Origin of the sequence: Streptomyces sp. NPDC086023 (genome assembly GCF_044540325.1) — a bacterium.
Taxonomy (GTDB): Bacteria; Actinomycetota; Actinomycetes; order Streptomycetales; family Streptomycetaceae; genus Streptomyces.
The window spans coordinates 1-226,408 of sequence record NZ_JBITRX010000005.1 but is presented as its reverse complement, the minus strand read 5'-3'; the positions used below and the strand labels follow the sequence as shown (position 1 = coordinate 226,408).

197 protein-coding genes, 2 tRNA genes, 1 rRNA gene, 1 other RNA gene, 2 pseudogenes and 1 riboswitch (1 of these 204 cut by a window edge) are annotated in these 226,408 nt (G+C 72.7%); of the genes and pseudogenes, 79 read left to right on the top strand and 124 right to left on the bottom strand.

Features of this window, described 5'->3' with window-relative positions; all coding sequences use genetic code 11:
- Nucleotides 1-403, bottom strand: partial view of an alpha/beta fold hydrolase gene (locus ACIF6F_RS12655; protein ID WP_399945096.1) — the 5' portion only. The gene continues 578 nt to the left of window position 1, outside the view; 403 of the gene's 981 nt are visible here — the first part of the coding sequence; the start codon lies at nucleotides 401-403; the stop codon falls past the left edge of the window.
- Nucleotides 404-530: 127 nt separating this feature from the next.
- Between ACIF6F_RS12655 and ACIF6F_RS12650 the strand changes: the two genes are divergently transcribed.
- From ACIF6F_RS12650 to ACIF6F_RS12635, 4 genes are all read left to right on the top strand, one after another.
- Nucleotides 531-746 carry a hypothetical protein gene (locus ACIF6F_RS12650; RefSeq protein WP_399945093.1) on the top strand — a complete coding sequence of 72 codons (216 nt, stop codon included), beginning with the start codon at nucleotides 531-533 and terminating at the stop codon, nucleotides 744-746.
- Between the two features lie 181 nt (nucleotides 747-927).
- Complete coding sequence (locus tag ACIF6F_RS12645; protein WP_399945090.1) at nucleotides 928-1,575, top strand: TetR/AcrR family transcriptional regulator; 648 nt, start codon at nucleotides 928-930, stop codon at nucleotides 1,573-1,575.
- Between the two features lie 171 nt (nucleotides 1,576-1,746).
- Nucleotides 1,747-1,974 (top strand): DUF3107 domain-containing protein, encoded by a 228-nt coding sequence (locus ACIF6F_RS12640; RefSeq protein ID WP_399945088.1) that lies wholly within the window; start codon nucleotides 1,747-1,749, stop codon nucleotides 1,972-1,974.
- A 153-nt stretch (nucleotides 1,975-2,127) separates the two neighbouring features.
- Nucleotides 2,128-2,400, top strand: coding sequence for a hypothetical protein (locus tag ACIF6F_RS12635; protein ID WP_399945086.1), 273 nt, complete (start codon nucleotides 2,128-2,130; stop codon nucleotides 2,398-2,400).
- 107 nt (nucleotides 2,401-2,507) lie between these two features.
- Here the strand turns inward: ACIF6F_RS12635 and ACIF6F_RS12630 are convergent, their stop codons facing one another.
- Nucleotides 2,508-3,275 carry a ferritin-like fold-containing protein gene (locus ACIF6F_RS12630; RefSeq protein WP_399945084.1) on the bottom strand — a complete coding sequence of 256 codons (768 nt, stop codon included), beginning with the start codon at nucleotides 3,273-3,275 and terminating at the stop codon, nucleotides 2,508-2,510.
- A gap of 476 nt (nucleotides 3,276-3,751) precedes the next feature.
- Between ACIF6F_RS12630 and ACIF6F_RS12625 the strand changes: the two genes are divergently transcribed.
- Nucleotides 3,752-5,704, top strand: a complete 1,953-nt coding sequence (locus ACIF6F_RS12625; RefSeq protein ID WP_399945081.1) for a DEAD/DEAH box helicase — start codon at nucleotides 3,752-3,754, stop codon at nucleotides 5,702-5,704.
- A 360-nt stretch (nucleotides 5,705-6,064) separates the two neighbouring features.
- Nucleotides 6,065-6,925 (top strand): alpha/beta fold hydrolase, encoded by an 861-nt coding sequence (locus ACIF6F_RS12620; RefSeq protein WP_399945078.1) that lies wholly within the window; start codon nucleotides 6,065-6,067, stop codon nucleotides 6,923-6,925.
- 48 nt (nucleotides 6,926-6,973) lie between these two features.
- Here ACIF6F_RS12620 and ACIF6F_RS12615 read toward each other — a convergent pair whose 3' ends face one another.
- Nucleotides 6,974-7,909, bottom strand: a complete 936-nt coding sequence (locus ACIF6F_RS12615) for an NYN domain-containing protein (RefSeq protein ID WP_399945076.1) — start codon at nucleotides 7,907-7,909, stop codon at nucleotides 6,974-6,976.
- 162 nt (nucleotides 7,910-8,071) lie between these two features.
- On the opposite strand from ACIF6F_RS12615, the gene ACIF6F_RS12610 reads away from it, so the two are divergent.
- Nucleotides 8,072-8,224, top strand: a complete 153-nt coding sequence (locus ACIF6F_RS12610; RefSeq protein WP_399945074.1) for a hypothetical protein — start codon at nucleotides 8,072-8,074, stop codon at nucleotides 8,222-8,224.
- Nucleotides 8,225-8,362: 138 nt separating this feature from the next.
- On the opposite strand, the gene ACIF6F_RS12605 is transcribed toward ACIF6F_RS12610, so the two are convergent.
- The 4 genes from ACIF6F_RS12605 to ACIF6F_RS12590 form a co-directional block, all read right to left on the bottom strand.
- The gene (locus ACIF6F_RS12605) at nucleotides 8,363-8,968 is read right to left on the bottom strand and encodes a MarC family protein (RefSeq protein ID WP_399945072.1); all 606 of its coding nucleotides are present in this window, start codon (nucleotides 8,966-8,968) and stop codon (nucleotides 8,363-8,365) included.
- A gap of 93 nt (nucleotides 8,969-9,061) precedes the next feature.
- Nucleotides 9,062-9,937 (bottom strand): PHP domain-containing protein, encoded by an 876-nt coding sequence (locus ACIF6F_RS12600; protein WP_399945069.1) that lies wholly within the window; start codon nucleotides 9,935-9,937, stop codon nucleotides 9,062-9,064.
- A gap of 103 nt (nucleotides 9,938-10,040) precedes the next feature.
- Entirely contained in the window at nucleotides 10,041-10,679 is a 639-nt protein-coding gene (locus ACIF6F_RS12595; RefSeq protein WP_399945066.1) for a DUF6758 family protein, read from the bottom strand.
- A gap of 103 nt (nucleotides 10,680-10,782) precedes the next feature.
- Nucleotides 10,783-11,367 carry a suppressor of fused domain protein gene (locus ACIF6F_RS12590; protein WP_399945063.1) on the bottom strand — a complete coding sequence of 195 codons (585 nt, stop codon included), beginning with the start codon at nucleotides 11,365-11,367 and terminating at the stop codon, nucleotides 10,783-10,785.
- 490 nt (nucleotides 11,368-11,857) lie between these two features.
- Between ACIF6F_RS12590 and ACIF6F_RS12585 the strand changes: the two genes are divergently transcribed.
- Both ACIF6F_RS12585 and ACIF6F_RS12580 read left to right on the top strand, forming a co-directional pair.
- A complete protein-coding gene (locus ACIF6F_RS12585) occupies nucleotides 11,858-12,973 on the top strand; it encodes a magnesium and cobalt transport protein CorA (RefSeq protein WP_399945061.1) in 1,116 nt (371 codons plus the stop codon).
- A gap of 186 nt (nucleotides 12,974-13,159) precedes the next feature.
- On the top strand, nucleotides 13,160-13,984 hold the full coding sequence (locus ACIF6F_RS12580) for a BTAD domain-containing putative transcriptional regulator (protein WP_399945058.1): 825 nt from the start codon (nucleotides 13,160-13,162) through the stop codon (nucleotides 13,982-13,984).
- A gap of 114 nt (nucleotides 13,985-14,098) precedes the next feature.
- Here the strand turns inward: ACIF6F_RS12580 and ACIF6F_RS12575 are convergent, their stop codons facing one another.
- Both ACIF6F_RS12575 and ACIF6F_RS12570 read right to left on the bottom strand, forming a co-directional pair.
- On the bottom strand, nucleotides 14,099-14,611 hold the full coding sequence (locus ACIF6F_RS12575) for a hypothetical protein (RefSeq protein ID WP_399945055.1): 513 nt from the start codon (nucleotides 14,609-14,611) through the stop codon (nucleotides 14,099-14,101).
- A gap of 97 nt (nucleotides 14,612-14,708) precedes the next feature.
- Nucleotides 14,709-15,467, bottom strand: coding sequence for a hypothetical protein (locus ACIF6F_RS12570; protein WP_399945052.1), 759 nt, complete (start codon nucleotides 15,465-15,467; stop codon nucleotides 14,709-14,711).
- Between the two features lie 181 nt (nucleotides 15,468-15,648).
- On the opposite strand from ACIF6F_RS12570, the gene ACIF6F_RS12565 reads away from it, so the two are divergent.
- From ACIF6F_RS12565 to ACIF6F_RS12555, 3 genes are read left to right on the top strand one after another with little or no spacing between them, the layout of a single operon-like run.
- The gene (locus tag ACIF6F_RS12565) at nucleotides 15,649-16,920 is read left to right on the top strand and encodes a magnesium transporter MgtE N-terminal domain-containing protein (protein WP_399945049.1); all 1,272 of its coding nucleotides are present in this window, start codon (nucleotides 15,649-15,651) and stop codon (nucleotides 16,918-16,920) included.
- A 16-nt stretch (nucleotides 16,921-16,936) separates the two neighbouring features.
- On the top strand, nucleotides 16,937-17,485 hold the full coding sequence (locus ACIF6F_RS12560; protein WP_399945561.1) for a DUF1003 domain-containing protein: 549 nt from the start codon (nucleotides 16,937-16,939) through the stop codon (nucleotides 17,483-17,485).
- Nucleotides 17,486-17,528: 43 nt separating this feature from the next.
- A complete protein-coding gene (locus ACIF6F_RS12555; protein WP_399945046.1) occupies nucleotides 17,529-18,689 on the top strand; it encodes an Mrp/NBP35 family ATP-binding protein in 1,161 nt (386 codons plus the stop codon).
- A gap of 52 nt (nucleotides 18,690-18,741) precedes the next feature.
- Here the strand turns inward: ACIF6F_RS12555 and ACIF6F_RS12550 are convergent, their stop codons facing one another.
- The 5 genes from ACIF6F_RS12550 to sigE form a co-directional block, all read right to left on the bottom strand.
- On the bottom strand, nucleotides 18,742-19,539 hold the full coding sequence (locus tag ACIF6F_RS12550) for a hypothetical protein (protein WP_399945043.1): 798 nt from the start codon (nucleotides 19,537-19,539) through the stop codon (nucleotides 18,742-18,744).
- Nucleotides 19,540-19,652: 113 nt separating this feature from the next.
- Complete coding sequence (locus ACIF6F_RS12545; protein WP_399945040.1) at nucleotides 19,653-20,078, bottom strand: sec-independent translocase; 426 nt, start codon at nucleotides 20,076-20,078, stop codon at nucleotides 19,653-19,655.
- Nucleotides 20,079-20,171: 93 nt separating this feature from the next.
- A complete protein-coding gene (locus ACIF6F_RS12540) occupies nucleotides 20,172-21,818 on the bottom strand; it encodes a S1C family serine protease (RefSeq protein ID WP_399945037.1) in 1,647 nt (548 codons plus the stop codon).
- A 270-nt stretch (nucleotides 21,819-22,088) separates the two neighbouring features.
- The gene (locus ACIF6F_RS12535) at nucleotides 22,089-22,745 is read right to left on the bottom strand and encodes an anti-sigma factor family protein (RefSeq protein WP_399945034.1); all 657 of its coding nucleotides are present in this window, start codon (nucleotides 22,743-22,745) and stop codon (nucleotides 22,089-22,091) included.
- Nucleotides 22,742-23,500: an RNA polymerase sigma factor SigE gene (sigE, locus tag ACIF6F_RS12530; RefSeq protein WP_399945031.1), complete on the bottom strand. Its 759-nt coding sequence runs from the start codon at nucleotides 23,498-23,500 to the stop codon at nucleotides 22,742-22,744. The genes ACIF6F_RS12535 and sigE overlap by 4 nt, the downstream gene beginning before the upstream one ends.
- Nucleotides 23,501-23,642: 142 nt before the next feature.
- Between sigE and ACIF6F_RS12525 the strand changes: the two genes are divergently transcribed.
- Complete coding sequence (locus ACIF6F_RS12525; RefSeq protein WP_399945030.1) at nucleotides 23,643-24,305, top strand: O-methyltransferase; 663 nt, start codon at nucleotides 23,643-23,645, stop codon at nucleotides 24,303-24,305.
- 126 nt (nucleotides 24,306-24,431) lie between these two features.
- Here the strand turns inward: ACIF6F_RS12525 and ACIF6F_RS12520 are convergent, their stop codons facing one another.
- Nucleotides 24,432-24,599, bottom strand: a complete 168-nt coding sequence (locus ACIF6F_RS12520) for a DUF3117 domain-containing protein (protein ID WP_006346801.1) — start codon at nucleotides 24,597-24,599, stop codon at nucleotides 24,432-24,434.
- A gap of 346 nt (nucleotides 24,600-24,945) precedes the next feature.
- Here ACIF6F_RS12520 and ACIF6F_RS12515 point away from each other — a divergent pair, with 346 nt between their 5' ends.
- A complete protein-coding gene (locus tag ACIF6F_RS12515; protein WP_399945027.1) occupies nucleotides 24,946-25,746 on the top strand; it encodes an enoyl-CoA hydratase/isomerase family protein in 801 nt (266 codons plus the stop codon).
- A 63-nt stretch (nucleotides 25,747-25,809) separates the two neighbouring features.
- On the opposite strand, the gene ACIF6F_RS12510 is transcribed toward ACIF6F_RS12515, so the two are convergent.
- Nucleotides 25,810-26,379, bottom strand: coding sequence for a DNA-3-methyladenine glycosylase I (locus tag ACIF6F_RS12510; protein WP_399945024.1), 570 nt, complete (start codon nucleotides 26,377-26,379; stop codon nucleotides 25,810-25,812).
- Nucleotides 26,376-26,747 (bottom strand): DivIVA domain-containing protein, encoded by a 372-nt coding sequence (locus tag ACIF6F_RS12505; RefSeq protein ID WP_399945559.1) that lies wholly within the window; start codon nucleotides 26,745-26,747, stop codon nucleotides 26,376-26,378. Before ACIF6F_RS12505 ends, ACIF6F_RS12510 begins: the two co-directional genes overlap by 4 nt.
- Nucleotides 26,748-26,836: 89 nt before the next feature.
- Between ACIF6F_RS12505 and folP the strand changes: the two genes are divergently transcribed.
- Entirely contained in the window at nucleotides 26,837-27,697 is an 861-nt protein-coding gene (folP, locus tag ACIF6F_RS12500) for a dihydropteroate synthase (RefSeq protein WP_399945022.1), read from the top strand.
- A 68-nt stretch (nucleotides 27,698-27,765) separates the two neighbouring features.
- Here the strand turns inward: folP and ACIF6F_RS12495 are convergent, their stop codons facing one another.
- Both ACIF6F_RS12495 and dapE read right to left on the bottom strand, forming a co-directional pair.
- The gene (locus ACIF6F_RS12495) at nucleotides 27,766-28,521 is read right to left on the bottom strand and encodes a TIGR00730 family Rossman fold protein (protein WP_399945019.1); all 756 of its coding nucleotides are present in this window, start codon (nucleotides 28,519-28,521) and stop codon (nucleotides 27,766-27,768) included.
- Between the two features lie 69 nt (nucleotides 28,522-28,590).
- Entirely contained in the window at nucleotides 28,591-29,670 is a 1,080-nt protein-coding gene (gene dapE, locus ACIF6F_RS12490; RefSeq protein WP_399945016.1) for a succinyl-diaminopimelate desuccinylase, read from the bottom strand.
- Between the two features lie 208 nt (nucleotides 29,671-29,878).
- On the opposite strand from dapE, the gene ACIF6F_RS12485 reads away from it, so the two are divergent.
- The 3 genes from ACIF6F_RS12485 (at nucleotide 29,879) to ACIF6F_RS12475 (ending at nucleotide 33,714) form a co-directional block, all read left to right on the top strand.
- Nucleotides 29,879-30,826, top strand: coding sequence for a hypothetical protein (locus ACIF6F_RS12485; RefSeq protein WP_399945014.1), 948 nt, complete (start codon nucleotides 29,879-29,881; stop codon nucleotides 30,824-30,826).
- Nucleotides 30,827-31,264: 438 nt separating this feature from the next.
- The gene (locus ACIF6F_RS12480) at nucleotides 31,265-33,025 is read left to right on the top strand and encodes a DUF4153 domain-containing protein (RefSeq protein WP_399945012.1); all 1,761 of its coding nucleotides are present in this window, start codon (nucleotides 31,265-31,267) and stop codon (nucleotides 33,023-33,025) included.
- Nucleotides 33,026-33,315: 290 nt separating this feature from the next.
- Nucleotides 33,316-33,714: an ATP-binding protein gene (locus ACIF6F_RS12475; RefSeq protein WP_399945010.1), complete on the top strand. Its 399-nt coding sequence runs from the start codon at nucleotides 33,316-33,318 to the stop codon at nucleotides 33,712-33,714.
- Between the two features lie 71 nt (nucleotides 33,715-33,785).
- Here the strand turns inward: ACIF6F_RS12475 and ACIF6F_RS12470 are convergent.
- The 3 genes and pseudogenes from ACIF6F_RS12470 to fdxA all read right to left on the bottom strand — a co-directional run bounded on the left by ACIF6F_RS12470 (nucleotide 33,786) and on the right by fdxA (nucleotide 36,983).
- A pseudogene (locus tag ACIF6F_RS12470) lies at nucleotides 33,786-35,299 on the bottom strand (transposase).
- Between the two features lie 133 nt (nucleotides 35,300-35,432).
- A complete protein-coding gene (dapC, locus tag ACIF6F_RS12465) occupies nucleotides 35,433-36,539 on the bottom strand; it encodes a succinyldiaminopimelate transaminase (RefSeq protein ID WP_399945007.1) in 1,107 nt (368 codons plus the stop codon).
- 114 nt (nucleotides 36,540-36,653) lie between these two features.
- On the bottom strand, nucleotides 36,654-36,983 hold the full coding sequence (gene fdxA / locus ACIF6F_RS12460) for a ferredoxin (RefSeq protein WP_399945004.1): 330 nt from the start codon (nucleotides 36,981-36,983) through the stop codon (nucleotides 36,654-36,656).
- Between the two features lie 117 nt (nucleotides 36,984-37,100).
- Between fdxA and ACIF6F_RS12455 the strand changes: the two genes are divergently transcribed.
- On the top strand, nucleotides 37,101-38,105 hold the full coding sequence (locus tag ACIF6F_RS12455; protein ID WP_399945002.1) for a GNAT family N-acetyltransferase: 1,005 nt from the start codon (nucleotides 37,101-37,103) through the stop codon (nucleotides 38,103-38,105).
- Nucleotides 38,102-38,917, top strand: a complete 816-nt coding sequence (locus tag ACIF6F_RS12450; RefSeq protein ID WP_399944999.1) for a transglutaminase-like domain-containing protein — start codon at nucleotides 38,102-38,104, stop codon at nucleotides 38,915-38,917. Before ACIF6F_RS12455 ends, ACIF6F_RS12450 begins: the two co-directional genes overlap by 4 nt.
- Nucleotides 38,918-38,980: 63 nt before the next feature.
- Here the strand turns inward: ACIF6F_RS12450 and ACIF6F_RS12445 are convergent, their stop codons facing one another.
- Nucleotides 38,981-39,553, bottom strand: a complete 573-nt coding sequence (locus ACIF6F_RS12445; RefSeq protein WP_399944996.1) for a CGNR zinc finger domain-containing protein — start codon at nucleotides 39,551-39,553, stop codon at nucleotides 38,981-38,983.
- Between the two features lie 97 nt (nucleotides 39,554-39,650).
- Between ACIF6F_RS12445 and ACIF6F_RS12440 the strand changes: the two genes are divergently transcribed.
- Nucleotides 39,651-40,511: an alpha/beta fold hydrolase gene (locus ACIF6F_RS12440; protein ID WP_399944993.1), complete on the top strand. Its 861-nt coding sequence runs from the start codon at nucleotides 39,651-39,653 to the stop codon at nucleotides 40,509-40,511.
- Between the two features lie 54 nt (nucleotides 40,512-40,565).
- Here ACIF6F_RS12440 and ACIF6F_RS12435 read toward each other — a convergent pair whose 3' ends face one another.
- From ACIF6F_RS12435 to ACIF6F_RS12410, 6 genes are all read right to left on the bottom strand, one after another.
- On the bottom strand, nucleotides 40,566-41,183 hold the full coding sequence (locus ACIF6F_RS12435; RefSeq protein ID WP_399944989.1) for a response regulator: 618 nt from the start codon (nucleotides 41,181-41,183) through the stop codon (nucleotides 40,566-40,568).
- Nucleotides 41,180-42,373: a sensor histidine kinase gene (locus ACIF6F_RS12430; protein ID WP_399944986.1), complete on the bottom strand. Its 1,194-nt coding sequence runs from the start codon at nucleotides 42,371-42,373 to the stop codon at nucleotides 41,180-41,182. The genes ACIF6F_RS12435 and ACIF6F_RS12430 overlap by 4 nt, the downstream gene beginning before the upstream one ends.
- Nucleotides 42,374-42,789: 416 nt before the next feature.
- The gene (locus ACIF6F_RS12425) at nucleotides 42,790-45,003 is read right to left on the bottom strand and encodes a peptidoglycan binding domain-containing protein (RefSeq protein ID WP_399944984.1); all 2,214 of its coding nucleotides are present in this window, start codon (nucleotides 45,001-45,003) and stop codon (nucleotides 42,790-42,792) included.
- 335 nt (nucleotides 45,004-45,338) lie between these two features.
- Nucleotides 45,339-45,704 (bottom strand): DUF6113 family protein, encoded by a 366-nt coding sequence (locus tag ACIF6F_RS12420; protein WP_399945557.1) that lies wholly within the window; start codon nucleotides 45,702-45,704, stop codon nucleotides 45,339-45,341.
- A 5-nt stretch (nucleotides 45,705-45,709) separates the two neighbouring features.
- Nucleotides 45,710-46,603, bottom strand: coding sequence for an N-acetyl-1-D-myo-inositol-2-amino-2-deoxy-alpha-D-glucopyranoside deacetylase (mshB, locus tag ACIF6F_RS12415; RefSeq protein ID WP_399944981.1), 894 nt, complete (start codon nucleotides 46,601-46,603; stop codon nucleotides 45,710-45,712).
- Nucleotides 46,604-46,627: 24 nt separating this feature from the next.
- Complete coding sequence (locus ACIF6F_RS12410; protein ID WP_399944978.1) at nucleotides 46,628-46,822, bottom strand: hypothetical protein; 195 nt, start codon at nucleotides 46,820-46,822, stop codon at nucleotides 46,628-46,630.
- Nucleotides 46,823-47,364: 542 nt separating this feature from the next.
- Between ACIF6F_RS12410 and ACIF6F_RS12405 the strand changes: the two genes are divergently transcribed.
- The 6 genes from ACIF6F_RS12405 to ACIF6F_RS12380 all read left to right on the top strand — a co-directional run bounded on the left by ACIF6F_RS12405 (nucleotide 47,365) and on the right by ACIF6F_RS12380 (nucleotide 55,011).
- Nucleotides 47,365-48,396, top strand: coding sequence for an ABC transporter permease (locus ACIF6F_RS12405; RefSeq protein WP_399944975.1), 1,032 nt, complete (start codon nucleotides 47,365-47,367; stop codon nucleotides 48,394-48,396).
- 47 nt (nucleotides 48,397-48,443) lie between these two features.
- Complete coding sequence (locus ACIF6F_RS12400; RefSeq protein WP_399944972.1) at nucleotides 48,444-50,252, top strand: ABC transporter substrate-binding protein; 1,809 nt, start codon at nucleotides 48,444-48,446, stop codon at nucleotides 50,250-50,252.
- A 99-nt stretch (nucleotides 50,253-50,351) separates the two neighbouring features.
- Entirely contained in the window at nucleotides 50,352-51,329 is a 978-nt protein-coding gene (locus ACIF6F_RS12395; protein WP_399944969.1) for an ABC transporter permease, read from the top strand.
- Nucleotides 51,330-51,340: 11 nt separating this feature from the next.
- Nucleotides 51,341-52,429 carry an ABC transporter ATP-binding protein gene (locus ACIF6F_RS12390; RefSeq protein ID WP_399944967.1) on the top strand — a complete coding sequence of 363 codons (1,089 nt, stop codon included), beginning with the start codon at nucleotides 51,341-51,343 and terminating at the stop codon, nucleotides 52,427-52,429.
- Nucleotides 52,426-53,550 (top strand): ABC transporter ATP-binding protein, encoded by a 1,125-nt coding sequence (locus ACIF6F_RS12385; protein ID WP_399944964.1) that lies wholly within the window; start codon nucleotides 52,426-52,428, stop codon nucleotides 53,548-53,550. The genes ACIF6F_RS12390 and ACIF6F_RS12385 overlap by 4 nt, the downstream gene beginning before the upstream one ends.
- A 54-nt stretch (nucleotides 53,551-53,604) precedes the next feature.
- The gene (locus ACIF6F_RS12380) at nucleotides 53,605-55,011 is read left to right on the top strand and encodes a hypothetical protein (protein ID WP_399944962.1); all 1,407 of its coding nucleotides are present in this window, start codon (nucleotides 53,605-53,607) and stop codon (nucleotides 55,009-55,011) included.
- 15 nt (nucleotides 55,012-55,026) lie between these two features.
- On the opposite strand, the gene ACIF6F_RS12375 is transcribed toward ACIF6F_RS12380, so the two are convergent.
- The 14 genes from ACIF6F_RS12375 to ACIF6F_RS12310 form a co-directional block, all read right to left on the bottom strand.
- Nucleotides 55,027-56,430, bottom strand: a complete 1,404-nt coding sequence (locus ACIF6F_RS12375; RefSeq protein ID WP_399944959.1) for an FAD-binding oxidoreductase — start codon at nucleotides 56,428-56,430, stop codon at nucleotides 55,027-55,029.
- Nucleotides 56,431-56,707: 277 nt separating this feature from the next.
- Nucleotides 56,708-57,787, bottom strand: coding sequence for an ABC transporter ATP-binding protein (locus ACIF6F_RS12370; protein WP_399944956.1), 1,080 nt, complete (start codon nucleotides 57,785-57,787; stop codon nucleotides 56,708-56,710).
- Complete coding sequence (locus ACIF6F_RS12365) at nucleotides 57,780-58,763, bottom strand: ABC transporter ATP-binding protein (RefSeq protein WP_399944953.1); 984 nt, start codon at nucleotides 58,761-58,763, stop codon at nucleotides 57,780-57,782. Before ACIF6F_RS12365 ends, ACIF6F_RS12370 begins: the two co-directional genes overlap by 8 nt.
- Nucleotides 58,764-58,781: 18 nt before the next feature.
- Nucleotides 58,782-59,699 carry an ABC transporter permease gene (locus ACIF6F_RS12360; protein WP_399945555.1) on the bottom strand — a complete coding sequence of 306 codons (918 nt, stop codon included), beginning with the start codon at nucleotides 59,697-59,699 and terminating at the stop codon, nucleotides 58,782-58,784.
- Between the two features lie 130 nt (nucleotides 59,700-59,829).
- Entirely contained in the window at nucleotides 59,830-60,753 is a 924-nt protein-coding gene (locus ACIF6F_RS12355; RefSeq protein WP_399944951.1) for an ABC transporter permease, read from the bottom strand.
- Between the two features lie 77 nt (nucleotides 60,754-60,830).
- Nucleotides 60,831-62,453 carry an ABC transporter substrate-binding protein gene (locus tag ACIF6F_RS12350; protein WP_399944948.1) on the bottom strand — a complete coding sequence of 541 codons (1,623 nt, stop codon included), beginning with the start codon at nucleotides 62,451-62,453 and terminating at the stop codon, nucleotides 60,831-60,833.
- 97 nt (nucleotides 62,454-62,550) lie between these two features.
- Complete coding sequence (locus ACIF6F_RS12345; protein ID WP_399944945.1) at nucleotides 62,551-63,522, bottom strand: GNAT family N-acetyltransferase; 972 nt, start codon at nucleotides 63,520-63,522, stop codon at nucleotides 62,551-62,553.
- Between the two features lie 173 nt (nucleotides 63,523-63,695).
- The gene (locus ACIF6F_RS12340; protein ID WP_399944942.1) at nucleotides 63,696-64,805 is read right to left on the bottom strand and encodes an ABC transporter ATP-binding protein; all 1,110 of its coding nucleotides are present in this window, start codon (nucleotides 64,803-64,805) and stop codon (nucleotides 63,696-63,698) included.
- On the bottom strand, nucleotides 64,798-65,856 hold the full coding sequence (locus tag ACIF6F_RS12335) for an ABC transporter ATP-binding protein (RefSeq protein ID WP_399944939.1): 1,059 nt from the start codon (nucleotides 65,854-65,856) through the stop codon (nucleotides 64,798-64,800). The genes ACIF6F_RS12340 and ACIF6F_RS12335 overlap by 8 nt, the downstream gene beginning before the upstream one ends.
- A gap of 11 nt (nucleotides 65,857-65,867) precedes the next feature.
- Nucleotides 65,868-66,815 carry an ABC transporter permease gene (locus ACIF6F_RS12330; protein WP_399944937.1) on the bottom strand — a complete coding sequence of 316 codons (948 nt, stop codon included), beginning with the start codon at nucleotides 66,813-66,815 and terminating at the stop codon, nucleotides 65,868-65,870.
- Nucleotides 66,808-67,740: an ABC transporter permease gene (locus ACIF6F_RS12325; protein WP_399944934.1), complete on the bottom strand. Its 933-nt coding sequence runs from the start codon at nucleotides 67,738-67,740 to the stop codon at nucleotides 66,808-66,810. Before ACIF6F_RS12325 ends, ACIF6F_RS12330 begins: the two co-directional genes overlap by 8 nt.
- A gap of 170 nt (nucleotides 67,741-67,910) precedes the next feature.
- Nucleotides 67,911-69,554: an ABC transporter substrate-binding protein gene (locus tag ACIF6F_RS12320; RefSeq protein WP_399944932.1), complete on the bottom strand. Its 1,644-nt coding sequence runs from the start codon at nucleotides 69,552-69,554 to the stop codon at nucleotides 67,911-67,913.
- 404 nt (nucleotides 69,555-69,958) lie between these two features.
- Nucleotides 69,959-71,863 (bottom strand): translational GTPase TypA, encoded by a 1,905-nt coding sequence (gene typA / locus ACIF6F_RS12315; RefSeq protein ID WP_399944928.1) that lies wholly within the window; start codon nucleotides 71,861-71,863, stop codon nucleotides 69,959-69,961.
- A gap of 363 nt (nucleotides 71,864-72,226) precedes the next feature.
- Complete coding sequence (locus ACIF6F_RS12310) at nucleotides 72,227-74,620, bottom strand: ABC transporter family substrate-binding protein (RefSeq protein WP_399944925.1); 2,394 nt, start codon at nucleotides 74,618-74,620, stop codon at nucleotides 72,227-72,229.
- Nucleotides 74,621-74,989: 369 nt separating this feature from the next.
- On the opposite strand from ACIF6F_RS12310, the gene ACIF6F_RS12305 reads away from it, so the two are divergent.
- The 4 genes from ACIF6F_RS12305 to ACIF6F_RS12290 all read left to right on the top strand — a co-directional run bounded on the left by ACIF6F_RS12305 (nucleotide 74,990) and on the right by ACIF6F_RS12290 (nucleotide 78,907).
- Nucleotides 74,990-75,217, top strand: a complete 228-nt coding sequence (locus ACIF6F_RS12305) for a hypothetical protein (protein WP_399944923.1) — start codon at nucleotides 74,990-74,992, stop codon at nucleotides 75,215-75,217.
- Between the two features lie 198 nt (nucleotides 75,218-75,415).
- Nucleotides 75,416-76,237, top strand: coding sequence for a hypothetical protein (locus ACIF6F_RS12300; protein WP_399944920.1), 822 nt, complete (start codon nucleotides 75,416-75,418; stop codon nucleotides 76,235-76,237).
- Between the two features lies 1 nt (nucleotide 76,238).
- The gene (locus ACIF6F_RS12295; protein WP_399944917.1) at nucleotides 76,239-78,140 is read left to right on the top strand and encodes a fumarate reductase/succinate dehydrogenase flavoprotein subunit; all 1,902 of its coding nucleotides are present in this window, start codon (nucleotides 76,239-76,241) and stop codon (nucleotides 78,138-78,140) included.
- Nucleotides 78,137-78,907 (top strand): succinate dehydrogenase/fumarate reductase iron-sulfur subunit, encoded by a 771-nt coding sequence (locus ACIF6F_RS12290; protein WP_399944914.1) that lies wholly within the window; start codon nucleotides 78,137-78,139, stop codon nucleotides 78,905-78,907. Before ACIF6F_RS12295 ends, ACIF6F_RS12290 begins: the two co-directional genes overlap by 4 nt.
- An 829-nt stretch (nucleotides 78,908-79,736) precedes the next feature.
- Here ACIF6F_RS12290 and ACIF6F_RS12285 read toward each other — a convergent pair.
- Nucleotides 79,737-80,177 carry an ATP-binding protein gene (locus ACIF6F_RS12285; protein ID WP_399944911.1) on the bottom strand — a complete coding sequence of 147 codons (441 nt, stop codon included), beginning with the start codon at nucleotides 80,175-80,177 and terminating at the stop codon, nucleotides 79,737-79,739.
- Between the two features lie 198 nt (nucleotides 80,178-80,375).
- Here ACIF6F_RS12285 and ACIF6F_RS12280 point away from each other — a divergent pair, with 198 nt between their 5' ends.
- From ACIF6F_RS12280 to ACIF6F_RS12260, 5 genes are all read left to right on the top strand, one after another.
- Complete coding sequence (locus tag ACIF6F_RS12280) at nucleotides 80,376-81,224, top strand: helix-turn-helix domain-containing protein (protein ID WP_399944909.1); 849 nt, start codon at nucleotides 80,376-80,378, stop codon at nucleotides 81,222-81,224.
- Nucleotides 81,225-81,232: 8 nt separating this feature from the next.
- Entirely contained in the window at nucleotides 81,233-81,439 is a 207-nt protein-coding gene (locus tag ACIF6F_RS12275; RefSeq protein WP_399944907.1) for a DUF397 domain-containing protein, read from the top strand.
- A 12-nt stretch (nucleotides 81,440-81,451) separates the two neighbouring features.
- Complete coding sequence (locus ACIF6F_RS12270) at nucleotides 81,452-81,664, top strand: DUF397 domain-containing protein (RefSeq protein ID WP_399944906.1); 213 nt, start codon at nucleotides 81,452-81,454, stop codon at nucleotides 81,662-81,664.
- A 115-nt stretch (nucleotides 81,665-81,779) separates the two neighbouring features.
- Nucleotides 81,780-83,816 (top strand): TPM domain-containing protein, encoded by a 2,037-nt coding sequence (locus ACIF6F_RS12265; RefSeq protein WP_399945552.1) that lies wholly within the window; start codon nucleotides 81,780-81,782, stop codon nucleotides 83,814-83,816.
- 56 nt (nucleotides 83,817-83,872) lie between these two features.
- On the top strand, nucleotides 83,873-84,589 hold the full coding sequence (locus ACIF6F_RS12260; protein ID WP_399944903.1) for a PspA/IM30 family protein: 717 nt from the start codon (nucleotides 83,873-83,875) through the stop codon (nucleotides 84,587-84,589).
- A 363-nt stretch (nucleotides 84,590-84,952) separates the two neighbouring features.
- Here the strand turns inward: ACIF6F_RS12260 and ACIF6F_RS12255 are convergent, their stop codons facing one another.
- From ACIF6F_RS12255 to ACIF6F_RS12230, 6 genes are all read right to left on the bottom strand, one after another.
- The gene (locus tag ACIF6F_RS12255) at nucleotides 84,953-87,538 is read right to left on the bottom strand and encodes a SpoIIE family protein phosphatase (protein WP_399944901.1); all 2,586 of its coding nucleotides are present in this window, start codon (nucleotides 87,536-87,538) and stop codon (nucleotides 84,953-84,955) included.
- Between the two features lie 241 nt (nucleotides 87,539-87,779).
- Nucleotides 87,780-88,217, bottom strand: coding sequence for an ATP-binding protein (locus ACIF6F_RS12250; protein WP_399944898.1), 438 nt, complete (start codon nucleotides 88,215-88,217; stop codon nucleotides 87,780-87,782).
- A gap of 294 nt (nucleotides 88,218-88,511) precedes the next feature.
- Nucleotides 88,512-88,913, bottom strand: a complete 402-nt coding sequence (locus ACIF6F_RS12245) for a (deoxy)nucleoside triphosphate pyrophosphohydrolase (protein ID WP_399944895.1) — start codon at nucleotides 88,911-88,913, stop codon at nucleotides 88,512-88,514.
- Between the two features lie 40 nt (nucleotides 88,914-88,953).
- Nucleotides 88,954-89,139: an SPOR domain-containing protein gene (locus ACIF6F_RS12240; RefSeq protein ID WP_399944892.1), complete on the bottom strand. Its 186-nt coding sequence runs from the start codon at nucleotides 89,137-89,139 to the stop codon at nucleotides 88,954-88,956.
- Between the two features lie 160 nt (nucleotides 89,140-89,299).
- Nucleotides 89,300-90,985 (bottom strand): purine-cytosine permease family protein, encoded by a 1,686-nt coding sequence (locus tag ACIF6F_RS12235; protein ID WP_399944889.1) that lies wholly within the window; start codon nucleotides 90,983-90,985, stop codon nucleotides 89,300-89,302.
- Between the two features lie 258 nt (nucleotides 90,986-91,243).
- Nucleotides 91,244-91,996: a GntR family transcriptional regulator gene (locus tag ACIF6F_RS12230; RefSeq protein WP_399944886.1), complete on the bottom strand. Its 753-nt coding sequence runs from the start codon at nucleotides 91,994-91,996 to the stop codon at nucleotides 91,244-91,246.
- A 260-nt stretch (nucleotides 91,997-92,256) separates the two neighbouring features.
- Between ACIF6F_RS12230 and ACIF6F_RS12225 the strand changes: the two genes are divergently transcribed.
- Both ACIF6F_RS12225 and ACIF6F_RS12220 read left to right on the top strand, forming a co-directional pair.
- Nucleotides 92,257-93,606, top strand: coding sequence for a glycoside hydrolase family 18 protein (locus ACIF6F_RS12225; protein WP_399944883.1), 1,350 nt, complete (start codon nucleotides 92,257-92,259; stop codon nucleotides 93,604-93,606).
- A 26-nt stretch (nucleotides 93,607-93,632) separates the two neighbouring features.
- Nucleotides 93,633-94,850: a serpin family protein gene (locus ACIF6F_RS12220; protein ID WP_399944880.1), complete on the top strand. Its 1,218-nt coding sequence runs from the start codon at nucleotides 93,633-93,635 to the stop codon at nucleotides 94,848-94,850.
- An 81-nt stretch (nucleotides 94,851-94,931) separates the two neighbouring features.
- Here the strand turns inward: ACIF6F_RS12220 and ACIF6F_RS12215 are convergent, their stop codons facing one another.
- The 5 genes from ACIF6F_RS12215 to ACIF6F_RS12195 form a co-directional block, all read right to left on the bottom strand.
- The gene (locus ACIF6F_RS12215) at nucleotides 94,932-96,491 is read right to left on the bottom strand and encodes a S8 family peptidase (protein ID WP_399944877.1); all 1,560 of its coding nucleotides are present in this window, start codon (nucleotides 96,489-96,491) and stop codon (nucleotides 94,932-94,934) included.
- Nucleotides 96,492-96,726: 235 nt separating this feature from the next.
- Entirely contained in the window at nucleotides 96,727-97,395 is a 669-nt protein-coding gene (locus ACIF6F_RS12210) for a DUF1707 domain-containing protein (RefSeq protein WP_399944874.1), read from the bottom strand.
- 16 nt (nucleotides 97,396-97,411) lie between these two features.
- Nucleotides 97,412-98,368, bottom strand: a complete 957-nt coding sequence (locus ACIF6F_RS12205; protein ID WP_399944871.1) for an ATP-binding cassette domain-containing protein — start codon at nucleotides 98,366-98,368, stop codon at nucleotides 97,412-97,414.
- A gap of 37 nt (nucleotides 98,369-98,405) precedes the next feature.
- Complete coding sequence (locus tag ACIF6F_RS12200; protein WP_399944869.1) at nucleotides 98,406-99,257, bottom strand: ABC transporter permease; 852 nt, start codon at nucleotides 99,255-99,257, stop codon at nucleotides 98,406-98,408.
- Nucleotides 99,202-100,005 carry an ABC transporter permease gene (locus ACIF6F_RS12195; RefSeq protein WP_399945549.1) on the bottom strand — a complete coding sequence of 268 codons (804 nt, stop codon included), beginning with the start codon at nucleotides 100,003-100,005 and terminating at the stop codon, nucleotides 99,202-99,204. The genes ACIF6F_RS12200 and ACIF6F_RS12195 overlap by 56 nt, the downstream gene beginning before the upstream one ends.
- Before the next feature lie 315 nt (nucleotides 100,006-100,320).
- Here ACIF6F_RS12195 and ACIF6F_RS12190 point away from each other — a divergent pair, with 315 nt between their 5' ends.
- Nucleotides 100,321-102,714, top strand: coding sequence for a transglycosylase domain-containing protein (locus tag ACIF6F_RS12190; protein ID WP_399944866.1), 2,394 nt, complete (start codon nucleotides 100,321-100,323; stop codon nucleotides 102,712-102,714).
- Here ACIF6F_RS12190 and ACIF6F_RS12185 read toward each other — a convergent pair.
- The 4 genes and pseudogenes from ACIF6F_RS12185 to ACIF6F_RS12170 form a co-directional block, all read right to left on the bottom strand.
- Nucleotides 102,659-102,979 (bottom strand): DMT family transporter, encoded by a 321-nt coding sequence (locus ACIF6F_RS12185; protein ID WP_399944864.1) that lies wholly within the window; start codon nucleotides 102,977-102,979, stop codon nucleotides 102,659-102,661. The genes ACIF6F_RS12190 and ACIF6F_RS12185 overlap by 56 nt on opposite strands.
- A 30-nt stretch (nucleotides 102,980-103,009) precedes the next feature.
- A riboswitch (guanidine-III (ykkC-III) riboswitch) is annotated at nucleotides 103,010-103,073 on the bottom strand.
- A gap of 53 nt (nucleotides 103,074-103,126) precedes the next feature.
- Nucleotides 103,127-103,471: a GroES family chaperonin gene (locus ACIF6F_RS12180; protein ID WP_399944862.1), complete on the bottom strand. Its 345-nt coding sequence runs from the start codon at nucleotides 103,469-103,471 to the stop codon at nucleotides 103,127-103,129.
- 43 nt (nucleotides 103,472-103,514) lie between these two features.
- Complete coding sequence (locus ACIF6F_RS12175) at nucleotides 103,515-103,835, bottom strand: DUF3618 domain-containing protein (protein WP_399944859.1); 321 nt, start codon at nucleotides 103,833-103,835, stop codon at nucleotides 103,515-103,517.
- Between the two features lie 311 nt (nucleotides 103,836-104,146).
- Nucleotides 104,147-104,431: pseudogene (locus ACIF6F_RS12170) on the bottom strand (helix-turn-helix domain-containing protein); the annotation flags it as partial.
- Nucleotides 104,432-104,584: 153 nt separating this feature from the next.
- Between ACIF6F_RS12170 and bcp the strand changes: the two are divergent.
- Nucleotides 104,585-105,052 carry a thioredoxin-dependent thiol peroxidase gene (gene bcp / locus ACIF6F_RS12165; protein WP_399944857.1) on the top strand — a complete coding sequence of 156 codons (468 nt, stop codon included), beginning with the start codon at nucleotides 104,585-104,587 and terminating at the stop codon, nucleotides 105,050-105,052.
- Nucleotides 105,053-105,384: 332 nt separating this feature from the next.
- Nucleotides 105,385-105,468 (top strand) — tRNA-Leu (locus tag ACIF6F_RS12160).
- 57 nt (nucleotides 105,469-105,525) lie between these two features.
- On the opposite strand, the gene rdgB is transcribed toward ACIF6F_RS12160, so the two are convergent.
- The 4 genes from rdgB to ACIF6F_RS12140 all read right to left on the bottom strand — a co-directional run bounded on the left by rdgB (nucleotide 105,526) and on the right by ACIF6F_RS12140 (nucleotide 107,810).
- Nucleotides 105,526-106,128 carry an RdgB/HAM1 family non-canonical purine NTP pyrophosphatase gene (rdgB, locus tag ACIF6F_RS12155; protein WP_399944854.1) on the bottom strand — a complete coding sequence of 201 codons (603 nt, stop codon included), beginning with the start codon at nucleotides 106,126-106,128 and terminating at the stop codon, nucleotides 105,526-105,528.
- Nucleotides 106,129-106,136: 8 nt separating this feature from the next.
- On the bottom strand, nucleotides 106,137-106,523 hold the full coding sequence (locus ACIF6F_RS12150; protein WP_399944852.1) for a hypothetical protein: 387 nt from the start codon (nucleotides 106,521-106,523) through the stop codon (nucleotides 106,137-106,139).
- Between the two features lie 141 nt (nucleotides 106,524-106,664).
- Entirely contained in the window at nucleotides 106,665-107,390 is a 726-nt protein-coding gene (gene rph, locus ACIF6F_RS12145) for a ribonuclease PH (RefSeq protein WP_399944850.1), read from the bottom strand.
- A gap of 93 nt (nucleotides 107,391-107,483) precedes the next feature.
- Entirely contained in the window at nucleotides 107,484-107,810 is a 327-nt protein-coding gene (locus ACIF6F_RS12140) for a glucose PTS transporter subunit EIIB (protein ID WP_399945546.1), read from the bottom strand.
- 146 nt (nucleotides 107,811-107,956) lie between these two features.
- On the opposite strand from ACIF6F_RS12140, the gene ACIF6F_RS12135 reads away from it, so the two are divergent.
- Nucleotides 107,957-109,258, top strand: coding sequence for a PTS transporter subunit EIIC (locus ACIF6F_RS12135; RefSeq protein WP_399944847.1), 1,302 nt, complete (start codon nucleotides 107,957-107,959; stop codon nucleotides 109,256-109,258).
- 251 nt (nucleotides 109,259-109,509) lie between these two features.
- Nucleotides 109,510-110,778 carry a PTS transporter subunit EIIC gene (locus tag ACIF6F_RS12130; RefSeq protein ID WP_399944844.1) on the top strand — a complete coding sequence of 423 codons (1,269 nt, stop codon included), beginning with the start codon at nucleotides 109,510-109,512 and terminating at the stop codon, nucleotides 110,776-110,778.
- A 130-nt stretch (nucleotides 110,779-110,908) separates the two neighbouring features.
- Here ACIF6F_RS12130 and ACIF6F_RS12125 read toward each other — a convergent pair whose 3' ends face one another.
- Nucleotides 110,909-111,661 carry an MBL fold metallo-hydrolase gene (locus ACIF6F_RS12125; protein WP_399944842.1) on the bottom strand — a complete coding sequence of 251 codons (753 nt, stop codon included), beginning with the start codon at nucleotides 111,659-111,661 and terminating at the stop codon, nucleotides 110,909-110,911.
- Nucleotides 111,662-111,880: 219 nt separating this feature from the next.
- Between ACIF6F_RS12125 and ACIF6F_RS12120 the strand changes: the two genes are divergently transcribed.
- Nucleotides 111,881-112,336 carry a type II toxin-antitoxin system PemK/MazF family toxin gene (locus ACIF6F_RS12120; RefSeq protein WP_399944839.1) on the top strand — a complete coding sequence of 152 codons (456 nt, stop codon included), beginning with the start codon at nucleotides 111,881-111,883 and terminating at the stop codon, nucleotides 112,334-112,336.
- Between the two features lie 66 nt (nucleotides 112,337-112,402).
- Here the strand turns inward: ACIF6F_RS12120 and ACIF6F_RS12115 are convergent, their stop codons facing one another.
- From ACIF6F_RS12115 to clpS, 7 genes are all read right to left on the bottom strand, one after another.
- On the bottom strand, nucleotides 112,403-113,353 hold the full coding sequence (locus tag ACIF6F_RS12115) for a PLP-dependent cysteine synthase family protein (RefSeq protein ID WP_399944837.1): 951 nt from the start codon (nucleotides 113,351-113,353) through the stop codon (nucleotides 112,403-112,405).
- A 12-nt stretch (nucleotides 113,354-113,365) separates the two neighbouring features.
- Nucleotides 113,366-113,644 (bottom strand): MoaD/ThiS family protein, encoded by a 279-nt coding sequence (locus ACIF6F_RS12110; RefSeq protein WP_399944836.1) that lies wholly within the window; start codon nucleotides 113,642-113,644, stop codon nucleotides 113,366-113,368.
- Nucleotides 113,645-113,779: 135 nt separating this feature from the next.
- Entirely contained in the window at nucleotides 113,780-113,884 is a 105-nt protein-coding gene (locus ACIF6F_RS12105) for a putative leader peptide (protein WP_399944834.1), read from the bottom strand.
- A gap of 77 nt (nucleotides 113,885-113,961) precedes the next feature.
- Nucleotides 113,962-114,381 (bottom strand): Mov34/MPN/PAD-1 family protein, encoded by a 420-nt coding sequence (locus tag ACIF6F_RS12100; RefSeq protein ID WP_399944831.1) that lies wholly within the window; start codon nucleotides 114,379-114,381, stop codon nucleotides 113,962-113,964.
- A 113-nt stretch (nucleotides 114,382-114,494) separates the two neighbouring features.
- On the bottom strand, nucleotides 114,495-115,928 hold the full coding sequence (locus ACIF6F_RS12095; protein WP_399944828.1) for an amino acid permease: 1,434 nt from the start codon (nucleotides 115,926-115,928) through the stop codon (nucleotides 114,495-114,497).
- Between the two features lie 336 nt (nucleotides 115,929-116,264).
- A complete protein-coding gene (locus ACIF6F_RS12090; RefSeq protein ID WP_399944827.1) occupies nucleotides 116,265-116,876 on the bottom strand; it encodes a DUF2017 domain-containing protein in 612 nt (203 codons plus the stop codon).
- Complete coding sequence (gene clpS, locus ACIF6F_RS12085) at nucleotides 116,876-117,190, bottom strand: ATP-dependent Clp protease adapter ClpS (RefSeq protein WP_399944824.1); 315 nt, start codon at nucleotides 117,188-117,190, stop codon at nucleotides 116,876-116,878. The genes ACIF6F_RS12090 and clpS overlap by 1 nt, the downstream gene beginning before the upstream one ends.
- 108 nt (nucleotides 117,191-117,298) lie before the next feature.
- Between clpS and ACIF6F_RS12080 the strand changes: the two genes are divergently transcribed.
- Together ACIF6F_RS12080 and ACIF6F_RS12075 are read left to right on the top strand one after the other, a co-directional pair.
- Nucleotides 117,299-118,627, top strand: a complete 1,329-nt coding sequence (locus ACIF6F_RS12080) for a nicotinate phosphoribosyltransferase (RefSeq protein WP_399944822.1) — start codon at nucleotides 117,299-117,301, stop codon at nucleotides 118,625-118,627.
- A gap of 136 nt (nucleotides 118,628-118,763) precedes the next feature.
- Nucleotides 118,764-119,360, top strand: a complete 597-nt coding sequence (locus ACIF6F_RS12075) for a nicotinamidase (protein ID WP_399944819.1) — start codon at nucleotides 118,764-118,766, stop codon at nucleotides 119,358-119,360.
- Between the two features lie 72 nt (nucleotides 119,361-119,432).
- Here ACIF6F_RS12075 and ACIF6F_RS12070 read toward each other — a convergent pair whose 3' ends face one another.
- Nucleotides 119,433-119,798, bottom strand: coding sequence for a hypothetical protein (locus ACIF6F_RS12070; RefSeq protein ID WP_399944817.1), 366 nt, complete (start codon nucleotides 119,796-119,798; stop codon nucleotides 119,433-119,435).
- A 141-nt stretch (nucleotides 119,799-119,939) separates the two neighbouring features.
- Nucleotides 119,940-122,303 carry an immune inhibitor A domain-containing protein gene (locus tag ACIF6F_RS12065; RefSeq protein ID WP_399945544.1) on the bottom strand — a complete coding sequence of 788 codons (2,364 nt, stop codon included), beginning with the start codon at nucleotides 122,301-122,303 and terminating at the stop codon, nucleotides 119,940-119,942.
- Nucleotides 122,304-122,745: 442 nt separating this feature from the next.
- Here ACIF6F_RS12065 and ACIF6F_RS12060 point away from each other — a divergent pair, with 442 nt between their 5' ends.
- Nucleotides 122,746-123,048, top strand: coding sequence for a hypothetical protein (locus ACIF6F_RS12060; protein ID WP_399944814.1), 303 nt, complete (start codon nucleotides 122,746-122,748; stop codon nucleotides 123,046-123,048).
- 61 nt (nucleotides 123,049-123,109) lie between these two features.
- Here ACIF6F_RS12060 and ACIF6F_RS12055 read toward each other — a convergent pair whose 3' ends face one another.
- Entirely contained in the window at nucleotides 123,110-123,880 is a 771-nt protein-coding gene (locus tag ACIF6F_RS12055; protein ID WP_399944811.1) for an RDD family protein, read from the bottom strand.
- 89 nt (nucleotides 123,881-123,969) lie between these two features.
- Nucleotides 123,970-125,517 (bottom strand): RDD family protein, encoded by a 1,548-nt coding sequence (locus ACIF6F_RS12050; RefSeq protein WP_399944810.1) that lies wholly within the window; start codon nucleotides 125,515-125,517, stop codon nucleotides 123,970-123,972.
- Between the two features lie 283 nt (nucleotides 125,518-125,800).
- Here ACIF6F_RS12050 and ACIF6F_RS12045 point away from each other — a divergent pair, with 283 nt between their 5' ends.
- Nucleotides 125,801-126,277 (top strand): SsgA family sporulation/cell division regulator, encoded by a 477-nt coding sequence (locus ACIF6F_RS12045; protein ID WP_399944807.1) that lies wholly within the window; start codon nucleotides 125,801-125,803, stop codon nucleotides 126,275-126,277.
- Nucleotides 126,278-126,359: 82 nt separating this feature from the next.
- Here the strand turns inward: ACIF6F_RS12045 and ACIF6F_RS12040 are convergent, their stop codons facing one another.
- Nucleotides 126,360-127,739 carry an FAD-binding oxidoreductase gene (locus tag ACIF6F_RS12040; protein WP_399944805.1) on the bottom strand — a complete coding sequence of 460 codons (1,380 nt, stop codon included), beginning with the start codon at nucleotides 127,737-127,739 and terminating at the stop codon, nucleotides 126,360-126,362.
- A gap of 97 nt (nucleotides 127,740-127,836) precedes the next feature.
- Between ACIF6F_RS12040 and ACIF6F_RS12035 the strand changes: the two genes are divergently transcribed.
- Nucleotides 127,837-129,510, top strand: a complete 1,674-nt coding sequence (locus ACIF6F_RS12035; protein WP_399944804.1) for a tetratricopeptide repeat protein — start codon at nucleotides 127,837-127,839, stop codon at nucleotides 129,508-129,510.
- A 567-nt stretch (nucleotides 129,511-130,077) separates the two neighbouring features.
- On the opposite strand, the gene hppD is transcribed toward ACIF6F_RS12035, so the two are convergent.
- Nucleotides 130,078-131,223 carry a 4-hydroxyphenylpyruvate dioxygenase gene (gene hppD / locus ACIF6F_RS12030; protein ID WP_399944802.1) on the bottom strand — a complete coding sequence of 382 codons (1,146 nt, stop codon included), beginning with the start codon at nucleotides 131,221-131,223 and terminating at the stop codon, nucleotides 130,078-130,080.
- Nucleotides 131,224-131,345: 122 nt separating this feature from the next.
- Here hppD and ACIF6F_RS12025 point away from each other — a divergent pair, with 122 nt between their 5' ends.
- The 4 genes from ACIF6F_RS12025 (at nucleotide 131,346) to ACIF6F_RS12010 (ending at nucleotide 134,362) form a co-directional block, all read left to right on the top strand.
- Nucleotides 131,346-131,822, top strand: a complete 477-nt coding sequence (locus tag ACIF6F_RS12025; RefSeq protein ID WP_399944800.1) for an Lrp/AsnC family transcriptional regulator — start codon at nucleotides 131,346-131,348, stop codon at nucleotides 131,820-131,822.
- 107 nt (nucleotides 131,823-131,929) lie between these two features.
- Nucleotides 131,930-132,571: an ArsR/SmtB family transcription factor gene (locus ACIF6F_RS12020; protein WP_399944798.1), complete on the top strand. Its 642-nt coding sequence runs from the start codon at nucleotides 131,930-131,932 to the stop codon at nucleotides 132,569-132,571.
- Between the two features lie 259 nt (nucleotides 132,572-132,830).
- Nucleotides 132,831-133,022: a hypothetical protein gene (locus ACIF6F_RS12015; RefSeq protein WP_399944797.1), complete on the top strand. Its 192-nt coding sequence runs from the start codon at nucleotides 132,831-132,833 to the stop codon at nucleotides 133,020-133,022.
- Nucleotides 133,019-134,362, top strand: coding sequence for an MFS transporter (locus ACIF6F_RS12010; RefSeq protein WP_399944794.1), 1,344 nt, complete (start codon nucleotides 133,019-133,021; stop codon nucleotides 134,360-134,362). The genes ACIF6F_RS12015 and ACIF6F_RS12010 overlap by 4 nt, the downstream gene beginning before the upstream one ends.
- Here the strand turns inward: ACIF6F_RS12010 and ACIF6F_RS12005 are convergent.
- From ACIF6F_RS12005 to ACIF6F_RS11980, 6 genes are all read right to left on the bottom strand, one after another.
- On the bottom strand, nucleotides 134,292-135,089 hold the full coding sequence (locus ACIF6F_RS12005; protein WP_399944792.1) for a S16 family serine protease: 798 nt from the start codon (nucleotides 135,087-135,089) through the stop codon (nucleotides 134,292-134,294). The two genes, ACIF6F_RS12010 and ACIF6F_RS12005, sit on opposite strands and share 71 nt — an antisense overlap.
- A 115-nt stretch (nucleotides 135,090-135,204) precedes the next feature.
- Nucleotides 135,205-135,846, bottom strand: coding sequence for an IclR family transcriptional regulator (locus ACIF6F_RS12000; RefSeq protein WP_399944790.1), 642 nt, complete (start codon nucleotides 135,844-135,846; stop codon nucleotides 135,205-135,207).
- Nucleotides 135,847-136,231: 385 nt separating this feature from the next.
- Nucleotides 136,232-138,019, bottom strand: a complete 1,788-nt coding sequence (locus ACIF6F_RS11995; RefSeq protein ID WP_399944788.1) for a DEAD/DEAH box helicase — start codon at nucleotides 138,017-138,019, stop codon at nucleotides 136,232-136,234.
- A gap of 295 nt (nucleotides 138,020-138,314) precedes the next feature.
- The gene (locus tag ACIF6F_RS11990; protein WP_399944785.1) at nucleotides 138,315-138,683 is read right to left on the bottom strand and encodes a type II toxin-antitoxin system death-on-curing family toxin; all 369 of its coding nucleotides are present in this window, start codon (nucleotides 138,681-138,683) and stop codon (nucleotides 138,315-138,317) included.
- Complete coding sequence (locus ACIF6F_RS11985; protein WP_190106604.1) at nucleotides 138,683-138,880, bottom strand: Arc family DNA-binding protein; 198 nt, start codon at nucleotides 138,878-138,880, stop codon at nucleotides 138,683-138,685. Before ACIF6F_RS11985 ends, ACIF6F_RS11990 begins: the two co-directional genes overlap by 1 nt.
- Nucleotides 138,881-138,912: 32 nt before the next feature.
- Nucleotides 138,913-140,388: an MFS transporter gene (locus ACIF6F_RS11980; RefSeq protein ID WP_399944782.1), complete on the bottom strand. Its 1,476-nt coding sequence runs from the start codon at nucleotides 140,386-140,388 to the stop codon at nucleotides 138,913-138,915.
- Between the two features lie 210 nt (nucleotides 140,389-140,598).
- On the opposite strand from ACIF6F_RS11980, the gene ACIF6F_RS11975 reads away from it, so the two are divergent.
- Nucleotides 140,599-140,670, top strand: a tRNA-Cys gene (locus ACIF6F_RS11975).
- 83 nt (nucleotides 140,671-140,753) lie between these two features.
- On the opposite strand, the gene ACIF6F_RS11970 is transcribed toward ACIF6F_RS11975, so the two are convergent.
- From ACIF6F_RS11970 to ACIF6F_RS11915, 12 genes are all read right to left on the bottom strand, one after another.
- Nucleotides 140,754-141,485 (bottom strand): hypothetical protein, encoded by a 732-nt coding sequence (locus ACIF6F_RS11970; protein WP_399944780.1) that lies wholly within the window; start codon nucleotides 141,483-141,485, stop codon nucleotides 140,754-140,756.
- Between the two features lie 8 nt (nucleotides 141,486-141,493).
- Complete coding sequence (locus ACIF6F_RS11965; RefSeq protein ID WP_399944777.1) at nucleotides 141,494-143,857, bottom strand: hypothetical protein; 2,364 nt, start codon at nucleotides 143,855-143,857, stop codon at nucleotides 141,494-141,496.
- Nucleotides 143,858-143,866: 9 nt separating this feature from the next.
- Complete coding sequence (locus ACIF6F_RS11960; RefSeq protein ID WP_399944775.1) at nucleotides 143,867-144,250, bottom strand: hypothetical protein; 384 nt, start codon at nucleotides 144,248-144,250, stop codon at nucleotides 143,867-143,869.
- 15 nt (nucleotides 144,251-144,265) lie between these two features.
- The gene (gene mycP, locus ACIF6F_RS11955) at nucleotides 144,266-145,429 is read right to left on the bottom strand and encodes a type VII secretion-associated serine protease mycosin (RefSeq protein WP_399944772.1); all 1,164 of its coding nucleotides are present in this window, start codon (nucleotides 145,427-145,429) and stop codon (nucleotides 144,266-144,268) included.
- 26 nt (nucleotides 145,430-145,455) lie between these two features.
- Nucleotides 145,456-146,898 (bottom strand): hypothetical protein, encoded by a 1,443-nt coding sequence (locus tag ACIF6F_RS11950; protein ID WP_399944769.1) that lies wholly within the window; start codon nucleotides 146,896-146,898, stop codon nucleotides 145,456-145,458.
- A complete protein-coding gene (locus tag ACIF6F_RS11945) occupies nucleotides 146,898-147,434 on the bottom strand; it encodes a hypothetical protein (RefSeq protein WP_399944766.1) in 537 nt (178 codons plus the stop codon). Before ACIF6F_RS11945 ends, ACIF6F_RS11950 begins: the two co-directional genes overlap by 1 nt.
- A 169-nt stretch (nucleotides 147,435-147,603) precedes the next feature.
- The gene (locus ACIF6F_RS11940; protein ID WP_399944765.1) at nucleotides 147,604-149,916 is read right to left on the bottom strand and encodes a xanthine dehydrogenase family protein molybdopterin-binding subunit; all 2,313 of its coding nucleotides are present in this window, start codon (nucleotides 149,914-149,916) and stop codon (nucleotides 147,604-147,606) included.
- Complete coding sequence (locus ACIF6F_RS11935) at nucleotides 149,913-153,152, bottom strand: 2Fe-2S iron-sulfur cluster-binding protein (RefSeq protein ID WP_399944763.1); 3,240 nt, start codon at nucleotides 153,150-153,152, stop codon at nucleotides 149,913-149,915. Before ACIF6F_RS11935 ends, ACIF6F_RS11940 begins: the two co-directional genes overlap by 4 nt.
- Entirely contained in the window at nucleotides 153,149-154,027 is an 879-nt protein-coding gene (locus ACIF6F_RS11930) for an FAD binding domain-containing protein (protein WP_399944760.1), read from the bottom strand. The genes ACIF6F_RS11935 and ACIF6F_RS11930 overlap by 4 nt, the downstream gene beginning before the upstream one ends.
- Before the next feature lie 351 nt (nucleotides 154,028-154,378).
- Entirely contained in the window at nucleotides 154,379-156,010 is a 1,632-nt protein-coding gene (locus tag ACIF6F_RS11925; protein ID WP_399944758.1) for a beta-N-acetylhexosaminidase, read from the bottom strand.
- A 185-nt stretch (nucleotides 156,011-156,195) separates the two neighbouring features.
- On the bottom strand, nucleotides 156,196-156,480 hold the full coding sequence (locus ACIF6F_RS11920; protein ID WP_150207851.1) for a DUF3039 domain-containing protein: 285 nt from the start codon (nucleotides 156,478-156,480) through the stop codon (nucleotides 156,196-156,198).
- 265 nt (nucleotides 156,481-156,745) lie between these two features.
- Nucleotides 156,746-157,306, bottom strand: coding sequence for a YqgE/AlgH family protein (locus tag ACIF6F_RS11915; protein ID WP_399944754.1), 561 nt, complete (start codon nucleotides 157,304-157,306; stop codon nucleotides 156,746-156,748).
- Nucleotides 157,307-157,581: 275 nt separating this feature from the next.
- Here ACIF6F_RS11915 and murA point away from each other — a divergent pair, with 275 nt between their 5' ends.
- Complete coding sequence (gene murA, locus ACIF6F_RS11910) at nucleotides 157,582-158,922, top strand: UDP-N-acetylglucosamine 1-carboxyvinyltransferase (RefSeq protein ID WP_399944751.1); 1,341 nt, start codon at nucleotides 157,582-157,584, stop codon at nucleotides 158,920-158,922.
- Between the two features lie 114 nt (nucleotides 158,923-159,036).
- Here murA and ACIF6F_RS11905 read toward each other — a convergent pair whose 3' ends face one another.
- From ACIF6F_RS11905 to ACIF6F_RS11890, 4 genes are all read right to left on the bottom strand, one after another.
- A complete protein-coding gene (locus tag ACIF6F_RS11905; RefSeq protein WP_030875040.1) occupies nucleotides 159,037-159,318 on the bottom strand; it encodes an HU family DNA-binding protein in 282 nt (93 codons plus the stop codon).
- A gap of 317 nt (nucleotides 159,319-159,635) precedes the next feature.
- Complete coding sequence (locus tag ACIF6F_RS11900; protein WP_399944748.1) at nucleotides 159,636-161,060, bottom strand: NAD-dependent malic enzyme; 1,425 nt, start codon at nucleotides 161,058-161,060, stop codon at nucleotides 159,636-159,638.
- 501 nt (nucleotides 161,061-161,561) lie between these two features.
- On the bottom strand, nucleotides 161,562-163,856 hold the full coding sequence (locus ACIF6F_RS11895; RefSeq protein ID WP_399944746.1) for a HelD family protein: 2,295 nt from the start codon (nucleotides 163,854-163,856) through the stop codon (nucleotides 161,562-161,564).
- A gap of 34 nt (nucleotides 163,857-163,890) precedes the next feature.
- Nucleotides 163,891-164,496, bottom strand: coding sequence for a CGNR zinc finger domain-containing protein (locus ACIF6F_RS11890; RefSeq protein WP_399944743.1), 606 nt, complete (start codon nucleotides 164,494-164,496; stop codon nucleotides 163,891-163,893).
- An 89-nt stretch (nucleotides 164,497-164,585) separates the two neighbouring features.
- Here ACIF6F_RS11890 and ACIF6F_RS11885 point away from each other — a divergent pair, with 89 nt between their 5' ends.
- Nucleotides 164,586-164,753 (top strand): hypothetical protein, encoded by a 168-nt coding sequence (locus ACIF6F_RS11885; RefSeq protein ID WP_399944741.1) that lies wholly within the window; start codon nucleotides 164,586-164,588, stop codon nucleotides 164,751-164,753.
- A gap of 59 nt (nucleotides 164,754-164,812) precedes the next feature.
- Here ACIF6F_RS11885 and ACIF6F_RS11880 read toward each other — a convergent pair whose 3' ends face one another.
- The 3 genes from ACIF6F_RS11880 to ACIF6F_RS11870 form a co-directional block, all read right to left on the bottom strand.
- Entirely contained in the window at nucleotides 164,813-165,982 is a 1,170-nt protein-coding gene (locus tag ACIF6F_RS11880; protein WP_399944739.1) for a uroporphyrinogen-III synthase, read from the bottom strand.
- 118 nt (nucleotides 165,983-166,100) lie between these two features.
- On the bottom strand, nucleotides 166,101-167,462 hold the full coding sequence (locus tag ACIF6F_RS11875; protein ID WP_399944736.1) for a nitrate/nitrite transporter: 1,362 nt from the start codon (nucleotides 167,460-167,462) through the stop codon (nucleotides 166,101-166,103).
- Nucleotides 167,463-167,652: 190 nt separating this feature from the next.
- Nucleotides 167,653-168,660 carry a LysR family transcriptional regulator gene (locus ACIF6F_RS11870; protein ID WP_399944734.1) on the bottom strand — a complete coding sequence of 336 codons (1,008 nt, stop codon included), beginning with the start codon at nucleotides 168,658-168,660 and terminating at the stop codon, nucleotides 167,653-167,655.
- A gap of 85 nt (nucleotides 168,661-168,745) precedes the next feature.
- On the opposite strand from ACIF6F_RS11870, the gene ACIF6F_RS11865 reads away from it, so the two are divergent.
- Nucleotides 168,746-170,026, top strand: coding sequence for an MFS transporter (locus tag ACIF6F_RS11865; protein WP_399944731.1), 1,281 nt, complete (start codon nucleotides 168,746-168,748; stop codon nucleotides 170,024-170,026).
- On the opposite strand, the gene ACIF6F_RS11860 is transcribed toward ACIF6F_RS11865, so the two are convergent.
- Nucleotides 169,984-171,045, bottom strand: coding sequence for a hypothetical protein (locus tag ACIF6F_RS11860; RefSeq protein WP_399944728.1), 1,062 nt, complete (start codon nucleotides 171,043-171,045; stop codon nucleotides 169,984-169,986). The two genes, ACIF6F_RS11865 and ACIF6F_RS11860, sit on opposite strands and share 43 nt — an antisense overlap.
- 258 nt (nucleotides 171,046-171,303) lie before the next feature.
- Here ACIF6F_RS11860 and ACIF6F_RS11855 point away from each other — a divergent pair, with 258 nt between their 5' ends.
- From ACIF6F_RS11855 to ACIF6F_RS11845, 3 genes are all read left to right on the top strand, one after another.
- Nucleotides 171,304-171,453: a hypothetical protein gene (locus tag ACIF6F_RS11855; protein WP_399944725.1), complete on the top strand. Its 150-nt coding sequence runs from the start codon at nucleotides 171,304-171,306 to the stop codon at nucleotides 171,451-171,453.
- Nucleotides 171,454-171,554: 101 nt separating this feature from the next.
- Nucleotides 171,555-171,827, top strand: coding sequence for a type II toxin-antitoxin system Phd/YefM family antitoxin (locus ACIF6F_RS11850; RefSeq protein WP_399944722.1), 273 nt, complete (start codon nucleotides 171,555-171,557; stop codon nucleotides 171,825-171,827).
- Nucleotides 171,824-172,087, top strand: coding sequence for a Txe/YoeB family addiction module toxin (locus ACIF6F_RS11845; protein ID WP_399944719.1), 264 nt, complete (start codon nucleotides 171,824-171,826; stop codon nucleotides 172,085-172,087). The genes ACIF6F_RS11850 and ACIF6F_RS11845 overlap by 4 nt, the downstream gene beginning before the upstream one ends.
- 74 nt (nucleotides 172,088-172,161) lie before the next feature.
- Here ACIF6F_RS11845 and ssrA read toward each other — a convergent pair.
- The 5 genes from ssrA to ftsE all read right to left on the bottom strand — a co-directional run bounded on the left by ssrA (nucleotide 172,162) and on the right by ftsE (nucleotide 176,078).
- Nucleotides 172,162-172,554, bottom strand: a transfer-messenger RNA (tmRNA) gene (ssrA, locus tag ACIF6F_RS11840).
- Between the two features lie 117 nt (nucleotides 172,555-172,671).
- A complete protein-coding gene (gene smpB / locus ACIF6F_RS11835; protein WP_399944716.1) occupies nucleotides 172,672-173,157 on the bottom strand; it encodes an SsrA-binding protein SmpB in 486 nt (161 codons plus the stop codon).
- Nucleotides 173,158-173,175: 18 nt separating this feature from the next.
- A complete protein-coding gene (locus ACIF6F_RS11830; protein ID WP_399944713.1) occupies nucleotides 173,176-174,357 on the bottom strand; it encodes a S41 family peptidase in 1,182 nt (393 codons plus the stop codon).
- Between the two features lie 67 nt (nucleotides 174,358-174,424).
- Entirely contained in the window at nucleotides 174,425-175,348 is a 924-nt protein-coding gene (gene ftsX, locus ACIF6F_RS11825; protein ID WP_399944710.1) for a permease-like cell division protein FtsX, read from the bottom strand.
- Nucleotides 175,349-175,388: 40 nt separating this feature from the next.
- Nucleotides 175,389-176,078 carry a cell division ATP-binding protein FtsE gene (gene ftsE / locus ACIF6F_RS11820; RefSeq protein WP_365035182.1) on the bottom strand — a complete coding sequence of 230 codons (690 nt, stop codon included), beginning with the start codon at nucleotides 176,076-176,078 and terminating at the stop codon, nucleotides 175,389-175,391.
- 246 nt (nucleotides 176,079-176,324) lie between these two features.
- On the opposite strand from ftsE, the gene ACIF6F_RS11815 reads away from it, so the two are divergent.
- A complete protein-coding gene (locus ACIF6F_RS11815) occupies nucleotides 176,325-176,507 on the top strand; it encodes a hypothetical protein (RefSeq protein WP_399944708.1) in 183 nt (60 codons plus the stop codon).
- 123 nt (nucleotides 176,508-176,630) lie between these two features.
- On the opposite strand, the gene prfB is transcribed toward ACIF6F_RS11815, so the two are convergent.
- On the bottom strand, nucleotides 176,631-177,746 hold the full coding sequence (prfB, locus tag ACIF6F_RS11810; RefSeq protein ID WP_399944705.1) for a peptide chain release factor 2: 1,116 nt from the start codon (nucleotides 177,744-177,746) through the stop codon (nucleotides 176,631-176,633).
- A gap of 326 nt (nucleotides 177,747-178,072) precedes the next feature.
- On the opposite strand from prfB, the gene ACIF6F_RS11805 reads away from it, so the two are divergent.
- Nucleotides 178,073-179,167: an isopenicillin N synthase family dioxygenase gene (locus ACIF6F_RS11805; RefSeq protein WP_399944702.1), complete on the top strand. Its 1,095-nt coding sequence runs from the start codon at nucleotides 178,073-178,075 to the stop codon at nucleotides 179,165-179,167.
- Between the two features lie 39 nt (nucleotides 179,168-179,206).
- On the opposite strand, the gene ACIF6F_RS11800 is transcribed toward ACIF6F_RS11805, so the two are convergent.
- A complete protein-coding gene (locus ACIF6F_RS11800) occupies nucleotides 179,207-180,460 on the bottom strand; it encodes a serine/threonine-protein kinase (protein ID WP_399944699.1) in 1,254 nt (417 codons plus the stop codon).
- Between the two features lie 167 nt (nucleotides 180,461-180,627).
- A complete protein-coding gene (locus ACIF6F_RS11795; protein WP_399944696.1) occupies nucleotides 180,628-182,397 on the bottom strand; it encodes a protein kinase in 1,770 nt (589 codons plus the stop codon).
- Nucleotides 182,398-182,770: 373 nt separating this feature from the next.
- Here ACIF6F_RS11795 and ACIF6F_RS11790 point away from each other — a divergent pair, with 373 nt between their 5' ends.
- From ACIF6F_RS11790 to ACIF6F_RS11765, 6 genes are all read left to right on the top strand, one after another.
- Nucleotides 182,771-186,043: an FHA domain-containing protein gene (locus ACIF6F_RS11790; protein WP_399944693.1), complete on the top strand. Its 3,273-nt coding sequence runs from the start codon at nucleotides 182,771-182,773 to the stop codon at nucleotides 186,041-186,043.
- 125 nt (nucleotides 186,044-186,168) lie between these two features.
- Nucleotides 186,169-187,578 carry an ABC transporter substrate-binding protein gene (locus ACIF6F_RS11785; RefSeq protein WP_399944691.1) on the top strand — a complete coding sequence of 470 codons (1,410 nt, stop codon included), beginning with the start codon at nucleotides 186,169-186,171 and terminating at the stop codon, nucleotides 187,576-187,578.
- 4 nt (nucleotides 187,579-187,582) lie between these two features.
- Nucleotides 187,583-188,887, top strand: coding sequence for a carbohydrate ABC transporter permease (locus ACIF6F_RS11780; RefSeq protein ID WP_399944688.1), 1,305 nt, complete (start codon nucleotides 187,583-187,585; stop codon nucleotides 188,885-188,887).
- Nucleotides 188,884-189,810, top strand: a complete 927-nt coding sequence (locus tag ACIF6F_RS11775; RefSeq protein ID WP_399944685.1) for a carbohydrate ABC transporter permease — start codon at nucleotides 188,884-188,886, stop codon at nucleotides 189,808-189,810. Before ACIF6F_RS11780 ends, ACIF6F_RS11775 begins: the two co-directional genes overlap by 4 nt.
- A gap of 160 nt (nucleotides 189,811-189,970) precedes the next feature.
- Entirely contained in the window at nucleotides 189,971-192,232 is a 2,262-nt protein-coding gene (locus ACIF6F_RS11770) for a CDP-glycerol glycerophosphotransferase family protein (protein ID WP_399944682.1), read from the top strand.
- Nucleotides 192,233-192,276: 44 nt separating this feature from the next.
- Nucleotides 192,277-195,672: a CDP-glycerol glycerophosphotransferase family protein gene (locus ACIF6F_RS11765; protein ID WP_399944680.1), complete on the top strand. Its 3,396-nt coding sequence runs from the start codon at nucleotides 192,277-192,279 to the stop codon at nucleotides 195,670-195,672.
- A 13-nt stretch (nucleotides 195,673-195,685) separates the two neighbouring features.
- Here the strand turns inward: ACIF6F_RS11765 and ACIF6F_RS11760 are convergent, their stop codons facing one another.
- Together ACIF6F_RS11760 and ACIF6F_RS11755 are read right to left on the bottom strand one after the other, a co-directional pair.
- The gene (locus tag ACIF6F_RS11760; protein ID WP_399944677.1) at nucleotides 195,686-197,422 is read right to left on the bottom strand and encodes a hypothetical protein; all 1,737 of its coding nucleotides are present in this window, start codon (nucleotides 197,420-197,422) and stop codon (nucleotides 195,686-195,688) included.
- A gap of 232 nt (nucleotides 197,423-197,654) precedes the next feature.
- Nucleotides 197,655-198,290, bottom strand: coding sequence for a TetR/AcrR family transcriptional regulator (locus ACIF6F_RS11755; RefSeq protein ID WP_399944674.1), 636 nt, complete (start codon nucleotides 198,288-198,290; stop codon nucleotides 197,655-197,657).
- Between the two features lie 125 nt (nucleotides 198,291-198,415).
- Here ACIF6F_RS11755 and ACIF6F_RS11750 point away from each other — a divergent pair, with 125 nt between their 5' ends.
- Nucleotides 198,416-199,372 carry an ABC transporter permease gene (locus ACIF6F_RS11750; protein WP_399944672.1) on the top strand — a complete coding sequence of 319 codons (957 nt, stop codon included), beginning with the start codon at nucleotides 198,416-198,418 and terminating at the stop codon, nucleotides 199,370-199,372.
- A complete protein-coding gene (locus ACIF6F_RS11745) occupies nucleotides 199,365-200,132 on the top strand; it encodes an ABC transporter ATP-binding protein (RefSeq protein ID WP_399944669.1) in 768 nt (255 codons plus the stop codon). Before ACIF6F_RS11750 ends, ACIF6F_RS11745 begins: the two co-directional genes overlap by 8 nt.
- A gap of 78 nt (nucleotides 200,133-200,210) precedes the next feature.
- On the opposite strand, the gene ACIF6F_RS11740 is transcribed toward ACIF6F_RS11745, so the two are convergent.
- The 3 genes from ACIF6F_RS11740 to ACIF6F_RS11730 all read right to left on the bottom strand — a co-directional run bounded on the left by ACIF6F_RS11740 (nucleotide 200,211) and on the right by ACIF6F_RS11730 (nucleotide 206,716).
- Nucleotides 200,211-205,160, bottom strand: a complete 4,950-nt coding sequence (locus ACIF6F_RS11740; RefSeq protein WP_399944666.1) for an NAD-glutamate dehydrogenase — start codon at nucleotides 205,158-205,160, stop codon at nucleotides 200,211-200,213.
- A 346-nt stretch (nucleotides 205,161-205,506) separates the two neighbouring features.
- Complete coding sequence (locus ACIF6F_RS11735; RefSeq protein ID WP_399944663.1) at nucleotides 205,507-206,181, bottom strand: HAD family hydrolase; 675 nt, start codon at nucleotides 206,179-206,181, stop codon at nucleotides 205,507-205,509.
- 34 nt (nucleotides 206,182-206,215) lie between these two features.
- Nucleotides 206,216-206,716, bottom strand: coding sequence for a DUF6912 family protein (locus ACIF6F_RS11730; protein ID WP_399944660.1), 501 nt, complete (start codon nucleotides 206,714-206,716; stop codon nucleotides 206,216-206,218).
- A 274-nt stretch (nucleotides 206,717-206,990) separates the two neighbouring features.
- Between ACIF6F_RS11730 and ACIF6F_RS11725 the strand changes: the two genes are divergently transcribed.
- On the top strand, nucleotides 206,991-207,404 hold the full coding sequence (locus ACIF6F_RS11725) for an Rv3235 family protein (RefSeq protein ID WP_399944657.1): 414 nt from the start codon (nucleotides 206,991-206,993) through the stop codon (nucleotides 207,402-207,404).
- 71 nt (nucleotides 207,405-207,475) lie between these two features.
- Here ACIF6F_RS11725 and secA read toward each other — a convergent pair whose 3' ends face one another.
- On the bottom strand, nucleotides 207,476-210,265 hold the full coding sequence (gene secA / locus ACIF6F_RS11720) for a preprotein translocase subunit SecA (RefSeq protein WP_399944654.1): 2,790 nt from the start codon (nucleotides 210,263-210,265) through the stop codon (nucleotides 207,476-207,478).
- A 228-nt stretch (nucleotides 210,266-210,493) separates the two neighbouring features.
- Here secA and ACIF6F_RS11715 point away from each other — a divergent pair, with 228 nt between their 5' ends.
- From ACIF6F_RS11715 to ACIF6F_RS11705, 3 genes are read left to right on the top strand one after another with little or no spacing between them, the layout of a single operon-like run.
- Nucleotides 210,494-211,075, top strand: a complete 582-nt coding sequence (locus ACIF6F_RS11715; protein WP_399944652.1) for a GNAT family N-acetyltransferase — start codon at nucleotides 210,494-210,496, stop codon at nucleotides 211,073-211,075.
- 6 nt (nucleotides 211,076-211,081) lie between these two features.
- On the top strand, nucleotides 211,082-211,663 hold the full coding sequence (locus ACIF6F_RS11710) for a GNAT family N-acetyltransferase (protein WP_399944649.1): 582 nt from the start codon (nucleotides 211,082-211,084) through the stop codon (nucleotides 211,661-211,663).
- 53 nt (nucleotides 211,664-211,716) lie between these two features.
- Complete coding sequence (locus tag ACIF6F_RS11705; protein ID WP_399945541.1) at nucleotides 211,717-212,877, top strand: winged helix-turn-helix domain-containing protein; 1,161 nt, start codon at nucleotides 211,717-211,719, stop codon at nucleotides 212,875-212,877.
- Between the two features lie 59 nt (nucleotides 212,878-212,936).
- Here the strand turns inward: ACIF6F_RS11705 and ACIF6F_RS11700 are convergent, their stop codons facing one another.
- The 6 genes from ACIF6F_RS11700 to mtrA all read right to left on the bottom strand — a co-directional run bounded on the left by ACIF6F_RS11700 (nucleotide 212,937) and on the right by mtrA (nucleotide 220,437).
- On the bottom strand, nucleotides 212,937-213,671 hold the full coding sequence (locus ACIF6F_RS11700; protein ID WP_399944646.1) for a response regulator: 735 nt from the start codon (nucleotides 213,669-213,671) through the stop codon (nucleotides 212,937-212,939).
- Nucleotides 213,672-213,876: 205 nt separating this feature from the next.
- A complete protein-coding gene (gene hpf / locus ACIF6F_RS11695) occupies nucleotides 213,877-214,566 on the bottom strand; it encodes a ribosome hibernation-promoting factor, HPF/YfiA family (protein WP_399944643.1) in 690 nt (229 codons plus the stop codon).
- Between the two features lie 328 nt (nucleotides 214,567-214,894).
- Entirely contained in the window at nucleotides 214,895-215,644 is a 750-nt protein-coding gene (locus ACIF6F_RS11690) for a ComF family protein (protein ID WP_399944640.1), read from the bottom strand.
- Between the two features lie 216 nt (nucleotides 215,645-215,860).
- Nucleotides 215,861-217,801 (bottom strand): LpqB family beta-propeller domain-containing protein, encoded by a 1,941-nt coding sequence (locus ACIF6F_RS11685; protein WP_399944638.1) that lies wholly within the window; start codon nucleotides 217,799-217,801, stop codon nucleotides 215,861-215,863.
- On the bottom strand, nucleotides 217,791-219,746 hold the full coding sequence (mtrB, locus tag ACIF6F_RS11680; protein WP_399944635.1) for an MtrAB system histidine kinase MtrB: 1,956 nt from the start codon (nucleotides 219,744-219,746) through the stop codon (nucleotides 217,791-217,793). Before mtrB ends, ACIF6F_RS11685 begins: the two co-directional genes overlap by 11 nt.
- Before the next feature lies 1 nt (nucleotide 219,747).
- Nucleotides 219,748-220,437 (bottom strand): two-component system response regulator MtrA, encoded by a 690-nt coding sequence (gene mtrA / locus ACIF6F_RS11675; RefSeq protein WP_399944632.1) that lies wholly within the window; start codon nucleotides 220,435-220,437, stop codon nucleotides 219,748-219,750.
- Nucleotides 220,438-220,705: 268 nt separating this feature from the next.
- Here mtrA and ACIF6F_RS11670 point away from each other — a divergent pair, with 268 nt between their 5' ends.
- The 5 genes from ACIF6F_RS11670 to ACIF6F_RS11650 are packed head-to-tail and all read left to right on the top strand — an operon-like array spanning nucleotide 220,706 to nucleotide 226,202.
- Complete coding sequence (locus tag ACIF6F_RS11670) at nucleotides 220,706-222,004, top strand: hypothetical protein (RefSeq protein ID WP_399944629.1); 1,299 nt, start codon at nucleotides 220,706-220,708, stop codon at nucleotides 222,002-222,004.
- A 4-nt stretch (nucleotides 222,005-222,008) separates the two neighbouring features.
- The gene (locus tag ACIF6F_RS11665; protein WP_399944627.1) at nucleotides 222,009-222,704 is read left to right on the top strand and encodes a DUF4129 domain-containing protein; all 696 of its coding nucleotides are present in this window, start codon (nucleotides 222,009-222,011) and stop codon (nucleotides 222,702-222,704) included.
- Nucleotides 222,701-223,912 (top strand): DUF4350 domain-containing protein, encoded by a 1,212-nt coding sequence (locus ACIF6F_RS11660; RefSeq protein ID WP_399944624.1) that lies wholly within the window; start codon nucleotides 222,701-222,703, stop codon nucleotides 223,910-223,912. Before ACIF6F_RS11665 ends, ACIF6F_RS11660 begins: the two co-directional genes overlap by 4 nt.
- Entirely contained in the window at nucleotides 223,909-224,892 is a 984-nt protein-coding gene (locus tag ACIF6F_RS11655) for an AAA family ATPase (RefSeq protein ID WP_399944621.1), read from the top strand. Before ACIF6F_RS11660 ends, ACIF6F_RS11655 begins: the two co-directional genes overlap by 4 nt.
- On the top strand, nucleotides 224,892-226,202 hold the full coding sequence (locus ACIF6F_RS11650) for a DUF58 domain-containing protein (protein WP_399944618.1): 1,311 nt from the start codon (nucleotides 224,892-224,894) through the stop codon (nucleotides 226,200-226,202). The genes ACIF6F_RS11655 and ACIF6F_RS11650 overlap by 1 nt, the downstream gene beginning before the upstream one ends.
- A gap of 123 nt (nucleotides 226,203-226,325) precedes the next feature.
- Here the strand turns inward: ACIF6F_RS11650 and rrf are convergent.
- Nucleotides 226,326-226,408, bottom strand: a 5S ribosomal RNA gene (gene rrf, locus ACIF6F_RS11645); the annotation flags it as partial.

Here is a 226,408-nt window from a genome sequence, read left to right as displayed (position 1 = left end):
GGGTGGTGACGGCGCCGCCCAGGGAGTTGCCGAAGAGGTGTACGGGACCGCGCCCGGCGGCGTCGAGGTGCCGGATGACCGCGCGGGCCAGTCCGGTGACCGAGTAGTTGCCGTCGTCCGGCGGCGGGGAGTCCCCGAAGCCGGGGAGGTCGACGGCCTCGCCGTCCACCACGTCCTCCAGCAACGGCATCAGTGCCGACCAGTTCTGCGAGGACCCGCCGAGCCCGTGGACGTAAAGGGCGGGCGGAAGGTCGGGGCGGGCCGGCGGACGGAACCGCACGTTCAGCGTCAGCCCGGGGAGCGTCACCCTCCGCAGCTGCTCTCCTTCGGCCACCCGCACGGCGCTCACCTGGGGAGACACCGCGGCGGTGGTGCGGACACCCGGCAGCTCGGTCGAAGACATGGGCCAATGTTACGAGACGATCACGCCGGGACCCGTGTGTTCGCGCTCACAGATCCGCGTAGCGGCGCACCCCCGACTCTCCTAGGCTCGTAACCGACAAGGAAAAATGGAAAATGAGGGGAGCCACATGACTGCCGACCCCACGGAGCCGGACACCTTCCAGGACGAGCTCGGGGAGACGCTGGACGCGGAGGCCCCTGAGGCGGACGCGGCCGAGCAGCACACCGAGCTGACCCCGAGCGAGGACCAGCCCCCCACAGGACACGACCGGGGCGAGGCGGCGGACGGGGACGCCGCGGAGCAGGCGCGGGTCGTGGCCCTCGACGAGGACGACTACCGCTGACCGCCGCCGAGGTGACCGATTTCGCTCCTGTCCGAGCGCATTCGCACAGGTCCGCACGGTGTCGGTGACTGTCCGAAGACCGAGAAAACTCGGCCTGGACCCCCCGGATTCGGTTACCGAAAAGTACGATGGCGGGCGCGGCGCACAGCGCACTGTGTACAGAGAGAAAGTGGGAGGCGGCGTGACAGCCATCGAGCAGACCGAGGCGGCGCGCCCGCGGGGCACACGCCTGCCGCGCCGAGCCCGACGCAACCAGCTCCTGGGGGCGGCCCAGGAGGTTTTCGTCGCGCAGGGGTACCACGCGGCCGCGATGGACGACATCGCCGAGCGCGCGGGCGTCAGCAAGCCGGTGCTGTACCAGCACTTCCCCGGCAAGCTGGACCTGTACCTGGCGCTGCTGGACCAGCACTGCGAGGCGCTGCTGCAGGCGGTGCGCGGGGCGCTCGCCTCGACGACCGACAACAAGCTCCGGGTCGCGGCGACGATGGACGCCTACTTCGCGTACGTCGAGGACGAGGGCGGCGCGTTCCGCCTCGTCTTCGAGTCGGACCTGACGAACGAGCCCGCGGTGCGCGAGCGCGTCGACCGGGTCTCCCTGGAGTGCGCCGAGGCGATCTCCGACGTGATCGCCGAGGACACCGGGCTGTCCAAGGACGAGTCGATGCTGCTGGCCGTGGGGCTGGGCGGCGTCTCCCAGGTCGTGGCCCGCTACTGGCTCTCCAGCGAGAGCCCGGTCGAGCGGAACAAGGCGGTGCAGCTGCTGACCTCGCTCGCGTGGCGCGGCATCGCCGGGTTCCCGCTGCACGGGACCGACGCGCAGCCGCACTGACACCCTTACGGGTGCCGGCCGCCGTGACGGCCGGGGACGACGCAGGGGCCCCACGGGCCCCTGTTCGCTTCCAGCGTGGCTGCGACGGGCGGTTCCCGTCCCCTCTCCGGGCTAATGTGTCCGGGTACGGCGCGGTGATCGCGCGACTCGGACCGTCGGAGGGACATAGCCGTGGAGGTCAAGATCGGCGTGCAGCACGCACCCCGGGAGATCGTGCTGGAGAGCGGACTGAGCGCCGAGGAGCTCGAGGCGGTCGTGACGGACGCGCTGACGGGCAAGTCGCAGCTGCTCAGCCTGACGGACATCAAGGGCCGCAAGGTCCTGGTGCCGACCGACCGGCTGTCGTACGTCGACATCGGCGAGCCGACGTCCCGCAAGGTCGGGTTCGGCCCCGCGTAAGGCGCGCGTCACCCACAACTGAGAGAAACGGCCCGGTGGTTGCTCCCACCGGGCCGTTTCCGTGCCCGCAGGGGCGGTTGAGGGTTGTGTGCCGCCCGCTCCGGGTAGGACCGCCTACGACCCGATTTGCCCTTGGCTGTGTGGGAGGGACTCATGCTCGTGGAAGCGTTCGGCTCGGCCGTTCTGGGCCTCGCCCTGTCCTGGGTGGCCGTCAGAAGACTGCCCGGCCGGCTGCCGTCCGCCCGCGTGGTCCTGACCACGGGCGCGCTCGGGGCGCTGTTCGGCGCGTACTTGACGCACTACGCGCTGGGCCCGGGGCACCGCACGCTGACCGCGTCCCTCGTGGGCGCCGTCCTGGTGGCAGCGGCCGGACTGTCGCTGCTGCTGCGGACGAGGACGCCCTTTCCGGTCGCCTCCCGGGGATGACCACGGGCCTCGGGGTGACGTACCCCCGGGGCCCGTGACGTAGCCGCCGTGCCGCTGCCGCAGGTGCGGCGTCGTGGCCGTCGGCGCCTTACCGGTGCGGGGGTCCGTCAGGCTGCGAGGCCGAGGGCCGCCATCCGCTTGGTGTGCGCCTTGGTGATGCGGGTGAACATCTCGCCGACGGCGGCCAGGTCGAACCCGGCGGCCATGCCGTCCACCCCGCCGACCAGCATCGTGGAGAGCGCGTCGCGCTCGGCCACCACGCGCTGCGCCTGGGAGAGGGCCTCGCCCATCAGACGGCGCGCCCAGAGGGCGAGCCGGCCGCCGACGCGCGGGTCGGCCTCGATGGCGGCGCGGACCTTCTCGACGGCGAAGTTGCCGTGGCCCGTGTCGTCCAGCACGCCGAGCACGAGGGCCCGGGTGTCGGCGTCGAGGTGGGTGGCGACCTCGCGGTAGAAGTCGCTGGCGATCGAGTCGCCGACGTACGCCTTGACCAGGCCCTCCAGCCAGTCGGACGGGGCGGTCTGGCGGTGGAAGTCGTCCAGGGCCTTCGCGAAGGGCTCCATGGCGGCGGTCGGCTCGGCGTCGACCGCGGCCAGCCGGTCGCGCAGCCGCTCGAAGTGGTGGAACTCGGCGGAGGCCATCTTCGCGAGCTCCGCCTTGTCCGCCAGGGTCGGGGCGAGCTTCGCGTCCTCGGCGAGCCGCTCGAAGGCCGCGAGCTCGCCGTACGCGAGGGCACCCAGCAGGTCGATCACGGCGGCGCGGTACTGCGGCGAGGCGGAGGCCGTCGCCCAGTCCTGGGCGGCGATCCCGGTGGGCTCTTCCTCCGCGGGGGCGGACGAGTTCTCGGCGTGCTCGGCGTTTTCAGCGGTCTCCATGCAGCGCACAATAGCCCGCCCGGGGGGTGGGGGAAGTGCCTGGTCAGTCACGCGGAACACGCCGCCCCGGTGAATTCGCCCGACACACCTGCGCGATTCCGGGGTACAGTGGTAATGCGCCTGCCGAATACTCGGCGGGCCATCCGAATGAGGATGCCCGGTCGGTGGCCCGATCGGCTCCAACCGACCGCCCTCGGTGTGGCGCGTACGTTTCCGCGTGCCGCCGCCCATGAGGGGCCCCCTCAGCGGCACGAGCGCTTGAGCGAAGGCAGTGGTCCCGCGCCATCCGGCGATGCGGCTCTTTTCGAGCTGCGGCCGGAGGCACCTCCGGCAACACCGGAGGAGCACAGCACGGCACGGTAAGACCCCCCTCGTCGCCTCGCGCCGCGTCTCACAGAAGAGGCAGCACCCTGACTACGTTCCGAGAGCTCGGGATCTTTCCCGAGACCGCCGAGGCCCTTGAGGCCGTCGGCATCGTGTCCCCCTTCCCCATCCAGGAGATGACCCTCCCCGTCGCCCTCTCGGGCACGGACGTCATCGGCCAGGCCAAGACCGGAACCGGCAAGACGCTCGGTTTCGGCCTTCCGCTGCTGGAGCGCGTCGTCGTCCCCGCGGACGTCGAGGCGGGCCGCGCGACCCCCGAGCAGCTGACCGACGCCCCGCAGGCGCTGATCGTCGTACCGACCCGCGAGCTGTGCACGCAGGTGACGAACGACCTGCTGACCGCCGGAAAGGTGCGCAACGTCCGCGTCCTGGCCATATACGGCGGCCGCGCGTACGAGCCCCAGGTGGAGGCGCTCAAGAAGGGCGTCGACGTGATCGTCGGCACCCCGGGCCGTCTGCTGGACCTGGCCGGCCAGAAGAAGCTCGACCTGTCCAAGGTCAAGGCCCTGGTGCTGGACGAGGCCGACGAGATGCTCGACCTGGGCTTCCTGCCCGACGTCGAGAAGATCATCAACCTGCTTCCGCCGAAGCGCCAGACCATGCTGTTCTCGGCGACCATGCCGGGCGCGGTCATCGGCCTGGCCCGCCGCTACATGTCGCAGCCGACGCACATCCGCGCCACCTCGCCGGACGACGAGGGCGCGACCGTCGCGAACATCACGCAGCACGTCTTCCGTGCGCACTCGATGGACAAGCCGGAGATGGTCTCCCGCATCCTGCAGGCCGAGGGCCGCGGGCTGGCGATGATCTTCTGCCGCACCAAGCGCACGGCGGCCGACATCGCCGAGCAGCTGGAGCGCCGCGGCTTCGCCTCGGGCGCCGTCCACGGCGACCTGGGCCAGGGTGCGCGCGAGCAGGCCCTGCGGGCGTTCCGCAACGGCAAGGTCGACGTGCTGGTCTGCACCGACGTCGCCGCCCGCGGCATCGACGTCGAGGGCGTGACGCACGTCATCAACTACCAGTCCCCCGAGGACGAGAAGACCTTCCTGCACCGGGTCGGCCGCACCGGCCGCGCGGGCGCGAAGGGCACCGCCGTCACCCTGGTCGACTGGGACGACATCCCGCGCTGGCAGCTGATCAACAAGGCGCTGGAGCTGGACTTCCACGAGCCGGAGGAGACGTACTCGACCTCCCCGCACCTCTACGAGCTGCTGAACATCCCGGCCGGCACCAAGGGTGTCCTGCCGCGTGCCGAGCGCACGCGGGCCGGCCTGGCGGCCGAGGAGCTGGAGGACCTGGGCGAGCCGGGCGGCCGCCGCAAGCCCGCCGCCGCGACGGCCGTCACCGAGCGTCCGGCCCGTACGCGTACGCCGCGCCAGCGGCGCCGTACCCGGGGCGGCGCGGAGGTCACCGCGGACGCCACGGCGGCTCCGGCCGCCGAGGTGGCCGAGGGCACCGAGGCTCCGGCGGAGCCGAAGCGCCCGCGCCGCCGTCGTACGCGGGGCGCTGCCGCTGCCACCGCCGTGGCGGAGGCAGCGGTCGTGGAGGCCGTCCCCGCCGCCGAGGCGGAGGAGACCCCGGCGAAGCCGCGCCGCCGCCGCACCCGCTCGTCGTCCACGGCGGCGGTCGCGGAGACCGCGGTCGTCGAGGTGCCGACGCAGGCCCCGGTCGCCGAGGTGCCGACGCAGGCGGTCGCCGAGGCCCCGGTCGTCGAGGACGCCCCGGCCAAGCCGGCCCGCCGCCGCACCCGCAAGGCCGCCACGACCGTGGCGGACGCCGCGGTCGTCGAGGCCCCCTCGGCCGAGGCCGCGGAGGCCGAGCCCAAGCCGGCGACCCGCCGCCGCACGCGCAAGACGGCCGCCACGGCCCCCGAGGCCGCCCCGGTGGCCGAGACCCCCGCGGAGGCCCCGGCGAAGCCGGTCCGCCGCCGCACGCGCAAGACCGCGGAGGCGGCCCCGGCCGAAGCCGTGACCACGGAGGAGGCCCCGGCCAAGCCGGTCCGCCGCCGCACGCGCAAGACCGCGGAACCGACGCCGGAGGCGTAACGCCCCCACGCAGAGGCCCGGCCCCCCACACGGGGGGCCGGGCCTCTGCCGTTCCCGCTCCGCCGGGGTCTCGGGGGTGGGCGGGTGGGCGGGTGGGCGGGGCCCAGCGTGGCCGGCCCTCCCCCGGACACCGCCGGGAGGCCCCCCAACCCCGCCCTTGTCCCGTTCGCCGGGGACGCCCCGGGCCCCGGTCGCGCGCCGGCCGAGGCGCGGCCCCTCGGCCGCCGCACGACCGCCCGGGGCACGTGGGCGCGGGCCGAGGGGGCCGGGGCGGGGCGAAGCCCTCGGCGTCCGGGACGTGCCCCGGTGAGCGGGAGAGGGGCGGGCGGGGGACTTCGGACCGGCCAGTAACGTAGGGGCATGAGCAAGCCACCGCGGCTCAGTCTGCCGCCCCGCGCCGTCGCCCGCCGTCTCGTCACCGCCCGCGGCGAGTTCGCCGTGCACGAGGCCCTCCCGGCCGGGGAGCCGCGCGGGACCGCGCTGCTGGTGCCCGGGTTCACCGGCAGCAAGGAGGACTTCATCGGGCTGCTGGAGCCCCTCTCGGCGGCCGGGTACCGCGTCGTCGCCGTCGACGGCCGCGGCCAGCACGAGAGCCCCGGCCCGGCCGACGAGGCCGCGTACGCGCAGGACCGGCTGGCCGCGGACGTCCTCGCACAGGCCGACGCCGTCCAGGACGGCCCCGTACACCTCCTCGGACACTCGCTCGGCGGCCTGGTCTCCCGCGCCGCCGTGCTCCGCGCCCCGGACCGCTTCCGCACCCTCACCCTGATGAGCAGCGGTCCCGCCGCGATCGACGAGGCGCAGCAGGAGCGTACGAAGCTCCTCGTGGCCGCCCTGGAGATGCTGGGCGACGACATGGAGGCCGTCTGGCAGGCGATGCGCGCCCAGGACCCGGAGGGCACCCCGCAGGACTCGCCCGAGCTCCAGGAGTTCCTGCACCGGCGCTGGCTGGGCACGGTCCCGCAGCAGCTCATCGCCACCGGCCGGCAGCTGATCGGCGAGCCGGACCGGGTGGCGGAGCTGCTCGCGGCCGCCCCGGCGCTGCCCAAGCACGTGCTGTCCGGGGCGGTGGACTACGCCTGGCCGGTCCCGCTGATGGACGACATGGCGCACCGGCTCGGTGCCCACCGCACGGTCATCGCCGGCACCGAGCACTCCCCCAACGCCGAGGACCCGGGGGCCACGGCCGCGGCCCTGGCCGCGTTCTGGGACGCGCACTGACCCCGGCGGGACCCGGCGCGCGGCGGCACCCCGCCGGCTGAACCCGCGTCAGAACTGGCCCTGCAGATGGTTCCAGAAGCCGTCGCGCAGGGCCCGCCGCAGGTCGGCCTGGCCGCGCAGCGAGTAGTGCAGCAGCGCCTCCGCCTCGGTCAGCAGCTCCTGGTCCACCGCACCGGGCAGGTACGGGTGCCCCGGCAGCAGCCCCGCGAGCTGCTCCGGGCCCCGCGTGGCCAGCCAGGTGGCCGCGATCCGCGCCCCCACGAAGCGGACGTCCTCGCGGCCGGGCCGGGGCACGCCCTCGTTGTCCGGCTCGACCACCAGCGCCCGCCGCGTCACGTACGGCTTGCAGAACTCCAGGTCGAACACGCGCTGGCTGTCGACCTCCCAGAGCAGCGGCTCGGCCTGGTTGCGCCCGCCGAGGGCCTCGATCCCCCACAGGTGCACCCGCGCTCCGTACCCCTGCGCCGCCTCCACCGCCGGTACGAGGTCCTCGTCGCCGCCGACGAGCGCGGCGTCGCTGATGGCGCGGTGCCTGGCGAGGGACTCCAGGTCGGTCCTGATGAGGGAGTCGACGCCCTTCTGCTGGTTGTTGGCGTTGAGGTTGCCCAGGCGGACCTTGACGTCGGGCAGTTCGGCGACGGCCTGCTGTTCCGCGGTGTGGATGCGACGCCGGGCGCCGTCGTACCAGTAGACGCGGAGCAGCCTGCTGTCGGCGAAGATCGTGCGGGCCGTGTCGATGAAGGCCTCGATCAGGCCCTCGGCGTCGAGGTCGAAGGAGCGGCGGTCCTCGGTGCCGGCGACGAGCCGGCCGACGGCGGCGTAGACGTAGCCGGCGTCGACGAAGATCGCGTGGGTCGACGGGGTCTTCGCCACCTCGGCGAGCATCCGCCGGAGCAGTTCGTTGGTCTCGTCCAGGCGGGCGGCGAGGCCGTCGCCGGCCGGCTCCGCCGGGCCGGCCGGGCCCTGCGCGTGGTCCTGGTCCATGGGCGCCTCCAGATAGCCCCACCATTGTGACCGGTGCCACACTGGAGGTCGCCCGGTGCGATAGTATTTAGCCAGTGAAAAAATTTCCTTAGCGTAGGGAATGTTTGCCCCCTACACTTCGTTGTGCCCTGTGCAAACAGCGAACGGACGAAGGGAGAAGCCATGCGCTTCGAGATCTTGCGCCTGGACGACGTCGACGGCACCCCCGTGGACCGCACCGTCGTGGACGCCGCCTCCGTCAACGGGATCGTGCAGCGTGCCGCCGCCATCGGCCAGCGCATCTGGATCCGGCCGGCCGAGTCGACGGCCTCGTAACGCGCGCACAGCGCCGCGGCGCCCACCGGGCCCGTACCGCGCACCGCGCACACACGTGACAGCGCCCCCGCACCGGCAGTCCCGGTACGGGGGCGCTTCGCGTTCGCGGACGGCACGCACCGCCGTCCGCGCAGGGGGTCAAGCCCCCCGGACCACCTGGAGCACGCCGTTGATGATCTGCTGGACGGCGATGGCGGAGAGCATCATGCCCGCCAGCCGGGTCACCAGGACCACGCCGCCGTCCTTGATGATCCGGATGATCACGAGCGAGTAGCGCATCGTCAGCCAGAGCACGACGTGCATGGCGATGATCGCGGTCCAGACCGACACCTGCGCGGCGGCCCCGTCCGCCTTCTGCACGGCGAGGATGACGGACACGATCGCACCGGGACCCGCCAGCAGCGGCATGCCCAGCGGTACCAGCGCGACGTTCACGTCCTTGGTCTGCTTGGGCTCGTCCGTCTTGCCGGTGAGCAGGTCGAGCGCGATCAGGAGCAGCAGCAGACCGCCGGCGATCATCAGCGCCGGCACCGAGACGTGCAGGTAGTCGAGAATCTGCTGGCCGCAGATGCCGAAGACGGCGATGACACCGAAGGCGACGCAGACGGCCTGGAAGGCCATGCGGCGCTGGACCTTGACGGGGCGGCCCGAGGTGAGCGCGAGGAAGATCGGCGTGATCCCCGGGGGGTCCATAATCACAAAAAGGGTGAGAAAGAGGGATCCGAAAACGGCAAAGTCGAACACAGTGATGGCCTTGCAGGAAGAGTCGTACGAAAAGGGGAGGCCGGGGAAGCGCTCAGAGGGAGCGCGCGGGCACGGAGGTACGCGTACGCGCGCTCAGGCGCCGGTACGTCCGCCCGCGCCCGGCACCGGGAAGGCGCCCGTCGCGCGGCGGGTGATCTCGCCGTAGATCTCGGGGTCGGTCGTGTACTCCCCGAGGCGACAGGTCTTGCGGCTGCCGTGGTAGTCGCTGGAGCCCGTGGCGAGCAGGCCGAGGTCGGCCGCCAGGCCCCGCAGCCGGTCGCGGGTCGCCGCGTCGTGGTCCATGTGGTCGACCTCGATGCCGTCCAGACCCGCTGCCGCCAGCTCGGCTATCGCACTCTCGGGCACGCACTGGCCGCGCTTCACGGCGGCCGGGTGGGCGAAGACGGTGACCCCGCCGGCCGCCTTGACCAGACGGACGGCCTCGAAGGGGTCCAGTTCGTGCTTCTCGGCGTACGCGCGGCCGCCGTCGGCGAGCCACTCGGGGGTGAAGGCGTCGGAGACGCTCCCCACCACGCCCAGCTCGACGAGCGCGGTCGCGATGTGCGGCCGCCCGACCGAGCCGTCGCCGGCGATCCGGGCGACCTGCTCCCAGGTGACCGGCACGCCGAGGGCCTGGAGCTTGCCCACCATGGTGCGGGCGCGCGGCACGCGGTCGTCGCGCACCAGCTCCCGCTCCCGGGCCAGCTCGGGCTCGGCGGGGTCGAAGAGGTACGCCAGCATGTGCAGCCCGACGCCGTCGAGGCGGCAGGACAGCTCGGCGCCGGTGACGAGGGTGAACCCCTCGGGAAGCGCCTGGACGGCCGCGACGGCCTCGGCGTACCCGCCCACGGTGTCGTGATCGGTCAGCGCAACGACGTCCAGCCCGGCGGCGGCCGCGTTGCGGACCAGCTCGGCGGGCGTGTCCGTGCCGTCGGACGCCGTGGAGTGGGCGTGCAGGTCGATGCGCACGGCGCGGACTCCAGGGGGCAGGACGGACGGGGGGACACTCCAGCATAACCGGGGTGTACAGGCCCTCGGGACGTCCGGCCCCCGCCCCGGGCCCGGGCGACCCCTAGTCCAGGATCCGCGGGCTCAGCGCACCGCAGGGGAGCAGGTCGAGTTCGGCACCGGCCTCGCGCAGGTCGGTCAGCACGAGTTCGTCGTACATCAGCAGTCCGGAGTGCTCCGGCCAGACCACCGCCCACAGCCACATCCCGCGCGCCTCGCCGGCGAAGACCGCCCGGTCCTCCGGGGTGCCGGCGAGGTGCCAGAGGGGGGTGGGGCGGCCGGCGGCGACCACCTTGGCGTGCGGGGGCATGGAGACGTTGATGTACGGGCCCGGGTCGGGGCCCTCGATGCCCGCGTACCGGGCGCCGAGGCCGACACCCAGTTCCTCCGCGACCAGCAGGAGTTCACCGACGCCGCCCAGGGGGGCGGGGCCCGAGCACGCGACCACGGTGGCGCGCCCGCCGCTGCGGTCGTCACCGGCCGCGGCGACACCGGTGAACAGCCAGCCGAGCGGGAGCGGCCAGGGCATCCACACGGGCACCTGGGCCCGGTTCACGACGACGGCGAGGCCCTCGACGCTGGGCGGGATGACCGGCTGCAGGGGCTGGACGGCACCGTGCACGGCACACTGCCAGGAGTCCGCGAAAAGACCGGGCGCCCTGACCCGGCCACCGCACTTCGGGCAACTCGGTTCGCCCCTCATAGGGCTCCACGCTCCTCCCCGGCCGCCGACTCGTCAAGGGACGATCACCCGTCCGGATCCGATGCGTACCCCCTGTGGCCGGTCCCAGTCACATACCCGGGGACTAGTCCAGCAGTACGGCGGAACGGAGGGGGTCCCTGAGGTCCGTTCCGCGGGCCAGCCAGCGCTCCTGGAGCGCGGCCGCGCCGTGCACCCGCTTCCACGCCGCCTCGTTCGGCGTCATGGGCAGCAGCGGCAGGAACCGCACCGGCTCCATCGGCTCGTCCAGCTCCAGGTCCTCGACGAGCCCGCCAGGCTCGGCGACCAGCACGGAGGTGAACGGCGCCCCGGGCCAGAGGGGTTCGCCCGTGTCCAGGGACGCGCCGGGGGACACGACCAGGCCTTCCACCTGCGGGGAGGCGGCCAGCACCGCGAGCGGGCGGAGCACCTTGTCGGTGTCGGCGAGGCCGGCGCGCACGGAGATGACCAGCTCGGCGCGCGGCCCGCGCAGCGGGTCCGCCACGACGGCCGTCGGGTCGGTCATGGGGCGCTCGGACATGCCGAGCGTGGCGTACCGGACGACGTCCCCCTCGGTGAACCGGAGCACCTCGATCCGGTCCGTGCCGAGGAACGTGATCGAGGCGCGCGCGTCGGGTTCGCCGAGGGCGCTGCGCAGCCGGGCTTCCACAAGAGCCAGAACTTCTGCCATGCGGTGAGCATAGAACGGCTATTGGGAGGGTAAAGGCGCGCATCTGAGGGACAGTCGGCTGATACTGTTGACCGCTGGTCGGGGCAGCGTGCAGAAGCTCGCTCTCAGCCCCGCCTGACGTCATCCCCCACGGGGGACCGGCCGGAGGAGGTGGGGCTGCGGTGGACCGAAGTCGATCGTGCAGTACCAACCGCTCTTCCGCCGTGTTCTGCCTTCCGGCTGGTCTTCAGGTCTGACCGGCCTTCTCCCACGCCTGTCCCAGGGGGACGTACGGGCGGGGACGCACGCGTTTTCGCATCCCGGGCACACCCGGGCACGGCACGCCATCCCGTACGACGGCCGCCTTCTCCCGGTGGTCACCCGTACGGCCGCACGCGCGACGGAAGAGCGACGGAACACCCTCCCGACCGCCCAGCCTTCCGCCCGCCGCCCGCACGCCGGGGCGGGAGGTCTCCCGTCAGCGGTGTGATGCCGCGCGAAGGAGCCTGCCATGTCGATGATCCGTGACCTGCGCGCGGCGGTGCGCCCGGTCCTGCGCAAGAACAGCCCCGCCTACAGCGCGTACGACCCGACCCGCGACCCCTCGGCGAGCAGCGCCGTCGTGGACTGCGGGCTGTACCGCGACGGGCGGCGGGTCCAGGGGGACACCCGTCTGACGCCGCGTGAGGCCATCCGCCGGGTGCGCGAGGACGGCGGCTTCGCCTGGATCGGACTACACGAGCCCACCGAGGCGGAGTTCTCCGGCATCGCGGCCGAGTTCGGGCTCCACCCGCTCGCCGTGGAGGACGCGGTCCACGCCCACCAGCGGCCCAAGCTGGAGCGGTACGACGAGACCCTCTTCACCGTCTTCAAGACCATCCACTACGTCGAGCACGCCGAACTGACCGCGACCAGCGAGGTCGTGGAGACCGGGGAGGTGATGTGCTTCACCGGCCGGGACTTCGTCATCACCGTCCGGCACGGTGGCCAGGGCTCCCTCAAGGGCCTGCGCCACCGGCTCCAGGACGACCCCGAGCTGCTGGCCAAGGGGCCCTCGGCGGTGCTGCACTCCATCGCCGACCACGTGGTCGACGGGTACATCGCGGTGGCGGCGGCCGTGCAGGACGACATCGACGAGGTGGAGAACGCGGTCTTCGCGGCGCCCGCCAAGGGTTCCCCGCGCGGCACCGACGCCGGCCGGATCTACCAGCTCAAGCGCGAGGTACTGGAGTTCAAGCGGGCGGTCTCGCCGCTGCTGCGGCCGATGCAGCTGCTCAGCGAGCGGCCGATGCGGCTGGTCGACCCGGACATCCAGAAGTACTTCCGGGACGTGGCGGACCACCTGGAGCGGGTGCACGAGCAGGTCATCGGCTTCGACGAGCTGCTGAACTCCATCCTCCAGGCCAACCTGGCGCAGGCCACCGTCGCCCAGAACGAGGACATGCGCAAGATCACCGCCTGGGCCGCCATCATCGCCGTGCCCACGATGATCTGCGGGGTCTACGGGATGAACTTCGACCACATGCCCGAGCTGCACTGGCGGTACGGCTACCCGATGGTGATGGGCACGATCGTCGGCGTCTGCCTCACCATCCACCGGGCCCTGCGGCGCAACGGCTGGCTGTAGCGCGGGACATGGCCGGCCGCGCCCGGCGCCGCCCGTCCGGGGCGGTCGTTGCGCCGTTGGCTGGTTCGCCCCGCTGACACGGCGTGCCGGAACCCGGACCCTGTGCATGGCGGGCGGCGGCAACCGCCGTCACGTCGGTCCAGGTCGACGGGCGCCCACCGGCGCCGGACGTGGGGGTGGCCCGCAGTGTCAGCCGAACAGTCCTTGTCCGCGTGCCCGCCGACGGCCTCCGCACCGCCGGGGGCGGAGGCGGCCGGGGGGTACGCGCCCAAGTACCTGGTCCTCGGGCCGCTGGAACTGCGCCGCGGGGGACTGCCGTGCACCCCGACCCCCCTCAAGCACCGGGCCCTGCTGGCCCTGCTCCTGCTGCACGCCAACCGGCCCGTGCCCGTGGACGCCCTCGTCGACGGGCTGTGGGGCGGCCGGCCGCCCCGGGCCGCCGTGGCCACCCTCCAGATGTACGTGTCCGCGCTGCGCCGGGTCCTCGACCCGGCCCACCGCCTCGGCGGCGGCGACGCCCGGCGCCACCCGGTACTGCGCACCTCCGGCGCCGGCTACCTGATGGCTGTGGCGCCCGGGGAGCTGGACCTCGACCTGTTCCGGACCCGCGCGGCCCTGGGCCGGGAGCTGCTGGCCGGCGGGGACTGCGCGGCCGCCGGTGCGGCGTTCCGCTCGGCGCTGGCGCTGTGGCGCGGGCTGCCGCTGGGCGACCTGGGCCGGGCCTGCCTGCCGCCCCACTACGCGGGCCGGCTGACGGAGGAGCGGCTGGCCGTGCTGTACGAGCGGATCGGCGCCGACCTCTGCGCGGGGCGGGCCGGTGAAGTGGCCGGGGAGCTCCGGGAGCTGTGCGCGCGGTACCCGTCGTACGAGGGCTTCCCCAGGCAGCTGCTGTCGGTGCCGGCCGGCACCGGGCACCGGACGGAGGTCCTGCCGGGCGGGCCGCACCCGGCTCCGCCCGGGCACGAGCGGTGCCGGGAGGCACGCATCCGCCGGACGGCGCCGCCGGGCTGAGCCGGCGTCAGCCCGCAGCCGGTCCGGCGGCGTCCCCCGGACGGAACGCAGAGCGCCCCCGCACCGGACCCGGTGCGGGGGCGCGGCGGCCCCGGTGCGGGGGCGCGGCTCCGGTCAGCGGCGCTTCTTCCTGCGCTTCAGCAGCAGCTTCGGCAGCGCGGCCGGGATGGGCCGGCGCGTGGTGGCGGGGGTCGGGCGGGGCGCCTCGGCGAGCGAGCCGGCCGGTGCCTCGGCGTGGACGGTGACGGGCTCCAGACGCAGCAGCCGGCACTCACGCGCCCAGCGGGCGGTCATCTGCTCGGAGTCGGGGGCGTTCAGGCGCTTGCCCTTGAGCTCGGCCACCGCTGCCTCCCAGGCCTCGCTGCCGGCCGGCACCTCGGTCACCCGGGCCGTCCAGCCGACCAGGCGGCCGCCCTTGTCCTTGCTGCGCACGGTGACCTCGGCGGTCGCGCCGTCGGCCAGACCGGGGAAGGGCTGCTCGCCGGGGCCGTCGCCCAGGACGTGCGCGGCGCCGTCCACCCAGGCGTGCCACAGGCTCCGGGCGGGGGCGGTCCCCTCCACCCAGATGAGGCCGGACTTCTTGGTGGCCTCCTCGACGAGGGCCTGATCGAGCAACGTCAGCGTCATGGGGGTCAGCGTAGGCGGTCGCGGCCGGGGGTCCCGTACCGGTCCGCCGGCCGGACGCCGCGGGCGTTGGCCCGCCCGGCCGACCGGGCCGCCGCCGTCACTCCTCGGGCAGCCGGGCGCCGTAGTCGACGGTCTCCTCCTTGGCCGGCTCGGTCAGCGTGAAGGACTCGTCCCAGTCCTTCAGCTCGACCACGCCGGCCCCGCCGGCGCGCTCCAGGCGCAGCGGGTACGGGGTGCCGATCAGCGAGACGTCGAGCTTGCCGCCCTGGCCCTTGTCGCCGGTGACCTGGATGGTGCGGGTGCCGCCGACCTTCGTGTAGGCGCCCTTCTCCAGCTTCCCGTGCAGGCCCAGCAGCCCCAGCAGCACGTCCATGTCCGTGAACCCGCGGAACTGCTTGTACGTCGCGTCGCCCTCGGGCACCTTCACGTACTTGTCGCCGAGCTTGTCCGCCGCGGCGGTGGCGTCGGCCGACGGGGCCTCGTCCCCGGACTTCTCGCGTCGGCTCCAGAAGGCCGCGTCCGCCTTGAGGAACAGCCGCTCGCCGACGCGCAGCAGCTGGAAGGTGGTCTCCTTGGACTTCACCTCGCCGCTCGCGCCGTCGGCCTTGAGGCGCATGTCGATGGTGAAGGTGCGGCCGGAGCTGACGACCGTGCCCGACAGCCGCACCGAGTCGGCGTCCGCGGCCGCCTGGCGTGCCTTGCCCTCGATCTTCTCGGCCGACAGCTTGCCGACCCCGTTGGTGCCCTCGTCGGGGTCGGCACCACAGCCGGTGGCGCCGGCGACGGTCAGCCCCGCGCACAGTGCGCCGAGGAGAGCGGCGCGGCGGAGCCGTACGGCCGGGGGGAACACGGTCACGGGCGTGCTGCCTCTCGTCTGTCAGAACTGCAGCAGGCAGCGTACCGGGGCACCGCCGGGCGGCCACGCCGGTGGGGCCCTCCCGGCGGTCCCCACCAGGGCGTCCGGCCCTGCCACGGGCTAGCCTGAAGGCCGACAGGGACCCCATGACCGCAGAAACGGTTCGCAAGGAGGCGCACGGATGGCAGGAGGCGCCCCCCGGGTCTTCGTCTCGCACCTCTCGGGCGTTCCCGTCTTCGACCCCAACGGGGACCAGGTGGGCCGGGTGCGCGACCTGGTCGCGATGCTCCGCGTCGGCGGCCGCCCGCCCCGGCTGCTCGGCCTGGTCGTCGAGGTGGTCAGCCGGCGCCGGATCTTCCTGCCGATGACCCGGGTGACCGGCGTCGAGTCCGGTCAGGTGATCACCACCGGGGTGGTGAACATGCGCCGCTTCGAGCAGCGCCCCACCGAGCGGCTGGTCCTCGGCGAGCTGCTCGACCGCCGGGTCACCCTGGTGGCCACCGGCGAGGAGGTCACCGTCCTCGACGTGGCCATCCAGCAGCTGCCGGCCCGCCGCGACTGGGAGATCGACCGGATCTTCGTACGCAAGGGCAAGGCCGGGCCGCTGCGGCGGCGCGGCGAGACCCTGACCGTCGAGTGGTCCGCCGTCACCGGCTTCTCGCTGGAGGAGCACGGCCAGGGCGCCGAGAACCTCCTCGCCACCTTCGAGCAGATGCGCGCCGCCGACCTGGCCAACGTCCTGCACCACCTGCCGCCCAAGCGCCGGGCCGAGGTGGCCAGCGCCCTCGACGACGACCGGCTCGCGGACGTCCTGGAGGAGCTGCCGGAAGACGACCAGATCGAGATCATCGGCAAGCTGAAGGAGGAGCGGGCCGCCGACGTCCTGGAGGCGATGGACCCCGACGACGCGGCCGACCTGCTCTCGGAACTGCCCGCCGACGACCAGGAGCGGTTCCTGACGCTGATGCAGCCGGACGACGCGGCGGACGTGCGCCGGCTGCTGTCGTACGAGGAGCGCACCGCCGGCGGCCTGATGACCACCGAGCCGATCGTGCTGCGCCCCGACGCCACGGTCGCCGACGCCCTGGCGCGGGTCCGCCAGCAGGACCTCTCCCCCGCGCTGGCCGCGCAGGTGTACGTGTGCCGCCCGCCGGACGAGACGCCCACGGGCAAGTACCTGGGCACGGTGCACTTCCAGCGGCTGCTGCGCGACCCGCCGTTCACGCTGGTGAGCTCCATCGTGGACACCGACCTGCCGCCGCTGCGGCCGGACACCTCGCTGCCGGCCGTCACCAGCTACCTCGCCGCGTACAACATGGTCGCGGCCCCGGTGGTCGACGTGAGCGGCTCGCTGCTCGGGGCCGTGACCGTGGACGACGTGCTGGACCACCTGCTGCCGGAGGACTGGCGGGAGACCGACTTCCACTCCGAGGAGAACGTACGTGGGCACTGACCGCGGCAGGGAGTCCGTGCCCGACCGCCCGGACCGCCCCGAGAAGCAGGGCGGCACCTCCTCGCGCCCGCGCGTGCGCCTCGACCTGCCGAAGGCGCCGCGCCTGTCGCTGCTGCCCGAGTACGACCCGGAGGCCTTCGGCCGCTTCTCCGAGAAGATCGCCCGCTTCCTCGGCACCGGCCGGTTCATCGTCTGGATGACCCTGGTCATCATCGTCTGGGTGCTGTGGAACATCTTCGCCCCGGCGCACCTGCGCTTCGACGAGTACCCCTTCATCTTCCTGACGCTCATGCTGTCGCTCCAGGCCTCGTACGCGGCCCCGCTGATCCTCCTCGCGCAGAACCGCCAGGACGACCGGGACCGGGTCAACCTGGAGCAGGACCGCAAGCAGAACGAGCGGTCCATCGCCGACACCGAGTACCTGACCCGGGAGATCGCCGCCTTGCGGATGGGCCTCGGAGAGGTCGCCACCCGCGACTGGATCCGCTCCGAGTTCCAGGACCTGATCAAGGAGATGGACGAACGCCGTCTATTCCCGCTTGAGAGTGACGAAGGCGACCGCTGATCGCCTTTCCTCGGGCGTGCTACTCGGCCGTACCATCGGGGGCATGGCTACCGACACCCCTTCCGCCGCCGTGCCGGACCAGGACGCGATCCTGGACGCGCTGGCGACGGTCAACGACCCTGAGATCCACCGCCCGATCACCGAGCTCGGCATGGTCAAATCGGTGGAGATCAGCGACGGCGGGTCGGTCGCCATCACCGTGTACCTCACGGTCTCCGGCTGCCCCATGCGGGACACCATCACGCAGAACGTCCGCGAGGCCGCGCTGAAGGTCGCCGGCGTCACCTCGGTCGAGGTGTCGCTGGAGGTCATGAGCGACGCCCAGCGCAAGGAGCTGGCCGCCACCCTGCGCGGCGGCACCGCCGAACGCGAGGTGCCCTTCGCCAAGCCCGGCTCGCTGACCCGCGTGTACGCCGTCGCGTCCGGCAAGGGCGGCGTCGGCAAGTCCTCCGTGACGGTGAACCTGGCCGCCGCCATGGCCGCCGACGGTCTGAAGGTCGGCGTGGTCGACGCCGACATCTACGGCCACAGCGTGCCCCGCATGCTCGGCGTGGACGGCAAGCCCACCCAGGTCGAGAACATGATCATGCCGCCGTCCGCGAACGGCGTGAAGGTCATCTCCATCGGCATGTTCACCCCGGGCAACGCGCCGGTCGTCTGGCGCGGCCCGATGCTCCACCGCGCCCTCCAGCAGTTCCTGGCGGACGTGTTCTGGGGCGACCTGGACGTGCTGCTGCTCGACCTGCCCCCGGGCACCGGCGACATCGCGATCTCCGTGGCCCAGCTGGTGCCCAACGCCGAGATCCTGGTCGTGACCACCCCGCAGCAGGCCGCCGCCGAGGTGGCGGAGCGGGCCGGCTCCATCGCCGTACAGACCCACCAGAAGATCGTGGGCGTCGTCGAGAACATGTCCGGGCTGCCCTGCCCGCACTGCGACGAGATGGTCGACGTCTTCGGCACGGGCGGCGGCCAGCTGGTCGCCGAGGGCCTGACCAAGACCACCGGCGCCACGGTGCCGGTGCTGGGCCAGATCCCGATCGACGTGCGCCTGCGCGAGGGCGGCGACGACGGCAAGCCGGTCGTCCTGGCGGACCCGGACTCCCCGGCCGGAGCGGCGCTGCGCGCCATCGCCGGCAAGCTGGGCGGCCGTCAGCGCGGCCTGTCGGGCATGTCGCTGGGCATCACCCCGCGCAACAAGTTCTGAGCACCGGGCCGAAGGGCGCCGCTCCGCGAGCGGCGCCCTTCGGCGTACCCGGCTACTGGTAAGCGGTGATGTCCCCGACCGCCGAGAAGGCCAGGCCGTACGCGCTCATCCCGCGCCCGTACGCGCCCAGGTGGACGCCCGCTCCGGTGGAGCCGGCCAGCACCCAGCCGAACTCGGACTCGCGGTAGTGGAAGACCGTCGGCACACCGTCCACCGGCAGCGACAGCGTCGACCAGTCCGGCCCTTCGAGGTCGTCGGCCAGCTCCCAGGCGGTCTCGGTCTGCTGGTCCAGCCAGTCGCTGCGCAGGGAGTGGTCCATCTGGCCGGGCCAGGTGAAGGCGAGCAGCCCGGAGCCGGCGAGCCAGGCGGCGGAGGAGACCGAGGTGGCCTCCAGGACGCCCGTGCCGTCGCCGCTGCGCCGCAGCGGGTTGCTGGCGACGGTGACGACGACCGCGAAGCGCTCCTTCTCACCGGTGCCGATCTCGCCGCGGACCGACGGCTCGTCGCCGTGGCCCACGGAGCCGTGCTCGACGGTGCCGTCCGCGCCCGTGCCGACCTGCATCAGCCAGCGCGGGCCGGTGAAGGCCTCGTCCAGGCCGTACCAGGGGAAGCCGGCGCGCAGGAAGCCCTCGGCGTTGCGGCGGGCGGCCGGGACGGCCGCGGCCTCCTGCGCCCTGGGCTCGGTGGTATTTCGTCCGGGTGCCTCGGGCCCCGGGGCCTCCTGGGGCGGGGGCTCGCTCTCCGTACGCACCTGGTCGGCCGTACGCACCTGGTCAAGGGTGTCGGCCTGGTCCGCCGCACGCACCGGCTGCTCCGCCGGTTGAACCCCTACCCGACTCGTGGTCTCCATCAGGGCCGCCTCTCGTTCCGTGGTGTCCGGAGCGGCCCGCCCCCCTCGGGCGTCCTGGATCCGGACAGATGGAGGATAGCCATCCGAGTCCGGCACGCCGGGCAGGAGCGGAATCAGGTGGCGTCGATGTCGAACCGCGCGCGCCGGCCTTCGGCCGGGTCCGCGGGCTTCTTCAGGAGGTCGGGACCGGCGCCGCCGGACGGCGCGGCGGTCTCGGTCTCGTGGCCGTTGACGGAGTCGGCGACGTCGTTGATCTCCTTGCGGAGGTCGAGGCTGCTGCGGATCTCCTTCAGGTCCTCGTTCTCGGTCAGCTGCTTCTTGATGAAGGTCTTGGGGTTCAGGTCCTCGAACTCGAAGTCCTTGAACTCGGGGCCGAGTTCGGACCGGATGTCCTGCTTGGCGCTGTCCGAGAACTCGCGGATCCTGCGGATGAACCGGGAGACGTCCTGGATGACCTTGGGGAGCTTGTCGGGGCCGAAGATGAGCACGGCGAGGACCACGAGCGTCACCAGCTCGAGTGCGCCTATGTCAGTGAACACCTTGCCGCTCCTCGGTTCTCTTCCTGCGGGCCCGCACAACGGTACCCGCCGCCGCTCGGCGCCCGGTACTCCGTGTGATGCTTCACCCCTTCGTCACGACCCGTTGGCCGAGCCGAGCACCACCCGTACCGTCTGCTCTCGGCCCCCGCGGACCAGGGTCAGGGTCAGCGGGTCGCCGGGCCGGTGGGCGCGGATCTTGATGATCAGCTCCTCGCCGTTGTGCACCCGGGTGCCGTCCACCTTGGTGATCACGTCGCCGGGGCGGATGCCCGCCGTGGCGCCGGGTCCGCCCGGGGTGACGGGCGACTTGCCGTCGCGCTCCTTGGTGCCGACGCGGGCTCCGTCGCCGGTGTACTGCATGTCGAGGGTGACGCCGATCACCGGGTGGGTGGCGGTGCCCTTGGCGATCAGCTCCTCCGCCACGCGCTTGCCCTGGTTGACGGGGATGGCGAAGCCCAGGCCGATGCTGCCGGACTGGTGCTGCTTGCCGTCGCCCCCTTCGCCGGAGTCTCCGGCGGCGCGGATCGCGCTGTTGATGCCGATGACGCGGCCGCTGGCGTCGAGCAGCGGGCCGCCGGAGTTGCCGGGGTTGATCGGGGCGTCCGTCTGGAGGGCGTCGACGTACGAGACGTCGCTGCCGTCGGCCTTGTCGCCGCCCGCGGTGATGGGGCGCTCCTTGGCGCTGATGATGCCCGCGGTGACCGTGTTGGACAGGTCGAAGGGGGCGCCGATGGCGACGACGGGGTCGCCGACGCGGACGTTCTCGGAGTTGCCGAGCGGCAGCGGCTTGAGGCCGCGTACGCCGTTCACCTTGACGACGGCCAGGTCGTAGCCGGCGTCGCGGCCCACGATGGTGGCGGCGGCGGTCTCGCCGCCGCTGAAGGTGACCGTTATGCGGCCGCTGCCGGCCGCCGCGTCGACCACGTGGTTGTTGGTCAGGATGTGGCCCCGGCCGTCGATCACGAAGCCGGTGCCGGTGCCGGCCTGGCCGCCGCCCTGGACGTGCAGGGTGACCACGCCGGGCAGGGCGCGGGCGGCGATGCCGGCCACGCTGTCCGGGGCGCGGTCGGACCGTTCCGGGGCGGCCTGCGGGAGTTCGATGGCGGTGGTGGCGCTGCGCTCGGCCCAGACCCCGATGCCGCCGCCGAGGCCGCCGGCCAGCAGGGCGATCAGCACGGCGCCCGCGACCGCCCGGCCGGGGCGGACCCTGCGTGCGGGGGCGGCGCCGCCGTCGGCGACCTGGAGCGGGGAGGCCCAGGGGTCGTACCGGGGGCCGGCGGCGGCGTAGGGCGCGGCGTACGGGTCGGCCGGGGGCGCGGCGTACGGGTCGGCCGGCGCCGCGTACGGCGAGGGGGCGGCGTGCGGTGCGAGAGCTGCGTACGGCGAAGGGGCCGCCTGCGGTGCCGGTGCGTCCACGGGTGCCGGGGCGGCTCCGGGCGCGGCGAACCCGGCCTGGGCGGGGGCGGCCTGAACGGGCGCGGGCTGCGCCTCGGCGGTCGCCGCGGGGGCGGCGTCGGCTGCCCCTGCGGGGGCGGCCTGGGACTCCACGGCCGCGGCGGGGTCCGCCGACTGTACGGGTACGGGCTCCCCGGCGGCCGGAGCCGCCGGCGCGTCCGCGGCGTCGGCGGAGGTCCGCGGGGGCGGGAGCGTATCGCGGGGCGGCGGCGTGGGCGACCCCGGCCGGCTCCACCACCGCGGCTGCGGCACGGGATCCGAGTGGGTCGGACGGCCGTCGTTCATGCGCTACTCCCCGCGGGATCCGGACCGCACACCCGGTCGAGCGTGCCCGACCAGGATTCAACCAGGTCCGGGCCCCCGGGTGCCGCCACGGGGGCTGTTCCTGGCCGTGGACGAACCGGAATCCTCGCCCCCGCACGCCCCGCCGGCCACCTCCCCGAGGTGCCCGCCGCGGACTGTGCCCCGGACCGGAAGGGGCCGGCGTCCCGGGCACGGGGCCGGTCCCCGGCCGGACCGCCCCGGCGACCGGGACGACCCCGCGTGCCCGGCCCCTCAGCGCGTCAGCGAGACCGGCTTCGGCGCGGGCGTGACCACCGGGGGCAGCTGCGCCGGGTACGAGGCCGCGGGCGTGAGCAGCGGGGCCCGCACCGGGCGGTCCACCCGCTCGCGCAGCCGCTCGTCGGCGACGGACAGCATCCCCGAGCGCGCCGGGGTGACCCCGTCGCCCCGCTGCGCAGGCTCCGCGACCGGGTCCATCGGCATGGCTCCGCCCAGGGCGATCGCGGCGACCGACACCGCACCGGCCGCGGCGAAGGCGAACCGGCGGCGCCCCCGGGCGGCGGGGGCGGCGTACTCCACGGCGAACGGCGCCCGGCGGCCCGTGTCGGCGGGCGGGCGCGGCGCCGGCGCGGCCGTGGGGAAACCACCGTCCGCCGGCATGAGGTACCCGCCGTCACCGCCGCCGGGCAGGCCGCCGCCGGGGAGTCCCTGGAGGCGGGCCAGCAGCCCTTCGGACGGCAACGGCACCGCGGTCTCGGTGAAGAGGCTCTTCACCCGCCGCTGCGCGTCGGCCTCGGCCTTGCAGCGCGGACAGGTGGCCAGATGGGCGAGGACGCGCTCGCGCGCGTCGTGGTTCAGCTCCCCGTCCACGAGGGCGGCGAGCCGGTCGCCCAGGTGGTGTTCGGCAGGAGAGGGACTGACTCCGCTCACTCGTTTCCGCCCTCTCCTCCCACTGCCGCGAGCGCGCGCTGCTCCGCCCGGACCTCCGGGGACCGGTGCTTGAGCGCCTTGCGCAGGTGCGAACGGCCCCGGTGGATGCGGCTGCGCACGGTGCCGAGCTTCACGCCGAGCGTGGCGGCGATCTCCTCGTACGACAGCCCCTCGATGTCACAGAGCACGACGGCCGCGCGGAACTCGGGCGCCAGGGTGTCCAGCGCCTGCTGGACGTCGGCGTCGAAGTGGGTGTCGTGCAACACCTGCTGCGGGGACGGCTCGCGGCTGGGCAGCCGCTCGGCGGCGTCGTCGGCGAGCGCGTCGAACCTGATCCGCTGCTTGCGGCGGACCATGTCGAGGAAGAGGTTGGTGGTGATCCGGTGCAGCCAGCCCTCGAAGGTGCCCGGCGTGTACGTGGACAGCGACCGGAAGACGCGGACGAAGACCTCCTGCGTGAGGTCCTCGGCGTCGTGCTGGTTGCCCGTGAGGCGGTAGGCCAGCCGGTAGACGCGCGCGCTGTGGGTGCTGACGATCTCCTCCCACGAGGGCGGAGTCCACACCTGCGTGCCCGCATCTGCGGCGAAGGTCGCGGTGGTTGCGGTCGGAGCGGAGTGGAAACGGTCAGCAATGTCAGTCACGGATTTCGGCTCACCCGCCGACCTGAAGAGGCGTCTGATCACGCCCCCACGATCCACAGGCGCAGCCGCACCTCCCCTGTCGGCTCTGGTGGTGTCCAGTGGAGCCCCTACCATAGCCACCCCGTCCGTCAGCTCCGGATAAGTGTTTTTACGCGAACTTTGCACGGGTGCCGCGGGCCGGTCGGACCGCCGCTCCCCGTCCTCTCAACGGCCGGTCCCATCTGCGGGTTCCCATGGCCAACGGATACAGTCACCGTTGCGCCAACTACGGGGACAGGAGAGGGTCATTAGCGGCAACCGGCAGACGAGCTGGGCGTTCGCCGACGCGTTTGTCGCCGAGGACGACGCGCTGCGGTGGGCCCGCGACCGGGCGAGGGAGGCGGGCCTGCGTTCCGTCACCCCCGGGACCGGCGCCGCGCTGCGCCTGCTCGCCGCCACCGCGGACGCCAAGGCGGTGGCGGAGATCGGTACCGGCACGGGCGTCTCCGGCATCCACCTGCTGCACGGGATGCGCCCCGACGGCGTGCTGACCACGGTGGACCCCGAGCCCGACCGGCAGGCCTTCGCCCGCCAGGCCTTCCGTGCGGCGGGCTTCGCCGGCAACCGGGCCCGCTTCATCCCCGGCCGCGCCCTGGACGTCCTGCCACGCCTCGCGGACGGCGGGTACGACCTCGTCTTCTGCGACGGCGATCCGGCGGAGTCGCTGGACTATCTCGCTGAATCGTTGCGGCTGCTCCGACCTGGGGGCCTGGTGTGCTTCGAGGGCGTCTTCGCGGACGGCCGGACGGTCGACTCCGCCACGGCGACGGTCGAGGTGCTGCGGGTGCGCGAGCTGCTGCGGGCGGTCCGGGAGAGCTCGGCGCTCCAGGCGGCGGTACTGCCGGTGGGCGACGGCCTGCTCTGCGCGGTACGCCGCTGATCCCCATCCCGGCGCCGGCGGTAGCGGTACGGGACGGACACCCCTGAGCGGAGCGGTCCGGGAACGACGCTGCCCCGGCCGTGCTGGGCACGACCGGGGCAGCGGAAGATGGAAAGGGCCGACGCGTCAGCCGACGACCTGCTTCAGGGCGTCACCGAGGGCCTCGGCCTCGTCCGGGGTCAGCTCGACGACAAGCCGACCGCCGCCTTCGAGCGGAACGCGCATGACGATGCCCCGCCCCTCCTTGGTCACCTCGAGCGGGCCGTCACCCGTCCGCGGCTTCATGGCCGCCATGCTCGTTCCCCTTCCTGAAACCAGCTCATCGTCAGCCGACGGCCCCATTCAGGCGCCTAGTACCCGGCATCGAACACATTGCTTCCCAGCCATTATCCCGCATGTCAGGACCCGATGACCAACATCGGCCGGGAACGCTTGCGCAACGCGCTTGGCCAAAACCACTCATTTCGGGGATCCAGCTGCGATACTTCGCCGCCGCGTGTCCGGGACGTGACCCCCGGCACGACCGGATTCTTTGACGCACATCACACGCCCGCCTCCGGGGATCTCCGCCATGCTGGCCCTTGTACCGGCCAGTACCGATCCGCTGGCCGGGTCCGCGACGGAGGGGACACCACCTGCCATGGCAGACACCGTGCTGTACGACGTGACCGACGGGCTCGCGACGATCACGCTGAACCGCCCGGAAGCGATGAACTCGCTCAACACGGAGCTGAAGGTCGCGCTGCGGGACACCCTGCTGGCCGCCGGCGCCGACCCGGACGTCCGCGCGGTCCTGCTGACCGCCACCGGCCGGGCGTTCTGCGTGGGCCAGGACCTGAAGGAGCACATCGGGGCCCTGGCGGCGACCCGCGAGTCGGGCTCCGGCAACGCGCTGAGCACGGTGCGCGAGCACTACAACCCGATCGTCCGGGCGATCACCGAGATGCCGAAGCCGGTCGTCGCCGGGGTCAACGGCGTCGCGGCGGGCGCGGGCTTCGGCTTCGCGCTGGCCGCCGACTACCGGGTGGTGGCCGACAGCGCGAGCTTCACCACCGCCTTCGCCGGGGTCGGCCTGTCCTCCGACTCGGGCCTCTCCTGGACCCTGCCCCGGTTCATCGGCGCCGGCCGGGCCGCCGACCTGCTGCTCTTCCCGCGGTCGATCTCCGCGCAGGAGGCCGACGAGCTGGGCCTGGTGAACCGTCTCGTGCCCGCCGAGGAGCTCGCCGCCACGGCCGCCGAGGTGGCCCGCCGCCTCGCGGACGGGCCGACGGTCGCGTACGCCTCCATCAAGGAGGCCCTGGCGTTCGGTGCGGGCGCCCCGCTGGCCGACGCGCTGGAGAAGGAGGACGAGCTGCAGACCCGGGCCGGCGCCTCCGAGGACCACACGATCGCGGTGCAGGCGTTCGTCGCCAAGGAGCGGCCGAAGTTCCTGGGCCGCTGAGCCGGCGAGGGGGTGCGGGCTCCTCGCCCCACCCCCGCCCGGGCCTTCCGCCGGTGCGCTGCGTCAGCGCGCCGAGCAGTCGACGAGGTGGTCGTTGACCAGGCCGCACGCCTGCATCAGCGCGTACGCCGTGGTCGGCCCGACGAAGCGGATGCCGGCCTTCTTGAGCGCCTTCGACAGGGCCGTGGACTCCGGGGTGACCGCGGGGACGTCCGCCAGCGACAGCGGGGCCGGCCCGGCCGGGTCCGGCGCGTGCGACCAGATCAGCTCGTCCAGCTCCCCGGGCTCCCAGCCGGCCAGCACCCGCGCGTTGGCCAGGGTCGCCTCGATCTTCGCGCGGTTGCGGATGATGCCCGGGTCCGTGAGCAGCCGGGCCGCGTCCGTCTCGTCGTACTCCGCGACCGCCGCGATGCTGAAGCCGGCGAAGGCCGTCCGGAAGCCCTCGCGGCGGCGCAGGATCGTGATCCACGAGAGCCCGGACTGGAAGGCCTCCAGGCACAGCCGCTCGTACAGGGCGTCGTCTCCGTGGACCGGCTTGCCCCACTCCTCGTCGTGGTACGCCACGTAGTCCTCGGCCGACAGGCCCCAGGGACACCGCAGCAGGCCGTCGGCCCCGGCGACCGCCCCGCTCATCGCCGCTCCCCCTCGTCGCCCTCGGCGCGGTCGCGCTTGAAGAGGTCGGGTCCGCTCACCGCCGTGGCCTGCGCGCCGGCCAGTGCCGCCTCCAGGCCCGCGATCCGGGCGTCCCGCTCGGCGAGCTCGGCACCCAGCCGGGAGAGGACGTCGTCCACCTCGGCCATGCGGTAGCCCCGGGCACCCACCGGCAGCCGCAGCGCGTCTATGTCCGCCCTGGTCACCGGCCGGGTCTCGGGCAGCGCGTCCGCCACGACCTCCCGCTCCGCCTCGGGGAGCACGGCCTGCTCGCCCCCGCCCACGACGGCGAGCGTGACCCCGGCGACGACCACGACCAACGCGATCAGCAAGAACCAGAACACGATCAACTCCCCAGTGCCGGACTGTCCGGTCACGATCGTGCCATGAGCCACCGACCGTTAAGGTCGAGGGCAGGGACACGAGGAGGAAAATCAGGGTGCTGCGACTGGGCAGGCGCGAGTTCGCCACGCACGAGCCGGTGGTCATGGCCATCGTGAACCGGACCCCGGACTCCTTCTACGACCAGGGCGCGACCTTCCGCGACGCGCCGGCCCTGGACCGGGTGGAACAGGCGGTGGCCGAGGGCGCCGCGATCATCGACATCGGCGGGGTCAAGGCGGGTCCGGGCGAGCACGTCGACGCCGCCGAGGAGGTCCGCCGGACCGTCGGCTTCGTGGCCGAGGTGCGCCGCCGTCACCCCGACGTGGTGATCAGCGTGGACACCTGGCGGCACGAGGTCGGCGAGGCGGTCTGCGAGGCCGGGGCGGACCTGCTCAACGACGCGTGGGGCGGGGTGGACCCGAAGCTGGCCGAGGTGGCCGCCCGGTACGACGTGGGCCTGGTCTGCACGCACGCGGGCGGCGCGGAGCCGCGTACCCGACCGCACCGGGTGGAGTACGAGGACGTCATGGCGGACGTCCTGCGGGTGACCGTGGGGCTGGCCGAGCGGGCCGCGGCCCTCGGCGTGCGCCGGGACGCGATCATGATCGACCCGGGCCACGACTTCGGGAAGAACACCCGGCACTCGCTGGAGGCCACCCGCCGGCTGGGCGAGATGACGGCCACCGGCTGGCCGGTGCTGGTCTCGCTGTCGAACAAGGACTTCGTCGGCGAGACCCTCGACAAGCCGGTCAAGGAGCGGCTGCTCGGCACCCTGGCGACCACGGCCGTCTCGGCCTGGCTGGGCGCGCAGGTCTACCGGGTCCACGAGGTGGCCGAGACCCGGCAGATCCTCGACATGGTGGCCTCGATCCAGGGCCACCGGCCCCCGGCGGCGACCCGCCGGGGACTGGCCTGAGGCACGCCGGGCCCTGACCCGCCCGTCGCACGCCGGCGCTGCCTGCGCCGGCGCTGCTTGCGTCGGCGCTACTTGCCGACCTCCTTGGTGACCAGCGCAATCGCCTCGTCCACGTCGTCCGTGACGTGGAACAGCAGCAGGTCCCGCTCCGAGGCCTTGCCCTGGGCCACGACGGTGTTCCGCAGCCAGTCGATCAGGCCGTTCCAGTACGCGGACCCGAACAGCACGATCGGGAAGCGCGTGACCTTCTGCGTCTGCACGAGGGTGAGCGCCTCGAACAGCTCGTCCAGCGTGCCGAGTCCGCCCGGCAGGACCACGAACCCCTGCGCGTACTTCACGAACATCGTCTTGCGGACGAAGAAGTAGCGGAAGTTCAGGCCGAGGTCGACGTGCGGGTTGAGGCCCTGCTCGAAGGGCAGCTCGATGCCGAGGCCGACCGAGATGCCGTTGCCCTCGCGGGCGCCCTTGTTGGCCGCCTCCATCGCGCCGGGGCCGCCGCCGGTGATCACGGCGAAGCCCGCGTCGACGAGCGCGCGGCCGATGCGGACGCCCGCCTCGTACTCCGGCGACCCCGCCGGAGTACGGGCCGAGCCGAACACGCTGATCGCGGGCGGCAGCTCGGCCAGGGTGCCGAAGCCCTCGATGAACTCCGACTGGATCCGCAGCACCCGCCACGGATCGGTGTGCACCCACTCGGTCGGTCCGGCCGAGTCCAGCAGTCGCTGGTCGGTGGTGCTGCCCGCCTGGACCTGGTTCCGCCGCCGCAGCACCGGGCCGAGCTGCTGCTCCTCCGGCTTGCGCCGGGTGCCCTCCGGGTTGCCCATTGCGTGCTCCCTCCTGCTGATCGTTCGGATCGTTCAGAGTAGGCACACAAGGGTGGCCGGAAGCGGAATTCAGGCGGTCAGCCAGGCGCGGAGTCGTTCCTCGCAGTACAGGATGGCCTTGGTCTCGACACGCTCGTCGACCTTGTGGGCGAGCAGCGCGTCCCCCGGGCCGTAGTTCACGGCCGGTACGCCGAGGGCGCTGAAGCGCGAGACGTCCGTCCAGCCGAACTTGGGCATGGGCAGGCCGCCGACGGCCTCCATGAACGCCACTGCCGCCGGGTGGGAGAGGCCCGGGAGGGCGCCGCCGCTGTGGTCGTCGACGACGAACTCGTCGACGTCGCAGTCGGCGAAGACCTCGCGGACGTGCGCGAGCGCCTCCTCCTGGGTGCGGTCGGGGGCGTAGCGGAAGTTCACGGTGACGGTGCACGCGTCGGGGATGACGTTCGTGGCCACGCCGCCCTCGATCCGTACGGCGTTGAGGCCCTCGTGGTACTCCAGGCCGTCGATCAGCGGCCTGCGCGGCTCGTACGCGGCGAGCCTGGCCAGGATCGGGCCGGCCGCGTGGATGGCGTTGGAGCCCATCCAGCTGCGGGCGGAGTGGGCGCGCTCGCCCCGGGTCTTGAGCAGCACCCGCAGCGTGCCCTGGCAACCGCCCTCGACCTGGGCGTTGGAGGGCTCCAGGAGTACGGCGAAGTCGCCGGCCAGCCAGTCGGGGTGGGCCTCGGCGATGTGGCCCAGGCCGTTGAGGTGGGCGGCGACCTCCTCGTTGTCGTAGAAGACGAAGGTGAGGTCGCGGTTCGGCTCCGGCACGGTGGCGGCGATGCGCAGCTGGATGGCGACGCCGGACTTCATGTCGGTGGTGCCGCAGCCCCAGAGGACGCCGTTCTCGTCGAGCCGGGAGGGCACGTTGTCGGCGATCGGCACGGTGTCGAGGTGCCCGGCGAGCACGACGCGCTCGGCGCGGCCGAGGTCGGTCCTGGCCACCACGTTGTTGCCGTACCGGTCCACGGTCAGGTGCGGCAGGGCGCGCAGCGCGTGTTCGACGGCGTCGGCGAGGACCTTCTCGGTGCCGCTGACGGACGGGATGTCGACGAGCCGTGCGGTGAGTTCGGCTGCGTCCAGACTGAGGTCGAGCGCGGTATCTGGCATGTCTCCGACCCTAGCGCCCCGCCGGGTGGGGGACCGGTGCCGTCCGGCCGGTGGACGCGCGGTGCGGCGGGGGCGGGCGGGGCGGCCGGTGCCCCCGGGGTGCCTGTCCAGGGGCAACTCCAGGGCGGGCGGGACCACTGGGCAGGGGCGTTTTGGTGGCCGCGGGCGACTACCGGGGTGCGAGGAAGCCTCAAGTACGGTGGGCGACGTGCCCGAATCCAGCCTGTCGCCCGACCGCCGGCGCCGCCGACGCCGACGCCGTCCGCTGCGCATCGCCGCGGCCGTCTGCGTGCTGTTCGGCCTGGCCGGGTACTTCGCCGCCCAGTACGCGTCGAACGGCGGCGGCGGGGCCCCGCGGTGCACGGTGCGGGCCGCGGGCGGCGGGAGCGGCGAGGGCGCCACGTACGAGATGAGCCCGGAGCAGGCGGCGAACGCGGCGACGATCGCGGCGGTCGGCACGCGCAAGGCGCTGCCGGAGCGTGCGGTGACGATCGCGCTGGCGACGGCGATGCAGGAGTCCGGGCTGCGGAACCTGAAACACGGCGACCGGGACTCGCTGGGGCTCTTCCAGCAGCGGCCCTCCCAGGGCTGGGGCACCCCGGAGCAGATCATGGACCCGGTGTACTCGGCCGGGATCTTCTACGACCGGCTGGTGAAGGTGCGCGGCTACTCACGGCTGCCGCTGACGGTGGCCGCGCAGAAGGTGCAGCTCAGCGGGTTCCCGCAGGCGTACGCGAAGCACGAGCCGGACGCGCAGCTGCTGGCCGGGGCGCTGACCGGGCGGGAGCCGGCGACGCTGGGCTGCGGCGGTCCCGCGGGGCAGGAGCAGGGGTCGGCGGGCAAGGTGCGGGCCGAGCTGGTGCGGGACTTCGGGCCCGGGGTGCTGCCGGGCGGCGCCAAGGGCGCGTCCGCGCCGGGGGCTGCGCCGGGCTCTGCGTTGGGCTCTGCGCCGGGCTCTGCGTTGGCCGTCACGGTGCCGTCGGAGCGGCGGGGCTGGGCCGTGGCGCACTGGGCGGTGGCGCGGGCGGCGGAGCTGCGTCTGGACCGGGTGGAGTTCGACGGCAAGGTGTGGACGGCGGGCCGCCACGGCGGCGCGTGGCGGGCCGGTACGGCGCCGCGCGACGAGATCCTCCTGACGGTCACCCCCCGCCGCTAGCCTCCGGCGGTCCCCTTGCCCCTGGCCCGGCCCCGTGCGGGTCCCGTGCCGGGTGCCGGTCCCGTGCCGGGTGCGGGCCGTTGCCCTGCGGGGCTGGTCCCCAACCCGCCCTTCCTCCGTTCCTCCCCCAGCTACCGCTGGGAGGTGCCCCCAGGGCTTCGCCCGGACCTCTTCGGGGGCTCCGCCCCGGTTTCGGGATGAGGGTCCCCCCGGACGAAGTCTGGGGGAGGGCGGGGTGGGGAACCGGCTCCGCGCAGCGGCAACGGCCCGCAGCACCACCACGCCGCACCCGACATCGGCACCACACCCCCGGCAACGAACCGCACCCGGCACGAGGCGGGGTCCCGAGGCCATAGCCCGGGGACGGGGTCGAAGCCGGGGGCAGGGGCCGGGACCCGGGGCCGGGACGGGGACAGGACCGGGACGGATGTCACGGTCGTGGCACAACGGGCGGCACGGCGGGGGCCGTTCGCCCGTGGAGGACCTAACCTGCCGCTCCGCCGTCCCGCCGACAGCCCGCGGGGCGACCGAAGGGGAGGGGTGGCCGTGAGCGAGAACGCGGCGGAAGTTCCCGGTACGGCCGGAGGGGCGGGGGCGGGTCCCGTCCCCGGGCCCGCGGCGCAGGGGGCGGGGACCGCCGGCGCCGTGGGCGGGCCCGCGGGCCGGGATCCGTGGAAGGCGCCAGCCGGGGTGGCGGTCGCGCGGGCGGCGGCGCCCGGGTGGGACGCGGTCGTGCGGAGCGGGCCGGCGGCGCCCGTCACCGCCGCGACCCTGTGGGGCGTGCTGGGTGCCGCGGTCGCGGCCGCGCTGCTGCTGGCCGACGGCGTGGGGATCGGGCTGCTCCTCGCCGTGCTGCCGGCCGCCGTCGCCGCGTACGCCGCCGCCCGGACCGCCGGGCGGCGGGCCCGGCCGTGGAGCCTGGTCTGGGCGGCCGGCTGCCTCGCCCTGCTCGTGGTGCCGGCGCTGCGGGACTCCGCCTGGCCGTCCTTCCTCGCCGTGCTGGCCGCCTTCGGGTCGGCCGCCTTCGCGCTGCACGGCAGCCGGACGTGGCCGGGCGTGCTGCTGGGTCCGGCCGGTCTGTTCGCGGCCGCGCCGGGTGCCGTCCGCTGGGGGTGGGCGGGGCTGCGGGCCCGTGGCGCCGGGCGGCGCGACCCCCGGCTGCTGCCGCTGCTCAAGGCGGCCGGGGTGGCTCTGGTGCTGCTGGTGCTCTTCGGCGCCCTGTTCGCCTCCGCCGACGCCGCGTTCGCGGAGCTGCTGGAGCGGATGACCCCCGACCTGTCCGGCACGGACGGCCCGCTGCGGCTGGTGCTGTTCGTCCTCGGCGGACTCGCCGCGCTCGCCGCCGCCCGGGTCGCGGCCGCGCCGATGCGCTGGGACCGGATCCGCGTGACCCCCGGCAGGGCCCGCTCCCGGGCCGAGTGGGCGCTGCCGCTGATCGTGCTCGACCTGCTCTTCGCCGGCTTCAACGCCGTGCAGCTGACGGTGCTGTTCGGCGGGTACCCCGAGGTCCTGGAGCGCACCGGGCTCAGCTACGCCGAGTACGCCCGGCAGGGTTTCTGGCAGCTGCTGTGGGCCACCGTGCTCACCCTGGCCGTGATCGCCCTCGCCCTGCGCTGGGCGCCCCGGTCCTCCCCCGGCGACCGGCGGCTGGTCCGTGCGGTGCTGGGCGCGCTGTGCCTGCTGACGCTGGTCGTGGTGGCCTCCGCGCTGCGCCGGATGGACCTGTACGTGGACGCGTACGGGCTGACGCGGCTGCGGCTCTCCGTGGCGGCCGTCGAGCTCTGGCTCGGGGTGGTGCTCGTACTGATCGTCGCGGCCGGGGTGTTCGGGGCGCGGCTGCTGCCCCGGGCGGTCGCGGCGTCCGCGGGGGCGTTCGTACTGACCTTCGGGCTGGTGTCGCCCGACGGGCTGGTGGCCGGGCGGAACGTGGCCCGGTTCGAGCGGGACGGCCGGCTGGACCTGGAGTACGTGCAGTTCCTTTCGGCGGACGCGGTGCCGGCCCTGGACCGGCTGCCGGAGCCGCTGCGGTCCTGCGCGCTGGCCGGGATCCGGGAGGAGCTGAGGCTCTCCGGCGACGTGCCGTGGTACGCGACCAGCCTTGGCGAGCGCCGGGCGCGGCGGATCCTGCGGGAGCGGCCGCCGGTCCCCGACGCGTCCTGCGCGCGGCCTCGCTCCTTCGACCGTGGATCGCGGTACTAAGGCCTGTCGTCAAACTCCCGACGTCGCCCGGCGTCGCGGGGCAGGCGGGAGTTTGACGACAGGCCCTGGGGCCTGTCGTACGGATTTCCGGGCGGTCACCCTCAGGGGGCGGCGGCCCGGAGCCGTGCCGGAAGGGTTCGGCACCGCCCTGACCAGGTGCTCGTACGGTTTTCACCGCAGCCGATAATGCGATGCGTTACCAATCCTTTACCTGTGGTCGCCGCAACCAACCCCGCCCCGGGAGCTGTTGTCACGGCGTACGGCACGATCTCCCAGCTTCAAGGAGCACCATGTCCCTCCCCCTGACCCGCCGGATCGCCCGCACCGCGCTGCTGCTCGCGGCGGGGGCGGCACCCGTGGTCGGTGCGGCCGGCGCGGCGAGCGCCGCGGAGGCCACGACCGCCCCCCAGCTCGGCTCGCTGACCGCCACCGCCGAGGAGTCCGCCAGCGGCCTCACCGGCAGCGCCACCTCCCTGCTCGGCGAGACCGCCGGACAGGCGTCCGAGAGCGGGCTGCCCGCGGCCGACGGAGTCGCGGGGAAGCTGCCCGCCGCCGACGGGGTCGCCGGGAAGCTGCCCGCGGCCGACGCCGTGACCGGCAAGCTGCCCGCCGCCCCGCCCTCCCTGGGCGGACTGCCGGTCGGCGGTGTCGCCACCGGCCAGCTGCCCGTCCCGTCCCCCCTCGGCTGACACCCCCTCCTCGGCCAGGGACGCCGAAGGCCCCGGAGCACGCGCGGATACCGTTGGTTATTCGGGTCCTTCTACTTCGCCCCGTCGATCGTTTGGTCGGCGGGGCGAAGTGCTGCGCAGTGGCTGGTGCGGGTGCGGGCCCGGGGTGTGCCGGTGAGGTGGGCGTCGATGCGGGCGAGGTTGATGGCGGCGCCAGTGAGCTGGTGCTGGAGGCTGGTCTTCGCCAAGCCGCGGTAGCGGGATCTACGCATGCCGCAGCGTCCGACGGCCTGGGCGATGGTGCCCTCGACACCGGCACGGATCTTGTAGCGCTCTTTCCAGGTATCGGTTCGCTGCTCGGCTCGGGCCGTGCGGACGGCTTCGTGTTCGTCGCGGCTCTGCCGGAGGTTGAGCTCGCGGCGCTGGGCTGTGGGGGAGTTGACGCAGTCGCGCAGGTGAGGGCAGGGGCGGCAGCCGGCCGGGCTGAAGCGGACCCGGATAACGGGCAGCCCCTGTTGGGAACGCCGCTCGGCCCACTGCGTGCTGACGACGCCGTTCGGGCAGGTCACCCGCTCGCGGTCCCAGTCGATGGTGAAGGCGTCCTGACCGAAAGGGCCGTCGGCCGACGCGGCGGTGCTGGCGGCCATCGGCCCGTGCAGGACGACGCCGTGCTCCCGCCTGGCGGTCACGACCTGGCCGGCGGTGGGATATCCGGCATCGACCCAGTGCTCACCGGGCAGGCAGTCCCGCATCGCCAGCGCGTCGTGGATCTCGGGGACGGTCACGCTGTCGTGCACGGTGGCGAGGGTGGTGGCCACGTTCGTGATCAGGTTCGGCGTGTCCGGCTCACAGGTCTCGGTCAGGTGGACCTTGTATCCGTCCCACAGAGTGTCCCGTTTGACGCTGCCCCCGGCCTCGGTGTCATAGGGCGTGACCAGGCGCAACGCGCCCGGCGGGCGGTCTTTTGGGTCCCGCCGCCTCACCTCGCCCTCCACCCGGTGGAAGTGCTGGACCCACATCTGCCGCAAGGTCTCCACCTCCGTCAGGGTGCCCAGGCCGGGCGGTGCGTCAGCGGCGAAGACCGCCTCCAGCAGATGCATCCCGTCACGGCCGACCCGCAGGCCCACCTCGTCGACAGTTCCCGCACCGACGACAGCACATGCGTGGCATCGGTGCGGGCCCGGTCCGCCGTCTTGAGCAGGCCCTTCTCCCGGGCCGCAGCCAGGATGCCGTCCAGCACCCGCCGCCCGGCATCCGCGTTCACCAGCCGGTCCCGGAACTCCGACAGCACCGAGAAGTCGAACCCCGGATCGTCGAGCCGAAGCCCGAGAGCGTACTTGAAGTCGATCCTGGCCCTCACCGCCTCCGCGGCCTGCCGGTCGGTGAGCCCTTCGACGAACTGCAACACCAGTACCAGCGCGAGCCGACCCGATGACCAGGCAGGCCTACCCCGCACCGGGAACAGGTCCACGAACTCCTCGTCCGTGAACATGGACCCCAGCTCGTCCCGCACCCGGATCGCCGGACTCCCCTTCGGGAACGCGGCCCGAGCCACCCGCACCGTCTCCGCCGGGATCTCCCCAGACCCCTTCGGCTGCATCGACATCCGCACCCACCCCATACGACAACGTCGGCCTTCAAGACCACAACCAGGTCTTGAAGGCCGACGTCACGCCAGGCCCTGAATTGACCAACGGCATCCGAGCGAGCGGTCCGGGGCCTTCGGCACGGTCGGGGTGTTACGCGGCGGCCGCGCCCAGCCGCTTCACGGCGGCGGCCACCCGCTCGTCGGTGGCGGTGAACGCCACCCGGACGAAGCCGGCGCCCGCGGTGCCGTAGAAGTCGCCCGGCGCCACCAGGATGCCCAGCTCCGCGAGGTACGCCACGGTGTCCCAGCACGGCTCGTCCCGCGTGGCCCACAGGTACAGGCTCGCCTCGCTGTGCTCGATCCGGAAGCCGTGGGCCTCCAGCGCGCCCTTGAGCGCCGCGCGCCGGGCGGCGTACCGCTCGCGCTGCTCGGCCACGTGCGCGTCGTCGCCGAGGGCGGCGGCGGTGGCGGCCTGCACGGGGGCGGCGGTCATCATGCCGCCGTGCTTGCGGATCTGGAGCAGTTCGCCCAGCACCGCGGCGTCGCCGACCAGGAAGGCGGCGCGGTAACCGGCAAGGTTGGAGCGCTTGGAGAGCGAGTGGACGGCGACGAGGCCGTCGAACGAGCCGCCGCAGACCTCCGGGTGCAGGACGGACACCGGGTCGGCCTCCCAGCCCAGCTCCAGGTAGCACTCGTCGGAGAAGACCAGCACGCCGTGCTCGCGGGCCCAGGCCACGATCCGGACGAGGTCCTCCTTGGGCAGCACGCGGCCCGTGGGGTTGGACGGCGAGTTCAGCCACAGCAGCTTCAGTCCGGCCGGGTCCAGCTCCGTCGGGTCGTCGTAGACCACCGGCTCGGCACCGCACAGCCGGGCGCCGACCTCGTACGTCGGGTAGGCGAGCCGGGGGTACGCGACCCTGTCGCCCGGGCCGAGGCCCAGCTGGGTCGGCAGCCAGGCCACCAGCTCCTTGGAGCCGACCACCGGGAGGACGTTGGGGTGCGCGACGGAGGCCGCGCCGAGGCGCCGCTCCGCCCAGCCGGCGATGGCGTCGCGCAGCTCGGCCGTGCCCCACACCGTGGGATAGCCCGGGGAGTCGGCGGCCGCGATCAGCGCCCGCTGGATGTGGTCGGGAACCGGGTCCACGGGGGTGCCGACCGAGAGGTCGACGATGCCGTCCGCGTGGGCCGCTGCGGTCGCCTTGTACGGCTCCAGCTTGTCCCAGGGGAAGACGGGAAGGCGGGACGATACTGCGGGCACGGTGCGCTGCTCACTTTCTCGTACGGGCTTCGGAGCGCCTCGTAGTGGCGGTACGGGGCAGGAAAACACGCCGGTCCTGTACGGCGGGGCCGTACAGGACCGGGGGGTGTCACCTCAGTGACCGGCGTTGATGTCGGCCGGGAGGGCCGCGATGAACGGGTGGTCACGCTCGATCAGGCCGAGCTTGGAAGCACCACCGGGCGAACCGAGCTCGTCGAAGAACTCGACGTTCGCCTTGTAGTAGTCCTTCCACTCTTCCGGAGTGTCGTCCTCGTAGAAGATCGCCTCGACGGGGCAGACCGGCTCACAGGCACCGCAGTCGACGCACTCGTCGGGGTGGATGTAAAGGGACCGGGAACCCTCGTAGATGCAGTCGACGGGGCACTCTTCGATACAGGCCTTGTCCTTGACGTCGACACAAGGCTCCGCGATGACGTAGGTCACGCTCTCGTTCCTCCTCGGTAGGGCTGTCCAAATCGCGCGGGAGCGCGGCGTCGTCGATGCCCGCACCTAGTATCTCCGTTCCGGGGCACGATCCGAACAGGAGGGGCATACAGAGCTGTGGAAATCACTGCCGGTGGACGGTTTGAAGTGCGTATCACCCCGGCTGACGTGGGTAAACGCGTCTCTGTACGCCGCCTGAACCCCGACCGGGACGGCACGGGCACCTTCACTGACACGGTCGGTGTTCTCACATCCTGGAACGAGGGTGTGCTGCTGATCACACGGCGGACCGGGGAAACCGTCCGCATCGCGGAATCGACGCTGGTCGCGGGCAAGATTGTGCCCCCTGCCCCGGCGCGCCGGCGCGGTCCTGCGGCGGGTTTCGAGGAGCTCGCGACCGTTTCCGCCCGCGCGTGGCAGCCGGTGGAGAGCGAGCGGCTGGGGCAGTGGGAGCTGCGGGCAGCCGCCGGATTCACCAGGCGTGCCAACTCGGTGCTCCCGCTCGGCGATCCGGGGATGCCGCTCGACGATGCACTCGCCCGGGTGACCTCCTGGTACGCGGAACGGGCACTTCCGGCGTACGCGCAGCTCGCCACCGGCGCCGAGGGCACCCAGGAGGCGCTGTGCGTGGAGCTGGAGCGGCGCGGCTGGGTGCGCGAGGTGTCGGCCGAGGTGCGGATCGCCGCGCTGGCGCCGCTCGCGGACGCGGCGGCGGACGTGTCCCGGGTGCGGTTGTCCCGTACCGCGGACGCGGCCTGGATGGCGCGCTACCAGCGCTCGGGCGAGGCCTCGCCCGAGGTGGTGAAGGTGCTGTCGGCCGGGCCCTCGGTGTGGTTCGCGGCGATAACGGCGGAGGACGGCACCGTGGTGGCGATCGGCCGGTGCGTGGTGGACGGGCGCTGGGCCGGGTTCATGGCCGTGGAGGTGGCGCCGGAGCGCCGCCGCGAGGGGCTGGCCGGCGCGGTGATGGCGGCGCTCGCGCGGCAGGCGCTGGAGGAGGGCGCCTCGGCCGCCTGGCTCCAGGTCGAGACGGACAACGCGGGCGCGCTGGCCCTGTACGACGGCCTGGGCTTCGCCCCGCACCACGCGTACCACCACTTCCGCGCCCCGGCGGTGCCGTGAGCGGCCGCGAGGAGTTCGCCCGGGAGGCCCGGTCCGAGCGGCCGGACCTCGCGCGGCTGTGCCTGCTGCTGGCGGCGGAACTGGACCCCGCCCTGGACGAACGCGGCATGGACGAGGCCGAGATGGAGCTGGACCGGCTGGCCGGCGAGCTGCCGTACGGGCTGCGCGGCGGCCGGCGCTGGGCCTCCGCGATGGCGGCGCTGCTCGGCGGCCGGTACGGGTTCCAGGGCGTGCCGGTGGACTACCAGCGGCTGGACTCCTCGCTGCTGCACGAGGTGCTGCGGCGCCGACGCGGGCTGCCGATCCTGCTGTCGGTGGTGTGGATGGAGGTCGCCCGGCGGGCCGGGGCGCCGGTGTACGGGGTCGCCCTGCCGGGGCACTTCGTGGTCGGCTTCGGCGACCCGTCGGAGCACGTGCTGGCGGACCCGTACTCGGGCGGCCGGCCGCTGACCGGCGCGGACGCGGAGCTGCTGGTGGTGAGCGCGACGGGCGCGCCCCTGGACCCGGCGCAGCTGGAGCCCGCTCCCCCGCTGGAGATCGTGCTGCGGATCCTGAACAACGTACGGGCCTGGGCGGGCGCCCGGCCCGAGCAGTGCGGGGTGCAGCTGGCGGCCACGGAGCTGTCGCTGCTGCTGCCGTCCCACCCCGCCCGGCTGCGCTACGAGCGGGCCCAGCTGCTGGTGCAGCGCGGCGAGTTCCTGCGGGGCGCGGCGGAGCTGGAGGGGTACGCCGAGCTGATGGGCGCGGTGGACGAGGCCGCGGCGGAGCGGATCCGCGCGGAGGCTGCCGCGGCCCGGGCGATGCTCAACTGACCCTTCGGGGCCGGGGGTCTCCCCCACCGCTCCTCACCACGTGTCACCGCTCGTCGCGACCCCTCACCGCTCCTCGCCGTGCTCCTTGTGCCTCTGGTAGTAGCGGGCCACCCGGGCCCGGTTGCCGCAGACGGACGGCACGCACCAGCGGCGGCGCGGGTGGGCGGGCAGGAAGAGCAGCACGCAGTCGTGGCCCTCGCACTGGCGCACCTTCTCGAAGCGGGGGTCGAGGAGCAGCTCCGCGACGGCCTCGGCGAGTTCGGCCGCGAGGCGCTGCGCGGGCGTGCCGGAGCGCCGGGTGCCGCCCGTGCAGCGGCCGTCGGCGTCCCGGCCGAGGTGCCGGTGTGCGGGGGCGGCCGCGAGGGTCGCGTTGAGCGCCGCCAGGTCCTCGGGCGGGGCGGGGGTCCCGGCGCGGGCCGCGCCGATGAGGCGGGCGGCGGTGTCCCGTACCGCGTGGACGGCGGCGAGTTCCGCCGGTCCGGCGTCGGGGCGTTCCCCGAGACGGCCGGACTGGGTGCCGAGCCAGGCCGTGAGGGCTTCCGGGGTCGCGATGAGGTCCACCGTGCCGTCGAGGACGCGGGTGTTGACCAGGTCGAGAGCGAGCGGTTCGCCGGTGAGGGGGAACGGTGCGGTCATTCCCTAATGCTACATCTCACCGTTGACACGTTAGAAGTGACCACCGATGCTGGAGCCACCCGGCACCTAATGGGTCTTTCCGTGATGGAGGCATGTGATGAGCAGCTCGGGGCAGATCGTCCACCGGTACGTCGAGGTCGACGGGGTCCGGGTCTTCTACCGCGAGACCGGGCCGGCCGACGCCCCCGTCCTGCTCCTGCTGCACGGCTTCCCCTCCGGCTCCCACCAGTACCGGCGGCTGATGGAGACCCTGGGCGGCGAGTTCCGCCTGGTGGCCCCCGACTACCCGGGCTTCGGCCGCACCGAGGCGCCCGCGGGCTTCACGTACACCTTCGACCGGCTCGCCGACGTCACCGAGGGCTTCGTCACCGCCCTCGGCCTGGAGCGCTTCGCCCTGTACGTCTTCGACTTCGGGGCGCCGGTGGGCTTCCGCATCGCCGTCCGCCGCCCCGAGTGGATCACCGGTCTGGTGGTGCAGAACGGCAACGCGTACGAGGACGGACTCTCCGACGCGGCACGGCAGTTCATCGCCCTGCGCCGGGAGGTGCCGGGCGACGTCGAGCAGATCCGGGGCCTGCTCACCCTGGAGGGCACCCGCTTCCAGTACGAGACGGGCGCCTCCGAGCCGGCCCGCCTCGACCCCGACAGCTGGACCCTCGACCAGCACTTCCTGGAGCTCCCGGGCCGCAAGGACGCCCAGGTGGACCTGGCCCTGGACTACCGCTCCAACGTGGCGCGCTACCCCGAGTGGCAGGCCTGGCTGCGCGAGTACGCGCCGCCGGCGCTGGTCGTCTGGGGCACCGGCGACCCGTTCTTCACCCCGCCCGGCGCCCACGCGTACCTGCGCGACCTGCCGCAGGCGCGGCTGCACCTCTTCGAGACGGGCCACTTCGCGCTGGAGGAGCGCCTGCCGGAGATCGCCCCGCTGGTCGCGGACTTCCTGCGCGGACTCGCGTAGGCCCAGGCCCCCCGGATCAGGCCGGATGCCGGCGGGCAGGGCCGGCCGGGAAGGTCAGAGCCAGCCCTTCTCGCGGGCGATGCGCACCGCCTCGGCGCGGTTGCGGGCGGCCAGCTTCTGGATGGCCGTCGAGAGGTGGTTGCGCACGGTCCCCTGGGACAGGTGCATCCCGGCCGCCAGTTCGGCGTTGGTCGCCCCGTCCGCCGCCGCCCGCAGCACCTCGCGCTCCCGGCCGGTCAGGGGGTTGGCGCCGTCCGCCAGGGCCGCGGCCGCCAGGGTGGGGTCGATGACCCGCTCCCCCGCCAGCACCCGGCGCACCGCGTCGGCCAGCTGTGCCGCCGGGGCGTCCTTGACCAGGAAGGCCGAGGCGCCGGCCTCCATCGCGCCGCGCAGGTAGCCGGGCCGGCCGAAGGTCGTCAACACCACGATCTTCAGGGCGGGCAGGGCCTGGTGCAGCTCGCGGGCCGCCTCGATGCCGGTCTTGCCGGGCATCTCGATGTCCAGCAGCGCCACGTTGACGTCGTGGCTGCGGGCCGCCGCCAGCACCTCGTCCCCGCGTGCCACCTGGGCCACCACCTCGACGTCCGGTTCGAGGCCGAGGAGCGCGGCGAGGGCCTCCCGGACCATCGACTGGTCCTCCGCGAGGAGGACTCGGACGGGTGCGGCGGTCATGAGCCCGATCCCAGGGGGGTGAGCGGGATCCGGGCGGCGAGGGTGAAACCCCCGCCCGAGGGCCCGGCGGACAGCGTCCCGCCCGCCGCGGCCAGCCGCTCCGTCAGCCCCGCCAGGCCGCTGCCCGGTACGACGGCCCCCGCGCCCGGCCCGTCGTCCGCCACCGCCAGCTCCAGTTCGGGACCGGCCGGGGTCTGGCGGGCGGCCAGCCGCACGCTGCACCGGCGGGCACCGCTGTGCCGGACCACGTTGGTGACGGCCTCCCGGAGCGCCCAGGCCAGCGCCGACTCGGCCTCCTCCGGCAGTTCGGGCAGCTGCGGGTCCGCCGGAAGGTCCGCGACGATCCCCGCGGCGGCCAGGGCGGTGCGCGCACCGGCCAGTTCGCCCGGGAGGGTCGGCCGCCGGTAGCCGCTGACCGCCTCGCGCACGTCGGCCAGCGCCTGCCTGCCGACCTTCTCGATGTCCGCGACCTGTGCGGCCGCCTTCTCGGGGTGGTCCGGCAGCATCCGCCCGGCCAGCTCGCTCTTGAGGGTGATCAGCGAGAGGGAGCGGCCCAGCAGGTCGTGCAGGTCCCGGGCCAGCCGCAGCCGTTCCTCGTTGGCGGCCAGCCGGGCCACCGTGGCCCGCGCCTGACGCAGTTCGAGGGTGGTGCGCACCATCTCCCGTACGCCGATCACCGCGAAGCCGCCGAGGAGCGCGGGCACCACCAGGCCGGCCAGGTAGTAGCCGCCCGCCGGCACCGAGAGGGCGGCCAGGACGAGCAGGACGGTCGCGCCCGGCACCGTCCAGTGCGCCACCCGGGCCGGCAGGGCGGCGCCGGACGCGATGGACACGTAGACGAACAGCACCAGCCACTCCCGTCCCAGGCACACCGACAGCACCAGGGCCTGCGCGGCCAGGACGCCGACGGAGGCCATCAGCCGGGGCGTGCTCGCCCGGCGGCGGGTCCTGAGGAGCAGGACCAGGCACCAGGCTATGAAGGCGGCCAGGCCCAGGCAGCCGAGGATCCGCACGCCGGTGCTGTGCCCGCCGGCGACCAGGTCGGAGACGGGCGCGCCGAGGTAGAAGAGCCAGACCGAGGTCCAGAGGACCTTGACGACCGTCTGGCGGCGGTTGCCGGACGGTTCGCCGAGGCCGGCCAGGACACGTGCTTCCGGGCCGGGCACGGTGTGTACGCGGGTGGTGTTCACGGCCTCAGTGTGTCCTTGCGGTAGAGCCGGGCCGCGCCGTCCGCGGAGACCGCGAAGTGGGCGGCGCGGACCGCGAGGTCCCTCGCGTCTCGAAGCTCGCCCCGGGGGCGGCAGTGCTCCGCACGGTCGTCGTCATGCCCCAAGACTCGCCCGCGGCGGGGTGCCGGCGGCAGTGTCGCGAGTCGTGGGTCCGGCATGACGGATGTCATGGGCGGGACCGTGACGGTGCGGCGGGCCGGGGTGCGGCGGGCGGGGAGCGGCGGGCGGGGAGCGGGGAGCGGCGGGCGGGGGGGCGGCGGGCCGGGCTCCGGTGCGGGACCCGTCGGCGGCGCCCGGATGTGCGAGGGCCCCCGCCGGTGTTCCGGCGGGGGCCCTCTGACCGTCGGGGCCCCTCTGGCGCGGAGGGGCGTCGCGGGTCAGCTCGGGTCGAGCTCGATCTCGGCCGTGCGCTCGGCGGCGGTCTTGCCGCGCAGGGCCTGCCGCAGCACGCCGACCACGTCCTCCGGCTTGACCGGGGTCTTCTCGCCGGTGCCGCGGGTGATCAGCACACCGTCGAAGGTGTCCCCGTACAGCTCCTTGAGGGCCACCAGGTCGTACGTGTCGACGAGCTTGCCGTCCACCGCCTTGACGCCGAGGATCTTCGGCAGCGACAGGGCGGGGCCGAACGGGATCGACTTGCCGCCGGCCTTGACGATGACCTTGCCGGACATCGCGGGCTCGGCGAACTCCTTCATCATGCGGTCGAGTTCGGCCTGGTCGATGACCGGCTCCTTGCTGGTGACCGGGAGGTCCACGGCGGGGGCGCGGCCGGTCTCCAGCTGCTTGCGGTACGCCTGCTCCACGGCGGCCATCGACTTGTCGACGTCGAGGGCGTTGCCGGCCTTGCCGGGGACGGCGGTGACCTTGTTGGGCTCGAACTTGATGGTGCCCTCGACCACCGAGCCGGAGCCGCCCGCGAGGTCCTCCAGGGCGACCTGGAGCTTCTCCTCGTCGACGTGGACCACCGGATCGGCGGCGCGCTCGTTGCCGAACAGCGAGCCGATCACGGAGAGCGGGTTGTAGTCGCTGCCCTCGGCGTTGCGGACGGTGGTCTGGCTGTCGAGGCTGAGCCCGGCCTTCTCCGGCTTGAGCTCGACCTGCCGGCCGCCGACGGTGAGCTGGATCGGCACGGTGGCCCGGCCGCCGAAGGCCTGCTGCATCTTGCCGAGCGCCTCCTCCTTGCTGCCGCCGATGTCCACGCCCAGCACGGTGGTGCCCTTGGGCACGTCGGAGTGGTTCAGCAGCAGGCCGGCACCGTAGGCGACGCCGAGCAGGGCGACCGCGCCGGAGCAGGCCAGCACCAGCTTCGAACCGCCCTTGCGGGCGGCCGCGGCCTTCTTCGGCTGGGGCACCGGGCGCCGGGGCGCGGCGGCGGGGCTGCTCAGGCCGGGGCTGTCCGTACCGGGCCCGCCGGGGCCGGGCCGGCCCGGTGCGGGGGTGGCCGGACCGGGGCCGGCGGCCGGGCCCTGCGGGAACGCGGGGGCGTCGTAGGCCGGGCGGTCGAAGGCCGAGGTGTCGACGGCGGAGGTGTCGAAGCCGGGGGCGTCGAAGCCGGGGTTCTCGACGGCGGGCGCGCCGGGCTGCGGCATGGGCGGTACGACCGGCAGCGCGCTGGTGGGCGCGTCGTCGCCGAGGTCGGGGCCGGGCCACTGCGGGGTGAACGCACTGGTGTCGTCGTCGAGGCGGGGCGCGACCGGCATGGTGCCGAGGCCGGGCCCGGTCGTCGGGCCGGCGGGCCGGTGCGGGGCGCCGTCGCGGGGACCGCCCTGCGGGTACGCGCTGCCCGCGCCGGGAGCCGGGGGCGGGAAGCCGTGGCCGCCGGCCGGGGCACCTGCTCCGGGCCCGCCGGGGGCCGCGGGGGCACCCGGGGCGCCGGGCCCGCCGGGGCCGAAGCCGTTGCCGGCCGCCGGAGCCGCGGGGGCACCGGGGCGGAAGCCGTTGCCGGCGGGAGCGCCGGGGGCGGCGGGAGCGCCGGGGGCGGTGGGGGCGCCGGGCCCGCCGGGGCCGAAGCCGTTGCCCGCCGCCGGGCCGCCGGGGCGGTTGCCGGGCGCGCGGGGCGGCGTACCCGGGGCACCGGCCGGGGCGCCCGTGGGGGCGCCGGCGCCGAAGGCACCCGCGCCGCGCGCGGCCGGGCCGCCGGGGGCACCCGGTCCGCGGCCGACGGGCCGCTGGGGCAGGCCCGCGCGGGGGCCGCCGGAACGCTGGCCCGGTCCCTGTCCGTTCATGTCCGCTCCCCCGTTGTCCGGGCCCCCCGCAGGGGACCCGGCAGCCGGGGCCGTGCCCGGTCCGGGGAGGGCGGGGCGGGACGCCGGAGGCGGGGTCACGCCCTTGCGCGGGGCGAACCAGCCGCTCGCGGGCTCCGGCTTGGGCGCCTCCGCCGCGGCCGGGGCCGCGGGCGGCTCCTCGTGCTGCGACGCCGCGGGGGCGGGCTCCGGTTCCGCCGCGGCGTCCTCGGCGGCGACCGGTGTGCGGACGACCACGGGCGGGATGGGCCGCGAACCCGGGATGTTGATCCGGATCCGGGTCGTCAGCGTGGTCTCGGTCTTGGGCTCGTCCGGTTCCAGGGAGGACGGCGCGGGCTTCGAAGTCATCGTTTGCTCCTCCGGAGCGTTCGCCCCGGTGTCCGTGGCCGGATTCTGGCGGGATCCGTACGGCGGCGTACCCGAGGGGTAGGCGGCTCCGCCGCGCCCCTGGGGCCCGGAGGACGAACTGTCAGTTTCACGACTCAAGGCAGGTTCTCCCGGTTGGCTCCGCCGCCCGTCGTACCGTGCGCGGGCAGCTCGGCGGCGCCGTCCACCATACTGGCCACCGCCGGAACGCAACTGTCCGCATGTGGCAGCCCGGTTCCGGCGTACGCCCCCGGGGCCGCACGGGCGCCGTTCTCACAACCCCCGGACGGGTTCCCGGCGTCGGCCCGAACGGCACGTCACCTGCCGGACCCCGCGGCCGGAACGGTTCGTTCCGCCGGCGGACGGAGGGTGGCGCAGATCACAGCGGCGACGATTCCACCCAGCATGTAGACATACGTGCTGATTCCGGCAACGAAGACGGCGTCGCCCTCGGGCCGCGGCGTGGACAGCAGCAGGAAGGCGACGAACCAGCCGGCGGCCGCGGCACCGGTGCCGAGCACGCCCCCGGTGGCGATCCGCCCGCCGAGGAAACAGCCGAACGTGCCGAGCAGGGCGAGCAACAGCCCGCCGGGGAACCAGGCGTCGACGACGAGGGCGCCCGCGAGCCCGGTCACCAGGCCGGCGACGAACAGGGCGAGGGCGGCGGCGATCCGGCCGGGCATCGAGGTCACCCGTCCACCCCTGCGAAGAGGTCGTGCTCGCGCTCGCCGGCCGGGACGCCCGGGACACCCTTGACCAACTCGTAGTACTCGGTGGCGAACAGCGGCTGCGCCAGGTCGTTGGAGAGGGCGAAGAACGGGCCGTCGACGGCGATCTGGGTGACGTGCGCCCGCATCGCGGCGGCCTTGGCGGATCCGTACGCGTCCGCGGCGATCTCGGCGGTGATGCGCGAGTCGTCCACGACGCCCGGAACGTCCTCGACGGTCGCGATACCCGGGAAGGGCGATTCCTCGCCCTTCGCGTGCAGCCGTTCGAAGCCCTCCTCGACCACGGAGCGAGGGATGCGGTTCCAGTAGATCTTCCGGATCTCGTGCGGCTCGCCGAGGTCGCGGCGGAAGGCCTTCTCCGCGGCGAGTTCGGCGGCCCGCATGGCGACGCGGTGCGCCTGGATGTGGTCGGGGTGCCCGTACCCGCCGTTGGGGTCGTACGTGACCATGACCTGCGGACGGACCCGGCGGATCACCTCGACCAGGTACGGCGCGGCGTCGTCGACGTCGGTGTTCCAGAAGGCGCCGGGGCGGCGGTTCTGGGGGACGCCCATCATCCCGGAGTCCCGGAAGCGGCCGGGGCCGCCCAGGAAGCCGTGGTCGGTCACGCCGAGTTCGGCCATGGCCGCCGCCAGCTCGTCGATCCGGTGCCGGCCGAGGGTGTCGTCCCGGTCGGCCGCCAGGTGGGCGAGCTCGGGCGGGATGACCTCGCCCTCCTCCCCCAGGGTGCACGTGACCAGGGCGACGTGCGCCCCCTCGGCCGCGTACTTGGCCATGGTGGCGCCGTTGTTGATCGACTCGTCGTCCGGGTGCGCGTGCACCAGGAGCAGGCGGCGGGCGGGAAGACCGTTCATGGGGGACAGACTACGAGTCCCGGACTAGAACTTCAGGCCACCGATCATGCCCGCCACATTGGAGGTCAGTTCGCTGATGGTGGGAGCGATGGACGAGCTGGCGAGGTAGAACCCGAGCAGCACGCAGACAAACGCGTGTCCCGCCTTCAGGCCCGCTTTGCGGACCAGCAGGAAGACGACGATCGCCAGCAGCACCACCGCCGAAATCGAGAGTGCCACGGCGGTTCACCTCCACATGTGTTCGCGTACCCGGACGGCTTGTCAGCGTTCTCAACGTGCTCACCCTGCCCGCCGGCGCGCGCGACGGACAGCACTTGGCGGAGTCATACCCACCGTGCGCTACGGATCATAACTTTCCGTGCGAACGCATCCTTCGGAGCACGGGTGCACGAGGGGGCGCATGGCTCCCGCCGGACGGGGGCGCGTGGTTGCGTGGGAGGGCGTGCGGATGGCCGGCCGGGGACCGAAGTCTCCCGGCCGGCCGACGGCACCCGCACGGCCGTACGCTGTCCAGCCTGTCTCGTTCACATATCGGTGTTGCGACAGTGAAGTTGCCTGCTTGTTAACGAAGTTGATGGGTATTTATCGCCCATGTCAGCACAGCCTGACGCTTCGTCAAGCACTGTACGGCGGCGATCGGAAATCCCTTTGCTCAAGTTGTGGCGCCCGGCCCGGTCCGGCGCGCCGGCCCCCTTGACTGGCCCCCCGCCACTGATGAGAGTTCCGCTCAATTCCCACACAGAGCGCGGGGGCTTCACTCGATGACCAGTCCTTCCCAAGCCAAGGCGGGCTCCTCCGGGACTCCGCCGCCGCTGGACCCCCTCGCGAAGATCGATCCCGCGGAGGCCCGGGAGCTGACGGGACGTTCACCCGGACAGCTGATGTGGCGCCGGTTCCGCCGCGACCGGGCGGGGATGGTCTCCGCGTACGTGGTGCTCTTCTTCTTCGCCGTCGGGCTGCTCGCGCCGGTGATCTCGAAGCTGTACGGCAAGAACCCCTACACCGTCTGGGCCGACGAGCGGATGGAGCTGTTCGACAGCGCCGGGACGCCCATCGGCCCCAACGGCGGGATGAGTTCCGAGTTCTGGTTCGGCCTGGAGCCGGGCAACGGCTACGACGTCTTCACCAAGCTGCTCTACGGCATCCGCACCTCGCTCATGATCTCGCTGGCGGTGACGCTGGCGACCGTCCTGACCGGCATCCTGCTCGGCGTGGCCGCGGGGTACCTCGGGGGCCGGACGGACTACTGGATCGGCCGGCTGATCGACCTCCTGCTGGCCTTTCCCGCGCAGCTGTTCTTCATCGCGTCGATGCCCGTGGTCGTCTCGCTCTTCGTGGACCCGCAGGACGAGACGCCGACGTACGTCCGGGTGGTCGCGCTGATCGCCGTGCAGTGGTTCCTGGGCTGGATGGGACTGGCCCGGCTGCTCCGCGGCACCACGCTCACCCTGCGGGAACGCGAGTTCATCGAGGCCGCCAAGGTCAGCGGCGCCTCACCGTGGCGGATCATCCGGAAGGAGATCCTGCCCAACCTCGTCACACCGATCCTCGTCCAGGGCACCTTCATGCTGCCCAACTTCGTCACCGCCGAGGCGGGCCTGTCCTTCCTGGGCGTGGGCGTCGTGGAGCCCACCCCGGACTGGGGCGCGATGTTCGCGAAGGCGGCGTCCGTCTACGAGGTCGATCTGACGTACATGTTCTTCCCCGGCATCGCGATGATCGTCTTCATCGTGGCGTTCAACCTGCTCGGGGACTCGGTCCGGGACGCCTTCGATCCCAAGGCCGCGCGCTGATCACCGCCAGGCACATCCCCTCGACGACGGACGGATAGGTGGAAGCATTGACTCCTCAGGGTGGACGCAGAGCGTACGCCGCCATCTCGGCGGTCGCGGCCGGAGCACTCGCGCTCACGGCCTGCGGCGGGGGCGGCGCGGGCGGGGACAAGAACGACGGCAAGAAGGACAGGGAGAACGCCCAGCGCCAGCAGGCGCAGATCAAGTTCGGCGACGAGGCCGCGTCCACCGGTCCGGCCGCCCCCGTCGCGGGCGCGAAGACCGGCGGGACCGTCTCCGTGCTCCAGCGCGACAGCTACGCGCACCTCGACCCGGGCAACATCTACGTGTCCGACGAGCAGTCCCTCGCGTCGCTCATCCACCGCGGTCTGACCGGCTACAAGGCCGACGCGACGGGCAAGGGCCACACCATCGTCGGCGACCTCGCCACGGACAGCGGCACGCCCTCAGACGGCGGCCGGACGTGGACGTACACCCTCAAGGACGGCATCAAGTTCGCCGACGGCACCCCGATCACCTCCAAGGACTTCCGCCACACCTTCGAGCGGCTGTTCTCGCAGGTGATCACCGAGGGCCCGACCTTCATCCAGCAGTGGCTGGCCGACAAGCCGGGCGCCGAGTACCGCAAGCTGCTGCCGGACGGCCCGTACGAGGGCGCCCACCTGCCCGCGACGGTCCTGGACACCCCGGACGACAAGACCGTCGTCTTCCACTTCAAGCAGCCGAAGGGCGACCTGCCCTACGCGCTCGCGATGTCCGGGTACAGCGTGGTCTCGGCCAAGGGCGACACGCAGAAGGCGTACGACAAGGCGCCGGTCACCACGGGCCCGTACCGGATCAAGGAATTCAAGGCCGACAAGTCCATGACGCTCGTGCGGAACGAGAACTGGGACCCGAAGACCGACCCGATCCGCAACGCGTACGTCGACCGGTTCGACATCACCTTCAACCACCAGTACGAGGACTCCAGCCGTCGCCTGATCGCCGACACCGGCGAGAACAGGACCGCGGTCAGCTTCAACAACCAGGTGGACGCCGCCAACCTGGCCAAGGTGAAGGCAGACGCCGGCCTCAAGGCCCGCTCGGTCGACGGCTTCCAGCCGTACGTCGGCCAGATGAACATCAACCTGCGCAAGCCGGAGCTGAAGGACATCAAGGTCCGCAAGGCCATCGCCTACGCGCTCCCGGTCTCCCCCTTCATCCGCGCCTACGGCGGCGACGACGCCATGGCCATCGCCGGCGGCCTGATCTCCCCGACCGTCAGCGGCTACCGCGAGTCCGACCCGTTCGGCAAGAAGGCCAAGCCGGCGGGTGACCCCGAGAAGGCCAGGAAGCTGCTGGAGGAGGCCGGCAAGGCCGGCATGAAGCTGACCTTCGGCTACATCAACACCCCCGAGGGCCAGCAGTACTCCAACGGCATGGCGGAGGGCCTGAAGAAGGCCGGCTTCGACGTCCAGCGCCAGGAGATCCCGAAGGACACGTACTACGACGTCGTCAGCAAGGTGAACAACAAGTACGACATCTTCCACACCGCGTGGGGCGCCGACTGGCCCTCCGCGTCCACGGTCATCCCGCCGCTGTACGACGGCCGCCAGATCCAGGACGGCGCGCAGAACTACTCGCAGGTCAACGACCCGCGGGTGAACGCGGACATCGACCGGATCAACGGCATCACGGACGCCGCGAAGGCCGCGACCGAGTGGAACAAGGTCAACGAGTACCTGCTGACCGAGGTGGTCAACGTGGTGCCCACCGGCTACTACAAGCAGGTCCAGATCGCCGGCTCGGGCATCGGCGGCGTCGTCTACGACGACGTCCTCGGCGGCATCGACCCGCGCAAGCTCTTCGTCAAGTAACCCTCACCGACCGGCCCTCCGGTCCGTCCGCCCGCACGCGACCCGTGCGGGCGGCGGTGCCGGGCGCCCCGCCGCCGCTGCTGAGAGCTGCCCACACCCATGCTGCGATTCCTCCTGCGCCGTACCCTCGGCTCCGTCGTGATCCTGCTGCTGATCAGCGTGTTCACGTTCTTCCTGTTCTTCGCCATCCCGCACGACCCGGCCCTCCTCGCCTGCGGCAAGACCTGCACGCCGGACGCGCTCGCGGTGATCCACAAGAACCTGGGCATCGACAAGCCGGTGCCCGTGCAGTACTGGGAGTTCCTCAAGGGGCTGTTCATCGGCCGCCAGTTCGACCTGGGGCCCTGTCCCGCCCCCTGCTTCGGCTACTCGTTCTCCAAGAACGAGCCGGTCTGGGAGCTGCTGCTGGACCGCTTCCCCGTCACGCTGTCGCTCACGGTCGGCGCGTCGGTGTGCTTCCTGCTGGTGGGCCTGGGCACGGGCATGGTCTCCGCCTGGAAGCGCGGCACGCTCGCCGACAAGGTGTTCAGCGGTGGCTCGCTGGTGCTCAGCTCGATGCAGATCTACTTCCTCGGCCCCATGGCGCTCGCGGTCTTCGTCTTCCAGACCGAGCTGCTGCCCCAGCCGAAGTACACCGACTTCACCGAGAACCCCGTCGCCTGGTTCACCGGCCTGCTGCTGCCCTGGGTGATCCTGTCGACGATCTTCACCGGCAACTACACCCGCATGGCGCGCTCCACGATGGTCGAGCAGCTCCAGGAGGAGCACGTGAAGACCGCCCGCGCCAAGGGCATGTCGAGCCGGTACGTCTTCTTCCGCTACGCCTGGCGCGGCTCGCTGGTCCCGATCGTCACAATCTTCGGCATCGACCTGGGCTCGCTGCTCGGCGGCGCGATCATCACCGAGTACACCTTCGGGCTCACCGGCATCGGCAACCTCTCGGTGCGCGCCGTCACCGACTCGGACCTGCCGCTGCTGCTGGGCGTGATGCTCTTCGGCGCCGCCATGATCCTGCTCTTCAACATCATCGTGGACGCCCTGTACGCGTTCATCGACCCGCGCGTGCGGCTGGCCTAGGAGATGCTCCGTTGACGACCCTGACCAAGGAAGCGGGCGGTGCCGCACCCGCCGCCCCGGGGCCCTTCCTGTCGGTGCGCGACCTGTACGTCCGGTTCACGACCGAGGACGGCGTCGTCAAGGCGGTCGACGGACTCTCCTTCGAGCTGGAGCGCGGCCGGACCCTCGGCATCGTCGGCGAGTCCGGCTCCGGCAAGTCGGTGACCAACCTGACCGTGCTGGGCCTGCACGACCCGCGGACCACGGAGGTCGCCGGCGAGATCGTCCTCGACGGGCAGGAGCTGACCGGCGCCCCCGAGCGGACGCTGGAGAGGCTCCGCGGCAACAAGATGGCGATGATCTTCCAGGACGCGCTGACCGCCCTGTCGCCGTACTACACGATCGGCCGCCAGATCGCGGAGCCGTACCGCAAGCACACCGGCGCCTCCCGGCGGGAGGCGTGGGCGCGGGCCGTGGAGATGCTCGGCAAGGTCGGCATCCCGCACCCCGAACTGCGGGCCCGGGACTACCCCCACCAGTTCTCCGGCGGCATGCGCCAGCGCGCGATGATCGCGATGGCGCTGGTCTGCGACCCGGACCTGCTGATCGCCGACGAGCCGACCACCGCCCTGGACGTGACCGTGCAGGCGCAGATCCTCGATCTGCTGAAGGACCTCCAGCAGGAGTTCGGCACCGCGATCGTCTTCATCACCCACGACCTCGGGGTCATCGCGAACACCGCCGACGACATCCTGGTGATGTACGGCGGCCGGGCCGTCGAGCGCGGTCCGGTCCGCGAGGTGCTCCGGGCGCCCCAGCACCCGTACACCTGGGGCCTGCTCGGCTCGATGCCCCGGCTCGGCTCGGACGTCGGGACCGCGCTGAGCCCCATCCCGGGCAGCCCGCCGAGCCTGCTCAGCCCGCCGTCGGGCTGCGCGTTCCACCCGCGCTGCGCCTTCGTGCGGGAGGCGGGCGGCGGGCGCTGTACGGACGTACGGCCCGAGCTGCCGGAAGGGCGCGGCAGCGCCTGCCACCTGACGCCGGAACAGAAGCAGACCCTCTTCGTCGAGCAGATCAGGCCCCGGCTGGTCCAGGGCCGCACCGGGAGCCGCACGTCATGAGCGAAGAACCGAACCTGCCCGCGCAGCGCGGCGCGGACGGCGGGCCCGCCGGCGAGCCGCTGCTGACCGCGACCGGGCTCACCAAGCACTTCCCGATCATGGGCGGCTTCCCCTTCAGGCGGCGGGTCGGGGCGGTCCAGGCCGTCGACGGCATCGACCTGACCGTGCACGCGGGCGAGGCCTTCGGGCTGGTCGGCGAGTCGGGCTGCGGGAAGTCGACCACGGGCCGGCTGCTGACCCGGCTGCTGGAACCGACCGGCGGCACGATCTCGTACCGGGGGCGGGACATCACGCACGCCGGCCGCAGGCAGCTGGCGCCGATCCGCTCCGAGATCCAGATGATCTTCCAGGACCCGTACTCGTCGCTGAACCCGCGGCAGACGGTGGGCACGATCATCGGCGGCCCCATGGAGATCAACCGGATCGACCCGCCGGGCGGCCGCGAGCGGCGGGTCCGCGAGCTGCTGGAGACGGTGGGCCTGAACCCGGAGCACTACAACCGCTTCCCGCACGAGTTCTCCGGCGGCCAGCGCCAGCGCATCGGCGTGGCCAGGGCGCTGGCCCTGGAGCCGAAGCTGATCGTGGCCGACGAGCCGGTCTCCGCGCTGGACGTGTCGATCCAGGCGCAGGTGGTCAACCTGCTCCAGGACCTCCGGCGGGAGCTGGGCATCGCGTTCCTCTTCATCGCGCACGACCTGGCCGTCGTACGGCACTTCTCGCAGCGGATCGCGGTGATGTACCTCGGCAAGATCATCGAGGTGGGCGACCGGGACTCGATCCACACCCGGCCGCGCCACCCGTACACCCACGCCCTGCTCTCGGCGGTCCCGGAGGCGGTGCTGACCGACGAGGAGGAGCACGCGGGCCGCGAGCGGATCCGGCTGGCCGGCGACGTCCCCTCGCCCGTCGCACCTCCCTCCGGCTGCCGGTTCCGCACCCGGTGCTGGAAGGCGCAGGACCGCTGCGCGGCGGAGGAGCCGCCGCTGGTGCGGATCGAGGGGAACCGGGAGGGCCACCTGACGGCCTGCCACTTCCCGGAGGACCCTGCGACCACCTCCCGGGCCGAGGAGGTCGTCCTCGACCCCGCCCTCGCTGCGGCGGAGGACCGGACCGGCCCGTAGGCGGAATCGGGCGTACCTGTGGAGATCGTTTTCACCGCGTGCGAGGGTGGCCCGATGCGCGCCAACCCGGCGGTGACCGCCGCCCTGCTGCTGCTCGTCGGGCTCACCGCCTGTGCGGGGCCGACCGCCACCGGGGCCGGGGTCGATGCCCGGGCCGGGGCGACGCCGGCATCGGGCCCCCGGAAGCCCGTCGTGCCGAGTCCGCCTCCTCACACGCCGAGCGTGCGGCCGTCGTTCCCCGCGCCCGACCGCCCCGCGCCCACGGGCCCGCCGCCGGCGCCCGACTCGTTCCGGATCGCCCGGAAGCTCGACGCCTCGACGGCCGCGGCAGCCGTCGAGGGCCGCGAGTACACCGTGGCCTACACCTCGCGGGACAAAGCCGGGGACGGCACGGACGTGAACGGGCTGGCGCTGACCGAGGACGGCCGGCTGCTCGTCACGGCCAACCCGACGCCGCGTGGGGAGTACGAGGCGCCGGTCGAGATCGGGCAGGGCCGCGTCGGCACGGAGGACGCCGACGGGCACCGCCTGCTGCCCGCCACCGAGGACACGGCCTGCCGCACCCCGCGCCGGGCGCCGGTCTCGGCGCAGGAACACGAGGGTTCCATGGTGTGGGCGGAGACGTCGCAGCCGACGTGGATCAACCGGGGTAACGTGGACTGGTGCGTCTTCCTGCGCGGCCCCGGCGGGGCGGTGCGCCTGCTGGAGGACTCGGGGGGCCGCGTCGGCTCGTACCAGGACGGCGACCCGGAGGTGACGCTCGGCGGCGGTCGGGCGTACTGGAGTACGCCCCGGACCGTCTCGCCCGACGACGGGCAGGCCACCGGCCCCGGCAAGATCATGATGAGGCCACTGGACGGGAGCGGGGAGACCGAGACCGTCGCCGAGCGGGCCAGGATGCCCCGCGCCACGCCCGACGGCCGGCTCTTCTACGCACGCACGCACGACACCGACCCCACCGTGCCCGAGAACCGGTACGAGATCCACGAGCGCGGCACCGACGGGCAGGTCCGGCTGGTGGCATCCGGCGGCCTCGCGACGGGCCAGCGGCTCGACGCCCTGTCCGTGGCCGGTCCGCGCGTCGCCTGGCTGGTCTCCGGGCGCCGCAGCCGATTCGGCGACCTGCCGGGCACGATCCGCGTGCTGGACACCCGGACCGACCGGGCGGTGGCCGTCACGCTGCCCCAGGACTACGCCGACCGGCCCGTCGACCTCCAGCTCACCGAGGACCGCCTGGTATGGGGCCGGCCCGAGTCCCGGGACTCCCCGGCCGCGTACGTGTACGAGTTCCTCGGGGGCGCCCTGTGGAAGCTGAGCACGCGCGATCCGGCCCACGCCCACGTCCTGGACCGCTACGAAGCGGTCTTCGCAGCAGGCCCGTACCTCGCCTGGGCGCTGGGCCGGAACGGTGACGGCGGCATCAAGGACCGGGCCGCCTACCGCGTCGTCCGCTGGAACTGACCCTCCCCGGAGCGGTCAGGCGTGGACCACCTTGCCCGGGTTCAGGAGGTTCTTCGGGTCGAAGAGGCGCTTGAGGCCGCGCTGGAGCTCCAGGGCGGTGGGGTCGAGTTCCCTGGTGAGCCAGTCCCGCTTGAGCGTGCCGATGCCGTGCTCCCCCGTCGTCGTGCCGCCGAGGGCGAGGCCGGCGGCCACGATGTCGTCGTAGGCGGCTCTGGCGCGGCGGGTCTGGCCGGGGTCGGCGCTGTCGAAGACCACCGTGGGGTGCAGGGTGCCGTCCCCGGCGTGGCCGACGGTGTAGACGCGCAGCCGCTGGCGGGCCGCGATGTCCTCGACGGTGGCGATGAACTTGGGGAGTTCGGAGCGCGGCACGGCCACGTCCTCCATGAACAGGGTGGCCCTCCCCGGGAGCCGGGCGGCCTGGGCCTGGAGCGCCGGGGCAACCATCCGGCGGACCTCCGCGATCCGTACCGACTCGGCCCCGTCGGCCGCCACGACGACCTCGACGCCGCCGGTCCTGCGACACAGCCCGGCCATGGCGGCGAGTTCGGCGGCCGGGTCCGGGCCCTCGCTCTCGACGATCAGGGTGGGGCCGCCGGGGCCCATCAGGGGGTGGCCCAGTTCGGCCACGGCCTGCGAGGTGGCCCGGTCGAGGAGTTCGAGCGCGGAGGGCGTGTGCCCGTGCGCGGTGATCGCGGCGACCGCGTCGCCCGCGTCGGTGAGGCCCGGGAAGCGCGCGAGCAGCGCGCGGGCCGGGGGCCGGAGCGGACGCAGGGCGAGCGTGGCCCCGACGACCACGGCGAGGGTGCCCTCGGAGCCGACGACCAGCCGGGTCAGGTCGTAGCCCGCGACGCCCTTGGCGGTCTCGCGGCCGGTGCGCGTGCGGCGGCCGTCGGGCAGGACGAGGTCAAGGCCGAGCACGTAGTCGGCGGTGACCCCGTACTTCACGCAGCAGACCCCGCCCGCGTCGGTCGCGATGTTGCCGCCGATGGTGCAGCGGTCCCAGGAGGCCGGGTCGGGCGGGTAGCTCAGGCCGTGCGGGGCGACGGCCTCGTTGAGGTGCTTGGTGACGACGCCGGGTTCGCAGCGCACCAGCCGGTTGGCCGGGTCGATGGCGAGGATGCGGTCCATCCGCGTGGTGGAGAGCAGGACGCAGCCGTCGACGGCGTTGGCGGCGCCGGCCAGCCCGGTGCGGGCGCCCTGCGGCACGACGGGGACGCCGAGTTCGTAGCAGGCGCGCAGGATGTGGGAGACCTGCTCGGGGGTGGTGGGCAGGGCGAGGAGGGCGGGTGAGCCCCGGTCGGAGAAGGGGGCCGCGTCGTGGGAGTGGGCGGCGAGCTGGACCGGGTCGGTGACGAGCGCGTCGCCGGGGAGGTGGGGCAGCAGCGCTTCGAACAGGGCGGCGTGCGGGAGGTGGGACATGCCGGGGCCTTCCGTGTGGGTGCGGAGTTCCGGGCGTTACGGGACGTTCTGCACGGTCGTGATCAATGCAGCACGCTCCGTGGATCTTGGCAAAGTCCCCGCGCGGGAGCCCCGGGCCTGCTACGGGGTCGCCGCCCGCCCGGTGCGGGCATGGGCCGAGGCCCCCGGCGGCGTCCACCGGGGGCCTCGCGGATCCCTCCTGCGTGTGATCGTTTACCGCTGATCGCTTCGGGTGAATATGCCGCCCGAAAGAGCCCGGCCCGATCCGGGGGTACCCCTAGGGTTCCTTCGACAGCGGCGGGGGCGGGGAGGGCCGCGGGGGCAGCTCGCCCTCCTGCGGGACCACCTGCTTCTCGGCGGCGAAGTGGCAGGCCGACGGGTGCGCGGCCGGCCCGCCGGCGGACCGGAACCACTCCGGCACCGCCAGCAGCGGCACCTCCAGCGCGCACTTCTCCTGCGCCTTCCAGCAGCGGGTGCGGAAGCGGCAGCCCGAGGGCGGGTTGGCGGGCGAGGGGACGTCGCCGGTGAGGATGATCCGCTCGCGGTGCGCGCGGGCACCCGGGTCGGGCACCGGGACGGCGGACAGCAGGGCCTGGGTGTACGGGTGGGTGGGGTGGTCGTAGATCTGGGAGTCGGTGCCGATCTCGACGACCCTGCCGAGGTACATCACGCCCACCCGGTCCGAGATGTGCCGGACGATCGACAGGTCGTGCGCGATGAAGACGTACGACAGCCGGAACTCGGACTGGAGCCGTTCCAGCAGGTTGACCACCTGGGCCTGGACGGACACGTCGAGCGCGGAGACCGGCTCGTCGGCCACGATGACCTCGGGCTGGAGGGCGAGGCCGCGGGCGATGCCGATGCGCTGGCGCTGGCCGCCCGAGAACTGGTGCGGGTACCGGTTGATGTACTCCGGATTGAGGCCGACGACGTCGAGCAGGTCCTGCACCTTGCGGCGCCGGTCGCCCTTGGGCGCGACCTCGGGGTGGATCTCGTACGGCTCGCCGATGATGTCGCCCACCGTCATGCGGGGGTTGAGCGAGGTGTACGGGTCCTGGAACACCATCTGGATGTTCCGGCGGACGGCTTTCAGGGCGCGGCCGGAGAGCTGCGTGATGTCCTCGCCCTTGTAGAAGATCGAGCCGGAGGTGGGGCGTTCGAGGTTGACCAGCATCTTGGCGACCGTGGACTTGCCGCAGCCGGACTCGCCGACGATGCCCAGCGTCTCGCCCTCGCCGAGCCCGAAGGAGACCCCGTCGACGGCCTTGACCGCGCCGATCTGCTTCTTGAAGAGGATCCCCTGGGTCAGCGGGTAGTGCTTGACCAGGTCGCGTACCTCCAGGATGGCCTCAGGCATGGAGGCACTCCTTCCAGAAGTGGCAGGCGCTGGCGCGCGGTACGGGCGACTCGGTGACCTCGTACAGCGGCGGCACGTCGGCGCGGCACACGGCCTGGGCCATCGGGCAGCGCGGGTTGAAGGCGCAGCCGGGCGGGATGTTCAGCAGGTTGGGCGGCAGGCCCTTGATGGCGTACAGCTCCTGGCCCTTCTGGTCCAGCCGCGGGATCGAGTCGAGCAGGCCCCGGGTGTACGGGTGGGCCGGCGCCCGGTAGATGTCGTGGACCGGGGCCGCCTCGACGATCCGGCCCGCGTACATCACCGCGATCTTGTCGGCCACGTCGGCGACGACCCCGAGGTCGTGGGTGATCAGGATCAGGCCCATGTTCAGCTCCCGCTGGAGCTCCGCGAGCAGGTCCATCACCTGGGCCTGCACGGTGACGTCCAGGGCGGTGGTGGGCTCGTCCGCGATGATCAGCGAGGGCTCCAGGGCCAGCGCCATCGCGATCATGATGCGCTGGCGCATGCCGCCGGAGAACTGGTGCGGGTAGTCCGTCACCCGCTGCTTGGCCGCCGGGATCTTCACCCGGTCCATCAGTTCGACGGCCCGGGTCCTGGCGTCCTTGCGGGACAGGCCCCGGTGCACCTCGAACATCTCGCCGAGCTGCGCGCCGACGGTGAGCACCGGGTTCAGCGAGGACAGGGCGTCCTGGAAGATCATCGCCATCTCGGCGCCCCTGACCTTGCGGCGCTCGTCCTCCTTCATCTTCAGCAGGTCCTTGCCCCTGAAGAGGATCTCGCCGGACGGGATCCGCCCCGGCGGCATGTCGAGGATGCCCATCACGGCCTGGGCGGTGACGGACTTGCCCGAGCCGGACTCGCCGAGCACGGCGAGCGTCTCGCCCTCGTCCACGGAGTAGTTGACGCCGTTGACGGCCTTCGCGACCCCGTCCCTCGTCTTGAATTCCACGTGCAGATCGCGGACTTCGAGCAGCATGTCCCGTCTCCTTGGCGCTCAGCGCAGCTTGGGGTCGAGGGCGTCGCGCACCGCGTCGCCGAGCATGATGAACGCCAGCACGGTGATGCTCAGCGCCCCGGCCGGCCAGAGCAGCATGTGCGGGGCGTTGCGGATCTGCGGCGCGGCGTTGGAGATGTCGATGCCCCAGGAGACCGTGGGCGGCCGCAGCCCGACGCCGAGGAAGGAGAGCGTGGCCTCCAGCGCGATGTACGTGCCGAGCGCGATGGTCGCGACGACGATGACCGGCGCGACGGCGTTGGGTGCCACGTGCCGCATCAGCATCCGGCCGTTCCCGGCGCCGAGGGCGCGGGCCGCCTGGACGTAGTCGTGCTGTTTCGCGGTGATCACCGAACCGCGGCCGATGCGGGCGATCTGCGGCCAGCCCAGCAGCACGATGAAGCCGACCACCGGCCAGACGGTGGTGCTGGTGACCACGGACAGGAAGACGAGGCCGCCGAGGACGACGGGAATGCCGAAGAAGATGTCGGCCACCCGCGAGAGCAGCGCGTCCCACCAGCCGCCGAAGAAGCCGGCCAGCCCGCCGAGGAGGGAGCCGAGCAGGGCGGCGCCGACGGTGGCGCAGATGCCGACGGTGATGGAGGCGCGGGCGCCGTAGACGGTGCGCGTGTACACGTCGCAGCCCTGGGTGTCGTAGCCGAAGGGGTGGCCCGGCTCGGACCCCTCCTGCGACTTGGACAGGTCGCACTGGAGGGGGTCTCCGTCGGCGATGAGCTGGGGCCAGATGGCGATGACGACCAGGAACAGGATCAGCAGCGAGGAGATGATGAAGACCGGGTTGCGGCGCAGCTGGTGCCAGGCGTCCGACCACAGGGAGCGGGCCTTCTCCCTGGGCCCGGGGCCGTTGGGCTCCAGGTCCTTCTCCAGGCTTTCGGCCTCTTCGAGCGCGAGATCCATCTGTCCGCCTGCTCCTGTGGGGGCGATCGCCTCGCGGCGGCCCGGCCCCAGGGGGTCGTAGTGCCCGGAGCCGGGGGGCGGGGGGCCCTCCGGGACCTCGGGCGGGGTCGCGGGGCGCTCGGGGTCGGGCTCAGGCATAACGGATCCTCGGGTCCAGGACCGCGTAGAGCAGGTCGACGAGCAGGTTCGCCAGCAGGAAGACGATCACGAGGATGGTCACGAAGCCGACGACCGTCGGGGCGTTGTTGCGCAGGATGCCCTGGTAGAGCTGGTAGCCGACGCCGTGGATGTTGAAGATGCGCTCGGTGACGATGGCGCCGCCCATCAGGGCGCCGATGTCGGTGCCGATGAAGGTGACCACGGGGATCAGGGAGTTGCGCAGCAGGTGGCGGGTGATGACCCGCCTGCGCGGGAGACCCTTGGCGGTGGCGGTGCGCACGTAGTCGGCCTTGACGTTCTCCGCGATGGAGGTGCGGGTGAGGCGGGTGACGTACGCGAGGGAGACCAGGGCGAGCACGATGCCGGGCAGGATCAGCTCGTTGAGGGGGGCGTCGGAGGAGACCGTGGGCGACACCCAGCCCCATTTGACGCCGAAGACGAACTGCAGCAGGTAGCCGGTCACGAAGGTCGGCACCGAGATGACGATCAGGGTGAGCACCAGCAGCGAGGTGTCGACGGCGCGGCCCTTGCGCAGGCCGCTGATGACGCCGAAGGTGATGCCGACGACGATCTCGATGACGATCGCGACGAGGGTCAGGCGCAGGGTGACCGGGAAGGCCGAGGCCATCAGCTCGGTGACCGGCTGGCCGTTGAAGGCGGTGCCGAAGTCTCCCTGGAAGATCTGGCCCATGTAGTGCAGGTACTGCTTCCACAGGGGCTGGTCGAGGTAGAGGTCCTTGCGGATCCGGGCTGCGGTGGCGGGGTCGGGGGCCTTGTCGCCGAAGAGTGCCGCGACGGGGTCGCCCAGCGCGTACACCATGAGGAAGATCAGGAAGGTGCTGCCGATGAAGACGGGGATCATCTGCAGCAGCCGTCGGATGACGTAGCGTCCCATAGACGCCTCCGGGGTTCCGGGGGCCGCCCCGGCGCCGTGGCTCGCGCGCCGGGGGGCCCACTCCTAGTGGCGTGGCGTCAGCCGACCTTGATCTGGTCGTAGACCGGGACGCTGAACTGGTTGAGGGCCACGTCGCTCAGCCGCTCGGAGTAGCCGGCGCTGCCGTTCTGGTACCAGAGCGGGATGGACGGCATCTGCTGGGCCAGGATCTTCTCGGCGTCCTGGAACTTCGCGATCGCCGCGGCGGTGTCGCTCTCCTGGTTGGCCTGGTCGACGAGCTTGTCGAAGTCCGCGTTGCTGAACTTCCCGTAGTTGGAGGAGGCGCCGGTGTAGTACAGCGGCTGCAGGAAGTTCTGGATGAGCGGGTAGTCGCCCTGCCAGCCGGACCGGAAGGGGCCGGTGAGCTTGAAGGAGCTCTGCTGGTTGCGGAAGTCCGCGAAGGTGCCGACCGGGTTGACGGTGCAGACGGGGCCCTGGCCGAGCGCGTTGTTGATGCTGTTGCAGACGGCGTCCATCCACACCCGGTGCGAGCCGGTGTCCACGTTGGAGGTGATGGTCATCTTGCCGTCGGGCAGGCCGCCGCCCTCCTGGATGAGCTGCTTGGCCGCGTCCGGGTCGTACGTGCAGAGGTCCCCGCACATGTCCTTGTAGCCTCCCTTCTCACCCAGGGCGGAGGAGGTCCAGTCCTTGGCGGGGCTGCGGGTGTCCTGGAAGATCTGCTTGGTGATCTCCGGGCGGTTGATGGCGCGGGAGATGCCCTGACGGACCTTCTCCTTGCCGGCCTCGCCCCACTTCGAGTACATCGGGAAGGTCAGGGTCTGGATGATGAGGGCCGGCTGGTTGATGTACCGGTCGCCGAGGTCGCTCTTGACGTTCTTCAGCTGCTGCGCGGGCACGTCGTCGACCAGGTCCAGGTTGCCGGCCAGCAGGTCGGTGTAGGCGGTGTTGTTGTCCGTGTAGACCTTGAGGTCGACGCCGCCGTTCTGCGCCTTGTCGGGGCCGGTGTAGCCGTCCCACTTGCGCAGGCTCATGCCGGTGCCCTTGGTGTACGAGTCCACCGTGTAGGGGCCGTTGCCGATGGGCTTGTTGAGCCAGCCGGCGTGGTCGGTGAAGAAGGCCTTGGGGAGCGGGGAGAAGGCCTGGTAGCCCAGGGTGTCCGGCCAGGTGGAGAACTTCTGCTTGAGGGCGACGGTGAAGGTCTTGTCGTCCTTCACCACCAGGCCCTTCATGGTCTTGGCCGTCGGCTCGCCGGATTCGGGGTGCACGTCCTCGTAGCCGACGATGTCGGAGAAGAACGGCGAGTTGTTCTGCTTGTTGCGCACGTCCGCTGCGTAGTTCCAGGCGTCGACGAACGACTGCGCGGTCACCGGCTCGTCGTTGCTGAACTTCCAGCCGTCCTTCAGGGTCACCGTGAAGTTCTTCTGGTCCGTGGTCTCGATGCTCTGCGCGACCATGTCCAGTGCCTCGCCGGTCTTCGGGTCGTAGCGCTTGAGTCCCCGGAAGAGCATGTCCAGGACCTTGCCGCCCTGGACCTCGTTGGTGTTCGCCGGCTCCAGCGGGTTCTGCGGGTCACCCCACGAGGAGCTGACGATGCCGGCTCCGTCCCCTCCACCACTGTCGCTCCCGCCGCCGCAGGCCGTCGCCGTCAGCGCGACGGCGACCGCGCATGCGGCCCACTTGGCGTGGGTGGCTCCGCGCATGGAGTGCCTCCTCTGGCTCCCAAGACTCACTTAGGCGCCAATATCACCCCAAAAAGTGTCGGATCGCACATTATGCGCGGCCGTCCGCGAGCCGGTGTCACCCGGCTGTCACCAGGCTGCCGCCCGGGCACCGGCCAAGATCACCCAGGGTCACCTCCCAGGTGTCGACGGCGTAGTGCGGACGCATCCCCTGCCCTTCGTAGAGCGCGAGCGCACCGGTCGCGTTCAGCGTGTCCACGCCCAGCCCGATGGTGTCCCGGCCGCGGGCCGCGTACACGGCGAAGGCGTGCCGCAGCAGGTGGCCGCCGATGCCGCGGCCGCGCACGTCCGCGCGTACGCCGAGACTGCGCACCCAGCCCATCGCGGCACGGTTGTCCCTGCTCAGCAGCACCGCAACATCGCCGTGCCCGGCCAGCTGCGCGATCCAGACCAGGGACCAGTCCATCGCCCCGCGCGGGGCGCCGAGGTCGTCGAGCCACTGCTCGTACGAGCGGTGCTGGTGGTCGAAATGGGCCGAGAAACTGTCCATCAGCAGAGCGTGGGCACTCCGCTGGTCCGCCTCCGTCTCGCAGGCGCGCAGGGTCAGGCCGTCGAGGGGCGCGGGCGGCAGGTCCGCCCCGGCGGCCAGGTCACGGACCATCACGTAGTGGCGGCGCACCCGCCCCCAGCCGCGGCCGGTCAGCAGGGCCGTGTCCAGGGTGGGCCGGATGTTCAGGTTGAGGTGCAGCACCGCGGTCGGGGAGCCGCCCTCGCGGGCCCGCTCCAGCGCCCGGGCCTCCATCAGCGCGAGGAGCCGCTCGCCCGCCGCACCGTGGCCGGGCAGGACGTAGTGGTCGGCGTCGATCCGCGCGGGGTCGCCGTCGCACCAGACCACGGCGTACGCGACCACGCGCCCGCCCTCGACGGCCAGCCAGGAGTCCCGGGCCAGGTCCACCTCGGGGTGCAGCAGGTCCGCCTCGACGTCGGAGAGGTCGGTCTCGGGCCGCCCGATCTCCGCGGTGTCCACCGCGTTCATCAGGCCGCAGATGTCGGACGCGTCGTTGGGCCCGGCGGGCCGTACGGTCAGCATCGGCCCACTTTCGGGCCCGGCGCCCCGCGGCCGCAAACCCATTTCCGCGGGGCGGCGGGCCGGGGCCCGCGGGCCCCGGGAACGGCGCAGGGCGCCCGGCCGACGGTGCGGACCGGGCGCCCTGGCGCTCGTACTGCGGTACTGCGGGTACTACGGGGTGCTGCGCGTGCGGATCAGACGGCCAGGACGGCCTTCTCCTCCGCGAAGTGGCACGCCGACTCGTGCGCGGCCGGGGAGTCCGAGCCCTTGAAGCGCTCGGGGATCGCCAGCAGCGGCATCTCCTCGGCGCACTTGTCCTGCGCCTTCCAGCAGCGGGTGCGGAAGCGGCAGCCCGACGGCGGGTTGGCCGGCGAGGGGACGTCACCGGTGAGGATGATCCGCTCGCGGTTCGCGCGGGCCTCCGGGTCCGGGACCGGGACGGCCGACAGCAGCGCCTGGGTGTAGGGGTGCGTCGGGTGGTCGTAGATCTGCGCGTCCGTGCCGATCTCGGCCATCTTGCCGAGGTACATCACGCCCACGCGGTCCGAGATGTGCCGGACGATCGACAGGTCGTGCGCGATGAAGATGTAGGAGAGGTTGAACTCGTCCTGCAGCTTCTCCATCAGGTTGACGACCTGCGCCTGGACGGAGACGTCCAGGGCGGAGACCGGCTCGTCGCAGATGATGATCTCGGGGTTGAGCGCGAGGCCGCGGGCGATGCCGATGCGCTGGCGCTGACCGCCCGAGAACTGGTGCGGGTACCGGTTGATGTACTCCGGGTTCAGGCCGACGACGTCGAGCAGCTCCTGCACCTTGCGGCGCCGGTCGCCCTTCGGGGCCACCTCGGGGTGGATCTCGAAGGTCTCGCCGATGATGTCGCCCACCGTCATGCGGGGGTTGAGCGAGGTGTACGGGTCCTGGAACACCATCTGGATGTTCCGGCGGACGGCCTTCAGGGCACGGCCGGACAGCTTGGTGATGTCCTGTCCCTTGTAGAAGACCTCGCCCGCGGTGGCCCGCTCCAGGTTCATCAGCAGCTTGGCGACCGTGGACTTGCCACAGCCGGACTCGCCGACGATGCCCAGGGTCTCGCCCTGGTACAGGTCGAACGAGACGCCGTCGACGGCCTTGACGGCGCCGACCTGCTTCTTGAACAGGATGCCCTGGGTCAGCGGGAAGTGCTTGACCAGGTTGCGGACCTGGAGGATCGGCTCGCCCTTGGCGACCGGGGCCTCGATCGCGGCCTCCACCTCGGTGGCGACGGCGTCCTTGGCGGCCTCGTCGTTCTTGGTCGGCTCAGCCATGGATCGTCTCCTTCCAGAAGTGGCACGCGCTCTTGCGGCCCGGCAGCTCGCTGCCGTCCTGCTCGGTCACCGGGTGCAGGACCGGGATGTCCGTACGGCAGACGTCCTGGGCCGCGGTGCACCGCGGGTTGAAGGAGCAACCGGTGGGCAGGCGCAGCAGGTTGGGCGGGAGGCCCTTGATCGCGAAGAGCTCCTGGCCCTTCTGGTCCAGGCGCGGGATCGACTCCAGCAGACCCTTGGTGTACGGGTGCGCCGGGCGCTTGTAGATCTCGTGGACCGGCGCGGTCTCGACGATCCGGCCGGCGTACATGACCGCGATCTTGTCCGCGACGTCGGCGACGACGCCGAGGTCGTGGGTGATCAGGATCAGGCCCATGTTCATCTCGCGCTGGAGCTCCGCGAGCAGGTCCATGACCTGCGCCTGGACCGTCACGTCGAGGGCCGTGGTCGGCTCGTCGGCGATGATCAGGTCCGGCTCCAGGGCCAGCGCCATCGCGATCATGATGCGCTGGCGCATGCCGCCCGAGAAGTGGTGCGGGTAGTCGTTGACCCGGGCCTTGGCGGCGGGGATCTTCACCCGGTCCATCAGCTCGATGGCCTTGAGCTTGGCGTCCTTCTTGGACAGGCCCTGGTGGACCCGGAACATCTCGCCGAGCTGGTAGCCGACGGAGAGCACGGGGTTCAGCGAGGAGAGCGCGTCCTGGAAGATCATGGCGATCTTCCGGCCGCGGATCTGCCGCCGCTCCTCGTTGCTCATCTTCAGCATGTCCTGGCCGCGGAAGAAGATCTCGCCCTGCGGGATCTTGCCGGGGGGCATGTCGAGGATGCCCATGATCGCCTGAGCGGTCACGGACTTGCCGGAGCCGGACTCGCCGAGCACGGCGAGGGTCTCGCCGGCGCTGACGCTGTAGTTGACGCCGTTCACTGCCTTGGCCACACCGTCACGGGTGTGGAACTCCACGTGCAGGTCGCGGACTTCCAGCAGGGGGCCGTCGAAGGCCTCCCCGTCACGGGGGGCCGGGACCGTCGCGGTCTTGTCGATGGTGGTCACGTACGCCCTCCTCAGCGCAGCTTCGGGTCGAGGGCGTTGCGGACTGCTTCGCCGAGCATGATGAACGCCAGGACGGTGATGCTGAGCATGATCGACGGGTAGAGCAGGATGTGCTCCGCCACTCGGATCTGCGCCGCACCGGCCGAGATGTCGACACCCCACGAGACGGTCGGGGACGCGAGGCCCAGGCCGAGGTACGAGAGGGTCGCCTCCGCGGAGATGTAGCCGCCGAGCGCGATCGTCGCGACGACGATCACCGGGGCCATGGCGTTCGGAAGGATGTGCCGGAAGAGGATCCGGACGGTGCCGGCGCCCAGGGCCTGGGCGGCGTGCACGTAGTCGGCCTGCTTGACCGTGATCACGGCGCCTCGCATGACGCGGGTGATCTGCGTCCAGCCCAGGAAGGCCAGCGCGAACACCACGGTCCACACCGTGCGGTCGGTGAAGGCCTGCAGGACGACCATGGCGCCGAGCAGGAACGGGACACCGAAGAAGATGTCGGTCACGCGGGACAGGATCGCGTCGGTGATGCCGCCGAAGTAACCGGCGATCATGCCCATGATCGCGCCGAGCACGGTCACGATGGCCGTCACGGCCACGCCGACGATGATCGAGGCGCGGGTGCCGTAGATGACACGGGCGTAGACGCTGCGGCCCTGACCGTCGTAGCCGAACCAGTCCGGCGAGCCGATGCTGCCGAGCTCCGGCTTGGTGAGGAAGTGCTTCACCAGGTCGCCCTCGGTCGGCGAGGCGCTCGTGAACCAGCTCGGGAACGCGCTGATCAGCAGCAGGAGGAAGATCAGCACCGACGAGATGACGAAGTACGGGTTGCGGCGCAGGTCGACCCAGGCGTCGCCCCAGAGGCTGCGGGCCTTCTCGGCCTTCTGCGGCGCTGCGGCGACGACGGGGGCCGAGGTCTCCTCGGCCGGCGCGTCGACGGTCTTGGTGATGTCAGGCATAACGGATCCTCGGGTCCAGGACCGCGTAGAGGAGGTCGACGAGAAGGCTGGCGATGAGGTACACGACGACCAGGACGGTCACGATGCCGACGACGGTCAGGCCCTCGCGGCGCACGATGGAGTCGTAGATGAGACCACCGACACCGTGGACGTTGAAGAGTCCTTCGGTGACGACCGCGCCGCCCATGAGGGCGCCGATGTCGGTGCCGAGGAAGGTCACGACGGGGATCATCGAGTTGCGCATCAGGTGGACACCGATGACGCGGCGCTTCGGCAGGCCCTTGGCGACCGCGGTGCGGATGTAGTCCGCGCGCAGGTTCTCCGCCATGGAGGTACGCGTCAGACGCGCCACGTAGGCCAGGGACAGCGCACCCAGCACGATGGCGGGCGCGAGCATCTCGCCCCACGTCTCGTCCTGGCCGACGTTGGGTTCGATCCACCCCAGCTTGAACGCGAAGACCGTCTTGATGATGAAGCCGAGCACGAACACCGGGACCGAGATGATCAGCAGCGTCAGGATCAGGATCAGGTTGTCGGCGAGGCGGCCGGCGTTGAGGCCGGCGACGATGCCGAGGCCGATGCCGAGGACGATCTCGATGACGAACGCCAGCGTGGCCAGCTGGAGCGTCACCGGGAAGGCGTCGCCCATGACGTCCGTGATCTCACGACCGCTCCGGATCTGCGAGCCGAAGTCGAAGTGGAACAGGATGTCGGAAAGGTAGTTCCAGTACTGCTGAAGGATCGGCAGATCCAGCCCGTACTCATGCCGGAGCTTGGCCAGCGTGGCCGGGTCCGTTCCCTTGTCGCCGAACAGACCCGCCACGGGGTCACCGGGCAGGCTGTACACCATCAGGAAGATGAGCAGGGTCGTCCCGAAAAAGACCGGGATCATCTGGAGCAGTCGTCGTGCGACATAGCGCCCCATCGTGCCTCCGTTTTGAGAATGCGGCAGGCGCGGGACAGGCCCTCCCGTGCGGCACGCGCCTGTTGCGGCGGCGCGTGCACATACGGAAGGGCCCCCCGGACACTGCGTAAAGGCCGGCTGTGGACTGACTCCCCGTCAGCCCACAGCCGTACTGCGGACTACGTCAGTGACTACTTCTTCTTGACCTGGACGGTCTCGAGGATCGGGTCGCCGTCCTGGGCGTACTGGACGCCGGAGACGTTCTCCGAGTAGCCCGCGTTGACCTTGTAGTACCAGAGCGGGATGGAAGGCATGTAGTTGACCAGTTCCTTCTCGATGGCCTGGTACGCCTTCACCGACTCCTCCAGCGACGCGGCCGTGTCGGCCTTGTCGATCTTGGCGTCGAGCTCCTTGTTGGTGAAGTCACCCTGGTTGCCCGCCGCGCCCGTCTTGAACAGGTCGCGGATGAAGTTGGCGTTCACCGGGTAGTCGAGGACCCAGCCGGAGCGGTAGATCGACTTGACCTGCTTCGACTTGCGGGCCTGGAGGTCGGCCTGGAAGTCGGGCTTCGCGTCGCCGACGCACTTCACGCCGGTCGCCTTGGTGATGGAGCCGCAGACGGCCTCCACCCACTCCTTGTGGCCACCGTCGGAGTTGAACTGGATGGAGATGGCGTTGCCGGGAACGCCGCCACCCTCGGCGATGAGGGCCTTGGCCGCGGCCGGGTCGAACTTGGTGACGTCGGAGCCACCGTTGTCCTGGAAGCCCATGACGCCCTTGGCGACCCAGCCGGTGGCCGGCTCACGGGTGCCGTTGAGGACGGTCTTGGTGATCGTGTCGCGGTCGATCGCCTTCGACAGGCCCTGGATGACCTTCGGGTTGACCGGCTTGGTCTTCCACTGCGGGGCGTAGAACGCGATCGCGAGGGTCTGGATGGCGGAGTACGCCTGGTCCACGGCGCGGTCGCCGAGGTCCTGACGGTAGACCGGCAGGTCCTTCGGGGCGATCTGACGCAGGACGTCGACGTTGCCCGACTTCAGGTCCTCGTAGGCGGTCTCGAGGGTGGTGTAGTTCTTGAAGATCACACCACCGTTCTTCGCCTTGTTGTCGCCCTTGTAGCCGTCGTAGCGGACGATCTTGATCTGCTTCTTGTGCTCCCACGAGTCGAACTTGTAGGGGCCGTTGCCGATCGGCTTCTCGCCGGCGGCCTTCGGGTTCGCGTAGAACGACTCCGGCAGCGGGGAGAAGACCTCGTAGCCGAGCTTGTACGCGAAGTACGGGATCGCGGAGACGAGCTCGATGGTGAAGGTGTTCTCGTCGACGACCTTCAGACCGTCCAGCTTGTCGGCGGTGGGCTTGGCGCCCTCCTTCTCCGGGTGGAGCTTCTCGAAGCCCTTGATGTCGGAGAACCAGGAGGCGTTGCCCTGGTTGTTGTTGATGTTCGCGGCCCAGTTCCACGCCTTGACGTAGGACTCGGCGGTCACCTTGGTGCCGTCGTGGAAGGTCCAGCCCGGCTTCAGCTTGACGGTCCAGGTCTTGGAGTCCTTGGACTCGACGGACTCGGCGTTGACCATCGTGAGCTTGCCGTCGGCGTCGTAGTCGACGAGCTGCGAGAACAGGCCCGAGAGAACGATCGAGCCGTTGGACTCCATCGTGTCGGCCGGCTGCAGGAGCTTCTCCGGCTCGCCGACCTCGATCGAGAAGATGCCGTTGGCGTCGACGGCACCCTTGCCGGCGTCGTTCGAACCGCCGTCCTTGCCACCGCCGCAGGCGGTCGCAGCCAGGGCGACGACAATCGCGCCCGCTACCAGCTTGGCGCTCTTGGCACCGCGCATGGGTTTCCTCCTCATGAGTCCACTGATCTACATGAGGGACACGGATACGCAGCCGACACCCCTGACGGCTACGAGACAGTGCCCCGAGTGTGCTCGTGAGTCGGCGCTCCCCACAGCGCGTGACCCATTGACCCGAGCTCAATGGAGCCATCCTTAAGGACGCCCTGGCTGTTAACCACACTTAAAGGGTCTCGGTTTCACAACATCAACAGTGCTCAAAAACCGAAATACGGACAAAGGGAGCGCAGACAGACACGCCCGAAACGGACGGTCAGCGCACGTTCCGGAGTGTGACGACCGGAATCCGGACACTGGAGTGCAACAATCCGTTTGACAAACGCGAACAGCCCGGCCCCCCACGCAGTGCGTGGGGGGCCGGGCTGTTACGGCTGCTGTGACTCAGACTACTTGGCGGCCTTGGCGCGCGAAGCGGTACGCGAGCGCTCCTTCTGGTCCAGGACGACCTTGCGGATGCGCACGGCCTCCGGGGTCACCTCGACGCACTCGTCGTCGCGGCAGAACTCCAGGGACTGCTCCAGGGAGAGCTTGCGCGGCGGGACGATCGCCTCGAAGGAGTCGGCGGAGGAGGAGCGCATGTTGGTGAGCTTCTTCTCCTTGGTGATGTTCACGTCCATGTCGTCGGAGCGGGAGTTCTCGCCGACGATCATGCCCTCGTACACCTCGGTGCCGGGGTCGGTGAACAGCACGCCGCGCTCCTGCAGGTTGGTCATCGCGAAGGCGGTGACCGCACCGGCGCGGTCGGCGACCAGCGAGCCGTTGTTGCGGGTCTGCAGCGGGCCGAACCACGGCTCGTGGCCCTCGTGGATCGAGTGCGCGATGCCGGTGCCGCGGGTCTGCGTCAGGAACTCCGTACGGAAGCCGATGAGGCCGCGGGACGGGACGACGAACTCCATGCGGACCCAGCCGGAACCGTGGTTCGACATGTTGTCCATGCGGCCCTTGCGGACGCCCATGAGCTGGGTGACGGCGCCCATGTGCTCCTCGGGCACGTCGATGGTCATGCGCTCGACCGGCTCGTGGACCTTGCCGTCGACGTCCTTGGTGACGACCTGCGGCTTGCCGATGGTCAGCTCGAAGCCCTCGCGGCGCATCTGCTCGACCAGGATGGCCAGCGCCAGCTCACCGCGGCCCTGAACCTCCCAGGCGTCCGGACGCTCGGTGTCCAGGACGCGGAGCGAGACGTTGCCGATCAGCTCGCGGTCCAGACGGTCCTTGACCTGGCGGGCGGTGACCTTGCGGTCCTTGACCGCGGACTTGGCGTCCGCGCCCTTGCCGGTGCCGCCGCGGCCGACCAGCGGAGAGGTGTTGGTGCCGATGACCATGGAGATCGCGGGCTCGTCGACCGTGATCAGCGGGAGGGCGACCGGGTTCTCCGGGTCGGCCAGCGTCTCACCGATCATGATCTCGGGGATGCCCGCGACAGCGCAGATGTCACCGGGGCCGGCGACCTCGGCCGGCTTGCGGGTGAGCGCCTCGGTCATCATCAGCTCGGTGATGCGGACGTTCGAGATCGAACCGTCACGCTTGATCCACGCGACCGTCTGGCCCTTGCGCAGCTCGCCCTGCTCGACGCGGAGCAGCGCGATGCGGCCGAGGAAGTTGTCGGCGTCGAGGTTGGTGACGTGGGCCTGGAGCGGCGCGTCCTCCTCGTACGTCGGGGCCGGGACGTGCTCCAGGATGGTGGAGAAGAAGGGCTCCAGGTTGGTGGAGTCCGCCGGGACCGTGCCGTCCTCCGGCTTGGTCAGCGAGGCGATGCCGTCGCGGCCGCAGGCGTAGACGATCGGGAACTCGATCTGGTCCTCGTCGGCGTCCAGGTCCAGGAACAGGTCGTAGGTCTCGTTGACGACCTCGTCGATCCGGGAGTCCGGGCGGTCCGTCTTGTTGATGCAGAGGATGACGGGCATCCGGGCCTGCAGCGCCTTGCGCAGCACGAAGCGGGTCTGCGGCAGCGGGCCCTCGGAGGCGTCCACCAGCAGGACGACGGCGTCGACCATCGACAGGCCGCGCTCGACCTCGCCACCGAAGTCGGCGTGGCCGGGGGTGTCGATGATGTTGATCGTGATCGGGGCCCCGCCGTCCTTGGGGTGATACTTCACCGCCGTGTTCTTGGCGAGGATCGTGATGCCCTTCTCACGCTCCAGGTCGTTCGAGTCCATCATGCGGTCGTCGAGCTGCTGGTGGGCGGCGAAGGCGCCAGCCTGCTTGAGCATGGCGTCGACGATGGTCGTCTTGCCGTGGTCGACGTGGGCGACGATGGCTACGTTACGGATGTCGTGGCGCGTGGGCATACTGCGGCGCTTCTCCCGGGATCGTGGATGGCGTCGCGTACGGTCCGGTACGCGAGCCCGCCGGGCGGAAAACCTGCCACGGCCTTACCCCATGGTACGTCGCGTGGCGGGGAGCGCATGCCGGGGGCCTGTCAAGAGGCCGGAGGGCTGAGCTTTCGGGGGCGGTGCTGCTGCGGTGCTGCGGTGCGCGCGGGGCCGGCCCTGAGGTGGGGAGGGTGCGGCCCCGGAGGGAGTCCCGGGAGGTCCGGGGCGGGTCAACGGGTGCGACCGACCTTGCCCGCCGGCGGGTCCGGCGGGCAAGGCACTTGAGCCACATCTGAGCTTGCGCCCGGATGCCTTCACAGGTTCTGCAGATCTTCTTCCTCAGTTCTTCCCGGCGCCCCCGGGGCCGCCGGCTCCCGCCTTCTTCCAGCCGATGTCCTGGTAGCGGGGGGTGCCGAGACCGAAGGCGCCGGCGTTGCTCACGCCCGGCTTGACCGCCACCAGCTCGGGACGCTGGTAGAGGGGGATGGACCCGGCGGCGGCCCAGATGCGGGCGTCCGCCTTCTTCATCAGCTCCCGGGACTCGTCCTCGTTCAGCTCACCGAGTGCCTGGTCGAACAGCTGGTCGATGTGGTCGGTGCCGACCCGGGTGTAGTTCTGCTCGACCAGCAGCGAGCCGTCCGCCGCCGGCTCCGGCTTGGCGAAGATCGGCCGTGCGTCGGTGGCCGGGTAGGCGGTCGCGGGCCACGAGTAGAGGGCGAGGTCGTACTCGCCCGAGGCGATGTGGTCCTTGAAGAAGCTCTCGTCCGGCACCTTGGTCAGCTCGGTGCTGATCCCGATGCCCCGCAGCATCTGCGCGATCCGGTCGCCGACCGTGCGCAGCGCCTCGGAACCCGGTCCGGAGGGCAGTACGAACCGGAGGCTGAGCGTCTTGCCGTCCTTGGCCAGCAGGGTCCCCGAGGTGCGCACCTGGCGGGCCGGGGCCGGCGTGCCCTTGGCCGGGACGCCCGCCGCCGGCTCCCGCCCGTCACCCTCCTTCGCATCGGCCGCCTCCGCGTCCTCGTCGGCGCGCTTCTTGCCGTCGTCACGCGCGCCCGCGGCCGGCGCCTCGGCCTGGTCGACCAGCGAGGCCTCCTGGAGGGCGGCCAGCGGGGCCGGGGCCAGCAGGGCGGCGCCGCCGCGCCGCGCGGACGCGGTGTCCGCGTCGACGACCTCGCCGTCCGCGTCCGCGGCATACACGCCGTCCCCCGGGTACCGGCCCCGTTCCGCGACCGGCAGGCGGCCCGGGTTCTTCTCGCCCTCCTGGCCCACGACGTACAGCCCGTCGTTGCCCGTGGCGTCACCGGCGGGCCGGGCCGTCTTGGAGTCGTCCCCGGCCGGCCGCGCCTCGCCGCCCGCCCGGGCGCCCGCCGCGGCGTCCCCGAGCGGCGCGCCCTTGCGCCAGCCGGCGTCCGCGAGCAGGGCCTGGGCGGCACGGGTGTCCCGGCCGCCGAGGGCGCCGCTGTTGTCGGCGTACGCGCGCTGCCCGGCCAGCGCCAGATGGCTGCCGACCGGCCGGGCGGGCAGCCCCAGCGGCTTGAGCACGGCCTCGGCCAGCGCCTGCCGGTCCAGCACCCGGGCGATGGCGCGGCGCACCCGCTCGTCGGCCAGCGGGCCGCTCGCACCGTTCAGCGCCAGCTGCGTGTACGCGGGCTCCAGCGACTTGCGCACCCGGAAGCCGCCCAGCGCCTTCTGCTCCGCTGCGTACGTGGCCACCGCGTCGGCGTTCCGCTTGCGCGCGGCCTTCTCGTCCTCGGCCTGCTCCTCGGCGGAGCCGTGGGCGAGCGCCCATGACCTCAGCGCCTGCGCCGGGGTGACGGCGGAGCCGGGCCCGTGCGCCGGCTTCCCGGCCGCGCCCGCACCCCGCTTCGCGTCGCGCAGCGCCAGCGCGATCCGCTCGGCCCCCGCCCGGTCGACCTCGGCGATGTCGAGCTTCCCGGCCGCCAGCGCGGCCGGCCGCTCGGCCCGGGGCACCGCGGCCAGCACCAGGGTGTCGAGCTTGGCCGGCTGGCCCCACCAGCGCGGGTTGCGCGACAGGGCGACCGTGGCGTTCTTCTTGTCGACCGCCCCGAGGCCGAACGGGCCCGCGGTGACCTTGAGCGCACCCCGCGCACCCTCGTTGAAGGCCTCGGGGGTGCCGGTGACCTGCTTGGGGTAGAGCGGGGTGAACAGCGACCGCCAGTCGGCGTAGGGCTTGGCGAAGGTGACCTTGACCTCCAGGTCGTCCCGGCCGCGCTCGATCTTCTCGATGCGCTCGTAGCCGGCGTTGCGGGCCGTCCAGTACGCCGAGTCCCGGCCGTTCAGCGCGCGCCACTGGGCGACGAAGTCGGGGGCCCCGATCTCGCGGCCGTCGCTCCACACCGCCTGCTGGTTGAGCTTGTAGAGGACGACCTGCTTCGGCTCGCGCTCGACGACCTCGGCCTTCTCCAGGTAGTCCGGATTGGCCACCGGCCGGCCCTGCGCGTTCAGGGTGAACAGCGCCGGCAGCACCGCACCCGCGATCCGGGTGGTGGTGGCGTCCGCGTCGGCCTGGAAGGTGTTGAGCGTGTCGGGCAGCGCGTCGACGGCCCAGCGCATCACGCCCCCGTCGGCCACCATCGGCCGGGCGGCGGCGCCGATGTCCTGACCGGCGGCCCGGCCGCCCTCGTCATCGGGCGAACCGCACCCCGCCAGGAGGGGCAGCGCGAGCACGCCCGAGGTCAGGAGCGCCAACGATCTGCGCCTTCTCTGGGACATGGGTGGTACCTCCGGGGGCGGCCGTTCTCGATCACGTATGGCGGTATGGCGGTATAAGGAGCTGATCACACCGGTGACGAAACCACTGAAATCGACCACGCGCCGCTCCCCCCTCACCCGCGCCGCGCCACGCCGCCAACCCCACCCGCTCGGCCCAACGGGGCTTGCCGCCCCCCACCCCCGGCGGTAGCGGAGGAACGCCGGGCGTTCCCTCCTGCGAGGGATGAGAATGGGGAGAGGAGGGGCGCACAGATCGCGCCTGCGCGCCCGCAATCCCGGCACATCCCTTCACAACCGGGGACGGGAGGCGCGACACTCGCAGGCGCACATGAGCGTTGCCACCGCAACCTGCGGAAGTGAGGGCAAGTCATGTCCCTGCAGGACGATTTGAATGCCGTACGGCGCAACCTGGACGAGCTGACCCGCAAGGTCGAGCAGCTGGAGCAGAAGGCCGCGCGCCAGTCCCCGGCCGGCTCCTCGTCCCCGACGCCCCCGGGCCAGGGGATGGTCACCATCCCGGACACCCCGTACGACAGCGCGATGTGGACGGACACGGACGACGAGGGCCTCGGCGCCCGCGACCGTCGCGCGCCGTAGCGGCGTAGCCTCCGCCCTGACCACGGCCCCGCCGCCCCGGCGGGGCCGCGGTCGGGCTTTGCCGCTCCCCCGCATCACCGGGGTCCCGCACCGCCGCGTTCCGGTCCGCCTCCTCCGGCACCGGCTCGCCCGGCCGGCCCCCGGCCGCAGGGCCGCCCCAGGCCTCACACCCCTCGTCCACTCCACCCGGAGTCCCTCTTGGCCACAGGAACAGAACCACCCGCCCGGCTGACCGGCGTGCACGACGCCTCCCGGGCCGAGATCCCCGCCCGGCACCTGCGCACCGACCGCTGGTGGCTGGCCCCCGCCGCCACCGCGGCGGGGCTGCTCGCCTTCATCGTCTACTCGACCTGGCGGGCCTTCGCCAACGCCGACTACTACGCCGCGCCCTACGTCTCGCCGTTCTACTCGCCCTGCCTCGCGGAGAACTGCGTCCCGATGCAGGGCGGCCCCAACTGGGCCCTGTTCGGCAGCTGGTGGGGCCTGTCCCCCGCGCTGCTGATCCTGGTCTTCCCGCTCGGCTTCCGGCTGACCTGCTACTACTACCGCAAGGCGTACTACCGCGGCTTCTGGGCCTCACCGCCCGCCTGCGCCGTCGCCGAACCGCACGCGAAGTACACGGGCGAGACCCGCTTCCCGCTCGTCCTGCAGAACCTGCACCGCTACTTCTTCTACGCGGCGCTGCCGGTCGCCGCCATCCTGACGTACGACGCGCTGCTGACCTTCCGCGACGAGAACTACGAGTGGGGCCACATGGGCCTGGGCACGCTCGTCTTCCTCGTCAACACCGTGCTGATCTGGGCCTACACCCTGTCGTGCCACTCCTGCCGGCACATCATCGGCGGCCGCCTCAAGCACTTCTCCAGACACCCGGTCCGCTACCGCCTGTGGGGCTGGGTGGGCAGGCTCAACGCCCGCCACATGCTCCTCGCCTGGGCCTCACTGATCAGCGTGGCGCTCTGCGACCTGTACGTGTACCTGCTCGCCACCGGCGCCTTCACCGACCCGAGGATCTTCTGACATGGCTCAAGTCGACCGGCAGCAGTGGGACGTGGTCGTGGTCGGCGCGGGAGGCGCCGGGCTGCGGGCCGCGATCGAGGCGCGGGAGCGGGGCGCCCGTACCGCGGTGATCTGCAAGTCCCTGTTCGGCAAGGCCCACACCGTGATGGCCGAGGGCGGCATCGCCGCCTCCATGGCCAACGTCAACGAGCACGACAACTGGCAGGTGCACTTCCGCGACACGATGCGCGGCGGCAAGTTCCTCAACCAGTGGCGGATGGCCGAGCTGCACGCCAAGGAGGCCCCGGACCGCGTCTGGGAGCTGGAGACCTGGGGCGCGCTCTTCGACCGCACGCCCGACGGGAAGATCTCCCAGCGCAACTTCGGCGGCCACGAGTACCCCCGCCTCGCGCACGTCGGCGACCGTACGGGCCTGGAACTGATCCGCACCCTCCAGCAGAAGATCGTCTCCCTCCAGCAGGAGGACCACGAGGAGACCGGGGACTACGAGTCGGGCCTCAAGGTCTTCCAGGAGTACACGGTCACCCGCGTCGTCAAGGACGGAGACAAGGTCTCCGGAGTCTTCTGCTACGAACGCGAGTCCGGCCGCTTCTCGGTCCTGGAGGCCCCCGCGGTCGTGCTGGCCACCGGCGGCATCGGCAAGTCCTTCAAGACCACCTCGAACTCCTGGGAGTACACCGGCGACGGCCACGCCCTGGCCCTGCTCGCCGGCGCGCCCCTCCTGAACATGGAGTTCGTCCAGTTCCACCCGACGGGCATGGTCTGGCCCCCCTCGGTCAAGGGCATCCTCGTCACGGAATCCGTCCGCGGCGACGGCGGCGTCCTGCGCAACAGCGAGGGCAGGCGCTTCATGTTCGACTACGTCCCCGACGTCTTCAAGGAGAAGTACGCGGAGACGGAGGAGGAGGGCGACCGCTGGTACGAGGACCCGGACAACAACCGGCGCCCGCCCGAACTGCTCCCCCGCGACGAGGTGGCCCGCGCCATCAACTCCGAGGTCAAGGCGGGCCGCGGCTCCCCGCACGGCGGCGTCTACCTGGACGTCTCGACCCGCATGCCGGCCGAGAAGATCAAACGCCGGCTCCCCTCCATGTACCACCAGTTCAAGGAACTGGCGGACGTCGACATCACGGCCGAGCCGATGGAGGTCGGCCCGACCTGCCACTACGTGATGGGCGGCATCGCCGTCGACTCGGACACCGCCGCCACGGTCGGCGTACCCGGGCTCTTCGCCGCGGGCGAGGTCGCGGGCGGCATGCACGGCTCCAACCGCCTCGGCGGCAACTCCCTCTCCGACCTCCTGGTCTTCGGCCGCCGGGCCGGCCTGCACGCCGCGGAGTACGCGTCCGGACTCCCCGCCCGCCCCGCCGTCTCCCAGGACCAGATCGATGCGGCCGCGACGGAAGCCCTCGCCCCGTTCCACGCGGAGGAGGGCGCGGAGAACCCGTACACCCTCCACCAGGAACTCCAGCAGACGATGAACGACCTGGTCGGCATCATCCGCCGGGAGGGCGAGATGGCCCAGGCCCTGGAACGGCTGGCCGCCCTGCGGGTACGGGCCCGTCGCGCCGGCGTCGAGGGGCACCGCCAGTTCAACCCGGGCTGGCACCTCGCCCTCGACCTCCGCAACATGCTGCTGGTCAGCGAGTGCGTGGCCCGGGCCGCCCTGGAGCGCACCGAGAGCCGCGGCGGCCACACCCGCGAGGACTACCCGTCCATGGAACGCTCCTGGCGCCCGGTGAACCTCCTCTGCAAACCGACGTCACCCACCCCCACGGACCCGGCCGCCGACCACATCGAACTGATCCGCACCCGCACGGACCCCATCCGCCCCGACCTCCTCGCCCTCTTCGAGAAGGAAGAGCTGGTCAAGTACCTGGCCGAAGAGGAGCTTTTCTCATGAGCACGTACGACGCGCGCTTCCGGGTCTGGCGGGGCGACGCGGAGGGCGGCGGCCTGCGGGACTTCACGGTCGAGGTGCACGACGGCGAGGTGGTGCTGGACATCATCCACCGGCTCCAGGCCACCCAGGCGGCGGACCTGGCCGTCCGCTGGAACTGCAAGGCGGGCAAGTGCGGCTCGTGCAGCGCGGAGGTCAACGGCCGCCCCCGTCTCATGTGCATGACCCGCATGTCGACCTTCACCCGCGACGAGACCATCACCGTCACCCCCCTCCGCGCCTTCCCGGTCGTCCGCGACCTGGTCACGGACGTCTCCTTCAACTACGCCAAGGCCCGCGAAGTCCCGGCCTTCGTCCCGCCCGAGAACCTGAAGGCCGGCGAGTACCGGATGCAACAGGTGGACGTGGACCGCTCCCAGGAGTTCCGCAAGTGCATCGAGTGCTTCCTGTGCCAGGACACCTGCCACGTGGTGCGTGACCACGAGGAGAACAAGACCGCCTTCGCCGGCCCCCGCTTCCTGATGCGGGTGGCCGAACTGGACATGCACCCGCTGGACGCGGCCGCGGAGCAGGGCCTGGACCGCAAGCGCACCGCCCAGGAGGAACACGGCCTGGGCTACTGCAACATCACGAAGTGCTGCACGGAGGTGTGCCCCGAGGGCATCAAAATCACCGACAACGCCCTGATCCCCCTCAAGGAACGAGCGGTGGACCGCAAGTACGACCCGCTGATCTGGCTGGGCAACAAGATCCGCCGCCGGGCGGACTGACTCCGGCCGGGTGGCCCGGGGCCGTGACGGCTCCGGGCCACCGGCTTCGTCCCTCACACCGCACGACACCCCCCAATGCTCAAAAATGATGCGTTTCAACAGGTCAGACGAACCCGCCCGCCGCGCGACGGCCGAAGCGCGTAGCGATCTGTGGCGGCTCGTGTCCGGCCACGGCGGGCCGTGAGTCGCGCGACGGCCGAAGCACGTAGCGATCGTGGGCGGCTTATGAAGGTGCACAGCCGGCCCGAAGGCCGCCGAGCCGGGCGGGGGGCCTACGGACGCTGCCGCGTCCGCCCCGTGGGGCGGGGGCCCGGGGCAGCTCCGGTGACCGGGGGACGTGCCGCGGAACCGGGGATGCCCCTTCCCCGACGCCGGGTCCCGGCCCTGAGGGTGGTTGGTGGTGGATGTCCCCCCGGGTCGTTTTCCTGGGGCTGTCCGCCGAGGGCCTTTCCTTCCGGGCCGGGGTGGCCTGTCAAGGGCGCTCCTTCGTCGCGTCGCCTGCGGCGATTCCACTTCGTTCCACCCTTGACAGGCCACCCCGCCCCGGAAGGCAAAGACCTCGGCGGACACCCCCAGGAAGGACGCCCAGGGGGACAACGCAGGCACTCCGGTACCAGGGGCGTGTCCCGGCGTCGGGGTCCGGCCCCGCCCCAAGGGGCGGACGCGTCAGCGTCCGTAGGCCCTAGCCGGTCTCGGCGGCCTCCGGGCCGCCCGTGCCCCTTCATAAGCCGCCCACGATCGCTACGCGCTTCTCCCTCACGCGTCAACCGGCTCACACGGGGTGAAGACGGGGCGCGGCCGTGCGGTGGAAGCGGACGCGGACGGCTGGTCAAGCCGACCCGCATTCCGCCCACAGCAACTTCCCGCCCGGTTCTCCGTACAGCCCGCCGCTGCCCAGCGGGTACGCGCCCCAGTTGTCCGCGTAGGACTGCACGAGGAACAACCCTCGGCCACACTCGGCGGTCGTCGCGGGGGTGTCGGCCGTGCCGCCGGGCGTGAAGGGTGGAGGGATGTGCGGGTTGCTGTCCCAGACCGCCACGCGGAGGCGGTCGGGGGTGAGGGCGCGCAGGCGGAGGGTGTACGGGGTGTCGGAGTGCAGGTAGGCGTTGGTGACCAGCTCGCAGGTCAGCAGCTCGGCGGTCGGCTGCACGGCGGTCATCGCGTGCACCTGGAGGACCCAGCGGAGCATCCGCCGGGCGAGGCCCGGAGCGCGGGGATCCTGCGGAAGTTGGAGGGTGTAGGCCCACGACGGGGCTACGGTGACACTCATGGAAGTCTCCGATCACGGAGGGGTGTTGGTGTCGATGCGTGTGGTGCCCGGTGACCAGGTCGCTCCATCGAGCGGGGTGCTTCCGGGTGGAAGGCCTGGTGCTCACGTTAGAGCCATCCATGGAATGCATTCCATGGATGGCTGGGATGGCAGCCCCACTCCATTCATGTGGGTGACGGCCTTCGCGCAGGAGTTCTGATGCCCTCGACAACGCCAACGGCCAGGCGCCAACGGCTCGGCAGCGAGCTGCGTCGACTACGCGAACGCGCCGGACTGACGGCCACCCAGGCAGCCGCCTTCATCGGCGGCAACCAGGCCCGCATGAGCAATATCGAAGCCGGCCGCTACGGCGTGAGCGCAGAGCGGGTACGCGACCTGGCGCGCCGGTACGAATGCACGGATACAGAGCTGATCGAAGCACTCTCCGGCATGACGGGGGAGCGCAGGAACGGCTGGTGGGAGGAGTACCGGGAAGTCCTCGCCGCAGGTCTGCTCGACCTCGCCGAACTGGAGTACCACGGCACGCGCCTACGCACATCTCACACGTCCGGGATTCCCGGGCTCCTTCAGACGGTGGAACACGCTCGGGAGGTGTTCCGCCAGGTCGTACCCGAACTGACACCATCACAGATCGAGCACCGCCTTTCCTTCCGCATCAAGCGTCAGGAGGTGCTGTTCGGGGATGCACCACCGCCGTACACGGCAGTCATCCACGAAGCCGCGCTTCGCATGCGGTTCGGCGGTCCAGAGGTGGCCAAGGCGCAGCTGACCCATCTCCTGGCGATGAGCGAGGCTCAGCACATCAGCATTCGTGCCATCCCCTTCACCGCCGGTGGATACCCAGGCGCAGGCCAGCCCGTCTACTACGTGCACGGCCCCGTCCCGCAGCTGGACACCGTTCAGCTCGACCAGTCGCACGGCGTGGTGCTGCTCGACGCGGAGGCGCAGCTGGCGAAGTACCGGCGAGTCCTGGATCGACTGGAAGCCCTCGCCTTGGACGAGCCGAGATCGCGGGACCTGCTCCAGTCCATTACCAAGACGCTTTGAGGAATCGCATGCTTCATGACCACTGGCAGAAGTCGACCTACTGCGGCGAGGGCGAATCATGCGTCTACGCAGCCCAGGACACCACCGCCATACGCATCGCCCAGCGCCCGGACGGCGGAGGACCTGTGGTGACCGCCGGTGCCGACGCCTGGGCAGCATTCGTACAGGCCGTGAGGGCCGCCGACCTGCGATCACAGGTCGCCCAGAAGCCGTGAAGGAGTCCCGTCATGCCCGAGCACTCCTGGCGGAAGTCGTCCCACTGCAGTGAGGGCGAGGCCTGCGTCTACGTCGCCCAAGACGCCACCGGCGCCCGCATATCCGGGCGCGCGGACGGCGGCGGACCCGTGGTCACCGCCGGTGTCGACGCCTGGGCGGCGTTCGTACAGGCCGTGACGACGGACGGCAGCGGGGAGCCGGTGGCGGATCCGGCCCGGTACTAGACGCACCCGGCGCCCGGGCCGGCTCCGGTCGCGAGGGGACGCTGGCGCTCATACCCTCCCAAATGTGACGCCGCCGAAGAGACGTGCCAGCGATCGGATAGCCCTGCGCGCCGCCATGGCGCTCGCCGCCGTTCTGCTGGCCTTCGGCGTGCTGCTCGTGGTGCACGCCGCCGGCGCGCGGGCCGACGATCCGATCTCCCTCGACCGGCAGGGGCAGGTGACCGATCGGGGCGGGGCCCTCGGGGAGCGGCGGGGGGAGGTCGTCGCGGCGCTGGAGCGGCTCTATGCCGGGCACCGCGTGCAGCTCTTCGTGGCGTACGTGGACGACTTCTCCGGGCGGTCCCCCCAGAGCTGGGCCGACGCCACCGCGGAGCGCAACGGGCTCGGCCAGAACGACCTGCTCCTCGCCGTCGCCACCGGCGCGCGCCAGTACGCCTATTCGGCCGATCTCGACTCCGGGTTCACCGAGGCGCAGCTCGCCGCGGTGGCCCGGGACGCCGTCGAGCCCGCGCTGCGGCAGAACGACTGGGCCGGCGCCGCGATCGGTGCGGCCGACGGGTACGGGGCGGTGCTCGACGGCAGGCCCGTGCCCGCCCCCTCGATCACCCCGGGCGACCCCGACCCCGGGGCCGGGTCGGGCGGTGAGAGCGGCGCGGGGGACTACGTACTGCCCGTGGTCGCGGTGGGGGCGGCGAGCGCGCTCGGCGTGTACGCGTACACGCGCAGTCGGCGCAAGAAGGCCGGCGGCGCCTCCGGTACGACCGCCACCTGGGGCGGCTCCGCCCCGGGTCGGCCGACGGAGGAGCTCGACGCCCGGGCCAGGGCGCTGCTCGTGGAGACGGACGACGCGGTCCGCACCAGCACCGAGGAACTCGGTTTCGCGTCGGCGCAGTTCGGCGACGAGGCGGCGAAGCCGTTCACGGAGGCCCTCGCGCACGCCGAGGACGAGCTGACCGCCGCCTTCCGGCTGCGCCAGCAGCTCGATGACGCCTATCCCGAGGACGACGCCACCCGACGGCGGATGCTCGACGAGATCATCGCCCGCTGCACCGAGGCGAACCGGCGGCTGGACGCGGAGTCGGCCGACTTCGACCGGCTGCGCGCACTGGAGAAGAACGCACCGGCGGCCCTGGAGACGGTCGAGGCGCAGTTCCGCGACCTCACCGGCCGGACCGGCATCGCGGAGGCCACCCTGACCGCGCTGCGCGGCCGGTACGCCGACTCCGCCTCGGCGCCCGTCGGGAGCAACCCGGAACAGGCGAAGGACCGGCTGCTGTTCGCCACCACCAGCCTGGGCCTGGCCCGGCAGGCCGTGGACGCCGGCGACAACGCGCGGGCGGCGGTGCAGGTGCGGGCCGCCGAGGGCGCCGTGGACCAGGCCGCCACGCTCGTCGACGCGGTGGAGCGGCGCGCGCAGGAGCTGGCCGAGGCGGCCGGGAAGCTCGACAGCGCGTTGACCGAGACCGAGACGGACCTCGCGGACGCGCGCGGGCTGCTGACCGGCACCTCCGAGGGGGTGTCGACCGCGGACCTGCGGGGCCGGATCGGCCGGGCCGAGGCTGTGCTGGCCGACGTACGGCAGGAGGTGGCGGGCGGGCGGTACGACCCGATCGACGCGCTGCGCCGGGTGGAGGAGGCGGACGCGGCCCTGGACGAGGCCCTGGCCGGGGCGCGCGAGGGGGAGACCGCCAACCAGCGCGCCCGGGCCCTGCTGGACCAGGCGCTGCTGACCGCGCGGAGCGCGATCGGGGCGGCCTCGGACTACGTCACGACGACGCGGGGCGCCGTCGGCAGCCAGGCCCGTACCCGGCTGGCGGAGGCGCAGCGGCACCTGGCGCGGGCGGGGGCACTGGCCGGCCAGGACGCGTCAGGCGCGCTGGCGGAGGCGCAGCGGGCGGACGCGCTGGCCCGGGAGGCGCAGGAGCTGGCCGAGCGGGACGTACGGGGCTTCCAGGCGCCGTACGGCGGTGGCGGCGCGGGCGGCCGCGGGGGCGCCGTACTGGGCGGGATCATCCTCGGCGAGATCCTGCGCGGCGGTTCCGGGGGCTTCGGCGGAGGCCGGGGCGGTTTCGGCGGCGGCTCCGGGCCCGGCCCAGGTTCGTTCGGGGGCGGGGGGACGCGGGGGCGCATGGGCGGCGGCGGCCGTTTCTGACGTACGCGTACGACCACTGCGCACTTTGCGCACTCCTAGGAGGAAAGCGATACACCATGACCAAGCAGACCATCCTCGGCCGCGTCACCCAGCTGGCGAAGGCGAACATCAACGCGCTGCTGGACCAGGCGGAGGACCCGCAGAAGATGCTGGACCAGCTGATCCGGGACTACGGCAACAACATCTCGGAGGCGGAGCAGGCGGTCGCGACGACCATCGGCAACCTGCGGCTGATGGAGCAGGACCACCGGGAGGACGTGGACGCGGCCGCCGAGTGGGGCGAGAAGGCGCTGGCCGCGAGCCGGAAGGCGGACGAGCTGCGGGCGGCGGGGTCGACGGCGGACGCGGACCGCTTCGACAACCTGGCGAAGGTGGCGCTGGGCCGGCAGCTCCAGTCGGAGAAGGAGGCGGAGACGGCGGAGCCGACGATCGCGGCGCAGACCGAGGTCGTGGACAAGCTGAAGTCCGGGCTGGACTCGATGAAGGAGAAGCTGACGGAGCTCCAGGCGAAGCGGGACGAGCTGGTGGCGCGGGCGAAGACGGCGCAGGCGCAGAACACGATGCTGGACGCGGTGAAGAGCATCGACGTGCTGGATCCGACGAGCGAGATCAGCCGGTTCGAGGACAAGGTGCGGCGGGAGGAGGCGCGGGCGATGGGCAAGGAGGAGCTGGCCGCCTCCTCTCTGGACGCCCAGTTCGAGTCCCTGGACGACCTGGGGCGCCAGTCGGAGATCGAAGCCCGCCTCGCGGCCCTGAAGGGCCGGGCCGCCTGACCGTGCCGGTCCCGTGCCGGTGCCGGTCGTTGCCGGAGGCGGCGCCGTCGTGGTGCGGGCCGTTGCCGCTGCGCGGAGGCCTTTCCCCACCCCGCCCCTTCCCGAACCGGGGCTCCGCCCCGGACCCTCCCCCAGACTCCGTCCGGGGGGACCCCCACGCCTCAAACGCCGGCGAGGCTGGAAGTCAGCCCCTCCGGCGATTGAGACGCGGGTCCGGGCAGAGCCCTGGGGGCACCTCCCAGCGGTAGCCGGGGGAGGAACGGAGGAAGGGCGGGGCGGGGAGAAGCCCCGCAGGGCAACGCACCCGCACCCCGCACGGACCTGCACCTGGCACGGGACCCGCACCGGGCCCGCGCCGCACGGCTACCCGTACAGCTCCAGCAGTTGCTCCGCCGAGAGTTCACCCGCGGCCGCGGCCTCGGCGCCCGGGAGGGCCAGGTCGAACCACACCGTCTTGCCCCGCGGGGTCCGCCGGCTGCCCCAGGACGTGCTGAGCAGCCCCACCAGCTGCAACCCGCGGCCCCCCTCGTCGGTGTCGCGGGCCCGCCGCCGCCGCGGCTGCGCCAGGGCACCGTCCCAGACCTCGCACACCAGCGTCCGGTCCAGCAGCAGCCGTAGCCGGATCTCGCCCTCTCCGTACCGCAGGGCATTGGTGACCAGCTCGCTGACCAGCAGTTCCGTGGTGTCCGCGAGGCCTTCGAGCCCCCACGCCGCCAGCTGCGCCCGCGCGAACTCCCGGGCGCGGCCGACCGAGACGGCCTCCCGCGGCAGCCGCCAGTCGCCGACCGCGTCGCCGGGCAGCCCCTGGACCCGCGCCATCAGCAGGGCGATGTCGTCCTCGCCGTGCCGGGTCTCCAGGCTGTTCAGCACGTGGTCGCAGACGTCCTCCAGGGGCAGGGAGGGGTCGGTCAGCGCCTCGCGCAGACCCCGCAGTCCCTCGTCGAGGGTGTGGTCGCGGGACTCGACCAGCCCGTCGGTGTAGAGGGCCAGCAGCGCGCCCTCCGGAAGCTCCACCTCGACCTCCTCGAACGGCTCGCCGCCCACGCCCAGCGGCATGCCGGGCGGCACCTCCAGCAGCAGCGCCCCGGCCTCGCCGCTCTCCACGAGCACGGGCGGCATGTGGCCGGCGTTGGCGATGGTGCAGCGCCGGGTGACGGGGTCGTAGACGGCGTACACGCAGGTGGCGAGGTACACCTCGGAGAGGTCGGCGTCCCGGGAGCGTGAGGCCTGTGCGCCGCCCGGTGCGCCGAGGCCGCGGGCGACCTCGTCGAGCGCGGACAGCACTTCGGCGGGTTCCAGGTCCAGCAGGGCGAGGGTGCGTACGGCGGTGCGCAGTTCGCCCATGGCGACGGCCGCCCGCAGTCCGCGGCCCATCACGTCGCCGACGACGAGCGCCGTGCGGTGCCCGGGCAGCTCGATGACGTCGAACCAGTCGCCGCCGACCTCGGTGGCGGTGTTGCCCGGGAGGTAGCGGCAGGCGATGTCCAGTCCGGCGGCCTCCGGGTCGCCGGGGGGCAGCAGGCTGCGCTGGAGGATCAGGGCCCGCTCGTGCTCGCGGCGGTAGAGGCGGGCGTTGTCGATGGACACGGCGGCGCGGGCGGCCAGTTCGACGGCCACGGCGCGGTCCCGCTCGCCGAAGGGCTCGCTGCCCTTGGTACGGGAGAACTGGGCCAGTCCCACCACCGTGTCGTGCGCGACCATCGGCACGACGAGGGTGGACTGCACCAGGTCGTCGGGGCCGGAGCCCAGGATCAGGCGGGGCCGGGCGGTGCGCAGGGCGAGGGCGCCGGGCGAGGCCGCGGGGTAGCGGTGGATCTCGCCGACGGCGACCGGTCCGGCGGGCTCGGCCCCTTCGCCGACGGGCGCGGCGCTGCCGGTCAGCGGGGCGTCGGAGACGGCGCTGGCGAAGGCGACGCGGCGCAGGGGTGCGGAGGGGAGCCGTCCGCCGGCGGTGCCGGTGGCGGCGGAGTACGGGCGCTGTGTGCCGGGACCGTGGCCGGGGCCGGGTGCGTGCACGCGGCCGGGTCCGTCGTCGTCGCCTTGGAGCAGCCCCTGGTAGAGGTCGACGGCGGCGAGGTCGCAGAAGCCGGGGACGGTGACGTCGAGCAGTTCGCGGGCGGTGGTCTCCAGGTCGAGGGAGTTGCCGATGCGGGAGCCGGCCTCGTTGAGCAGGGCGAGGTTGCGGCGTACGCCGGCGGCCTCGCGGGCGGCGAGGTGGCGGCGGGTGACGTCGGTGCCCAGGCCTGCGACGCCGATGGGGCGGCCGGAGCCGCCGTGGACGCGGTAGAGGTTGATGGACCAGTGGCGCTGTTCGCGGCTGCCGGGGGCGGCGCCGACGATGCGCAGGTCGGTGACCGCCTCGCCGGTCTCCAGCACCCGCTTCAGCGCGGCGGTCATGCGGTCGGCCTCGCGGCGCGAGAGGTAGTCGTGGACGGTGCGGCCGCGGTGGTCCTCCACGGCGCCGCCGAAGACGGTCGCGAACCGGCGGTTCGCCCGCTGGACGGTCAGATCCGTGCCGAAGAGGAGGAACCCGAAAGGAGATTGGCCGAATATCGCCTGAGAGGCGGCAAGGTCGGACTCGATGCGCCGCAGCGCCTGTACGTCGACCACGACGCAGAGCGCGGCCCGGTCGCCGTCCGCCGTCTCGGTGGGCATGACGTAGATCTCGGCCACCCCGTGCTCGCCGTCGCCTCCCGGGATCCGGAAGGGGACGAGGCCCGTCCACTCCTTGCCGTCGAGGATCTCGGCGATCTTGCGGTGACCGCCGGCCCGCAGTTCGGCGGGCATGAAGGCCTCTACCGGGTCGCGGCCCACCGCGTCGGCGGCCCTCAGCCCGAAGAGTTCCTCGGCGCGCAGGCTCCACTGGTCGACCAGCCCGTCGGGCCCGATCGAGAACGAGGCGACCCGTATGTGGTCATAGATCGAGCCGGGCGGACTGCTGTGCCACATGCTTTCGCGCCACAGTTCACCTGGCACTTGGGTCTCTCGTGCCTGCGCAGGTATTTCGCTCACGCGACCGTCCCCTCCAGCTCACCGCAACCGGACCGGTCATGGACGAAGTATTCAGCACCACGGCCATCACCGGTACGGCGTTCTCGATCACAGCACGGTCTCGGTCGCCCCCGCGGCCCCGTCGGCACGGTGGCTGCTCCGATCCGCTCGCGGTGATCTTCGGAGTCCCTTCACCTCTTTACTCACCGGGCAGCGCCAACTCGAACCACACGGTTTTCCCCGTCTTTCCGTGCCGGGTGCCCCAGCGCTGCGCGGAGACCGCCACCAGGTGCAGCCCCCGCCCCCCTTCGTCGTCCGGTGTGGCGAGCCGCTCGCGGGGCGGATCCGGAAGCGGATCGGAGACCTCCACGAGCAGCGCGGGCCGCGGTACGGAGGCGTCGGTGGCCGGATCTCGCCGTACCAGCCGGACGCCGATCGGCCCGGACGCGTACCGCAGGGAATTGGTCACCAGCTCGCTGACCAGCAGGACGGTCACGTCGCCGACGGAGTCGAGACCCCACGTCCGCAGCGCGCCGCGGACGGCGTGACGGGCGGTGCGGACCGCGCCGGGCTCGGCGGGAAAGGCCCATTCGGCGCGGTCGGCACGGTCGCCTTCGGTCTCGATCACGCCGATCACTTCCCGGGCCCCGTGGGGCCCCAGTCCGGTTTTCAGAGGGCGAGATAGGGATTAATAGCGACATACCCGATATCCGGGGCGTCGTACCGCCCGGGGGCCCACCCACCGGCGCACTGTGGCACGAACGGCGTACGTACCCCGGCCCCATGCGCCCTGCCCGGCGCACCGCGACGACCCCGCGCGCCCGACCGTGCGCCGGGTGTGACCAGAGGGAACGGCGGGATGCCGGAGGAGGGGGCGGGGCGCCGGAGGAGAGAGAGGCGCGCCGGAGGGAGAGGGCGGGCGCGCCGGGCGTCAGAGCCGGCCGGCCCGCAGGCGGCGGCCGGCCTCCGCGACGGCGGGGCGGTCCTGGTCGAGCCAGTCGACGGCGTCAAGGTCGTCGGGGCCGAGCCAGCGCAGCTCGTCGTGGTCCTCCAGCGGCTGCGGCTCACCGGAGACGAGGCGGGCGGTCCACACGTGCAGGACCAGTCCGGGCTTCAGGGGCCACTCCCCCGGGAGGCGCTCCAGCGGCTCGGCCTCGACGCCGAGCTCCTCGCGCAGCTCGCGGACCAGCGCCTCGCGCCCGGTCTCGCCGGGTTCGGCCTTGCCGCCCGGCAGCTCCCAGCGTCCGGCCAGCTCGGGAGGGGCGCTGCGCCGTGCGGCCAGCAGGCGCCCGTCATGACAAAGGGCTCCGCCCACGACCACGCGTACCGTCATGGGCGGAGCCTATGGGATCTGTCGGGGGTCGTACCGTGCGTCAGTTCTGCGTGACCGTCTGGCCGGTCCGCTCGACCCAGTACAGCTGCTTGTGGCCGCGGTCGTCGAGGCTGTCGGCGACCTTCTGGGCCTCGGCCCGGGTGGCGTAGCGGCCCACCCGGTAGCGGTTGCCGTTGTCGTCCTGCCGTATCACCAGCCACGGGAGCTCGGCACCGCTGTCGTTCATCGCGCTCCACCCTCCGCCGACGGGCATGCCCAGGAAACCGCATGATGCATATGCCTGAGCTTACGCCCGACCTTTACGGAGCGGATACGTGTTTTCACGAAGAGATACCTCACAGGCGTACGCATCCGGCCATGCGTACGACTGAGCCGCGTGCGCGGTGTCAGATCCGGCGCACGGACGGCATCGGGAGCACCACCGCACCCCCTTCGCTCCCCTTGCGGCACACGTCGCCGCAGGTGGCGTCGAGCGAGCAGCAGAGCGAGCAGATGGCGCCCGACTGCACGGGGCAGTCGGCGATGTCGGGGAGCTCGTACGCCGTCTCGCAGACGGTGCACTCCAGGGTGGCGGTGACGTCGGGCACGTCGGCGTCCGGGCCGTTCACCGGATTCGGGCGCGCGAGGTAGTACTTCCCCTTCGTGGCCCAGGCGATCAGGGGGCAGAGCAGCAGCGCGACCCCGGCGGCGATGAAGGTGGAGAAGGCCTCGGCGTACCGGCCGAAGAGTCCGAAGAACGCGAGGATGGACAGCACGGAGGCGATGGCCATCGCGCCGAATCCGGCCGGATTCACCGCGTACAGGTAGGCCCGCTTGAACTCGATGTACGGCGGGCTGAGGCCCAGCCGCTTGTTGATGACGAGGTCGGCTGCGACCGCGGCGATCCAGGCGATGCCGACGTTGGAGTAGAAGCCCAGCAGCTTGCCGAGCACGGCGAACATGTCGAGTTCCATCAGCGTGAGCGCGATGGCGAGGTTCAGGAAGATGTACCAGACCCGGCCCGGGTGGCGGTGGGTGATCCGGGAGAAGAAGTTCGACCAGGACAGCGAGCCGCTGTAGGCGTTGGTGACGTTGATCTTGATCTGGGAGACGATCACGAACACGGCCGCGGCGGGCAGGGCGAACGAGCCGAGCCAGGGGCGCAGCGCCTCGATCTGGGGGGCGATGGGCTCCAGGGCGTGGGTCTTGCCGACGGCTTCGAGGGCGACGAAGGCGAGGAAGGCGCCGCCGATCTGCTTGGCCGCGCCGATGACGACCCAGCCGGGGCCGGCGGCCAGGACGGCGAGCCGCCGGGTGCGGGCGTTCTGCTCGGTCCTGGCCGGCATGAAGCGCAGGTAGTCGGCCTGTTCGCCGATCTGGGCGATGAGCGAGAGGGCGATGCCGGTGCCGAAGCCGAAGCCGATCCAGGAGAAGCCGGAGCCGGCGCCCGCGGTGCCGCCGAAGTGGGTGAACTCCGTCCAGGAGCCGGGGGCCTCGAAGGCGAGCACCACGAAGGGGAGGACCAGCCCGAGGATCCACACCGGCTGGGTCCAGGCCTGGAGGCGGGCCAGGGCGCCCATGCCGCGGAAGACGAACGGGATGACGACGAGCGTGGTGACGAGGTAGCCGAGTTCGACCGGCAGTCCGGTGGCCTGGTGCAGCGCCTGGGCCATGATCGAGCCTTCGAGCGCGAAGAAGATGAAGGTGAAGGACGCGTAGATGAGGGAGGTCAGGGTCGACCCGAAGTAGCCGAAGCCGGCGCCCCGGGTGACCAGGTCCATGTCGAGGCCGTGGCGGGCGCAGGCGCGGGCGATGGGGATCCCGGTGAGGAAGATGACCACCGCGGCGGCCAGGATGGCCGCGATCCCGCTGGTGAACCCGTAGGCGAAGACGATCGAGGCGCCGATCGCGAAGTCGGCGAGGTACGCGATGCCGCCGAGCGCGGTGCCGGCGACCGCGCCGGGGGACCAGCGGCGGAACGAGTGGGGGGCGTAGCGCAGCGAGTAGTCCTCGCGGCTCTCGTCGGCGGCGAGCCGGGCGTAGTTGCGGCGGGGGCCCTGCGGCCGGTGGGTGTGGGTGGCCGTGTCCGTCATGCGGGGACCGTAGGGCGGGTGCGTGACGGGCCGCCGCACGGCGCCGTTGCCCGCCGGTTACGCGGCCTGACGCCACGTCAACTCCGGGTTAACACCCCCGGACACCGCGTCCGGCTACCGTACGCTCCCGCCGCGGCCGGCCCGTACGCGGCCCCGACCGGCCCCGCGGCCGCCTTCCCTGCGGCCGGCCCCGCCGCGCCCCGGCGCTCCGGGACCCCCGCACCCCTGCCGGCGCCCCCGGCCCCGCCCCCGCCCCCGCTACCTGACCGGCAGGTGGTACGCCACGCGGTAGCGGTCCGCGGGGACGACGACGTCGGCGGTCTCGACCGCGCGACCCGAGGCGAAGTACGTCCGGCCGATGACCAGGACGACGTGGCCCGGGACGCCGCCGAGCGCGAGGATCTCCTCCGCGAGCCCCGGGCGGGCGCCGACCTCCTCCACCACGTTGTCCACGACCACGTCGATCGCGGCCATCCGGTCCACGACGCCGCAGCCCCCCAGCGGCCCCTCCTCCGGCAGCATCACGGGCGTGCGGCCGGTGACGGCGAGGGGCTCCCAGGAGGTGGAGAGCATCATGGCCTCGCCGGCGTCGCGGAAGACGTACCGCGTGCACATCACGCGGTCGCCCGGCTCGATGCCGAGGCGCTGGGCGATCTCGGGCGGGGCGGTGGTCTGCTCGCTGCTGGACTCCCAGGTGCCGCGCGCGCCGCTGTCGGCCTGCTCCTGCCGGAAGGGGGTGGACGTGCCCCCCGTGCGGTACCCGGAGCGGGCCACGCGTCTGGGCACCGGCCGCTCCCGTACGTACGTGCCCGAGCCCGAGCGGCCCTCGACGAGGCCCTCCGCCATGAGGACCTTGCGCGCCTCCAGCGCGACCGTGTCGGACACGCCGTACTCCTCGCGGATCCGGGCCTGCGAGGGCAGCCGGGTGTGCGGGGGCAGGGACCCATCGACGATCTTGCGTCGTAGATCCCCCGCGACGCGCAGATAGGCCGGCTGCTCACCGAAAGTCACGGGCCACTCCCATCAGGTTGACAGACAGCAACAGCCTGGCAACCGTCGGTTGTTGACCGCAAGCGAGGGCCAAGGATTCACCCAATGTGATGAAGGTGAGGTCGGAAAACCTGCGACATGCCCCTTACCGACAGTACAACGATCAAGCGTTTCCGGCCGCTTCGTCAACCTCCCCTTGACCGAGATGGTCCAGACCAATACGTTCCCCGGTGCACGGCCCGGCAACTCCCGTATCCGCGTTGGAAGTCCGAAGGAAGCCCATGCGCCGCAGCACACTCGCCAGGCTGGCCGTAGCCGCCTGCTCCCTCTCCCTCCTGACCGCGTTCGCGCCCGCCGCGGGCGCGGACGACACCGCCGACCGCACCGCGGACCGCACCGCCGCGGCCTCCCACGCCCGGCACGCGTACAAGCGCGTCGGCTACTTCACCCAGTGGGGCGTCTACGGACGCGACTTCCAGGTCCAGGACCTCGACACCAGCGGCACCGCCGCCAAGCTGACCCACGTCAACTACGCCTTCGGGAACATCGGTGCCGACGGCAGGTGCGTCATGGGCAACACCCCCGGCGAGGCCGACGCGTGGGCCGACTACCAGCGCCCGCTGGACGCCGCGAACTCCGTCGACGGCGTCGCCGACACCTGGGACCAGCCGCTCGCGGGCAACTTCAACCAGCTGCGCGAACTCAAGGCCAAGCACCCCGGCCTGAAGGTGCTGCTCTCCCTGGGCGGCTGGAGCTGGTCCACCCACTTCTCCGACGCCGCACTGACCCCCGCCTCCCGCAAGGCCCTGGTCTCCTCCTGCCTCGACCTGTACGTCAAGGGCAACCTCCCGCAGGACGGCACCCGGGGCGGTGCCGGCGCGGCCGCCGGCGTCTTCGACGGCATCGACCTCGACTGGGAGTGGCCCGGCTCCGCGGGCGACACCGACACGACGTACCGGCCCGAGGACAAGCGGAACTTCACCGCCCTGGTCCACGAGTTCCGCACCCAGCTCGACGCGTACGGCCGGACCGTGAAGCGGAAGTACGAGCTGTCCGCGTTCGTGCCCACCGCCCCCGCCAAGATCGACGCGGGCTTCGAGGTCCGGAAGATCATGCGCGACCTCGACTTCGTCACCCTCCAGGGCTACGACTTCCACGTCTCGGGCGAGCCCGTGACGGCCCAGCAGTCCGCCCTCCACGCCCGCGACGACTTCAGCGTGGACGGCACCGTGCGCGCCTGGCTGCAGCGCGGCGCCCCCGCCCGCAAGCTCGTGGTGGGCATGCCCTTCTACGGCCAGGGCTGGACCGGCGTCACCGGCGGCGGCGACGGCATGGGACAGCCCGCCACCGGCCCCGCCCCGGCCACCTGGGCCCCGGGCTACGAGGACTACAAGGCCCTCAGGAAGCTCGCCGCCTCCGGCGCGTACCGGCTGTACCGCGACCGCCGCGGCGGCCACGCCTGGCTCTTCGACGGCACCACCCTGTGGACGTACGACGACCCGCAGGTGCTGCGCCGCAAGTCCGCCTACGTACGCGCCCACGGCCTGGGCGGCGCGATGTTCTGGTCCCTCGACGCCGACACCCCCGACGGCGAGCTGATCACCGCCGTGGACCGGGGCCTGACGCACTGACAGCACCACCTGCCAGACTCCGGTCCATGAGGAATTCGACCGTACGGACGGTGAACGGGCTCACCCGGCGGTGGGCCCGTTCGCTCCGTTCCGGGGACAGCACCGTGTTCACGGCGGCCGGGCTCTGGCCCCTGCTCGCCCTCCTGGCCGACGGCGCCGACGGCCCGGCCCGCGACGAACTCGCGGACGCGCTCGGCATACCGGCCGGGGAGGCGGCCGCCACGGCCCGGGAGCTGTTCGAGGGCCTCGCCGGGATCGGCGGCCTGGAGACCGCCCTGGGCCTGTGGACCCGCGCCGGCCTGCCCCTGCGCGAGCGGTGGGCCGCGGGCCTGCCGGAGGGCACCCGGGGCACCCTCACCGGCGTACCGGACGCGGACCGGGCCGCCCTGGACACCTGGGCCAAGGAGCGCACCGGCGGGCTGATCGAGAAGATGCCGGTGACGGACCCCGCAGCGGCCCTGATGGTGTTGGCCTCGGCGCTGGCGCTCGACGTGTCCTGGCTGCACCCCTTCGAGCCGGTGCCGCAGCGTCCCGCGGACGGGCCCTGGGCGGGCCGTACGGTCGCGGGCCTGTACCGCCTGACGTCCTCCCTCGACCGGGTCGGCGTCGCGCAGACCCCGGCCGGCCCGCTCACCGTCCTCCAGGTCGGCGGCGAGGCCGGGGTGGACGTCCACCTCGTCCGGGCCCCGGAGGAGGTGGACGCAGGCGAGGCGCTGGCGCTGGGCCTGGACGTGTCGACGGGCGTCGTCCCCGCCCTGCCGGGGGACCTGCTGCCCGAGGGGACCCCGGGCCCTGGCGTGACGGTGGGCATCGTGGAGGCGTTCTCCCCTGCGCCCTCCCTGGAGGTCTCCACCGTGGCGTTCGAGGTCGCGGCCGAGCACGACCTGACGGAGCGGGCGCCGCTGTTCGGGCTGGCCACCGCGCTCCGGGACGGGGACCACTTCCCCGGGATCAGCGCGGAGCCGCTCGCGGTCGGCGAGGCCCGGCAGTCGGCGCGGGCCGAGTTCCACGCGGAGGGCTTCCGCGCGGCGGCGGTCACCGCCGTCGCGATGCGGCCGGGGGCCGGCCCGCCGCCGGCGAAGCACCGCGTCCGCCGGATCCGGGTGGCCTTCGACCGGCCGTTCGGCTTCCTCGCCGTACACCGCGCCAGCGGCCTCGTCCTGGCCGCCGGCCGGGTCGCGGAGCCGCTGCCGTATCCGGCGGGCACCGGGCCGGGAGGAGTCGTGGGAAGGCCGCGGCCGTAGCGAGCGGGCGCGCGGAAGGGGCGGCCGCCGGTGGCGGCCACCCCCTCACCCTGCCCGGGTCCGGGCGCGCTCCTCAGGGCCTCAGAACTGCAGGGCCCAGGAGTCGATCTTGCCGGTGTCGATGTTCGCGTTGTCGTTCACGCGGAGCTTCCAGGTCCCGTTCGCGACCTCCGAGGAGGCGTTGACCGAGTAGGTCTGGATGATGTTGTCCGCGCTGCCGCCGCTGCGGTTGTGCAGGGTGTAGACGGAGCCGTCGGGCGCGACCAGGTCGACCTTCAGGTCACCGATGTACGTGTGCTTGATGTCGACCGCGACGGAGAGGGTGGCCGGGGCGTTGCCCGGGACGCCGCTCACGGTGACCGGGGACTCCACGGTGGAGTTGTCGTTGATCGCGTAGTCGCCGGTGTTCTCGAACCGCGGCCCGGGCGGGGTGGTCGAGCCGCCGCCGACGTACAGCAGGCGGTTCGGGGAGCCGGTGCCGGGGCTGGTCACCACGTTCGGGGTGGCCGCGTTCACCAGGGCGGTGGACACCTGCGCCGGGGTGCTCGACGGGTTGCTCGCCAGGTACAGCGCCGCCGCGCCCGCCACGTGCGGGCTGGCCATCGAGGTGCCGGAGATGGAGTTGGTCGCCGTGTCGCCGCTGTTCCAGGCCGAGGTGATCGAGGAGCCGGGGGCGAACAGGTCCAGGACCGTGCCGTAGTTGGAGTAGCTGGCCTTGGCGTCGCTGCTGGTCGTGGCGCCGACGGTGATGGCCTCGGTCACGCGGGCCGGGGACTTGGTGCTGGCGTTGGTGGACTCGTTGCCCGCCGCGACCGCGTAGGTGATGCCGCTCGCGATGGAGTTGCGTACGGCCGTGTCGAGCGCGGAGTCAGCGCCGCCGCCCAGCGACATGTTGGCCACGGCCGGCTTCACGGCGTTCTGCGTGACCCAGTCGATGCCCGCGACGACCTGCGCGGTGGTGCCGGAGCCGGAGTTGTCCAGGACGCGGACGCCGACCAGCTTGACCTTCTTCGCGACGCCGTACGAGGTGCCGCCGACGGTGCCGGCGACGTGCGTGCCGTGGCCGTGACCGTCCTGCGCGGTGTTGTCGTTGTCGATGGCGTCGTAGCCGTAGGAGGCCCGGCCGCCGAAGTCCTGGTGGGTGATGCGCAGGCCGGTGTCGATGATGTACGCCGTCACGCCCTGGCCGGCGAGGTCGGGGTACGTGTAGCTCTGGTTGAGCGGCAGGGCCTTCTGGTCGATCCGGTCCAGGCCCCAGGACGGCGGGCTGGGCTGGGTGGCGTCGATGGTGAAGCGGCGGTTCTGGACCACCGACTTCACGGCCGGGTCCGCGGCGAGCTTGCGGGCCTGCGCCTCGCTCAGCTGGACCGCGTAGCCGTTGAGCGCCTTCTTGTAGGTCCTGTTGATCTTCGCGCCGTACTCGCGGGCGATGGCCCGGCCCTGCGCGGAGTCGGCGGCGGCGCCGTCGAGGGTGACGATGTAGCTGCCGGATATGGCGCCGGGGGCGCCCGCGTTCTCGATGTGTCCCTCGGCGGTGCCGGCCGCGGCGGCGGGGAGCGCGGAGACCGCGCCGAGTACGAGCGCGGCGACGGCGGTCGCGCTCAGTCCTGCGAGTGTGCGTCGTGGGCGCATCACGGACATGTGGGGGGTCCTCCTCGGGTGTGGGGATGCCGGAATCCGGTCAGGGACATGTCAAGGACAGCGGTGCGCTGTCCCCAACTACCGGACGCCAACGCAAGGTTGACCCACCCCTCCGAGATCCCACAAGAGGACAACAGCCGCTTAACAGCCCTGCCACACACCCGTCAAAAGATGGCAAAGACCAGCCGCATAAACCGGTGCGGCCGGCGCCCGCGGAACGGCGGCCGCGAGGCCCTCAGAGCTCCTTGCGCGGCGGCCCCTCCGACAGCCCCGGCCGGGCCTTCGGGGGCTTGGTCCGCACCTCGACCCCGCCCCAGAACGCGAAGCCGGTCACCACCACGCGCGGCGCCCCCGGCTCGGGCGCGCTCCCGGACGTGCGCTGGTCGAAGGCGCCCATCACGCCGACGCCCCGCACGTCCACCTCCACGCCCGGCGGCACGGTGATCTGGATGCCGCCCATGACGGCCACGCAGTTGAGCACCACCTCGCGCTCGGCGAACGTCGCCTCCCGCAGGTCGATCTCACCGCCGCCCCAGAACGCCACCGCGTCGAACCGCGCCGGCACCGTCCAGCGGCCCTTGCGCTGGAAGCCCGACATCACCGCCACCGCCCCGGACGACGTACCCGTCCCGCCGATCCGCGCCGGCCAGGACGACGCACCGGCCGGCGCTCCGGCCGGCGGCGCGGCGTACGGCAGGGGCGCGGGCGCCGTGCCGCCCGGGGCGGGCAGGTCCCGGGTGAGCGGGGCGAGCTCGGCGTACGTGCGCGCCTTGAAGGCGGCCTCCAGCCGCTCCTCGAACTCCCCCATGTCGAGGCGCCCTTCGGCGAGGGCGTCCCGCAGGCGCTCCGCCACCCGCTCCCGGTCGGCGTCCGAAGCCCGCAGCTCGGGCAGCTCGTCACTCATACCGCCACCCTAGAACCTACGCCCCTCCCCCGGCGTACATCCGTGCGATCACGTCCTCGATGTCCGGCTCCCGCACGGACAGGTCCAGCAGCGGGTACTCCGCGGCCACCGCCGCCACCAGCGGGGCCGCCGAATCCGAGGCCGGGAAGGCCAGCCACTGCCGGGGCCCCTCCACCTTCACCGTCCGCGCCCCCTTCACCGCCACCGGCGGGAGCTCCCGCTCCAGCTCCACCACCAGCGTCCGCTCGGCACCGGCCACCTCGTGCAGACCGCCCAGCGGGCCGTCGTAGACCATCCGCCCGTGGTCGATCACCATCACCCGCTCGCACAGCTGCTCGATGTCCTGGAGGTCGTGCGTGGTCAGCAGCACCGTCGTGGCCCGCTCCGCGTTCAGCTCCCGCAGGAAGGACCGCACCTTCGCCTTGCTGATCACGTCCAGGCCGATCGTCGGCTCGTCCAGGTACAGCACCTCCGGATCGTGCAGCAGCGCCGCCGCGATGTCCCCGCGCATCCGCTGCCCCAGCGACAGCTGCCGCACCGGTACGTCGAGCAGCGCGCCCAGGTCCAGCAGCTCCACGCAGCGGTCCAGGTTGGCCCGGTAGCGGGCCTCGGGGATCCGGTACATCCGGCGCACCAGCGCGTACGAGTCCCGCAGCGGCAGGTCCCACCACAGCGTGGTGCGCTGCCCGAAGACCACGCCGATCCGGTGCGCCAGGCGGTTCCGGTCGCGCGAGGGGTCCACGCCGGCCACCCGCAGCCGGCCGCCGCTCGGGGTGAGGATGCCGGTGAGCATCTTGATCGTGGTGGACTTGCCCGCGCCGTTGGGGCCGATGTATCCGACCACCTCGCCGCGCGGGACCTCGAAGCTGATCCCGTCCACCGCCCTGACCTGCGTCTTCTCCCGGCGGAACAGGCCCGCCCGCCGCCGCACGTCGAAGACCTTCTCGACGTCCGCCACCTCGATCAGCGCCATCTCCGCCCTTCCTTCCGCGCCCCGTCGAACCCGCTTGTCAACTGCCCGTGCTCCGGTACGCCCGCAGCCCCGCCCGCCACGCGAACGCCGCCGGCACGAACGCCGCCAGCGCCACCAGCGGACTGACGAACGCCGCCCAGTCCGGCAGCCCCAGCGGATCCGGCCGCCCCAGCAGGTACAGCGCCGGCACCCAGTTCACGAAGGCCAGCGGCACCACGTACGTCACCCCCCGCACGACCTCCCGCGCGAACACCGTCGGCGGGTACTGGAGCATCGTCGTCCCCCCGTACGTGAAGGAGTTCTGCACCTCCGCCGCGTCCCCGGCGACGAACTGGAACGCCGCCCCCAGCACGAACACCGCCGCGAAGATCCCCCCGCCGGCCAGCAGCATCACCGGCACCAGCACCACCCGCGCCGGCGTCCAGTCCACCCCCGCCGCCGCCAGCCCCCACACCAGCACCACCGCGCCCTGCGAGATCCGCCCCACCCGGCGCAGCGCGAACCGGTCCGCGGCGACCTGCGCGAACACCGGCACCGGCCGCACCAGCATGGTGTCCAGCGCCCCCGTCCTGATCAGCGCACCCACCCGGTCGGAATTGCCCAGCACCAGGTCGGCCAGCCCCAGGGACACCGTCGTCGCCCCGTACAGCAGCGCGATCTCCGGCAGCGAGAAGCCGCCCAGTCCGTCCACGTGCCGGAACATGATGTAGATCGCCACGAAGTCCAGCCCGCTCGTGAGGAAGCTTGCGACCACCGCGAGCAGGAACGACGCCCGGTACGCGAGCGTCGACCGCACCCACATCCCGACGATCAGCCCGTACCCCCGCACCGCCTCAACCACCCTGGACCACCACCTTCCGGGTCGCCGCGGACTGCACCAGCCGCCCAACCCCCAGCAGCACCACCGCCCACACCACCTGGAAGCCCAGCGCCCGCCCCGCGGCACCCGCCCCCGCGTGCGTCCCCAGCAGCACGTCCAGCGGCACCTGCAGCATCGCCGACCACGGCAGCAGCCGCACCGACTCCCCGAAGGCGCCCGGGAACACGGTCAGCGGCAGCAGCATCCCCGAGCAGAACATCGACACCAGCAGCGCCACCATGTTCACCCCCGCCCCGTCGAGCAGCCAGAACGTCACCAGCCCGACGATGAACCGCAACGCGAAACCCACCACCATCCCCAGCCACACCGACACCAGGAACAGCAGCCAGCGCACCGGATCGGACGGCAGCGCCAGCTCGAAGACCAGCGCCCCCGCGAGCAGCGGCACCACCCCCCGCCCCAGCAACTGGAAGGCCGCCCGCCCCAGATCGGCCGCCAGCCACCACAGCTGGAGATCCGCCGGCCGGTACAGGTCCACCGCGATGTCACCCGTGCGGATGCGCTCCTGCAGCTCCTCCTGGAACCCCCCGCCGATCAGCGCCCCCGCCGCCAGCAGCGACTGGCTCACCCAGACGAAGGTCAGCGCCTGCGCCTGGTCGTAGCCGCCGAGCCCGGGCCGCTCCTCCCACAGCGCCGCGTACGTGTACGCCAGGATGAACCCGAACACGGTGTTCGTGAACACCCCCGCCGCCGTGGCCGTCCCGTACGTCGCGTACCGCCGGAAGCCCCCGGCCGCCACCGCCGCGTACAGCCGCACCTGCGACCACACCCCGCTCACTCCCTTCCGCGGTCCGCATCGTTATCCGGACGTGCGCGGGCGGCGGGCAACCCCGCGAACAGGAAACCCGTCTGAACCCGTGCCCGAAACCGGTGCCGGAAAGCAGTGCCTGAAGCCAGGCCCTGAAAACGGCGCCTGAAACCGTGTCAGCCAAAGCGAGCGAGCTTAGTGCGGCGGAGGGACCCGCGCGACCGAATATCGGCCGACCGGCTCGCGACGTAGTTCCATGGGTACAGATCCACAGAAATCGCCCACCAGGGCGACAGAACACCCGGCCGAGGAGTCCCAGGAGACATGAGCAACGAGTCACCTCGGAGGGGCTGGACCCCCCGGGATCCGGACGCGCCGACCGGCCCCACCCCCGGCCGGCAGGCCGCCGGGCACAACGGCAGACCGGGCCCCGCCCGCCCCCCGCGCACCGGCCGGCGCCGCCTCCTCCCCACCTGGCGCATGCTCCTCGGCGGCCTGACCCTGATCGTCCTGCTCATCGGCGGCGCCCTCGTCGCCGGCTACCTCCTCGTCGACATCCCGCCCGCCAACAAGGCCGCCACCGCCCAGAGCAACGTCTACCTCTACGCCGACGGCACCCAGCTCGCCCGCGACGGCGAGGTCAACCGCATGAACGTCCCCCTCGCCCAGGTGCCCGGGAACGTCCAGGAAGCCGTACTCGCCGCCGAGGACCGCGACTTCTACAGCGAACGCGCCGTCGACCCCAAGGCCATGGTCCGCGCCGCCTGGAACACCCTGACCGGCAAGGGCAAGCAGTCCGGCTCCACCATCACCCAGCAGTACGTGAAGAACTACTACCTCGGCCAGGAACAGACCGTCGAACGCAAGGTCAAGGAGTTCTTCATCGCGATCAAGCTGGGCCGCGAGGAGACCAAGGAATCCATCCTGGAGGGCTACCTCAACACCAGCTACTTCGGCCGCAACGCCTACGGCATCCAGGCCGCCGCCCAGGCCTACTACGGCAAGGACATCAGCCGCATCACCACCGCCGAGGGCGCCTACCTCGCCACCCTCCTCAACTCCCCCAGCGCCTTCGACGTCGTCGCCCACCCCCAGCAGCGCGGCCGCGCCGTCGCCCGCTGGAACTACGTACTCGACGGCATGGTCAAGAAGAAGTGGCTCGACCCCGCGGAACGCGCCGCCACCACCTTCCCCGAACCCGGCAAGGTCCGGGCCCCCTCCGGCATGTCGGGACAGCGCGGCTACCTCGTCGAAACCGTCCGCGACCACCTCCTCGCCAACAAGGTCATCGACGAGAGCGACCTCGCCGCCGGCGGCTACCGCATCACGACCACCATCGACAAACGGCGCCAGACCGCCTTCGTCGAAGCCGTCCGCGACCAGCTCATGAGCCGGCTCGACCCCGACCGCCCCAAGGACCGCGTCGTCCGCGCCGGCGGCGCCTCCATCGACCCCGCCACCGGCAAGGTCGTCGCCCTCTACGGCGGCATCGACTACACCAAGCAGTACGTCAACAACGCCACCCGCCGTGACTACACCCCCGGCTCCACCTTCAAGCCCCTCGTCTTCACCGCCGCCCTCCAGAACGAATCCACCACCCAGGACGGCCGGCGCATCACCCCCAACACCCTCTACAACGGCGACAACCAGCGCCCCGTCCAGGGCTCCGCCATCGCCTACGCCCCCGAGAACGAGGACCAGCGCTCCTACGGGGACATCACGGTGCGCGAGGCCACCAACGACTCCGTCAACACCGTCTACGCACAGCTGGCCGTCGACGTCGGCCCCACCAAGGTCAAGCGGACCGCCGTCGCCATGGGGATGCCCGAGGACGTACCCGCCTTCGACGCCGTACCCGCCATGGCCCTCGGCACCCTCCAGGCCAGCGTCCTCGACATGACCCAGGTCTACGCCACCCTCGCCGACCACGGCCGCCACACCCCCTGGACCATCGTCGAGAAGATCACCAAGGACGGCGACTCCGTCCCCCTCCCCCGCCGCACCCCCCGCCAGGCCGTCACCCGCGAGGCCGCCGACACCACCACCTCCATGCTGCAGAGCGTCGTCGAGAGCGGCACCGGAACCGCCGCCCTCGCCGCAGGACGCCCCGCCGCCGGCAAGACCGGCACCGCCGAGGAGGACAGGGCCGCCTGGTTCGCCGCGTACACCCCCGACCTCGCCACCGTCGTCGCCGTCATGGGCCAGGACCCCGACGCCGGCACCCTCCAGTCCCTGTACGGAGCCCTCGGCGAAGCCCGCATCAACGGCGGCGGCTACCCCGCCCGTATCTGGGCCGCCTATACCGCGGCCGCCCTCGAAGGCACCGACCCCGTCGACTTCGACCTGGAACTCCAGCCCGGCGCCGCGTACGTACCGCCCGCCGAGCCCACCCGCACCCGCGGCCCCGACCGCGAGCGCCCCGGCCGCAACCAGGGCCAGACCGAAGGCCGGAACCAAGGCCAGACCGAAGGCCGGAACCAGGGGCGCACCCAGGGCGGGGACAACGGAGGCGACACGGGCGGGGGCGACGACGGCGGCCGCACCCAGGGCGCCACCACCGGCACCACGGGCGGCACCACCACGGGAACGACCGGCGGCACCACCACCGGCACCGACGGAGGCGGCACCACGGGCGGCACCGGCGGCACCGACAGCGGCGGAACTAGTGACCCGAGGTCGCCTTCAGACCCACCACAGCCACCAGCAGCAGACAGATGAAGAAGATCCGGGCGGCGGTCACCGGCTCACCCAGCACCACCATGCCGAGCACCGCCGCACCGGCCGCGCCGATGCCCACCCACACGCCGTACGCGGTACCGATGGGCAGCGACTTCGCCGCGTAGGACAGCAGCACCATGCTCGCCACGATGCCGGCACCGGTGAACACGCTCGGCCACAGCCGCGTGAACCCCTCCGTGTACTTCATGCCGACCGACCAGCCGACCTCCAGCAGACCGGCGACGAGAAGAAGAACCCAGGCCATGACGGCACCTCCGGGACGAGAGCGGAACGGGGTGCGTCGTCTTGTCGTACCCGGTACGGCGCGTCTCGTCGGGGTTCCCGACCACCGTAGCAAAGCACGAAGAAGGGGCCGGTGACCCAGGTCACCGGCCCCTCTCCGGAAAACTCTCTACAGGTACAGGCCGGTGGAGTCCTCCGACCCCTCCAGCCGCTCCGCGGCCACCGCGTGCAGGTCCCGCTCGCGCATCAGCACGTACGCCACGCCCCGCACCTCCACCTCGGCGCGGTCCTCGGGGTCGTACAGCACCCGGTCGCCGGGCTCCACGGTCCGTACGTTCTGACCGACCGCGACCACCTCGGCCCAGGCCAGCCGCTTGCCCACCGCAGCCGTCGCCGGGATGAGGATGCCGCCGCCGGAGCGGCGCTCGCCCTCCGGCGAGTCGGACCGGACCAGCACGCGGTCGTGCAGCATCCGGATGGGCAGCTTGTCGTGGTGGGTGGGGTTCTCGCTCACGTACCGAACCTACCTGCCCGCGCCCGTCCCGCGCCCCTCAGGGTCACCCGCGCCTGCGGCGCGCGGAGACGGTGAGCAGGCCGACCAGGCCCACCGCGAGCATGGCCACCGGCACGACGCGCTCCAGGCGCGGGGCACCGTCGTCGTGGCGCAGGCCGGCCTTGAGGTCGATGACCACCCGGTTCACGGCGGCGAAGGCACGGCCCGCGGTCTCGTCGACCGTCGAGGCCACCCGGGCCTTGGCGTCCCCGATGATCGTCTGCGGGTGCATGCGCACGCCGATCTCGTCGAGCGTCTCCGCGAGCTGCTCGCGCCTGCGGATGATGTCCGCCTCGATCTGGGCGGGGGTCCTTACATCCGACACCGCGCTGCCTCCGTGATGGTCGTGGGTGGGCGTAGTCCGACGTGGACAGTCTGTCAGCTTACGCTCGTGCCGTACGGATCCCCTCCCGAGGAGACTTGAGGACTTGGCTTCTCCCCCGACTGGGGCGAGGGGGGATTCCACGGCTCACGCCGTGAGGGTTTCTGCTTCGTCGCCGGCTGCCCGCCCGGAGTTCTCCGTTGAGGTCTTACGCCGACTCCACAGGCTGTCACCTTCGCCAGGTCGCGCTGTGCCTTGGCGAGGCGGGCACGGTCGCGGCGCTCGTGCCGGGGTTGGCGATCTTCTCACCGGTGGAAGTTCGTGAACGCAGTCTGTAAATGCCGAAGCGTCTGCTGAAGCGGCACGGACGACACATCGCAGAGGTAGGCCAGCTCTTCGGTGCGCTTCCACGCAGTCAGCATCGCCGATGTGGCGTTGTAGTTGACCCGCTCGTGCCGCGCCCACGCCTCCGTACGAGCCGCGAGCGCCAGGTTGTGGACCTTCCGCACACACCCGAACGTGCGCGACAGCTCGGCCGCCTGCACATCGGTTGGACAGAAGCGGTACTTGAACGCCCGCTTCACGCACGTCCTGGCCACGTCTCACAAACTGACGAGGCTGCGACTTAGCATCAAATCTTCAGGTCAGAGCACTGCGATCCATGATTGCGACGAATCACAGACCCCTGCACCGCCCTGCGGGGCCCTATTCCTCCCTCGACTGCCGCCGAGGGTTTCGACGAAAGGACTCAGATGAGCGAGCGACTCCAGCCCGGCGACACGGCTCCCGCCTTCACCCTGCCCGACGCGGACGGCAACGAGGTCTCGCTGGCCGACCACAAGGGCCGCAAGGTGATCGTGTACTTCTACCCGGCCGCCCTGACCCCCGGCTGCACCAAGCAGGCCTGCGACTTCACCGACAACCTGGACGTCCTGGCGGGCGCCGGCTACGACGTGATCGGCGTCTCCCCGGACAAGCCGGAGAAGCTGGCCAAGTTCCGCGAGAAGGAGCACCTGAAGGTCACCCTGGTCGGCGACCCGGAGAAGGAGGTCCTGGCGGCGTACGGGGCGTACGGCGAGAAGAAGCTGTACGGCAAGACGGTGACCGGCGTGATCCGCTCGACGGTGGTCGTGGACGAGGAGGGCAAGGTCGAGCGCGCCCTCTACAACGTCAAGGCCACCGGCCACGTAGCCAAGATCATCAAGGACCTGGGCATCTGACTCCCACTTCCCTGAAGGGCCCGCACGGTACATGACCGGCGCGGGCCCTTCCGCATACCGCGCCACTGGAGTCCGGCATCGAGGAGCGCTGCGCCGAGTGCGGCATCGAAGCCGTCCGGCTCGGCGAGCCGCTCGCCCTCGGGGTCGACCACGTCGACGGCGACTGGCGCGACAACACGCCGGGGAACCTCCGGCTGCCGCGCCCCAATTGCCATGCGCAGACGGACACCTGGTGCGGGCGCGGCCGACTCAAGTCGGTCGCCCACGAGAGCCGGCTGACCGTAGACTAACGGCAGTCAGCCCGACTCGATGTCCGATTTGGGCGACATAACGCGGTTGTGGTGGAATTGGCATTCACGCCTGGTTTAGGTCCAGGTGGGGTAAAACCCATGGGGGTTCGAGTCCCCCCAACCGCACACGGCGAACGGGCCCGCACGCACGGCGTACGGGCCCTTCGGCGTTCCCGGGGCCCGTCAGCCCAGCAGTTCCTTGATGACCGGGACCAGGGCGCGGAAGGCCTGGCCGCGGTGGGAGATCGCGTTCTTCTCCGACGGGGTCAGTTCGGCGCAGGTGCGGGTGTCGCCATGCGGCTGGAGGACCGGGTCGTAGCCGAAGCCGCCGGTACCGGTGGGGGTGTGGCGGAGGGTGCCGGTGAGGCGGCCCTCGACGACGCGTTCGGTGCCGTCGGGGAGGGCGAGGGCGGCGGCGCACCTGAAGTGCGCGCCGCGGTGGGCGTCGTCGATGTCGGAGAGCTGGGCGAGGAGCAGGTCGAGGTTGGCCCGGTCGTCGCCGTGCCGGCCGGCCCAGCGTGCGGAGAAGATGCCGGGGGCGCCGTTGAGTACGTCGACGCAGAGGCCGGAGTCGTCGGCGACGGCCGGGAGGCCGGTGGCCTGGGCCAGGGCGTGGGCCTTGAGCAGGGCGTTCTCCGCGAAGGTGACGCCGGTCTCCTTGACGTCCGGGATCTCGGGGTAGGCGTCGGCGCCGACGAGCTCGTGGGGCAGGCCGGCGTCCGCGAGGATGGCGCGCAGTTCGGTGATCTTGCCGGCGTTGCGGGTGGCGAGGATGAGGCGGGTCATGGCGTCGATTATCCGGGCGAGCAGACCTTGGTGATCTCGGAGGCGGCGTCGACGACGGGGGTGACGTCGGGGGTGGGGTTGCCCTGTTCGATGGCGGTGCGGACGTTCTTGACGCCTTCGGTGAGGGAGTCGATGGCCTTGCCGAGGTCGGCGTTGTCGGTCTTGTCGCCGATGGACTTGAGGTTCTGGTCGATCTCGTTGAGGGCGTTCTGGGCGTCCTGGGGGCTGTTGCCCGCCTGGGAGACGGCCTGCTGGAGGTCGTTGACGGCGTCGGTGATGGCGACGGCGGTCTGGGCGCAGTCCATGGCGGTGCTGATGGCGCTGCAGGCGGTGAGGGCGGGGGCCGCTATGAGGGCGGCGATCGCGAGCGCGGCGGTGCGGCGGTACGTGGTCATGCGGGTCCCCCCGGTTGTCGGATCCTGTGCGGACGGGCGCACAGTGCCGAAGCTTCGGTCTGTGCGCCCGTATCCGTCAAGACGCGGCGGCCCGGCGGGTTGGTTGCGCGGGTGGCCGGGCGGTGGGGGTGGCGGGGCCGGTCAGAGACCGAGGGCCTGGCGCTGGATGGCTTCGAGGTCGGCGCAGCCGCCGGCGGCGAGGTCGAGGAGGGCGTTGAGTTCCTTGCGGTCGAAGGGTTCGCCTTCGGCGGTGCCCTGGACCTCGACGAAGCGGCCGTCGCCGGTGCAGACGACGTTCATGTCGGTTTCGGCGCGGACGTCTTCCTCGTAGCAGAGGTCGAGGAGGGGGACTCCGTCGACGATGCCGACGCTGACGGCGGCGACGGTGCCGGTGAGGGGCTTGCGGCCGGCCTTGACGAGCTTCTTCTGCTGGCCCCAGGAGACGGCGTCGGCGAGGGCGACGTAGGCGCCGGTGATGGCGGCGGTGCGGGTGCCGCCGTCGGCCTGGAGTACGTCGCAGTCGAGGACGATGGTGTTCTCGCCGAGGGCCTTGTAGTCGATGACGGCGCGGAGGGAGCGGCCGATGAGGCGGCTGATCTCGTGGGTGCGGCCGCCGATCTTGCCTCGGACGGATTCGCGGTCGCCGCGGGTGTTGGTGGAGCGGGGGAGCATCGAGTATTCGGAGGTGACCCAGCCTTCGCCGCTGCCCTTGCGCCAGCGGGGGACGCCTTCGGTGAAGGAGGCGGTGCAGAAGACCTTGGTGTCGCCGAAGGAGATGAGGACGGAGCCCTCGGCGTGCTTGCTCCATCCGCGTTCGATGGTGACCGGGCGGAGCTGTTCGGGCGTGCGGCCGTCGATGCGAGACATGGGACGAGCCTAGCCGTTGCGCACGTGGGCCCCGGCCGGGGTTTGCCGGTCGGGGCCTGCGTGTGGGGTGTGGGGTGAGCCGGTGGGCTCAGCTCACATCATGTCTTCGATGTCGGCGGCGATGGGGTCGGCGTCGGTGCCGATGACGACCTGGATCGCGGTGCCCATCTTGACGACGCCGTGGGCGCCGGCGGCCTTGAGCGCGGCCTCGTCGACCTTGCTGGGGTCGACGACTTCGGTGCGGAGGCGGGTGATGCAGCCTTCGACCTCTTCGATGTTGTCGATACCGCCGAGCCCGGCGACGATCTTCTCAGCCTTGGTGGCCATGTGTCTTTCCCCTGTCTTCAAGGAACGAGTCTCGGCGGCAGATTGCCGGTCGCGGGTGGCCCGCTTTGTCACGGTAACCCACGGTTGGACCATCTTCACGAGGCGTTGGTCCCGACTGTGCCGAATGATGACGATCAGCAGCGGTGCGCCTTCCGGGGCGGCCGCGCGGACCGTATCTACGACTGGTCTACACCAGTGTGCGGCAACCGCCAAACCTGGTGGTGGCAGGGAGGACGCCGATGAGCGCCAGCAGCGCGGCCGCGGAGCCGGAGCCGAGGTGGTGGAACGGTCTGTTCCAGGGCCTGCAGAAGATGGGCCGCAGCCTCCAGCTGCCGATCGCCGTGCTGCCGGCCGCGGGCATCCTCAACCGCCTCGGGCAGCCGGACGTGTTCGGCAAGGACGGCTTGAACTGGGTGGACGTCGCGAAGGTCATGGCGGCCGCGGGCGGCGCCCTGCTCAACGCCGACCTCGGGCTGCCGCTCCTCTTCTGCATCGGCGTCGCGATCGGCATGGCCAAGAAGGCGGACGGCTCGACCGCACTGGCGGCCGTGGCGGGCTTCCTGGTCTACCGGGGCGTGCTGCGGGTGTTCCCCGAGCCGTGCCCGACGGGCACGACGGACGTCGGGGGCGGCTGCCTGGGTGCGGACGACACGTTCGCGGAGTACACGTTCCAGAACCCGGGGGTCTTCGGCGGCATCATCATGGGCCTGCTGTCGGCGTGGTTCTGGCAGCGGTACCACCGGGTGAAGCTGGTCGACTGGCTCGGCTTCTTCAACGGCCGCCGGCTGGTGCCGATCATCATGTCGTTCGTCGCGATCGGGTTCGCGGTGATCTGCCTGGGCGTCTGGCCGCCGGTGGGTGACGCGCTGGAGAGCTTCTCCGACTGGCTCGTGGACCTGGGCGCGTGGGGTTCCGGCATCTTCGGCATCGCGAACCGGGCGCTGCTGGTGATCGGCCTGCACCAGTTCCTGAACGTGCCGGTGTGGTTCCAGTTCGGCAGCTACACGACGCCCGAGGGGCAGACGGTCCACGGCGACATCGCGATGTTCCTGAACGGCGACCCGAATGCGGGTCTGTTCATGACGGGCTTCTTCCCGATCATGATGTTCGCGCTCCCGGCGGCCGCCCTGGCGATCACGCACTGCGCGAAGCCGCAGCGCCGCAAGGAGGTGGGCGGCCTGATGCTGTCGGTGGCGCTGACCTCGTTCGTCACGGGCATCACGGAGCCGCTGGAGTACTCGTTCCTCTTCGTGGCGCCGGCCCTGTACGTGGTGCACGCGCTGCTCACGGGCGTGTCGATGGCGGTGACGTGGGGGCTGGGCGTGCACGACGGCTTCAGCTTCTCGGCCGGCCTGATCGACTACGTCATCAACTGGGGGCTGGCCACCAAGCCGTGGCTGATCATCCCGATCGGCCTGGGCTTCGCGGCCCTCTACTACGCGATCTTCCGCTTCGCGATCACGAAGTTCGACCTCAAGACGCCGGGCCGGGAGTCGGACGAGGAGATCGAGGAGATGCAGAAGGACGTCACGAAGGCGTAGTCGCACGGGCCCTTCGGCCCGCCCCTCGCAGGCCCTCGGATCACCGGTCCGGGGGCCTTCGCCATGTGGTGTAGACCACAGTTTATCGAAGGTTCCTTATCTATCCCTCACCGTGCTACAACTGGTCTACACCACCCATTGGTGTAGACCACGCGAGCGGGTTTCCGCGCTCACGTGCCCCCATTTCCGAGACGTCGCCGTCCCCCCGTGGCTCTTTCCCCAGGCGGCGCCTTGCCTTCTGGAGGAAGTTGATGAGTACGGCAACTGCTGCCGCGCCCGCGAAGAAGCGCGGTGCCGGCCTGTTCCAGGGCCTGCAGAAGGTCGGTCGCAGCCTTCAGCTGCCCATCGCGGTCCTCCCGGCCGCGGGCATCCTGCTCCGCCTCGGCCAGCCCGACGTATTCGGCGCGGACGGCCTCGGCTGGACCAAGGTCGCCGCCGTCTTCGCCACCGCGGGTGACGCCGTCTTCGCCAACCTGCCGCTGCTGTTCTGCATCGGTGTGGCGATCGGCTTCGCGAAGAAGTCCGACGGTTCCACCGCGCTCGCGGCGCTGGTCGGATTCCTGGTCTACAAGAACGTCCTCACCGCGTTCCCGGTCACCGAGGCGGTCGTGAACACGACCGCGAACAAGGGTGTGGACGTCGCCGCGACGTACAACAACCCGGGCGTCCTCGGCGGCATCATCATGGGTCTGCTCGCCGCGGTCCTGTGGCAGCGCTTCCACCGCACCAAGCTCGTGGACTGGCTCGGCTTCTTCAACGGCCGCCGTCTCGTCCCGATCATCATGGCGTTCGTCGGCGTGATCGTCGGTGTCTTCTTCGGTCTGGTCTGGGAGCCGATCGGTGAGGTCATCTCGAACTTCGGCGAGTGGATGACCGGCCTCGGCGCCGTCGGCGGCGGCCTGTTCGGCCTGATCAACCGCGGTCTGATCCCGATCGGCATGCACCAGTTCGTCAACACCGTGGCCTGGTTCCAGATCGGCGACTTCACCAACGCCGCCGGCGACGTCATCCACGGCGACCTGAACCGCTTCTTCGCCGGTGACTCCAGCGCCGGCCTGTTCATGACGGGCTTCTACCCGATCATGATGTTCGGCCTCCCCGCCGCCGCCATCGCCATCGCGCACTCCGCCCGGCCCGAGCGCCGCAAGGCCGTGATGGGCATGATGGTCTCGCTCGCCCTGACCTCGTTCGTCACCGGTGTGACCGAGCCGATCGAGTTCTCGTTCATGTTCATCGCGCCGCTGCTGTACGCGATCCACGCGGTGCTTACCGCCCTGTCGATGGCGATCACCTGGGCCCTGGGCATCCACGGCGGCTTCACCTTCTCCGCCGGCCTCATCGACCTCGGCCTGAGCTGGAGCAAGTCCACCAACCCGTGGATGCTCATCCCGGTCGGCCTCGCGTTCGGCGCGATCTACTACGTGGTCTTCCGCTTCGCGATCACCAAGTTCAACCTCCCCACCCCGGGCCGCGAGTCCGACGAGGAGCTCGCCGAGATGGAGAAGGCCGAGGCCAAGTAGGGCCCAGCCGCTCCGGCGCCTCCCCGAACGGGACCGAAGCCCCCGTCCTTCCCAGCGGAAGGACGGGGGCTTCGTCGTGTCGGGGCCGACCGGGTGAGCCGGCGGGCGGCCGGGGCGGCCCGCCGGTCGGTCAGATTTCGTAGACCGCGCCTGCGTGGGCCAGTTCCGTGGGGCCCGAGTAGGCCGCTCGGGCGTCGGCGAGGTTGACCTGGGCGTCCGTCCACGGGGGGATGTGGGTGAGGACCAGGCGGCCGGCGCCGGCGCGCTGGGCGTACTCCCCGGCCTCGCGGCCGTTGAGGTGCAGGTCGGGGATGTCCTCCTTGCCGTGGGTGAAGGAGGCCTCGCACAGGAAGAGGTCGGTGCCCTCGGCGAGCGCGTCGAGCGCACTGCTGACGCCGGTGTCGCCCGAGTAGGTGAGGGAGCGGCCGCCGTGCTCCACCCGGATGCCGTACGCCTCGACGGGGTGCGCCACCCGCTCGGTGCGGACCTGGAACGGCCCGATCTCGAAGCTGCCGGACTTGAGGGTCCGGAAGTCGAAGACCTCGCTCATCGACCGCTCGTGCGGCACGTCCTCGTACGCCGTGGTCAGCCGCTGCTCGGTGCCCTCGGGCCCGTAGACCGGGATGGTGCCGCAGCGGCCGCCCTCGTGGCGGTAGTAGCGGGCCACGAAGTACGCGCACATGTCGATGCAGTGGTCGGCGTGCAGGTGGCTGAGGAAGATCGCGTCGAGGTCGTAGAGACCGATGTGACGCTGCAGCTCGCCCAGGGCGCCGTTGCCCATGTCGAGGAGCAGCCGGAAGCCGTCGGCCTCGACGAGGTAGCTCGAGCAGGCCGATTCCGCTGACGGGAACGAGCCGGAGCAGCCGACGACGGTGAGCTTCATGGAGCAGGAACCTCCGTGGACGGTCCGTGGACGTGGGACGGCGGGGGCGACGGGGGCCGTGCGTCCGTCAAAGGTACGGCGCCGACCGGCCGGCCGCTCCTCTGCGGCAGGCCTGTGTGGGCGAACTCACCTGCGCTGTCACCCGGGTGAGCGACCCTCCGCACACCCGGCCAGCGATCTCGCCGCGACGGGCGGCGGGGGCGCGGTTACCGTCGGGGCATGGACACGTCCTGGTGGCCGGCGCTGGCCGCCGCGGTGGCGCTGGCCGTGGCGGTGGTGGTGATGGGGCGCCGTCCGGCGCGGCCCCCGGCGCGTCCCGGGACGGGCCGGCCGCCGGGCGGGCCGCACGGGCCGGGGCCGCGCAGGCGGCCGGAGCCCGGGGAGATCTGGTGGGCCATGGTGCCGTTCGAGGACGGGCCGGGCGAGAAGGACCGGCCGTGCCTGGTACTGGCGGTGCGGGGGCAGGTGGCCCGGGTCGCCAAGATCACCAGCAGGTACCACGACGAGCGGCCCGGAGTGATCGCGCTGCCGCCAGGGGTGGTGGGCGACGCGCACGGGCGGCCGAGCTTCCTGGAGACGGACGAGCTGCGGGAGGTGGCGGTGTGGGACTTCCGCCGCCGGGTCGGGGTGGTGGACCCGGTCCTGTGGGACCAGGTCCGCCACCTCGCCAAGTGATGCGGTGCCGGGGCCCCAGGCCCGGGACCGCCTCAGGCCCGGGGCCGCCTCAGGCCCGGGACCGCCTCAGGCCCAGAGCTGTCCCTGGAGCGTCTCGATGGCCTCTTCGGTGGTGGCCGCCGTGTAGACGCCCGTCGACAGGTACTTCCAGCCGCCGTCGGCGACGACGAAGACGATGTCTGCGGACTCCCCCGCCTTGACGGCCTTCCGGCCGACGCCGATGGCGGCGTGCAGGGCGGCGCCGGTGGAGACGCCGGCGAAGATGCCCTCCTGCTGGAGGAGTTCCCGCGTGCGGGTGACGGCGTCGGCCGAGCCCACCGAGAAGCGGGTGGTGAGCACGGAGGCGTCGTACAGCTCGGGGACGAAGCCCTCGTCGAGGTTGCGCAGGCCGTAGACCAGGTCGTCGTAGCGCGGCTCGGCGGCGACGATCCTGACGTCCGGCTTGTGCTCGCGCAGGTAGCGGCCGGCGCCCATCAGGGTGCCGGTGGTGCCGAGGCCGGCCACGAAGTGGGTGATGGACGGCAGGTCGGCGAGGATCTCCGGGCCCGTGGTGGCGTAGTGCGCGCCGGCGTTGTCCGGGTTGCCGTACTGGTAGAGCATCACCCAGTCGGGGTGCTCGGCGGCGAGTTCCTTGGCGACCCGGACGGCCGTGTTGGAGCCGCCCGCGGCCGGGCTGGAGATGATCTCGGCTCCCCACATGGCCAGCAGGTCCCGGCGCTCCTGGCTGGTGTTCTCCGGCATGACGCAGACGATGCGGTAGCCCTTGAGCCTGGCCGCCATGGCGAGCGAGATGCCGGTGTTGCCCGAGGTGGGCTCCAGGATGGTGCAGCCGGGGTACAGGCGGCCGGACTTCTCGGCCTGCTCGACCATGTGGAGCGCGGGGCGGTCCTTGATCGAGCCGGTCGGGTTGCGGTCCTCCAGCTTGGCCCAGATGCGGACGTCCTCGGAGGGGGACAGCCGGGGCAGCCGGACCAGCGGGGTGTTGCCGACGGCCGCCAGCGGGGAGTCGTATCGCATCGGGCGTGCCGCTTACTTCGAGCCGCCGGCCACGGCCGGGAGGATCGTGACGTTGTCGCCGTCGGCGACCTTGGTGGAGATGCCGTCGAGGAAGCGGACGTCCTCGTCGTTGAGGTAGACGTTCACGAAGCGGCGGAGCTGGCCGCCGTCGACGATGCGCTCCTCGATGCCCTTGTGGCGGGTCTCAAGGTCCGCGAAGAGCTCGGCGAGGGTGGTTCCGCTGCCCTCGACGGCTTTCTGGCCGTCGGTGTAGGTGCGGAGGATGGTCGGGATGCGGACCTCGATGGCCATGGCAAGGCTCCAGGGATCGGTGTGACGGGCGGCGTCGGTGGGCGGCGGCGGGCGCCGGATGTGCGCGCGGCCACGGGCCCCCCGCGCGGGGGGACGTGCGGCTCCGGGGTCCCGGACGCGGGGTCCGGGCGGGGTTCAGGCGGGACAGATCGCGCTGGCAAGGCGGCACAGGTCGACGTGCAGCCGCGCCACGAGCAGGGTCCTGCTGGGCGTCTCGATGCTCACGTCGTGGGAAACCATGCGGTCATGTTAACGATTCCCGGTCTGACGTTTGGAGTGTGATCCCGCATCGTGGACGCCGACCGCTCACGATGTGGTCAATAGGCGGCCACGACCTGCACTTCTTCCTCGGTGATCTCGCCCTCGACGATGCGGTACGAGCGGAACTGGAACTCCCCGCCGTCGGTGTCCGCGGTCGAGACCAGCACGTAGTGGGCGCCCGGCTCGTTCGCGTAGGTGACGTCGGTGCGGGACGGGTAGGCCTCGGTCGCCGTGTGCGAGTGGTAGATGATCACGGGCTCCTCGTCCCGGTCGTCCATCTCCCGGTACAGCTTGAGCAGGTCCGTGGAGTCGAACTCGTAGAACGTGGGCGAGCGTGCGGCGTTGAGCATCGGGATGAAGCGCTCGGGGCGTCCGGTGCCGGCCGGCCCCGCCACCACTCCGCACGCCTCGTCGGGGTGGTCCGCGCGGGCGTGCGCGACGATCTGGTCGTACAGGGCCTGGGTGAGGGTCAGCATGAGCGACAGGATAAGCAGACGGGCCCTTCCGTACCGACGGATGGTACGGAAGGGCCCGGATGCTGGACACGAGGCCGGTTCCAGGGCCCGTGGAGGGCCCGGGACCGGTCGGCTCAGCGCTTGGCGAAGGCCGCGTTCTCGGGGTTGCGGCTCTTGAGGAACTGGTACGAGACGAACAGCACCAGGCCCCACAGCGGCGCGCAGTAGAGCGAGACGCGCGCGTCCTTGTCGACGCCCATCATCACGATGACCATGCCGATGAAGAGCAGGGCGAACCAGCTGGTGTACGGGGCTCCGGGCGCCCGGAAGGGCGACGTGGGCAGCTCGCCGCGGTCGGCCCTGGCGCGGTAGCGGATCTGGCAGACCAGGATCATGATCCAGGCCCACATGCCGGAGATGGTGGCGAAGGAGACGACGTAGTCGAAGGCCTTGCCGGGGGCGACGTAGTTGATCCAGACGCCGACGAGCATCAGGGCGGCGGAGAAGGTGGTGCCGACCAGCGGGGTGCCGTTCTTCGTGAGCCGGGTGAAGAACTTCGGGCCCTGGCCGTTGAGAGCGAGGTCGCGCAGCATGCGGCCGGTGGAGTACATGCCCGAGTTGCAGGAGGAGAGGGCGGCGGTGAGCACGACGAAGTTGACGATCGCGGCGCCGATGCCGAGGCCCATCTTCTCGAAGGCGGCGACGAAGGGGCTCACGCCGGGCTGGAAGTGGGTCCACGGGACGACCGAGAGGATCATGATCAGCGCGCCGACGTAGAAGACGGCGATCCGCCACGGCACGGTGTTGATGGCCTTGGGGAGGGTCTTCTCGGGGTCCTTGGACTCGCCGGCGGTGACGCCGACCAGCTCGACGGCGAGGAAGGCGAACATCACGATCTGGAGGGTCATCAGCGTGCCGCCGAGGCCCTTGGGGAAGAAGCCGCCGTCGTTCCAGAGGTTGGAGACCGAGGCGGTGGCGGCGGCGTCGGAGAAGCCGATCGTCAGGATGCCGGCGCAGATCAGGATCATGCCGACGATGGCGGTGACCTTGACCATGGAGAACCAGAACTCCAGCTCGCCGAAGAGCTTCACGGAGATGAGGTTCGCTCCGTACAGGATCACCGTGAAGATGAGCGCGTAGGCCCACTGCGGGAAGCTGTCGTGCGTCCAGAAGGCCATGTACTGGGCGGCCGCGGTGACTTCGGTGATGCCGGTGACCACCCAGAAGAGCCAGTACGTCCAGCCGGTGACGAAGCCCGCGAAGGGGCTGACGAACTCGCGGGCGTACTCCGAGAAGGAGCCCGACACGGGGCGGTACATGAGCAGTTCGCCCAGCGCCCTCATGATGAAGAAGATGACCAGGCCCGCGATCGCGTACGCCAGGATCAGGCTGGGGCCGGCCTTGGAGATGGCCTTGCCCGCGCCCAGGAAGAGACCGGTGCCGATGGCGCCGCCGATCGCGATCATCTGGATCTGACGGGCCCCGAGCGCGCGGTGGTATCCCTCGCCGGATGCCGAACCCTCGGCCTCATTGCCGTCGTGCTGCTTTTCGACCTGCGCTGAGGTCATGGTGGTGCGCCTTTCTCCATTGCCGACCCGCGCTCACTGAGGAGTGGCTGCGGATCGGGTCCTCGATCCCCCCGGATACGGATGGAGTGCACGCCGACGGTCAGTCGGCCCAAAGCGCCGCCAGGAGCAGGGGTGGTGCCCGCGGCGGTCGTGAAGATTTATCACGGTTGAAACGATGATCCGCGGTACGAAATGGGACACAGGTCACAGGGAATTCGGTACACAGGCGCACAAAAAGATCAGATCACCGCATCGCGGTGATCTGATCGTTATCCGGATTTGAGGGTCCTCTGAGCGAACACCTCAGGGGATGCTCAAACCGGGGCCCTCAGGACATCACGCCGCCAGCGTGTCGACGAGCGTCTCCTGGAGTCCGCCGAGCCACAGGTAGGCCATCACCATCGGCTTGCGCACGTCCTCGTCGGGCAGCCGGTAGAGCTCCTCGACCTGCTCGTCCTCGGCGATCTCCAGCCGGGCGGCGATGGTGAGGCGCAGGTCGTTGAGGGCGCCCAGCCAGCGCAGCGGCTGCTCGCCGGTCAGTTCGAGCACCGCGCCGCCGTCCCCGGCGGGGGTGAGCGTGTCGAGGCTGCGTACGACGGCCAGCGCGTCCTCGCGCTTGCGGGTCCGCAGGTCGTTCTCGGTGAAGCGGCGGAACTCCGCGGACCGGGACCGCAGTTGCTCCGGGTCCTCGCCGTCCGCAGGGCCCTCGGGGCCGCCGTAGGCGTCGGGGAACAGGCGGGCCAGCGCGGGGTCGGAGGGGGGCTCGCTCGGGCCCTCGGCGAAGAGGGCGGCGAGCGGGTCGGCGTCCTCGGCGGGCTCGTCGCCGGGTCCGATGAGCTCCAGCAGCTGCACGGCCAGGGAGCGGAGGATGGAGATCTCGATCTCGTCGAGCGCGACGGCCGCGCCGCCGCCCTTGAGGGGCACGAAGGTGCCCGGACGCGCGGCCATCAGCCGCGGTCCTGCGAGAGGGTCGCCCACAGGCCGTAGCCGTGCATGGCCTGCACGTCGCGCTCCATTTCCTCGCGGGTCCCGCTGGAGACCACCGCCCGACCCTTGTGGTGGACGTCCAGCATCAGCTTGTGCGCCTTGTCCTTCGAGTAGCCGAAGTAGGCCTGGAAGACGTAGGTCACGTAGCTCATGAGGTTGACCGGGTCGTTGTGCACCAGGGTGACCCAGGGGACGTCCGGTTCGGGGACCGCGCGGGTCTCCTCGGCAGATTCGGTGCGTTCGATCTCAATGGGAGCAACACTCACTCGTCCCATGCTGCCACCTCGTCCGGACCGCCGCCGAGCGGGGGCCGCCCGGTTGACGGCACAACGGCACGCGGGACATCTCGTCAGTTTGACGAGATGTGGAGTAGCATCCCTGACATGAACCCTGCGGACCTGGGCCTGCCGGTGGACGTGCCGTCGACAGCGCTCTTCACGGACCATTACGAGCTCACGATGCTGCAGGCCGCGCTGGCCAACGGCACGGCCGACCGCCGCTCGGTCTTCGAGGTCTTCACCCGACGCCTGCCCGAGGGGCGCCGCTACGGAGTCGTGGCGGGCACCGGGCGGGTGCTGGACGCGGTGGAGAACTTCCGCTTCGACGGCGCCGTGCTGGAGTTCCTGCGCGAGCGCGCCATCGTGGACATGCGCACCCTGGACTGGCTCTCGTCGTACCGCTTCTCGGGTGACATCTGGGGCTACCCGGAGGGCGAGGTGTACTTCCCCGGCTCGCCGATCCTGCGCGTCGAGGGCAGCTTCGCCGAGTGCGTGCTGCTGGAGACCGTGATCCTGTCGATCCTCAACCACGACTCGGCCATCGCGGCCGCCGCCTCCCGGATGTCCTCGGCCGCCGGGGACCGGCCGCTGATCGAGATGGGTGCCCGGCGCACGCACGAGCTGGCCGCCGTGGCCTCCTCGCGCGCCGCGTACGTCGGCGGCTTCACCTCCACCTCGGACCTGGCGGCCGGCTTCCGGTACGGCATCCCGACCGTCGGCACCAGCGCCCACGCCTTCACCCTGCTGCACGACACCGAGCGCGACGCGTTCACCGCACAGGTGGCCTCCCTGGGCCGCGGAACCACCCTCCTGGTGGACACGTACGACGTGGCCGAGGCCGTCCGCACCGCCGTGGACGTGGCCGGCACCGACCTGGGCGCGGTCCGCATCGACTCCGGCGACCTGCTGCTGGTGGCCCACCGGGTGCGGCAGCAGCTCGACGAGCTGGGCGCGGTCAACACGAAGATCGTGGTCACCTCGGACCTGGACGAGTACGCCATCGCCTCCCTGGCGGCGGCCCCCGTCGACGCGTACGGCGTGGGCACCCAGCTGGTCACCGGCAGCGGGCACCCGACCTGCTCGATGGTCTACAAGCTGGTGGCCAGGGCGACCTCGGCCGACCCGAAGGCCCCGCTCCAGCCGGTGGCCAAGAAGTCGAGCGGCGGCAAGCTCTCCATCGGCGGCCGCAAGTGGGCGGCCCGGCGGCTGGACGAGCAGGGCGTGGCCGAGGCCGAGGTGGTGGGCACCGGCCCGGTGCCCGCTGCCCTCTCCGGCCGGCAGCTGCTGGTCGAGCTGGTCAAGGGCGGCGAGGTGACCGGTCGCGAGCCGCTGGAGGCCGCCCGGACCCGGCACCGGGCCGCGTGCAGCGGGCTGCCGATGTCCGCGCTGCAGCTCTCGCGGGGCGAAGCGGTCATCCCGACCGAATACGCCTGACCGCGCGGGCGCACGGCCGCGGCGCCCGCCCCGGACCTCCGGGCCGCCCGGGTTTCCCCCACCCACCGGCTGGGGGAAAGGCCTCCAGGGGAGCCGCCACCGACCACATCCGTCACTTCTCACTAAGGACCGCGCCATGCACAGGGCACTGATCGTCGTAGACGTCCAGAACGACTTCTGCGAGGGCGGCAGTCTCGCGGTCTCCGGCGGCGCGGACGTCGCCGCCGCCATCACCGAGCTGATCGGCCAGGCCACCCCGGGCTACCGGCACGTCGTGGCCACCCGGGACCACCACGTGGACCCCGGCTCCCACTTCGCCCGCCCGCCGGCCGAGCCGGACTACGAGCGCTCCTGGCCGGTGCACTGCGTGGCCGGTACGGAGGGCGTGGGCTTCCACCCCAACTTCGCCCCCGCCGTCGCCTCCGGTGCCATCGCCGCGGTCTTCGACAAGGGGGCGTACGAGGCGGCGTACAGCGGCTTCCAGGGCGCCGACGAGAACGGCGCGGGCCTGGCGGACTGGCTGCGCGCCCGTGAGGTGACCGAGGTGGACGTGGTCGGCATCGCCACCGACCACTGCGTGAAGGCCACGGCCCTGGACGCGGCCCGGGCGGGCTTCACCACCCGGGTGCTGCTGGACCTGACCGCCGGAGTGGCCCCCCACACCACCGCCACCGCGCTGGAGGAGCTGCGGGAGGCGGGCGTGAAGCTCTCCGGGCAGCCGGTGGTCCGGTAGTCCGGCCCGCGCTGCCGCCGTCGGCCAGCCGCGCCGCCGGCCCCGCCGGGTGCGGGACCGGCAACGGGGGGCTCAGCTCGCCGGAGTGCCTCGCAGGAGGGCCCGTATGGGGTGCCAGAGCTCCTGGGGCTGCCCCCAGGTCCCGGCGGCCCGGGCGGGGCACGGCGGGTCCTCAGGGGCGCCCCGCCACAGCAGGCCGTCCGGGTGGTGCAGCACCGCGGTCACCTCGTCGGGTGTGGGCGGCTCCGCGTTCCCGCGCAGGTACACCGCCCGCATCCCGTGGTTCCGCAGCCTGGTCAGGGCGCGGGCCCGGTTCGCGGCGTGCACCAGCACCCGCACCTTGCCGTCCGCTCCGGACGGCCCGCCCGATGGTCTGGGCAGCGTGAGCGCGACCACCACGCTGCCGCCGGGCAACTTGACGAAACCTCCGCCTGGCATCCCTTTCATCTCCCCCGTCGAGATGGACTCCGTTGATCAAGGTGTCAATAAGCACCCCGCACCAGGCATCTAAACGCGATCGGCCGCCGCCCGCTAGAGGGCGACGGCCGATGCTGCTTTGACCTGCGGTTTTACCGGGCCTTAGGAGGCCGGGGCCACCTGGACCGTGATCGTGTTGCCGCTCAGCGGCTGGTCCACGATCGAGATCTTGGTGTTGGTGTCAGCGGTCTTGACGCTGCCCGTCGGGTTCGACGCGTACCAGTAGGTGCCGGTCCGGTCGTTGAAGACCGAGATGCCCTTGTGGGCGCCGATGACCGTCGCGACGTCCGCCTTGTGCAGGGTGAACGCCTTCGAGTCGTACTTCGAGAACGGCGCGTCGAACGGCTGGATCTTGTTGCGCATGACCGAGCCGTCCTTCCACTTCATCGGCTTGGCGTGCGAGTCGATCGGAAGGATCAGACCGGCGCCCGGGTGGACGCTGGTGTTGTTGTCCTTCTGCGAGGTGTCCCACAGCCACATCAGCAGACCGGTCTGGTAGCTGTAGTGCTCGACCCAGCTCGGGCGGGTGGTGGCGAAGCCGAAGTTGTACGGGCCGACCTTGAGGGTCTTGTCGTACGAGACGTACTGGCGGTTCTCGGCGAAGTAGTACTGCGCGTACCACTTCGAGAAGGACTCGCCGATGGCGGAGAAGCCCTTGGCGGTCCAGCCGTTCAGGCCGTTCTCGGCACCGTCGGAGAACAGGGTCGCGCCGTCGGCGACGACCTTGACCGAGTCGGCGGTGAAGCCCTTGCCGCCCGCGCCGCCGTCCGTCTGGTAGCGGAAGCGGACGTCGATCTTCTTGCCGGCGTAGGCGTCCAGGGAGAACTTGAGGTTCTTCCAGCCGCCGGAGACGTCGGTCAGGGCCGGCTTGTTGGCCGCGTCGCGCGGGATGGCGACACCGCCCGCCGTGCCGTCGAGGGCGGTCCAGTTGGTGCCGCCGTCGGTGGACACCTCGGTGTAGAGGTAGTCGTAGTCCTTCTCGATGTCCCACCAGCCCTTGAGGGTCAGCTCGGCCTTGGCCTTGCCGGTGAGGTCCACCTTGCGGGACAGGGTGTTCTTGAGGTCGTCACCCATGTTGCTCCACCACTGCTTCGAGCCCGCGGCGGGCTTGACGACGGTGGTGGTGACCTTCTTCTTGGGCAGCGTGACCTTGAGGGCCTGCTTGTCCTTGGTGTTGTACTCCGCGACGCCCAGCTTGTGGGTGGACTTCGTCGCGGCCTTGGCCACGTCGTAGTTCAGCCAGCCGAGCTGGTACTTGTCCCAGGCGGTCATGTCGCCGGGCATGTCGCCTATGGAGTCCTTGCCCATGCCGAGCCAGGAGCCGGCGGACATCAGGGACCAGAAGCCGACCGAGTTCTCGCCGCCACCGGAGGTGTCGTAGAGGTCCGGGAGGCCGAGGTCGTGGCCGTACTCGTGGGCGAAGACGCCGAGGCCGCCGTTCTCGGGCTGCATCGTGTAGTCGCCGACCCAGATGCCGGTCTTGCCGATCTGGGTGCCGCCGGCCTTGTTGCCCGACGGGCCGGTGGAGCCGGCGTCGGTGCCGTAGGCGTACCAGCGGTGGGCCCACAGGGCGTTCTCGCCCTGGACGCCGCCGCCGGCCGACTCGTCCTCGCCCGCGTGGACGATCTGGAAGTGGTCGATGTAGCCGTCGGGCTCGTTGAACTCGCCGTCGCCGTCGTGGTCGTAACGGTCGTAGACGTCGTACTTCTGAAGCGTGGTCTTGATCTCGGCGTCGGTCTTGCCGGCGGCCTTCTGCTTCTTGTAGTACGCGGTGACGCCGTCGCGGACGGTGTCCCAGACGTTGGCGCAGTTGGACTGGCCGCAGTAGTTCGAGCCGTAACGGGCCTCGTTGTACGGGACCTTGACCCAGTCGGTGACCGTGCCGGAGACCGAGTAGCGGCCCGAGGAGGTCTTCTCGTAGTACGTCTTCAGGGAGTGCTTGCCCGACGAGGCCGGGGCGAAGTACAGGTCCTGGAAGTACTGACGGTTGAAGTCGGAGCGCCACGCGGTGCTGTTGTCCTGCGTGCGGTCCGGCTTCGCGATCTTGTTGTGCAGCGGACCGGGGTCGCCGCCGTACTTCTTGACGGGCTCCAGCGGGCCGTCGCCGTCCGGGTCGAACATGGTCGTGTTGTCGACCTTGTCGCCGAACTCGACCAGGATGGTGAAGATCTTGTCCGTGCGCTCGCGGTTCAGCTCGACGTACTTGCGGTCGTCGAGCTTGACGACCTTGGAGCCGCCGCGGCGGGTCTCGACCGGCTTCTCACCGGACGCGACGGCCTCCAGGGCGGCCTTGCGGGCCTGCTCCTGCTGCTTGCTGAACGGACCGTCGTACTGGTGGTCGGACTTCAGCGCCTTCGCCGACGGGTCCTTCTGGTCCGCGACCTTCTCGGCGGCGGCAGCGGTGGTCCACTGGTCGTCGGCCTGGGCCATGGTGTAGACGGACATCGTCGCCGCGCAGGCGGCCATGGTCACGGTGACCGCGGCAGCGCGAATGACTCGTCGCTTGGACGAGGTGTTCCTGCTCACTTGATGTTGTTCCCCTCCCGCGGCCGCAGGCACGGAGCGAAAGTGAGGGGTCGGTCCGGCGCAGCACGCGTCTCAAGTGACGACATTTGACCGGAGTAACGCGAGAAAAGACAGACCTTGACTTGCTCTGGTCAAGTGCACTATGCGGGACGGCCGTTCCGCATTTCGGACGTTCCCCATAGGTCCGAATCATTCCGTTTCGCAGGGCGCGCCCACTTGGCCGACGGCGTGCGGAATGACCCCGTGCGCCCCCCATGCTCCGGCACCGTGGGTTAGGTCACGCTTACCGGGCGTTCCCTCCGGGCATCCACCGTCGTAGAGTCACTTGACGGTGCCCAGTTGAGCAGACTCCCCCTCCGATGCCTTGAGGACGGATACCGCCATGCCGCGTCCTACTGCCGCACAGCTCGCCTACGGGTCCGCCACCGTCATCGCCTCGACCATCGCCATGCTGCTGCTGTCGCAGACCAGCACGGGGTTCGGGGTCGCCGTCATCTCGGCCGCCGCGCTGCTGCTGGGGCTCCTGGTCGCCGTCACGGTCCCCGCGCCGAAGAGGGCGGCGCGCGGGGCTCGGAAGAGCTCCGCGGCCGCCCTCTCCGAGGACGCCGGGTCCGGCGCGGGAGCCAGGGTGCCGGAGCCGCGTACGGCGGAGCAGCTGCCCGCCGAAGCGCCCGTACACCACTAGCCGTTGTGCGTGCCGCCGATACGGACCGGGTCCGGGGGGCCGTCCCGGTCCGGGGCGTGGTCTAGGTCGTGGTGACCACCACGGTCTTGGCGACCTTGTCGTGCAGGGCCTGCCGGTAGGGCTTGTCCGTGAGCATCGTGATGATCAGTACGAGCGGCCAGAGGCACGCACAGCAGAGCAGGGTGGGGATCCAGAGCACGGCCGCGCGGGACAGCGCCGCGTTGCTGCCGGGAACGCTGCCGTCGTTGAGCATCGCCACGCGCAGGTTCAGCAGGCGCTTGCCGAGGGTCTGCCCGTTCTTCTTCGTCATGTACCAGTCGTAGAGGACGTACGCCGCGATCTCGATGATCAGCCACACCAGGCCGGTGCCCCGGTACGCCTTGGTGATGATCTCGGTGGCGTCCTCACCTTCGTCCGTCTTCACCACCCAGCGGTCGGTGTTGAAGGGGATCTGCAGGAGCGCGAGGGGGATGGCGATGAGGAGCAGGTCGATGACGCGGGCCGCGAGCCGCCGGCCGAAGTCGGCCAGCGGGGGCATGCCGGCCAGCGGGTCCGGGGGGCCGTAGCCCCCGCCGCCGTACGGGCCGCCGGGACCGCCCGGGCCCCCGCCGCCGTACGGGCCGCCGCCCCCACCGCCGTAGGGGTCACCGCTTCCGCCGTACGGGGGTGGCGGCGGAGGCGGGTACTCACCCCCGCCCCCGGCGCCGCCCGACGAACCGCCCGGAGGGGGCGGGGGCGTGCCGTACGGGTCGCCGCCCGAGGGCGGCTGCGGCTTCTTGAGGAACGGATCGTCCTCCGGCGGCTGGCCGGGCGGCGGCTGGTCGGTACTCATGGCCCGAGCAGAACCCGGGGCGTCCGGCCCCGCAACGGGACGGCGGCCGTTCGGGGGAACGGCCGCCGTCCGGAGGTGTCGCGGGGGCGTCAGCGGGCCACGAAGGTGCCCGCCGCCTTGTCGTGCCAGCACTGCCGCCAGGGCCGGTCCACCAGGCACCACAGGGCGTTGAACAGGCCGACGCCGAGGACCCCGAGGCCCCCGTACACCAGCCAGCGGCCGAGTGCCGCGCCGAAGGACGGCGGCTGCCGGGATTCCAGTCCGCAAACGCGCACGCCGAACAGCTTCTTGCCCAGGGTCCGGCCCCAGCGGGCGACGGGGACCGCCTCGTAGAGCACCCCGAAGACGAGGTAGACGCCGAGGACGGCGGCGAGGTAGCCGCCGGTGGTGCCGTCGAGCAGCCAGACGGTGACGGTCTCTCCGCTGAGCCGGGCGGCGTCGATCTTGTCCTCGACGTGCTGGGTCGCGGGGGTCACGAACGGCAGCGCCGCGGCGGCGGTGACCGCGCCGGTGACGAGGGAGTCGACGATCCGGGCGCCGAGCCTGCGGCCGAGTCCGGCAGGCCGGCTCGACTCCTCCGCCATGCGCTGGAACAGCTCGTCGGTGGGGGGCCGCCAGCCCGCTGCGTCCTGGCCGGGGGCACCGGCCTGGGCGGGGACCCCGCCGGCGGCGGGCCAGCCGGCCGGCAGCGCGGGGCCGTCGACCGCGGCTCCCGGCGAGGCGGCCGGGGCGGCCGGGGCGGCTGAGGAGGCCGGCGAGGGGGTCACGGCGGGGGCGTCGGCCGCGGTCGGGGCGGCCGGGGCCGGGGTGGAGGCGCTCGGCGCGGCGGACTTCGCGGGTGCCGGGGAGGCCGGGGAGCCCGCGCCCGCCACCGGGGCGGCCGCGGCGCTGCCGGCCTCCGGCCAGACCGGGCGGTCCGGGGTCGTCGTGCCGGGTCCGGCCTTGGAGAGGGACGGCGGGGCGGCCGGCCCGTCGGACGTGGCCGCGCCGGACTTGGCCAGGGCAACCGCCGGTGTCGGGGCGGCGGGCGAGGCCTGTGCCGGCACGGACGGGGTGGCGCCCGGCACGGCGGCGGGGGTCCGCTCCGCGGACTCCGCGGCCGGGTCGGCGACGGTCGGGCTCGCGGCCCTGGCCGCCGCGGGCTCGCCCCAGGTGACCTTGCGGTCGCGGTCGCCGCCGAAGCCCGACTGCTGGGCCGCGTCGGCCTTCCACTCGGGGCGGGCGTCGGCCGGCTCGGGTGCGGTACGGGGGTCGCGGGCCCGTGGGTCGCCGGGGCGGCGGTCCTCCGGCCCGGCGTCCTCGGTACCGGCCGCGGGGGCGGCGTCCCCGGCGCGGTCCTCGGCACCGCCCTCGGATGCCTCCGCTTCCGGGAGTTCGTCGAAGAAGACCGGCCCGGTCTCCTCCGCCGCCGGCACCGCGGGGGCGTCCTCGGTGCGGGGCGTGCGGGGTGGGGTGGGGGGCGCGGGCGCCGGCGCGGGGCGCGCGGAGGCGCCGGGCGCGCCGGCGGATGCGGCCGGGCGGCTCGTACCCGGGACCCAGGCGGAGCCGTTCCAGTACCGGACGAAGCCCGGGATGGACGGGTCCGGGTAGTAGCCCTCTCGGGGCGCCGTCTCTCCGTCACCAGGGGAGGCCGTCATGTCCCCAACTCCGATCGTCCGCCAGTGCCGCTCGTGCCGCGTGCCGTTCCGCTTGTGCCTGGAGGAGACCTTAGCCAAGAAGCACCGTCCTCCAGGACCGGGAACGGGAGAAAGGCCGCCATCGGGCGACCTCGGGCCGCGACGACGGGTTCCGGTCAACCGACAGATTTCGGCCAACCTCGCGCTGGTTCCCGGAAGTCGCGTCATACCCGGCCGTCACCGTGCTCTCTCGGGGTAGCGGGCCACGTGCCACCGCCCGCCGCACACCCAGAGAGGAACTCCCATGCACTACACCGTCGTGGAGCGAGAGCTCGAACTGAAGCTGGTCCTGTCCCCCGAGCGCAGCATTGCGGTCCCGGCCCGCCTGACCTACCGCGCGGACGACCCGTACGCCGTCCACGTCACCTTCCACGTCGGTTCGAGCGCCCCGGTCAACTGGACCTTCGCCCGCGAGCTGCTGGTCGAGGGCGTGTTCCGGCCGTGCGGCCACGGCGACGTGCGCATCTGGCCCACCAAGGTCGACTCGCACAGCGTGATCTGCGTGGCCCTCAGCTCCCCCGACGGCGACGCCCTCCTGGAGGCGCCGGCCACCTCCGTCTCGGCCTGGCTGGAGCGCACCCTGCACGCGGTCCCGCCGGGTACGGAGTCCGAGCGGCTCGGCCTGGACGACGCGCTGGCCGAACTGCTCGCGCCCACCCCGGCGGACGACCTGTGGCTGCGGGACCCGTGGCCGTCGGACGAGTCCGCCGAGGGCGAGTGACCGGCCGGCAGGGGCGGGACGGCCGAGGCGGGCGCGACGGCCCGGCCACCCGCGCCGGCAGGACCGGTCGGAGCAGGACCGGTCAGAAGAGCTTGCCGGGGTTGAGCAGGCCCAGCGGGTCGAAGGCCTGTTTCACCGCGCGCTGCATCTCGACGCCCACCGGACCCAGTTCGCGCGCCAGCCACTCCTTCTTCAGCACCCCGACGCCGTGTTCGCCGGTGATGGTCCCGCCCAGGGCGAGCCCCAGAGCCATGATCTCGTCGAAGGACTCGCGGGCCCGGCGCGCCTCGTCCTCGTCCGCCGGGTCGAAGCAGACCACGGGGTGGGTGTTGCCGTCCCCGGCGTGCGCGCAGACACCGATGGTCAGCCCGTACTTCCGGCCGATCTCCGTGGTGCCGGCCAGCATCTCGGCCAGCTTCGACCGGGGCACGCACACGTCGTCGATCATCGTGGCCGGGCGCAGGGTCTCCAGCGCGGTCAGCGCGAGCCGGCGGGCCTGGAGCAGCAGCGCGGACTCCGCCTCGTCCTCGGCGGGGACGACCCGGGTGGCCCCGGCCGCCAGGCACAGCTCCCCCACGGCGGCCAGGTCGGCGGCCGGGTCGGGGGTGTCGAAGGCGGCGAGCAGCAGCGCCTCGGTGGTCTCCGGGAGCCCCATCCTCCCGAGCCGGTTGACGGCCCGGACGGTCGTACGGTCCATCAGCTCCAGCAGGGAGGGCGTGTGCCCGCGCTCCATCACCGCGCAGACCGCCGCGCAGGCGGCGGCCGCGGACGGGAACTCGGCGGCCAGCGCGAGCTGCCGGGGCGGGGCCGGCTTCAGGGCGAGCACGGCCCGTACGACGACGCCGAGGCTGCCCTCGGAGCCGACGAACAGCCGCGTGAGGTCGTACCCGGCGACGCCCTTGGCCGTACGGCGGCCCGTGCGCAGCAGCCGTCCGTCGGCCAGCACCACGTCGAGGCCGAGCACGTACTCGGCGGTCACCCCGTACTTCACGCAGCACAGTCCGCCGGAGGCGGTGCCGATGTTGCCGCCGATGGTGCACTGCTCCCAGCTGGAGGGGTCGGGCGGGTAGGCCAGGCCGTGGTCGGCGACGGCGCGGGAGAGCGCGGCGTTGACGACACCGGGTTCGACCACGGCGATCCGGTCGACCGCGCTGATCTCCAGGATCCGGTCCATCTTCAGCAGGGAGAGCACGATGCAGCCGTCGGAGGCGTTGGCGGCGCCGGACAGGCCGGTGCGGGCGCCCTGCGGGACGACCGGGACGCGCAGCGCGGTGGCGGTGCGCATCACGTGCTGGACCTGTTCGACGGTACGCGGCAGGACGACCACCGCGGGGCTGCCGGCGGCGCAGAAGCTGGCCATGTCGGTGGCGTAGGAGGCGGTGACGTCCGGGTCGGTGAGCACGGCCTCGGCGGGGAGGCCTTCGAGGAGCCTGCCGGCGAGAGCGGCGCGGAGATCGTCCATGGCCTCAGCCTGGCACCAAGGGCCATCGGTGTGAACCCGGCGGCGAACCGGTTCGGCCAGCCCCGGAAAGCTCTTCATATTGACGCACAGTGAGCGCATGGAAGAGGAATCCCAGCGACCGCCCGTGACCTTCAGCCGGCGCAGGACCGCGCTGACCGCCGCCACGGCGGTGGTGCTGATCGCCGGTGCCCTCGTGATCCGGCCCGCCCGTCCGGACGCCGTGGACCACCGCCCGCCCCGGGCCGAGCTGCGGGCGATGGCGGCCGTGGGGATGGGTGCCCCGGCGGCCGCGGCGGACCTGGGCACGCTCATCGCCGACCGTGAGGGGTGGCTGCGCGCACACCCACGGGACGACGGCTCGTGGGCGGTGCTCGGCACGGCGTACCTGGAACAGGCGCGGCGCACCGCGGACTCCGGCGACTTCCCGCGGGCGGAGCGGGCGCTGAAGCGCTCGCTGGAGCTGCGGCCCGCGGGGAAGGGGAACCTCGACGCGATGGTCGGGATGGGGGCGCTCGCCAACGCCCGGCGGGACTTCGCCACGGGCAAGCGGTGGGGCGAGCTGGTCCGGGCACAGTCGCCGGGGCGGTGGACGGCGTACCCGGTGCTGGTGGACGCGTACTCGGGGCTCGGGGACTACAAGGCCGCCGAGAAGGCGATGGAGAAGCTGGTCTCGCTGCGGCCGGGGCTGGCCGCGTACCTGCGGGCGGCCCAGGTGTACCGGGACCGGGGCTGGCGCGAGGACGCGATGGCCGCGATGGAGCAGGCCTCGGCCGCGGCGAAGACGCCGGCGGAGAAGGCGTACGTGCTGTACCGGACGGGCGAGCTGTTCTGGGAGCGCGGCGAGACGGCGGAGGCGCTGTCGCGGTACGAGGCCGCGCTGCGCACGGACCCGGCGCAGGCCCGGGCGCTGGGCGGCCGGGCGCGGGTGCTGGCGGCGCTGGGGCGCACGGGCGAGGCGGTCGCGGACTACCGGAAGGCGCTGGAGAAGGTGCCCGAGGCGGGCTTCGCGCTGGAGCTGGGCGAGCTGCTGGAGTCGTCCGGGCAGCGGGAGGAGGCCGCGGAGCCGTACGCGGTGCTGCGGGGGCTGGTGGCGCGGGAGGCCGCGCACGGGGTGAACGAGACGGTGACGCTGGGCCTGTTCGAGGCGGACCACGGCGACCCGGCGGCCGCGGTGCGGATGCTGCGGGCGGAGTGGGGCCGGGCGAAGAGCGTGCAGGTGGCGGACGCGCTGGGGTGGGCGCTGCACCGGACGGGCGACGACGCGGGGGCGCTGGAGTACGCGGTGAAGGCGACGGATCCCGGGCTGCGGAGCGCGGAGTTCGCCTACCACCGGGCGGAGATCGAGCGGGCGCTGGGCGACGAGGCCGCGGCGCGGCGGCACCTCCAGGAGGCGCTGCGGACGAATCCGGTGTTCTCGCCGGTACGGGCGCCGCTGGCGAAGTCGGCCCTGGAGGCCATCGGCCAGCCGGCGCCGGGTGGGCCGGAACACGTGCGGCCGGTCACTCCGTGGGTGCCGCCGGAGATGCCGAAGCCGAAGCCTGCGGCGGCGGCTGTGGGTGGGGGCACGGCTGCGGCTGCGGATCCGGCTCCGGCTCCGGCTCCCGCTTCGCCGAAGCGGGTGGCTCCTGCGGAGCCGAAGCGGGCCCCGCGGGCCGCTGTTCCGGCCGAGCCGAAGTCGGCTCCCGCCGAGCCGAAGCGGGAGCCTGCGGCGCCGGAGCGGGAGCGGGAGCCTGCCGGCGGCGCGCCGAAGCGGACGGAGCCGAAGCGGTAGCCGCCTGCCGGTCGCCCGTAGCCGCCTGCCGGTCGCCGGTCGCCGGTTGCCGGTTGCCGGTTGCCGTGCCGGAAGCCGTGCCGGAAGCCGTGCCGGAAGCCGTGGCACCTGCCGGTGAGTGGTGGTGGAAGCCGGGACCCCGGGGTCCCGGGCGCCCCCCACCAGCGCCCGGGCCCGCGGCCCCGAAGTCGGTCGGCCCGCAGCCGCCGGACCGAAGCGAAGGTTCCCCACCCCGCCCTCCCCCAGACTTCGTCCGGGGGGACCCCCACGCCTCAAACGCCGGCGAGGCTGGGTATGACGGCAGTGCCGCGCACCCCGGGCTCCGGGCTCCGGGCTCCGGGCTCCGGGCTCCGGGCTCCGGGCTCCGGACACGGATTCAGTGCCGGGGGCCCACATCAAGCCCCGCCGGCGATTGAGGCGCGGGGGTGCGGGGGCGGAGCCCCCGCGGTGGGCGCGGGGGTACCGGCTCCCCACTGGCTACGGCGGCCCGGTACCCCAGCGCGCCACACGGCGGCCCGGTACCCCGGCGCACCGCACCGCGGCCCGGTACCCAGACGCGCCGCACGGCTACAGGTTGCCGCGCTTCTCCTGCTCCCGCTCGATCGCCTCGAACAGGGCCTTGAAGTTGCCCTTGCCGAAGCCCATCGAGCCGTGCCGCTCGATGATCTCGAAGAAGACGGTCGGGCGGTCCTGCACCGGCTTGGTGAAGATCTGCAGCAGGTAGCCGTCCTCGTCCCGGTCCGCGAGGATCTTCAGCTCGCGCAGCTCGTCGATCGGCACACGCGTGTCGCCGACCCACTCGCCGAGCGTGTCGTAGTACGTGTCGGGCACGGTCAGGAACTGGACGCCGGCCGCGCGCATGGTGCGCACGGTGTTGACGATGTCGTTCGTGGCGAGGGCGATGTGCTGGACCCCCGGGCCGTTGTAGAACTCCAGGTACTCGTCGATCTGCGACTTCTTCTTCGCGATCGCCGGCTCGTTGATCGGGAACTTCACCTTCTTGGTGCCGTCCGCGACCACCTTGGACATCAGCGCCGAGTACTCGGTCGCGATGTCGTCGCCCACGAACTCCTTCATGTTCGTGAAGCCCATGACCTTGTTGTAGAAGCCGACCCACTCGTCCATGCGGCCCAGCTCGACGTTGCCGACGCAGTGGTCGATCGCCTGGAAGGTGCGCTTGGCCGGCGGCGCGACCAGCGGGTCGACGGCGGTGTAGCCCGGCAGGTAGGGGCCGGTGTAGTTCGTCCGCTCGACCAGCGTGTGGCGGGTCTGGCCGTACGTGGCGATCGCGGCCAGCACGACGGTGCCGTGCTCGTCGGCGATCTCGTACGGCTCGTCCAGGCCGCGCGCGCCCTGCTCGACGGCGTACTTGTACGCGGCGCGGACGTCCGGCACCTCGATGGCGAGGTCGATGACGCCGTCACCGTGCTCGGCGACGTGCTCCGCGATGAAGCGGCCGTGGTCGGTCGTCGGCTTGATGACCGAGGTCAGGACGAAGCGGGCGGAGCCGTTGGTGAGGACGTAGCTCGCGGTCTCGCGGCTGCCGTTCTCCGGTCCGGCGTACGCCACCAGCTTCATGCCGAAGGCCGTGGAGTAGTAGTGCGCGGCCTGCTTGGCGTTGCCGACGGCGAACACGACCGCGTCCATTCCCTTCACCGGGAAGGGGTCGGCCTCGCGCTCGGTGTGGGGGGTGTGATCCAGGGTCTCAGTCATGAGCGCAGATTCCCGCTGTTCCACAAGCTGCGCAATAGTTTGTTGTTTCGCTGTGCAATATGCCCAGCATGGTGGCAGGATCGGCGGGCGCTCTGTACAGGATGACCAGCCCAGGAGGGCTCATGGGGATCGACCGCCTCGACGGCAGGCTCATCGTGCTGCTCGCCCGCGAACCGCGCATCGGCGTGCTGGAGGCCTCGCGCCGCCTCGGGGTCGCGCGGGGCACCGTGCAGGCCCGCCTCGACCGGCTGCAGGCCAACGGCGTGATCCGCGGCTTCGGGCCGCAGGTGGACCCGGCGGCACTCGGCTATCCGGTGACCGCCTTCGCGACGCTGGAGATCAAGCAGGGCCAGGGGGCCGACGTACGGGCCCACCTGGCGACCGTTCCCGAGGTGCTGGAACTCCACACGACCACAGGCCACGGCGACATGCTGTGCCGGCTGGTGGCGCGCTCCAACGCCGACCTCCAGCGGGTGATCGACCGGGTCGTGGGCTTCGAGGGGATCGTGCGCGCGTCCACGGCGATCGTGATGGAGAACCCCGTGCCGCTGCGCGTCATCCCGCTCGTCGAGCAGGCCGCGGAGGACCACGAGGAGTAGCGGCGGGCGGGGGGACGGACCGGCCGACCGAAGGCGCCCCGAAGATGCAAAGGAGTAGTTGCAAAGAAACCCTTGCACAGACTTCTTTGCAACTCTAGGGTGGTGCCATGCCCGAGAATCCCGAAGGCCCCGCGCCCGACGCCGAGGCCGCGAAGGCCCCGTCCGACCGGCCCGACCGGACCGTCCACGAGCTGGACGCCCGGACCCTCCGGGGGCTCGCGCACCCGCTGCGCATGCGCCTGCTGAAGGCGCTGCGCTCCAACGGCCCCGCCACCGCCTCCCAACTCGCCGAGCAGCTGGGCGAGTCGAGCGGGGCCACCAGCTACCACCTCCGCCAGCTCGCGGCGTACGGGTTCGTCGAGGACGCACCCGAGCACGGCAAGGGCCGCGAGCGGTGGTGGAAGTCCGCCCACTACGGCACCCGGCTGCCGGAATCGGTGGCCATCGACCCCAACCCCGAGGTCCGGGGCGCGGTGGACCTCTTCCGGCACGAGGTCGCGACGATCCACGCCCAGGAGGCGGGCACCTGGATCGCGAACTCGCACGACTGGCCGCAGGAATGGCAACTGGCGTCGGACCTCAGCGACTTCACGCTGCGGCTGACCGCCGCCGAGACCGCCGAGCTGGTCCGCAAGCTCCACGACGTGATCAACAGCTACGACCGGACCGAGCCGGCCGAGGACGCCCGGATGGTCCGCTTCCACGTGCACGCCCTGCCCCGCACCCAGGACCAGGGCACCACCGACTAGCCCGCACCCTCCTCACGACACCCTGACACCGGGCGGCACTTGACCCGCCGCCCGTCGCGCCGCCGTGCCCGCACGGCGGCGGCCCCTCCCCAGCGGCGCTTGACCCGCCGTGTCCACCGCCGCGCGTCCACCGCGGCGTACGGGCCCCCGCGCACCCACCCCGGCCGCGGCGCGCCCTCCCCTGCCCGGACGCCGGTCCGCGCACCCACGTGCCCGGGCCACGGCCCGCGCACCCACACCCCACAGAAGGAGTCCTGCCATGCACACCTTCAGCGACACCCACACCCAGGCCCACTGCGCCCGCGCCGCCGAGCTCCGCGCCGCGGCCCGCGACTGGCAGCTGGCCCACGAGGCCGGCCGGACCGGCCGCGCCCACGGCCTGCGGCACCGCCTCGGCGCGGCCCTGGTCGGGGCCGGCACCCGCCTCATGCACCCCGCGCCCGCGGCATGAGCGGTACCGCGCACCCGCCGGCCCCCTCCCGCAGGGGGCCCCTCGCGGCCCTGCTGGCCGCCAACACCGTCTCCATAGCAGGAAGTTCACTCACCCTGATCGGGGTGCCGTGGTTCGTGCTCCAGACCACCGGCAGCGCCGCGCGGGCCGGGGTGGTGGCCTTCTGCGCCACCCTGCCCATCGTGGTGGCCGCCCTGGCCGGCGGCCCCGTGATCGACCGGATCGGCCGCCGCCGCGTGTCGGTGCTGTCCGACCTGGTCTGCGGAGCGTCGGTCGGGGCGATCCCGCTGCTGCACCACGCGGGGCTGCTGGAGTTCCGGACGCTCTGCGCGCTGATGGCAGTCGGCGGACTGGTGCACACTCCCGGGCTCACCGCCCGCGGCGTGCTGCTGCCCAACCTCGCCCTGCACGCCGGGACCACCGTGACCCGGGCCGCGAGCCTGTACGACGGGGTCTCGCGCGGCGCCCGGATGCTGGGCGCCGCGCTGGCCGGCGCACTGATCGCCGTACTGGGCGCGGAGTCCGTGCTGCTGCTGGACGCCGGCACGTTCCTGGTGTCCGCCGCGCTGGTCGCCTTCGGGGTGCGCGGGGTGGCGGCTGCCGAGCCTCGGCCCGGCGCGGGAGCCGTCTCCCTCGCCTCGTACCGGGCCGAGCTGGGCGAGGGCTGGGCCTTCCTGGTCCGCAGCCGCCTGCTGCTCGGCGTGACCGTGATGGTCATGGTCACCAACGGCCTGGACCAGGCGTGGAGCGCGGTGCTGCTGCCGGTGCACGCGCGCCAGGAGCTGGGCGGGGCGGCGCAGCTGGGACTGCTGGTGGCCCTGTTCGGCGGGGCGGCGCTGCTGGGCGCGCTGCTGTACGGGGCGGTCGGCGAGCGCTTTCCGCGCCGGGCGGTGTTCGCCGCGGCCTTCCTGGTGAGCGGGCCGACCCGGTGGGCGGTGGCGGCGGCGACGGACACGGTGACGCCGCTGGCGGTGACGATGGCGCTGGCGGGCCTGGGGGCCGGGATGCTCAACCCGATCCTGACCACGATGGTCTTCGAGCGGGTCCCGGAGGAGCTGCGCAGCCGGGTCGCCGGGGTGTCCACGGCCGGGTGCGAGCTGGCCATGCCGCTGGGCGGCCTGGCGGCGGGACTGCTGGCCGAGGGGGCCGGGGTGACCGGTGCGCTGCTGGCGTTCGGGGCCGCGTACCTGCTGGCGACGCTCTCGCCGCTGGTGTTCCCGTCCTGGCGGACGATGGGACCGGAGTACGCCGTGATGGCCGCGGAGCCGGTCAGCAGCTCGGGACAGAGCCGCCCTTCTCCAGCGCCTTCAGGGCGGACACCGCACCCGACAGGGTCGTGACCGGAACCAGCCGCAGCCCGTCGGGCAGCTCGGCCTTGGCGTCGGAGCACTCCGCCTTCGGTACGAGGAACACGGTCGCGCCGTCGCGCTTGGCGGCCTGGGTCTTCAGGGCCACGCCGCCGACCGCGCCCACCTCGCCGGTGTCGGTGATGGTGCCGGTGCCCGCGATCACGCGGCCGCCGGTGAGGTCGCCGCCGCTGCCGTCGCCGTCGAGCTTGTCGACGATGCCGAGGGAGAACAGCAGGCCGGCGCTGGGGCCGCCCACGTCCGCGAGGGAGAGGTCGACCTTGACGGTCTTCGGGTCCTTCTTGAGGTAGCCGAGGGCCGCTGCGGTCGCGGCGTCCTGGGACTTCTGCATTTGCTCCAGGTTGTGCTGCTCGATCTCCTCGTCGTTTCCGCCCGTGGGGTAGACCGCCTCCTTGGGCAGCACCGCCCGGTCCGTGCGGAACCAGCTGCCGACCAGCTCGCCGAGGCCCACGTCGACGGAGGGGCCGGTGGCGAGGATGGTGGTCATCCTGAGCTGCCCCTCGGTCTTGCGGGTCGGGGCCCCGGTGATCGTGATGACCGGCTTGCCCTTCTGGGAGCCCAGGACGTCCGCCGTCAGCCCCGGACGCGCGAGCGCGAAGGGCAGCGGGGCGAAAGCCGCCACGGCGAGCAGCGCGAGCACGGGGACCGCGCAGATGCCGAGGGCGGTGGGGCGGGGCAGACGAGTGAGGCGTGAGAGCACCCGGCCAATCTAGCGGGCCGGGTGCTCGGGGCGGTTCCGGGCGGCTGTGCGCCCGGAGCCGGTGGGGCGGTCGTGCACGTACGCGCGTGGGGGGAGTGCGTACGCGGGCGGGCCGTCAGCGCAGGGCGTCGGCGACCTCTCGGGCCGCGTCGACCACGCGCGGGCCCACGCGCTCGGGCACGGCGTCGGCGAGCATGACGACGCCGACGCTGCCCTCCAGGCCCGTGATGCCGACCAGGGGCGCTGCGGCCCCGCTGGCGCCGGCTTCGAGTTCGCCGTGGGTGAGCGTGTACCCCGGGTCGTCGGGGGCGTTCTGGCGGGCGGCGAGGATGGCGCGTCCGGCGGCCCCGCGGTCCAGCGGGTGCCGGAAGCCGGCCCGGTAGGCGACGTGGTAGTCGGTCCAGGTCGGCTCCACCACGGCGACCGCGAGGGCCTCCGTGCCGTCCACGAGGGTCAGGTGCGCGGTGGCGCCTATGTCCTCGGCGAGCGACCGGAGCGCGGGCAGCGCGGCCTCGCGCACGAGCGGGTGGACCTGGCGGCCCAGCCTCAGCACGCCGAGCCCGACGCGGGCGCGGCCGCCCAGGTCACGGCGTACCAGCGCGTGCTGTTCCAGCGTGGCGAGGAGGCGGTAGACCACGGTGCGGTTGACGCCGAGCCGGTTGGAGAGCTCGGTGACGGTCAGACCGTGGTCGGTGTCGGCAAGGAGTTTGAGGACTCGAAGTCCTCTGTCGAGAGTCTGGGAGGTTTCCGCGGTCACGACGCCTCTCCCTCTGTGGTGAGCGGCGGTGATCTCTCACGGGGCGGTAGCGCTGCCGGTCCCATCGGCGACGCACGGAGAGGCCGCCGGATAAAGGCCATGAGCACCGGCTGCGCTCCGCGGCGGCGCTGCCACGGGGCGTTTCAATGCGGGGAAATGTAGCGACCGGGTCCGCTGAGCGGAAGCCCTCGTCCAGAATCCGGGCGGTAGCAAGCAATTTGCGCCGTTTCGGGACCAAGGTCTTTGCCATCGGGGACCTTATACGACCCGAAAGGGATTTACCGTTTCATTACCATCGGTATGGTCGACCGCACTTCGCGGTCAACGGCGAGGGCCCGTGCGTTCCTCCGCACGGGCCCTCGCCCCCGTTTCGTACGAAACCGGATCAGCGCATCCGGGTGGCCCACTCCTGGACCTTCTTGATGCGCTCGCGCAGCTGCCCCGCGGTGGCCTCCGCGCTCGGCGGGCCGCCGCAGACCCGGCGCAGCTCGGTGTGGATCACGCCGTGCGGCTTGCCGCTCTGGTGGACGTACGCACCGACCATGGTGTTGAGCGACTTGCGCAGCTCCAGCAGTTCCTTGTGCGACACGACGGGGCGCCGCTCGGCCGGCAGCTCCAGCAGGTCGGCCTCGGCGTCGGGCCTGCGCTTGCTGTGCGCGATCTGGCGGGCCTGCCGCTTCTGGAGCAGCAGCTGCACCTGGTCGGGCTCCAGCAGGCCAGGGATGCCGAGGTAGTCCTGCTCCTCCTCGCTGCCCGGGTGCGCCTGCATGCCGAATTCGGCGCCGTCGTAGAGGACGCGGTCGAAGACGGCGTCGGACTCCAGCGCCTCGAAGGGCAGCATGTCCTGCTCGCCGGTGTCCTCGTCCTGCTGCTTGTTCGCCTCGTCCATCTCCTTCTCGGACTCGGCGTACGGGTCTTCCTCCCCGCCCTCCTTCTTGGGCTTGTCGAGCACGTGGTCGCGCTCGACCTCCATCTCGTTGGCGAAGCCGAGGAGGTAGGGAATCGTCGGAAGGAACACGGAGGCGGTCTCGCCGCGCCTGCGCGAGCGCACGAAGCGGCCGACGGCCTGGGCGAAGAACAGCGGGGTGGAAATCGTCGTCGCGTACACGCCGACGGCGAGGCGCGGTACGTCGACGCCCTCGGACACCATGCGGACCGCGACCATCCAGCGGTCGTCGTTCCCGCTGAAGGTGTCGATGTGCTTGGAGGCACCCGCGTCGTCGGAGAGCACGAGGGTGGCCTTGGTACCGGTGATCTCGCGGATCAGCTTGGCGTACGCGCGGGCCGAGTCCTGGTCGGAGGCGATCACCAGGCCGCCGGCGTCCGGGATGCCCTTGCGCACCTCCGTCAGCCGCTGGTCGGCGGCGCGCAGCACGTTGGGCATCCAGTCGCCGCGCGGGTCGAGCGCGGTGCGCCAGGCCTGGGAGATGGCGTCCTTGGTCATGGGTTCGCCGAGGCGGGCCGCGATCTCGTCGCCGGCCTTCGTGCGCCACCGCATGTTTCCGCTGTAGGACAGGAAAATGACGGGACGAACCACCCCGTCGCCGAGAGCGTTCCCATATCCGTACGTGTAATCGGCGGACGATCTCCTGATTCCGTCATTCCCTTCCTCGTACGTGACGAAAGGAATGGGATTCGTGTCGGAACGGAAAGGGGTTCCGGTGAGCGCGAGGCGGCGGGTCGCCGGGTCGAACGCCTCCAGGCAGGCCTCGCCCCAGGACTTCGAGTCACCGGCGTGGTGGATCTCGTCGAGGATGACGAGCGTCTTGCGCTGCTCGCAGCGGTTGCGGTGGAGCATCGGGCGCACGCCGACACCGGCGTAGGTGACCGCGACGCCGTGGTACTCCTTGCTCAGCGGTCCGGCGGAGTACTCGGGGTCGAGCCGGATGCCTATCCGGGCGGCCGCCTCGGCCCACTGCTTCTTCAGGTGCTCGGTGGGGGCGACCACGGTCACCTGCTGCACGACGTGGTGGTGCAGCAGCCACGAGGCGAGGGTGAGCGCGAAGGTCGTCTTGCCGGCGCCGGGCGTCGCGACGGCGAGGAAGTCGCGGGGCTGCGTCTGGATGTACTTGTCCAGCGCCCCCTGCTGCCAGGCACGCAGCTTGCTGGCGGTACCCCAGGGGGCACGGCCGGGAAAGGCGGGTGAGAGGTGGTGGGAGGCGGTAGTAGTCACGGTCTCCGGTTCGGGGCTCTCGGCTGTACGGGCGGTCGCACGCGCAGTGACGGGCCCGCCGGCACGTGCGGGACGGGCACGTCGTGCGGGCTCAAGGGCGGTCGTACGTAAGGACAACCGGGCCACCCTACCGGTGCCGCCGACCCACGTGCGGGCAGACGAGGCCGTGACCTCGGGGGGTGCGGCGAGACTCACATCCGGGGGCACGGGGGAATACGAGTGCCCGGCCGGGCGGGCGGGGCCGGACGCCCCGGCGCCCCGCGCCGGGCGGCGCGGGGCACCGGGGTCAACGCCGTCAGGCTGCGAAGCGGGGCAGCTGTGCTGCGATCTTCGGGACGTCCAGCGCTCCCTGGCACACGTCGAGCACGAACTGCTCCGCCTCGTCCACGTCGAACTGGGCGTCCAGTGGGTGACCGTTCATGTGCAGGAAGACCCAGGTCGCGTACCAGGCGATCCGCTTGTTCCCGTCGACGAGCCCGTGATTGCGGGCCAGCGATTCCATCAGCGCAGCGGCCTTCTGCCACACGTCGGGGTAGGCGTCCTGGCCGAACACGCTCGACTGGGGCCGCGCGAGGGCCGAGTCCAGCAGACCGAAATCACGCACGTCACTGGCCCCGAGCCGCTGCGCGAGGTTCAGCAGCTCGGGCAGGGTCAGGTAGTGCATCAGGCGAGCCTCCGGTTCAGCTCCTCACTCGCCTTCAGCACATGCTCGGCCGCTTCGTTGAAGAGGCGCGAGTGTTCGTTTATGGCTCTGATGACGGCGTCGTGCGCGAAGGACTGCATGCTCCGCCCCTCGGCCTCGGCACGCTCGCGGAGCGCGTCCAGCTCTTCCTCGGTGAACCTCACGTTCAAACCAGCCATGACACGACGGTACCGCGTGGTACCAGCCGGTGTCACCCGGTTTCGGCGCCCCGTGCGGGTGAAAGCCGGGAGGCCACCCAGACGCCGACCGCGGCAACGCAGGCGATCGGCAGGAAGACCGCGGCGAAGGCCGCCGGGTGGGAGGCGGCCGCGTCGGAGGAGGCCGCGGCGTGGGCCATGCCCACCGAGCCGCCGCCGAGGGCGGCGAAGGCCGCACCGCCGCCGGCCAGCAGCACCACGTTCGCGAGGGCGTCGGAGATCTGGAGGGCGGCCGAGTTGGCCCCCGCCTCCTCCGGCGCCGACAGCTTCAGCAGCAGCACGCTGCCCGCCGCCATGACCAGGCCCATCCCGAAGCAGGCCAGGCCCCACACGACGGCCAGCAGCCACACCGGCACCGTCTCGATCAGCACCAGCGGCACGGCGGCGATGCACACCGCCACCACGGCCATGCCGCCCACGACCAGCCGCTCGCGGTACTTCTCGGCCCACGGCCGCGCCTGCACCCAGGACCCGAGCGCCCAGGTGAGCCCGGCCGGGGCCAGCGAGAAGCCCGCCAGCGTCGGGCTCAGCCCCCGCTGCGTCACCAGCATCAGCGGGATGAACGACTCGGCGGCGATGAACGACCCGGCCGCCACCCCGCGCAGCAGCACCACGGCCGGCAGCCCACGGGCCGCCCGGTAGGTGCCGCGCGGCAGCAGCCCCAGCACGGCCGGCACCAGCAGCGCGGCGCCCACGACACCCGGCAGCAGCGACAGCCACCGGAGGTCCTGGGCCGCGTACTGGAGCAGCCCGGCCCCTACGGAGATCCCGAAGGCGAGCCGGATCCGGCGCCGGTCGAAGGCGACGGGCGGGGCGGTCGGGTCCGCGGGACCGGATGCGGTACGGCGTATCGCGGGCAGCGCGATCAGCAGCGGGAAGACCACCAGCACCGGGATCCCGACGAACACCCAGCGCCAGCCGAGGTGCTCGGTGACCGTGCCGGCGGCGAGCGGACCGACGATGGACGGCACCACCCAGCTCGCGGCGAAGGCCGCCATGATCGCGGGCCGCAGCCGCTCGTCGTAGGCCCGGCTGACCACCACGTACAGCGCGACGATCACCAGCCCGCCGCCCAGCCCCTGCACGGCCCGCCCGAGGACGAACAGCCACATGGCCCCCGCGGTGCCGGACAGCACCAGGCCGGCCGCGAAGGCGCCGATGCCGGTGGTGAGCGAGCGCAGCGGGCCCTGGCGGTCGCACCACTGCCCGGCCAGCACCATGCCGAAGAGGCTGGTGGTGAAGTAGGAGGAGAACGCGAAGGCGTACAGGCCCACGCCGTCCAGCTCGCGGGCGGCGACCGGCATCGCGGTGCCGACGGCCGTGGCCTCGAAGGCGATGAGCAGCACGACGGTGACGATGCCGACGGTGAGCGCCCGGTGCGCGGCACCCAGAACACCGCCCTGCGGCTCGGACGCGGGCGGCGGGGCGGCGGTCGCTGACGACGCGGTCTGCGGTTCGGTGGCGCTCATCGCCTCAGGGTAAGGGGCAACCCTGGCGATCGTCCCTGTCCGGGAAGGGGGCAATGAGGCGGACCCCGTGTGGGCCGGGGGCCCTAGGACCGGGAGTCTCCGGTTACGGGCGCGGGGGACTGTGAACGCGCTGTGGCAGTCGCGTTGCGTCCCCGCCGGATCCCTTCCGGCCCGGCGGCGGCCGCGCATACGGTCGGAGCACCACAGCACGACCGCGTGCCCGAGTGGTTGAGGGAACCGCCTGCAAAGCGGTTTACGCCGGTTCGATTCCGGTCGCGGTCTCTGCGCGCCGTACGGCGCACGGCGCGACACGGCACGGCGCCCGGACCCTGCGGTTCCGGGCGCCGTGCCGTTTGTCTTCCGCGTCAGCGGGAGGGCGAAGGGGACGCCCCTCGATCCAGGGGCGGCAACGGCTCGGGAAGCCCGGACACGTCGTCCGGCAGCCCGCCGTTGTCCCGGCACCCGAGCTCTTTGGCGAGGCTCAGGGAAGCCGTGTGGAGGATGAGCATGCGGTCTTCGGCGGCGGTGGGTGGTTCGGGGCTGGCGGTGCTGGCCGCGGATGTAATCCGGCCGTTGACCCGGAGGGGGATGTCTTGTGTGGACCCGACGCGGGAGCTGACGCAGTCGAACGAGATCGAGGTACGGGAACCGTACAGCGACGTCATCGTCCCCTTGCCATGTTCGAGGCGGTGCTTCCTATAGTCGTCCAGATCCGCCTTCTCGCTGTACGCGTCAAAGCGCAACTTCACGGTGGAATTGAGCGGAGTAGAGGTCGAGTCGCCGCGGATCACGCAATCTGCGCCCGGCATGTCGTAGATGCCGCGCCCAGCTTTGTACGCCTCTTCCAGGACCTTGGCCGTAGCGGGTACACCCAGTTCCTGCTTCTCCTTGCCAGGCACGAAGGAAGTGGCCCCAGTGAGCCTCTCCAGCGCTTTGGCTGACGAGGGCAGCACGACCGACCCGCCGCACACCTGCGTCGCGGAGAAGCTCTGGGCCCGCGAAGGTTCGGGGGCGCCCTCGTCCGACGTACCGCACCCGGCCGCGACCAGCGCCATCAGGACTATGCCCAGCGCGGCCTTCCGGTTGCGTGTGCTCATGTCCCGTTTCACTTGCCGGTCTCCGCCTCGTGTCCCTGCTGGGCCGCACGGGAGTTGCCGGTCTGGTAGCCGTCCCGCATGGACTCGATCAGGTCGTTGCCGAAGTTGCTGTTCCGGTCGACCTTATGCGCCTCGATGAAACGCTCCATCGGCGCCTCGGCGCTGCGCTCACCCGCTTGGAACATCGTCTTGGTGCTGGTGTGGGTCTCTCCGTCGATCTCGTCCTGGTGCTTGTCCACCGCTTCGTCCGACCAGTCGCCGATCACCTGCCCGGCCACCTGCTCGATGGCTCCGCTGCCGGTGTCGACCGCCAGCGGAACGAGGATTGCCGCCGCTCCGGCCGCCGCGGCCGTGGCCGGCAGGAAGGCGACACCTGCGGCGACGGCGGCTCCCGTGCCGAACTCGATCCAGGCGGCGCGCTGTGCCTGAGCCCGCTCGTACTCCTTGTGGACCTCCTCCGCCTCGCCCCGGAGTTGCCCGGCGCGGGACTCGTCGAGCATTCCCTGCACTTCGGCAGTGGCGCGGATCGTCGCGCGGGCACGCCCTTCGTCGATGGTTCCGTCCGGACGCACGGCCGTTTCCAGCACGCTGGACGAGTAGATGCGATCCGCAGCGGAAACCGATGCGTAGGCGTCCGGGTGCTGGCCCAGCGCGCTCAGGAGGTCTCGCGCGCCCTCACGACCGAATGCCGCGTGCAGCTTCTCCTTGCCGTTTTGAGGGGCGAAGACGCTGCCATCATCGTTCTTGTCCAGCGCCCAGTTGACGTCGTCGATGTAACCCGCCGTCATGCGGCCTAGGCTGTCCGCCAGAATCTCCCGGTCCTTGAGAAGACCCGCGTCCCCGCCGTACTTCGACGCAACAAGCTCCATGATCCGCGCCGAACCCTCGTCGCGCAGCAGCTTCGGGCTCGGGTCGTCCCAGGCGTGGCCGAGCGTGGCCGCTTCGAGGGCGTGGCCGAGTGCGTCCGGCATGAACTTGAGGGCCTTCTTCGCCTCTTCCGGGTCGAAGATCTCGATGTCGGGGAAGGTCTTGTACTTGTCGTTCCCGAAGAAGTCGAGGTAGCTGCCGATCGGCTTGCCGTCGGCGTCCTGGCCCAGGTCCGCCGTCTTGCCCTCCTTGACAGTGCCGTCCTCGTTGTACGCGGTCATCGGGTTGTCCGGCGAGAAGAACTGCTTCGCCGCCTCCGGACTGTGCCCCAGCGCCTCCAGGAAGCCCGTCATCGGGTCGAAGCCGGCGCCGTTCAGCCCGGACGGGTTGAACATGTTCTTCGGGTACCCGCCCAGCGGCTTCGTGTCCGCCCACCGGTACGGGTCCTCGGCGTGCAGTTGGGCCGCGTGTTCCGCGATGGGGTTCAGGAAGCGGGCGTCGTAGTCGCCGTACCGCATGATGCCGCTCAGCAGCTGGTAGCCGAAGGCGCCGCTGCGGTCGTACTCGTGCAGCATGATCCGCTCGGTGCCCAGCTTGCGCAGTTCCTGCCCGAACGACGCCGGCAGGTGCGGCTTGTGGTCCGGGTCCGTCGCCGTCGCCAGGTTGAGGCCGAGGTTGCGCTGGAGCTCCTGCACGTCCTTCAGCCGCTGCCCGTTCACCTCGGTGTAGTCGTACGTGTCCGTCGACAGCTGCCCGAAAAGTTCCAGGGCCTTGCGCGGCCCGAGCGTCTCGTAGAAGTGCGTCGAGAAGGCCGGCGCACCGTGGTTGTCCTTCAGCAGCTCGTTGAGCTGGACCAGTTCATCGCGCGTGAGCTCGCGCCCCTTCTTCGCGAGGTCGGCCGCGCGCTGTGCCTCCTCGGCGTCCAGGCTGTCGTACTTGGGCGGGCTGAAGTTGTGGGCGTCGTCGGTGATGTTGGCCCGCAGCGCGCGGGCCATGGACTGGTCGGCGTCGTCGCAGGTCTCCACGATCGCGTCGATGCGCCGCTGGAGGGCCTTGATGGCCGCGCCCTCCTTGCGGACCAGGTCGTCGTAGTCGGGGTCGTGTCGGCCCTCGGGGTGGTTGCTCAGCGGGTCGGCGGCCCTGACCTTGCCCGAGTCGACGTCGACCACGAGCTGCTGGGCGGGAGCCTCCGTGGAGACGATCTTCTTCAGCTGGTCCTGCGCGTGCTTGAACGCCGCGTAGCCCTGGCCGAGGATCGTCCCGATGCCCTTGGCGGCCGCCGCGGCGTCGCCGAACTCCTTGGCGGTCTTGCCGATGAAGGGCTTGGTCACGTCGGCGTTGACCCCGCGCCAGTCGGCGGCGTTCGCCTTGGCCAGCATGCCGCTTCTCGCATCGCCGGAAAGGGTCTCCAGCTTCCCGGCCATCGCGCCCCAGTCGGTCACCGCGTCGTGCAGCTTGGCGAGTTGGAGGGTGTAGATGTCGGCGAACGTCAGCGCGCTGGTCATGTCGTTGCCCTACTTGAGGTACTCGTTGATCTTGGACGCGGACAGGGCGGCGGTGATGTCCGCCTCCTCCTTGGCGTGCGAGGCCGCGGAGTAGTCCAGGTGGTTGGAGACGTTGGCGCAGGCGTCGAGGAGCGTGCGCAGCTGCGTGTTCCAGCGGTCGTGGACGGTCAGCAGGGCCGGACCGCTCCGGAAGTTCGTGTTCGTGAGCGCGATGGACGCGTCGAAGGTCGCCGGGCGGGCGTGGTCTCCGTCGCGCGAGAGCCGCTGGTAGAGGTCGTACGCGTCGCTGCCGACCGCCCCGAGGGCGTCCGGGTCGACGCTCAGGTCGGCGGTGGGGCTGGTGGTGTGGGCTGCGGTGGTGCGCGCGGAGGCCCATTCCTTCTCGAAGGACACGTCGCGTCTCGCTTCCTACTGGTTCCGGCGGCGATAACGTACGGCGACCACGGCCACGGCCCCGCCGATCAGCACGGCCGCGCCGATGCCGAGGGCGATGTACGGCTCGTCGCCTCCGGAGCCGTCGTCGATCGGCGTGGCGTCGGCCGGGCCGTTGGCCTGCGGCGCCCGGGTCTTGGAGGGGTCCGGCTGCGGCTTCGGCTCGGCGGCTGCGAGGTCGGGGAGGGGGTACACGTCCGCGGGGCCCGGGTCGCCGGGGTCGGTCAGCGCGATGCGGGGGCGGACGACGCCGTAGCCGATGTAGTCGCTGCGCTCCTTCCCGTCACGGGGCTTGCCGGCCGTGTTCAGCATGACGCGGAGGACCTGGTTGTTGGTCCAGGTGGGGTGGGCGGACCAGATGAGGGCGGCGGAGGCCGATGCCAGTGCGCTGGCCGGGCTGGTACCGGTTGCCGTGCAGAGCCCGGAGTTCGTGGCGCAGCCGCCGATCACGTCTCCGCCGGGTGCGGCGAGGTCCACCTGAGGGCCGTGCTGTGACACCTTCACGGCCTTCGCCTGCCGGTCGATCGCACCAACACCCACCACGCCCGGGGTGGCAGCGGGGAACTTGGGAAGGTTGTCGGAGTCCCCGGAGTTTCCGACCGAGGCGAAGATCAGTGAGCCCCTTTTGAGGGCGTACTTCACGGCATCGCGAAGCTCTGCGGTGTCACCGGGGCCGCCCATCGAGATGTTGATGACCCTGGCGTTCGCCTCGGCCGCGTAGCGGATGGCAGCGGCAAGGTCCGCGTGGTGGGCCGCTCCCCCGCCGCCCTCCCCCACCCGTACGGGGAGGATCTTGACGCCGGGAGCGAGTCCGTAAGAACCGCTGTTGCCGCGTTCGCCGGTTCCCGCGATCAGCGCGGCCATCGTCGTGCCGTGATTACGGACGTCCGTGTGCTCGTCGCCCTTGGCCTTCAGGAGGTCCTTGCCGTCGAGGACTCGCCCTTCGAGCTCCGGAACCGGGCTCACACCGCTGTCGATCACCGCAACGGTGATCCCCTCGCCGGTACTGGTCTTCCACATCTCGTCTGCCTTCATGGCGTCGAGATGCCACTGCATCGAGCGCACGGTTTCGGCATGGGCCGGAGTCGCGGCGACTCCGGCCAGCAGCAGACCCAGCAGGGCTGACGTAGCTCCACGCATACGCATTTCGTGCAATTCCCGTTCGCTCAGTCGATCACCGGCGGGACAACACGACGGTTGCCCGACTGCCAGGTCTCTTCGTCCTCGGCAAGGTAGTCGGGACGGTGCCCCCGACGCTCCTCGCGCTCCTCCGGCTGCCCGTTGGACTGACCTCGTACGAGACCGGAGCCGCCCTGGGTGAACGGACGACCACTGGCCGAACCGGCCGCCTGCTGACGCCCGTAGACGCCCCCGGGCTCACTGGCGAGCCGACGCCCGACCGGAGAGGCGCCCTGGCCGCCACCGTGACCGCCGGCACCGCCCATGAAGCCTCCCGGGGAACGTCCGGTCTGGCCGCCGCCCGTCTCGCCGATGACCGTGCCACGCGGGATTCCGGCAGACGGCGTCCTGCTGACCGGCACCTGACGGCCGCCCATGATGCCCGAGTCCCTGGGGGTCAGCCCCGTGCCACCGAAGCGGCCGCCGGGGCCGCCCGGGCCGCCACCCATGACCGGCGGCGGGGTCTGTCGGATTCCCCCGCCGGGCGGGAGGCCGGGACCGCCGCCACCGGGCTTGAGGCCGTTCGGGGGCAGCACGAGTGGCGGGGGCGTGGGTACGTTCGGCAGGGGACCACCCCCGTTGGGCGGATTGACTACGGGCGGCAGCGTCGTGACCGGCGGATTCTTCCGCTCGATCGGCGGGGCCACGCTGTCGAGTCGCGGGTCGTTGTCGCGATCCGGGATCACGGGGGTGCGGGCGTCCGGCGTGACGGGCGTCGGAGTGTTCGGCTGGGGCGACGGGGTCGGGGACTCCTGCACCGGCGGCGGAGTCGTGCCGGTCCCGCCTTCGCGCGAGGGCGGTGGGTTGTAGCCCGAGCCACCCGTACCCCCGGAGCCTCCGCCCGCGTACGCGCCTCCGGGGCGTTGGATCTCCTGAACCGGCGCGTAGCCGCCGTCCGGCACGAACGCCTCCGGCGGCGGCGGAAACGTAGGAGGTTCCGCCCTGTTCATCGCCAGCGACGACGCCTCGTACGACTGCGCCAGCTTCGTCATCTGCTGGACCGCCGTCGCGTGGTCGCCGTTCAGCTTCGCGCGGGCCTCGCGGGCGATCTGGTCCGAGTCCGGGTCGTTCGGGGCGTCGTCGGCCGCCTCCAGGTTGGCCGCCGCGGTCTTGTCGCGCTGCGGCATGTTGGCCTTGACCTCGACGATCGTCTGGGCAGCGTTGGTCATCCAGGTGCCGCCCGTGGCGCTGTACTCGCTCAGCCGGAGCGTCGCGTTGCCCGTGGCGTTGACCCACTCGCGGAACGCGTCGCCGCCCTCGCCCTCCCAAGCCACCTTCGGGGCATGGGCCTTGAGGTCCTCGCCGATCTCCTTGATGGTCTTGGCGGCCTCGGTCAGCTGCGTGCCCAGGCTCTTGGCCGTCGCCGCGTCCGCCGAGGCGAGCATGGTGAGCAGCTCCTGATGGGAGTGGCCCTCGAAGTTCGTCGCCATCAGAGGGAACCCTCCTTCGAACCGCCGTCGTCACCCGTGGGCGGACCCTGGGCCGGGTCCTGGCCGTGCCCGCCCTCGTGCTCCTTGGCCGCCGGGTCGCGCTTCGGGTCGTACCGCTTCTCCGCGTCCGCGTGCAGGCGGCGCATGCGCTGCTTGATGTCCTCGTCGATGTTCTCGTAGCCCACGCGGGAGCCCTCGACCGCGATGCTCAGCGCCTCTATCTGGCCGGCCAGCGCCTTCGAGAGGTTGGTCAGCTCGCCGTGGACCTTGTTGTACGCGCCGTACAGCCCGTCGGCCTCGTGGAAGCCCTTGCCCAGGTCGCCCGACGGCAGCGTGCCGTCGGCGATCGCCTTGGGCGCCGCCTGGGAGCCTTCCAGCTTGGTCAGCAGCTCGTCGACGCGCGTCTTGAACTTCTGCATCGACTCGACCTCGACGGACATGGCCTTCGCCTGTGCGGCCACCGCGCCCGCGAGACCGCCCGCCAAGACCCCGCCCGCGAGCAGGCCGAAGGAGCCCGCCCCGTCGTCCACCGCCACGTTGGCCCTCCCCGTGTGTCACCCGCGTGTGCCCCGGCCCCGTTCGCATCCGTTCGCACGCGGACGGGAGATCACTCTAGCGAGGGGGACCGACAGACCAAACTCCGGGTTGCACGTGCAATGGAGGTGCAATGCACGTCACACGGGCTTCAGTTGGCTCCAGTTGGCTTCAGCCGGCTGTCGTCGCCTGCTGGACCACCGCCGCCTGGGGGCGGATCGGGAGGCGGTTGACCGGCCGGCCGGTGGCCGCCCGTACCGCCGACGCGACCGCCGCCGGGGAGGTCACCACGGGCACCGCGCTCGCCGCCTTCGCGCCGAAGGGCGCGACCACGTCCCGCTCCTCCACCAGCTTGACGATGCGGATGTCCGGGGCGTCCAGCGCGGTCGGCAGGGCGTAGCCCGTCAGGTCCGGGTGGCGGACCAGCCCGCCGCCGGTGCGCAGGTTCTCGGTGAGCGCCGCGCCCAGCCCCTGCGTGACGCCGGCCTCGATGCGGGCGGCCAGCTGGCGGGGGTTGAGGACCCGGCCGACGTCCTGGGCCACGGCCAGTTCGACCACCCGGACCGCGCCCAGCTCGATGTCGACGTCCACGACCGCGCGGATCGCACAGAAGGCGAGGCCGACGAAGGCGTCGCCCTGCCCCGACTCGTCGAGCGGCTCGGTGGGGTGCGGGCGGCACTGGGCGGTCGCCCAGAGCTCCTTGCCCGCCATGGCCTCGGTGACGGTCGTGGTGAAGGCGCCGTCGTACGAGGTGATCTTTCCGTCCTGGATCTGGAGCAGCTCGGTCGACATGCCCAGCTTGTGCGCCATGGGCTGGAGCAGCTGGGTACGGACCATCTTCGCGGCCCGTTCGACCGCGCCGCCCGACACCCAGGTGTGCCGGCCGTGCGTGGCCGGCCCGGCCGGGGGCTGGTCGGTGTCGGCCGGCGCCACGGCCACGTGCTCGATGCCCAGGACCTCCTGGACGATCTGGCGGGCCAGCGTGGCGAAGCCCTGGCCGGTCTCCACCGCGGCGCAGATGACCGTGGCGGTGCCGTCGTGGACCTTGACCGTCGCGGTGGACACCTCGTCGGCGCCCTCGGCGCCGAGCATGTGGACCATGCCGAGGGCGTAGCCGACGCCGCGGCGCACCGCGCCGGGCTCGCCCGCGCCCTCCGGCCCGCCGGGCAGCAGCCACTCGTCCTCGGGCTCGTCCTTCGGCAGGCCGGGCAGCTCGAAGTCGCGCACCGCGCGCAGCAGTTCCGCGACCGGTGCCGGGCAGGTGACGGTCTGTCCGGTGGGCAGCAGGTCGCCGGTGGCCATCACGTTGCGCATGCGCAGCTCGGCCGGGTCCAGGCCCAGCTTGGCGGCGAGCTTGTCCATCTGGCCCTCGTACGCCGCGCACACCTGCATCGCGCCCTCGCCGCGCACGTGGCCGGAGGGCGGGTTGTTGGTGCGTACGGCCCAGCCCTCGACGAAGGCGTGCGGGACGACGTACGGGCCGCAGGCGAAGGCCACGGCCGCGGCCAGCGACTCCGAGGAGGCGTCCGCGTACGCGCCCGCGTCCATCAGGATCTGCGCCTCGACCTTGACCAGGCGGCCCTCGGCGTCCGCGTGGTGGCGGTAGCGCAGCAGGGTGGGGTGGCGGTGGGCGTGGCCGAGGAAGGACTCCTCGCGGGTGGCCGTGAGCTTGACCGGGCAGCCGGTGCGCAGGGCGAGCAGTGCGAGGGGCAGCTGGAAGCCGCTGTCCTCGCGGTCGCCGGTGGCGCCGGGCACGCCGGTGACGACGACCTTGACCCGGTCGGGTTCGAGGCCGAGGCAGGCGGCGGCGAGGTCGCGGTCGGTGTGCGGGTCGGTGGAGGCGGTGTAGATCTCGACGCCGCCGTCGGGGCGCGGTACGGCGAGTCCCGCCTCGGCTCCGATGGGCGCGGGGTCCTGGCGGCCGATCCGGTAGAGGCCCTCGACCACGATCTCGCCGGTGACGTCCGGGTCGCCGTAGCGGAGCGGGATGTGGCGGATCAGGTTGCCGTCGGGGTGCAGGGGCTCGGCGCCGAAGGCCAGCTCGGGGTCGGTGACCGGTTCGAGCAGCTCGTACTCGACGGTGATCGCGGCGGCGGCCAGGCGCGCGGTGTCGGGGTGGTCGGCGGCGACGGCGGCGATGGGCTCGCCATGGTGGCGCACGACGTCGTGGGCGAAGACGGGCCGGTCGGAGATGCGGCGGCCGTGGGTGGTCGTGCCGGGTACGTCGGTGTGCGTGACGACGGCGCGGACGCCGGGCATCTCGCGGGCGGCGGACGTGTCGACGGACAGGATGCGGGCGTGCGCGTGCGGGGAGCGCAGCACGGCGGCCCACAGCAGGCCCTCCGCCCAGAGGTCGGCCGCGTACGGGAAGGTGCCCTCGCTCTTGGCGCGCGTGTCGGCGGAGGCCACCGAGGCGCCGAGGCCCAGGGCGGGCTGCTCCGCGGCGGTGGCTTCGGCGGTCGCCGTGGCCGCGTCGTTGGTCACGCCATGCCTCCGTCGTGGTGGATGCCGCCGGCGCCGGGGGGCGCCTGGTGCGGGATGCGGGCCTCGGGGGCGGGGTCGGCCTGTGCGGCGGCCGCCTCCTCGCGTTCGGTGACGACCTCGCGTACCGCCTGGAGCACGCCCTGGTAGCCGGAGCAGCGGCAGAGGTTGCCGCAGAGCGCCTGCCGGGTCTCCAGCTCGGTAGGGGCGTGGTTGCCCTCCAGCAGGTCGTGGATGGTCATGGCCATGCCGGGGACGCAGAAGCCGCACTGGACGGCGCCGGACCGGCACAGGGCCTGCTGCACGTCCGAGAGCCGGCCGTTCTGGGCCAGGCCCTCGACGGTGCGGACCTCGCTGCCCGCGGCCGTGGCGGCGGGCACCAGGCAGGAGGCGACCAGGCGGCCGTCGACCTGCACGGCGCAGGCGCCGCACTCGCCCTGGGAGCAGCCGTCCTTGGCGCCGGCCAGGCCGAGGCGTTCGCGCAGCACGTAGAGCAGGGACTCGCCGATCCAGGCTCCGGTGACGGGCCGGTCGGCGCCGTTGACGCGCAGCACGTACGAGGCGTGCGGGTGCTCGTGGTGGGCGTCGGCCGGGCCGGCGCCCTCGGGGTGGGCGGCCGGGGTCGCGGCGCGGGCCTCGGTACGGGGCTCCGGGGTGGCGTCCCCTGCTCGCGCGGCTTCCGGGGCCGAGTCGGATTCCGGGGCTGCGGGCGCCGCGCCGTCCGTGACCTCGGGGGCGTCCGCGGCTTCCGGGGACGGTACGGCCGCGTCGGCGTCGGTGCCGGCCGCTGCGGGGGCACCCGTGCCCTCGGACCGGGGGGCCTCGGGCTGCCGGGCGTCGTCGCGTGCGCCCCGTGCGCGGGCCTCGTCGTCCGGGGCCGCGGAGTGCTGTACGGGTTCGTCGCCCGCCGGAGCGGCCGCCGCGCGCGCGGCGGCGGGGGCGCCGGTGCCGAGCCCGCGGCGCAGCGCCCGGGAGCCGCGCGGGGCGGTCGCGGGGAGTTCGGCGGTGGGCTGCGGGGCCGGGTGGCCGTCCTGCGCCTCGGCATCCGGCTCGGCGGAGCCGCGCACGGCGTCCGCGCCGGCGTCCCCGGGGAACCCGTCGGCCGCGCCGGGGTGGAGCGGGGTGCCGTGGGCGGGGGTGCCGTGCGGCGGGGTGCCGTGGGGCGACGTGCCGTGGGCAGGGAAGTCATGGCCGGGCTGGCCGTACGTCGGCGCGCCGTACGCGGGAGCGCCGGGTACGGGGGTGCCCTCGGCGGGGAGCCGGTGCGCGTCAACGCCCTGGGCCGGGATCTCGTGGACCGGCGTGCCGGCGCTGCCGTGGGCGGGCACGCCCTGACCGGTGCCGCCGGGGCCGGCGGCGGAGGTCTCCTGGACCGGGATGCCGTGGGCCGGCGTGCCGTACGCGGCACTGCCGTGGGCGGGCACGCCCTGGCCGGTGCCGTCGGAGCCGGAGCCGCCGGCGGAGGTCTCGTGGACCGGGGTGCCGTGGGCCGGCGTGCCGTAAGCAGTGCCGCCGTGAGCGGGCACGCCCTGGCCGGCGCCGTCGGGGCCCGAGCCGCGGGCCGGCAGCCCGGGCGTACCGGCAGCGGTGAACGCGGCGCGCTCCCCCGCACCCGCGGTGTCCCGGTCTCCGGCGCCCGGCGCGTCGGGCGCCGCGGCGGCCTCGAAGCCCTCGGGGAGTCCGGCGGCCTCGAAGCCCTCGGGAAGGGCGGGTGCGGCGGCACCCGTCGCGGTGTGGGCGAGCGCGGCCTCCCGCAGCTCGGCCGGGTCCGCGCTCTGCCGCGCAGCACCGGCGCCGACCGGCGCGGGTCCGCCGGGGAACCCGGCCCCGGTGGCATCGGGCCCGGCAGCCGGCGCCCCGGCACCCGCCGGGTAGTCGCGCTGGGCCTCCAGGCCGGTCAGCAGATCGGCGGCGACGGCGGCCTCCGGATGGCCACCGGGCACCTGCCCGGCGGCGTCGGTGCCCCACGAGGCCACCCGCGGCCCGGCGGCAGCCGCTCCGGCTCCGCCCCCGGCCGCACCGTCGGCGGCCACCCCGTGCCCGGCACCGGACAGCCCGTGCCCGTCCGTCCCGAACCCGTCGTCCACGTGCCCGGCACCCACGTGCCCGGCACCCGCGTGCCCGTCGTCCACATGCCCGGCACCCGCGTGCCCGTCGTCCAAGTGCCCGGCACCGCCGTGGCCCAGGGCCACACCGCGCCCGTCCGTCCCGAACGCGTCGGCCCCGTGCCCGGCACCAGCGTGCCCCTCGGCCCCGTGCCCCGCGTACGCGTCGGCGGCACCGGCCGCCCCCGCACCCGCGTCGGAGTCGTCGGCGCCCGCGTAGGGCACCCGTACCGCGGTGCCCGTGTAGTCGGCGGGGGGAGCCACGTAGCCCCGCACCCCGTCGAAGGCGGTGCCCGAGCCCTCGGTGTGCTCGGCGGCGGCTTCGGCGACCGCCTCGGCGGACGGCACCGGCCACTGCTGGAGCTGCTCCGCCCAGGGCGCGGCGGCACCGCCCGGCAGGGTCGCCGGAGCCTGGTGCGCCCACTCGGGGGCCAGCGTGGACCGCGTGTACTCCCCCGATTCCTCGGGCAGGTCGCCCTGGGCCACCGGGATCGACCACTGGCCGGTCAGCGCGGCCCCGCCGGAGGTTCCGTCGGCGTCGGGGAAACGCCACTCGGCGGTGTCGCCGTGCGCGAGCCCGCCCGCCTCGGGCCAGTCGCCGGCCGGCACCGCGCCCCAGGCCCCGGCACCCGCGGAACCCGCGTCCGCCTGCCCGGCACCCATGGCACCCACGGCACCCGCGCCCGCCTCGGGCCACTCCGCGGACGGCACCGCGTTCCAGGCGCCCGACGGCTCCGCGCCGCCCGCGCCCCACGCGCCACCCGCGTCCGAACCGGCCTGCTCCGCACCCGCACCGGCCACGCCCGCGGCAGCACCCGCACCGGCCACGCCCGCGGCAGCACCGGCACCGGCCGCCGCAACGCCACCCGGGCCGGCGTCGCCCTGCCAGTCGACCGGGATCGACCAGGTCCCCGTGGCGGCGGGATCCGTACCGGCGCCCGAGGTCACGATCACCGGAGGCACGTACCCGTGCCCGGGAGCCTCCAGCGGCTCGCCCGTGCCCGCGCCGCCCAGCATCTCGTCCGGCAGCTTCACGAAGGCCGTGGCGTCCGCGTCGTAGTCACCGCCGTGCGGCACCGGCTGCCAGCCCCAGGAGCCCTGCGCGGACCCCGTCACGTTCTCGTTCCCACTCATGAGGTCAGCGCCCTCCCCAGTGCCCTCCGGGCCAGTACGGCCACCGTCCGACGCAGTTGCAGCACCGCCGGCGAGGCGGGCTCCGGCGACTGGTCCGGTACGCATGCCATGGCGACGTACTCGCCGAAGGCCTCCAGCGCCTCCGGGGCCAGCGCGCGCCCGTTGTCCCAGTCGATCAGCGAGGCCACCCACCGCTCGGCCTCCAGCGGCCGCAGCGGCATCGGGGCCACGGCGCCGATCGCGCAGCGCACCCCGCGCCGCGCCGGGTCGAGCACCAGGCCCACCGAGGCGACCGCCCGCCCGGGGCCGGTCCGGCCGGTGGCCTTGAGGAAAACCTGCGGGGCGTGCAGCAGCGGCACGCGGACGAAGCCGATCAGCTCGCCGGGGTGCAGCATCTCGCGGCCCGCGAGCAGGTGGGAGACCGGGATCTCGCGCTGGGCGCCACCGGGACCGGCGATCAGCAGCTCGGCCTCCAGCGCGGCCAGCACCGGCAGGGTGTCGCCGGTGGGCGCGGCCGTGGCGATGTTGCCGCCGAGGGTGCCGGCGTTGCGGATCTGCGGCGGTCCGGCGGCACGCGCGGCCGCGGCCAGGGACGGGATCAGCGCGGCGAAGTCGGGGCGTCCCATGCGGGCGTGCGTGAGGCAGGCGCCCAGCAGGGCGTGGCCGTCCTGGTACTGCCAGCCGCGGATCTCGCTGATGCGGCCGAGGCCGACCAGGCCGGCGGGCCGGAGCAGTCCGGAGTTGACCGCGGCCATCAGGTCGGTGCCCCCGGCGACGGGGACGGCGGCGGGCATGGCGGCGAGCGCCGCCACGGCCTCGTCGAGCGAGGACGGCAGCATCACGGACTGCGCCGTCTGCGGTGCGTGCGTGGTCAACCCAGCTGCCCCTTCCCGATGTCCCGGCGCTCACAGCTGTCCGCCGTACGGTACGTCTTCACTGCCGGGACGTGGCAACTCTGGCACATCTTCCAAGCCGGTCGACGCGAGGGTCCGCCGGTAACCGTTCACCCCCGACCAGGCAGTTCGCCCGATTTGGCACTGCTTGGGCACAGACTTCCGATTGCCCCCGGTCCGACCGTACGCACCCCCGCAGCCGCCGCGAACCGGCCCCGCGCACCCCCGCCCCACCCGGCGGCGCCCCCCCGCGCCCGGCGGCCGGCGCGCGCCCCGCGCCCGCCGCGCACCTCACGCACCCCCCGCCGCACCCCGGTCACCCCGGCCGCCGCCTCACACGTTCGGGGGCGGCCCCTCGATCGGGCGTCCCAGCACTCCCGGGCGCCGCTGCCACGGCAACGGCCCGCCGGGCGGCCGGTACTGGACGCCCAGGGCGTCAAGGCGCCGGAAATGCCCGGCCATCCGGTCCCGGAAGCCGGGCCAGTAGCGGTCGGCGGGGCCGGGCAGTGCCGACCACACGACCTCGGCGAAGGCGGCCAGCCGCGGGAAGACCTGGTAGTCGACGCGGCTCTGGTCCTCCATCACCTCGGTCCACACGTTGGCCTGGGCCCCCAGCACGTGCGCGGCGGCGGCCGCGTCCAGCTCGGGCGGCACCGGCTCGAAGCGGTACACGTCCTCCAGCGTCCGCACGTACCCGATGGGCACCGGCTCGTCGGGGCCGCCGTCCTGACGGTGGTCCAGGTAGACCTGCTGCTCGGGGCACATCACCACGTCGTGCCCGGCCCCGGCGGCCGCGATGCCGCCCGCGTACCCGCGCCAGGAGGAGACCGCCGCGCCGTCCGCGAGCCCGCCCTCCAGGATCTCGTCCCAGCCGATGAGCCGTCGGCCGCGGTCGGCGAGCCAGTGGTCGAAGTGCCGGATGAACCAGGACTGGAGCTCGTCCTCGTCGGCCAGGCCGAGTTCGCGGATCCGCGCCTGGGCGGCGGGCGAGCGGCGCCACTGCCCCTTGGGGCACTCGTCGCCGCCGACGTGCACGAACGGCGAGGTCTCCGCGGGGAAGAGTGCCAGCAGTTCCTCGAACACGCCCTCGTAGAAGCGCAGCACCTCGTCCGTGGGGGCGAGGACGTTCTCGCTGATGCCCCAGTCGTCCCAGACGCCGAGGGCCTCGGTGTCGGCCGCGTCGGCGTTGCCGAGCCAGGGGTACGCGGCGATGGCGGCCTGCGAGTGGCCGGGTACGTCGATCTCGGGGACCACCCTCACGTGCCGGGCGGCGGCGTAGGCCACGATCTCGCGGACGTCGTCCTGGGTGTAGAAGCCGCCGTGCGGGGTGTCGTCCCACAGCGGGGAGGCCCGGTGGCCCCGGCGCGTCCGGGGGCGCCAGGCGCCGACCTCGGTGAGGCGGGGGTGGCGCAGGATCTCCACGCGCCAGCCCTGGTCGTCGGTCAGGTGCAGGTGCAGCACGTTCAGCTTGTGGGCGGCGAGCAGGTCGACGTACCGCAGGACGGCGTCCTTGGGCAGGAAGTGGCGGGCGACGTCGAGCATCATGCCGCGCCAGCCGAAGCGCGGCCGGTCCTCGATCCGCGCGTGCGGCAGCCGCCAGACGCGGCCCGGCAGCGGGGCGCGGCGGAACGCGTCGGGGCCGAGCAGCTGACGCAGCGTCTGGGCGCCCCAGAAGACGCCCGCGGGGCCGCCGCCGACGACCGCGGTGCCGCCCGCGTCGACGGTGAGCCGGTAGCCCTCCTCGCCCAGCTCGGCACGGACGCGGTCGTCGGTCAGCAGCCTGATTCCGGAGCGGCCTCCGCCGGGCGGGAAGGGGAATCCGGTGGCCGCGCCGAGTTCACCGCGCAGCCAGCGGGCGGTCGCCTCCGCGCCGGGGCCGGCGGTGAGGGTGGTGGTCGCGTCGAGCGTGTGCCCGGGTGCGCCGTCGTCGAGGCGGCAGCGGACGGGTGCCGGGATGAGGTCCATGCGTCGGCCCTTCGCGGTCGGGGCGGTCGCTCCCGGTCCGACGCCGGGAGGTACCCGCATGCCGTTGCACCCTGCGCAACGGCTGTTTCACGGAGTGCTTGCGCGGAGGACCCTACCGGCATGCGAAAGGCCCCCGGGAGGCGCGCCACGCTCACCCCGGGGGCCTTCCGGCCCACGGCAGGGACCTACTTGTCCTTGCCGCCCTTGTCCTTGTCGCCGCCGGCGCCCATGGAGTCGTAGATCTCCTTGCACATGGGGCAGACGGGGTACTTCTTCGGGTCGCGGCCCGGCACCCACACCTTGCCGCAGAGCGCCACGACGGGGGTCCCGTCGAGGGCGCTCGCCATGATCTTGTCCTTCTGGACGTAGTGGGCGAAGCGCTCGTGGTCGCCGTCGCCGTGGGAAACCTGCGGCGTCGGCTCTACGAGGGTCCCCGTGCCAGTCCCGCGCTCGGGCTCAAGAGTGCTCATGCCGCTAGGGTACTGGGCCGCGCGGCGGCACGCGGAGCACGCCCGGGCGGGGGTGGTCCGCCCGGGCCGGGACGGCGGGCGCGGGACGGCGGGCGAGCGACCGGGACGGCGGGCGCCGGGCCCACGACCGCGGGCGAGGGACCGGGACGGCGGGCGCCGGGCCCACGACCGCGGGCGCGAGCCCAGGACGGCGGGCGCCGACCCAGGACGGCCGGGCCCAGGCCTCGCGCGCCGGGCCCGCGACCGCGGGGCCCCCGGTGCCGCCTCAGTTCAGGGTCGGGTCGTCCGGGTAGGTGGCGACCATCGCCAGTTCGCTGCGCTGCCTGCGCAGCACCGACCTCCAGAGCCGTTCCGGATCGGGCGAGGACACGTCCCCGGGCTCGGACTCCACCACGTACCAGGCGCCCTCGGTCAGCTCGGCCTCCAGTTGGCCCGGACCCCAGCCCGCGTAGCCGGCGAAGATCCGCAGGGATCCGAGGGCGCTGGCCAGCAGCTCGGGCGGGGCCTCCAGGTCGACCAGGCCGATCGCGCCGTACACCCGGCGCCAGCCGAGCGGGCCCTCGTCACCCGGTATGACGGCGATCCCGAGCGCGGAGTCGAGCGAGACGGGACCCCCCTGGAAGACCACGCCCGGTTCCCCGGCCAGGCCCGCCCAGGGCAGCAGGACGTCACGGACGCCGACGGGGGTGGGCCGGTTCAGGACCACGCCGAGCGAGCCCTCCTCGTCGTGGTCGAGGAGCAGCACCACCGCGCGGTCGAAGTTCGGATCCGCCAGTGCGGGAGTGGCGACGAGCAGTCGCCCTGTGAGCGAGGACACCTCGGTCATGCGGACATGATCCCGCATATTCGCCCTGAAGGGGGAGCGGGCGACGGATCGGACGGCACCGCACTTCGGGCGCATCGCGGCAGCACGGGGCGCGCACCGCGGAGCGGGATGCGGGAAGGGATGCGGAACGCAACCCTCCGCCATGCGGCGGGCACGGAGGGTGCTGTGGCGAATTCATGACATTCCCGGGGGCCCGTCGGGCATGCGGTTCCGGGGAGTCTGCCCCTTACCCTTTTCTCTGGCCCCCTGCCCACCTCTCTCGGAACGCGAGATTCATGACCGGCACAGACGATGTCCTTGTTGTCCACGGCGGCACCCCGCTCGAGGGCGAGATCCGGGTCCGCGGCGCGAAGAACCTCGTGCCGAAGGCCATGGTCGCCGCCCTGCTCGGCAGCGAACCCAGCCGTCTGCGCAACGTCCCGGACATCCGTGACGTCCGCGTGGTCCGCGGCCTGCTCCAGCTGCACGGCGTGACGGTCCGCCCGGGCGACGAGCCGGGCGAGCTGGTCCTGGACCCCACCCACGTCGAGAGCGCGAACGTTGCCGACATCGACGCGCACGCGGGCTCCTCGCGCATCCCGATCCTCTTCTGCGGCCCCCTGCTGCACCGCCTGGGCCACGCCTTCATCCCGGGCCTCGGCGGCTGCGACATCGGCGGCCGTCCGATCGACTTCCACTTCGACGTGCTGCGCCAGTTCGGCGCGACCATCGAGAAGCGCGAGGACGGCCAGTACCTGGAGGCCCCGCAGCGGCTGCGCGGCTGCAAGATCCGCCTGCCGTACCCCTCGGTCGGCTCGACCGAGCAGGTGCTGCTGACGGCCGTGCTCGCCGAGGGCGTGACCGAGCTGTCGAACGCCGCCGTGGAGCCCGAGATCGAGGACCTGATCTGCGTCCTGCAGAAGATGGGCGCGATCATCTCCATGGACACCGACCGGACCATCCGGATCACCGGTGTCGACAAACTGCGCGGCTACAACCACAAGGCGCTCCCGGACCGCCTGGAGGCGGCCTCCTGGGCGTCCGCGGCGCTGGCGACCGGCGGCAACATCTACGTGCGCGGTGCCCAGCAGCGCTCGATGATGACCTTCCTGAACACGTACCGCAAGGTCGGCGGCGCCTTCGAGATCGACGACCACGGCATCCGCTTCTGGCACCCGGGCGGCCCGCTGAACGCGATCGCCCTGGAGACGGACGTGCACCCCGGCTTCCAGACCGACTGGCAGCAGCCGCTGGTGGTCGCCCTGACGCAGGCCGCCGGCCTGTCGATCGTCCACGAGACGGTGTACGAGTCCCGGCTGGGCTTCACCTCCGCGCTGAACCAGATGGGCGCCCACATCCAGCTGTACCGCGAGTGCCTGGGCGGCTCGGCCTGCCGCTTCGGCCAGCGCAACTTCCTGCACTCGGCGGTCGTCTCGGGACCGACCAAGCTGCAGGGCGCCGACCTGGTCATCCCCGACCTGCGCGGCGGCTTCTCGTACCTGATCGCGGCCCTGGCGGCCGAGGGCACCTCGCGCGTCCACGGCATCGACCTGATCAACCGCGGCTACGAGAACTTCATGGAGAAGCTCGTGGAGCTCGGCGCCAAGGTCGAGCTGCCGAACGGCGCGCTCGTCTGACGCTCCAGGAGCGCGCAGGAACGCCAAAGGGCGGCCACCCCGAGGGGGTGGCCGCCCTTCTGCGTATGAGGACGCCTCACGGCGCACTACGCCCGGCCGGAGGCCGGCCAGGGCTTACTTGCCCTTGGCGGCTTCCTTGAGCTTGGAGCCCGCGGAGACCTTCACGCTGTAGCCGGCCGGGATCTGGATGGGGTCGCCGGTCTGCGGGTTGCGCGCGGTGCGAGCGGCACGGTGGGTGCGCTCGAAGGTCAGGAAGCCGGGGATGGTGACCTTCTCGTCGCCCTTGGCGACGACCTCGCCGATGGTCTCGGCGAGGGCGGCCAGAACGGCGTCGGCGTCCTTGCGGGTCACCTCGGCACGCTCGGACAGAGCGGCCACCAGCTCACTGCGGTTCATGTTGTACTCCCGTGTTCAACTTGCCTTTGAGGCGTGAGATCGAAGCCGATGCTGCCAGGGCCCTAGGACAGTCCCCGGACCCGGGTCTGACGTCAGACCCTCTCGCCCGGTTACGCATCCTGCCCCCACCAGCGGCGGGAAAGCCAATCCGGCACCCGCCAGGGTCACACGAAAAGCGCCACGGTCACGCCGCGGTGACGCTCCGTCCGCCGGCGGATGCGTACCGCGGTGCCGCCGCGGGATCCCCGCAACCCTAGAGCGGCCCCGTCGGCCCCGCATCCCGCGACGCGCCGGGTGTCAGGCGGACGTGGGGCCCGTCACAGCCCGTTCGCGGAGGCTCCGGCCGCCTTGGCGGCGTTGCGGACGGCACCCGCGACGGCGCCGGCCACCTTGTCGTTGAACACCGACGGGATGATGTAGTTCGGGTTCAGTTCGCCCTCGGTGACCACGTCGGCGAGCGCGGTCGCGGCGGCCAGCATCATGTCCGTGTTCACAGTGCGGGACTGGGCGTCGAGGAGACCGCGGAAGACGCCCGGGAAGACCAGCACGTTGTTGATCTGGTTCGGGAAGTCGGAGCGGCCGGTGGCCACAACTGCCGCCGTCTCACGGGCGATCGAGGGGTCGACCTCGGGGTCCGGGTTCGCGAGCGCGAAGACGATCGCACCCTCGGCCATGGCCGCGACGTCGTCGCCGTTCAGCACGTTCGGGGCCGAGACGCCGATGAACACGTCGGCGCCGACGACGGCTTCCTTCAGGGTGCCCGTGTAGCCCTCGGGGTTGGTGTTGTCGGCGATCCAGCGCAGCGGCGACTCGGCGTCCGCGTCGACCAGGTCGGCGCGGCCGGCGTGCACGACGCCGTGGATGTCGGCGACGACGGCGTGCTTGACGCCCGCCGCGATGAGCAGCTTGAGGATGGCCGTACCGGCCGCACCGGCGCCGGACATGACGACCTTCACGTCGCCAATTCCCTTGCCCACCACGCGAAGTGCGTTGGTGAGGGCGGCGAGGACGACGATCGCGGTGCCGTGCTGGTCGTCGTGGAAGACCGGGATGTCGAGGGCCTCGCGCAGGCGGGCCTCGATCTCGAAGCAGCGCGGCGCGGAGATGTCCTCCAGGTTGATGCCCGCGAAGCCGGGGGCGATGGCCTTGACGATCTCGACGATCGCGTCGGAGTCCTGGGTGTCCAGGCAGATCGGCCAGGCGTCGATGCCGGCGAAGCGCTTGAAGAGGGCCGCCTTGCCCTCCATCACGGGCAGCGCGGCCTTCGGGCCGATGTTGCCCAGACCCAGGACGGCGGAGCCGTCCGTCACGACTGCGACGGAGTTGCGCTTGATGGTGAGGCGGCGCGCGTCCTCGGGGTTCTCGGCGATCGCCATGCACACGCGGGCCACGCCCGGGGTGTAGATCATGGACAGGTCGTCACGGTTGCGGATGGGGTGCTTGGACGCCATCTCGATCTTGCCGCCGAGGTGCATGAGGAACGTACGGTCGGAGACCTTGCCGAGCGTCACGCCGTCGATCTCGCGCAGCTGCTGGACGATCTCGTCGGCGTGCGAGGTGGAGGACGCGGCGATCGTGACGTCGATACGGAGCTTCTCGTGACCGGAGGCGGTCACGTCGAGGCCCGTGACGGATCCGCCGGAGGACTCCACGGCCGTGGTGAGCTGGGAGACCGCGGTTCCGCTCGCGGGCACCTCCAAGCGGACCGTCATCGAGTACGAGACGCTGGGCGCCGTTGCCATGGCCGTGTTCCTCTTTCCTTGCTTTCGTCGCACACGCCCCCCTGAACCGCGCGCGAACACGGCAGGACGTGTTGTCCGATCGTCCCACCTACCCGCCGGTAGCAGGTAACCAGCTACAAACTTCGGAAGAACACTTCCACCATACGAGATATCTTGACGTGAAGGAAGTGTGCCCGGGCACAAAAAAGGTCCGCGCCCTTCCCTGGAGAAGGACGCGGACCCGTATGAACGTCTATGACACCGACCCGCCATGCTCGCCTCGCGGCAAGTGGTCGCTCTAAGCGACGAAGGTTGGGCCCGGGGGCTTGGATCGAGCCGGTGCCTTACCCAGGCTAACAAAGGTTGCCCGGAACTGATCCCCCCTCCGCCGAGTTGCCCACGACCTGGACACATGCCGCCCGCTCGGCCGCGAGCCGAACGGCTCACGGCCGATCCCGGCACGGCGCCCGGAGGCCGGGCGCCGCACGCCCGCCGCGCCGCAGACCGGGCCCCGGCATCCGGTCAGCCGCGCAGCAGCCCCGGCACCCCGTCGGCGTCCGGCTCGTCGCGCGCGTCCGAGACCACCGTCAGCTGCTGGGTCGCGCGCGTCAGCGCCACGTACAGCACCCGCAGGCCCGCCGGCGACTCGGCGGCGATCTCCGCGGGCGACACGACGACCGTGGCGTCGTACTCCAGACCCTTGGCCTCCAGGCTGCCGAGCGGGACCGCCCGGTCCCCCAGGCCCGCCAGCCAGGCCGCGGCCTCCTCGCGGCGGTCCATGGCCACCACGACGCCGACGGTGCCGTCCACCTCGCCCAGCAGCCGGACCGTTTCCTCCCGCACCGCCGCGCCCAGGTCTCCCCCGGCGACGGCGAACCGGGGCCGGAGCCCCGTGGAGCGGACCGCGGTGGGCGACTCCATGCCCGGCATGGCCAGCGCCAGCACCTTGGCGGCCAGCTCGGCCACCTCGGCCGGGTTGCGGTAGTTCACGGTGAGCGTGAAACGGCGGCGCGGCCGGCTGCCCAGCGCCTCGTCCCGGGCCTCGGCCGCCTCGTCGGGGTCGGTCCAGGAGGACTGCGCGGGGTCGCCCACCACCGTCCAGGTGGCGGTCCGCCCGCGCCGCCCGACCATCCGCCACTGCATGGGCGTCAGGTCCTGGGCCTCGTCCACGATCACGTGGGCGTACTCGGTGCGCTCGGCGGCGAGCCGCTCGGCGCGCTCGCGCTGGGTCTCCTCGCGGCGCGGCATCAGCTCCTCCAGGCCGGAGAGCTGGTCCAGGGGGTCGAGCTCGCGCTTCTTCTTCGGCCGGGCGGGGGCGCCCAGCAGGCCCTGGAGCTCGTCCAGCAGTGCCACGTCGTGCACCGACAGCGGGCCCGAGCCGTCCGGGCCCACCCGGCGCAGCGAACGCGCCAGCTGGCGGGTCTCGCGGGGGTTGAGCACCCGGCGGCTCCAGCGGGAAAGCTTCCGCTCGTCGGCCATGGCGGCCAGCACCCGGCGCGGAGTCAGCTCGGGCCACCAGGCGTCCAGGAACTCGATGAACGGGTCCTCGGTGGAGACGTCCTCGTCGAAGCTGGCGCGCAGTTCGGCCGCCAGCTCGGGGTCGGTGTGCCGGCTCGCGCCGCCGGACTTCGCCCACAGGGCGTCCAGCAGCAGCCGGCGGGCGCGCGGGCGCAGCAGGTTGACGGGCGCGGTGCCGCCGAGGGCGGTCTGGCGGATCCGGTCGAGTTCCTCGGCCTCCAGCTCCTGGCGGCGGTTGAAGGCGACCACGCGCAGCCTCTCCGGGGCGCCGCCCAGCTCCAGGGCGCCGCGGACGGCCTTGCGCAGCACCTTGAGCATCCGGGAGGAGCCCTTGATCCGGGCCACGGCCGGCTCGTCGTACGTGGTGGCCTCGGCCCCGTCGACCAGCGAGCCCAGCGCGCGGATCGCGACCTGGCCCTCCTCGCCGAGGGAGGGCAGCACGCCCTCGGTGTAGGCGACGAGGAGCGGGGTCGGGGAGACGATCAGGATGCCGCCGGAGTAGCGGCGGCGGTCCTGGTAGAGGAGGTACGCGGCCCGGTGCAGGGCCACCGCGGTCTTGCCGGTGCCGGGGCCGCCCGCCACCTCGGCCACGGAGGCGGCGGGGGCCCGGATGACCAGGTCCTGCTCGGCCTGGATGGACGACACGATGTCGCGCATGGAGTGCGTACGGGCCCGGCCGAGGGAGGCCATGAGCGCACCGTCGCCGATGGCCGGCAGCTCGCGGCCGTCCAGGTGGGCGGTGACCTCGGGGCGCATCAGGTCGTCCTCGACACCGAGCACCTTGCGGCCCTTGGAGCGGATCACGCGGCGGCGGACCACGCGGCCGGGGTCCTTGGGGGTGGAGCGGTAGAACGGCGCCGCGGCCGGCGCCCGCCAGTCGATGACCAGCGGGGAGTAGTCGGCGTCGAGGACGCCGATGCGGCCGATGTGCAGGGTCTCCGCGATGTCGGCGGTGAGGTCCTCGCGGATGGCATCGTCGGCCGGCTCGACGGAGGTGTACGCGCCGTCCGGGCCGCGCTCGCCGTCCTTGCCGAGCACGAGGTCGATCCGGCCGAAGAGGAAGTCCTCGAACTCGTTGTTGAGCCGGTTGAGGTGGATGCCGGCCCGGAACACCTGGGCGTCGCGCTCGGCGAGCGCGCCGGGCGTGCCCACCTGGCCGCGCTTGGCCGCGTCGTTCATCAGGAACTCCGCCTCGTGGATCTTCTCCTCAAGGCGGCGGTACACCTGGTCCAGATGAGTCTGTTCGACCGCGATCTCCCGATCGCGGACGGTCTCTTCCGTGGCTTCCTGCGCGGCCACCAAGGGCCCCCTTCTGGTCGTTCTGGGCGACCGTCTAAGGTACCCCCTCCGGTTGGGGGCAGTCCTCACGCAAGGCCAGGGAGCGGCGCCGGTGGCGCGCGACGCGCTCGCGGTTGCCGCAGGTCTCGCTGGAACACCAGCGCCGCCGGTGGCCGCGCGAGGTGTCGAGGTACACCCGGGTGCAGCCCTCGCCGTCGCACGCCCGCAGCAGCGCCACCGCGCCGGGGTCGGTCAGCAGCACCACCGCGTCGCGGGCCACCGCGGCCAGCAGGGCGGTGCAGTCGGCGCCGTGCAGCCGCCGGGCCAGCCCGCCGTCGGGCTCCCGTACGGCGCACAGGCCGGGCGGCGCGGCCAGGGCCCGGGCGTTGACGCGCTCCAGTGCCTCGCCCGCGGGGAGCCCCCGCAGGGCGGCGGCCAGCAGGTCGGCGAGGTCGTCGCGGAGTGCCCAGAACTGGGGCAGCCAGTCGTATCCGACCCGGTCGAGCGGGGTGCCCAGGGGCACCAGTCCGGTGCCGATGAGCCACTGCCTCAGCCGGAAGGCCTCGCCGAGCCGTTCGTCGGGGCCTGCGGTGGCGACCAGGTCCAGGCAGACGCGCCCGGAGTCGAACCACAGCCCGTACGAGCCCGCGCCCGCAGTCATGCGCGTGTCACCGCCTCGAAGCGACCGGTGGGTGCCGACTCCAGAGTGCCGCGCCCCGAGCCGGACGGGAACCCCGCCGACACACGGACATGTTCGACGACCTCCACCTGTCGGTCGTCGACTGGCTCGTCTGCGCGACGGCGGCCCACCACGGCCTCGTCGTGCTCCACGACGACAAGGACTTCACCGCAGCGGCGAGCCTCCTCCCCGATGTCCAGGAGCACAACGTGCACCACGTACGACGCGCCGGGACGTAGCTCCCCGAGCCGGTGGCAAAGAAGCGCACCGCGCGTGGGGTCGAGCCGCGAGGCAACCGCTACGCGTCCGCGTACTTCGCGTCGGCGGCCGGGTCCAACGCCAGCCGGTAGCCGCGCTTGACCACCGTCTGGATCAGCTTCGGCGCGCCCAGGGCGCTCCGCAGCCGGGCCATCGCGGTCTCCACGGCGTGTTCGTCGCGCCCCGCGCCCGGCAGCGCCCTCAGCAGTTCGGCGCGGGCCACCACCCAGCCGGGGCGCCGGGCCAGGGCGCGCAGCAGTGCCATGCCCGCGGGCGGTACGGGGCGCAGGTCCTCGTCGACCAGCACCGCGTGGCCGCGGATCTCCACCCGGTGCCCGGCCAGCGGCAGCGTCCTGGCCCGCGCGGGCAGCTCCTGGCAGAGCAGCTGGACCAGCGGCCCGAGCCGGAAGCGTTCGGGCTGGACGGTCTCGATGCCGTGGGCCTGGAGCGGCAGCGCGGTGACCGGCCCCACGCAGACGGCCAGCGCCTCTCCGCGCAGCGCGTCCAGCAGCTCGGGCAGCAGCCCGCGCTCGGCGGCCCGGGACAGCAGGGAGGCTGCGGCGGGGGCGGAGGTGAAGCTGACCGCGTCGAGGGAGCGGGCGAGCACGGCGTCCACCAGCCGGTCGAGCGGGGCCAGGTCCTCGGGCGGCATCCAGCGGTACACCGGCACCACCACGACGTCGGCTCCCCCCTCCCTCAGCGTCTCGACGAAGCCCGGCAGCGGCTCGCCGTGCAACTGGAGCGCGATCCGGCGGCCGGCCACCCCCTCGGTGAGCAGCCGGTCCAGCACCTCGGCGAGCGACTCGGAGTCCGGGGACCACTCCTCGGTGAGGCCGGCGGCCCGGATGGCGCCCTTCACCTTGGGCCCGCGGGCCAGCAGCCGGGCGCCGCGCAGCCGGTCCAGCAGGTCTTCGCCGACGCCCCAGCCGTCGGCCGCCTCGATCCAGCCGCGGAAGCCGATGGCCGTGGTGGCGACCACGGTGTCGGGGGCGTTGCCGATCAGTTCCTTGGTGGCGCCCAGCAGTTCGCTGTCGTCGGCGAGGGGCACGATCCGCAGGGCGGGCGCGTGCAGCACCGCGGCGCCGCGGCGGCGGAGCAGTGCGGTGAGTTCGTCGGCGCGGCGGGCGGCGGTGACGCCGACCGTGAAGCCCGCCAGGGGCCCGGTGGCGGTTCCGGATCCGGCCGGGGTGCGGGGTGTGGTGTCGTCCATGGCGGGGTCCCTGCCTTGCGCAAAGGGGGGTGCGGCGGGAACCGAGCCTGCCAACGTGGCGTGTCAGGCTCGGTTCACCGGTATTTCACCGTCGTAACAAGGGTGCCGCGCGGCCCGCTCAGACGGTGCTGAGCTGCGGCTCCGCTTCGGTGTTCGAGGCGACGACCCGGCTCGGGGCGGGCCGCCGAAGGTATACCGCCCAGGTGACCAGGCAGCACACCGCGTAGAAGCCGAGGAAGGTGACGAAGGCGCCGGTGCCGGAACCGGAGCTGAGGAAGGCCTCGCGGAAGACCAGGTTGATGCCGAGGCCGCCGAGCGCGCCGACCGCACCGATCATGCCCATCGAGGCGCCGGACAGCCGCCGCCCGTACGCGTCGGCGGCCTCGCCCGCCATGCCGCGGGCCAGCGCCTGGTTCTGGAAGATGCCCGGGATCATCTTGTACGTCGAGCCGTTGCCGAGCCCGCTCAGGATGAACAGGGCGATGAAGCCGACCAGGAAGACGGGCAGCGACTCCCGCACGGAGGCCAGGATCACCACTCCGGTGGCCACGGCCATGGCCGCGAAGGTGCCGAGCGTGATCCGCGCGCCGCCGAACCGGTCGGCCAGCCACCCGCCCACGGGCCGGATCAGCGAGCCGAGCAGCGGGCCGATGAAGGTGAGCGAGGCGGCCTGCAGCGGGGTCCGGCCGAACTGCGTCTGGAGCACCAGGCCGAAGGCGAAGCTGTAGCCGATGAAGGACCCGAAGGTGCCGATGTAGAGGAAGGCCATGATCCAGGTGTGGGCCTGGCGCACCGACTCCTTCACGGCCCCGGTGTCGTTCTTCACCGGCGCGAGGTTGTCCATCTTCACCGCCGCCAGCACCGCGGCGACGAGCACCAGCGGGATGTACGCGCCGAGCAGGATGCGCGGGTGGGCCGCGCCGGCGGTGCCGATGACCAGCAGGCCGACGAGCTGGACCACGGGTACGCCGATGTTGCCGCCGCCCGCGTTGAGGCCGAGGGCCCAGCCCTTCTTCCGCAGCGGGAAGAAGGCGTTGATGTTGGTCATCGAGGAGGCGAAGTTGCCGCCGCCGACCCCGGTGAGCGCGGCCACCAGCAGGAAGGTGCCGTACGAGGTGCCGGGCTCCATGACCGCGAAGGCGGCGGCGGTGGGGACCAGCAGCAGCAGCGCGCTGAAGACCGTCCAGTTGCGGCCGCCGAAGCGGGCGACGGCGAAGGTGTACGGGATCCGGACGAAGGCGCCGACCAGGGTGGCCGTCGCGATCAGGAAGAACTTCCCGGCCGGGTCGATCCCGTACTGCGGGCCCATGAAGAGCACCATCACGGACCACACGGACCAGATGGAGAAGCCGATGTGCTCGGAGAGCACGGAGTAGATCAGGTTCCTGCGGGCCGTCTTCTCGCCCGTCTGCTTCCAGAAGACCTCGTCCTCGGGGTCCCACTGCTCGATCCAGCGGCCCCCGGTGCGCCCTGCGCCCATCACGCCCTCCACTGCTCTGGTGTCCGTGCTGCCAGACGCTAGGGATGGCGCGTTTCGGCCCCCGTGCCCGCGCGATGACCGCCGCGGAACGTTGCTCTCACCCGGGCGGGCTGCGGGATGTGAGGGGTACGGGAGGGCGACGGGCCGTACCGGGGGCGCCCGCGCGTACGTGCCGGGGCGCCCCACCCGGTCAGGGGAGCCCGTACGGGTCGCGACCGCCCGTACGCATCAGCTCCTCGTCCGGTCCGGGCAGCCAGCCTCCCGGCGGGCGCCGCAGCCAGCCGCGCGCGGCGGCCAGCTCCGCGGCGGCGGTCCGGAGGGCGTCGATCCCGGGGTGGCCGAACCCCCTGCGCCACACCATGGAGAGCGGGGAGAGCGGTACGGGCTCCACGAGCGGCAGCTTCACGGAACCGGGCATGTCGAGGAAGTCCACGGTCACCAGCACCGGCGTCCGGGTCTTGGCCATCACCCGGCGGAACTCCTCCTTGCCCACGGCCACCGGGGCCGGCGGCGCGAGGGAGATGCCCCGGTCGGCGAACAGCCGGCGCGCGTAGTCGGTCCACTCCAGCGTGCGGGGGTTCCCGGCACCCGCGTAGACGCGTTCCCCGGCAAGCGCGTCGAGGGGCACGGCGTCGGCACCGGCCAGGGCGTGGTCCTCGGGCAGCAGCACGGCCAGCGGCTCGAACCGGACGGGCTGGTGGTCCAGCCGGGCGCGGAGCGCGGGGTCGAGACCGGCGAAGCGGCCGAAGGAGACGTCCAGCCGGCCGGCGGCGATCTCGGCGGCGGCGTGGGTGAGGCCGCTCTCGAAGCGGGCCATCAGCTCCTGGCCGGGGGCGAGTTCGCGGGCGCGCTCCAGGACCAGGCGGGCGGAGCTGGGCCCGTCGGTGTTGAGGTCGACCAGCAGGGGGCGGGCGGCCGCCCCGCCGAAGGCGGCGGCGAGTTCGTCCTGGGCCTCCAGGACCCGGCGCGCGTACGGCAGCAGCCGCTCGCCGTCGGGGGTGAGGGCGACCTGCCGGGTGGTGCGGACGAACAGCTCGGCGCCCAGCGCGGTTTCGAGCCGGCGCACGTCGCGGCTGAGGGCCTGCTGGGCCACGTACAGGCGGGCGGCGGCGCGCGTGAAGTGGAGCTCCTCGGCCACCGTGAGGAAGCCGCGGAGCAGCCGCGGTTCGATGTCGTCCGCCCTGGGGTTCCCGGTCACCGCAGGAGACTAACAATCCGGATGCGTGAATGGGCACCGAACAGGTGTTGGACCACGGGCGGCCGCGCGGGCGAAGGTGATCTCCATGCCGCTCCTCACCGTCACCGGATCCACTCTGGTCATCGCCTCCCCCGCCGTCCGCCCGGCGCGCCCCGCCGGGCCCTACCGGCGGCTGCTGCGCACCCCGGGCGCCCGCGCCTTCACCGCCGGGAACCTGATCGCCCGGCTGCCCATGGGCATGTTCGGGGTGAGCGCGGTGATGATGATCGCCGGGCAGCGCGGCTCGTACGCCCTGGCCGGCGCAGTCACGGCGACCGGCCTGGCCGCGACCGCGGTGGTGGCGCCCTGGACCGCGCGGCTGGTGGACCGGTACGGGCAGGCCCGGATCGCCGTGCCGGCCACGGTGCTCGCGGTGCTGAGCTCGCTGGCGCTGGTGGTGTGCGTACGGACCGGCGCGCCGGACTGGACGCTCTTCGCCGCGTACGCCGCCACCGCGACCACCCCGAACATCGGCGGCATGTCCCGGGCCCGCTGGGCGCACCTGCTGGGCGGCGACCCGCGGAACGCCGGCGCCCTGCACACCGCGAACTCCTTCGAACAGTCCGCCGACGAGCTGTGCTACATGCTCGGCCCGGTACTGGCGGCCTTCCTGTGCGGGACGCTCTTCCCCGAGGCGGGCACGCTGGCCGGCGCCCTCCTGCTGCTGACGGGGATGCTGGTGTTCTGCGCCCAGCGCGCGACCGAGCCGCCGGTGGCGCCTGCCGCGTCGGTGCGGGGCCCGGGGCCGCTGCGGGCGCCGGGGATGCCGGAGCTGCTGGTGATGTTCCTGGCGATGGGCGCGGTGTTCGGCTCGATGGAGGTGGTCTCCATCGCCTTCCTGGACGAGCACGGGCTGACCGCCACTGCCGGTCCGGTGCTGGCCCTGCAGGCGCTCGGCTCCTGCGCCGCCGGGCTGGTGTACGGGACGCTGCGCCCGGCGGGCTCGGTACGGCGCCGGCTGGTGGCGTGCGTGGCGGCGATGACGGCGCTGATGAGCCTGCCGTTGGCGGCGGCCGCCACGGGTGCGGTGCCGCTGCTGGCCTGCGCGCTGCTGGCGGCGGGCATGGCCACGGCCCCGGCGATGGTCACCGCGATGGCGCTGGTGCAGCGGGTGACCCCGGCCGGGCGGCTGAACGAGGGGATGACCCTGGCGGTGACCGCGATGCTGGCGGGGATCGCCGCGGGCGCGGCCACCGGGGGCTGGGCGGTCGAGCAGGTGGGCCCCGCCGTCGCGTACCTGGCACCCCCGGCGGCCGCGGTCGCCGCGCTGGTCGCGTCCTCGGCTCAGCTCTGGCGCAGGGGCGGCATGGGCAGCGGCACGGAGTAGGCCGTGGCGCCCGCGCCGACGCCGCCCTCGCAGGTGTTCGGCGGCTGGGTGCCCGTACCGCGGGTGGACGGGCGCTCGGCTGCCCAGAACATGTGGCCGAGCATCCCGGAGGTCGTGCCCGCGCCGTTGGGGGCCACTGACTGGGTGAACGAACCGGTGGACTTCTGGAGCGAGTTGGCGAACGAGGTGCACTCGGGCAGGGACTTGGTCTGGTCGCTGATGTACAGGCCGCCGGTGAACTTGGCGGGGGCCAGGGGCGGGACGGGCGGGGCGTAGGTGGGTTTGCCGTCCACGTGCTCCTGCCAGTTGGCGATGGCGCTGCCGGTGGAGGGCTGGCGGGCCGGGACCATGGCGTTGGCGTAGTCGAGCACCGGGGTGTCGGTGCGCAGCCAGTCGGCGGTGGCCTTGCGGTTGATGCCGATGAGCCAGCGGTCGCCGGCTGCGGTGTCGATGGTCAGCCGGGCGGTGTGGTCGGCGCCGGTGGCGTCGTACGGGTGGCGCGAACGGTAGGCGTCGATGAAGGCCTGGAGACCGGCGAGGTCGGGGTTGGTGTTCTGCTCGTAGTCGATCTCGATGCCGACGCCCAGGCGGGTGGCCAGGTCGGCGGCGTTGAGGCCGAGGCGGGTCGCGTCCTCGGCGAGGGCCGCGTCCCATTCGTCGGTGTAGGTGATGCCGCCGATGGAGAGCATCACGCGGATCCCGCGGGAGGTGAAGTAGTCGACGATCTCGGGGGTCATGCCGCGGGGCACGCCGTCGACGGTGGTGGCGTCGTTCGTCTTCCTGAGCAGCTTCCGGGGCTCGACGAAGCTGAGGACGACGAGGTTGACGGACGGGCGGCCGTCGCCGCGGTCGATCAGCCAGTGGTTCATGGCGTCGAACTCGGCGACGGTGCGGACCCTGCCCCAGGTGCAGGCGTCGTCGCTGCAGTGCCAGGCCCCGTAGATCTGGGGGCCCGGTGGCGGCGTGGGCGGGGGTGGCGGGCAGCGGGAGGAGGAGTCCGAGGAGCAGGACGAGCACACCGAGCACTCTGTGACGCATGCGGCGCACGTGACGCATCAATGCCTCCGGGGCGGGAGCGGCCGGCGTGGGGGGTGGCGGCCGCCCAGCAGAGTGGCAGGTACATACCAACCCTGCAAGACCGCGGGCAACCTGCGGCCCCGGCGCGGCGTCGTAGCCTACACACGACGAACGCGGGACGCGGGACGCCGTCGGCGGGCCGACCCGCCGCCCGCGCCCCGACCCGCCGGCCCTCGTCCCCCCGCCGAGAGGACCCCCGAATGAGCACCACCGAGGCCCCCCGCTGGATGCGGATCGTCTCCACGATCGCGGACGTCCTGCTGAAGCTGATCGCCTCCGGCACCAAGTCGAAGAGCGGCAGCTCCAACAACCGGAACAGCTGCGGCTCGGACACGGGCGGCAGTGATTGACCCTCGGCGCGCACTGACGGCCTCTCGGCGCCCCCCTCCGGTACCACAATCAGGTACTACATTGGTACCATGTTCCGGTACCAGAGTGAAGGGACGTCCACATGCCCATAAGCGCCAGCGAAGCCCGCAAGACCCTGTTCCCCCTCATCGAGCGCGTCAACGAGGACCACACTCCGGTGCGTATCACCTCCAAGGCCGGCGACGCGGTCCTGATGTCCGCCGAGGACTACGACTCGTGGCAGGAGACCGTCTACCTCCTGCGCTCACCCGCGAACGCCCGCCGCCTCATGGAAGCCGTGGCCCGCGACCGGGCCTCAGCGGCCTCCGTCACCAAGACCATGGAGGAACTGCAGGACCTGGCGGGTGAGGAATGAGGAGCGTCCACTTCGACCCGGACGCGTGGGAGGACTTCCTCTTCTGGCTTGCGGCCGACCGGAAGATGGCCAAGCGAATCGTCCGCCTCATCGGCGAAATCCAGCGCGCACCCTTCGAGGGCATCGGGAAGCCCGAAACCCTCAAGGGCGACCTCTCCGGCTACTGGTCGCGCCGGATCGACGACGAACACCGCCTCGTCTACCGGGCCGATGACAAAGAGGTGAAGGTCCTCAAGGCCCGGTACCACTACTCGGACTGACGGGCCGCGGGCACCGCGGCATGACGAAGGCCCCGCCGCCCGTCAGGGCTGCGGGGCCTTCGCCCACATGGGATGAGTGGAGATGGCGGGAATCGAACCCGCGTCCAACGGTGCAAAAGGAGGGCTTCTCCGAGCGCAGTCCGCTTCGATTTTCTCAGCCCCGGAGATCACGCGGACAAGTCTCCGACGGGCTCAGTCACTGTTTGGTTTCCCTCCAACCCCCGTGACCGGGGCTAGAGGTTTAGATCCCTTGATGACGCCAGGATCCGGGTCGGGATCACCCCCGGGCTGACGCTCCTCACAGAGGCTTCTGCTCGTTACCTAAAATTAGGCAGCGAGGGCGAAGCGGGAGTTATCGCTCTTGGTGTTGGCGATTATTGGTTGCGACATATGGTTTACGAGATCATTGCCGCTTCCTCGGCTCGCTTCCCCTGCTTCGACATCCGCTGTCGAAACCGATCATCCCCATGTTTTGTTTTCAAACGGTGCACCGGCTGTGCGGTACGGGCACATCGTACGGGAACAACGCGGGCCCGTGCCAGCCTATTCCCGTCCAGGTCAGCCCCACGGCGGCCGGGCCGGGGTCAGAGCGTGGCCCGCTCCTTGCGCTTGGCCGCCGAGATCGCCCGGTCGGTCTCGCGCCGGTCCTGCTTCTCGCGCAGGGTCTGCCGCTTGTCGTACTCCTTCTTGCCCTTCGCCAGCGCGATCTCGCACTTGGCCCGGCCGTCCTTGAAGTACAGCGAGAGGGGCACGATCGTGTGACCCGTCTCCTGGGACTTCGACTCCAGCTTGTCGATCTCGACCCGGTGGAGCAGCAGCTTCCGCTTGCGCCGGGCGCTGTGGTTGGTCCAGGTGCCCTGGCTGTACTCCGGCACGTGCACGTTGTGCAGCCACGCCTCGTGGCCGTCGATCTGCACGAAGCCGTCCACCAGCGAGGCCCGGCCCTGGCGCAGCGACTTCACCTCGGTGCCGGTCAGCACCAGACCGCACTCGTAGGTGTCGAGGATCGTGTAGTCGTGCCGCGCCTTCTTGTTCTGGGCGATCAGCTTGCGCCCTTTTTCCTTAGCCATAGTGCGGTCATTTTCGCACTACGGGGCCACCCCGAGGCCACCCAATACTCCACGGGCCCGCTCCTCGGCGCCGTCGGCCGCCACGAGGTCCGGGTTGATGCCGCGGCCGTCCAGGCTGCGGCCCGCCGGCGTGCGGTAGTGGCCCACCGTGAGCTCGGCGACCGAGCCGTCCGGCAGCTCCGTCGGCATCTGCACCGCGCCCTTGCCGAAGGTGCGGGTGCCCACCGTCACGGCACGGCCCCGGTCCTGGAGCGCCCCGGTGACCAGCTCGGCCGCACTCATCGTGCCGCCGTCCACCAGCGCCACCAGCGGGCGCCCGGTGTCGCCGCCCCGCTCGGCGTAGAGGGCGCGCTGGTCACCCCGTACGTCGTACGTGGCCACCAGCCCGCCGTCCAGGAAGGCGGAGGCGGCGGTGACCGCCTCGGTGACCAGGCCGCCGCGGTTGCCCCGCAGGTCGAGCATCACGCCGGTGCCGCGGGGCGCCTCGCGCACCGCGGCGCGCACCCGCTCCCCCGAGCCCTTGGTGAAGGCGGAGACCTTGATCAGCAGCACGCCGTCCGGCAGCCGCTCGACGGTGACCGGCTCTGTGCTCAGCCGCTCGCGCCGCAGCGTCTCGGTACGGGTCCGGCCGTCGCGCTCCAGCACCAGCACCACCGGGGTGCCGACGACGGCGCGGTCCGCCTCGCCGCGCAGCAGCCCGACGACGCGGGCCGGTCCCAGCCCGGTCACCCGATGGCCGTCGACGCTCCGCAGCAGGTCGCCCTCGCGGATGCCGGCCCGGTCCGCAGGCCCGCCGCGCTGGACCCTGGACACCAGGATGCGGCCGTCCCGGCCGGCCTCGACCCACAGCCCGACACCGGTGTAGTGGCCGTCGAGGGCCGCCTCGAACTCCGCGTACTCGGTCTGGTCGTAGACCACCGCCCAGCGGTCCCCGCTGCGGCTGACGACCTCCTCGGCCGCCTGCTTGCCGGACTTCCCGTCGGCCACCGCCTCGGCGGCCGCGCGCTCGACGGCCTCGCGGTAGCCCGCGCCCACGGCGCCCGTACGGCCCTCCGCGCGGGCCGGCGGCCCGAGGGCGTCCTCGCGGTCCCAGCAGCCGGTGGCCGCGGCCGTGCCCAGCACACCGAGGAACACCAACGTCAGAACGGCCCCGCGACGCAGGTCACGGGGCCGGAGAGAAGAGACGGGACGACCCGGCATGGCGCCGAGTCTAGGACAAGCCCCGGTGCAGAACCGGCGGTTGACGGTTCCGCACCCGGGGCGCTTGTCACACCTTCAGGTACTTGCGCAACGCGACGAACGCCGCCATGGAGGGCATCAGCAGGCCGATGGCGAGCACCAGCGGCAGCTTGGTGATCACGGAGTCCCAGCCGATGAAGTTGATGAGCTCCAGCTGCTTGGCCAGCCCCACGCCGTGGTCGATGACGAAGTACTGGCCCGCCATCAGCATCACGCAGGCGATGACGGCGCCGATCAGGCCGGCGAAGGCGGCCTCCATGATGAACGGCATCTGGATGTAGAAGCTGGAGGCGCCCACCAGCCGCATGATGCCGGTCTCGCGCCTACGGCTGAACGCCGAGACGCGCACGGTGTTGACGATCAGCAGCAGTGCGACGATCAGCATGACCATCATCACGCCGAGCGCGGCCTTGTTCAGGTAGTCCAGCAGCCGGAACAGGTTGTCGAGGACGCTGCGCTGGTCCTGGACCGACTGGACGCCGTCCCGGCCCGCGAAGGCGGTCGTGATGACCTTGTACTTCTCGGGGTCCTTGAGCTTGACCCGGAAGGACTCCTGCATCTGGTCCGGGGTGACCGACGTGACCAGAGGGGAGTCGCCGAACTGCTCCTTGTAGTGCTTGTAGGCCTGGTCGGCGGACTCGTACTGGACCGACTCGACCAGATCCATCTTCTTCAGGTCGGACTCGATCTGCTTCTTCTGGTCGTTGGTCACCGCGCCCTTGGCGCAGGTAGCGCTCGTCCCCGACTCCGCCTCGTTCTTGTTGCAGAGGTAGATGGAGACGTTGACCTTGTCGTACCAGTAGCCCTTCATGGTGCTCACCTGGTCCCGCATGAGCAGGGAACCGCCGAACAGGGCCAGCGACAGGGCGACGGAGATGATGACCGCGAAGGTCATCGTGAGATTGCGGCGGAGACCGACGCCGATCTCCGACAGGACGAACTGGGCGCGCATGGCGTCCTTTCAGTGCTGGTGGCTTTTCAGACGCCGCGCGTCAGTGCTGGTAGCCGTAGACGCCGCGCGACTGGTCGCGCACGAGACGGCCCTGTTCGAGTTCGATGACGCGCTTGCGCATCTGGTCGACGATCTGCTGGTCGTGCGTCGCCATGATCACGGTGGTACCGGTCCGGTTGATCCGGTCCAGCAGCTTCATGATGCCGACGGAGGTCTGCGGGTCGAGGTTGCCGGTGGGCTCGTCCGCGATGAGGAGCTTCGGCCGGTTGACGAAGGCGCGGGCGATGGCCACGCGCTGCTGCTCACCACCGGAGAGCTCGCCCGGCATGCGGTCCTCCTTGCCGCCGAGGCCGACCAGGTCGAGGACCTGGGGCACGGCCTTGCGGATCTCGCCGCGCGGCTTGCCGATGACCTCCTGGGCGAAGGCGACGTTCTGCGCCACCGTCTTGTTGGGGAGCAGGCGGAAGTCCTGGAAGACGGTCCCCAGCTGGCGGCGCATCTGGGGCACCTTCCAGTTGGAGAGTCTGGCGAGGTCCTTGCCGAGGACGTGCACCTGGCCGTGGCTCGCCCGCTCCTCGCGGAGGAGGAGCCTCAGGAAGGTGGACTTGCCGGAGCCGGAGGAGCCGACCAGGAAGACGAACTCGCCCTTCTCGATCTCAAGGGACACGTCCCTCAGAGCGGGCCGGTTCTGCTTCGGGTAGGACTTGGAGACGCTGTCGAATCGGATCACGGGTGCACCACGGTCGCCGGGAGTAGGTGTGCGTGACCATACGCGACCCGGCGCGAGGGTGGCAGTCGGTGACCGGAGATGCCCGATATCTCCCCGTTGTCGCAGGGTTTCCGGGCGGTCGGGAGTGGGTGCGGGGGGCGTTTGCCCCGACGGGCCGCGCCGAATGTCGGCGGAGCTGGCACAGTGGTAGTGGGAACCGTCCTGTTCCCGTCGGCGTTCTCTGGAGGGACGAGAGGAGGAGAGCGCATGACATATGACCGGCTCGTGTGCGCGAACTGCGCGGCACCCGTCGCTCAGGGCCGCTGCCCCGTCTGCCGGGCGAACCGGGAGCGCCTCCAGCAGGAGAGCCCCTTCGCCGGCTTCAACCCGATGGCGCTCGCTGCGCTCCTCGTGGTCCTGGTGGCCGCCGTGGCCCTGCTCGCACGCTGAGCCGGCAGGTCCGCCGCGTCCCGATCGTATGCCCGTAAGGAAGAAGGGCCCGGAGGTCTCCGGGCCCTTCTCATGTCGTGTGCGTCACCTCGGCGAGCCGGGGGGCCGGCCCACGCCGGGCGATCAGCTCTCGACGGTCTCCTGCTGCTTGCGCCAGCGGATGCCGGCCTCCAGGAAGCCGTCGATCTCGCCGTCCAGCACGGACTGCGGGTTGCCGACCTCGAACTCGGTGCGCAGGTCCTTGACCATCTGGTACGGGTGCAGGACGTAGGAGCGCATCTGGTTGCCCCAGGAGCTGCCGCCGTCGCCCTTGAGGGCGTCCATCTTGGCCCGCTCCTCCTGGCGCTGGCGCTCCAGCAGCTTGGCCTGGAGGACGTTCATCGCGCTCGCCTTGTTCTGGATCTGCGAGCGCTCGTTCTGGCAGGAGACCACGATGCCGGTCGGGAGGTGCGTGATGCGCACGGCCGAGTCGGTGGTGTTGACGCCCTGGCCGCCGGGGCCGGAGGCGCGGTAGACGTCGACGCGCAGTTCGGACTCGTCGATGTCGACGTGGTCGGACTGCTCGACGACCGGGAGCACCTCGACGCCCGCGAAGGAGGTCTGGCGGCGGCCCTGGTTGTCGAAGGGGGAGATGCGCACCAGGCGGTGGGTGCCCTGCTCGACGGAGAGGGTGCCGTAGGCGTACGGCGCCTTCACCACGAAGGTGGTGGACTTGATGCCGGCCTCTTCGGCGTACGACGTCTCGTACACCTCGGTGGAGTAGCCGTGGCGCTCGGCCCAGCGGAGGTACATGCGCTGGAGGCGCTCGGCGAAGTCGGAGGCGTCGACGCCGCCGGCCTCGGCACGGATGTTGACCAGGGCCTCGCGCTCGTCGTACTCGCCGGACAGGAGGGTGCGGACCTCCATCTCGTCCAGCGCCTTGCGGACGGCGGCCAGCTCGGTCTCGGCCTCGGCGCGGGTGTCCGCGTCGTCCATCTCCTCGGCGAGGTCGAAGAGGACCGCGAGGTCGTCGATGCGGCCGCGCAGCGTCTCGGCCTTGCGGACCTCGGCCTGGAGGTGGGAAAGCTTGCTCGTGATCTTCTGGGCCGCCTCCGGGTCGTCCCACAGGGACGGGGCCGCGGCCTGCTCCTCGAGCACGGCAATGTCTGCCCTCAGCCTGTCGAGGTCCAGGACGGCCTCGATCGACCCCATGGTCGAGGAGAGGGACTTCAGCTCTTCGGATACATCGACGACTGCCACGGGTCCAGCGTAACGGCTGCGGCGCCCGGCGTTCCCCGGGAGTTCCCCGTAGGGGACGGATCAGGGCCTGCGGACGAGCCCGGCCGTCCGGCGTACCCTTTCGCTTATGACTCTTCTGCTCGTGATGCGACGCCACGTGGACTACATGCGCGTCACCACCATGAGCTGTCGGCCGCCGGACTGATTCCCCAGCATTCCTTCCGTCTGCTTCGGTCCTGTTCAGCGGCTCGCAGGCCACGGCCCACCCTTCCGCCGTCGGTCCCTCCCACCCGCGCCCCTCCACCCTTGGGGGAACAGGGCCCCGTGACATCCGAAACGGAGCCGTCATGACGTCCGCGCACCCCACGTCCACCACCGAAACGCCCCTTTCCTCCGCATCTTCCGCGTCGTCCGCCTCTTCCGCGCCCACCGGAGCCCCCTCCGCGCCCGCCGCCCCCGCACTGCCCGTACTGGACCTGAGCGGCGCCGACGACCCGGCCACCCGCGAGGCCTTCCGCGAGCAGCTGCACGCCGTAGCCCGCGAGACCGGCTTCCTGTACCTGACGGGCCACGGGATCAGCCCCGCCGAGATGACCCGGATCCTCGATGTGACCAGGGCGTTCTTCGCCCTTCCGGAGGCCGACCGGCTGGCGGTCAGCAACCTGAACTCCCCGCACTTCCGCGGTTACACCCGGATAGGCCACGAGCTGACCGGCGGCGCCTCCGACTGGCGCGACCAGCTCGACGTGGGCGCCGAGCGCCCGGCGCCCGACGTGGGCCCCGGCGACCCCGCGTACCTGTGGCTGGAGGGGCCCAACCAGTGGCCGGAGGCCCTGCCCGAGCTGCGCACGGTGGTGCTGGAGTGGCAGCGGCGGCTGGCGGCGGTGGCGCACCGGCTGCTGAAGGAGCTGCTGGCCTCCATCGGGGCGCCCCAGGACTTCTTCGACGAGGCCTTCGACCGGCCCCACCTGCACACGAAGCTGATCCGCTACCCCGGGTCCGCGCCGTCGGGGGCCGACCAGGGTGTCGGTGCGCACAAGGACTACGGCTTCCTGACCCTGCTGTTGCAGGACTCGGTGGGCGGGCTCCAGGTGGTGAAGGACGGCGGCTTCGTGGACGTGCCGCCGATGCCCGGCGCGTTCGTGGTGAACCTGGGCGAGCTGCTGGAGATCGCGACGGAGGGCTACCTGACGGCCACGGACCACCGGGTGGTCAGTCCTCCCGGTGCGGTGGAACGTTTCTCCGTACCGTTCTTCTACAACCCGCGGCTGGACGCGGTGATCGACACCGTGCCGGGCGCGTACCTGGAGGACGCCCCGGGGGTGGCCCACGACGCCTCCAACCCGCTGCACGCCGAGTACGGCCGCAACGAGCTCAAGGGCTGGGTACGGGCCCACCCGGCGGTGGCCCGCCGCTGGCACCCGGAGCTGATCGTCCCCTGACGGAGCCGGCCCGGGGCGGCTCCCCGGGCGGAGGACCCGCTACGGGGCGACCTGCCCTGTCTGCTTCGAGTCCTGCGGCGGCGCCTCGTCCGGGCCCGCGGCCAGCCAGCCGCCGACGCCCACCGCCGCAGCCAGGGCCACCGCGGCAGTGCCGAGCACCAGGCGCCGCTTGCGGACGGCCTCCGCGCGGTGCCGGGCGGATCCGGGGCGGGGGGCGCCCGTGGGGCGCGGGACGCGGGCGGTGCCGAGCGCGCCGCCGGCCAGTTCGTCGGGGCCGGGCACGCGCATCGAGGTGTGCGTGTCGCGGTTGGAGTCGGTGGCGGAGCCGCGTACCAGCGGCACGGCCCCGCGCCGGCGGACCGGCTCGCCCCGGTCCGCCGCGGGGGTCTCCTCGTACTCCGGCTCGTCCGCGTCCAGGTCGTCCGGCTCGTCGACGTCCAGCGGCGGCATGCCCGCGAGCATCGGCAGCAGGTCCCGCAGCCGGGCGGACAGCTCCGAGGCGCGCAGCCGGGAGGCGGGGGCCTTGGCCAGGCACTGGACGACCAGCTGCCACAGCTCGTCCGGGATGCCGGGCAGCGGCACCACCGTCTCGGTGACGTGCCGGCGCAGGACCGCCCCGGGGTGCCCGCCGCCGAACGGCGTGAACCCGGCGAGGAGCTCGTACAGCACCGTGGCCAGCGCGTATATGTCGACGGCGGCGCGCGGGGGCAGGCCCTCGACGATCTCGGGGGCGAGGTAGTCCGGCGTGCCGATGATCCTCGTGCGGGCGCCGGACGCGGGGGCGCCGGACCGGTTCGGGGTGTCGATGAGCTTGGCGACCCCGAAGTCGGTCAGCAGGGCGGGGTGCGACCCGCCGGGGCCGAGCGGCCCCTGCATGTCGAGCAGCACGTTCTCGGGCTTCACGTCCCGGTGCACGACCCCGGCCGCGTGCGCGGCGGCCAGCGCGTCGGCCACGTCGGCCACGATCGCCACGGCGGCCTCGGGTGCGAGGCGGCGCTCGCGGTCCAGCCGGGTGCGCAGGTCCGTGCCGCGCACGAGGTCCATCACGAGCGCGAGGTCGTTGCCGTCCACGACGAGGTCGCGCACGCCGACGACGTGCGGGTGGTCGAGGCCGAGCAGGGCGCTGCGCTCCTGGACGAAGCGTCCGACCAGCTCCTGGTCGGACGCGAGGTCCTCGCGGAGCAGCTTGACGGCGACGGGCCCGTCCGGCCCCTCGCCCAGCCACACCGTGCCCGCGCTGCCGCGCCCCAGGATCTGGTGCGCGGTGTACCGGCTGCCGATCTTCCGTGCCACGACTGCTCCCTCAGCGGCTGGCGTACGGCACAAAAGTACGCGGCCGGGAGGGCGATGAGGGCCATTAGGGGGCCCACTTCTCGGTGACCTTCACTTCTGTGGGCGAAATCGCGCCCCAGAAGTCGACAAATCCACGTGGTCGGCGCTATCGGGCCCCGGAGGGGTGCCTATGCGGCACCCCCGCCACCCGAGCCGCCGCCGATGTCGCCGATGAAGTCCGTGATGGCCTCGCCCCACGACCAGAGCTGGTCCCACCAGCTCTTGGTGGTCTCGGCTCCGTCGGTGACCCACCCGCCGACCGGGGTGAGCTCCCAGATCATCCAGCCCGCGACGACGAACAGGACGATCACGAACAGGCAGCCCTTGAGGCAGCCCAGGCCCGGGATCCGCATCGGGTTCGCGCTGCGGCGCCGGGGCTCGCGCTCACGCGGCTCGCGCTGCGGCGCCGCCGGGCGGGCGGGGGCCTGCTGCGGCGGGGCCGCGTACGGCTGGGGCTGCGGCTGCTGGTACGGCTGTTGGTACGGCGCGGGCGGCGCCTGGTAGTGCGGCGGCTGCTGCGGGTAGGGCTGCTGCGGGTGGGCCGGCCGGTACGGCTGGGCCTGCGGGGCCTGCCGGTACTGCTGGGGCTGCGGCTGCGGCTGCCGGCGCGGCTGGACCGGGGGTGCCGGCGGCGGGGCCTGGCGCTGCGGGCGGCGGCGCAGGGGGTCCTCGCTCGGGTCGAGGTACTGGATCTGCGTCTGCTCGTTCCGGTCCCGGACGCCCTGGAGCTGCGACTGCCAGGGGTGCGGCGCGTCCGGCTGTTGTACCGGCGGCATGACCGCGGTCGGGTCGGCGGCGCCCGGTCCGCCCTGGGCGCCGACGGGCGGCAGCACCGAGGTGGCGTCCTCGGCGCCGGCCGGGCCGCGCGCGGGGACCGGGGGCATCACGCTGGTGGCCGCGTTCGGGTCGTACGCGGCGGCCGGGGCGGTGCTGGGCAGCACCTGGGTCGGGTCGGCGGCGCCTGGGGTTTCGGGGACGGGGGCCGGGGAGGGGTCGGGCGCGAGGAGCGCGCCGACGCCGAGGGCGGCCTCGACCTCGGTGGGGCTGGAGTGCACGCCGATGCCGGCCGCGACCACGCGCAGGCCGCGGGCCAGGCTCTGGGCGCTCGGGCGCTCGTCCGGCTCCTTGCGCAGGCAGCGCTCGATGACCGTCCACAGCGGTTCCGGCATGGTCGAGGGGCGCTGCGGCTCCTCGCTGAGGTGCCGGTGCAGGACCTCCAGGGCGGTGCCGCCGGCGAACGGCGGGCGGCCGGTGACCAGCTCGTACAGCAGGATGCCGGCGCCGTAGATGTCCACGGCGGAGGTCTGCGGACGGCCCTCGGCGGACTCGGGCGCCACGTACGCGGGCGTGCCGACGAACTCGTGGGTGCGGGTCAGGCCCGGGGAGTCGGCGAGGCGGGCGATGCCGAAGTCGGTCAGCATCGGGCGCATCTGGCCGCCGCTCTCGTCGAGCAGCACGTTCGCGGGCTTGAGGTCGCGGTGGACCACGCCGTCGGCGTGGCTGGCGGCGAGCGCGTCGGCGATCTGGGCGGTCAGCAGGCTCGCGGCGACGGGCGTGAAGGGCCCGTTCTCGCGGATGTACCGGTGCAGGTCCGGGCCGTCGATCAGGTCCATGACCAGGGCGAGCAGGTCGCCCTCCACCACGAGGTCGCGGGTGCGCACGATGTTCGGGTGGGTGAGGCGCAGCAGGACCGAGCGCTCGCGGAGGAAGCGCATCACGACGTCGGCGTCGTGGGCCAGCTCCTCCTTGAGCACCTTGATGGCGACGGTCTCGCCGGGCTGCCCGGCGACGGCCGCCTCGGCACCCGCCGTCTCCCGCTGGCGGGCGCGCCAGACGGTCCCGGTGGCGCCGCGGCCGAGCGGCTCCTCCAGGAAGTACTTGCTGCCGACTGGCCGCACGTCACCAGCTCCCTGCTGTCAATTTCCTCGTTCCGCCCACTCTAGGGGGTGGCTACGGGGAAGACGCGGGCCTCGGAGGGATGGTTGCCGCACACTCGTGCGACGGGTGGGTCGCGCGGGGACACCCGCGAGGTGATTTGCGTACGGTTTCGGACGGCCCCGCGATCGATCAAGATCACTTCTGGGTGGGTGCCGGGCGTGTTGTCGGCGACAGGTGCGAGGATGCACCCAGCACGGAACCGCGGGGACGGGAGCCCCTCGGTCCGGCAGACCTGACCGGGCGACGCGTCCGTGCCGGGCGGGGGGACGTCAGGGCGGCACTCGGGGCCCCCTCCCTGCCGGGCGCACCGCGCAGAAGGGACCGCTGACGGCGATGCAGATCCGGCTGACCGTCCTCGGGCCGCGCAGCGGCCACCAGACCGCGACCTGTGACGTGCTCGTGACGGCCCCGGCCGGGACGGCGCTGGCCGCCGTCGCCTCCGGCCTCGCGGCGACCGTCGGCGGCCCCGACACGGGCGGCACGATCATCCTCTACGCCGGCCGGGAGCGCCTCGACCTCCAGCGCCGGATACTCGGCGAGCCGCCCCTCGTGGACGGGGCGGTGCTCTCCCTGCACGCCCCGGTGGCGGAGGAGGACCCGGCGGCCGGTGCGGCCGCCGAGCTGCACGTGGTCGCGGGCCCCGACGCGGGCGGCGTCCACCTGCTGCACGGCGGGCAGATCCGGATCGGCCGGTCCGCGGACGCGGACGTGCCGCTGGACGACCCGGACGTCTCGCGGCTGCACTGCGCGGTGACGGTCGCGGAGGACGGCCGGGTGGCGGTGGCCGACCTCGGCTCGACGAACGGCACCACCCTCGACGGCACCCCCCTGGGCACCCGCCCCGTCCCGCTGCCGCCGGGCGCGCTGCTCAGGGTCGGCGAGTCCACCCTGCGCCTGCGCCCCGCGGGCCCGGCAGGCACGCGCGCGGTCACCCCGGACTCGGAGGGACACCTGCGGCTCGCCGCACCCGGCGACGCCCCCGCCCAGGCGCCCGTACCGGCCCGGCCCGGCGACGCGCACGGCTCCGCGCGCGGCGCCGAGGGGTACGTACCGGCGGCGCGCCGGCACCCCGACACCGGCCCCGTGCCCGAGGCGGGGGTCGACGGGCACGTCCGCCCCCGGTACGGCGCGGTCAGCTCGCCCACGCACCATGTGGCGCCCGCTCCGGAGGGCTCCGCCCCGGCCGGCCATCCGGCCCCCGGCACCGGCACCGCCACCGCCCCGCAGGCCCCCGCCGCCCCGTACGCCGCGCCCGGCGACCAGCACGCCCCCGGCCGGCACGACGCGGCGGCCGGCCCTCATGCCCCGGCGCCGGCCGCCCCGGCCCCGTACGCATCCCCGGCCGCCCCCGCGGCCCCCGCGGCCCCCGCCGCCCCCGGCCCGTACGCCAACGCCCCCGGCCCGGCACCCGCCCCCTCCCCCGACCCCGGCCAAGGCACTCGACGCCGTCGCGGCATCGGGGCCTGGGCCCGCCGCTGGGCCGGCCGGGACGGCCAGGAGGAGCAGACGGCCGGCGGCGGCAGCGGACACCCCGCGGCGCCCCGCACCCCTGCCGCGGACGGCCGCCCCGACCCCGCGGAACTCCTGCTGGCCGCCCTCGGGCCCGGCCCCCGGCTCTGGGAGCGGGACCCCGCCCACCCCGAGGCCCTGGAGGTGCGGCTCGGGCAGGGCGCGGCCGTCCCGCTGCGCACCACCGGCTCCCTCGCGCTCGCCGGACCGCGCGCCCGCCTCGCGGGCCTGGCCCGGTCCGTCCTCGCCCAGCTGGCCGCCCTGCACGCGCCCGGCGGCCTGGAGATCGTCCTGGTCAGCACCGACCGGGCCCGGCCCCTGGCGGACCGCCGGGCCGAGTGGTCCTGGCTCGGCTGGCTGCCCCACGTGCGGCCCGCGCACGGCCAGGACTGCCGGCTGCTCCTCGCGTACGACAAGGACCAGGCCGCCGCCCGGACGGCCGAGCTGACCCGGCGGCTGGACGAGGGCCCGCTGGGCCGGCACTGGGCCTCCCGGCCCAGGGAGGCGGTGGCGGAGGCCGCCGCCGCGTACTCCGGCCCGTACACGGTGCTGGTCCTCGACGGCGACCCCGGCCCCGGCCCGCTGCGGGACACGGTGGCCCGGCTGGCCGGGCACGGCCCGGCCGTCGGCATCCACCTGCTCTGCCTGGCCGAGGCGCCCGCCGCCTCCCCGGCGTCGCCCGTCTCCGAGACGTACGAGACCGCCTGCGCCGCCTCGCCCGCCTTCCGCGAGTGCGGCACGGCCGCGCTGCTCAGCGGCGACGTAGCGACCGCGCTGCGGGTGCTGCCGGTGCGCGGCGGCCGCCCCGCGGGCCACGGCGAGCTGGTCACCGCCGACGCGGTCTCCGCCGCCTGGGCGGAGCGCTTCGCCCGCGCCCTGGCCCCGTTGCGGGCGGACGCGGGCGGCCAGGAGCCGCAGCGCCGGACCGCCGCAGCCCTGCCGCACTCGGCCCGGCTGCTGGACGAGCTGGGCCTGGCCCGGGCCACCCCGGCCTCCCTGATGGCCCGCTGGGCCGCGGCCACCGACCAGGGGCAGACCGTCGGCGGGCACGCCGAAGTCGTGCTGGGCACCGGCCGGCGCGGGCCGGTGGGCGTCGAACTCGTCGCCGAGGGCCCGCACCTGCTGGTCGAGGGTCCTCCGGGCAGCGGCCGTACCGAGCTGCTGCGCTCCGTCGCCGCCTCCCTCTCCGCCGCGTCCCGGCCGGACCGGCTCGGGCTGGTGCTGCTGGACGGCGCGGGCGGCGAGCGGGGCGAGGGGCTGGCGCCGTGCACGGAGCTGCCGCACGTCTCCGCACACCTGGTGGCCTCCGACCCGCTGCGGATGCGCGAGTTCGCGCAGGCGCTGGGGGCCGAGCTGAAGCGCCGGTCGGAGCTGCTGGACGGCACCGCCTTCGCCGAGTGGCACGCGCGCCTCGCGGAGGCGTCCCCCGCGGTGGCCGGTGCGGCACCCGGCCGGGTCGTCGCACCGCGGCAGCCGTCGCCCGCCGAGCTGCGGGGTGACCTCGACCCGGCCAGGACGGGCACGCTCCGGCTGCGGTCCGCCACGGTCCGGGCGGAGCCGGCCGGACCGAGCCCGCTGCCCCGTCTCGTGGTGGTGGTCGACGACCTCGACGCGCTGGTCGCCCCGGCGCTGGGCAGTACGGGCCGGCCGGCGGCCGGTTCGGTCGTGCGCGCCCTGGAGGCGGTGGCCCGGGAGGGCGCCCGGCTCGGCGTCCACCTGGTGGCCTCGACCGCGCGCCCGGACCGTACGGCGGAGACCGAGCTGGCGCGGGCGGCGACGGTACGGGTCGAGCTGGAGCCGGCCCCGACCGGCACCGGCCCCGACCAGCCGTCACCGGGCCGGGGACTGCTGCGCCACGCGGACGGCCGTACGACCCCCTTCCAGGGCGGCCGGGTGACCGGCCGGATCCCGCGGACGGCCACGCTGCGGCCGACGGTGGTGCCCGTGGAGTGGGAACGGATGGGTGATCCGCCGGCCCGTCGGCCGGTGCGCGAACTGGGCAACGGCCCCACCGACCTGGCCCTGCTCGCGAGCGCGCTGGACCGTGCGTCGCAGCTGGTCTCGGCGGTTCCGGTGCTGTTCCCGCCCGCCCCCTGACGGCGTCCGCGGCGGCGCTCCGCCGCCCCGGTCCGGCCCGGCGGACCCCGTACGCGGTATTGCGGGGGGCGGCGGGGCGGGCGTAGACCTGTGGGATCGGGACACAGGGAGACGGGGGCAGTCGCATGCACGGAACCCTCAGCAACCGGAGCAGGACACCGCACCGCCGCGGCCCGGCCAAGCGCCGTACCGCGTACGCCTGGACGGCACTCGCGGCCGCCGGGGCGCTCGCGCTGAGCGCCTGCGGCAGCGACCCCGAGGCGGCCCCGGAGGGCGGCCCCAACCCGGGGAAGTCCGCCGGCCGGACCGTGGAGTTACCGTCCCTGGCCGGGCAGTCGGTGTCGGTGGCCGCCGTCTGGACGGGTCCGGAACAGGCCAACTTCACCAAGGTGCTGAAGGAGTTCGAGAAGCGCACGGGCGCGAAGGTGACCTTCGTGCCGGCGCAGGACCCGATCGTCACCTTCCTCGGCACGAAGATCGCCGGCGGTCAGCCGCCGGACGTGGCGATGCTCCCGCAGGTCGGCGCACTGGTGCAGGCCGTGGAGAAGAAGTGGGCGCAGCCGGTGGGCCCGGAGGCGCAGGCGCAGCTCGACAAGAACTACTCCGCGGGCTGGAAGAACCTCGGCGCGGTCGGCGGCACCCAGTACGGGGTGTACTTCAAGGCCGCCAACAAGTCCCTGGTCTGGTACAACGCGGCGGCCTTCGAGAACGCCGGGATCTCCGAACCCCCGGCGACCTGGAAGGAGTTCCTCCGGACCGCCGAGGACCTGTCCGCCTCGGGCACGACCCCCGTCTCGGTGGGCGGCGCGGACGGCTGGACGCTCACGGACTGGTTCGAGAACGTCTACCTCTCCCAGGCCGGGCCCGAGAAGTACGACAAGCTGGCCCGCCACGAGATCAAGTGGACGGACCCGACGGTCGCCCAGGCCCTGGGCACCCTCGCCCAGCTCTTCGGCCGCAAGGACTACCTGGCGGGCGGTCAGACCGGGGCGCTGGCAACCGAGTTCCCCAAGTCCGTCACGCAGACCTTCGCGGGCGGGGACCGGCCGGCCGCCGCGATGGTCTTCGAGGGCGACTTCGTGGCCGTCAACATCGCGGAGACGGACGCGGAGATCGGCAAGGACGCCCTGGTGTTCCCGTTCCCGGCGGTGGGCGACAAGGCCCCGGTGGTCTCCGGCGGCGACGTCGCGGTGGCGCTGAAGCCGTCGAAGGGCGCGCAGGCGCTGCTGACCTTCCTCGCCTCTCCCGACGCGGCCTCGATCTGGGCCGCCCAGGGCGGTTTCGTCTCGCCCAACAAGGCGGTCAGCCCGGCGGTATACCCGGACGACGTGCAGCGGGAGATCGCCAAGGCGCTGGTCGCGGCCGGCGACGACTTCCGGTTCGACATGTCGGACCAGGCCCCGGCCGCGTTCGGCGGCACCCCGGGGGCCGGCGAGTGGAAGGCGCTCCAGGACTTCCTGAAGAACCCGGAGGACGTTGCGGGGGTCCAGGAACGGCTGGAGGCCGACGCGGTCAAGGCGTACGGGAAGGGCTGACCCGGTGGCCGGGCCCTCCCGCAGCGCCGCGCGCCGGAGGGGGACCGTCGCGGCGGTCTTCCTCCTGCCCGCACTCCTCCTCCTGGGCGCGCTGGTCGTCCAGCCCATCGGCTACTCGGTCTGGCGCAGCCTCTTCGACCGCAGCGGCCGCTCCTTCGCCGGACTGGACAACTACGCGGCGCTGTTCTCGGACGGCGCGGTGCGGACCGCGCTGGCCAACACCGCGGTCTGGGTGGTGGCCGCGCCCGCCGCCGCCACCGCTCTGGGCCTGGTCTTCGCGGTGCTGACGGAGCGGGTGCGCTGGGGCACCGCGTTCAAGCTGCTGGTGTTCATGCCGATGGCGATCTCGATGCTGGCGGCGGGGATCATCTTCCGCCTGGTGTACGAGCAGGACCCGGGCCGGGGCGTGGCGAACGCCGTGTGGGTCGGGGTGCACGACACCTTCGCCGAGTCCTCGGCCTTCCCGCGGGCCCGTCCGCGTCCGGACGCGCCGCTGGCGCCGGACGGGAGCGGGGGCTACGTGACCCGCGCGCCGGTACGGGCGGGCGTGCCGGTGGCGCTGCCGCTGGTCGGCGTACGGCCGGAGGAGCTGCCGGAGGGGACCGCGCCCGCGCGGGCCGCCGGTGCGGAGCCGGGCCGGGTGACGGGCGTCGTGTGGCAGGACTTCGCGCGGGGCGGCGGCGGGGAGCGGGGCGCGGTGGACGCCCGCGAGCCGGGGTACGCGGGGATGCGCGTGGAGGCCGTGCGGGACGGGCGGGTGGTGGCCTCGGCGCGGGCCCGGGCGGACGGGACGTTCGTCCTGCCGGGTGCGGCGGACGGTGCGCTGCTGCGGCTGCCCGCGGAGAACTTCCGGGAGCCGTACGCGGGGGTGGACTGGCTGGGGCCGGCGCTGGTGACCCCGTCGGTGATCGGCGCGTACGTCTGGATGTGGGCGGGCTTCGCGATGGTGCTGATCGGCGCGGGCCTGGCCGCGGTGCCGCGGGAACTGCTGGAGGCGGCCCGGGTGGACGGGGCGAACGAGTGGCAGGTGTTCCGGCGGGTGACGGTGCCGCTGCTGGCGCCGGTGCTCGCGGTGGTCCTGGTGACGCTCGTGATCAACGTGATGAAGATCTTCGACCTGGTCTTCGTGATCGCGCCGGGCGCGGTGCAGGACGACGCGAACGTGCTGGCGCTCCAGCTGTACCGGACCTCCTTCGGCACGGATGCCGACCAGGGGCTGGGCTCGGCGATCGCGGTACTGCTGCTGGTGCTGGTGGTGCCGGTGATGTGGTTCAACGTCCGCCGGTTGAGGAAGGAGGGCGCCCGATGAACGGGGCCGCCCCGCACGCCGAAGCCGCCCGCACCGCTCCCGCCGGGGCCGGCGCGGCCGGTTCCCGGGCCGCCGTACCGCTGGCCTCCCGTCTCGCGGCGCGGGCCGCGTCCGGGGCGGTGCGGGTGTTCCTGGTGCTGGCGGCCGCCTTCTGGCTGCTGCCGACCGTGGGACTGCTGGTGTCCTCGCTGCTCTCGCCCGCCGACCTGGCGTCCGGTGGCTGGTGGCGGGCGCTGACCGCGCCGGCCCGGCTCACGACGGAGAACTACGCGGCTCTGCTGTCCAACGAGGCGGTGACCACCTCCCTGCTCAGCACGGTGCTGATCACGGTCCCGGCGACGCTGCTCGTCCTCGCCCTCGGGGCCTTCGCGGGGTACGCGTTCGCCTGGCTGGAGTTCCCCGGCCGGGACGCGCTGTTCCTGGTGGTGGTGGCGCTGCTGGTGGTGCCGGTGCAGGTGGCCCTGATCCCGGTGTCCGAACTCTTCGGCGCCATCGGGCTGTTCGAGACCACGGCCGGGGTGGTGCTGTTCCACACCGCGTTCGGGCTGCCCTTCGCCGTCTTCCTGCTGCGCAACTTCTTCGCCGAGATCCCGCGGGAGCTGCTGGAGGCGGCCCGCCTCGACGGTGCGGGCGAACTGCGGCTGTTCACCCGGGTGGTGCTGCCGCTCGGCGGTCCGGCCATCGCCTCGCTCGGCATCTTCCAGTTCCTGTGGGTGTGGAACGACATGCTGGTGGCGCTGGTCTTCGCGGACTCCACGCGGCCGCCGATCACGGTGGCCCTCCAGCAGCAGGTGCGGCAGTTCGGCAACAACATCGACGTGCTCGCGCCGGGCGCGTTCATCTCGATGGTGGTGCCGCTGGTCGTCTTCTTCGCGTTCCAGCGCCAGTTCGTCTCCGGGGTGCTGGCCGGGGCGATCAAGTAGGCACGGGATCACACAAGCCCCCGGGCCCGGGCGGGTGCCCGGGCCCGCCCCTCGATGATCGAGTAATCACGCTTATGACCCGGATGCCACGAACCGCGTAACCCGCCCGCCGCACCCGGGGTTCACGGGCAATATGCCCGCGCCGACCCCTGGATGTGCCGTGCCCCGGTTCAGCGTCATCGTGCCCGCGTACAAGGTCCAGGCGTACCTCCAGGAGAGTCTGGACTCCGTCCTGACCCAGTCGTACACCGACCTCGAACTGATCGCCGTCGACGACTGCTCCCCCGACGCCTGCGGCTCGATCATCGACGGGTACGCGGCCCGCGACCCCCGCGTCACGGCCGTCCACCTGCCGCACAACACCGGGCCCGGCCCGGCCAGGAACGCGGGCGTCGCCCGGGCCACCGGCGACTACCTGATCTTCCTCGACGGCGACGACACGCTGGCCCCGGGCGGCCTCCAGGCCATCGCCGACCGGCTCAAGGCCACCGGCTCCCCCGACGTCCTGGTGTACGACTACGCGCGCACGTACTGGTCCGGCGAGACCGTGCGCAACCAGCTGGCCGACCGTCTCTCCGAGGAGGGTCCGGCCAGCTTCCGCATCGCCGACCGGCCCGCCCTCCTCGGCCTGCTGGCGGTGGCGTGGAACAAGGCCTACCGCCGCGAGTTCACCGAGCGCTCCGGCCTCGCCTTCCCGCCCGGCTACTACCAGGACATCCCCTGGAGCTACCCGGCGCTGCTGACCGCCGGGTCCATCGCCGTCCTGGACCGGGTGTGCGTGCACTACCGGCAGCGCCGCACCGGCTCCCTCCTCACCACCACCAGCCGCCGCCACCTCGACCTCTCCGGCCAGTACGACCGGCTGTTCGCCTTCCTCGGCGAGCACCCCGAACTGGACCGCTGGCGGCCGCTGCTCTACCGCCGGATGGCAGACCACCACTCCCGGCTGCTGGCCCTCCCCGGCCGCCTGCCGCGCGGCGCCCGGGCCGAGTTCTTCCGCGAGGCCCGCGCCCGGCTGCGCCGCCACCGGGCCCGGGGTGCGGCCCCCGCCCCGGCGGTACGGGCCCGGCACGCCCTGATGCGACTGGGCACGCCGCGTACGTACGGAGCCGTCGCCGCCCTGTACCGCGCCGCCCTGCGCGGCCGGGCGCGGGCCCGGGCCGCCTGGGCTGCGGTGCGGTCGGGACTGCTGCTGCTCCACTACCGCCTCCAGCGGCGGCTGCCGCTCCGTCCGGAGCTGGCGGTGTTCTCCGCGTACTGGCACGGCGGCTACGCCTGCAACCCGGCGGCCATCGAGGAGAAGCTCCGGGAACTGGCCCCCCGCATCAGGACCGCCTGGATCTGCGGACCGGCCCACGACGCCACCGTGCCGGCCGCCACCGCGCGGCTCCGGCCGGACACCCTCGCGTACTGGACGGCCCTGGCCCGGGCCAAGTACCTGGTGACCAACGTCAACTTCGACCGGGGCCTGCGCAAGCGGCCCGGCCAGGTGCTGCTCCAGACCCAGCACGGCACGCCGCTCAAGCGGGTGGGCCTGGACCTGCTCGACCGCCCGGCCGCCACCCCCACCGGCGACTTCGCGGGCCTGCTGCGCGGCGCCGACCAGTGGGACTACCTGCTGTCGGCCAACCGGCACTCGACCCTGGTCTGGGAGAAGGCCCTGCCCGCCCGCTACACCACGCTGGAGTACGGCTACCCGCGCAACGACGTCTTCCACCGGGCCGGCGCGGCCGAGGTGCTGGAGATCCGCGAGCGCCTGGGCATCCCGCCCGGCACCACCGCCATCCTGTACGCGCCCACGCACCGCGACTACCGGCGCAGCCGCCCCGACGAGCCGGACTTCGAGAAGGTGCTGCGGGACCTGGGCCCGCGCTTCACCATCCTGGCCCGCGCCCACCACACGTACGGCGGGCCGTTCGGCCGGGACCCGCACCCGCGGCTGGTCGACGTCTCGGACCACCCGTCGGTCGAGGAGCTGTGCCTGGCCTCGGACGCGCTGGTCACCGACTACTCGTCCCTGATGTTCGACTACGCGGCGCTCGACCGGCCGATCGTGATCCACGCGGACGACTGGGAGGCCTACGAGGCGGCACGCGGCACCTACTTCGACCTGCGGTCCTGTCCGCCGGGCGCGATCGCGAAGACCGAGGACGAGCTGGTCGACATCTTCGCCACCGGCCACTGGCAGGGCTCCCGCTCGGCCCAGCTGCGCGCGGCGTTCCGGGCCCGGTTCTGCACGTACGACGACGGGCACGCGGCGGAGCGCGTGGTGCGCCGGGTGTTCCTGGACCAGTCGGCGGGGCTGCCGGCCTTCGTGCCGCCGGAGGAGCGCCGGCCGGCCCCGGCCGCCCCGGCCGCCTCGGTGACGGCGCCCTCCCAGCGACGGGGCCCCCGCGACTACGACCGGCTCTCGCTGGACTGAGCCGTTGCGCACGACCCGTCACCCGCGTCCCGGAAGGCGCCCCTGTGAAGCCCCGCCTGAGCGTTGTCATCCCGGTCCACGACGTCGAGCCGCACCTGCTCGCCTGCCTGCGGTCGGTCGCCGCGCAGACGGCCTCCGACCTGGAGGCGGTGCTGGTGGACGACGGGTCCACGGACGGCAGCGGACGGATCGCGGAGGCGTTCGCGGCGGGCGACGGCCGCTTCCGGTACGTGCGGCAGCCCCACGCGGGACTGGCGGCGGCCCGCAACACCGGGGTGCGGCACACGAGTCCGGGCGTCCCGTACCTGACCTTCGTCGACGGCGACGACCTCGTCGCCCCCGACGCGTACGAGCGGATGCTGGCCAGCCTGGAGCGGACCGGCTCGGACTTCGCCACCGGCAACGTGTGGCGGCTGCGGGGCCGCGAACGCGAGCAGTCCCGCCGCTACCGGTGGCTGGGTGGCGACCTGGAGGGCACGCACATCACCCGCAGGTGGGAGCTGCTGACGGACCGGACGGCCTGGAACAAGGTGTTCCGCAGGTCCTTCTGGGACCTGCACCAGCTCGCCTTCCCGGAGGGGCGGCCGTACGAGGACGCGCCGGTCACCATCCCCGCGCACTTCCTGGCGGACTCCGTGGACGTGCTGCACCGGCACGTCTACTACTGGCGGGTGCGCGGGGGTTCGGTCACCCGGCGGGGCACGGACGCGGCGGGGGTGCGGGACCGGATCGCGGCCTGTGAGGAGATCAGCGAGTTCCTGGCGCGGCTGGGTCCCGGCTCCGCGGGGCGCCGGGGGCGGGCCGGGGGTTCCACGGGCCACCGGCGCACGTACGACGTGTCCTGCCTGCGCGACGACTTCGTGTTCTTCATGCGCCGGCTCCCGGCGGGCGGCCCCGACTTCCGCGACACCCTGCTGGCCGGCACGGCCGCGTTCCTCGACCGGGCCGGGCCCACCGCCACCGAGGACCTGCCGGTCGACCTGCGGGCCCAGTACCAGCTGGTCAGGGAGGGCCGGGTGCCCGAGCTGCTGGACCTGATCGCCGAGGGGCCGGTCTTCGACGTCCGCCGGCGGCACGCGGTCTTCCCCGGTGTGCCGCTGCCCTCGGCCACCACCCGGCTGCGCGGCTCGGACCTGCCGGTGGTGGCCAGGCTGCTGTCCGCGGCCTGGGGCCCCGACGGCCGGCTGCGGATGACCGGCTACGCGTACATCCGCAACCTCGGCGCGGCCGCCCCCCGGCTGCCGCTGCGCACCGGGGTGCTGCGGTCGGGGCACTCGCTGCGCCTCGTCCCCACCCGCGGCACGACGGCCGCGGAGGCCACCGAGCAGTCCGGCCAGAACCGGCACGACTACGACGGCTCCGGCTTCGAGATGACCGTGGACCCGCACGGCCTGCGCCCCGGCGACTGGGACGTCTCCGTCGTCAGCGGCCTGCGCCGGGCGGCGGTCCGCGCCCTGGACCAGGGGCGGGCGCAGCCGCTGGTCTTCGACCGCGGCCTGGGCACGCGGGTCACCCTGGACTTCGCCGAGGGCCGCGCGGTGCTGCGGGTGCGCCCGTACGCGGCGCTGGTGACCGGACACGAGCTGCCGGACGGCGGCGCGCTGACCCTCTCCGGCACCCTGTTCGGCGACACCGTCCCGTCCCACCTGCGGCTGCGCCGCCGCGGCGGCGACGGGTTCCTCTTCCCCCTGTGTGCGGACGGGCGTTCCTTCACCGTGACGGTCGACCCGGCCCTGCTGTACGAGGCCCCCCGCGTCCCGCACCTCGACCCGGCCGAGGTCGGCGCCCCGGACGGCGAGGTGTGGGCCGCGGAACTGGTCCTGCCCGACGGCGCCACCGCCGAGCTGGCCTCCTCGCCGGCCCTGCCGCCCGGCCGCCACCCGCTGTGCGTGCTGACGGACCCGTACGGCCGGCTCACCCTGGAGCTGACCGAGCGGCCCCTGCTGTCCGCCGTCTCCTGGGATCCGGACGGGGCGGTGCTGTGCCTGGAGGGCGACTGCGCCCAGGACGCGGGGGCGGAGCTGGTGCTGCGGCACACCACGCTGCACGAGGAGCTGGTCACTCCGGTCACCCCGCAGGAGGGCCGGTTCGCCGTACGGGTGGGTCCCGGCGGCGGGGCCCTGCGGGAGGGCGAGTGGGCGGCGTACCTGCGCGAGGCCAACGGCACCGAGCACACGCTGCGCCTGCTGGCCGCCCCGGCCCAGGAACTGCCGCTGCGGTTCACCGCGGCCGGGCGGGATTTCACGGTCAGCCGCCGGCACGGGGACCGGCTGCACCTCACCTCCGGGTCGATGCTGCCGCGGGCCGAGCGGGGCCCGTACCGGCGGCAGATCCTCCAGACCGCCCACTACCCGGCGCATCTGGCCCGCCCGCTGCGCGAGACGGTGCTGTACGGCGACTCGCCCGCGGCCCGCGCGGTGCACGCCGAGCTGCTGCGGCGGGGCACCGACGTGGAGCACCTGTGGGTGACGCACGACCAGCGGACCCCGGTGCCGCCCACGGCCACCCCCGTCGAGCTGCACGGCTCGGCCTGGTACGAGGCGCTGGCCCGGTCACGCCGGATCGTGACGGCGGCGGACCTGCCGGACTGGTTCGAGCGGCGCCCCGGGCAGACGGTCGTACGGATCTGGCAGGGCACGCCGGTGAAGCGGGTCGGCACGGACCTGACCGGCGGGGTGTACGCCGACCACCGCAGGCTGGAGGCGCTGCCCCGGCAGACCCGGCAGTGGTCGGTGCTGGTCTCGCCGAGCACCTTCGCGACCGGGGTGCTGCGCCGGGCCCTGGGGTACGCGGGCGAGGTGCTGGAGGCGGGCTCGCCGCACAACGACCTGCTGCTGGCCCCCGACCGGGAGAAGGCCGCGGAGGAGCTGCGGCGGGCGCTGGAGCTGCCGCCGGGGGCGCGGACGGTGCTGTACGCGCCGACGTTCCGGGACCACCTGGCGCACGCGGAGGGCCGGTTCGGCTTCGATCCTGGGCGGAACCTGGACCTGGAGCTGGCCGAGCGCGAGCTGGGCGCCGACCACGTGCTGCTGGTCCGCCGGCACCCGCTGGCCACGGGCCCGGCGCTGCCCCGTACGCCGTTCGTGCGGGACGTGTCGGGGCACCCGGACCCGGCGGCGCTGATGCTGGTGGCGGACGTGCTGGTGACCGACTATTCGTCGCTGATGTGCGACTTCACGCTGACCGGGCGGCCGGTGCTGCTGCACACGCACGACCTGGAGGACTACCGGGACCTGGTGCGGGGGCTGAGCCTGGACCTGGAGCGCACGGCGCCGGGGCCGCTGCTGAAGACGACCGCCGAGCTGTGCGCGGCCGTGCGGGAGGCGGGCGCGGTGCGGGCCCGGCACGCGGACGCGTACGCGGGGTTCCGGGCCGCGTACTGCGACCTGGACGACGGGCGGGCGGCGCAGCGGGTGGCGGACCGGCTGCTGCAGGGCTGACCGCGGCCGTGGGTCACGGCGGCGCGGCCGCGGGGCGCGGCAGGCGCTCGTACCGGACGAGCACGACGCGTCCGTGCACCAGCCGGCGGCGGCCCGTCTCGGCGAACTCGGTCCGCAGCAGCGTGCGCTTGGCGTGCTCGGCGGGGGTGACCGACGGCCAGTCGGGGTCCTTGGCCGCCTCGTTGGTGAGGACGAGCCAGACGCGGTCGTGGCGGGCGAGGCGCCTGCGGAGGGTGGCGGCGTCCGTCTCGGTCCCGTACAGCGTGGCGGACCGGGGTCCGGGGACGGCCAGGCCCACGTCCGCGGCGGCGCGGAAGCTGTCGGGGTAGGCGAGGGCGATGCGCCGTCCCATGTCGGGCACGTAGAGCACGGCGTCCCCGGGCCGGACCAGCGCCCGCGCCGACCGGGCCACGGCGGCGAAGTCGTCGCCGCGGGACTCGGGGGTCCGCAGGCGGGCCTGTACGGGGTACTGCGCCCAGAACCCGGCGGCGACCAGCAGCACACCGGCCAGCCCGTACGCCACGGGGGCCGGGCCGCACGCCTGGCGCCGACCGCCGCGCACCGCCCCCGAACCTCCGGCCGCGGTGCGCTCCCGGTGTTCCGACCGCACCGCCCGTCCGGCGCCTCGCACCGGGCCCCGGCCGCCCGGCGCCGCCCCCGGGCCGCCGGCCGCAGCGGCCTCCCGATGTTCCGGCCACGCCGTCCCGGGGCCTCCGGCCGCAGCGGCCTCCCGGCGTTTCGGCCGCGCCGCCCGTTCGGCGCCGGGGGCCGGTGACGCGCCCCTGGTCCGTCCCGCGCGCCACCGTGACAGCGCGGCCGGCGCGGCCGGCAGCGCGTCCAGGCCGGCGGCGGCCAGCAGCGGCAGTCCGGGGAGCGCGAAGAGCACGTACCGGTCGTAGTACAGCGGCTCCAGCTGCGAGACGGCCAGCAGCAGCGCGGGTGGCACCAGCAGCAGCGGCGCCGCGACCGCGGCCACCCGCGGGGCGGCCAGGAGCCCGGCGGCGGCCAGGGCCAGCGCCGTGCCCGCGACCACCGGCGAGGGCCCGGCGAAGGAGAGCGCCAGCTGACCGGCGGCCGCCGCGTCGGGCCGCTCCAGCCAGCCCACCTGCCCGCTCTGCCCGCGGGACCACCAGAGCAGCGGCCCCACCGCCGCGCACGCCGAGCCGGCCGCGAGCGCCCAGCGTCGCCGGTCCGTGCGCGGGACCGCTCCCAGCCGCAGGCTGAGCAGGTGGGCCGGGAGCACCAGCAGCGCGAAGACGTGCAGCAGCCCGGCGGCGGCGAGCACGGCGGCGTACCCGACCCAGCGGCGCGCGGTGAACAGCACGGTCGCGAGGGCGACGAGGGCGCCGACCAGGGCGTACGAGCGGCCTTCCTGGGCGTAGCGGCTCACCAGCGGGGTCACCGCGTACGCGAGGCCCGCCCAGAGCCCGACGCGCGGCCGGGCCAGCCGCACCCCCAGCTCCGCCACGAGGGCGGCGGTGGCGGCCGCGCCCAGCAGGGACGGCAGCCGCAGCACCACCTCGCCGGGGTGCGGGTCGAGCGCGAACAGGGCGTGGACCAGGGCGTAGTACAGCGCGTGGACGGCGTCGACGGAGCCCGCCAGGTGCCAGATCTCCGGGAGGGTGCGCCGGGCCACCTGCCAGGTGACGGCCTCGTCGCGCCACAGGGTGCCGCGGTGGAGGCCCCACGCCCCGACGGCGAGCGCGACGGCGGCGGGGGCCGCGAGGGCGGACCGTCTGGTGAGTCTCACGGCGCCAGTCTCGGGGCGCCGGGCGGCGGCCGGGTGAATCCCGCGTGACGCCCGGGGGCGTGCGTCGGGCGCCGGGGCCCGCGGGCCGGCCGGTTTCCCGGACTCGTCAGGAGCGGCGCGCCCCCACGCCGGCCCTTCCCGGGGCCCGCATCAGGTGCCGGGTGCTCGCAGGCCGACCCGTTCCCCGGGCCGTCAAGCGCCGGGCTCCCGCCGGCCCTTCCCAGGGCGGCCGTCAGGCGCCGGGCGCCCGGAGTCCGGCGACCACGGCGTGGGCGAGGTCGTCCAGGTAGGAGTCCGGCAGTCCGGCGCGGATGACGACGAGCCGCCAGTACAGCGGCCCGATGGCGAGGTCGAGGGCCCGCTCGGGGTCGGTGCCCTCCGGCAGCTCGCCCCGGGCCACGGCGGCCCGCACGATGTCCCCGGCGATGCCCTCCTGGCCCTGGAGGAGCACCCCGCGCACGGCCTCGGCCAGTTCGGGGTTGCGGGCCGCCTCCACGAGCAGGTCCGGGATGACCTGGGAGGCCACGGGGTGGCGCAGCAGGTGGGCGGTGACCTCCAGCAGGGCGCGGACGTCGCCGTGGAGCGAGCCGGTGTCGGGGGCGGGCAGCCCCTGGGCGGCGAAGACGGAGACCAGGTCGAGCACGAGGTGGAGCTTGGAGCGCCAGCGGCGGTAGACGGCGGTCTTGCCGACGCCGGCACGGCGGGCGACGGCCTCGATCGACATCTTCGAGAAGCCGACCGCGGCCAGTTCCTCGAAGACCGCGGCCCGGATGGCCTCGGTGACGTCCTCGCGGAGCACGGCCGCTCCGGCGGGCGCGCGTCGGGAGGGCGAGGCGGCGGCGGGCTCGTTGGTCATGCACACGAGCATAACGGTGGCTCACGTCACGACGATACGGTTGCGTTCCGACGTACGGGAGTCCTACTCTCGGCGTAGCGACGATACGGGTCCGTCCCGTCGTCGACCGAGCCTCTCCCTCGAAAGCGACGTCCTCCGTGAGCCTGACGACCGCGCCCCCGGAACCCGCCCCGCAACCGGCCCGCCGGCCGGGCGGCACCGTGCAGCTCCCCGCCGCTCCCCCGGACCCGGAGGCCGCCCGGCTGGCCGCCGCGCACGGCCTGCGCGTCAGCGGCGAACGCCCCGGCCTACCCGCCTACGCCCGGCAGCTGTGGGGGCGGCGGCAGTTCATCGCCGCCTTCGCCACCGCCCGGATGAGCGCCACGTACAGCACGGCCAGGCTGGGCCAGGTCTGGCACCTGATGACCCCGCTGCTCAACGCGGCGGTCTACTACTTCGTCTTCGGCGTCGTCCTCGACACCCGCAGCGGCACGCCCCAGTTCATCCTGTACCTGGTGACGGGCGTGTTCGTGTGGGACTTCTTCTCCAGCGCCCTCAACTCCGGCACCCGGGCCGTCTCGGGCAACCTCGGCCTGGTCCGCGCCCTGCAGTTCCCGCGCGCGGCCTTGCCCGTGTCCGCCGTGGTCCAGCTCTTCCAGCAGCTGATGGTCACCATGGGCGCGCTGGTCCTGATCCTGCTCGCCTTCGGCCAGCCGCCGCGGGCGTCCTGGCTGCTCGCCGTGCCCGCGCTGGCGCTGCTCGCGGTGTTCTGCGCGGGCTGCGCGCTGGTGATGGCCCGGATCGGCAGCCGGACCCCGGACGTGCAGCAGCTCATGCCGTTCCTGCTGCGCACCTGGATGTACTGCTCGGGCGTGATGTGGAACATCGGGCCCACACTGGAGAAGCACCACTTCCCGCAGGCGGTGGTGCTGGCCTTCCAGTGGAACCCGGCGGCCCTCTACATCGACCTGGTGCGCGTCGCCCTGCTCGACAGCCACCACGCCCACCAGCTGCCGCACCACGCCTGGGCGCTCGCCGCCGGCTGGGCGCTGCTCGCGGGGATCGGCGGCTTCGTCTGGTTCTGGAAGGCGGAAGAGGAGTACGGCCGTGGCTGAACCCAGGATTCCCACCGTGATCGCGGACGACCTCCACGTGGTCTACAAGGTGCAGGGCGCCGGAGGCGGCCGCGGCAGCGCCACCTCCGCCCTGAGCCGCATCTTCTCCCGCCGCGAGCGGCCCGGCGTCCGCGAGGTGCACGCCGTCAGGGGCGTCAGCTTCGTCGCGTACAAGGGCGAGGCCATCGGCCTCATCGGCTCCAACGGCTCGGGCAAGTCCACCCTCCTGAAGGCCATCGCCGGCCTGCTCCCGGCCGCCGCCGGACGGGTCTACACCGACGGCCAGCCCTCGCTGCTCGGCGTCAACGCGGCCCTGATGAACGACCTGACCGGCGAGCGGAACGTCATGCTCGGGGGCCTGGCCATGGGGATGACCAGGCAGCAGATCCAGGAGCGCTACGAGGAGATCGTGGAGTTCTCCGGCATCAACGAGAAGGGCGACTTCATCTCACTGCCCATGCGCACCTACTCCTCCGGCATGGCCGCCCGGCTGCGCTTCTCCATCGCCGCCGCGAAGAGCCACGAGGTGCTGATGATCGACGAGGCCCTGGCCACCGGCGACGCCCGCTTCCAGCGCCGCAGCCGGCGCCGCATCGAGGAGCTGCGCAAGGAGGCCGGCACCGTCTTCCTGGTCAGCCACGGCATCGGCACCATCCGGGAGACCTGCGACCGGGCGATCTGGCTGGAAGCGGGCGTGCTGCGCATGGACGGCCCGACCAAGGAGGTCTGCGACGCGTACGAGGCCTTCGGAAAGAAGTGAGCAGGAGGCCCGTACGACGGGAGCGCCCCGGACCGCGAGGGTCCGGGGCGCTCCGTCGTACGGGCGTTGCCGCCGGCGTCAGCTGTGCGTGCGCAGCAGCGTCCGCATCGTCCGCATCGCGACCGAGAGGTTCGCCAGGTCGAAGTCGTCCGACCCGTGGATCTCCTCCAGCGTGGTCCGGGCGCGGCCGATGATGGCGGCGTTGCGCTCCTCCCAGGCCTTGAACCGCTCCTCGGGGGTCGAGGTGCCGTTGCCGACCGACAGGACGTCGGCCGTCAGGCCCGCGTGGGCGGCGAACAGGTCCTCGCGGATGGAGGCGCGGGCCATCGACTGCCACCGGTCGTTGCGCGGCAGCTCGATGATCCGGTCCATCAGCTGGGTGATGTTCAGGCGGTCGGCGAGGTCGTAGTACACCTCGGCGACGTCCAGCGCGTCCTTGCCGGTCCGGTCGGCGATCGCGACGATGTCGAGCGTCGGGAAGGCCGAGGAGAAGCCCGCGACCTTCTGCGCCAGCTCCTCCGGCACGCCGGCCTCGGTCAGCTCGTCCAGGACCAGCTGGTACCACTCCAGGTCAGCGCCGCGCACCAGCTTGGGCAGCTCGGCCCAGACGGTGGCCACCCGCTCGCTGAAGAACTCGATGGTCTCGGTGATCTGCAGCGGCTGCGGGCGGTTGTTCAGCAGCCAGCGGGTGCCGCGCTCGACCAGGCGGCGCGAGTGCAGCCGGATCCGGGTCTGGACGTCGGCCGCGACCCGGTTGTCCAGGGCCTCGACGGCGTCCCACACCTCGGCCAGGCCGAAGATCTCGCGGGCGGACAGCTGTGCCCGGACGATCTCCTCCAGCGAGGCGCCGGTCTCCTCCCGCAGACGGTGCAGGAAGGTCGAACCACCGGTGTTGATGGTGTCGTTGACCAGGATCGTGGTGATGATCTCCCGGCGCAGCGCGTGGGACTCGATCTGCTCGGGGAACCGGTCCCGCAGGGCCTGCGGGAAGTACGCGAAGAGCAGGCGGCGCAGGTACGGGTCGTCGGGCAGGCCGGTGGCGATCAGCTCGTCCGCGGTCGTGATCTTCGTGTAGGCGAAGAGCACGGCCAGCTCGGGCTGGGTCAGACCCCGGTCGTTGTTGAGCAGCTCGCGGATCTGCCGGTCGCTGGGCAGGAACTCCAGCGCGCGGTCCAGCCGGCCCTCGCGGCCGAGGCGGCGCATGAAGCGCTGCTGGGCGTGGAGCAGGCTGGCGGACTGGGCGATGCCGTTGGCCAGGGCCGTGTTCTGCGCGTAGTTGTTGCGCAGCACGAGGCGGCCGACCTCGTCCGTCATCTCGGCGAGCAGCTTGTTGCGCTGCTTGACGGTCATGTCGCCGTCCGCGACCACCGCGTTCAGCAGGATCTTGATGTTCACCTCGTGGTCGGAGGTGTCCACGCCGGCGCTGTTGTCGATGGCGTCGGTGTTGACCTTGCCGCCGTGCTGGGCGAACTCGATGCGGCCCAGCTGGGTCAGACCCAGGTTGCCGCCCTCGCCGACGACCTTGACCCGCAGGTCGGCGCCGTCGACGCGGATGGCGTCGTTGGCCTTGTCGCCGACGTCCGCGTGGGACTCGCTGCCGGCCTTGACGTACGTACCGATGCCGCCGTTCCACAGCAGGTCCACCGGGGCCTTGAGGACCGCCTGCATCAGCTCGGCCGGGGTCATCTTGGTGACGCCGGCCTCGATGCCGAGGGCCTCGCGGATCTGGGCGTTGACCGGGATGGACTTCGCGGAGCGGGGGTGGATGCCGCCGCCCGCGGAGAGCAGCTCGGTGTCGTAGTCGGCCCACGAGGAGCGCGGCAGCTCGAACAGGCGGCGGCGCTCGGCGTACGAGGTGGCCGCGTCCGGGTTCGGGTCGATGAAGATGTGCCGGTGGTCGAAGGCCGCGACCAGGCGGATGTGCTCGGAGAGCAGCATGCCGTTGCCGAACACGTCGCCGGACATGTCGCCGACGCCGACGACCGTGAAGTCCTCGGTCTGCGTGTCGTGGCCCAGCTCGCGGAAGTGCCGCTTGACCGACTCCCAGGCGCCGCGGGCGGTGATGCCCATGCCCTTGTGGTCGTAGCCGGCCGAGCCGCCGGAGGCGAAGGCGTCGCCCAGCCAGAAGCCGTACGACTCCGCGACGCCGTTGGCGATGTCGGAGAAGGTGGCGGTGCCCTTGTCGGCGGCGACGACGAGGTAGGTGTCGTCCTCGTCGTGGCGGACCACGCCCTTCGGGGGCACGACCTCGCCGCCGACCATGTTGTCGGTGATGTCGAGCAGCGCCGAGATGAAGATCTTGTACGAGGCGATGCCCTCGGCCAGCCACGCGTCACGGTCGACCGACGGGTCCGGCAGGTTCTTCGCGACGAAGCCGCCCTTGGCGCCGACCGGCACGATGACGGTGTTCTTGACCATCTGCGCCTTGACCAGGCCGAGGATCTCCGTACGGAAGTCCTCGCGGCGGTCGGACCAGCGCAGGCCGCCGCGGGCGACCTTGCCGAAGCGCAGGTGCACGCCCTCGACGCGCGGCGAGTAGACCCAGATCTCGTACGCCGGGCGCGGCGCGGGGAGGTCGGGGATCGCCTGCGGGTCGAACTTCATCGACACGTAGGAGTGCGGCTCGCCCTCGGCGTTCGCGCTCTGGAAGAAGTTCGTCCGCAGGGTCGCCTTGATGAGGGTGAGGAAGGACCGCAGGATCCGGTCCTCGTCGAGCGAGGCGACCTGGTCCAGCGCGCCGTCCAGCTCCTCCATCATCGCGTCGATCAGCTCGGTGCCGGCGGCCTGGCGGCTCGGCGACATCCGGGCCTCGAACAGCGAGACCAGCAGGCGGGTGGTGTGGACGTTGTTGCGGAGGGTGTCCTCCATGTAGTCCTGGCTGAAGGTCGAGCCGGCCTGGCGCAGGTACTTGGCGTACGCGCGCAGGACGACGGCCTGCCGCCAGGTCAGCCCGGCGCCGAGCACCAGGGCGTTGAAGTTGTCGTTCTCCGCCTCGCCGGTCCAGACGGCCGCGAAGGCGTCCTGGAAGCGCTCGCGGGCGTCGTCGCCCAGGTCGCCGTTGCCGCTGCCGGCCGGCATCCGCAGACCGAAGTCGTAGATCCAGGCGTGCTTGCGGTCGGCGCAGCGCAGCTCGTACGGGCGCTCGTCGGTCACCTCGACGCCCAGGCGGTGCAGCACCGGCAGGACGGCCGAAAGGGAGACCTGCTCGCCCCGGCGGTAGATCTTGAAGCGGCGCTCGCCCGGGCCGGCGCTGACCGGCTCGTACAGCGAGAGCGCGAACTCGCGGCCACTGGCGGACAGCCGCTCCAGGTGCACGAGGTCGGAGACCGCGGCGCGCGGCGAGTGGTCGGCCTTGTAGCCCTGGGAGAAGGCGTCGCCGTAGCGGCGCAGCATCTCCGCGGCGCGCTCCTCGCCCAGCTCGTTGACCAGGGCCTCCTGGAAGCCGTCGGCCCACGAGCGGGCGGCCTCGACCAGGCGGGCCTCGATGCGCTCGGCGTCGGCGTCGGTGAGGTCGGGCAGGACGGTGCCCTGCGGGACGCGGACGACGAAGTGGATCCGGGAGAGGACCGACTCGGTGTTCCAGGCGGTGAAGTCGACGCTGGTGCCGCCGAGCTCCTCGCGCAGGATGTCCATCAGCCGCAGGCGGACGCCCGTGGTGAAGCGGTCGCGCGGCAGGTACACGAGGGCCGAGTAGTAGCGTCCGTACTCGTCCTGGCGCAGGTAGAGCCGCAGCCGGCGGCGCTCCTGCAGGTACAGCACGGAGGTGACGATCTCGCGGAGCTTGTCGACCGGGGTCTGGAACAGCTCGTCGCGCGGGTAGGTCTCCAGGATCTGGAGCAGGTCGCGTCCGTCGTGGCTGCTGGGCGCGAAGCCGGCGCCCTCCAGGACCTCGATGACCTTGCGCCGGATCACCGGGACGCGGCGGACGGACTCGGTGTACGCGGCCGAGGAGAACAGGCCGAGGAAGCGGCGCTCGCCGATGACGTTGCCCTCGGCGTCGAACTTCTTGACGCCGACGTAGTCGAGGTAGCTGGGGCGGTGGACCGTGGCGCGGCTGTTGGCCTTGGTCAGCACCAGCAGCTTGTGCTCGCGGGCCTTGGCGCGGGCATCGGCCGGCAGGCGGTTGAAGGACGGCGAGACCGGGTGGCCGTCCTCCTTGCCGCTGTGGTGCGGGTCGGAGCGCAGGATGCCGAGGCCGGTGCCGGGCACGGCGGCCAGGGAGTCGCCGTCGACCAGGTTGTACTCGCGGTAGCCGAGGAAGGTGAAGTGGTCGTCGGCGAGCCAGCGCAGCAGCTCCCGGGCCTCTTCGAGTTCGTACTCGCGCAGGTCGGAGGCGGTGGGCTCGTCGGGCAGCTGGTCGGCGATGCGCAGCGCGGCGTCGCGCATCTTCTCCCAGTCCTCGACGGCCTCGCGGACGTCGGACAGCACGCGCAGCAGGTCGACGGTGATCTGCTTGAGGTCGGCCTTGTCGGTCTCGCGGTCGATCTCGACGTGGATCCAGGACTCGACGAGGGAGTCGTGCGGGCGCGAGGTGCGCGGGCCGTGCGCGTCGCAGTCCGGGCCGAGGATCTCGATGAGCTTGCCGGTGACGTCGCGGCGGACGACGACCTGGGGGTGGATCACGACGTGGATGCCGCGGCCCTGGCGGGAGAGCTCGTTGGTGACGGAGTCGACGAGGAACGGCATGTCGTCCGTGACGACCTCGACGACCGAGTGGCTGGAGGTCCAGCCGTTCTCCTCGACCGTGGGGGTCTGGACACGGACGCTCGCCGTGCCCTGCGGGCGGTTCTCGGCGAGCCGGTAGTGCGAGAGCGCGGCGCCGAAGACGTCCACAGGGTCGCGGTCGAGAAGGTCCTCGGGTGCGGTGTGCAGGTAGTAGCGCTGGAGGTACGAGAGCAGGGTGTCCCGGTCCGGACGCTCCGCCTGCTCGGACCCAGTCGGAAGTAGCCCCCCGGCCGGGCTGTTCTCAGCTACCCGTGCCGCCCGTGCGAGCAGCTCGGCCTTTGCTTCGTCCAGCTTGGTCTGCATGTCCTCTGGCTCCTGTCGCGCGCCGTTGCGTGACGTAGGGGAAGGAAGGAATGGCGTTGCGCCGCGGCACGGGGTGCCCGGCCGGGTTCGACGCTATGCCGTAAGGAGAGGCGACCGGAGCGGTTTCGGCCAAGATCGGCAGCGGGCTCCGGAAGCGGGAATCAGCGACGGCCCGGGCACTGTGGTGCTCCGGGCGCAGTCCGGGGGCGTCACTGCCCCCGAGGGATATCGCGCTGATCACGGGTCCAAGGCTATCTCGCCATCCCCCCGGCCCGTCATGAGCTGTATGTGTACAAAACCTGGGGGGGAACTTTGACACTCTGGACAGCGACGCGGGCTGCAGTGGCTATCGAGCCAGTTCCCGCGCGGTCTCGACCGCTTCCCGGAGGGTGTCGACGACGGGCACGCCGGCCGCCTCCAGACTGGCTCGGCTGTGCGAGCCGCCGGTGTAGAGCACCGCCAGGGCGCCCACGTGGGCGGCGGCGGCCGCGTCGTCCGCGGCGTCCCCGATGACGACCGTACGGGCCGCCGTGACCCCGTCCAGGGCCTCCAGGTGGCGGACCAGGTGCCCGGCCTTGCTGGTGTGCGAGGGGCCCGTACGGCCGTCCACGCGCAGGAAGTGGTGCGCGATGCCGTGGGTGCGGACCAGCGGTATGAGCCGGTCGTGCGGGGCGAGGGAGAGCAGGGACTGGGTCAGCCCGGCATCCTGCCAGCCGGCCAGCAGCTCGCGGGCGCCGTCGGCGAGGTCCACGTCCTCGGCGAAGGCCCAGTAGTGGCGGTGGAAGACGTCGTCCATGACGAGCCACTCGGCCTCGGTGGGCATGCGGCCCATGAGGCGCTCGTAGAACTTGGGCACCGGCACGCAGTACAGGTCGCGGTAGCGCTCCAGCGTGATCTGCTCCAGGCCGAGCTCGGCGAACGAGGCGTTCGTCGCGTCGATGACGGCGTGGATGTCGTGCAGCAGCGTGCCGTTCCAGTCCCAGACGATGTGCGGTGCGGTGTTCCCGGCGTTCTTCCCCATGGAAAGACCGTACCCGCTGGCCGAAACCACCTGGTCAGGAGATCAGGTTGGGGATCTCCTGCACGCCGTACCAGAGCAGTTCGTGGTCCTCGGCGCCGTCCACGGTGAACTGCGCGTCGTCGTCGCCCTGGTCGGCGGCGCCCAGGGCGTCGGCGGCGGCGGTGATGTCCGCGACGGCGTCGTCGGCGTCCACGTGCACGGCCGCGGCCAGCTTCAGCCGGACCGTTCCGTCGATCTTCACCTCGCCCAGGGTGGCGGTGTCCATGCCGGGTACGGCCGAGGCGGCCCGGTCGTCCACGTCCACGGCCACGACGACCCGGCGGCGGGCGGTGCCGGGGCTGGTGGCGATCAGGCGCAGGGAGGCGGCCGCGGCCCGGCTGAGGGCGGCGTACTCCAGCTCCTCGATGTCGTCCGAGACGTACCACTCGCGCAGCGAGGGGGTCACGGCGTACGCGAGCAGCGGGGCCGGGCCCAGCTCGCCCGCCTTGTGCGCCTCGGCGAGGCCGGGGAGGGTCAGGGGGACGTACACGCGCATGGGCGGCCGCTTTCCGTAGTCGGGACGTGCTCAGGATACGTGCGCCGGTCCCCCTTCGGGGTGCGGACCCCGGTCTCCGGCCCGTCCACCCCGAGCCCGTCTCCGACGCCTCTGACCAGGGCGGACGCGGGCCCGTTCGCTCGGATAGGTGAACCGGTCGGCGGGCGGACCGGGAGGCCGCGGACGATTGCCGGGCCCCCGGACGGCCCGTAGAAGAACCCCGACGAAGTTACCGCCCGGTATGGCCCGGGCCCGGCGGATGGGGAAGACCGGCATGCAGAGGGACAGGCGCACCACCGACCGCACCAGGCCCCGCGGCCGCCACGACGCGGCCCGACCCGGCGGCACGGCGGGCCCGGGCCGGGCACCCCGGCCCGACCGGTGGTTCGCCGAACGCCTGCTGGCCGTGCTCAGCGGCCAGTGCCCGGTGCACCGGATGCTGGGCCACACCATCGGCGACGCGTACGAGCAGCTGGTCGTCCTGGCCCCCGGCGCACCCCTGCGCCCCGCGGCCCGGGTCCGCCCGGTCGTCCGGTACTGCGACATCGGCAGGCCCGCCCCGGACGTCATCGAGGCCTTCGCCCGCATCGCCGCCGGCGACCGCCTCTCGGCCATGGCCTTCCGCCTGGAACGCGGCCGGGACCTCCGCTGGCGCTGCGCGGCGGTGGAGATCGGCCCCCGCGGATGAGGCGGAACGCGGCCGGGGCCGGCCACCCCCGAAGGGTGACCGGCCCCGGCCGTACGCACCGCGCGGCGGTGCTACTTCTTGCGGCGCCGGCCGCCCGCGGCCTTCTGCGCCTTGCGGCGCTCGGCCCGCGTCAGGCCGTCGCCCTCGGGCAGGGTGTCCGAGAAGTCGCCCTCGACGACACCGCCCTCGCCGTCCACCGTGGGAGCGGAGAAGTGCAGCCGGTCCGGGCGCTGCGGGGCGTCCAGGCCCTTGGCGCGGATCTCGGGACGGGCCGCCGGGATGGCGTCCTCCTTCTCCAGCGAAGGCGCCACCGGGACCTCCTCGACCTGCTGCTCGACCTGGACCTCCAGGTTGAACAGGTAGCCGACGGACTCCTCCTTGATGCCCTCCATCATGGCGTTGAACATGTCGAAGCCCTCGCGCTGGTACTCGACCAGCGGGTCCTTCTGCGCCATGGCACGGAGGCCGATGCCCTCCTGGAGGTAGTCCATCTCGTAGAGGTGCTCGCGCCACTTGCGGTCGAGCACCGACAGCACCACGCGGCGCTCCAGCTCGCGCATGATGTCGGAGCCGAGCTGCTTCTCGCGCGCCTCGTACTGCTCGTGGATGTCGTCCTTGACGGACTCCGCGATGAACTCGGCGGTGATGCCGGCACGGTCGCCCGCGGCGTCCTCCAGCTCCTCCACCGTGACCTTGATCGGGTAGAGCTGCTTGAAGGCGCCCCACAGCCGGTCCAGGTCCCACTCCTCGGCGAAGCCCTCGACCGTCTCGGCCGCGATGTACGCGTCGATGGTGTCGTCCATGAAGAAGCGCACCTGCTCGTGCAGGTCCTCGCCCTCCAGAACGCGGCGGCGCTCGCCGTAGATGACCTCGCGCTGGCTGTTGAGGACCTCGTCGTACTTCAGGACGTTCTTGCGCGTCTCGAAGTTCTGGGTCTCGACCTGCGACTGGGCCGACGCGATCGCGCGCGTCACCATCTTGTTCTCGATCGGCACGTCGTCCGGGACGTTGGCCATGGCCATGACCCGCTCGACCATCTGGGCCTTGAACAGGCGCATCAGGTCGTCGCCCAGCGACAGGTAGAAGCGGGACTCGCCCGGGTCGCCCTGACGGCCGGAACGACCGCGCAGCTGGTTGTCGATACGGCGCGACTCGTGCCGCTCGGTTCCCAGGACGTACAGGCCGCCGAGGGACTTGACCTCCTCGAACTCGGCCTTGACGGCCTCCTCCGCCTTCTGGAGCGCGGAGGGCAGGGCGTGCGCCCACTCCTCGATGTGCTCCTCGGGGTCGAGGCCGCGCTGGCGCAGCTCCGCCTCGGCGAGGTCGTCGGGGTTGCCGCCGAGCTTGATGTCCGTACCGCGGCCGGCCATGTTCGTGGCGACCGTGACGGCGCCGCGGCGGCCGGCCTGGGCCACGATCGCGGCCTCGCGCTCGTGGTGCTTGGCGTTGAGGACCTCGTGCGGGATGCCGCGCTTGGCGAGCTGCTGCGAGAGGTACTCGGACTTCTCGACCGAGGTGGTGCCGACGAGGATCGGCTGGCCCTTCTCGTGCTTCTCCGCGATGTCGTCGACGACCGCGGCGAACTTCGCGACCTCGGTGCGGTAGATGAGGTCCGGCTGGTCGGTGCGCTGCATCGGCCGGTTCGTCGGGATCGGCACGACGCCCAGCTTGTAGATCTGGTGGAACTCGGCGGCCTCGGTCATGGCCGTACCGGTCATGCCGGAGAGCTTGGTGTAGAGGCGGAAGAAGTTCTGCAGGGTGATCGTGGCGAGGGTCTGGTTCTCGTCCTTGATGTCCACCCCTTCCTTCGCCTCGATCGCCTGGTGCATGCCCTCGTTGTAGCGGCGGCCGGCGAGGATACGGCCGGTGTGCTCGTCGACGATCATGACCTCGCCGTCGATGACGACGTAGTCCTTGTCCTTCTTGAACAGTTCCTTCGCCTTGATGGCGTTGTTCAGGTAGCCGACGAGCGGGGTGTTCACCGACTCGTAGAGGTTGTCGATGCCGAGCCAGTCCTCGACCTTGGCGACACCGGCCTCGTGGATGCCGACCGTGCGCTTCTTCTCGTCGACCTCGTAGTCGCCGGTCTCCTCGATGCCCTTCAGCGGGTTGCCGGCCTCGCCCTTGGTCAGGCGGGTGACCAGCTTCGCGAAGTCGCCGTACCACTTGGTGGCCTGGTCGGCCGGGCCGGAGATGATCAGCGGCGTACGGGCCTCGTCGACCAGGATGGAGTCGACCTCGTCGACCACGGCGAAGTTGTGGCCGCGCTGCACCAGCTCGTCCTTCGACCACGCCATGTTGTCGCGCAGGTAGTCGAAGCCGAACTCGTTGTTGGTGCCGTACGTGATGTCGCAGGCGTACTGCTCGCGGCGCTGCGCCGGCGACATGTTCGCCAGGATGCAGCCGACGGACAGACCCAGGAACTTGTGGACGCGGCCCATCATCTCGGAGTCGCGCTCGGCGAGGTAGTCGTTCACCGTGATCAGGTGGACGCCGTCGCCGGACAGCGCGTTGAGGTACGCGGGCAGCGTGCCGACGAGGGTCTTGCCCTCACCGGTCTTCATCTCGGCCACGTACCCGAGGTGCAGGGCGGCGCCGCCCATGATCTGCACGTCGTAGTGGCGCTGGCCGAGGACGCGCTTGGCGGCCTCGCGGACGGTGGCGAAGGCCTCGGGGAGCAGGTCGTCAAGGCTCTCGCCGTTGGCGTACCGCTCCTTGTACTCCTCCGTCAGCGCCTTCAACTCGGCGTCGGAGAGGTTGACGAAGTCCTCTTCGATGGAGTTGACCTGGTCCGCGATGCGGTGCAGTTTGCGCAGGATCTTGCCTTCGCCTGCACGCATGAGCTTGTTGAAGACGGACACTGAGGCTGGTCTCCTTGCCGGTCGGGCCTGGCACTGGTTCGTACACGGGCACGGCAGGTGGGCCCCACCGCAACGGCCATCGTAAGCGAGGACGTGGTCGCGCCGGGAGGTCCGCCGTCGCCGCAGGGCGGCGCGCGCCCGGAATGAGAACGTACGGGGGACCTGGAAGGTGCCGGTCTCCCCGAAAACTGTTCGCCCCTGCCACCTGCGGGTGACGAGAATCCCTGCATGGAGCCCACGACACTGACCACCGGCCGACTCCTGCTGCGCCCCTGGACGCCCGGAGACGCCGACCTGGTGCACGCCTACTGCCAGGACCCGGACATCCAGCGCTGGACCGCCGTCCCCTCCCCCTACGAGCGCCACCACGCCGAGGGCTGGGTGGGTGAGCTCGCCCCGGAGGCCTGGCGCACGGACACCCAGTACCCCTTCGCCGTCTGCCTGGCCGACTCGGGCCTCCTCGTCGCCTCGGCCGGCGTCCACGTCCACGGCCCCGGCAAGTACGAGATCGGCTACTGGACCGCCAAGGAGCACCGCGGCCGCGGCTACACGGCCGAGGCCGTCGACCGGATCGCCCGCTGGGTCTTCACCGACCTGGGCGCCACCCGCCTGGAGTGGCGGGCCGAGGCCGGCAACACGGCCTCGCGCGCCGTCGCCGAGAAGCTGGGCTTCCGGTACGAGGGCCTGCTGCGCGCCGCCCTCCCCCAGCGCGGCACCGTCCGCGACGCCTGGATCGGCGGGCTGCTCCCCTCCGACCTGGGCCTGCCCTCCGCCGAGCCCTACCTGCCCCACCCCGCGGAAGCGAAGTAGCACCCGATGGACATGGTCACCCTGACCACCGCACGCCTCGTCCTGCGCCCGCACACCCCCGAGGACACGGCGGAGATGCACGCGGCCTGCCACGACCCCGAGATCCGGCGCTGGATGACGATCCCGGACCCGTACCCGATGGAGGCCGCCGCCCGCTTCGTCGAGGAGACCGTGCCGGCCGGGTGGAAGGACGGCTCGCAGTACAACTTCGTGGCCCGCGAGGCCGACGGCGGCCCGCTCGTCGCCGCGCTCTGCGTGCACCGGCTGGACGACCACATCCACGAGATCGGCTACTGGGCGGCCCCCGGACACCGCGGCAAGGGCTACACGACCGAGGCCGTGCGCGCCGCCGCCCACTGGGCCTTCACCGAGGCCGGAGTGGTCCGGCTGGTCTGGCGCGCCGGCGTCGGGAACGACGCCTCGCGCGCCATCGCCGAGAAGGCCGGCTTCGTGATGGAGGGCGTCCAGCGCTCGGGCATGGAGCACGACGGCGTGCTGCGCGACTGCTGGGCCGCGGCGCTGCTCCCCTCCGACCTGGGCCTGCCGAGCGCGCTGCCGCACGAGTCGGAGACGGCCGCCGGGGCCTGAGTGCTGCGCGGGGGCCCATTGTCAGTGGTGCCGCCTAAGGTGCGGCCATGACCATGGTCTCGCTCTCCGCCGACGAAGCACGCCGCATCGCCCTGCGCGCCCAGGGGTTCATCGGGGCCCCCGACCGGCGCGCGGGGGTCCGCGGCATACTCCGCCACCTGGGCGCCGTACAGCTCGACACCATCTCGGTGCTGGCGCGCTCGCACGAGCTCGTCCCGTACGCGCGGCTGGGGGCGGTGGGCCGGGAGGCGGTCGAGCGGGCGTACTGGACCGACAGCCACGCCTTCGAGTACTGGTCCCACGCCGCCTGCATCCTGCCGATCGAGGAGTGGCCGCACTTCGCGTTCCGGCGCCGGGTCAAGCGGGCCCACGGGTACCGCTGGCACCGGATGAAGGACAAGGAGGCCTCGTGCCGCCTGGTCCTCGACCGGCTGCGCGCGGAGGGCCCGCTGACCTCGACCCAGCTGGGCGGCGCGAAGAACGGCGGACCTTGGTGGGACTGGTCCGAGACCAAGATCGCCGTGGAGTGGCTGCTGGACGCCGGGGACGTGGTGGTGACCGAGCGGCGCGGCTGGAAGCGGGTGTACGACCTGGCGGAGCGCGCGGTGCCGGACGAGCTGTTCCACGACGAGCTGGACGACGCGGAATGCCTGCGCCGGCTGGTGGCCCTGGCCGGCCGTTCGCTCGGGGTGGGGACGCGTGCGGATCTGGCTGATTACCACCGCCTCAAGGGGGAGCAGGTGGACGCGGTGATCGCGGATTCCGGCCTGGTGCCGGTGGAGGTCGAGGGCTGGGGCAAGCCGGCCTGGGCGGATCCGGAGGCGCTGGCCACCGAGCCGTGCGGCCGCCACCGCACGACGCTGCTGTCGCCCTTCGACTCCCTCGTGTGGGACCGGCCGCGCACCGAGCGGATCTTCGGCTTCGCGCACAAGCTGGAGGCGTACGTGCCCAAACCGAAGCGCGTGCACGGCTACTTCGCGATGCCCGTGCTGGCGGGCGGCCGGCTCGTCGGCCGGGTGGACCCGGCCCGCGAGGGGACGACCCTGGTGGCCCGTCAGCTGTCCCTGGAGACCCCGAAGTCGGCTCCCGCGGTCGCGGCCGCGCTGCGTGAGGCGGCCGAGTGGGTGGGCTGCGACGCGGTACGGGTGGAGCGGGGCGGCACCCCGGAGCAGGCCGCCGCGGTCACCGCGGAGCTGGCGGCGCTGGGCGCGTAGCACCCGTACGGCAGAAGGGCCGGGGGCTGCGTGGGCCCGTGGCCCGGGCCCACCGCGGGTCAGCGGATTTCGAGGATCTTCTCCCGCATCGCGTAGACCACGGCCTCCATGCGGGAGTGCAGCTGGAGCTTCTCCAGGATGTTCCGCACGTGGTTCTTCACGGTGTTCTCGGAGATGAACAACTCCTTGGCGATGTCCCGGTTGTTCATCCCGGTCGCCACCAGCTTGAGGACCTCCAGCTCACGGTCGGTCAGCCGGGGGGCGGGCACCAGCCGCCGCTCGTCGGTGCGCTGGATCATCGACTTGAACTCGGTGAGCAGCTTCGACGCCATGGAGGGGCTGATCTGCGACTGGCCGTCGGCGACGGCCCTGATCGCGGTCGCCACCTCGTCGGTGGAGATCTCCTTGAGGAGGTAGCCGGTGGCCCCGGCCTTGATCGCGTCGTAGAGGTCGGCCTCCTCGTCGCTGATCGTCAGCATGATGATCTTCGCGCTGGGGGCCACCTCCTTGATGGAGGTGCAGGCCTCGATGCCGCCGCGCCGGGGCATCCGCACGTCCATGAGGATGATGTCGGGGAGCAGGTCCGCGGCCTTGTCCACGGCCTCGGCGCCGTCCCCGGCCTCGCCCACGACCTGGATGTCCTCCTCCTGGGCCAGCACGATCTCCAGCCCGCGGCGGAAGAGCGCGTGGTCGTCGACGACCAGGACCCGGATCGGTTCCCCGCCGTGGCCCGCGCCGGGCGTCCCGGAGCAGTCCGCCTCGTCCTCGTGAACCGGTCCGAAGCTGTCCGCCATCGTTCCTCCCCCTGAAGGCCGTGGCCCGAAGTACATGTGCCGCGCCGAACGGGGCGCTCAGGCCGCCCGTTGGCTGCCCGCCATGATTCCATGCCCGGCCGACACCGTGGTCGGCCGCTGGCCGCAAATGGATGCCCCCGGGGGCGCGTGGAGCGCCTCCCAGGGGCATCTCGCTGACGTTTTCCTGCGCGCGGGACCGGGGCCGTCAGCCGCCGAGCGCCCCGCCCGCTCCGCCGCCCTCTTCCGAGGTCGAGTGGCTGTCGGCGTCCAAGTGGATGACGCCGTAGTCGTACGCGTGGCGTCGGTAGACCACGCTCGGCTGCTTGGTGTCCGAGTCGACGAACAAGTAGAAGTCGTGACCGACGAGTTCCATTTCGTAGAGCGCCTGGTCCAGGCTCATGGGCGCGGCCGCGTGGGTCTTCTCGCGGACCACGAGCGGTCCCTCGCCCTGTACTTCGAGCGAGCCGATCCGCGTCGTCGGGATCTCGTCGCTCTCCTCGGTGACCAGGTGGCCGTTTCCGTTCAGCACCGCCGCGCCGGGCACCGCGTCGGCCACTTCCGCGGCGGACAGGCGGCCGGTCCCCCTGCGGCTGAAGCGCTTGTCGTGCTGCTTGCGCAGGCGCGCCTCGAGCTTCTCGTGCGCGAGGTCCAGCGCCGCGTACGGGTCCGCGGCCGCGGCCTCTGCCCGGATCACCGGGCCACGTGAGTGAAGCGTGATCTCCACGCGGTCGGAACGGTCGGCCTGGCGCGGGTTGTGCTCCTTGGACACCTCGACGTCGAGGCTGATCACCTTGCCGTCGAGCTTCTGGATCTTCTCCAGCTTGAGCTTCTCGGCCACGTGCTTGCGGAACCGCTCGGGCACTTCGGTCTTGCGGCCCTTGACGACGATGTCCACGCAGAACTCCGTTCCCGGATCGCTCCGCCTCGTCGGGCGAAGCGTCTCCCTTTTGCACCAGACTCCGGTGAGCACCGGAGCCTCGGACTTGGCGACTTTCACCTCCTCCTCCCCCATCGGCGAGATCTCCACCCCACCGACTTCGGGAGGGGAGGGAAACCCTCCCGAACTCCGAAGCACGTGATCCGCTGGTGGGGCCGAAGTGCTCGCCATTACCGCTTACAACCGAACATATCTCGCTCGGACGGTTGTCGGCACCCGCTACCGGAACGTACCTCCGATCAGGTGTGTTTTCCCTCCTACCACCTGCAACGATGCGCCAATCTTGTCAGTTCCAATTCTTTTCGAAAGAGGCCGAAGGTCCCCCGATCACGGCCGCTCGGACCCGATCGGATTCAACCGTTCGGGGAGGTGGTCCGCCTTCCGGCAAAAGCTCTCCGGGCAGCACCACACGCACCGCCCGCGCCGCTTCCGCCAGCGACGCTCCGGTGGTCACCAGGTCGTCCACGAGGACGACCTGCCCACCCGCCAGCAGCCGCACACCACCCCGCCGGACCTCCAGGGCCCCGGACAGGTTCGCGCGCCGCTCGCGCGCCCCCAGACCCGCCTGGTCCGCCACCGCCCGCCGCTGTCCCAGCACCGCCGCCACCCGCGCCGGCCGGCCCCCTCGCCGCAGTTCCCGCGCGGCCGCCAGCGCGATCCCCCGGGCCGGGTCGTGCCCGCGCGCCCGCACCGCCCGCCGCGCGGAGGGCACGGGCACCAGTACGAGCGGCCCTCCCCCGGGACCGGGCGCGGCGGCCCGTACCGCCGCGGCCAGGGCACCGCCCAGCACCTCCGCGAGCCCCAGCGCCCCGCGTTCCTTGTGCGCGAGCAGCACGGCGCGCACCGCGTCGCGGTACGGCGCGGCCGCGTACACCGGCGGCATGCCGTACGGCTCGGGGCTGGGCCGCACCCGGCGCGCCCGGCCCCCGCTCAGCGACCGGCGGCAAGGCTCGCAGAGGAGGGTGCGCGCGGCGCCGCAACCGCCGCAGTCCACCGGCAGGACCAGCCCGGAGAGCTCCCGCCACCACGCCCGCATGGCTCCACTGTGCCCCCGGCCCACCGGCCCGGCCACCCCTGTGGAAAACCACCCCGACCGCCCGCGTCCGCGCTTCCGCCGGGCACGGCGGAAGCCGGCCGGACCTCACTCGCAAGGCACCCGGGAAGTCGGCCGGATCTCACCCGAAGGAGTGGTCGGGACAGGCCGTACCAGGGCACGCCCGTCCCGCGGGAGGCCCGGGCCGGCAGGCGCGGGTCAGCCGGGGTATACCGGGGCCGAGCCGCCGTCCACCACGGTCCGCCACTGGGCGCCGGGCGGCAGCCAGACGATGCCGTCCGTCCCGGAGTACGCCACCACGGGCGCCTTCTCGTCCTCGGAGGCGGCGATCGCGCTCAGCCCCGTGGCGCCGGGCAGGCTGCCGGAGACCACGGCGGACCCGTCGGCCTGCATGTAGCGGGCCTGCACCACGCCCCCGGCCTCCCGGCCGACGACCAGCAGCCGTCCGCGCGAGGCCCAGGACATGGCGGTGACGTCCGCCATCTGGGGGGCCGCCGGGCGCAGCTCGCGCACCAGCACCCTGGTCTCCTCGCTGCCGCCCCGGGCGTCGGGGCGCTCGATCCGTCCCACGTGCAGGGTGTGCCGGCCGTCCTTCTCGATCAGCAGCGCGATGCGCACGCCGTCGGAGGAGACCCGCAGGGACTCGATCCGCCCGCCGTGCAGCCCGGCCACGTCCACCCGCTGGGGGGTGCCCTCGCCGCCGTTGAGCACCCACACCGCCGGGTCGGCCGGGTTGCGGTCGGCCACCCAGAGGTCGCCGCGGCCGTCCCAGCTGGGGGCGGAGAGCCGGTGCCCGGTCCCCGCGTTGGCGGGCGCCTTGCTGGTCAGCACCGGCTGGCCGAGCGGGCCGCCGGTGGTCAGCGAGACGACGTACATCTCGCGGCCGTTCTCGCTGATCACCGCGGTGCGCTTCTCGTCGTGCGCGACGGCCGCCGAGCCGATCTTGAGCTGCGCGGTGGCCAGCGGCCCCGCCACGGGCTCGCCCTGTTCCGGTCTGGCCTCGCTGTCGGACATCAGCTGGATCCTGCGCAGCCGGTTCTCGGGGTCCACGTAGTACTGGTGCTGGGGCGAGACGTTGGAGAAGCGGTTCGCGGTGACCGTGGCCTCGGGCTCGCCGACCTGGCACAGGGCCGACTTGCCGTCGGAGCGCAGCAGTTCGACGCTGGTCACCCGCGAGGCGGTCACGTCCTTCACCGTGAACAGCAGCTGGGTGGCCATCCGCCGGCACTGGCTGTCGGCGACGTTGTCCGCCTTGCCGTTGAGCGGCACCCGCAGCGCGTTGTCCCCGTCGTACGAGAGCGTGCGCGTGCCGTCGCGCAGGGCCGTGCCGGTCGGGAAGCTCGAACCGACCACCGGGCCCAGCCACTTCGAGGGGCCCGCCAGCAGGGACTGCACGGTCTGGGTGATGGCGTCCATGCGCGATTCCGGATCGGGGCGCTGGCGCACGAACACCGGGTCGGCGACGAGCATCCCCGCCGCGAAGTAGTACTTGTTGACGGACCGGAAGATCCGCTGGAAGTCGGACTCACCGAGCACCAGGCCGTCGGGCAGCCCGTCGATCCGCCACTGGTTGTCCTCCTTCACCAGCTGGAGGAACTCCTTGTACGAGGCGTTCCCGGCCTCCGGCTGGTAGGCGCTGCGCTCGTCGACGCGGGCCAGGCGGTTGCCGGACAGCTCGAAGCGCTGCCCTTCCTCGTCCTGGTCGTTGCCGGCGCCGAGGCGCTGGCGGTTGAGCTCGGACGAGAGGACCGTGATCCCCTTGCCCGGGTTCCACTTCGCCGCGGCCCTCTTGGTCAGGTACTCGCGCGCGATGGCCAGCTTCGGGTCGTCGCTGGTCATGGCCTCCAGGAAGCCGTCGACGATCTCGAACGGGGTGGCCTTGTCCTTCGGCGGCACGCCGAAGACCCGTACCTGCGAGTCCACCCCCTGGGAGGCCTCGACCTGCTTGACCTCGCCGCTGTCGGGCATCGAGGCGCAGCCGGCCAGCAGCAGGGCGCCGCAGCCCAGGGCTCCCGCCACCCGCAGGCGACGGCCCCGGACACCGGCGGTGCCGCGGCCGTTCCTGGCGTCCCGGCCGTTCCTGCCGTCCCGGCCGTCCCGGCCCGTGGTCTCGGTGGCCTGCGGGGCCTCAGCGTCCACCTGCGCCGTCCTCCCGGTCCGTGCCCGTCGGCCGGGCTGTCTGTCCTTGCGGGGCGGCCTGGTCGCCGCCGGGCCTGGCCACCACCCGCGCGCCGTTGCCGGGCAGCGCGGTGGGGTCGGCGGGCACTGCGGTGGCGACGAGGCTGCGCGGCGGTATCGGATCGCGGTCCCGCTCGGCGACGCCCTGGGGGGGCAGGTCGCCGGACCGCTCCTCCAGCCGGGCCGCCGCGCGGGCGCGGGCGGCCCGCGAGTCCTCCGGCTCCAGCGGGATCGGCGAACCGCGCAGCGGCTCGTCCGCCGTACGGGGCAGTGTCAGCCGGAACTGCGAGCCGCCGCCGGGCTCGCCCCAGGCCTGCAGCCAGCCGCCGTGCAGCCGTGCGTCCTCGACGGCGATCGACAGGCCGAGGCCCGTGCCGCCGGTGGTCCTGGCCCGCGCGGGGTCGGCCCGCCAGAAGCGGTTGAACACGCGGGTGGCCTCGCCGGGCTTCAGGCCCACGCCGTAGTCGCGTACGGCCACGGCCACCGCCCCGCCGGCCGAGGCCAGCCGGACCACCACGTCCTTGCCCTCTCCGTGCTCCACGGCGTTGACCACGAGGTTGCGCAGCACGCGCTCCACGCGGCGCGCGTCCGCCTCCGCGACCACCGGCTGGGAGTCGCCGAGCACCCGGATCCGGCTGCCCTTGCGCTCGGCCAGCGGCTCGGCGCCGTCGATGACCCGGCGTACGACGTCGCGCAGGTCTATCGGCTCGGCCTCCAGCGCCGCGGCGCCCGCGTCGAACCGGCTGATCTCCAGCAGGTCGGCGAGCAGCGTCTCGAAGCGGTCCAGCTGGCCGGCGAGCAGTTCCGCGGAGCGCGCGGTCACCGGGTCGAAGTCCACCCGGGCGTCGTGGATGACGTCCGCGGCCATCCGTACCGTCGTCAGCGGGGTGCGCAGCTCGTGCGAGACGTCGGAGACGAACCGCCGCTGCATGCGCGAGAGGTCCTCCAGCTGCTGGATCTTGAGCTGGAGGTTCTGGGCCATCTTGTTGAAGGCCTCGCCCAGGCGTGCGATGTCGTCCTCGCCGGTGACCTTCATCCGCTCCTGGAGGCGCCCCGCCGAGAGCCGCTCGGCGATCCCGGCGGCCATCCGCACGGGTGTGACGACCTGCCGCACCAGCAGCCAGGCGATGGCGCAGAGCAGCGCGACGACGAACAGACCGGCCGTCGCGATGGTGGCCTTGATCAGGTTCAGCGACTCCTCCTCCTGCGTGAGCGGGAAGAGGTAGTACAGGTGGTACGGGTCGCCGTTGATGTCCGTCAGCCGCTTGCCGATCACCAGCGCGGGCTCGGAGGCCTTGCCGCTGCTCGTGTACTCGATGCTGGAGAAGGTCTGGTACGGCCCGGTCCCGCTGTCCACGGCCTTGCGCAGCGCCGCCGGCACGCTCGCGGTCGGGTCGACCCCGCCGGAAGCCCGCGGGCCGCGGACGCCGGAGCCGAGGTCGCCGGCCGCGTCCTCGGCCTCGCCGGCGCCGAGCGCGACCACGGAGTACGCCTTCTGGCCGCTGGAGGCCAGCTGCTCGACGAGGTCGGACATCCAGGCGCTGGCGTTGCGGCCGGCCCGGTTGTCACCCGCCGCGTTGTCCTGGGCGCCGGTCACCGCCGGCGCGTTGGCCTTCTCCTGCGCGACCGCGAAACCACCGGAGGCCTGGCTCTGGGCCGCCTCCTCCTTGGCGACGAGCAGGCCGTTGCTGACCTGCCCGATGACGACGAAGCCGAGCATCAGGACCACGCCGAGCGACATGAGCAACGTGCCCGCGACGACGCGCAGCTGGAGGTTGCGCCGCCACAGCCGGATCGCCGGCAGCAGCGGTCTGCGCACCCAGCGCACGAAGAGGCGGAGCAGGGGCCGGCCGGACGCTCCGATCAGGAACCGCCGGCCGCCCCGGGGGGCCGTGCGGGACGGCATGTCAGCTCGGCCCCGCCTTGTAGCCGACGCCGCGGACGGTCACCACGATCTCGGGGCGCTCCGGGTCCTTCTCGACCTTGGAACGCAGCCGCTGTACGTGCACGTTGACGAGCCGCGTGTCGGCGGCGTGGCGGTAGCCCCACACCTGCTCCAGCAGCACCTCGCGGGTGAACACCTGCCACGGCTTGCGCGCGAGCGCCACCAGCAGGTCGAACTCCAGCGGGGTCAGCGCGATCGACTGCCCGTCCCGCTTCACCGAGTGCCCGGCCACGTCGATGACCAGGTCACCGATGGTCAGCTGCTCGGGGGCAGGCTCCTCGGAGCGGCGCAGGCGGGCCCGGATGCGGGCCACCAGCTCCTTGGGCTTGAACGGCTTGACGATGTAGTCATCGGCACCTGACTCCAGGCCGACGACCACGTCGACGGTGTCGCTCTTGGCCGTGAGCATCACGATCGGCACACCCGACTCGGCCCGGATCAGCCGACAGACCTCTATGCCGTCCCGTCCGGGCAGCATGAGATCCAGCAGCACCAGGTCCGGCTTGGCCTCACGGAAGGCAGCCAGGGCCTTGTCGCCGTCCGCGACGAACGACGGCTCGAAACCTTCTCCACGCAGCACAATGCCGAGCATCTCGGCCAGCGCGGTGTCGTCGTCGACGACAAGGACGCGTCCCTTCATGACTGACATCATCCCATTAGCCAATCGTTACCCGGCGGTGAGCTGGCACACAGCGATGCGACCAGCGGTTTCGCCCCGGTCACCCGTCGTGATCCGGCCCCTCAGTCTGCCCCCTCCCCGGGTGCCGGCAGAAGGCTCGGGAGCCTCCCGGACCACGGGAGGCCCGGCCCGGACCTAGATCGGGAAACAACGCCGGGGGCCCGCCCGATCGGCCCAACCACATGGCACGATGGCAGCCGACCAGCGCCCCGCCCCCGTACGGGCACGTGAAGGAGTGACGATGAACGACTCTCCGGGCTGGGCCTCGCCCGGATCCACCCCGTCGGACGGCGAACGCCCCGACGGGGCGGCGGCCACGCCGGACGGAGCGGCCCCCGCCCCCGACGCGGCTCCCGCGCCCGACGGCGGCACCGGCGCCACGCCCCCCGCCGACCAGCGGTGGTCGGCCGAGCAGCCCCCCGCGGGCCAGTGGACCGGCGTCAACCCGGGCGGCCCGGCCCCCGGGCCCGGCGCGCCCAGCGGGCCCGCACAGGGCTGGGGAGCCCCCGGCAGCGGCTGGGACCCGTCCACCCGCGGCGGCGCCCACACGGCCTGGGGCGCCAAGCCGTACGCGCCCAAGCCCGGCGTGATCCCGCTGCGCCCCCTCGGCGTCGGCGAGATCCTCGACGGCGCGGTCTCCACCATGCGCGCCCACTGGCGCACGGTCCTCTCGATCACCCTCGCGGTGGCCGTGGTCACCCAGCTCGCGATCACCCTGGTCCAGGGCTTCGCGCTCGACGACCTCAACACGGCCGCCGCCGGCGACCCCGAGGCCGCGCTGCGCCAGCAGCTCGACGCCATCGGCGGCAGCATCGCCGCCAGCGCCGTCGCCCAGGTCATCACCCTGATCGGCACGATCCTCGCCACCGCCACCCTGACGATGGTGTTCAGCCGCGCCGTGCTCGGCCGGACCTCCACCGTCGCCGAGGCCTGGCAGGAGGCCCGCCCCCGGCTGCTGAAGCTCACGGGGCTCACCCTGCTGCTCCTGCTGATGGTCGTGGCGATCTTCGCCGTCGCCCTGCTGCCCGGCATCCTCGCCGGCAGCTGGGGCCTCGGCCTCGGCGGCATGCTCATCGCCTTCCCCGTGGCCCTCTGGCTCTACATCCGCTTCAGCCTGGCCTCGCCGGCCCTGATGCTGGAGAAGCAGCCCGTACTCAAGTCACTCGCCCGGTCGGCCCGCCTGGTCCGCGGCGCCTGGTGGCGGATCTTCCTGATCACGCTCCTGACCAGCATCATCACCAGCATCGTGGCGGGCATCATCGTCTTCCCCTTCACGATCGCCGGCATGCTCTTCGGCGGCGACGGCTTCCAGGGCATCGTCGAGGGCACCGCCACCTACAGCTGGGGCTTCCTGGTCGTCACCGCGATCGGCTCCGTGATCGCCCTGACCGTCACCATGCCGATCAACGCGGGCGTCACCGTCCTGCTGTACATCGACCAGCGCATCCGACGCGAGGCCCTGGACCTGGAGCTGGCCCGCGCCGCCGGCCTCCACGGCCCCGGCGACACCCCGCCCGGCACCGCCGCCGCGGGAGGCTGATGCGGTGACGGCCACGGGGGGCACGACCACCCGCGCGGCGGCCGCACTGGCCCGCCGCGCGGACGAACCACCGGTGACGACACCCCGCGTACCCGCCCGCGAGGCGGCCGAACGCGAACTGTCCAAGCCGATGTACCACGAGAACGACCCGGGCCTGCTCCAGCGCGCCTGGAACGCCTTCTGGGACTGGGTGGGCGAGGTCCTCGACGCCGCATCCGGGGTCACCCCCGGGGGCACCCTGGGCCTCGTCGTGGTCGTCCTGCTGGTACTGGCCCTCCTCGCCGCCCTGTGGTGGCGGCTCGGCACCCCCCGCCGCGCCGCCGCCTCCGCCGCCGCCCTCTTCGACGACCGCCCCCGCAGCGCCGCGGAGCACCGCACCGCCGCCGAGGCGCACGCCGCGGCAGGCCGCTGGACCGAGGCCGTCCAGGAGCGGATGCGCGCCCTGGTCCGCTCCCTGGAGGAACGCACCCTCCTCGCCCCCCGCCCCGGCCGCACCGCCGACGAGGCGGCCGCCGAGGCCGCCCGCACCCTCCCCGCGCACACCGCCGCCCTCCGCGCCGCGGCCCGCGCCTTCGACGACGTCACCTACGGCGGCCGCACCGCCGACCAGGAGGCCTACGTACGCCTGCGGGACCTCGACCTCACCCTGGAGCGGACCCGCCCCCTCCTCGACGCCACCACCCCGGGAGCCGCCGGATGACCGGCACCACCGCCCCCGCCCCCGCGGCCACCCCCGGCCGCACCTCCACCGCCCCCGGCCCGGCACAGCTGTGGGCCCGCGCCCGCGGCCCCCTCCTGGCCCTCGCGGTCCTCCTCCTGGCCGGCATCGTGCTCGCCGCGCTCAACTCCGGCGAGGCACACGGCCGCCTCGACCCCCGCTCCGCCGACCCCCAGGGCACCCGCGCCCTCGCCGAACTCCTCAGCGGCCACGGCATCCGCACCCACGTGGTCACCACCACCGCCGAAGCCGTCACCGCGGCCGCCCCCGGCACCACCCTCGTCGTCACCTCGCCCGGCCTCCTCACCGACGGCCAGCGCGAGACCCTGAAGACGGCCATGGACCTCTCCGGCGGCCGCACCGTGCTGCTCTCCCCCGGCCCCACCGCCCTGGCCGGCCTCGTCCCGGGCGTCACCGCCTCGGCCACCGGCGGCGACGAGGCACTGGACCCGCGGTGCGCGTACGCCCCCGCGGTCGGCGCGGGCCGCGCCACCACCGGCGAGGGCCTCGCGTACACGACGACCCGTCAGGGAGCCGCCTCCTGCTACCCGGACGACGGCCCCGCCACCCTCCTCGTCCTCCCGGGCCGGGACGGCGCCGACACCGTCCTCCTCGGCTCCCCGGCACCCCTCCTCAACGAGAACCTCGCCGACGAGGGCAACGCCTCCCTGGCCCTCCAACTCCTCGGCACCCGAACCGAGGTGACGTGGTACCTGCCCACGCTCGCCGACCCGGCGGCCACCGGCGAGGGCACCGAGCAGAGCTTCTCCGACCTGATCCCCGACGGCTGGTCCTGGGCCCTGCTCCAACTCCTCGTCGCAGCCGTCCTCGCCGCCGCCTGGCGCGCCCGGCGCCTCGGCCCCCTGGTCCACGAGAACCTCCCGGTCGCCATCCGCGCCTCCGAGGCCACCGAGGGCCGCGCCCGCCTCTACCGCAAGGCCGACGCCCGCGACCGCGCCGCCCAGGTGCTGCGCGCCGCCACCCGCGAACGCCTCGCCGCACTCCTCGGCGTACCACCGGCCGGCGCCCACGACCCCGCCACCCTGACCCCCGCGGTCTCCGCCCAACTCCCGGGCGACGGACGCCACCTGACGGGCCTGCTGTTCGGGCCCGCACCCACCGACGACGCGGCCCTCGTCGCGCTCACCGACCACCTCGACGCCCTCGAAAGGGAGGTCCGCTCCTCATGACGGCCCAGCCCGCAGACCACGCAGCCACCGCGGACCGCGCGCGCTCCGCGCTGGAGGCCCTCCGCACCGAGATCGGCAAGGCCGTGGTCGGCCAGGACCCCGCCGTCACCGGTCTCGTCGTCGCCCTCCTCTGCCGCGGCCACGTGCTCCTCGAAGGCGTCCCCGGCGTCGCGAAGACCCTCCTGGTGCGCGCCCTCGCCGCCTCGCTCGAACTCGACACCAAGCGCGTCCAGTTCACCCCCGACCTGATGCCCAGCGACGTCACCGGCTCCCTCGTGTACGACGCGCGCACCGCCGAGTTCTCCTTCCAGCCCGGCCCGGTCTTCACCAACCTCCTCCTCGCGGACGAGATCAACCGCACCCCGCCCAAGACCCAGTCCTCCCTCCTGGAGGCCATGGAGGAGCGGCAGGTCACCGTCGACGGCACCCCGCGCCCGCTGCCCGACCCCTTCCTGGTCGCCGCCACGCAGAACCCCGTCGAGTACGAGGGCACCTACCCCCTCCCGGAAGCCCAGTTGGACCGCTTCCTCCTCAAGCTCACCGTCCCCCTCCCGTCCCGCCAGGACGAGATCGACGTCCTCACCCGCCACGCACAGGGCTTCAACCCCCGCGACCTCGCCGCCGCCGGCGTACGCCCGGTCGCCACCGCCGCCGACCTGGAGGCCGCCCGCGACGCCGTCGCGAAGACCGCCGTCTCCCCCGAGATCACCGGGTACGTCGTCGACATCTGCCGCGCCACCCGCGAGTCGCCCTCCCTCACCCTGGGCGTCTCCCCCCGCGGCGCCACCGCCCTGCTGGCCACCTCCCGCGCCTGGGCCTGGCTCACCGGCCGCGACTACGTCATCCCGGACGACGTGAAGGCCCTCGCCCTGCCCACACTCCGCCACCGCGTTCAGCTGCGCCCCGAGGCCGAGATGGAAGGCGTCACCGCGGACTCGGTCATCAACGCGATCCTGGCCCACGTCCCCGTACCCCGCTGATGGCCCTCACCGGACGCGCCGCGCTCATCGCGGCCCTCGGCTCGATCCCCGTCGGCCTGCTGGAACCCGGCTGGACGGGCCTGCTGGCCGTCAACGGCCCGCTGGCACTGGCCTGCGCCTGCGACTACGCCCTCGCGGCCCCCGTACGCACCCTCCGCCTGGCCCGCTCCGGCGACACCAACGTCCGCCTCGGCGAGGCCGCGGAGGTCCACCTGACCGTCACCAACCCGGGCACCCGCCCGCTGCGCGCCCGGCTCCGCGACGCGTGGCCGCCCAGCAGCTGGCTCCCCGGCACGGAGACCGACGCCTCCCGCCACGCGCTCCGCGTCCCGCCGGGCGAACGCCGCCGGGTCACCACCCGGCTGCGCCCCACCCGGCGCGGCGACCGCCAGGCGGCCCGGGTCACGATCCGCTCGTACGGGCCGCTGGGCCTGCTGGCCCGCCAGGGCAGCCACGTCGTCCCCTGGACGGTCCGCGTCCTGCCGCCCTTCACCAGCCGCAAGCACCTGCCCTCCCGGCTGGCCCGGCTTCGCGAACTGGACGGCCGCACCAGCGTCCTGACCCGCGGCGAGGGCACCGAGTTCGACAGCCTGCGGGACTACGTGCCGGGCGATGACACGCGTTCCATCGACTGGCGGGCCACCGCCCGCCAGAACAAGGTGGCCGTCCGCACCTGGCGCCCCGAGCGCGACCGGCACATCCTGATCTGCCTCGACACGGGCCGCACGTCCGCCGGCCGGGTGGGCGACGCCCCCCGGCTGGACGCGGCGATGGACGCGGCCCTGCTCCTGGCCGCCCTGGCCTCCCGCGCGGGCGACCGCGTCGACCTGCTCGCGTACGACCGGCGCACGCGCGTCCAGGTCCAGGGCCGGTCCGCGGGCGACGTCCTGCCCGCCCTGGTGAACGCGATGGCCACCCTGGAGCCCGAACTGGTGGAGACCGACGCCCGGTCGATGGTCTCCACGATCCTGGCCGGCGCCCCGCGCCGGTCCCTGGTGGTCCTGCTGACCGGCCTGGACGCGGCGCCCATCGAGGCGGGCCTGCTGCCGGTACTGCCGCAGCTGAGCCGGCGGCACACGGTGCTGGTCGCCTCCGTGGCCGACCCCGAGGTGGAGCGCATGGCCAAGGCGCGCGGCACGGTGGACGCGGTGTACGAGTCCGCCGCCGCCGCCCAGTCCCGCTCCCAGCGCCACCGCACCGCCGACCAACTGGCCCGCCACGGCGTCACGGTCGTCGACGCGCCCCCGGACACCCTGGCCCCGGCCCTGGCGGACGCGTACCTGGCCCTGAAGGCAGCCGGCCGCCTGTAGAACGCAGAAGGGGGCCCGCCGAATGGCGGGCCCCCTTCCTGTAACTCACCCTGACCCTGAAACGCAGAGAAGCCCCGCACCACGATTCTTTCGAATCAGGTGCGGGGCTTCCCCACAATGATTGTTCGGCGGCGTCCTACTCTCCCACAGGGTCCCCCCTGCAGTACCATCGGCGCTGAAAGGCTTAGCTTCCGGGTTCGGAATGT

Coding starts and splice junctions, on each gene's coding strand:
- ACIF6F_RS12650 (WP_399945093.1), top strand. CDS start 531: ATGACTGCCGACCCCACGGAGCCGGACACCTTCCAGGACGAGCTCGGG.
- ACIF6F_RS12635 (WP_399945086.1), top strand. CDS start 2,128: ATGCTCGTGGAAGCGTTCGGCTCGGCCGTTCTGGGCCTCGCCCTGTCC.
- ACIF6F_RS12630 (WP_399945084.1), bottom strand. CDS start 3,275: ATGGAGACCGCTGAAAACGCCGAGCACGCCGAGAACTCGTCCGCCCCC.
- ACIF6F_RS12620 (WP_399945078.1), top strand. CDS start 6,065: ATGAGCAAGCCACCGCGGCTCAGTCTGCCGCCCCGCGCCGTCGCCCGC.
- ACIF6F_RS12615 (WP_399945076.1), bottom strand. CDS start 7,909: ATGGACCAGGACCACGCGCAGGGCCCGGCCGGCCCGGCGGAGCCGGCC.
- ACIF6F_RS12610 (WP_399945074.1), top strand. CDS start 8,072: ATGCGCTTCGAGATCTTGCGCCTGGACGACGTCGACGGCACCCCCGTG.
- ACIF6F_RS12595 (WP_399945066.1), bottom strand. CDS start 10,679: ATGAGGGGCGAACCGAGTTGCCCGAAGTGCGGTGGCCGGGTCAGGGCG.
- ACIF6F_RS12590 (WP_399945063.1), bottom strand. CDS start 11,367: ATGGCAGAAGTTCTGGCTCTTGTGGAAGCCCGGCTGCGCAGCGCCCTC.
- ACIF6F_RS12585 (WP_399945061.1), top strand. CDS start 11,858: ATGTCGATGATCCGTGACCTGCGCGCGGCGGTGCGCCCGGTCCTGCGC.
- ACIF6F_RS12575 (WP_399945055.1), bottom strand. CDS start 14,611: ATGACGCTGACGTTGCTCGATCAGGCCCTCGTCGAGGAGGCCACCAAG.
- ACIF6F_RS12565 (WP_399945049.1), top strand. CDS start 15,649: ATGGCAGGAGGCGCCCCCCGGGTCTTCGTCTCGCACCTCTCGGGCGTT.
- ACIF6F_RS12555 (WP_399945046.1), top strand. CDS start 17,529: ATGGCTACCGACACCCCTTCCGCCGCCGTGCCGGACCAGGACGCGATC.
- ACIF6F_RS12550 (WP_399945043.1), bottom strand. CDS start 19,539: ATGGAGACCACGAGTCGGGTAGGGGTTCAACCGGCGGAGCAGCCGGTG.
- ACIF6F_RS12540 (WP_399945037.1), bottom strand. CDS start 21,818: ATGAACGACGGCCGTCCGACCCACTCGGATCCCGTGCCGCAGCCGCGG.
- sigE (WP_399945031.1), bottom strand. CDS start 23,500: ATGGTAGGGGCTCCACTGGACACCACCAGAGCCGACAGGGGAGGTGCG.
- ACIF6F_RS12520 (WP_006346801.1), bottom strand. CDS start 24,599: ATGGCGGCCATGAAGCCGCGGACGGGTGACGGCCCGCTCGAGGTGACC.
- ACIF6F_RS12515 (WP_399945027.1), top strand. CDS start 24,946: ATGGCAGACACCGTGCTGTACGACGTGACCGACGGGCTCGCGACGATC.
- ACIF6F_RS12510 (WP_399945024.1), bottom strand. CDS start 26,379: ATGAGCGGGGCGGTCGCCGGGGCCGACGGCCTGCTGCGGTGTCCCTGG.
- ACIF6F_RS12495 (WP_399945019.1), bottom strand. CDS start 28,521: ATGGGCAACCCGGAGGGCACCCGGCGCAAGCCGGAGGAGCAGCAGCTC.
- dapE (WP_399945016.1), bottom strand. CDS start 29,670: ATGCCAGATACCGCGCTCGACCTCAGTCTGGACGCAGCCGAACTCACC.
- ACIF6F_RS12475 (WP_399945010.1), top strand. CDS start 33,316: ATGTCCCTCCCCCTGACCCGCCGGATCGCCCGCACCGCGCTGCTGCTC.
- ACIF6F_RS12445 (WP_399944996.1), bottom strand. CDS start 39,553: ATGACCGCACCGTTCCCCCTCACCGGCGAACCGCTCGCTCTCGACCTG.
- ACIF6F_RS12440 (WP_399944993.1), top strand. CDS start 39,651: ATGAGCAGCTCGGGGCAGATCGTCCACCGGTACGTCGAGGTCGACGGG.
- ACIF6F_RS12435 (WP_399944989.1), bottom strand. CDS start 41,183: ATGACCGCCGCACCCGTCCGAGTCCTCCTCGCGGAGGACCAGTCGATG.
- ACIF6F_RS12425 (WP_399944984.1), bottom strand. CDS start 45,003: ATGACTTCGAAGCCCGCGCCGTCCTCCCTGGAACCGGACGAGCCCAAG.
- ACIF6F_RS12420 (WP_399945557.1), bottom strand. CDS start 45,704: ATGCCCGGCCGGATCGCCGCCGCCCTCGCCCTGTTCGTCGCCGGCCTG.
- mshB (WP_399944981.1), bottom strand. CDS start 46,603: ATGAACGGTCTTCCCGCCCGCCGCCTGCTCCTGGTGCACGCGCACCCG.
- ACIF6F_RS12405 (WP_399944975.1), top strand. CDS start 47,365: ATGACCAGTCCTTCCCAAGCCAAGGCGGGCTCCTCCGGGACTCCGCCG.
- ACIF6F_RS12395 (WP_399944969.1), top strand. CDS start 50,352: ATGCTGCGATTCCTCCTGCGCCGTACCCTCGGCTCCGTCGTGATCCTG.
- ACIF6F_RS12385 (WP_399944964.1), top strand. CDS start 52,426: ATGAGCGAAGAACCGAACCTGCCCGCGCAGCGCGGCGCGGACGGCGGG.
- ACIF6F_RS12380 (WP_399944962.1), top strand. CDS start 53,605: ATGCGCGCCAACCCGGCGGTGACCGCCGCCCTGCTGCTGCTCGTCGGG.
- ACIF6F_RS12375 (WP_399944959.1), bottom strand. CDS start 56,430: ATGTCCCACCTCCCGCACGCCGCCCTGTTCGAAGCGCTGCTGCCCCAC.
- ACIF6F_RS12370 (WP_399944956.1), bottom strand. CDS start 57,787: ATGCCTGAGGCCATCCTGGAGGTACGCGACCTGGTCAAGCACTACCCG.
- ACIF6F_RS12365 (WP_399944953.1), bottom strand. CDS start 58,763: ATGCTGCTCGAAGTCCGCGATCTGCACGTGGAATTCAAGACGAGGGAC.
- ACIF6F_RS12360 (WP_399945555.1), bottom strand. CDS start 59,699: ATGGATCTCGCGCTCGAAGAGGCCGAAAGCCTGGAGAAGGACCTGGAG.
- ACIF6F_RS12355 (WP_399944951.1), bottom strand. CDS start 60,753: ATGGGACGCTACGTCATCCGACGGCTGCTGCAGATGATCCCCGTCTTC.
- ACIF6F_RS12350 (WP_399944948.1), bottom strand. CDS start 62,453: ATGCGCGGAGCCACCCACGCCAAGTGGGCCGCATGCGCGGTCGCCGTC.
- ACIF6F_RS12345 (WP_399944945.1), bottom strand. CDS start 63,522: ATGCTGACCGTACGGCCCGCCGGGCCCAACGACGCGTCCGACATCTGC.
- ACIF6F_RS12340 (WP_399944942.1), bottom strand. CDS start 64,805: ATGGCTGAGCCGACCAAGAACGACGAGGCCGCCAAGGACGCCGTCGCC.
- ACIF6F_RS12330 (WP_399944937.1), bottom strand. CDS start 66,815: ATGCCTGACATCACCAAGACCGTCGACGCGCCGGCCGAGGAGACCTCG.
- ACIF6F_RS12325 (WP_399944934.1), bottom strand. CDS start 67,740: ATGGGGCGCTATGTCGCACGACGACTGCTCCAGATGATCCCGGTCTTT.
- ACIF6F_RS12320 (WP_399944932.1), bottom strand. CDS start 69,554: ATGCGCGGTGCCAAGAGCGCCAAGCTGGTAGCGGGCGCGATTGTCGTC.
- typA (WP_399944928.1), bottom strand. CDS start 71,863: ATGCCCACGCGCCACGACATCCGTAACGTAGCCATCGTCGCCCACGTC.
- ACIF6F_RS12310 (WP_399944925.1), bottom strand. CDS start 74,620: ATGTCCCAGAGAAGGCGCAGATCGTTGGCGCTCCTGACCTCGGGCGTG.
- ACIF6F_RS12305 (WP_399944923.1), top strand. CDS start 74,990: ATGTCCCTGCAGGACGATTTGAATGCCGTACGGCGCAACCTGGACGAG.
- ACIF6F_RS12295 (WP_399944917.1), top strand. CDS start 76,239: ATGGCTCAAGTCGACCGGCAGCAGTGGGACGTGGTCGTGGTCGGCGCG.
- ACIF6F_RS12290 (WP_399944914.1), top strand. CDS start 78,137: ATGAGCACGTACGACGCGCGCTTCCGGGTCTGGCGGGGCGACGCGGAG.
- ACIF6F_RS12285 (WP_399944911.1), bottom strand. CDS start 80,177: ATGAGTGTCACCGTAGCCCCGTCGTGGGCCTACACCCTCCAACTTCCG.
- ACIF6F_RS12280 (WP_399944909.1), top strand. CDS start 80,376: ATGCCCTCGACAACGCCAACGGCCAGGCGCCAACGGCTCGGCAGCGAG.
- ACIF6F_RS12275 (WP_399944907.1), top strand. CDS start 81,233: ATGCTTCATGACCACTGGCAGAAGTCGACCTACTGCGGCGAGGGCGAA.
- ACIF6F_RS12270 (WP_399944906.1), top strand. CDS start 81,452: ATGCCCGAGCACTCCTGGCGGAAGTCGTCCCACTGCAGTGAGGGCGAG.
- ACIF6F_RS12265 (WP_399945552.1), top strand. CDS start 81,780: ATGGCGCTCGCCGCCGTTCTGCTGGCCTTCGGCGTGCTGCTCGTGGTG.
- ACIF6F_RS12260 (WP_399944903.1), top strand. CDS start 83,873: ATGACCAAGCAGACCATCCTCGGCCGCGTCACCCAGCTGGCGAAGGCG.
- ACIF6F_RS12255 (WP_399944901.1), bottom strand. CDS start 87,538: ATGTGGCACAGCAGTCCGCCCGGCTCGATCTATGACCACATACGGGTC.
- ACIF6F_RS12245 (WP_399944895.1), bottom strand. CDS start 88,913: ATGACGGTACGCGTGGTCGTGGGCGGAGCCCTTTGTCATGACGGGCGC.
- ACIF6F_RS12240 (WP_399944892.1), bottom strand. CDS start 89,139: ATGAACGACAGCGGTGCCGAGCTCCCGTGGCTGGTGATACGGCAGGAC.
- ACIF6F_RS12235 (WP_399944889.1), bottom strand. CDS start 90,985: ATGACGGACACGGCCACCCACACCCACCGGCCGCAGGGCCCCCGCCGC.
- ACIF6F_RS12225 (WP_399944883.1), top strand. CDS start 92,257: ATGCGCCGCAGCACACTCGCCAGGCTGGCCGTAGCCGCCTGCTCCCTC.
- ACIF6F_RS12220 (WP_399944880.1), top strand. CDS start 93,633: ATGAGGAATTCGACCGTACGGACGGTGAACGGGCTCACCCGGCGGTGG.
- ACIF6F_RS12215 (WP_399944877.1), bottom strand. CDS start 96,491: ATGTCCGTGATGCGCCCACGACGCACACTCGCAGGACTGAGCGCGACC.
- ACIF6F_RS12210 (WP_399944874.1), bottom strand. CDS start 97,395: ATGAGTGACGAGCTGCCCGAGCTGCGGGCTTCGGACGCCGACCGGGAG.
- ACIF6F_RS12205 (WP_399944871.1), bottom strand. CDS start 98,368: ATGGCGCTGATCGAGGTGGCGGACGTCGAGAAGGTCTTCGACGTGCGG.
- ACIF6F_RS12190 (WP_399944866.1), top strand. CDS start 100,321: ATGAGCAACGAGTCACCTCGGAGGGGCTGGACCCCCCGGGATCCGGAC.
- ACIF6F_RS12185 (WP_399944864.1), bottom strand. CDS start 102,979: ATGGCCTGGGTTCTTCTTCTCGTCGCCGGTCTGCTGGAGGTCGGCTGG.
- bcp (WP_399944857.1), top strand. CDS start 104,585: ATGAGCGAGCGACTCCAGCCCGGCGACACGGCTCCCGCCTTCACCCTG.
- rdgB (WP_399944854.1), bottom strand. CDS start 106,128: ATGACCCGCCTCATCCTCGCCACCCGCAACGCCGGCAAGATCACCGAA.
- ACIF6F_RS12150 (WP_399944852.1), bottom strand. CDS start 106,523: ATGACCACGTACCGCCGCACCGCCGCGCTCGCGATCGCCGCCCTCATA.
- rph (WP_399944850.1), bottom strand. CDS start 107,390: ATGTCTCGCATCGACGGCCGCACGCCCGAACAGCTCCGCCCGGTCACC.
- ACIF6F_RS12140 (WP_399945546.1), bottom strand. CDS start 107,810: ATGGTCCAACCGTGGGTTACCGTGACAAAGCGGGCCACCCGCGACCGG.
- ACIF6F_RS12135 (WP_399944847.1), top strand. CDS start 107,957: ATGAGCGCCAGCAGCGCGGCCGCGGAGCCGGAGCCGAGGTGGTGGAAC.
- ACIF6F_RS12130 (WP_399944844.1), top strand. CDS start 109,510: ATGAGTACGGCAACTGCTGCCGCGCCCGCGAAGAAGCGCGGTGCCGGC.
- ACIF6F_RS12125 (WP_399944842.1), bottom strand. CDS start 111,661: ATGAAGCTCACCGTCGTCGGCTGCTCCGGCTCGTTCCCGTCAGCGGAA.
- ACIF6F_RS12120 (WP_399944839.1), top strand. CDS start 111,881: ATGGACACGTCCTGGTGGCCGGCGCTGGCCGCCGCGGTGGCGCTGGCC.
- ACIF6F_RS12115 (WP_399944837.1), bottom strand. CDS start 113,353: ATGCGATACGACTCCCCGCTGGCGGCCGTCGGCAACACCCCGCTGGTC.
- ACIF6F_RS12110 (WP_399944836.1), bottom strand. CDS start 113,644: ATGGCCATCGAGGTCCGCATCCCGACCATCCTCCGCACCTACACCGAC.
- ACIF6F_RS12105 (WP_399944834.1), bottom strand. CDS start 113,884: ATGGTTTCCCACGACGTGAGCATCGAGACGCCCAGCAGGACCCTGCTC.
- ACIF6F_RS12100 (WP_399944831.1), bottom strand. CDS start 114,381: ATGCTGACCCTCACCCAGGCCCTGTACGACCAGATCGTCGCGCACGCC.
- ACIF6F_RS12095 (WP_399944828.1), bottom strand. CDS start 115,928: ATGACCTCAGCGCAGGTCGAAAAGCAGCACGACGGCAATGAGGCCGAG.
- ACIF6F_RS12090 (WP_399944827.1), bottom strand. CDS start 116,876: ATGGCCGCGCGTCCGGGCACCTTCGTGCCCCTCAAGGGCGGCGGCGCG.
- clpS (WP_399944824.1), bottom strand. CDS start 117,190: ATGGGACGAGTGAGTGTTGCTCCCATTGAGATCGAACGCACCGAATCT.
- ACIF6F_RS12080 (WP_399944822.1), top strand. CDS start 117,299: ATGAACCCTGCGGACCTGGGCCTGCCGGTGGACGTGCCGTCGACAGCG.
- ACIF6F_RS12075 (WP_399944819.1), top strand. CDS start 118,764: ATGCACAGGGCACTGATCGTCGTAGACGTCCAGAACGACTTCTGCGAG.
- ACIF6F_RS12070 (WP_399944817.1), bottom strand. CDS start 119,798: ATGCCAGGCGGAGGTTTCGTCAAGTTGCCCGGCGGCAGCGTGGTGGTC.
- ACIF6F_RS12065 (WP_399945544.1), bottom strand. CDS start 122,303: ATGGCCGCCTGCGCGGCGACGATGTCCGTCTACACCATGGCCCAGGCC.
- ACIF6F_RS12060 (WP_399944814.1), top strand. CDS start 122,746: ATGCCGCGTCCTACTGCCGCACAGCTCGCCTACGGGTCCGCCACCGTC.
- ACIF6F_RS12055 (WP_399944811.1), bottom strand. CDS start 123,880: ATGAGTACCGACCAGCCGCCGCCCGGCCAGCCGCCGGAGGACGATCCG.
- ACIF6F_RS12050 (WP_399944810.1), bottom strand. CDS start 125,517: ATGACGGCCTCCCCTGGTGACGGAGAGACGGCGCCCCGAGAGGGCTAC.
- ACIF6F_RS12045 (WP_399944807.1), top strand. CDS start 125,801: ATGCACTACACCGTCGTGGAGCGAGAGCTCGAACTGAAGCTGGTCCTG.
- ACIF6F_RS12040 (WP_399944805.1), bottom strand. CDS start 127,739: ATGGACGATCTCCGCGCCGCTCTCGCCGGCAGGCTCCTCGAAGGCCTC.
- ACIF6F_RS12035 (WP_399944804.1), top strand. CDS start 127,837: ATGGAAGAGGAATCCCAGCGACCGCCCGTGACCTTCAGCCGGCGCAGG.
- hppD (WP_399944802.1), bottom strand. CDS start 131,223: ATGACTGAGACCCTGGATCACACCCCCCACACCGAGCGCGAGGCCGAC.
- ACIF6F_RS12025 (WP_399944800.1), top strand. CDS start 131,346: ATGGGGATCGACCGCCTCGACGGCAGGCTCATCGTGCTGCTCGCCCGC.
- ACIF6F_RS12020 (WP_399944798.1), top strand. CDS start 131,930: ATGCCCGAGAATCCCGAAGGCCCCGCGCCCGACGCCGAGGCCGCGAAG.
- ACIF6F_RS12015 (WP_399944797.1), top strand. CDS start 132,831: ATGCACACCTTCAGCGACACCCACACCCAGGCCCACTGCGCCCGCGCC.
- ACIF6F_RS12010 (WP_399944794.1), top strand. CDS start 133,019: ATGAGCGGTACCGCGCACCCGCCGGCCCCCTCCCGCAGGGGGCCCCTC.
- ACIF6F_RS11990 (WP_399944785.1), bottom strand. CDS start 138,683: ATGCACTACCTGACCCTGCCCGAGCTGCTGAACCTCGCGCAGCGGCTC.
- ACIF6F_RS11985 (WP_190106604.1), bottom strand. CDS start 138,880: ATGGCTGGTTTGAACGTGAGGTTCACCGAGGAAGAGCTGGACGCGCTC.
- ACIF6F_RS11980 (WP_399944782.1), bottom strand. CDS start 140,388: ATGAGCGCCACCGAACCGCAGACCGCGTCGTCAGCGACCGCCGCCCCG.
- ACIF6F_RS11970 (WP_399944780.1), bottom strand. CDS start 141,485: ATGAGCACACGCAACCGGAAGGCCGCGCTGGGCATAGTCCTGATGGCG.
- ACIF6F_RS11965 (WP_399944777.1), bottom strand. CDS start 143,857: ATGACCAGCGCGCTGACGTTCGCCGACATCTACACCCTCCAACTCGCC.
- mycP (WP_399944772.1), bottom strand. CDS start 145,429: ATGCGTGGAGCTACGTCAGCCCTGCTGGGTCTGCTGCTGGCCGGAGTC.
- ACIF6F_RS11950 (WP_399944769.1), bottom strand. CDS start 146,898: ATGGCGACGAACTTCGAGGGCCACTCCCATCAGGAGCTGCTCACCATG.
- ACIF6F_RS11935 (WP_399944763.1), bottom strand. CDS start 153,152: ATGAGTGGGAACGAGAACGTGACGGGGTCCGCGCAGGGCTCCTGGGGC.
- ACIF6F_RS11925 (WP_399944758.1), bottom strand. CDS start 156,010: ATGGACCTCATCCCGGCACCCGTCCGCTGCCGCCTCGACGACGGCGCA.
- ACIF6F_RS11920 (WP_150207851.1), bottom strand. CDS start 156,480: ATGAGCACTCTTGAGCCCGAGCGCGGGACTGGCACGGGGACCCTCGTA.
- ACIF6F_RS11915 (WP_399944754.1), bottom strand. CDS start 157,306: ATGACCGAGGTGTCCTCGCTCACAGGGCGACTGCTCGTCGCCACTCCC.
- murA (WP_399944751.1), top strand. CDS start 157,582: ATGACCGGCACAGACGATGTCCTTGTTGTCCACGGCGGCACCCCGCTC.
- ACIF6F_RS11905 (WP_030875040.1), bottom strand. CDS start 159,318: ATGAACCGCAGTGAGCTGGTGGCCGCTCTGTCCGAGCGTGCCGAGGTG.
- ACIF6F_RS11900 (WP_399944748.1), bottom strand. CDS start 161,060: ATGGCAACGGCGCCCAGCGTCTCGTACTCGATGACGGTCCGCTTGGAG.
- ACIF6F_RS11890 (WP_399944743.1), bottom strand. CDS start 164,496: ATGACTGCGGGCGCGGGCTCGTACGGGCTGTGGTTCGACTCCGGGCGC.
- ACIF6F_RS11885 (WP_399944741.1), top strand. CDS start 164,586: ATGTTCGACGACCTCCACCTGTCGGTCGTCGACTGGCTCGTCTGCGCG.
- ACIF6F_RS11880 (WP_399944739.1), bottom strand. CDS start 165,982: ATGGACGACACCACACCCCGCACCCCGGCCGGATCCGGAACCGCCACC.
- ACIF6F_RS11875 (WP_399944736.1), bottom strand. CDS start 167,462: ATGGGCGCAGGGCGCACCGGGGGCCGCTGGATCGAGCAGTGGGACCCC.
- ACIF6F_RS11865 (WP_399944731.1), top strand. CDS start 168,746: ATGCCGCTCCTCACCGTCACCGGATCCACTCTGGTCATCGCCTCCCCC.
- ACIF6F_RS11855 (WP_399944725.1), top strand. CDS start 171,304: ATGAGCACCACCGAGGCCCCCCGCTGGATGCGGATCGTCTCCACGATC.
- ACIF6F_RS11850 (WP_399944722.1), top strand. CDS start 171,555: ATGCCCATAAGCGCCAGCGAAGCCCGCAAGACCCTGTTCCCCCTCATC.
- ACIF6F_RS11845 (WP_399944719.1), top strand. CDS start 171,824: ATGAGGAGCGTCCACTTCGACCCGGACGCGTGGGAGGACTTCCTCTTC.
- smpB (WP_399944716.1), bottom strand. CDS start 173,157: ATGGCTAAGGAAAAAGGGCGCAAGCTGATCGCCCAGAACAAGAAGGCG.
- ACIF6F_RS11830 (WP_399944713.1), bottom strand. CDS start 174,357: ATGCCGGGTCGTCCCGTCTCTTCTCTCCGGCCCCGTGACCTGCGTCGC.
- ftsX (WP_399944710.1), bottom strand. CDS start 175,348: ATGCGCGCCCAGTTCGTCCTGTCGGAGATCGGCGTCGGTCTCCGCCGC.
- ACIF6F_RS11815 (WP_399944708.1), top strand. CDS start 176,325: ATGACATATGACCGGCTCGTGTGCGCGAACTGCGCGGCACCCGTCGCT.
- ACIF6F_RS11805 (WP_399944702.1), top strand. CDS start 178,073: ATGACGTCCGCGCACCCCACGTCCACCACCGAAACGCCCCTTTCCTCC.
- ACIF6F_RS11790 (WP_399944693.1), top strand. CDS start 182,771: ATGCAGATCCGGCTGACCGTCCTCGGGCCGCGCAGCGGCCACCAGACC.
- ACIF6F_RS11785 (WP_399944691.1), top strand. CDS start 186,169: ATGCACGGAACCCTCAGCAACCGGAGCAGGACACCGCACCGCCGCGGC.
- ACIF6F_RS11775 (WP_399944685.1), top strand. CDS start 188,884: ATGAACGGGGCCGCCCCGCACGCCGAAGCCGCCCGCACCGCTCCCGCC.
- ACIF6F_RS11755 (WP_399944674.1), bottom strand. CDS start 198,290: ATGCTCGTGTGCATGACCAACGAGCCCGCCGCCGCCTCGCCCTCCCGA.
- ACIF6F_RS11740 (WP_399944666.1), bottom strand. CDS start 205,160: ATGCAGACCAAGCTGGACGAAGCAAAGGCCGAGCTGCTCGCACGGGCG.
- ACIF6F_RS11735 (WP_399944663.1), bottom strand. CDS start 206,181: ATGGGGAAGAACGCCGGGAACACCGCACCGCACATCGTCTGGGACTGG.
- ACIF6F_RS11730 (WP_399944660.1), bottom strand. CDS start 206,716: ATGCGCGTGTACGTCCCCCTGACCCTCCCCGGCCTCGCCGAGGCGCAC.
- ACIF6F_RS11725 (WP_399944657.1), top strand. CDS start 206,991: ATGCAGAGGGACAGGCGCACCACCGACCGCACCAGGCCCCGCGGCCGC.
- ACIF6F_RS11715 (WP_399944652.1), top strand. CDS start 210,494: ATGGAGCCCACGACACTGACCACCGGCCGACTCCTGCTGCGCCCCTGG.
- ACIF6F_RS11710 (WP_399944649.1), top strand. CDS start 211,082: ATGGACATGGTCACCCTGACCACCGCACGCCTCGTCCTGCGCCCGCAC.
- ACIF6F_RS11705 (WP_399945541.1), top strand. CDS start 211,717: ATGGTCTCGCTCTCCGCCGACGAAGCACGCCGCATCGCCCTGCGCGCC.
- ACIF6F_RS11700 (WP_399944646.1), bottom strand. CDS start 213,671: ATGGCGGACAGCTTCGGACCGGTTCACGAGGACGAGGCGGACTGCTCC.
- ACIF6F_RS11690 (WP_399944640.1), bottom strand. CDS start 215,644: ATGCGGGCGTGGTGGCGGGAGCTCTCCGGGCTGGTCCTGCCGGTGGAC.
- mtrB (WP_399944635.1), bottom strand. CDS start 219,746: ATGCCGTCCCGCACGGCCCCCCGGGGCGGCCGGCGGTTCCTGATCGGA.
- mtrA (WP_399944632.1), bottom strand. CDS start 220,437: ATGATGTCAGTCATGAAGGGACGCGTCCTTGTCGTCGACGACGACACC.
- ACIF6F_RS11670 (WP_399944629.1), top strand. CDS start 220,706: ATGAACGACTCTCCGGGCTGGGCCTCGCCCGGATCCACCCCGTCGGAC.
- ACIF6F_RS11660 (WP_399944624.1), top strand. CDS start 222,701: ATGACCGGCACCACCGCCCCCGCCCCCGCGGCCACCCCCGGCCGCACC.
- ACIF6F_RS11655 (WP_399944621.1), top strand. CDS start 223,909: ATGACGGCCCAGCCCGCAGACCACGCAGCCACCGCGGACCGCGCGCGC.
- ACIF6F_RS11650 (WP_399944618.1), top strand. CDS start 224,892: ATGGCCCTCACCGGACGCGCCGCGCTCATCGCGGCCCTCGGCTCGATC.